We start from the raw sequence: 230686 nt of genomic DNA on the forward strand, positions 1-230686 counted from the left end.
TTGTTGGTCGGTTCCGCCGGTATGGCCATCTCACTGGGCACCGCGGCGTTCTGTTTCCATTCGGCAACAGTGACCAAGAACGAGATCGGCGAATCTGTGGCCACGCTGACCGGAGCGAACGCGACTATCGCACTTATCGGTGCGAACGCATTCGTATTCTTCTTCGCTCTGTCCTGGGGCCCGGTGGTCTGGGTGTTGATCTCCGAGATGTTCCCCAACCGCGTGCGTGCTGCAGCAGTAGGAATTGCGACCGCCACCAACTGGGTCGCGAACTTCCTGGTCTCCTGGACGTTCCCGGCACTGGCCGATTGGAATCTGTCGTACACCTACGCCGGCTACGCCGTCATGGCAGTGTTGTCGCTGTTCGTCGTCCTGAGGTTCGTGAAGGAAACGCGAGGCAGCACACTCGAATCCGTCCAGTAGCGAGCTCTCACGATTTCACCGAAAGCGGTGGCCCTCGGATTGATCCGTGAGCCACCGCTTTTCGAGATCGTAGTGAAGATTATCGTGAGACGAGCTGTCAGCCTTGCGCGACTTCACCTTGAGCCGACGCCGAGGACGCGTCTTCCTGGACGTGGACGCCGACGCTGCCCATCCCCGCCACCCAGCCGGTGATCTTGCGGGAGAGGTCCTGAGCCGTGAGTCCGAGTTCCTTGTGGATGGCCTCGCGGCTGGCGTGATCGAGGAACTGCTGGGGAACGCCCATGTCGCGGCACGACGTGTGCACTCCGGCTGCCCGCATCGCGGCCGAGACCGTCGAACCGATGCCGCCGTGCAGACCACCGTCTTCGATGGTGACCACGAGGGCGTACTTGTCCGCCATCTTCACCAGCGAATCCGCGACCGGCAGAACCCACCGCGGATCGACGACGGCAACCGAGATGCCCTGCTTGTCGAGCCGCTCGGCAATCTCGAGTGCCAGGGATGCAAACGGGCCCACCGCGACGAGGAGCACGTCGCCGCGCTCACCCTCGCTGGACTTGAGAACGTCGACCATTCCGTCGAGTCGCTTCACGGCCGGAATCGCTTCGGGTACAGCGCCCTTCGGGAAACGAACGACGGTTGGGCCGTCGTCGACGAGAAGTGCCTCGTCCAGCTCTTCCCGCAGTGTGTCGGCGTCACGCGGTGCCGCGACGCGGATTCCGGGGATGATTCCGAGCAGCGAAAGATCCCAGACCCCGTTATGGCTGGCACCGTCGACTCCGGTGACCCCGGCGCGGTCGAGCACGACTGTCACCGGTTGCTTGAGTAGAGCGACGTCCATCAACAACTGGTCGAAAGCCCGATTGAGGAAGGTCGAGTAGATAGCAACGACGGGGTGAAGTCCGCCCAGTGCAAGACCGGCGGCCGAGGTCATCGCATGCTGCTCGGCGATACCGACGTCGAAGATCCGATCGGGGAACTTCTCACCGAAGGCCGCGAGGCCGGTGGGCCCGGCCATCGCCGCGGTGATGGCGACGATGTCCTCACGACGCGAAGCCTGCTCGATCAACGCGGCCGAGAAGACCGACGTCCAGTCCGGCGCGGACGACTTGGTGCCGCGACCGGTGACGGGATCGATGACACCGGTGGCATGCATCTGGTCGGCCACGTCGTTCTCGGCGTGTGCGTAACCGTTGCCCTTACGAGTGACGGCATGCACGATGACCGGTCCGCCGTAGGCCTTCGCCCGGCGCAATGCCGATTCCATGGCGGCTTCGTCGTGTCCGTCCACCGGTCCGAGGTATTTGATACCGAGATCGGTGAACATGACCTGAGGGCTGACCGCGTCTTTGAGACCCGCCTTCATTCCGTGCAGGACGGAGTACGCGGTGCGCCCCACCCAGGGCAGTCTCTTGACCATGCGTCGGCCACTGTCGAGGGCGCGCTCGTAACTCGGCGCAGTGCGCAGTGCCGAGAGATGGTCGGCGAGTCCGCCGATGGTCGGTGCGTACGAGCGACCGTTGTCGTTGACGACGATCACCACCGAACGGTCCTTGCCTGCCGCGATGTTGTTGAGAGCTTCCCAACACATTCCGCCGGTCAGCGCGCCGTCACCGACGACGGCAACTACGTGGCGATTCTGACCCGTCAGCGCGAAGGCCTTCGCGAGGCCGTCGGCATAGGACAACGCGGCGGAAGCGTGAGAAGACTCGACCCAGTCGTGTTCGCTCTCGGCGCGGCACGGATACCCGGACAGTCCACCCTGCTTACGCAGAGTGTCGAACTGATCCTGACGACCGGTGAGGATCTTGTGTACATAGGCCTGATGGCCCGTGTCGAAGATGATCGCGTCCTGCGGCGAGTCGAAAATTCGGTGCAGTGCGAGGGTCAACTCCACGACGCCCAAGTTGGGCCCGAGGTGACCACCGGTCGCAGCGACCTTCAGCACGAGGAACTCACGAATCTCGTCGGCCAACTCCGTCATCTCGGCGTGGCTCAACTGACGTAGATCGTCAGGACCCTGAATGCGGGCAAGAACACCCAACGAGATCGCTCCCTCCGTGCTTCACAGCTGCACCGGTGCGCGCCGCGGCTGTCTTCGCGACAGTGCTGCCAGTCTACGGAGCGTTCCGGCGAACCGACACGCGGACTCGGCCCGATTCCGGTGTGACTTCGCGTAACAGCGAAATCCCGCGGATCGCTCGTGATCGCAATCACAGACAAATGGGATCCGTCGCGATCGACTCGGCAACTCTTCTTCCACAAAACGACCGCCATGTCAGCTTAAGGTCGACGTATGGGAACTGTGGTCGACGACCTGATAACGCGAGTGTTCGACGAAGTCCGATCACTCGACGAAGGCGAGTTGGCCGACTACATCCCCGAACTCGCGGCGGTCGCCCCCGATTCGTTCGGAATCTGCATCGCCACCGTAGACGGTTACGTCTACGAGATCGGTGACTCGCGAATCCCGTTCACCATTCAGTCGATCTCGAAGCCCTTCACCTACGCCTTGGCTCTCGCCGATCGAGGAAGCGAGGCGGTTGCCGCGAAAATCGACGTCGAACCATCCGGCGAGCCGTTCAACGAAATCAGCCTCGACCCGCTCACCGAACGGCCACGAAACCCCATGATCAATGCCGGGGCTATCACCGCTGCATCACTGGTTGCCGGACCGAATCCCGAGGCCCGCTTCGAGCGCATCCGCTCGGCGTACTCGCGATACGCAGGCCGCGAGCTGACCTTCAACGAAGCCGTCTACACCTCCGAGGCCCGCACCGGTCACCGCAACCGTGCGATCGGCCACATGCTGCGATCCTTCGACGTCATCACCGGCAATCCCGACGAGGCCGTCGACCTGTATTTCCGTCAATGCTCGATCGACGTGACCTGCCGCGACCTGAGTCTGATGGCTGCGACGATGGCGAACAACGGTGTCAATCCGCTCACCCACGAGCGCGCGCTGGCACCCGCAGGCGTCGAACAGGTCCTCAGCGTCATGGCTACGTGCGGAATGTACGACGGCGCCGGCAAGTGGCTGGTAGAGGTCGGATTGCCGGCCAAGAGCGGTGTCGGCGGCGGAGTGCTGGCGGTTCTGCCGGGCCAGATCGGCATCGCCGTGTACTCCCCCAGGCTCGACGTTCACGGCAACAGTGTTCGCGGAGTTGCTTCTGCCCGGGCACTGTCGAAGGAACTCGAACTGCACTTCCTCCACGTGACGCGGGCGTCACGCTCGTCGATCCGGGCCAGATACAGCGTCATCGAAGCACCGTCGCGAGTACGACGCACCCCGACCGAACAAGCCGTGCTCGACGACGTCGGCAAGCGCAGCCGGGTCTACGAACTGCACGGCGATCTCCTCTTCACCGGTGCCGAATCGGCGGTCCGCGAAATCGGCTCGGTGGACGAGGGCCTCGAAGTTGTCGTCATCGACGTCCGCCGCGTCGACGACGCCAGCGACGTCGCGGTACGCATGATCACTGCGCTGCAGGTTCAGCTGGCCGCGCAGGCTTGTGCTGTGGCCGTCGTCGATCCGCAAGGACTGCTGGGACAACGAAGTTCGAGCATCGACCCCGCCAGAAGAAGTGGTCGGGTTTTTGCGGATCTCGATTCCGCCATGCAGTGGTGCGAAGACACGCTGCTTGCGGTGCATTGTGAGGCCGATCGGCAGGCGTCGACGATCTCGATCGAGGACCACCCAGTTCTCGATGCTCTGTCCGCGGCGCAGATCGAGGGATTCTCCGCAGAACTGGAGACGCGAACCTATGCCCGCGGCGAGAAGATCGCCCGCCGAGGCGAAGCGGCCTCGGGGTTCTATCTGATTCTCAGTGGCCAGGTCAGCACCATGTTCACCGACGCGCACGGGGTCGAGCACCGCATCACGACGCTCTCCGCCGGAATGACGTTCGGCGAGATGACGATGTTCCTCGACACTCCGTTCCTCAACGACATCCGCGCCGATTCCACGGTCACCGTGGCCGTGCTGACTCCGGAGCGATATGCAGAACTGACCGCACAGGCACCCGAGTTGAAACTTGCGCTTCTCGAACGACTGGCTGCGGGCGCCTACGAGCAATTGGACCTGATGTTGCGGAGTGTCATATCCGCCGGACGAATCGGATAGGAACCACACGTGCCCACCACCGCCTTCACCTCGGATCCGTCCACTGTCACGGTAACCGGAACCGCCACTGCAACAGCTGTTCCCGACATCGTGCGATTGACGATCGGAGTATCGGTGACACAGACGGCCGTTTCCGACGCGTTCGACGCCGTCGCGCGTCTGTCCACTGCCCTGACCGAGACCCTGCACGCGCGCGGTGTGCGCGGAGCGGACCTCACCACCGCCGGGCTGAGCGTCCATCCGCAGACTCACTGGAGCGACGGAGGCCGCCAGGAGACAACAGGATTCACGGCATCGACAACTTTCCGAGTCGTACTGCGAGAGCTGGAGCCGGAAGCGGCGAACTCCCCCGCTGCCGTCATCGCGGCATGTGTATCGGTGGGTGGCGACGCGATTCGGCTCGACGGACTGGAGTTCGATCTCGACGACCGCAGCGATCTGGCGACAAGAGCACGCGAATTGGCCTGGACGGCAGCCGAATCGAAGGCCAGACAGTTCGCAGGCCTGGCAGACAAAGATCTGGTCGAAGTCCTCGAGGTGCTCGAGGACTTCGACCAGATCGTGCCGATGCGCGGACGTGTCGCGGCGATGAAAGCGGATTCGGCCCCGATAGCCGTCGAACGCGGAGAGATCGAAGAATCGATCTCGGTCCGCGTTCGATGGGCTATGGCGTGACAACAGTAGTTCAGAAGACGCTGCCGGCAGTAGACCAGCCGGGCATGCGGATCAGCGAGTGAGGTTCTTCTCTTCGCGCTCGTCTTCGTACTTCTGCTCGGCGTCGGGGGTTGCCATGTCGATGGTGGTGCGCAACGGACGGTTCGGGATGAAGATGACCGACACGAGCGTGACCACGGCGACGACGGCTGCGACCAGGAAGATCCGTCCTGTTGCGTCGCCGTAGGCGAACCGAACGATCTGCGAGACGAAGTCAGGCATATTGCTCAGGTCGAGGCCGTCCTGGAGGCTCTTTCCAGCTACTGCCTGCTGCTCGGGCGGCAAGGTGGAGACCGAATCGACTGTCAGCGTCTTGACGCGGGTCGCGAGAATCGAACCGAGCACCGACACGCCGATCGCGCCGCCGAAGGTGCGGAAGAACGCCACGATACTGCTGGCCGCGCCGATGTTCTCGACGCTGACCGTGTTCTGCACGGCGAGAACGATGTTCTGCATCAGCATGCCGGTACCGAGACCCACGATGGCGATGAAGATTCCGATTGTCCACAGGCTGGTTGCGTGGTCGATCGTCGACAGCAGCCCGAAACCGACCAGCAGCAGAACTGCGCCGGCGACGATGAAGGGCTTCCACTGACCGAACTTGGTGATCAGCTGGCCCGAGCCGACCGAGGCGACGAGCATGCCAGCGACCATCGGAATGGTGAGCAATCCGGCTTCGGTGGGATCGAATCCGCGTGCGGTCTGGAAGTACTGCGTCAGGAACGTCGTCGCGCCGAAGAGGCCGACACCAACTGCGATCGAGGCGATGATCGCGAGAGCCGTTGTGCGCTCGGTGATGATCTTGATCGGCAGGATCGGATCCTTGACCTTGGATTCGACGAACATCGTCAGGCCGAGCAGGGCCAGACCACCGATGACGAAGAAGGCCGACTCCTTCGAGAACCAGGCGTAGTAGTCGTCCTGACCGGCAAACGAAACCCAGATCAGCAGGACGCTGACACCGGCGGTGAGCAAGGTGGCGCCCATCCAGTCAATGGAGACGTTGTCCTTCTTCACGGTCTCGACGTGCAGTGTGCGCTGAAGCAGGAACAATGCGATGACTGCCAGCGGAACACATACGTAGAAGCACCAGCGCCAGCCGGCAGTGTCCACGAGGACGCCGCCGAGGATCGGTCCACCGGACATCGAGACGGCCATGGCCGCACCCATGTATCCGGAGTAGCGACCGCGATCTCGCGGCGGGATGATCGTGCCGATGATGGCTACGACGAGAGCGGTCAGACCGCCCATACCGATGCCCTGGATGACACGCGCACCGAGCAGCAACGGAACGTTGTGCGCCGCGCCGGCGATGACCGAGCCGATCACGAAGATGACGATCGCGGTCTGGACCAGGACCTTCTTGTTGTAGAGGTCGGCAAGCTTGCCCCAGATCGGCGTCGACGCCGCGGTGGCGAGCAACGCTGTCGTGATGATCCAGGCGTACTGCGTCTGAGTTCCGTGCAGTTCACCGATGATCGTGGGAAGCGCTGTGGAAACGATGGTGCTGCTGAGCAGCGCGGTGAACAGCGCTGCGATGAGTCCGGTGAGTGCTTCGAGAATTTCGCGGTGAGTCATCGCGCCCGCTTCGCGAGCCGATCCGTCACCTCCGGTACTTGCCCGGGTTTCTCCTACTGTTGCTGCCATGTGCCTTATCTCCCAATACTTTCTACGCCCGTGTGCGGAACTGCCGGTGAGGCCTGCCGATTCGATGCGCCGAACGTCTCGTTGAGACGTTGCAGCGATGTCACTGCGGCCATGGCCTCTTCCTGGCTCCAGTCTTCGAGCATGTTGCGCAAACGCGCCGCACGCCGCTGCGTGGTTCTCCGTAAAACGTCGTGTCCCTCTTCCGATACTCGGATGCGGAACGCCCGCTTGTCAGCCGGATCGGGATTTCTCTCGACATACCCAGCGTCGACCAGATCCGACATTTGTCGGCTGAGCGACGACTGACTGACACACAGATCGACGGCCAATTCGTTCTGTCGGCACTCCCCACGCGCTGCCAGCATGAACAACACACTGACCAGCGCAGGCGGCAGCAGGCTGTCTGCACCGGTGGTGACCGCGGCTCGCAGCGATCTGCCGAACATGAAGATCGTGTCGACGAGCGCTTGGGCCGTCTCCGGCTGTACCGACATTGCCTACCCCTGAATTCGAGTGGCCCGAACGAGCCGTGACTTGAAAACGGAAAACTACTTGCAGAACGAAACTATACGATTAGTTGCGTAATGCAAGCAACTGTTGTGAACGCGAGAAGCGTCACACCGTTTCAGGGAAAGATTTCGGGACGTCTCAGCGTTCGAGAAGCGCGATGCACTCCATGTGGTGAGTCTGAGGGAACGCGTCGAACGCCCGGAGGCCACCGATTCTGAAGCCCTGCTCCAGGTAGAGGCCGATATCGCGACCGAACGACGCCGGGTCGCACCCGATGTGGACTATCCGCTCAGCGCCCGTTGAGGCGAGAGCTTCCACGACCTGACGGCCGGCCCCCGCACGTGGCGGGTCGAGTACGACGACAGCAGGCGAACGCTCCAGATCCGCGATGATGTTCTCGACGCGGGCGCTGTGGAAGCGCACCTGACCGAGATCGGACAGCGCTGCCTGCCCGTCCGCGACTGCACGCGCCGAAGATTCGACCGACTCCACCACGCCGGACGGACCGACAAGCTCGGCGAGCGCAGCTGCGAACACGCCGACACCGCCGTAGAGATCCCAGGCCGTGTCCGCGGTAGCGGCTCCGGCCCACTCCCCGACCACCTGTGAGTACGCGGCCGCAGCGCCGCGATGGGCCTGCCAGAAACCGGTCGCGGCCAGCGCCCATTCTCGACTGCCGACGCGCTCGATCACTGTGTCCGATCCGATGGCAACTCGGGTCTTTCGCGGGCCGCCGCTTGCCGCTCGGCGTGCCATCGCGCCGCGTCGCCCGGGCGTCCGCCGTCCCGTCCTGGACACCGCGGGTGCCGCGATTTCCACGACGTGCCGCTCGCCGGCAGCGTCGAGAACGACCTGCAGCTCGCTACCTGGCGCCCACTGCGCACCGCCGAGACCGTCGTACGCGCTCTGATCGATCTGGGTGCACCGGAGGTCTGTGACGATCCGGTTGCTGCGGTACGCGTGGTATCCGGCGACACCGTGCCCGTCCACCGCCAACCGGACTCGCGTGCGCCAACCCGTTCCGTCTCCGGTTCCGGGCAGTTCCTCTACCTCGACGTCCGATTCGACACGAGCCAGTCGCAGAAGCTGCTCCCGCACGACCGAGGTCTTCATCTCACGTTGGACGCTCAGATCCGCGTGCGAGTAGTCGCAGCAGCCCGCCCCGCCCGGGCCGGAGATCGGGCATGTCGGATCGATCCGATGCGGAGAAGCGTCGAGAACGGTGATCGCGTCGGCGCGGCAGAACGATCCGCCCTTGTCCTCGGTCACCCGGACCAGCGCCCGCTCCCCCGGCAAACCGTGACGGACGAACACGACCCGCCCCTCGTGCCGGGCGACGACGAACCCGCCGTGACCGGGGTTGCCCAGATCGACCTCGAAGGTCTGTCCGGTCCAATTCTCACTCAACGAACTACGCCTGCCATTTCGATGTTGCCGATCATTTTTCGCCGGTGATCATTTCTCGCCGGTGTCGTAACCGCGACGCGTGGCACCTGCGGTCTTCTCGATGTCGAGCGGCTTCGCCTTTGCCGACGAACTCAGCTGCCACGGAACGCTCGTCACCATCACGCCGGGCTGGAAGAGCAGGCGGCTCTTGAGGCGGAGCGCACTCTGGTTGTGCAGGATCTGCTCCCACCAGTGTCCGACGACGTACTCGGGAATGAAGACGGTGACGACGTCACGTGGGGCATCGCGTCGTACACGCTTGACGTAGTCGAGAACCGGCTTGGTGATTTCGCGGTACGGCGACTCGATCACCTTGAGCGGAACCGTCACGTCACTCTTCTCCCACTCCCGCACGAGTGCGCGGGTGTCCGGCTCGTCGACGTTGACCGTGATGGCTTCGAGGGTGTCCGGTCGCGTGGCTCGCGCGTAGGCGAGAGCTCGCATCGTCGGCATGTGCAACTTCGAGACGAGCACGATCGAGTGCGTGCGGCTGGGCAGTACGCCGTCCCACTCCTGCTCCTCGAGCTCGGCTGCGACGCTGTCGTAGTGCTTGCGGATCATCTTCATCACGATGAAGATCGCGACCATCGCGACGATGGCGATCCATGCGCCGGCAGCGAACTTGGTGATCAGAACGATGATCAAGACGGTGGCGGTCATTGCCAGACCGATCGAATTGATCACTCGCGAGCGCTGCATACGGGCCCGTTGCGCCTTGTCGGTCTCGGACTTCAGATGCCGAGTCCAGTGCTTGATCATGCCCGTCTGGCTGAGCACGAACGAGACGAAGACGCCGACGATGTACAACTGGATGAGCTTGGTGACCTCGGCGCCGAACACCACGACGAATGCGATGGCAGCACCGGAGAGGAAGAGGATTCCGTTGCTGAATGCCAGTCGGTCGCCGCGCGTGTGCAGCTGACGCGGTAGGTACCGATCCTGCGCCAGGATCGATCCGAGTACCGGAAATCCGTTGAACGCGGTGTTCGCGGCCAGAACCAGGATCAGTGCCGTGACGATCGCCATGAAGAAGAAACCGATCGGGAAACCACTGAACACGGCTTCGGCGATCTGCGCGATCAAGGTCTTCTGATGGTAGCCCTCCGGCGCTCCGAGCAGCTGTTCCTGCGGATTGTGTGCGTAGACGATGCCGATCTTCTGAGCCAGGATGATGATGCCCATCAGCAGGACGATGGCGATCGACCCGAGCAGCAGCAAGGTCGTGGCAGCGTTGCGCGACTTCGGCTTCTGGAACGCCGGTACGCCGTTGCTGATGGCCTCGACGCCGGTCAGTGCGGCACAGCCCGAGGAGAATGCGCGGGCGATCAGGAACGCGAAGGCAATTCCGTACAGATGCGAATCCTCGGCGTTGAGCGTGAACGACGACGATTCCGCGTGCACATCCTCGCCGAGGACGTAGATCCGGAAGAATCCCCACCCGAGCATCAGGAACATGCCGACGATGAATGCGTAGGTCGGAATTGCGAACGCGGTCCCCGATTCACGGATACCGCGAAGGTTGACCGCGGTCAGCAACACGATCGCCGCAACTGCGAACAACACCTTGTGCTGCGCGACGAACGGTAGCGCCGAGCCGATGTTCGACGCCGCCGACGAGATCGACACGGCGACCGTCAGCACGTAGTCGACCATCAGCGCACTACCGACGGTCAGACCGGCGGTCGGGCCGAGGTTGACCGTCGCGACCTCGTAGTCGCCGCCACCGGAGGGGTATGCGTGGACGTTCTGGCGGTAGCTCGCCACCACCACAGCCATGACGATGGCGACGGACAATCCGATCCAGGGGGTGTACGCATACGCGGAAATACCCGCGACGGAGAGAACCAGGAAGATTTCTTCGGGGGCATACGCGACGGACGACATCGCGTCGGACGCGAAGACCGGTAGTGCAATTCGCTTGGGTAGCAGCGTGTGCCCGAGTTTGTCGCTTCGGAACGGCCGACCGAGCAGGAGCCGCTTGGTAGCGGTCGAGAGCTTAGACACGTGCAAAGCGTAAGCCGTCTCGCCCGATTCGGAGTCATCAGAGCCCCAACTTCACCTTTTGTCGTGACAACCGGCACGCGGGCGACCGTTGTACTTGCTCTTCCCGTGAGGGGCTGTACCGTTCGATTCGGCGTGCAATCGCGCCATGAGGGTCCATGAACGGAGTAGGGCGTGTATGTCGTCATCATGGGGTGCGGTCGAGTGGGTTCTTCCCTCGCCGCGTCTCTGACCAGGATCGGACATGAGGTCGCCGTCATCGACCGCGATCAGAGTGCGTTTCTGCGTCTCGATCTCGACTTCCCGGGAACCAAGGTTCTGGGAATGGGGTTCGACCGTGACGTGCTGGTCCGGGCGGGAATCGAGCGGGCCGACGCCTTTGCCGCGGTGTCCTCGGGAGACAATTCCAACATCATCGCAGCGCGAGTCGCACGCGAGACTTTCGGCGTCGAACGCGTCGTCGCACGTATTTACGACGCCAAGCGTGCCGCCGTTTACGAGCGACTCGGCATTCCCACGGTCGCCACCGTGCCGTGGTCGACGGATCGTTTCCTGCACACGTTGACCAAGGAAAGTCAGACTGCGAAGTGGCGCGATCCTTCGGGCACTGTCGCCATCACCGAACTTGCCCTGCACGAGGATTGGGCGGGCAAGCCGATCGCGCTCCTCGAGGGCGCGACCAGTTCGAGAGTCGCCTTCATCATCCGCTTCGGGACCGGCATTCTCCCCGACCGCAAGACTGTCATCCAGGCCGACGATCAGGTCTACATCGCCGCCGTGTCGGGAACCGTCGCCGAAGCTGTCGCACTGGCCGGCAACCCGCCGCCGAGCGACGACTGAGGGAGGCCGCAGATGACTGATCAGTACGCCGCCCCCCACAACAAGACTGCGACTGTGTTGCACTACAACGTGATTGGAAGTTCTCGATGAAGGTCGCCATCGCCGGAGCCGGCGCCGTAGGCCGTTCCATTGCGCGAGAGCTGATTCGAAGCTCACATGACGTCATGTTGATCGAACGCAAACTCGATCACATCGAACCGGAGTCGGTGCCCGAGGCGAAGTGGGTGCACGCGGACGCCTGCGAACTCAGCAGACTCGAGGACGCGTCGATGGAGTCGTACGAGGTCGTGATTGCCGCGACCGGAGACGACAAGGCAAACCTGGTCCTCAGTCTGCTCGCGAAAACCGAGTTCGGTGTTCGCCGAGTTGTCGCCCGCGTCAACGATCCCCGCAACGAGTGGCTCTTCGACGAGTCCTGGGGCGTGGACGTCGCCGTCTCGACACCGCGGATGCTCGCTTCGCTCGTCGAAGAGGCCGTCTCGGTCGGTGACCTGGTCAAACTGATGACACTGCGGCAGGGACAGGCCAACCTCGTCGAGATCACGTTGCCCGACAACACACCTCTTGCCGGAAAAGCCGTCAAGAAACTCGAACTTCCGCGAGACTGCGCACTGGTCACCATCCTGCGTGGCGGACGCGTGATCGTCCCGCAGATGGACGATCCCATCGAAGGCGGGGACGAACTGCTCTTCGTTGCGGCCGTCGACGCCGAGGATCAGCTGCGCGTTGCACTCCGCCTGGAGAATTGACCGACGAACACACTGACGACGAAAGGGAATCACATGGCACAAGCGCCCGAAAACACCGTGGTCACCGACAATCCGGCCCAGAGCCGGTACGAGATCCATGCCGACGGCGACCTCGCCGGGATCGAGGACTACACCACCTCCGGTGACGTCGTCTCGTTCAACCACACCGAGATCTACCCCGCCTTCGAAGGTTTCGGATTGGCCGGGGTTCTCGTCCGCCAGGCTCTGGACGACCTACGAGCACGCGGCCTCAAGGTTCACCCGGTGTGCCCGTACGTCGTGAAGTTCCTCGACAAGCACCCCGAGTACCAGGACCTGATCAGCTGAAATCGCGGTCTTCGCGCGGCTTCGTCAGATTCACCGAGCCCACCTCTTCGGACCCTGCGTCCGTGGCGGTGGGCTCGCTGCTTTCGGGCTCCACAACCGGTTCAGGCTCGACGATGCGATCGGCCTTACGCACAGCCCAGACCGTCACGAGCAGCACCAAACCGGTCAACGGCCAACCCATGCCGATACGCGCGACTGCGAGCCATCCGGTGTGGTCGGTGTCGTAGAGCTGTGACTGAACGAGATACCGCGCACCGAAGACCAACGCCCACGCTGCCGTCGCGACGTCGTAGAGCCGGACGGCGGAGCTGTGCTTGCGCCAGAGATTGCCGTGCCCGTTGAGATAGCCCCAGATGATTCCGACGAGGGGCCAGCGTACGAGGATCGAAATCAGGAAGACCGCACCGTAGGCGAGGCTCGTGTAGATACCGAAGAGAAAATATCCTTTGGCGTCGCCGGTGCGGTAGGCGATGAATGCGGAAACTCCGACTCCGAGAAAACCGGAAATAGCGGGTTGGAGGGAATCCTTGCGGAAGAGGCGCCAGGCCGCGATAGCGACAGCGACGCCCAATGCGGCCCAGATTGCCGCGGTGAGATTCCAGATGCTGTTGACCGGGACAAAAATCAGAATCGGCAAAGACGAATAAATCAGACCACTCAGCCCGCCGAGTTGGTCGATTACCGATCGCTGTTGTGTTTCAGTCACCTGTCGAGGGTGCCACAGTCACCGAGTTGCACGGTAAATGCGGGAAACGCGCCTATTCGCCGCGCAGTTCGTAATAAGGGTTGAAGATCGCCTTGCGACCGTCACGCTCGCCCACACGACCGCGGATCAGCAGGGTCTTACCGGTCTCGATTCCCGGGATCCGGCGACGCCCGATCCAGACGAGATTGATCACCTCGGTGCCATCGAAGAACTCGGCCTCGATACTGGCATTTCCCGACTTGGGACACGCGTCGACGCTGCGGAGTCGACCCACCATCGTGACTTCTTCACCGCGACGACAATCGCATGCCTTCTGACCTCCGGAAGCCTTGTTGGACTCGGCCATCTCCTGGGCGTCCAACTGGTCGACGTCCTCGGTCAGACGCTGGGTCAGTCGACGAAAATATCCTGCGGCGGCGGGTGCCATTGCGCGCTCCTGCGAACATGTGTGACGCAAGGGTTTCGCGTCACGTGAAGGGCTGTGTGATCGCCACTGTAGACCCATTACGAGCGTGTAACCACACCGGTCAGTCCGCGTCTCGGGGGCACCGGGCAAGATCAAGAGATGCAGAACTCTGAATCGGCGACCGTTGCCGTCGTTCTCCCAGGTACAGGCTCTGACGCCCACTTCGCGGACCGCGCATTCCGGGCGCCGCTGGAGGCTCTGGGTGTGCGCATCGTCGCAATTGAACCGGACCCTCGGCGTGTCGTGGACGGCTATCTGGACGCGATGGACAGAGCCGCGGACACGCACGGCCGAATCATCGTCGGAGGGGTCTCGATCGGAGCGGCCGTTGCACTCCAGTGGGCCGCCGACAATCCCGATCGAACCGTGAGTGTGTTGGCAGCGCTTCCGGCCTGGACGGGCTCGGCCGACGACGCCCCCGCAGCAGCGAGCGCGCGGTTCACCGCCGGGCAACTGCGCTCCGAAGGCTTGGAGTCGGTGATCGCTGCGATGCTCGCGTCGAGTCCGGCGTGGCTCGGAGCCGAACTCGAGCGCTCCTGGCGCTCTCAGTGGCCCGATCTCCCGGCTGCGCTCGACGAGGCGGCGTCGTACCACTCACTCGGCGAGAGCGCGCTACGGGCGGTGGGCGTTCCGGTCGGCATTGCGTCGGCGGTGGACGATCCGGTTCATCCCGCGTCAGTGGCGCAGGCCTGGGCGGCTTCACTCCCCCGCGGCGCAGTCGCCACGACGACGCTCGACATGATCGGGCGCGACCCCGCGGTTCTCGGGTCCACCTGCATCAAAGCGCTCGCGGCGATCGAATCCGATACCACCGCGAGCGCCTGAAGAAAATTCTGTTACTGACCCAATTGCTGCATGGCAGAACCGGATTCGCCGCTACGAGGCGGCGGGGTCGGCCGTGCTGGAGGTGCCGGCGGAGCGGGCGGTGCTGACTGCTGTTGCTGCTGGGCGGCGACCTGTTGCTGCTGCGCTGCCGCCAACTGCTGCTCGTGTGCGGCCGCCAACTGCTCGGCGAGCACCTGCGGGAGCACCACGGGCAGCGGTGTCCGCACCGGATGCGGCTCTGATCCTCGGTTGACGACGGTGTCACGCAAGATGTCCCGTGCGATTGCCACCAGAGGAGCGTTCGCGGCGGTGGATCCACTCGGACCCGCGACCACGCAGCGCACCATCCACCGGGGACCGTCGACGCCGATGAACCGCAGGTCCATGTTGGCCGTCACAGCAGCCAGTTCACGGCCCCACGGGCCGTTCTCGACGCTCACCGCGGAATTGTCGTCGCGAAGCGACTGCGCGAGCTCGGCAACGACCTCACGCCACTGACCGGGCGATTTCGGGGCGGCGTAGGCAGCAACCGTGATGCGGCCGTGCTCGGTGACCAGGTGCACGGCCTGCGGCGAACCGTTGGGCGCCATCTCGACCTGCAACTGCCCGCCGGTCGGCATCGGCACCAGAACGGAACCGAGATCAAGACGCTGACCGTCACGGCCTGCCGTCGGATCGTCGGAATCGATCTCCGAGATGTCGTAAGGGCCTTCCGATTCGTCACCGAACTCGTCGCCGGTGACTTCGAGATCGTCTTCGACCTCGTCGATCTCCACCGACTCGTCGTTCTCGTCACCGAAGAAGCTGGTGGTTTCCTCGTCGACGTCTGTCTTCTTCTTGCGTCCGAACATGATTCAGACTCCCTCTCCGACTACCGCGCCAGGCGCATCGGTATCGAGTATCGCGTGCCCGCCGCTGGAACCGTAGCCTCCGGTTCCTCTGGTCGTGTCGTCCAGCGATTCGACTTCCTCGAAAACCGGAAGTTCGACTCGTTGAACCACGAGCTGAGCGATTCGGTCACCGCGGCGGATGTCGATGGCTGTGGCCGGATCGAGATTGATCAAGCAGACCTTGAGTTCGCCCCGGTATCCCGCGTCCACGGTTCCGGGCGCATTCACGATCGACAGTCCCGATTTGGCGGCGAGTCCGGAACGCGGATGGATCAACCCGACGGTGCCCACCGGCAAAGCGATCGCGATCCCCGTTCCGACCAGTGTTCGGTGGCCGGGTTCGATGGTGACGTCGCTGGTGGAGCACAGATCCACACCCGCATCTCCGGGATGCGCACGCTGTGGAACGGGCAGGTCTGGATCCAGTCGCTTCAAGGCGATGGAGAGATGGTCGCTCACGTGGGCCAAGACTACTCGTAGCGACGGACTATCCTTGACAGGTGCCCGAAACATCTCGACCTGACGTCGCCACCACAACGCCCCCGTCCACGACGCTGTACTCCGAGCGCCTGTGGGTGCCGATCTGGTGGTGGATCGCCGGGCTGGCCGTAGCCGGACTCCTCGCGGCCGAGGTCCACATGGGCCGCCCGGGGCTTCTCTCGTACCTGGCGTACGTCGTACTACTCCCGATCCCGATCTGGGCGGCATTCTGGCTCAGCCGGATGCGCGTCGAGGTAGTGGAGACAGCAGGGGTGAAGGAACTGCACGTGGGTAGAGCCCACCTGCCGGTCGAATTGATTTCACGGGCGGCAGCAGTGCCGGCTTCCGCGAAGAGTGCTGCGATGGGGCGCCAACTCGATCCGTCGGCGTTCGTCCAGCATCGCCCATGGGTCAAGACAATGGTGTTGATCGTGCTCGACGACCCGGAGGATCCCACGCCGTACTGGTTGGTGAGCACACGTCGTCCCGCTGATCTGCTGGCTGCGCTGGATCTCTGACCAGCGCGGTCACAGCAAAGCAGTACTTCCCGACCCTTGGTCGACCCTCGCGCTGACGGGTCGACCACCGGGAAGGGAGATCAGGCAGCGCAGTCCATGCATACGAGCTGTCCGTTGGCATCACTGGCCAGGCGGCTGCGGTGATGAACCAGGAAGCAGCTCGAACACGTGAACTCGTCTGCCTGCTTCGGAACAACTCGAACCGAGAGCTCCTCGCCGGAAAGGTCGGCACCCGGCAGCTCGAAGGACTCCGCGGTGTCCGTCTCGTCGATGTCGACGACGGCTGACTGCGCTTCGTTGCGTCGCGCCTTCAGCTCCTCGAGCGAGTCCTCCGAAACCTCGTCGGACTCTGTACGCCTCGGTGCGTCGTAGTCAGTTGCCATCTCGTCTACCCCATCCTCTTCGTGTATCCCGGTCCCGTGTGCGCCGAGAATCCGGTAGATCCTTGATGCGCATGGAAACCGCCGTGGCATCCAGATCATTCCCTGTCGCTGCATAACGCTGCAGGACCGGAATTAGTGCCCGGAAGTTCCTTCCGAGAACGTGATCTGCGCCTCATTTGGTTGTCATTTCGGCGTCCGGCCGATGCCCAGTTGAACGACCTGGGCCGCCAGACAGTAGCCGACGTGAGCACGAAAGTAGTAACCGAATCGGAAATTTCCGAAAAATGACTGCGAATTGTCACCAAGGCAAGAGCAAGCTGTGACCTTTCCACGATGTTTTCGGGCCGAATCCGGGTAGAAACAGGCCGGTAATCGGCCAACTGCCGTTTCGCAATCGACAAGGACTCGACGCGTCGAGCCTCGCTTCGGCTGTCTCGTCACACAGGCCCTCTAAGGTAGGCACCGAACGTCATGCCGGCGCCGCTCGGCCCGATGGCGAAGTAGAAGTTTCGTCAAGAAAGTCGAGGGATACCGTGGTTTCTCTGATCACCGAAGGCAGCTCTACCGATGACCAGGGACGTCCGTTCCGCCGTCGGCGCGCGTGGCCGGTGATCGCCGTGTTCGCGGTACTCGCATTGATCGGCAGTGTCTTGTGGGTCCGCATCCTGAGCGCCGAGGCGGAAGTCAGTGACACCGTCGCCTGCAACCTGCCGCAACCTTCGTCCGATCCTTCGGCAGCGGCGCCACTACCGCTGGGAACCGTCGTCGACCGCTCGAAGCTGCTCGACGTGGATCCCGCTCCCCTCGCCGCCACCAAGGTTCGTGTGTTCAACGCCAACGGTGAACACGGCCAGGCGGCCCAGGTGGCAGCGCAACTGAGCGAGTTCGGCTTCTCCAGCGCGCCGGACGTCCAGGTCGGAAACGACCCCGTCTACGTCGACCAGAACATGGAGTGCCAGGGTCAGATCCGATTCGGAGCGAACGGCCTCGCCGCCGCCAGTTCCGTATGGCTGGTCGCCCCCTGCGCCGAACTGGTCCAGGACGGCCGCGGCGACGACACCGTCGACCTGGCTCTCGGCACGTACAACAAGGGCGCCCTGACCCCCAACACCGACGCCACCGCGATCTTGCATGCTCTGGCCGAGCAACCCGCAAACGCCGAAGTCGCCCCCATGGACATCGCACTGCTCAAAGCAGCGCGCACGGCGCGCTGCTGACAAGCCTCAGCTCGGAATCGGCTGATCTGCGCCGGTAGCTCCGAGCATGTGCGCGAACTGCTCGGCGATCCCCGGAGCGACTGCGTAAACGACATCGCCGTCGTCCGACGTGGAATTGGGCGCCGGGACGTTGATGACGGCGCCCGCTTCGGAAGCGATCAAGGAGCCGGCTGCCCAGTCCCATGGACTCAGTCCGTGTTCGAAGTGAGCGTCGACCCGGCCGGTGGCAACCATGCACAGATCCAAAGCCGCCGAACCGATGCGTCGGATGTCGCGAACCTGCGGCAGGATCTGCCCGATCAACGTGCCCTGCACCTTCCGGCGATCCGCTCCGTAACCGAAGCCGGTGGCCAACAGCGCCATTGACAGCTCGGTCACTTCATTGGCTTGCAGGTCGCTGACGACGCCGTCGGCCGTGGTCATGGTTGCACCGCCGCCCCGATGCGCGGCGTACGTGGTTTCCAACGACACGTCGACGACAGCCCCGGCTACCGAGAACCCGTCGATCTGTACGGCCACCGAGATGGCGAACGCGGGGATTCCGTAGAGAAAATTCACCGTGCCGTCGATGGGATCGACAACCCATCGAACTCCCGCGGAATCGTCGGTGTCTCCGCCACCTTCCTCACCCAGGATCGAATCTGCAGGCCGCCATTGCGCCAGAAGGTCGCGAATCACCTGTTCGGTTTCGGTATCGACCACCGTGACGGGATCGGTGGGCGTGCTCTTCGCCGCAACCGAACCACCCTCGGCGGCACCGGAACCCACCAGGCCGAATACCTCGGGCCGACGCAAGCGGACGTGTTCGGCTGCGCGTTCGGCGACGGCTACGGCTACTTCCCGCAACTGTGCGGGGTCCAGAGAATCGGCGGAAAAGTCGGGCAACGTTCTTTCTGAAGGGCGCACCGGACCATCGCAACACATCTCTACCGAGGGGCACCACTCGAACGTCTCGAGGTGGGCGGTTCGAGAGGACGCGCCCGGGTCCTTGTTCGGGTTAGTGTTTGCAACGGTAGATCGTGACCTCGAATTCGACACTCAGGAGCGCAGGACGATGACAACCACAGGTTTCGGGATCGACGTCGGCGGCAGCGGCGTCAAGGGCGGCACGATCGACCTGAGCACCGGGGAAATGATCGGTGACCGCATCAAGATCCTGACCCCGCAGCCGTCCACACCCGATGCGATCGCGGGCACTGTCGCCGAGATCGTCGAGCAGGCCAAGTGGACCGGTCCGGTCGGCATCACCTTGCCCGCTGTCGTGACCGGCGGCGTCGCGCGAAGCGCCGCGAACATCGACAAGTCCTGGATCGACACCGACGCGGCCGCTCTGTTCGGCAAGGCGCTGGGCGGGCGCGAGGTCACCGTCCTCAACGACGCCGACGCTGCCGGAATCGCCGAGGACTCGTTCGGAGCGGGTAAGGACACCTCCGGCGTCGTGATCTTGTTGACCTTCGGCACCGGAATCGGATCTGCCGTGCTGCACAACGGAGTTCTGTTGCCCAACACCGAGTTCGGTCACCTCGAGGTCGACGGCAAGGAAGCCGAGCACCGGGCGGCGTCGTCGGTGAAGGAGAAGAAGGACTGGAGCTACAAGGAGTGGGCCGTCGAGGTCTCGCGAGTTCTGACCACCTTCGAGAACCTGCTCTGGCCAGATCTCTTCATCGCCGGAGGCGGTATCAGCCGCAAGCACGAGAAGTGGATTCCGCATCTGACCAACCGCACCAAGGTCGTCCCCGCCACCCTTCTCAACACCGCCGGAATTGCCGGAGCTGCGCTCGCATCGGTCGGACTGACTAGGCCGGCCTCCGTCGCCGGATGAGAATACCCGCACGTGAAAAGCGGAAAATCTACCTGTTACGGCCCGCCGTGACGTAAGAGTTTCCTGAGAGTCGTTACAATGGTGAAGTCCGGCTGCGCGCCGGCCAACAACCATTGACCTCTCCGCCGGATCACCACTCTGGCGTGACGCCGCACGACACCGTCACGAAAGGGCGTACGTGGCAGCCACCGATACACGTCAGACTGCTGATTCTCCATCAGAGTCAGAGCCACAATCTCCAGCCGTGGAGGCGGCCACCGTCACCGCTCCGGCAGCCAAGAAGGCTCCGGCGAAAAAGGCCCCCGCCAAGAAGGCAGCAGCAAAGAAGGCTCCGGCCAAGAAAGCTCCGGCCAAGAAGGCAGCAGCTAAGAAGGCCAGCCCCAAGAAGGCCGGCGATCCTGACGCCGAAGACGGCGATGTCGAGTTGGAAGACATCGACATCACGGACGGCGACCTTGCCGAGGTCGAGTCCGATGTCGTCGAGGTCGTAGCAGTCGGCGAAGACGAAGAGACCGCTGCAGAGCCGTCCGAGAAGGACAAGGCTTCCGGCGACTTCGTCTGGGACGAGGAAGAGTCCGAGGCTCTCCGTCAGGCACGCAAGGATGCCGAACTGACGGCGTCCGCCGACTCGGTTCGCGCCTACCTCAAGCAGATCGGCAAGGTCGCACTCCTCAACGCCGAAGAGGAAGTCGAACTGGCCAAGCGCATCGAGGCCGGCCTCTACGCCGTGCAGATCATGCAGGACCTCGCTGACAAGGGCGAGAAGTTGCCTGCGGCTCAGCGACGCGACATGAGCTGGATCTGCCGCGACGGCAACCGCGCCAAGAACCACCTCCTCGAGGCCAACCTCCGCCTGGTCGTCTCGCTGGCCAAGCGCTACACGGGCCGCGGCATGGCGTTCCTGGACCTCATCCAGGAAGGCAACCTCGGTCTGATCCGTGCAGTCGAGAAGTTCGACTACACCAAGGGTTACAAGTTCTCGACCTACGCCACGTGGTGGATCCGTCAGGCCATCACCCGCGCAATGGCCGACCAGGCTCGCACCATCCGTATCCCGGTGCACATGGTCGAGGTCATCAACAAGCTCGGCCGTATCCAGCGTGAGCTGCTCCAGGACCTGGGCCGTGAGCCCACGCCGGAAGAGCTCGCCAAGGAAATGGACATCACGCCGGAGAAGGTGCTGGAAATCCAGCAGTACGCGCGTGAGCCGATCTCTCTCGACCAGACCATCGGCGACGAGGGCGACAGCCAGCTCGGTGACTTCATCGAGGACTCCGAAGCTGTTGTCGCAGTCGATGCCGTCTCGTTCACCTTGCTGCAGGATCAGCTGCAGTCGGTACTCGAGACGCTGTCCGAGCGCGAAGCCGGCGTGGTTCGCCTCCGCTTCGGTCTCACCGACGGTCAGCCGAGGACTTTAGACGAAATCGGACAGGTCTACGGCGTCACGCGTGAGCGTATCCGCCAGATCGAATCGAAGACGATGTCGAAGCTGCGCCACCCGTCGCGTTCGCAGGTTCTGCGCGACTACCTCGACTAGTCACACCAGCTATGCACACAAGAGCCGCTCTCCGGATCGCCGGAGAGCGGCTCTTGTGCGTTTGCCGCCTCAGACCAAGAGTGTGTCCCGGAGTTGTGCGACATCGTCCTCGCTCAACTGAAGGCCGTCCCGGACGTAGTTGTCGAAGTTGCCGTACACCCGATCCACCGTGGCGAAAGACGTGTCCAGCCAAGACTGTTCGACGCCGTCGATGAACGCGCTCCCCGTGCGGGGTCCGGTGAGGTACTGATTGCTGAGCATGTAATCGGCGTTCACGTCGGTGCGACTCACGCCGAGGACGGTCAGGAGAACTGCGGTCATCCAACCGGTACGGTCCTTGCCCGCCGAGCAGTGGTAGAGGACTGAACCGTCGGTGTTCGCGACGTTCACCAGCGCGTCGTGGAATGCGCGGCTCGCCCCCGGATCGGTCACCATCAACGCGTACATCGTCGGCATGTCCACCAGCGCCGGGAGGTTGGCGGGGTTGGTTCCGATGACGTCGAACCAGTTGCTTCGCGCCCCGTTCGGAAGGCGATCCTGCGAGAGCGTTCGTTCGACGACCGTACGGAAGTCGTCGACCGATTCCACTCCGCGTTCGCTCAACGACGCGAGATCCGACGGTGTCAGCTTGTCGAGGGCATTCGAGCGAAATACCTTCCCCCACCGAACGGTCTGCCCGTCCGCGGCGTCGTAGCCACCGATGTCACGCGCGTTCGACGCACCCTCGAGGTGTAGCGATCGATCCGCGGCAACCTGCGCAGCTGTGGGTCCGGCGTGGTCGAGAGCGGGAATTCCACCGGCGAGCGCCGGGACCGGTGCACACGAGATGATCAGCGCACACAGAGCGGTCGCGGCGGGACGGGCGATTCTGTTCGACATCCGGACAGAATAGGACCGCAATCAGGACTTCGTACGAACCTTGATGTACAACGAGGCGACCGGTTCGATAACTCTTGCCGCCACCGGGCCGATGACCGCCATCAGGAGCACGTAAGCAGTTGCCAATGCGGCAAGTTCGGCGTCGACGGCGCCTGCGGACACCGCGAGGCCTGCGATGATGATGGAGAACTCACCGCGGGCGATCAGAGCGGCACCGGCGCGCGCCTGACCCATTCGCGCGACACCCTGACGTCTGGCCGCCCAAGCGCCGGTTACCAGCTTCGTGATCGCCGTGACCACTGCCAGGATCGCGGCCCATCCGAGGACTGGCGGAATGGAACTGGGATCGGTGTTGAGACCGAAGACCACGAAGAACATTGCGGCGAACAGATCTCGAAGGGGCTCGAGCACGCGACTGGCATTGTGCGCCGTCGACCCCGAGATCGCGATTCCGAGGAGGAATGCGCCCACAGCCGCCGACACCTGCATCGCCGAACTGATGCCGGCGACCAACAGTGCGGCACCGAGCAGCTTGAGCAGGAGCGTCTCACTGTCGGGACTGTCGAGGAGGGCGGAGACGTACCGTCCGTATCGGAGGGCCACAACAAGTACCACGGTGATGACCAACAACGAGATGCCGACCGCTTCGAGCCCGCCCATGAAGCTCACGCCCGCGAGCATCGCGGTCAGAATCGGCAGGTACAGCGCCATCGCCAGGTCTTCGAACACCAGAATCGACAGCACGACCGGTGTCTCGCGGTTACCGAGGCGCCCCAGGTCGCTGAGCACCTTGGCGATGATTCCCGAAGACGAGATGTAGGTGACGCCGGCCATGACCGTCGCCCCCACGACGCCCCAACCGAGCATCAAGCCGACAACCGCGCCAGGGGTGGCGTTGAGGACGATGTCGACGATGCCGGCTACCCGCGAGCGTTTGAGACCGGTGACGAGCTCGGCCGCAGTGTATTCGAGCCCCAACAGCAGCAAGAGCAGGACGATCCCGATCTCACTTGCCAGATGGGAGAACTCGCCGATGTCGCCGAGCTGGATGAAACCGCCCTGTCCGAAGCACAGGCCGCCGATCAGGTAGAACGGGATCGGCGACATGCCGACGCGAGCAGCGAGCCGTCCGAGCAGTCCGAGCGCGAAGAAGACCGCGCCGAGTTCGATCAGTGCGAGGGTGGTTGTGTCCACGCGCCAGTCAGCCGTTGGCCAAGATTTTTGCCGCTGCAGCCAAACCGTCCGGCGTTCCGACTGCCACGAGAAGGTCTCCCCCGGTGAACGTGAAGTCGGGGTTCGGAGACGGGCTCACCTGTCCTGCCCGCATGACGGCGACGATGGACACTCCGGTACGCGTGCGCATGCCGGTGTCCCCGAGGGTCTGTCCGTCGTAGCGAGAACCGTCCTTGATGTAGAGCTGCTTGGTTCGAATGCCCGGAAGATCACGGTGCTCTTCCTCGAGCTGAGCAACGAGCTGGGGGGCACCCAGGAGATTGCTGAGCGCTGCCGCTTCCTCGGTGGTCAGAGGCAGCGAGGCAGCACACGCGTCAGGGTCGTCTGCCTTGGAAACGATGAGGTCGGTATGACCGTCCCGATGGGTGACGACACCCACGCGACGACCGGAAGACAGAACAAAATCCTTGCGCGTCCCGATCCCCGGTAGTGGGGTGACTTCTACGTTCATATACCAACGGTAGCGCCGATCGGTGACCTGCATCGCGGGAGGGCCGTAATCCGCAGGGCACAGTTCACGACCGGCCAACCGGCGACCTACCGAACCGGCGAAAACACGCCGTTCTCGCCCGGAAAATACTCGACGACAGCGGTGACGGCTGCGACGGGAATCGGGGCGTACAGATGCGGGAATCGCATCGATTCCGGGTCCGAGGGGACACCCGGTTCGTACTTGACCTGACCGCCGAGCAAGGCCGGATCGATAGCCAGAAGGACTATGTCGTCACGGCCGGCAAAGATCCGATTGGCCGGGAGATGAACTTGCGCCGGAGTCGACATGTGGACAAATCCCTCCGCCTCGAATCCGTCGGGGATACGTTCACCGAGCTGTTGTGCCCGCGCCCACTCCTCGCGCGTGCACATGTGGAGCAACTCGACGCTCTCGTCGACAAGTGGTTCGCGTCCCGGGTTCATCCGCCCAGAATATCGGGCTGAGGTCGGCGATCCGAATCAGCTGTCAGCGAACAATCTTCACCCGAGAATGCCTGCCCAGCGCATTTCCAGTGAGACACAACACTAAGAAACGCCTTCGGGAACAACCCGTAAACCCCAAACGTCTGTAAGAGTGGATCTACCGCGCCATTCCGACGCGGCGGACCAGGCCCCAGGCACGCGGCCCGAATGCCGCAAAGCCAGTACGGAGGAGTCATGCCCGGAACACTGACCAGCCCACAGTTGACCGCAGCCGACCGGTGCGACCGGTGCGGTGCCGGAGCACGCGTACGCGCCGTGCTTCCCACCGGCGGCGAGCTTCTCTTCTGCGGACACCACGCAACCGAACACGCGGATCGACTTCGCGAGATGAATGCCGTCGTCTCCGAAAGCGAACCCGCAATCTGACCTGTCAGCCGGGGGTGGCCTCTTCACGAGGCGCGCCATGAACGCCAGAACGGGCGATCACAGTCACTGTGATCGCCCGTTCTGCCGTTCCGGGGTCGCAAGCACGCGAAGCGTGCGGGACCGGTATCGGCTGCTACCAGCTGCGGAGAATCGCGATGCGTTCGGTCAGCTGATCGACAGTAGCGATGGCCGTCGGCGGACCGCCGCACACCCGGCGCAGTTCCGCGTGAATGATGCCGTGCGGCTTACCGGTGCGGTGGACGTTCATCGCCACCAACCCGTTCAGCTCCTTGCGGAGCGCACCGAGCTGATCTGCCGTGGCCGCTCGATCGGATACCACTGCCGCCGTGGGTTGCGGGGCGGGAGCCTTGGCCGAGTTGGCCTCGACCTGTGTCTGCTGGCGTTGACGCAGCAACGCCCGCATCTGATCGGCGTCGAGTAGACCTGGCAGACCGAGGTAGTCGGCTTCCTCGTCACTTCCGGCGAATGTCGCGGTACCGAAGGACGATCCGTCGTAGATCACCTGGTCGAGTTCGGCATCGGCGCCCAGGGACGTGAACGCCTTCTCCTCCTCGCCCAGCTCGTCCTTCTGCTTGTTCGCATCGGCGAGCAGGTCGTCTTCGAGGCCGTCCTTCTCACGATGCGGCTTGCCGAGTACGTGATCACGCTGGGCCTCGAGCTGTGCGGCAAGGTCGAGAAGCACCGGCACCGACGGCAGGAAGACGCTGGCAGTTTCGCCCTTACGACGCGAGCGCACGAAGCGCCCGATCGCCTGAGCGAAGTACAGCGGAGTCGACGCGCTGGTCGCGTACACACCGACCGCCAGACGGGGAACATCGACGCCCTCGGACACCATGCGGACCGCGACCATCCATTTCTGGTCGCTCGCACCGAATTCGGCGATTCGCTTGGACGCGGTGGGGTCGTCGGACAGCACGACAGCCGGCTGTTCGCCGGTGATCGCGGTCAGGGCCTTCGCGTACTCGCGGGCCACTGTCTGGTCCGTCGCGATGACAAGTCCGCCGGCATCGGGCATACCGGTACTGCGCAGCTGCGCCAAACGGGTGTCTGCTGCTTGCAGCACGGCAGGAATCCAGTCGCCGGCAGGGTCCAAGGCCGTGCGCCAGGCCCGAGTCGTCTGCTCGGCGCTCAGCGGCTCGCCGAGTCGAGCGGTGAATTCCTCGCCGGCGTTGTTTCGCCACCGTGCCTCGCCCGAGTAGGCGAGAAACACGACGGGGCGAACCACGCCGTCCTTGAGGGCATCCGAATATCCGTAGGAGTGGTCGGCTTTCGAGCGGAGCAGACCTTCCTTGTCCGGCTCGTACTCGACAAAAGGAATGGCACTGTCGTCACTGCGGAACGGGGTTCCGGTCAGTGCGAGACGCCTGGTCGCGTCGCCGAACGCTTCACGAATGGCGTCGCCCCAGCTCTTGGCGTCGCCGCCGTGGTGGATCTCGTCGAGGATGACCAGCGTCTTGCGGCCCTCGGTCCGCACACGATGCTTCGACGGGTGCGAGGCAACCTGGGCGTAGGTCAGCACGACGCCGTGATAGTCACTCGAGGTCTGGCCGGTCGAGTTGGAGAACCGCGAATCCAATGCGAGGCCGGAGCGCTGTGCGGACTCCGCCCACTGGTGTTTGAGGTGCTCGGTCGGCGCCACGACGGTTATCTGGTCGACCGTCCGGTCACGGAGCAATTCCGAAGCTACCCGCAGAGCGAAGGTGGTCTTACCTGCTCCCGGCGTTGCGACCGCCAGAAAGTCACGCGGGCTGCTGGAAAGGTATTTGGTCAGTGCACGGCGCTGCCATGCACGAAGGGAACCGGTAGGGGCGCCAGGTTGGGTTCCCGCGGATTGAGCTCCGGCGGGTTCGGGCGACTTGCCGAACTCGGCTGCCACGGTCTCAGACGTCATAGGCCGCGCCTCCACTGGAATCGCACTGTTGTCTCGCGCTCCTCGAATTTTCATCAATGTCCGGCGACGAGCCTAGCCGCCGCCACCGACGAAAGCCGCACTCGAAGCGCGTACTCATGGCCGTTCTCACTCCGGCCGGCGAGGTTTCGCCGTTCTCGCATCCTGCCGACCTGCACGCGAATTGTCTCAGAAATGTGCGACACGTCGGCGCCATGGTTGGGCAACCGGGTGTGTCGTCAGGGATGCTGGAGACATCATGAGTGAAGCGCGAGGCGAGAAGTCGAGCGGAAGTGATCTGCACCACCGCAGATGGCATCCGCTACGCCGCACCGGGCAGTTGATCGGTCGAACCCTGAGCAAGGCCTGGGACGATTCCATCTTCGGAAAGGCGGCTACGGCCGCGTTCTGGCAAACGCTGTCGCTTGCTCCCCTGCTGCTCGGCCTTCTGGGAATGATCGGCTACATCGGTGGGTGGTTCGGACCCAACACCGTCGAGATCATCGAATCCAAGATCGTCACGTTCAGCGGAACGATCTTCAGCGAAAGCGTCGTCGACCAGATCATCCGCCCGACGGTGACGGACGTCCTTCAGCGCGGACGCCCGGAGATCATCTCGGTGGGCTTCCTGCTCTCCCTGTGGGCGGGATCATCGGCGATCAGTACGTTCGTCGACTCGATCGTGGAAGCACACGGGCAGCAGGATGCCCGCAATCCCATCTGGCAGCGCATCTTCGCCCTGCTGCTCTACGTGATGTTCCTGGTGATGGCGGTGTTCATCCTGCCGCTGGTAGCTCTGGGGCCGACGCTCGTCGGGCGAGCACTGCCGGCCTCCTGGTACGTGGTCGGATCGAATCTGGTCGACACGTTCTACTACCCCGCTGTCGGTCTGCTGGTGATCATCGGCCTCACGACGCTCTACAAGGTCGCTCTGCCGAAGTCGCTGCCGTGGCATCGGCTGCTCGCGGGCGCCCTGGTCGCCGGTGTGTTCTTCATGGCCGCCAGCACCGGATTGCGCTGGTACCTGGGATTCGTCACCAGCACCGGCTACACGTACGGCGCGTTGGCAACGCCGATCGCGTTTCTGCTCTTCACGTTCTTCCTCGGTTTTGCCGTCGTCCTCGGCGCCGAGTTCAACGCGACGGTTCAGGAGTTCTGGCCCGCTCGTGCCACTCGGATGGAGCAGATGCGAGAGTGGCTTGCGGCTCAGAACACCGACGAAAAGACCGGTCCGGTCACCAACCTGACCTGGCACCTGGCCACCAGCCCCATCCGCATCTCGGGCGACAAAGCGGACCCGGCCACGGTCCCCTCGTACGGGCGGCCCCGCAGCAGACAAACCGAGAGCAGACAATCGGAGTCGCGCCAGAACTCGTGCGTCGACCAAGATCCCTGCGATGAACCGCACGCAGACGCGAAGAGCCCGGCGGCCGACTGCGTCGAGGCTGTCGATCCGCCGAGCTCCGGAAGTACTCCCGCTCGCGTGACCCGAGGTCAGTCGCCCTTACGGAGTCCTTCGTAAATCTTCTTGCAGTCCGGGCACACCGGTGATCCCGGCTTGGCGGACTTCGTCACGGGAAACACCTCACCGCACAGCGCGACGACATGGGTTCCCATGACGGCGCTCTCGGCGATCTTGTTCTTCTTCACGTAGTGGAAGAACTTCGGGGTGTCGTCGTCGGTCGTTTCGTCGGTGGAGACGTCGGGACGTTCCTTGGTTTGAGTGCTCACCCCTCCAATAATGCCGTCTCCGTCACAGCGGTGCGACCCACGGGTCGTGTGCAATTGTCGGCCGAGAGTGGAACAGTGGAGTCATGGCACGAAATGGCGCGTTCGGCAGGTCCGACGAGGCCGGGACTCCCGACAATCCCGTACTGATCACCGAAGCGCAGCAGTCCGTCGAAGAACAGCACAAAGCCCGAGTGCGCAAGTACATGATCATCATGTCCTTCCGGTTCCCGGCGTTGATCCTCGCGGCGATCGCGTACGGCATCTGGGCCAACGCCTGGATCTCGATGCTCATCATCGGTGCATCCATTCCGCTTCCCTGGATCGCCGTCCTGATCGCCAACGACCGACCACCGCGCACCAAGGACGAACCGAGTCGATACGACGGACGAAAGAAGACCGCAGGCGAGATCGAATCCGCGACGCACCACACCATCGAAGGCTGACAAGTTCCGCCTGCGAGAATGACAGGGTGAGAAGCGAAACGCTCCTGTCCATCACCCCTGCGCTGCGTGAGGCTCTGCTTCGCAATCGATTCGACACCGGAACCATGCTCGAGGCGTTGGGTCCCGAAGTTCACGCTGCCCTCGGTCGAAGTGAGCCGGTGCCCGTGCGCCGCGCCACCCGAGAACTCGGGGACCTGGGCGTTCTCATCAGACTGTTCCTTCTCGCCGATGACTGCCCGGCGGGCGACGTCGCCGCGGCGCTGGCTCCGCTGACAATCGCGCAGTGCGTCGACGCCGGTCTGCTCGAAGGTGAGAACTTCGACAGTGAGAATCCGCTCGTGCGGGCCGCGGTGGATCTTCGCCCCATCGACGTCGGCGACGGCGATCGTTGGGTGATCTCGGATCTCGACGGCGGAATCCGTCCCAAGAAGGCCACGGCCGATCATGTGCTGGGCGTCGGGCATGCGTCACTGTCCTTGCTGCAGGCCACGCCCACCGCGAGGGTCGGCAGCGTGCTCGACCTCGGTACCGGATGCGGCATCCAAGCCCTGCACGCGAACACGTACGCCGATTCGGTCACCGCAACCGACATCAATCAACGTGCTGTCGACCTCACGGCAGCAACCATGGCCCTCAACGGACTGGACGTCGAACTCCTTCAAGGGTCCTGGTTCGAACCCGTCGAGGGTCGAACCTTCGACCAGGTGGTCGCCAATCCGCCGTTTGTCGTCGGCGAGGCACGCGTCCATCACACGTACCGCGATTCCGGCCTCGATCTCGACGGTGCGAGCGAATTGATGATCTCGCAATCGATCGACTACCTGAACCCCGGCGGCACGGCAGCTCTGTTGGCGTCCTGGGTGCACGTCGAAGGGCAGGACTGGAGGTCGCGGATCGCGTCGTGGCTGCCGGCCCACGGCGTCGATGCCTGGGTGGTCCAGCGCGATGTCGCGGATCCGGCTCTGTACGTCGGTACGTGGCTCAAGGACGGCGGGCAGGATCCGCGAGATCCGGAAACGGCATCGAGAGCAAACGCCTGGCTGGATCACCTCGAAGAATCCGACGTCGAGGGCGTCGGCTTCGGTTTCGTGTTCCTTCGCCGCACCGACTCCCCCACCGACCTGATGGCCGAGGACCTCATGCACGGCTTCTCGGACCCGCTCGGGGCCGAGGCGCTCGCTTACTTCGACCGTCTTGCCTGGTTGCGTGAACACGACGTCCTCGAGGAACGCTTCGTCCTCGATCCGGACACGGCTCTCGAACGCGTCTACCTCCCCGGTGACGAGGGATGGCAACAAGTGGTCACGCGTGTGCACCGCGGCAACGGACCGCACTGGCAGCACGAGATCGACGAGCTCGGTGCTGCGCTGTTGGCCGGACTCCGAGCGGATGGACTGGTGGTCGACGAATTGATCGAACTTCTTGCCGCGGCGAACGGCGAAGACCCGGACCAGCTACGTGAGGCCGTCGTCACAATGATGGTCTCGCTGGTTCGGCACGGGTTGGTGCTTCCCGTCACGAACTGAGTTCCCGGTGAGTTGCAGATTTTTGTGTTCTCAGCAACTTCTCAGGACGACTGGGAAATAACTGCAGGTCACGGCGATTTAGCGGAAATCGGCACGGGAACTTTCCCGGAACTCTCACACGTTGAACTGTGTGAGAGACCGCCGATAGGGAGGCAAGTCATGACAAGCCCCAGCACCACTACTCGCATTCGTCCGAGCGCCGCAGATCTGGACGCCCAGAGCCCGGCCGCAGACCTGGTCCGCGTCTACCTGAACGGGATCGGTCGTACCGCACTGCTGACAGCAGCAGACGAGGTCGAACTGGCGAAGCGAATCGAAGCGGGGCTGTACGCCAGCCACGTCCTTGCCACGGGAAAGCGCCTGACAGTCGCCAAGAAGAGGGATCTCGCAACGATCGTTCGCGAGGGACAGTCGGCACGTAGCCACCTCCTGGAAGCGAACCTGCGACTCGTCGTGTCGCTGGCCAAGCGCTACACCGGCCGCGGCATGCCGCTCCTCGATCTGATTCAAGAAGGCAACCTCGGACTCATCCGTGCAATGGAGAAGTTCGACTACGCCAAGGGCTTCAAGTTCTCGACGTACGCCACCTGGTGGATCCGTCAGGCAATCACCCGCGGAATGGCTGATCAGAGCCGCACCATCCGGCTCCCAGTCCACCTCGTGGAGCAGGTCAACAAGCTCGCCCGCATCAAGCGCGAACTGCACCAGCAGCTCGGGCGAGAAGCCACGGACGACGAGTTGGCCGAAGAGTCGGGCATCCCGGCGCACAAGATTGCCGACCTGCTCGACCACAGCCGCGACCCGGTAAGCCTGGACATGCCTGTGGGCAACGACGAAGAAGCGCCCTTGGGCGATTTCATCGAAGATTCCGAGGCGACCTCGGCCGAGAACGCCGTCATCGCCGGTCTGCTGCACAGCGATGTGCGCAGCGTGCTCGGGACGCTCGACGAGCGGGAGCAGCAGGTCATCCGACTTCGCTACGGTCTCGACGACGGCCAGCCCCGCACCCTCGATCAGATCGGCAAGCTCTTCGGCCTCTCGCGTGAGCGGGTTCGTCAGATCGAGCGTGAGGTCATGGGCAAGCTCCGCGTCGGCGATCGCGCCGAGAAACTGCGGTCCTACGCGAGCTGATCAAACAACACAGCACGTGCGTCAGCGCGCCACACCACTCGCGCTGACGCACCGCACAAAGCACCGGCCACCGCTACTTCCCTCCCCCTCGGGAATGTGCGGTGGCCGGTGTTGTTCGCTGTGTCTACCGCAGCCGCCTGGGCCCCAGGTCGATTGCGCTCGGCTCAGGTCCGATTCGGACACGTGAATCGGTGATCTCCGCGCCGGTAGCCGAAGCGAGTACCGGCTCACAGGCCAGTTCGCGGACTTCGGGAATGTCGTCGGCCAGCGCCGAGATGCGCTGGACCAGATCAACCAACGCACCCTTGTTGACCGGAACGGCGTTGCGGTATCCGGAGAGAAGCGGCGCGGCCTTGGGCGCGTCGATCAATTCCGTAGCAGCGTCCTCGGTGAGAGGCAGTACGCGATAGGCACGGTCACCGAGGAGATCGGAGATCACACCGGCAAGCCCGAACGAGATCAGCGAACCGAACGACGGGTCGTCTTGGACACCAACCACACATCCGATGCCCTTGGTTGCCATTTTCTGCACGTGCAGCAGCGGTTCACCCGACGCTGCCGCAAGATCTCGGTAAGCGAGGCGCACCGATTCCGGTCCACTCAGATCCAGCCTGACGCCGCCCAGATCCGGTCGGTGTCGCCACATTTCGCCGGTTGCCTTGACCGCGACCGGGTAGCCGACAGCATCCGCTGCCTCTACTGCTTCGTCTTCGCTCAGGACCGAACGGAATTCGACGACGGCGACCCCGTAACACTCGAGCAGCGCCGCCGCTTCCACATCTGAAAGCCAACGGCCAGAAGAGTTTTCAAGCCAATCTGCCACCATCTTCTGGGCTCGCTCGGAGTCGATACCCACGGGGCGAACCACCTTCGACGCAGGCTTGCTGCGCCACTCCGCATATCGCCAAGCCCTCGCCAACGCCAGGGCGGCACGCTCCGGCCCCGGGTAGGACGGCACCGAACCGCGGGTCGGGTTACCGACTTCGTCACGAACTGCCAGGACGTCCGGCACACCCTCAGCTGCGAGGAACGTGGTGAGAATCGGCTTGTCCGAGCCTGCGACGGCGTCCTTGAGTGCTTTCGCGAACGGCTCGACCGGAATGGCTACCGGAGGAACGAAGACGGCGATGACGGCATCGACGTCGAACGACGCCAAAGCGTCGCGCACGGCAGTGGCGAACAGTTCCGGACTCGCCTGGGCGCCGAGGTCGACCGGGTCGCTGACCTGCAGACCTTCACTGCGGGCCGCGTCCGCAGCAAGGACACCGAGCGCGGTCGAGTTGCCGATGACCGCAAGCCGTGGGCCGGCGGGCAACGGTTGGTATCCGAAGAGCAAGGCGCAGTCGAACAATTGTGAAATGGACCCGACCTGAATGACGCCCGCCTGTTCGAAGAGGGCGCGGACGATCGAATCGTCGATCTCGACTCCGGTGGCGGCGAGCACCGGCGGAACCGCGTGCCGACCGCTCTTCACCGCGACGATCGGCTTCTTCCGCGCAACTCGACGCGCGATGCGAGAGAACTTCCGTGGGTTGCCGAAGCTCTCCAGATAGAGAAGGACCACTTCGGTGGACTGGTCGGAATCCCAGTACTGCAGAAGGTCGTTACCCGAGACGTCCGCACGGTTACCGGCGGAAACGAAGGCGGACAATCCGATTCGGCTGCGAGCGGCTTCGTCGAGAATGGCGATACCGAGCGCGCCGGACTGACAGAAGAAGCCGACGTTGCCTGCCACCGGCAAGACCGGCGCGAGCGTCGCATTCAACGAAATCGCCGGGTCGTTGTTCGCGACACCCAGCGCATTCGGGCCGATGAGGCGCATACCGTGAGCGCGCGCTGCATGGACCAGTTTGCGTTCGGACGAGCGCCCGTCCGGACCACTCTCACTGAAGCCCGACGAGACGACCACCAGCGCTTTGACGCCCTTGTCGAGGCAGTCGTCGAGTACCGAATTGATCGATTCTGCAGGTACAGCCACGACGGCGAGATCGACGTCGTCGGGGATGTCACGAACCGTCGGATATGCCCGAACGCCGTGTACCGAACGATGCTCCGCGTTGACGGGATAGACCGGTCCGGTGAATCCGCCGCGCAGCAGGTTGGTCAACACCGCGTTACCCACTTTGGCCGGGTCCGCTGATGCGCCGATCACCGCCACCGATCGCGGGCTGAGCACGTTTCCCATGCTGCGGGCCTCAGCTGCCCGCTCACGCGAATTGCGTACTGAAACAAGCGCTTCCGTCGGGTCGATCGCGAATTCGAGTCTCAGCACGCCACCGTCGAAAGAGCGGCTCACCTGATACCCCGCCTCACGGAACACCGTCACCATGTTGCGGTTCTCGGAGAGGACCTCGGCGACGAACATCGTCAGACCGTTCTCGGCCGCTGCCGCTGCCAGGTACTCGAGCAGGATCGGGCCGAGGCCGCGCCCCTGGTGTGCGTCGGCGACGACGAAGGCGACCTCGGCAGACTTTCCGTCACCGACGTCGAGCAGTCGCTCGTATCGACCCACCGCGATGATCTCGTCGCCGAGCATCATCACGAACGCCACACGGTTGTGGTGGTCGACCGTCGTGAAGTTCTTGACGTCGCGCGCCGACATCGTGGGGTACGGGCCGAAGTAGCGCAGATACCGGGTGCGCTCGGAGAGTTTGCCGTGGAATTCGACGAGCTTGTCCGCGTCTTCGGGAACGATGGGTCGCAACGCCACCGCTCCGCCGTCGGAGGCGAGAACATCGACTACCCAGGAATGGGGATAGGTGTGAGCGGGGTCGGTCTTCGGCGCCTGGCCGCTCGCCTCGCCGCCGGCAGCTTCGGTATCGGACTGTTCAGTCACGGGGATCCTCCGGGTCGAGTCCGAGTAGCGGGAACGAAGCGCGACGTGTCGCGATGATCGCCGAGTCGATGCGGGTGAGTGCACGGTCCACCGAGGCGACACCTGTCTCCGGTGTACCACCCGGGCCGTCCCACGGCGTGTAGGCGACATCACCGCCGTCCCCCATGGTCGGCGGGAGGTCGACGCTCGGCGCTCGCAGCTTCGTCGATTCCTTCCAGTCTTCGGGGACAGCGATGTCGACGTCGATCTCGCGATCGAGCGCTGCAGCGATCAAGTGAGTCCATGCCCTCGGCACGACGCGCACCAGTCCGTATCCCCCGCCTCCGACTGCCAGCCACCGCCCCTCGGAGTAGCGGTCGGCGAGGTCACGCATCGCCAAAAACGCGGCGCGCTGACCGTCGACGGTGAGGGCGAGATCCGCGAGCGGGTCCTCGCGGTGCGAGTCGACTCCGCACTGGCTGATGATGATCTGCGGGCGGAAGGCTGCAATGGCTCCCGGGACGACGGCGTGAAATGCACGCAGCCACAACGCGTCGACGGTTCCGGGCAGCACCGGGATGTTCACCGCCGTACCTTCGGCGGCCCCGTCGCCGACTTCGCTCGACCATCCGGTGTTCGGCCACAAGGTTGCCGGGTGCTGATGCAGCGAGACCGTGAGCACCCGAGGGTCCCCGAGGAACGCATGTTGCACTCCGTCGCCGTGGTGAGCGTCGACGTCGATGTAGGCGATGCGGTCGTAGCCGTTGTCGAGCAGCCACGAAATCGCAACCGCCGCATCGTTGTAGACGCAGAATCCAGAGGCCCAATCCGCCATCGCGTGGTGCATGCCGCCGCCGATGCTGACCGCGCGCCTCGTACGTCCCGAAGCGATTTCCTGCGCTGCGGCCAGCGAGCCGCCGGCGAGGATCGCACTGGCTTCGTGCATGTGCGGGAAGACCGGGTTGTCCTCGGTACCGAGCCCGTGGGGAACATCCTGGCCGCTCACACCGTTGTTCGCAGAGTTACCCGCGTCTTTGACCGCTGCAAGATATGCCGGTGTGTGGATTCTGAGGAGGTCGGCATCGGACGCGGCACTCGGTTCGAGAAATTCGATGCCCTCGAGAAGTCCGAGGCTTCGCGAGAGTGCCATCGTGAGATCGAGGCGAGTGGGATTCATCGGGTGATCGGCGCTCCACCGATAGCTCAGGTACTCCGGACTCCACACCACGACTCGATTCGCTCGAGACGCCGCGGGGTCCCCGTCAGATCTGATCGACGCGGTCATGGGATCACGCTACTTCCTCCTCGTTTCGTGCTGCACACCACACTCGTGGCCCGCTTCGGAGACCGAGATCGAGTGACACGAATCCAATTCGGACACGCGCTGGACTCGCCGCGGTGGAGGCGGCACCGGAACCACGAACTGAACGGTAGAATGATCAACTGACGAAGGGGTTGAGTGTGAAGGATCTAGTCGACACCACGGAGATGTATCTCCGGACGATCTACGACTTGGAAGAAGAGGGCGTAGTCCCACTCCGGGCGCGGATCGCCGAACGGCTCGAACAGAGCGGACCCACCGTCAGCCAGACTGTTGCGCGTATGGAGCGTGACGGCTTGCTGATGGTCGCCGGCGATCGACATCTGGAACTCACCGACAAGGGTCGCGATCTCGCGATCTCTGTCATGCGTAAGCACCGGTTGGCAGAGCGCCTGCTGGTGGACGTCATCGGTCTCAAATGGGAAGACGTACATGCCGAGGCATGCCGTTGGGAGCACGTGATGAGCGAGGAGGTCGAGCGTCGGCTCGTCGTCGTTCTGAACAACCCCACGACGTCGCCCTACGGCAACCCGATTCCGGGCTTGGACCAGTTGGGACTCGACGGCCCGGTTGCCACCACCGAAACATTGGTGCGCCTGACCGATATTCCGCACGGCGCACAGACAGCTGTGGTCGTTCGGCGACTGGCCGAGCACGTGCAGTCCGATCCCGAGGTGATCGCGCAGCTGCGTGACGCCGGCGTCGTTCCCGACGCCAGGGTGACGGTCGAAACCCGTCCGGGCTCGGTGACGATCATCGTGCCGGGTCACAGCGGGTTCGACCTGTCCGAGGAAATGGCTCACGCCGTTCAGGTCAAGCAGGTCTGAGGAAGTAGATGAAACTCCTGGTCACCGGCGGCGCCGGTTACGTCGGCAGTGTATGCAGCACTGTGTTGCTCGAGCGTGGACACGAGGTTGTCGTCATCGACGACCTCTCCACCGGAAATGCCGACGCGGTGCCTGCCGGTGCCGAGTTCATCGAAGGAGACGTGGGAGCGCTTGCTGCCGACGTCCTCGGCAGTGCGGGTTCACCGGTTTTCGACGGTGTGCTTCACTTCGCAGCGCAGTCGCTGGTGGGCGAATCGGTGCTTCACCCTGAAAAGTACTGGCGCGGAAACGTCGTCACGACCATCGAGTTGCTCGAGGCTATCCGTGTCTCCGGTACTCCCCGCCTCGTGTTCTCGTCCACCGCCGCTACGTACGGCGAACCGGAGCAGTCCCCCATCGTGGAGACCGCTCCGACCCGCCCCACCAATCCGTACGGCGCGACCAAGCTCGCGATCGATCATGCGATCACCTCGTACTCGATCGCCCACGGCCTCGGTGCGACGAGCTTGCGCTACTTCAACGTCGCAGGTGCGTACAAGTCCGCCGGCGAGAACCGGGTGATCGAAACCCACCTGATTCCACTCGTCCTGCAGGTCGCGCTCGAACAGCGGGACAAGATCTCGGTCTTCGGAACCGACTGGCCCACGCCGGACGGAACCGCGGTACGCGACTACATCCACGTGCTGGACCTCGCCGAAGCACATCTACTGGCGCTCGAATCCTCGGTTCCCGGCGAGCACCGCATCTACAACCTCGGAAGCGGTGCCGGCTTCAGCGTGCGCGAGGTGATCGCCGCCTGTGCGCGGGTCACCGGCCTGCCGATCAACGTCGAGGACGCGTCACGACGGCTGGGTGATCCGGCAGTACTGATCGCATCGAGCGACAAGGCGATGGCCGAGCTGGGTTGGACGCCCACGCGTACCGATCTCGACGTCATCGTCGCCGACGCATGGCAGTTCCTCCAGGATCTGGGCGACCGCTCACACGCTGCTCGCTAGCTTCCATTCGGCAGTGCCGGCGGCAAGCCGGTGATTCCGAGCGATTCCCCGATGGACAATCCGACGGCCGCGAGGTCACGGATTCCGTCGGGGCGCATACCGGATTGCAGCGATAGATCCAGCAATCCCGCCAAGGTGTGTTCCGAATCGGCCGACAGCGCGGCCGACAGCGCAACACCTGCCAGAGGTCCGTCGCCACGCACGTATGCAAAGAAGCCGAGAAGTGTTGCCGGCCAAGCTCGTTCGGGCAACGGGACTTCATGGGTGAGCAGGAGCCACAATTGCTCAGCATGTGCCGCAACGGACGTGATCGCCAATCCCAGCACCACGTCGCGCACGCGTACGTCCGTCAATGCGACCACCAGATCGGCGCATTCCTGCGGGTCAGGGCGGTGAGCGCCTGCCTCGACACGGCGGACGTGTTCCAACACCAGATCGATCCGGCACTGAACTGCGGTTTCACCGCTCGGTCCCCCACTGTGCGCGCTCGACTCTCGTCGGCTCGCGATCAGTCGGGCAATCGTGTCGTGATTGCGAGCGGCGCCGTGTACCCACCGGACCAGTTCCTCACGCGAACGGCGAATGACCCTCCCGCCCAACACCTGTGCTGCTGCAACCGACGAAGATGCCGGGTCTGGCAGGGTGCCGCGGTGAATCGAACGCATGACGCTCGTCCACGGCTGGCCAGATTCTATTGCGGCCGTGCACAATACGTCGGCCAGCTCGACGCAGGTTCCGCCGAGCATGTCTTCGAATACCTCGGCCAGCTCGATGGTTTCATCGATCAGAGTTTCAGCTGCCGAGCAATCGGTGATCACCACGAGAACGACCGCACGCGCGCCTTCCCCGTCACAGACGGCGGCGAACTGGCGCAGCGCCGCGCTCATCTGCCTCGCGGGCTTTCCCCTGACACTGGGAAAGTAGTCGTGCCGCATCACTGGTCCGAGCGTCGAGGCGGAGGCGCCCATCAGAGACAGCGCAACCACAGAGTTGGACGGATGGAAGCCCAGGAGTGCGGGTATTGCCGCGATCAATTCGCCTGGATCGGAGACGCGTTCGACGCATCCGAGAAGGGCGGCAAGGTCGTCGTCGGAGAATTCGAATTCTCCCGGAAGAGGTGATGTCGTCATGCACACACCGTCGCTGATCACCCTGACCCGGCCGTCTGCTCGACCAGGGAAAACAGCTGCGTCCAAGTCGTCTGTGGATTACCGCATTTGTTGGGGACCAAGTACCGCGCCGCACCGAGCAGCTCCGCTACTTGTCGGACCTGTGTGCTGCGAAATCACTTGCCTGCTTTGACCTTCTGCACGGCTGCGGTGAACGCTTGATCCAGCGGTGCCGTCGAGGGCGTCGCAGAACCGAACGTCATCAGTGTTGTCGCCACCCGTACGTCGCCGACCTGCGCGATCAAGGTCAGCATCGTCTGATCACCGGCTGTGGCCTTGGGGGACACGACAGTGCGGCGAAGTGACATCGTCTTGTCGGCATCGATCGGCGACGGCGGAAGAATTTCCGTCGTCACTGTCGTAGTGACGCCGTTCGCAGTGACAGTCATGGACGGGCACTGCCGAGTTTGCGCTTCCAACTCGTCCAGTGGTGCATCGACCTTCGTGAGTTCGACCGAAATCGTTGCCCTCGTCGCGTTGTCGGTCCCGACCGCCATCACGGTCCCGTTCGGACCGTAATCCTGTTCCGGTGGCTCACATTCGGACGGATCGACGGTGGCACCGCGCGGGACGCCGACTAGATCCGGCGCTGCCATCGGAACGGCTTGCGGGGGCAGCACAACAGCGCCGAAGGGCTCGGGGAATTCCTCGGGAGTCAGCAGCAGTTCGGACAGCGGTGCCGCCGTTTTCGGAGAGGTGGATTTCGGCGTCGAGGATTTGGGTGCAGCCGTCGTACTCGGCGCCGCCGTGCCGCTGTCGGTCGCACCGGCAGTCGCCGGCGCGGAGTCCGGAACGGGTGCTCCTTGGACAGACCCGGAGCAGCCCGCGAGTAGTGCAACGGCGGCCACCGCAGCAAGTGAGCATGCGGCCACTCGCCTGGACGATCGTGGACACACCCGCATGTAAGCCTCCGCACTCGACCGATCCCGACAATCGACCAATCCATTTCGGACAAATCGGCCGTGCCGACCTTGTGTTCCACTCTGCCATGTCCGAAGCCGCGCACCCGACATCTAACGAACGCCCAGGCCAAGTGTCGAAAGATACCGCTCAGCTTCGCTCTCGGCGAACGCCCGTCTCATCTGATCGGGAATGATCGGTCACCGACTCGGTGTTCTTACCGATGAACGTCTGATCCAGTGCTGTCGGGCACCTGACTCCGATGCTGTCGCGCGTGCGCCGATAGTGGACACTTGAGATCAAGACCGAAGAGCGAAGGGGACTGCGATGGACGAACAGTCGAGGATGTACGAGCTGGAATTTCCGGCGCCCCAGTTGGCGGCTGCCGACGGCCAGGGGCCGATCCTGATTCACGGACTCGAGGGTTACTCCGACGCCGGTCACGCCGTGAAATTGGCGACGACGCATCTGCGCGAAAGCCTCGAGACCGAGCTTGTCGCGTCGTTTGCTGTCGACGAGCTGATCGACTACCGCTCACGTCGACCGACGATGACGTTCAAGGCCGATCATTTCTCCGATTACGACGCTCCGGCGCTCAATCTGTACGCACTGCGCGATACGGCCGGCACGCCGTTCCTGCTGCTTGCCGGGATGGAACCGGACCTCAAGTGGGAGCGGTTCACCACAGCTGTTCGACTGTTGTCCGAACAGTTGGGAGTGCGTCGAACCATCGGGCTCAACGCGATTCCGATGGCAATCCCGCACACCCGACCGCTCGGTGTGACAGCACATTCGACCAACAAGGACCTGATCCAGGACCATCAGCGTTGGTCAGGTGAACTGCAGGTTCCCGGCAGCGCATCATCACTGCTCGAGCTTCGTATGTCTCAGCACGGGCACGAGGCGATGGGCTTTTCGGTGCATGTCCCCCACTACCTCGCGCAAACGGACTACCCGGGCGCCGCAGAAACTTTGCTCGAAAACGTTTCCGAGGTTTCGGATCTGGAGTTGCCCTTGGTGGCACTGGGTGAGGCCGCGGCGCGCGTTCGGGAACAGGTTAACGAGCACATAGCCGGGAACGAAGAAGTTCAGACTGTAGTCCACGCTTTGGAGCGTCAATACGACACTTTTGTCGCCGCTCAGGAACAACAGTCGTCCCTTCTGGCCGGCGAGGCCGACCTTCCCAGCGGTGACGAGATCGGCGCAGAGTTCGAAAAGTTCCTGGCCGAACAGGCAGGAAATGACGACTTCGGCTCAGATGGAGACCTCGATCGAGGCGACAACTGACGAAAATGTGACGGGCGGGGCGCATAATTCGACATTGTGCGCATTCCGCAACCCCTCCGTTACCTGGGCTGTTGTTCAGGACACATCCGTCGGATAGCCTCAAACTCTGTGTGATTTTCGTTGACGGCTCAACAACTGGAGCAGACAGTCAACGTGGTCACACGCCGAGCCAGGAGGCGACATGAGCAGACCACGGAACCGTCAGCTCCGACCGGTCCCCGACGAGGAACCGCGGATGATGTTCCGGACGATTCACGGCTACCGACGCGCATTTCGGATAGCCGGCGAGGGTCCGGCAGTACTGCTCCTGCACGGAATCGGCGACAACTCGTCGACGTGGACCGAGATCATTCCCCACCTCGCCAAGAAGTACACGGTCATCGCACCTGACCTGTTGGGTCACGGCCGTTCCGACAAGCCACGCGCGGATTACTCGGTAGCCGCGTACGCCAACGGCATGCGGGATCTTCTGTCGACGCTCGGCATCGAGCACGTCACCGTCATCGGGCACTCGCTCGGCGGCGGCGTAGCGATGCAGTTCTCCTACCAATTCCCACACATGGTGGATCGCCTCGTGCTGGTCTCGGCCGGTGGCGTCACCAAGGACGTCCATCCGCTGCTTCGCCTCATGTCCGTTCCGGTGGTCAACGAGGTGGTAAAGCTGCTCCGGATACCTGGTGCGATGCCGCTCGTCCGGATGGCCGGGAACCTTGCCGGCGTAGTTCACGGTTCAAATCTGCGTCCCGGCACCATGTTGCATGACACACCGGACCTGATTCGCGTGCTCGCTGATCTCCCCGACCCCACTGCCTACGAGGCCTACCTTCGTACGCTGCGGGCCGTCGTGGACTGGCGCGGACAGGTCGTCACGATGCTCGACCGCTGTTATCTGACCGAGAATCTGCCGGTTCAACTGATCTGGGGCGACGACGACTCCGTCATTCCCGTCTCCCACGCTCACCTCGCGCACGCGGCGATGCCGAACTCACGCCTCGAAGTCTTCCGCGGCTCGGGCCACTTCCCGTTCCGCGACGATCCGATGCGTTTCCTGCAGATCGTCGAAGATTTTCTTTCCAGCACCGCACCACTCGTCTTCGACGAGGCTCGCTGGCGCCACATGCTGATCTCCGGGGTCGGCGAGAACACCATCACCGGAACGTCGTCCACCCGCATGGCGGTGCTCGACGCCATGGGCTCGGACGAGCGAAGCGCAACCTGATCTACGGTTGCGGCTAGCCTGTACGAGTGCTGCTGACGGAACTTCTCCCCGACAACGCGGATCCTGATTCCGTTTTCGACGCCTTCTCTTCGTGGACCATCGAACGAGGTTTGACGCTCTACCCGGCCCAAGAAGAGGCCGTCATGGAGTTGGTCTCGGGTGCAAACGTGATCCTTGCGACGCCGACCGGGTCAGGCAAGTCGATGGTGGCGATCGGCGCGCATTTCTATGCGATGTCGCTCGGCAAGCGCACCTATTACACAGCGCCGATCAAGGCCTTGGTGAGCGAGAAGTTCTTTGCACTGTGTGAGGTCTTCGGTGCCGAGAACGTCGGCATGATGACTGGCGACGCCGCCGTGAACTCGTCGGCGCCGATCATTTGTGCGACGGCCGAAATCGTCGCGAATCTTGCACTGCGCGAGGGCCCGAACTCCGATATCGGCCAGGTCGTGATGGACGAGTTCCACTTCTACTCCGAACCCGATCGAGGTTGGGCGTGGCAGGTTCCGCTCATCGAGTTGCCGCACGCCCAGTTCCTGTTGATGTCGGCAACTCTCGGTGAGGTCGACTTCTTCTCCGAAGATCTGACGCGGCGTACCGGGAAACCCACCACCGTCGTCTCCGGCACAGAACGCCCCGTGCCGCTGATGTTCTCGTACGCGACCACGCCGGTCGGCGAAACCATCGAAGCTCTGGTGACCACCAACCAGTCCCCCGTCTACATCGTGCATTTCACGCAGGCCGCCGCCCTCGAACGCGCCCAGGCACTGACGAGCGTCAACTTCTGTTCCAAAGAAGAGAAGGAAGCGATCGCCGAGGCGCTGGGTGGTTTCCGCTTCACCACCGGGTTCGGAAAAACACTCTCCCGCCTGGTCCGGCACGGCATCGGCGTTCACCATGCGGGCATGCTGCCCAAGTACCGACGGCTCATCGAAGTTCTCGCACAGGACGGGCTTCTCAAGGTGATTTGCGGTACCGACACCCTCGGCGTCGGCATCAACGTCCCGATCCGCACGGTGCTGCTCACGGGTCTGGCCAAGTACGACGGCGTCCGTACTCGGCATCTGAAAGCCCGCGAGTTCCATCAGATCGCCGGTCGCGCGGGTCGTGCAGGCTACGACACGATGGGCACCGTCGTCGTCCAGGCACCGGAACACGAAGTAGAGAATCTGCGGGCAGTCGCCAAGGCCGGCGACGATCCGAAGAAGATCAAAAAGATTCAACGCAAGAAGGCTCCCGAGGGGTTTGTGTCCTGGAGCGAAGCGACGTTCGATCGCTTGGTCGCCGCATCGCCCGAGCCGTTGGTGTCGCGATTCTCGGTCAGCAACTCGATGCTGCTCAATGTCATTGCCCGCCCGGGTAACTGCTTCGACGCGATGCGGCACCTGTTGGAGGACAACCACGAATCGCGTCCGGCGCAGCGCAAGCACATTCTCAAAGCGATCTCGCTGTATCGCGGATTGCTCAGCGCCGGCATCGTGGAACGCCTCGACGAACCCGACGAGTACGGCCGCATGGCTCGGTTGACGATGGACCTGCAACGCGACTTCGCCTTGAACCAGCCACTCTCACCGTTCGCCTTGGCGGCATTCGAACTTCTCGACGTCGAATCCGACAGTTACGCACTCGATGTCGTCTCGATCATCGAGTCGACGCTCGACGATCCGCGTCAGGTTCTGATGGCGCAGCAGCACTTCGCTCGTGGCGAAGCGGTTGCGCAGATGAAGGCCGACGGCATCGAGTACGAGGAGCGCATGGAACTCCTCGAAGAGGTTACGTGGCCGAAACCGTTGTCGGACTTGCTGTTCCCGGCTTTCGAAATGTACCGGGGTGGCCACCCGTGGATCACCGAGTTCGCCCTCTCCCCCAAGTCCGTGGTGCGCGACATGATCGAACGCGCCATGACGTTTGCCGAGTTGATAAGCCATTACGGACTCACCCGGTCCGAGGGCCTCGTCCTGCGCTACCTCGCCGACGCCTACCGCGCGCTGCGACAGACCGTCCCGACGGAAGCGCGCACCGAGGAACTCGAAGACATCATCGAGTGGTTGGGCGAGCTGATCCGTCAGGTCGACTCGAGCCTGCTCGACGAATGGGAGTCACTCACCGACCCCGGAGCCGAGGCAGATACGGAAGAGGTTGCGTTCGGCGCCGACATTCCCCGTCCCATCTCGGCGAACCCGCGCGCATTCCGCGTCATGGTGCGCAATGCGATGTTCCGACGCATCGACCTCGCGTCGCGTCGGCAGTGGAACGAGCTGGAAAACCTCGAGGACGGTATCGACGCCGCCGAGTGGGAGGAGCAACTACTCCCGTACTTCGAGGAGTACGCAACAATCGGAACCGGGCCATCGGCGCGCGGGCCGGCGCTCTTCCAGGTCACCGAAGAGGGTGAGTTCTGGCGGGTGCGGCAGGTGCTCGAGGATCCGGAGGGCGATCACGGATGGGCACTGCTTGCCGTCGTCGACATCCCGGAATCGGATGCCGCGGGTGAAATCGTGTTCGACGAGCTGAGCGTCGTAGAAGGCTAGCGCCTGTGCGCCTTTCTGGTAGTCGGCGCTACCAAAAAGGCGCACAGGGGGCGTCAGCCCCTTCGAGCCTTCCGCGGCTGGTTGCGGCGAGCAGCGCGCTTTTCCTTGATGCGAACGTTCTCGGCCCGCACCTCGGCCTGAACAGCGCGTTCCTTTTCGAGCCATTCGGGCTTCTCTTCGAGGAGTGCGGCGATCTGATCCGTGGTGAGTGCTTCTTCGACGCCGCCGCGGGCCAGCCCGGCGATCGATACGCCCAGCTTGGCGGCGATGACCGGGCGAGGGTGCGGTCCGGTGCGTCGCAGCTCCAGCAGCCACTCCGGCGGATCGGTCTGCAGAGCGGTCAGCTCGTCACGAGTCACGTCGCCTTCCTGGAACTGCGCAGGTGTTGCTTCCAGGTACACACCCAGCTTCTTGGCAGCCGTCGTCGGCTTCATCGTCTGGGGAGTTTTGTTCGACGTCATGCAACAAGAGTAACCAGCCGATACGGGTGCTTTTACCAAGGCGGTAGCCTTGCCTGGTGACAGACGCGGATAGTCAGGCAATTTTTCGACTCGCGTACGCCCCGGGGGTGACGCCCACCAAGTGGGTCCGGGTGTGGCACGAGCGGCTCCCCGAGGTGCGTCTGGAACTTGTTCAGTTCCCGGTTCTCGAACTCGAAGCTGCACTTCGCGCCGGTGAAGCAGATGCAGGTTTGGTTCGACTGCCGATCGACCGGACCGGCATCAGCGCCATCTCGCTGTACGCGGAAACCCCGGTGGTGGTGGTACCGAAGGATCACGTATTCACTACTGTCGATCAGATTTCCGTCGACGATCTGGCCGACGAGATAGTGCTCGATCCTCTCGACGACAGACTCGACTGGCCGACCCGTCCCGGAAAGACCGCCGCCGAGCGACCCGCGACCATCGCCGACGCCATCGAGTTGGTGGCCGCCGGTGTCGGAGTTGTCGTGGTTCCCCATTCGCTGGCGCGGTTCCACCATCGCAAGGACCTGACCTTCCGTCCGGTGGACGGTGCGCCCGAGGCTCCTGTGGCTTTGGCATGGATGGAGTCCAAGACCACAGATCTGGTCGAGGAACTTATCGGCATCGTGCGGGGCCGAACGGCGCAGAGTTCCCGCGGCCGAAACGGTGAGCCGGCGGAGAAGATCAAGGGCTCCGTCAAGGCCAAGATCGCGGCCCGCGAGCGTCGCGCAGAAGCTGCCAAGAACGGGCAGAAAGCTAAGGGCGCCGGCACCGCAAAGAACATATCCGGACGCAACGCCGGTTCCGGTAAGGCCAAGGCGGGCGGCAAATCAGGCAGCGGCAAGTCCGGTGGGACCAAGAGTTCGGGTGGCCGGTTCTCCGGAAAGCAGAAGGGCCGCTAGGGCTTCAACTGGCAACTCGGAGGATCGCTGCCGGACAATGCTGAACTGATCAGGCGCGACAGACTCGGACTGTGGTCTCGCGAATTGGCGCATCGTCGAACTCCGTCGAGCATGATGAGAGTATGACTCCCGCGAGTTCTTCAGCCCTCGACGAATTGGTAGCGGCACTCCCCGAGGGAGCCGTCCTGCTGGATCCGGACGTGACCGCGGGCTACCGCCAGGACTGGGCCGCCGATCCGACCGCCGGCCATCCCGCTGCCGTGGTTCGCGCTACGTGCACCGAAGACATCCAAACAGTGATGCGCTGGGCAACCGCCAACCGCGTGCCGGTGGTTCCCAGAGGTGCCGGCTCGGGCCTGTCCGGTGGATCCAGCGCCGTCGACGGTTGCATAGTGGTCAGCACCGAGCGAATGCGACAGATCACGATCGACCCGGTCGCCCGGGTGGCGGTTGCTCAGCCCGGTTTGATGAATGCGGAGGTCAAGAAAGCAGCCGCAGAGCACGGACTCTGGTACCCACCCGACCCGTCATCCTTCGAAATCTGTTCCATCGGCGGCAATGCAGCCACCAACGCCGGCGGACTCTGCTGCGTCAAGTACGGAGTTACCACCGACTACGTTCTCGGACTCCGGGTCGTGCTGGCGGACGGTGCAGCTGTCAGCCTCGGAGGTCCCCTTCTCAAGGACGTCGCCGGACTCTCACTCACCAAACTGTTCGTGGGCAGCGAGGGCACTCTCGGCATCATCACGGAAATCACGTTGCGTTTGATTCCCGCGCAGCCGCCCGCATCAACCGTCGTCGCGTCGTTCGACTCGGTACAAGAAGCTGCCGACGCGGTCTTGGCGATCACCAGCAACATGCGTCCGGCGATGCTCGAGTTCATGGATCACGCCAGTATCAATGCTGTCGAGGATTCGGTACGCATGGGTCTGAACCGCAAGGCTCACGCACTACTGCTCGCGCAGTCCGACGCACCCGGCGCGGCAGGCGTGCTGGAAATCGAGACGATTGTTCAGGCGTGCGAAAACAACGGAGCCACCGAAGTATTCGCCACCGATGACCAGGCCGAAGGTGACGCTTTTGCGGCGGCACGGCGAGCGGTGTTCCCGGCCGTGCTCGCGATGGGAAGTCTGCTTCTCGAAGACGTGGGCGTTCCCATGCGCGCACTCCCCCAGCTGGTAACCGGGGTCGAAGCCATCGCCGACGACCTCGACGTCCTGATCTGCACGGTGGCGCACGCCGGAGACGGAAACACACACCCGCTCATCGTCTTCGACCCCGCAGACCCGGACATGTCCGAACGCGCACAGATCGCATTCGGACGGGTGATGGATCTCGCCATCGCGCTCGGCGGCACGATCACCGGCGAACACGGGGTGGGTCGACTCAAGCGCGACTGGCTGCCGTCACAGTTGGGTGAAGACGTCATGGCCCTCAATCGCAAGGTCAAGGATGCGCTCGACCCGCTGGGGATTCTCAATCCCGGAGCCGTCATTGCCGTGAAAGAAGGCTCTCTCGACTAGCTTTCACGTCGACGTCGAACGAGTTACGTCATCGAGGAACCGTCGGGCTGACCGAACGGACCAGCTCGGCCAGCTGACGGAATCCTTCTGCTCGGCCACTCGACGAGCGGAACACGACGCCGATCGTGCGACCTGGAGCCGGCGAAGCGAAACGCGCCGTCGACAAGTCCCCGCGTCGAACCTCCACTGCAACAGCCGATTCCGGGACCAAAGTCACCCCGAGTCCCCCGGCCACACATTGCACGACTGTCGCAAGAGAGGTAGCCCGCGTGTCGCCGGCAAGCGGATGGGCGTCTACCGAACGGCACAGATCCAACGTCTGGTCGCGCAGGCAGTGGCCGTCGTCGAGCAAGAGCAACGGCAGCGCGTCGAGCACGTCCGCCGTGAGATCGACACGTTCCGCCAAGGAATGATCGTTCGGCACGACCATCACAAAATCCTCTTCGTACACAGGAACTTCCACCAGGCCAGGTGTTCCGGCAGGAAGCGCCAACACCGCGACGTCGAGCGCTCCCGATCGCAGGGCATCAAGCAAGCGCGCCGTTTGATCCTCGACTATTTGCGGCGCCAACGACGGCAGCTTCTCGCGCAGCTCCGGCAACAACCCCGGAAGAATGTAGGGCGCAACGGTCGGGATCAACCCGATGCGTAGCGGTCCGGTCAGAGAGTCGCCGGAGCCGGCCGCGCTCGCGACGAAACCGTCGGCAGCCTCGAGGATTTGCTTGGCCTGACCGAGCAAGCGCTGTCCGTCCGCGGTCACGAGCACGCGCCGGGTACTGCGTTCGATCAGTCTGACTCCCAGCCCCGCCTCTAGAGCTGCCAGCGCCTGCGACAGTGTGGGTTGGCTCACACCGGAACGCGCTGCGGCAGTACCGAAATGCCGATACTCGGCGACTGACACGAAGGCACGCAGCTGTGACAAGGAAGGTTGATAAGTCTGATCAGACATGCCTATCAGTGTAGTGCCACCCATCACCTTTACCTTTTGAACGGTTTGATGCAGAATGGACTCATACCAAAAAGCGCCGGTCACAACCTCGACACTCCAGTCGAAACCGTCCGACCCGCTGACGGTGACAAACCCTCTCGATCCAGCACGTTCGGCCGTCACAGTCCGAACAGCCGGATCGTGTGCGCAAGAAATTCCTGTTCACGAGACACGTAGGAGAATGAGACACATGGCTCTGCTCACAATCGGCGACCAGTTCCCCGCTTACAACCTCACGGCTGTCATCGGCGGCGACCTGTCCAAGGTCGATGCCCAGCAGCCCGATGACTACTTCACCACCGTCACCAGTGACGACTACGCAGGCAAGTGGCGCATCGTCTTCTTCTGGCCCAAGGACTTCACCTTCGTGTGCCCCACCGAGATTGCTGCATTCGGCAAGCTCAACGAAGAGTTCGCAGACCGTGACGCTCAGGTTCTCGGCGCTTCCGTCGACAACGAGTTCGTGCACTTCCAGTGGCGTGCACAGCACGAAGAGCTCAAGACCCTCCCCTTCCCGATGCTCTCGGACCTCAAGCGCGAGCTTGCCGAGGCCACCGGCGTCCTCAACGCCGACGGCGTTGCAGACCGCGCGACGTTCATCGTCGACCCCAACAACGAGATCCAGTTCGTCTCCGTCACAGCCGGTTCCGTCGGCCGTAACGTCGACGAGGTTCTCCGCGTCCTCGACGCTCTCCAGAGCGACGAGCTGTGCGCATGCAACTGGAAGAAGGGCGACCCGACCATCAACGCCGGCGAGCTCCTGACTGCGAGCGTCTGAGTATGAGCGTCGAGAACCTCAAGAACTCGCTTCCCGAGTACGCGAAGGACCTCAAGCTCAACCTGAGTTCCATTGCGCGCACGACGGTCCTGAACGAGCAGCAGTTGTGGGGAACACTCCTCGCAACGGCCGCAGCCACCAAGTCTGCGTCCACGCTCAAGGAGATTGCTTCCGAGGCTGCCGACAACCTCTCGGCAGAGGCATACAACGCCGCTCTCGGCGCAGTGTCGATCATGGGCATGAACAACGTCTTCTACCGCACCAAGGGCTACCTCGACGGTAAGTACGACGATCTTCGTGCCGGCCTGCGGATGAACATCATCGGCAACCCGGGCGTCGACAAGGCCGACTTCGAATTGTGGTCGCTTGCAGTGTCCGCGATCAACGGCTGCAACCACTGCCTCGAAGCTCACGAGAACACCCTCCGCCAGGAAGGTGTCGACCGCGAGGTCATCTTCGAAGCGATCCGCGCCGGTTCCATCGTCGCGGGCGTCGCACAGGCTGTCGAAGCCAACGAGATCCTCTCTGCCGCACAGGTCTGATCACTCGGACCTGAGTGCAGTTCGACGAGCCCTCCCCACCGTGAAGGTGGGGAGGGCTTTTCGCGCGCTAGGGTGGACCGATGGGTATCGAGGTGAGTGTGGTCCGGGTCTTCACGGACGAGAACGGCAAGCACGGGAATCCGCTGGGAATCGTCGACGCGTCCACGGTTGCAGAATCGGATCGACAAGCCGTCGCGAAGGAACTCGACTACAGCGAGACCATCTTCATCGACGTTCCGGATGACGGCGCCTCGCGTGCGCGGGTCCAGATCTTCACTCCGGCAGCAGAACTCCCCTTCGCCGGACACCCGACCGTCGGTGCCACGTGGTGGTTGGGCGAACAAGGCCGTCGCGTGAGCGCCCTCGACGTTCCTGCCGGCAGTGTCGACGTCCGCCAATCCGGCGCTTTGACGTGGGTACGCGCGCGTGCCGAATGGGCACCGGAATTCGCGATCTATCCGATGGACACGGTCGACGACGTCATCGACGCAGATCCGTCCGACTACGAGGCGGATCATTCGTATCTGTGGGCGTGGCAGGACAAGCTCGAAGCTGCCATCCGCGCACGCATGTTCGCACCGGTGATGGGAATCGCCGAGGACGAGGCAACCGGATCTGCAGCGCTGCGCATCACGGACCGATTGAGGAAATCACTGCTCATCACCCAGGGACGCGGATCGGTGCTTCACACCACCTTCTCTCCGGAAGGTTGGCTCGAAGTCGGCGGCCGCGTCGTCGCCGAGCCGTCACGAACCTTGTGAGTACCCGGCGGGATTGCGTCCGGCCTCGAGGTCACGTGCACTCAGTGATACCGAGATCTCGTCACCGAGCGCAACTCCCGGAGCGAGGGGCAACTGATCTCCACTCCAGAACTTGCCCGGGTCGAACCAGTTGACACGACGATTACCGACGAGCAGACCCATCGCTTCATAGGTCTTGGCAACCACTTCGGCGCAGTAGGCGCTCTCGACGGCTACTGCCGATACGTCGGACTTCTTGCGCAGCTTCGGGATTCGGCCGCCGAACCAGCGCGAAGCAAGCTTGGCTGTCGACGGGAAAGGCGTACCGTCCAGCCGCGCGATCGTCTCGAGCAGAGCGTCTTCCTGCTCCCGGGTGATCTCGTGGTCGAGCTGGCGCAACCATCCACGCTGCCCGTACTTGGCGCCCCAAACCTGAACGGCCGATCGCAGATCGTGCAGTTGGACACCACGCTGGAAGCGTCCGGTCCACATGTCCTGCAGCGAGTGACCGAGTTCCGCATGCCACATCAGCGGCGGAAGGTCGTCGATCACGACCGACATTCCGACGTGGTTGACCGGGCTGTTGGTCAGCGTCTGGATGGCCCGGTCCGCCGTCGACTCTCCGCGGAAGATCCAGATGTCGCCCGTGCGGGTCGCCGCGGCGGCCTCGTCGAGACTCACCTGCGAAAGCAATCGTCGGTCCATGCCTCTAGCGTAGAGGGATGAAACTCACGACTCCTCTGCGCGCCTCGCACGTTTGGAAACTGGTCGGCCTCGCCGGCGCGATGGGCGTTGCCGCCACCGGGGTCCTCGTTGCGCGCGGCGAACGCCAGCGTCGGGCCTACTCTCCGGACGAGATTCGCTCGGTGCTACACGAGCGCTACACCCAGGCGTACGCCAAGCAGTCGGAGCAAGAGGTTCTGGAACTGGAACCTGCGCCCAACGCAGTGCGGCGCCGAATCGAGAAACTCTTTCGGCGCCGCAGCTGACTTCAGCCGAGGGCTGCGAGGATCCCCGCGGCCATCTCGGCGACCTGATCGTCGGTCATCACAAACGTCGGCGAAATCTGCATCGCACCCTGACCCGCGGCGCGACCCGAAATACCGTGCTCGCGAAGCGTCTTCACGAACGGCAACGCCTCCGCCGGATCAGCCAACTGCACTGCCGCGACCGCACCGAGCCCACTACGAACCTCCGCCACCCGCGGATGCTCCGCCAGCGGCTGCAGATGCGTATGCAACGACGCCTCCAAACGCTTCGACTCCGCGAGCAGATTCTCACGCTCGAGAATGTCGAGGTTCGCCATCGCCGCCGCAGCAGCACCGGCATGCCCGCCGTAGGTGTACCCATGGCGCCACCACGAACCGGCATAGAACGGCTCCGCCACCCGCGGCGCGATGAACACCGCACCCATCGGAACGTAACCCGACGTCAAACCCTTTGCCGTGGTCATCATGTCGGGCTGCAAATCGAAACGGGTGGACGCGAACCACTCACCACCGATCCGGCCGAAACCGGTCACGACCTCGTCGACGACAAAGAGGATGTCGTGCTCACGGCAGATGTCACGCACCTCGGCCAGATACCCCTCCGGCGGAAGATACACCCCACCCGCACCGATGATCGGCTCCGCGAAGAACGCCGCGATCTTGTTCGCACCGACCCGCTCGATCAACTCGAGCAGACTCTTCGCATCATCCCAGCCGACCGTGGCCGCATCCGCCATCAGCTCGCCGTACCCCTCACGGTTCACCGGAATACCAGCGAGAGCTGTTCCCGCAACATGCATTCCGTGGTACGCCTTCTGACGACCGACGATGATCGCCTTCTCCGGCTGCCCCACCTCGTGCCAGTACCGACGAGCAAGCTTCGCCGCAGTGTCCACCGAATCCGAACCACCCGAAGTGAAGAAGATCTTGCTCCCGGCAACCGGCGCGATCGTCGCCAACCGCTCCGCCAACACCTGCGTGGTCTCGGGAACGAAATCACCGAAATTCGAAAAATGAGCGATCTTCGACAACTGAGCCGCCACCGCATCCGCGATCTCGGTGCGCCCGTGCCCGACATTGGTGAACCACAGGCCCGCTGTCGCATCCAGATACCGAGTGCCCTCGCGGTCCCAGATGTACGCGCCCTCACCGCGAGAGACGACAAACGCGCCGTTTTTCTCCACAGCGCCCATGTCCGCGAACCCGTGCCACAATGCCGAAGCCATCATTGTCCCCTTCGAATACAAACGATGCTGGTGTGCAAACGATGTGCTGCGACTATATCGACACCAGGAATCCGCGCATGACGGCGCTCGCCCGGCACCGGCATTTCCGGGCGCACCCGTAATCTGTCGACCATGACTTTTGCCGACAATCTCGCCGCACTGCCCACCATCGATCATCTGGCCGCCATCGAGGTACTCGACGCCGACGGAACCGTCGTCGACACCGTGGAGAACAAGCCCGGAAAGTCCGGCTCGGTCAAGGTGTACAACCATCTCGCTCAGGTCTACGGCGCGCTGACACCCGAAGCCGCCTCGGCAGGATTGACGATCTTCGCCGAGCACACCGAGGACGCGCGGGCGAACCCGGGCAAGCACCCGAACGTGGACCGACTCGATCAGGTGCTCGCCTCCGGCAATCCCCTAGGACTTCGCAGCGTTCCGTCCGCGTAGCCCGGCGCCCAACCGTCCGACGGCATTGACTGCCAACGCCATCAGGGCCATCGCGATGCCCAGTACGACGAATCCGATGAACAGGGCCAGATAGCCCTGGTGGCGCGGATCCATGAACGGGTAGGGATACCAGTCGACGATCGAACCTCGGATCAACGTGTACACGCCGTACACGACCGGGAACAGCAACCACTGCAGTGAACGTGCTTCGGAGATCCTGTGCCTCGAGGCGAAGAACACCCAGTCGAGCAGCATGACCAACGGAAGAATCCGATGCAGTGCCGAGTTGATCCAGGCATCGTTCAAATTGACGTCGATATCTGCCAGGAGGACGGCATAGATGATGCCGGTGATCACCATGTACAGCGTCACCGCCCCGCGGATCGACTGCCACGCCTGCGATTGTGGATCTCGAATTGCACCGATCAGCAACACGATCACCGCAAGAATGTTGCTCTCGATGGTGAAGTAGCTCAGATAGTTCGACAGAGACAGCTCAGCCGCGTCACGGATCGGGATCCACAGCAAAGCGGCAAGTCCGAACACAGCAAACAACAGTCTCAGGGCTCGCACGGCGATCGGCGTCGACAAGACAGGCACCGATGACTCATTTGCGGTATTTGTCGTCACTGGTCGATATTTGCACATCAGCACGATCTGCGAGCGGTAGTTGTGAACGCGTTCGATAGGCTGTCATCAGCATGTCTACAACACCACCGGCCCCGCTCTCCCCCAAGCGGAGTGACCTGAAGAGCGCGCTGGCGCAGGTCTCACTCCGCGACGAGAGTCGACTCCGTCGCAAACTCGACCGTGCCCGCACACCAGACGCTTTGGTGGCGCTGGCCGAGGATATCGAAACGGCGCGCACACGGTTGGCGGCACGATCCGCCAATGTTCCCGCAGTCTCGTATCCGGAAGCTCTGCCCGTCAGTCAGCGCAAGGACGACATCGCGACCGCGATCTCGGAGAATCAGGTTGTCATCGTCGCCGGCGAGACCGGCTCGGGTAAGACAACCCAGATCCCGAAGATCTGTCTCGAACTCGGACGTGGCGTCCGCGGTTTGATCGGACACACACAGCCGCGCCGGTTGGCAGCACGCACCGTTGCCGAACGTATCGCCGAAGAACTCGACACCGAACTCGGCGACGCCGTCGGATACACCGTGCGGTTCACCGACCAGGTCTCGGACCGCACCTACGTCAAGCTCATGACCGACGGCATTCTCCTCGCCGAAATTCAGCGCGACCGTATGCTCCGACGCTACGACACGCTGATCATCGACGAAGCGCACGAACGCAGCCTCAACATCGACTTCATCCTCGGTTACCTGGCTCAGCTGCTCCCCCGCCGACCCGATCTCAAGGTCATCATCACGTCGGCGACCATCGATCCCGAGCGCTTCGCCAACCACTTCGCTGTCGACGGTAAGCCCGCGCCGATCGTCGAGGTATCCGGGCGAACATTCCCTGTCGAAATGCGTTACCGGCCACTGACCGTCGAATCCGGCGACATCACCTTCGACCGCGATCCCGTCGACGCGGTCTGCGAGGCGGTCGACGAGCTGAGCGCGGAGGGCGAAGGCGACATCTTGGTCTTCCTCTCCGGCGAACGCGAAATTCGCGACACCGCAGATGCTTTACGCGATCGGCGTCTTCGCAACACCGAAATCGTCCCGCTGTACGCGCGGCTGTCTGCTGCCGAGCAACACAAAGTGTTCTCGCCGCACACCGGCCGACGCGTCGTCCTTGCCACCAACGTGGCCGAGACCTCGCTGACCGTTCCCGGCATTCGGTACGTCGTCGATCCGGGAACCGCGCGCATTTCGCGATATTCGGTGCGCACCAAGGTTCAGCGGTTGCCGATCGAGCCCATTTCGCAGGCGTCAGCTCGTCAGCGTTCCGGGCGTTGCGGCCGCGTCGCCGAAGGAATCTGCATCCGCCTGTATTCCGAGGAGGACTTCGAGTCACGGCCGGCATTCACCGAACCGGAGATCCTGCGAACCAACCTCGCATCCGTGATCTTGCAGATGACGGCCCTCGGCCTGGGCGACATCGCGGCATTCCCCTTCGTCGAACCGCCGGACCAGCGCGCCGTGAAGGACGGAATCGGACTCCTCGAGGAACTCGGCGCCATCGCGCGAGGTTCCGAGGCCAGCCACCCCGAACTGACGCCGGTCGGCCGCGAGCTGGCCCAGATTCCGGTGGATCCGCGGATGGCACGGATGCTGGTGGAAGCCAAGAACAACGGTTGCCTTCACGAAACCCTTGTCATCGTCGCGGCGTTGTCCATCCAGGACGTTCGCGAGCGGCCCGCCGAGTTCCAGCAAGCCGCCGACGAAAAGCACGCCCGCTTCAACGTCGAGAACTCCGACTTCCTGGCCTACCTGAAACTGTGGGACTACTTACGCGAACAACGTAACGATCTGTCCTCCAACCAGTTTCGCAAGATGTGCCGGAACGAGTTCCTGCACTGGCTCCGCATCCGCGAATGGCAGGATCTGCACGGGCAACTCCGGCAGATCACCCGCGGTCTCGGCTGGACAGTGGGAGAGACACCGGCAAGCGAGAACGCGATCCATCAGTCGCTCCTTGCCGGGTTGCTCTCGCATATCGGGCTACGCGAGGGCGAGAAGCGGGACTACCTCGGCGCCAGGGGCAGCCACTTCGCGATCTTCCCCGGATCGGGACTGTTCAAGAAGCCACCACGCTGGGTCATGGCCGCCGAACTCGTGGAAACGTCGAGGCTGTGGGCGCGCATGTCCGCGCGTATCGAACCCGAGTGGGCTGAAAAGCTCGCCCCGCACCTGGTGAAACGGACCTATTCCGAACCGCACTGGTCCTCCAAGCGCGGCTCGGCGATGGCATACGAGCGGGTCACTCTCTACGGAGTTCCTCTGGTAACCGGCCGCGCAGTGACGTACTCACGAATCGATCCCGAGGCCTCTCGCGATCTCTTCATCCGCCATGCGCTCGTGCAGGGCGAATGGCAGACGAACCACAAGTTCTTCCACGAAAACCGTGCACTCCTCGACAACGTCGAAGAACTCGAGAACCGCGCGCGCCGACGCGACATCCTCGTCGACGACGAAACTCTCTACGAGTTCTACGACGAACGTATCGGCCAGGAAGCCGTATCCGCCAAGCATTTCGACCAGTGGTGGAAGACCGAGCGGCGCAAGAATCCGAGTCTGCTGACTTTCACACCGGAAACGGTGGTCAACTCCGACGCAGCTGCAGTACTGGGCGGCGAGTACCCGGACGCCTGGCGCCAAGGCGACATGCAGTTTCCACTCACTTACCAATTCGAGCCGGGAAAGGACGACGACGGCGTCAGCGCGCACATCCCGGTCGGCCTGCTCGCGCAACTTCAGCCGGTCGGCTTCGACTGGTTGGTCCCCGGTATGCGCGTCGATCTCGTTACCGCTCTGATCAAGACGTTGCCCAAGAACATTCGACGCGCTGTCGTTCCGGCTCCGGATTATGCCGCCGCAGCATTGGCAGCAGTCAAACCTCGATCCGAGCCGTTGATGACCGCGATGGCCCGCGAACTCTCGCACTTGGGCGGGATCCAGATCGACGCCAAGGACTTCGATCCCGCCGCGCTGCCCGACCATCTTCGGATGACGTTTGTCGTCGAGGACGAATCTGGCAAGGTTCTCGCGAAGGGTAAGGATCTGGCGCAGCTACGACGCACGCTCGCCCCGCGCGTGCAGAAGGAAGTGGCCAAGGCGGCAACCGGAACCGAACGGGCAGCGGCAACCGTCTGGACATCCGAAACGCTGGGCGCATTGGAACAGACCATCACTCGCTCCATCGGCGGACAGCAGGTGACCGGCTACCCAGCTCTGGTGCCGGAGAACGGCGGAGTTGCCGTTCGTGTCCTGAGTACGCCGGCCGCGCAGGCGCAGGCGATGAGGGAAGGTACGCGGGCGCTTCTCCTCGCGGCCGTTCCCACCCAACTCAAGGCAGTGACCGCCGGCTTGTCGAACACGCAGCGTCTGGCTCTCGGCCAGAATCCGGACGGCGGCTTGGAGGCCCTCGTCGAAGATTGCCGGGTGGCAGCTGCCAACGAAGTGATCGCGGCTCACGGTGGACCGGTACGCACGCCTGAAGCGTTCGATGCCCTGGTGAAGATCGCACGCTCCGAACTGGCCGGACGCGTTTCCGCGATCCTTCGCATGATTGTTCCGATCCTCGAACAAGCACACCGACTGAGCGTCGTGCTGGACCGCTCGCGCGGCGAGGCAGCCGACGACGTCCGAGAACAGTTGACCTCACTGCTGTTTCCGGGATTTGTCGCCGAACTGGGATCGGCCCGCCTACGCGATTTACCGCGGTATCTTGCCGCAGCAAAATTCCGTCTCGAAGCTCTGCCCGCAAGTGCACAACGAGATCAGCAGGCTATGGATGTCCTCGACCGGGTGTACGCAGCGTACGACCGGTTGTTGAGTTCGCTTCCCGAAGAGCGTCGCACTGCTCGAGATGTCGACGCGATCAGTTGGATGATCGAGGAACTGCGCGTGAGCCTGTTTGCGCAGTCCCTCGGTACACCCACACCGATTTCCGAAAAGCGAGTCCTGAAAGCTATCGAAGCGATCAAGCGTTGATGTTCTGCGAGAATTGCGCGATCAGTAGATTGTCTGAATGTTGACGTTGGTGAGGAAACCGCCAAAGGTGGCAACAGTGTTGGCGAACCCGAGGGTTACCAGGCTGTTCACGACTCCGAGAACTGCAACTAAGTTCATAACGCCTCCGTGAAGATCCGAGATGCGGACGAACGTACCTGGTAGACACTAAGCGAATAACGTGCCCGATTTGTTCGATTGTTCGCTTTGTGTTCTCAGCGTTACCTAAGACCGCTCTGTGCTCTCAGCGTTATCTGAGGCGAAGGCCTCAGTCGACGGAAACGGTCTCGGCGCCGGGAGCCTTCTCGGCGGCACGGGTCTCTGCATGCTCGCGCATGTCGGTGATCTCACGTTCGAAATCCGCAGCCGAGCTGAAGGACTTGTACACCGATGCGAATCGCAGGTAGGCGACTTCGTCGAGATTTCGAAGCGGATCGAGGATCGCGAGCCCTACCTCGTTACTGGGAATTTCGGCAGAACCCGAAGCTCGAACGGCATCTTCGACCTGCTGGGCGAGCAAATTCAGCGAATCGTTGTCCACTTGGCGGCCCTGGCATGCGCGACGCACACCTTTGACAACCTTTTCTCGGCTGAAAGGCTCCGTGACGCCGCTGCGCTTCACGACCGAGAGAACTGCCGTCTCGACCGTGGTGAATCGGCGGCCACACTCGGGGCACGAACGGCGCCGCCTGATCGCCTGGCCCTCGTCGGCCTCGCGCGAATCGACCACTCGGGAATCAGGGTGCCGGCAGAACGGGCAATGCATCGGGGTTCCTTCGTTGTCGCCGAAATGGCCGCAACTCAGATTCGCTACCGACTGCAAATCCTCCGACGATTTACAGAGCAGATCCACGTACTCAACGCGACCACCCGAGGTGGTGGGACTGTCAAGTGGACAGCTTACTCGCTGTGAACGGACTGCTCTCACGCTCGGTACGCCCCCGCCTGGTACGGGGTAGGTCAGCGCCCCGAGGCCGGCACGATCAGCGTTTGTCCCACTGACAGTCCGGAACTCGACATCGCATTGAGATCCATGATCTGCTCGATCACCGAACCGACAGCCTGGCCAGGTGCAACCTTGGCAGCAATATCACTGAGGGATTCACCCGCGGCAACGCGAACCACTTCGGTCGCGCCGTTTGTCGCAGCTACGTCACCACTCGACAAAGCGCCGATCCCCACCAACGCCAACACTGCGAATGCGGTGAATACGGCGCCCAGGAAAACCGTCTTCCAACTGACATCCTCGGCGGCCACTTCATGTTCGACCCGTGACACACCGACCCTGTTTCGGTGCGCGAAACTTCCTCCGTACGGGCGTGACGAATCGTGCTCGCTGTCCCACCGGCGAGGAGATTCGCGCAATGAACGCGAACCTGAAACCGCGCCCACCGCCGGAACCCGGCGAACGACGGCCGCCTGCGGTTCGTTGTCGACATCCCTGGCCACGCCATGCATTTCGGCCGCTCCGCGCCGTTCGAAGGACACAGCGTCTGCATCGGGCCCATAGAACGAGGGGTGGTACTTCAGTGCCGACGTACCGTCGAAACCAAACGCGTCGAAACCAATCGCGTCGTCGAAAACCCTGTTGCTTTTCAGTGCTGCGTTACCCATCGTGACCTCCGCTGGTCGACACCGATCGATGTGTTCGATCATGCGTTCGATGGAACGCATGTTCGAATTTCTACCACGCCTGGCCGACGATGTCTCCACTTGGAGCGACACGAATCGAACAGATGTTTGAAACCGCGAGCAAATCCGGCTAGATTCGTGTCAGACCACACAGCGGGAATTGCGAAAGCCTCCGTGTTTGTCGACAGCTCGAATGTTGGCAGGAGGCACCGACAGGTTTCTGCGCGACTTGCACCAGGCACTTTTGCAGGCAGTTTTCAAACACGACTTGTTCAGACACGACTTCTTCAGACACGGAGGCAACAGGCCATGAAGGACGATCGCTCCAGCACAGCCGCGGAGGCAGGAGCTTCTGCAGTTCCGTCTCCGTCGAGCGAGACGCTCACCGAGCGTCAGCGGCGCGTTCTCGAAGTGATCCGCGATTCGGTGACGGAGCGCGGGTATCCGCCGAGCATTCGCGAAATCGGGGATGCGGTGGGGCTTACCTCCACGTCGTCGGTCGCGCATCAACTGCGAACGTTGGAGCGCAAGGGCTTCCTTCGACGCGATCCCAATCGCCCTCGTGCAGTCGATGTTCGGGGTCTCGACGAGGTTGCGGCCGATACCGCCATCGCGTCGGTGTCGAAGCATTCCGGCGAGTACAACAGTGCCGACCCGCTGCCAGAGCCGGCGTTCGTCCCCATCCTGGGCCGCATCGCTGCCGGCGGACCGATCCTCGCCGAGGAAGCTGTGGAGGATGTGTTTCCACTCCCCCGCGAGCTCGTCGGCCAAGGTTCGCTCTTCATGCTCAAGGTTGTCGGTGAGTCGATGATCGATGCAGCGATCTGCGATGGCGACTGGGTTGTCGTCCGTCAGCAGAACGTCGCCGAGAACGGTGACATCGTGGCCGCAATGATCGACGGCGAAGCCACCGTGAAGACGTTCAAGCGTACGAAGAAGGAGGTGTGGTTGATGCCGCACAACGACCTCTTCGAGCCGATTCCCGGCAACAACGCCGTCATCTTGGGCAAGGTTGTCACGGTCATGCGGAAGATCTGAGTTCGCTCGCACCCTCGATCACAAAACTCTGGGCCCCGGCATCAGCCGGGGCCCAGAGTCTTTTCGTGACGATCAGCGGTCCATCACCCGAATCAGAGATTCAGCGAACGTCCGATGATCTCCTTCATGATCTCGGTTGTGCCCCCGTAGATGGTCTGCACACGAGAGTCCATGTACGCCTTGGCAACCGGGTATTCCTTCATGTAGCCGTAGCCTCCGTGCAGCTGGAGGCAGCGGTCGATGAGCTTGACCTGAGCTTCGGTGGTCCACCACTTCGCCATCGCAGCTTCCTGCACGGTCAGCTTCTCGGCATTGAGCTGCTCGATGAACTTGTCCACCAGGATGCGCACTGCCGTGGTCTCCGTTGCCAATTCGGCCAGTACGAATCGGGTGTTCTGGAAGCTGCCGATCGACTTGCCGAATGCCTTGCGGTCACGGCAGTACTGGATCGTGCTCTCGAGAACCGATTCCATTGCGGCGGCAGCAACGACGGCGATCGAGAGTCGTTCCTGGGGAAGGTTCTTCATCAAGTAGAAGAAGCCCATTCCCTCTTCGCCCAGCAGGTTGGCAGCGGGAACGCGTACGTCGGTGAAGCTGAGTTCGGCGGTGTCCTGAGCCTTCATGCCGATCTTGTCGAGATTGCGTCCTCGCTCGAAGCCGGGCATGTCCCGCTCGACCACGAGGAGGCTGAAGCCCTGAGCACCCTTGTCCGGGTCGGTGCACGCGACAACGATGATGATGTCGGCGTTGATTCCGTTGGTGATGAAGGTCTTCGAACCGTTGAGTACCCAGTGGTCCCCGTCGCGAACTGCTTTCGTCTTGATGCCCTGCAGGTCGCTACCGGTACCCGGTTCGGTCATCGCGATCGCCGAGATCAGCTCACCCGACGCGAATCCGGGTAGCCAACGCTGCTTCTGCTCCTGGTTGGTCAACTCCAGGAGGTACGGCGCCACCACGTCGTTGTGCAGCGTGAAGCCGATACCACTGAAGCCACCCTTGGTGGTTTCCTCGGTGATGATCGCGTTGTAGCGGAAATCCTTGACACCGCCGCCGCCGAATTCCTCAGGTACCGCGGTTCCCAGGAATCCCTGCTTTCCGGCCTCGACCCAGACGTCACGATCGACGATGTTCTGCTCTTCCCACTTCTCGTGGTTCGGTGCCACGTGCTGTGCCAAGAACTTCTGGTACGACTCCCGGAAGAGTTCATGTTCCGGTTCGAACAGGGTGCGCTCCACGCCGACTCCTTGCAATTCGATATACGGCACTTCAGTGATGTACCCGGTGGGGACGATGTACCCGGTCGGGATATTTTCGCTGAGACTGGGCACGCCGAAGTTCGCGGGCCCACGTCACTGCCTCCGACGGTAGAACCTGTTGCGATACCCGTCGATGACCCGAACGATCACGATTCGTGACTGTAGCGGTTATCTGTTACTCGAAGTACGGAATTTGGCGAGGTATCGCATGATCGGGTAGGCGACGAGGATGCCGATCGACCCCCAAGCGATGCCGCCCAGCTCGACCGAACCAATGGTCAGCGTCAGGTTCCCGATGCCGGCAACCAGTGCGGCAGCGGCGACGGTCAGGTTGACCGGATCGGTGAAGTCCACCTTCGCTTCCATCCAGATGCGCACACCGAGAATGCCGATGAGTCCGTAGAGAACCATCGTCGCACCGCCGATGACGCCGTTCGGAACCGTGAAGACCAGTGCACCGAATTTGGGCGAAAATGCCAGGATCACGGCGGTGGCGGCCGCTACCCAGTACGCCGCGGTCGAGTACACACGCGTCGCTGCCATGACACCGATGTTCTCGGCATACGTGGTGGTTCCGGATCCGCCGCCGGCGCCCGCCAAGGTCGTGGCGAGACCGTCTGCAAACAGCGCATTTCCGGCCAGGTCATCGAGGGACTTACCCGTCATGGCGGACACCGCTTTGACATGTCCGACGTTCTCGGCGACCAGAACGATCACCACGGGCAGCGCGAGCACGATCACCGACCAGTCGAACGACGGTCCGTGCAGACTCGGCAGCCCGAACCAGTCGGCTTCGCGCAGAGCGGACACTCGTTCACTGTCGAGACCACCGATGACCGCGGCGAAGACCCAGCCGATCACGACGCCGACCAGAATGCCCAACCGGCCGAGCAGCCCGGGACCGACGACCGTGACCAGCAGGATCGAAACGAGCGTGACCGTGGCGATCAGCGGCTGCGATTCGAAGGAACCGACCGCCGTCGGAGCGAGGTTGAGACCGATCAGCGCGACGACGGCGCCTGTCACTACCGGCGGCATGACGGCGTCGATGACCCGGCTGCCGATCAGACGTACGGCGACGCCGATCAACATCAACACGATGCCGACGGCCATGACGGCACCGAGCTGCGCGGCCGGGCCCGATCCTGCCGACGCTGTCAGCGGGGCGATGAACGCGAAGGACGAACCGAGATAGCTCGGGATCCGGCCCCGGGTGATGAGCAGGAACAGCGCGGTGCCGATACCCGAGAACAACAGCGTCGTCGTGACGGGGAAGCCGGTGATGGTCGGAACGAGCAGTGTCGCTCCGAACATCGCGATGACGTGCTGCATCCCGATCCCGATGGTGCGCGGCCAACTCAGTCGTTCGTCCGGCGCCACGACGGCGCCGTCGGCGATCCGCTTGCCGTCTCCGTGGACAGTCCAGCCGATTCCGCCGGCCCCGGTCATTGTTTCTCGTTCGATCACAGGTCGAAATACTAGAGGTCAGGCGCTCGGTCTCCGACCGAGACCAACGAAACCAGTTCAGCTGATTGCGTCGGCCGCCGCTTTGCGCGCTGCCACCGGATCACCGGTTGCCAGCACCGCCGCCGCAGCCGCCTCACATTGCGCCATGGTGACTGACCCGACCTTCGCTCCCACACCCGCGACCGACGCCGCAGCGCACGACAGCGAGGAAACTCCGAGTCCGGCCAGAACACACGCCAACAGTGGATCGGCGGCCGCCTCACCGCAGACGCCGACGCGCTTGCCTGCCGCCTGACCGGCCTGGGCCGTACGTGCGACAAGGGCGAGCACCGCGGGCTGCCACGGATCGGTCAGGTCGGCGAGTTCGGAGGACATCCGATCAGCGGCCATCGTGTACTGAGCGAGGTCGTTGGTACCGATCGAGAGGAATTCGACGTGTTCGAGAATCTGGTCGGCCAACAGCGCCGCCGCCGGGATCTCGACCATCACACCGGGAACAAGATCGCGTGCCCGCACCGCATCGGCAAAACGTTTCGCCTCGGCCGGGGTGGCGATCATCGGTGCCATGACCCACGGGGACGAGTTGGTCGACGCCGCGGCTGCCGCGATCGCGTCGAGCTGGCGGTCGAGAATTCCCATGTCCTGCCAGGCGATTCGGACCCCACGAACGCCGAGGGCCGGATTCGCTTCCTCTTGATGGTTGGCGAATTTGAGCGGCTTGTCCGAACCCGCGTCCAACGTGCGAATGATGACCTTCTTTCCTGCGAAGGCCTCGAGAACTTCGGCGTAGATCGCCGCCTGCTCGTCTACGGTCGGTTCGGTCTCACGGCCGAGGAAGCAGAGTTCGGTCCGGAAGAGCCCGATGCCTCCCGCTGCGGTCAACGCCGCGGCGCGAGCGCCCGCGCCGTCTTGAACATTGGCGAGAACGTCTACCGGCCGACCGTCCGACGTCCGGCCTGGTCCGGTCCACGTGCTGACGCGTTCGCGATCGATCCGGGATTGTTCGACCAGTTCGCGCGCCTGTTCGGGATCCGGCTCCGCGATCACGTCGCCGGTGGTTCCGTCGATCAGAATCGGTGTTCCGGCCGCGATGGATTCCAATTCCTTCGCAGCCACGATGCACGGGATGCCCAACTGCCTCGCGATGATTGCCGTGTGGCTGGTCGGGCCGCCGAAGATGGTCACGAGTCCGATGATCTTGGTTGCATCGAGGCCCGCGGTGTCCGCAGGAGCCAGATCGTCCGCGCACAGCACCGACGGCGTCTCGGGCATCGGAACTCCGGGTTCGGGCAATCCGGAGAGTTCGGCGATCACGCGGTCGCGGATGTCCTCGAGATCGGTGACGCGCTCGGCCATCACACCGCCGACCTTGGTGAACAGCACCACGAACTGCTCCGTCGCCGCGATCGCAGCCTGCACCGGGGGCACTCCGCCGGCGATCGACTTCTTGGCCGCCCCGATCCAGCCACGATCAGCTGCCATCGCCGCGTTGGCCTGCAAGACCTCGGCGGCCGCGCCTGTGGCTTCGGCAGCCCGTCCGAGAAGGCGGTTCTCGACCGCCTTCGCTGCTGCGACGAAGGCGTCTGCAGCTGCCTCTCGATCGGCCTCGTCGAGGGCCGGTGCATCGGTGACGAGTTCTGGTCGGCTGGACGGCCAGATAGCCGGGCCGTAGGCAATTCCGGGCACGACGGGGGTGCCGTGCACGGTGATTCGGTTGAGCTGTTCGGTCATCTGTCCTCCTTGAGCGATGGGCCCGGTGTCACACCGGATCACCTCGAGCGCGTAAAGCCCTCACCTTCGTTGTGACGAAGATTACTCCCAAGTCTTGACATGTCAACACACTCGGGCGTAAAACAACATAAAGCAACATTCACTGTGATCCACAACGCACCGTCGGATCACATTTCGGAATCGGAGAGCACGTGTACGCGGAAGAACGCCAACAAGCGATCGGCACCATGGTGTCGCAGCGCGGACGCATGTCCGTGGCGGCGCTGTCGGAAACCTTCGGTGTGACCACCGAGACCGTGCGTCGCGATCTGGCCTTCCTCGAGCGGATCGGACAGATCAGGCGTGTACACGGCGGCGCCGTTCCGACCGGATCCCTCCACGTGACCGAACCGGGCATGGCGGAACGCGATCAGACCCGCGCGCAACAGAAAGACCGGATCGCCCGCTGCGCGGTCACCTATCTCCCTCCTACCGGCGGCAGCGTCATCTTCGACGCGGGCACGACCACGGGCCGCATGATCCCCGAACTACCGACCGAGAACGACTTCACGGCCGTGACCAATTCCGTGCCGATCGGCGCACGACTGGCATCGATGAACTCGATTTCCCTGATCCTGCTCGGCGGACGAGTACGCGGGGTGACGCAAGCCGCGGTCGGCGAGGACGCTCTACGCCTGCTGAGCACGTTGCGGGTCGACGTCGCCTTCGTCGGAACCAATGCGATCAGCGTCGGGCACGGACTCTCCACCCCGGACAGCGAAGAGGCCGCCGTCAAACGAGCGATGGTCAAGGCCGCCAATCACGTTGTCGTGGTGGCCGATTCCAGCAAAGTCGGCCGCGAGCACTTGATCAGCTTCGCACCACTCGACAGCATCGACGTCCTCATCACCGACGAAGAGATCAGTCCCACAGACACATCCGAGTTCCACGACCACGGAATCGAGGTGGTGATCGCATGATCGTCACACTGACAGCCAACCCGAGTATCGATCGGACCGTACAACTCGAGCAACGGCTCGAACGAGGCTCCGTCCTACGCGCCCACTCCACTCGCAGCGACCCCGGCGGCAAGGGGGTCAACGTGGCGCGTGTTCTCGCCGCAGCCGACCTCGACGTGCTCGCGGTGCTGCCGGGAAACGGTGGTGACCCTCTGCTCTCGGCGCTCGCAACCGGTGGGATTCCCCACATCGGCGTCGCCACAACGGGTCCGGCTCGCACCAACATCACCATCGCGGAACCGGACGGGACCACGACGAAGATCAACGAACCGGGCGCAACGCTGTCCGGTTCGACGCTCGACGCCCTGGCACAGGAGTTGATCGCCCGCGCCGATACCGCACTGTGGTTCGCGCTGTCCGGCTCACTGCCTCCCGGCGTTCCGCTGGGGTGGTACGGCGAACTTGTCGCGGCGCTGCGCGATCACCCGTGCAAGGTGGCGGTCGACACCTCGGACGCCCCGCTGACGGCACTCGCCGAAGGCTTCCCCGGCTCGGCACCCGACCTGCTCAAACCCAACGGCGAGGAACTCGCGCAACTGACCGGCGTCGACGGCCACGTCCTCGAACGTGCTGCCGAGAACGGTGATCCCGGGCCTGCGATCACGGCGGCACAGCGATTGGTCGATCGCGGCGTCGGCAGTGTGCTCGCCACACTCGGCGCAGCCGGTGCCGTCCTCGTCACGTCCGACGGCGCGTGGATCGCCACCGCTCCCCCGATTGTCGCAGTCAGTACCGTCGGCGCAGGCGATTCGTCGCTGGCCGGCTACATCCTCGCCGAAGCGGGCGGCGGCTCGGAATGCGAGCGGCTACGTCACGCGGTCGCCTACGGAAGCGCCGCTGCCTCCCTTCCCGGCACAACCCTTCCCACACCCGAACAGATCGATCTGGCAGCGGTTTCGGTATCTGCAGCAGATGCCGCCTCTCCCATCCCCGTCCCCACCGAACTCGCCTGACGCCCTAAGGAACCTGACATGTCCGATACCACCGCAGCCGGCAGTTCCGGCCCGGAGATCATCAGTCCCGAACTGATCTCACTCGACACCGACCTGGGTTCGACCAAGGAAGATGTCATTCGTTCTCTCGCAGCGCGATTGACTGCAGCGGGACGGGCGAGCGACGCCGCGGGACTGGTCGATGCCGCACTCGCTCGCGAAGCGCAGTCCGCGACCGGACTGCCCGGCGGAATCGCAATTCCCCACTGCCGCGCCGAGGCTGTCTCGTCCGCGTCCCTGGGGTTTGCTCGACTCGATCCGAAGGTCGACTTCGGTGCACCCGACGGCCCCGCCGATCTGGTCTTCCTGATCGCGGCACCCGAAGGCGCCGGGGCCGAGCACATGAAGCTGCTCTCCTCCTTGGCCCGAGCACTCGTCAGGCCCGCGTTCGTCACGTCACTTCGTGAAGCGTCGACGCCGGACGAGATCGTGAGACTGGTCGACGAGGTACTCAATCCCGCACCGAAGGATCCTGCAGCAAAGGCTGCGGCAGCGACACCCCCGACACCTGTTTCCACCGGGAAACACGCTACCGAGGAGACCCCGGCACCAGCGCCCGCGGAGCGTCACATCGTCGCGGTCACCGCCTGCCCGACCGGAATCGCTCACACCTACATGGCGGCGGACTCACTCGTCGCCGCGGGTGAACGCGCCGGCATCAAAGTTCACGTCGAAACGCAAGGTTCAAGCGGAAGCACCCCCCTTGACCCTTCGGTGATCGCGGGAGCCGCCGCGGTCATCTTCGCCACCGACGTCGGAGTGAAGGGCCGCGAACGATTCGCCGGTAAGCCCGTCGTCGCTTCCGGTGTGAAGCGGGCAATCAACGAGCCGGACAAGATGCTCGCAGAAGCGTTGCGCGCCTCCGAGAATCCCGCCGCCGCCACCGTTGACGGCACCGCCGCAGCGGCCGCGGATTCCGATGCCGGTTCCGTAGGGTTCGGCACCCACCTCCGTCAGGTCCTCCTGACCGGTGTCAGCTACATGATCCCGTTCGTCGCGGCCGGCGGTCTGCTGATCGCACTCGGCTTCCTGCTCGGCGGATACGAGATCTCCGGTCCGGCCAAGGACATCGTTCTCAACAACTCGATCACCAACCTTCCCGACGGTGGTCTGGCCACCTATCTCGGCGCAGTGCTGTTCCAGATCGGTTCGTTGGCATTCAGCTTCCTGGTGCCCGCGTTGGCCGGCTACATCGCCTTCGCCATCGCCGACCGGCCTGGCATCGCTCCCGGCTTCACAGCCGGCGCGGTCGCCGTGTTCGTCGGTGCCGGTTTCATCGGCGGCTTGGTCGGTGGTCTCATCGCCGGTGTCGTCGCGCTCTACATCGGCCGGATCGCCGTCCCACAGTGGCTGCGAGGCCTGATGCCGGTGGTGATCATTCCGCTGTTCGCGACGCTGGTCGTCGGAGCACTGATGTTCATCGTCCTCGGGCGTCCGCTCGCCGCGATCACCTCCGGTCTCACCGACTGGCTCAACGGACTGTCCGGCAGCTCGGCCATCTTCCTCGGCATCATTCTCGGCCTGATGATGTGCTTCGACCTCGGTGGACCGGTCAACAAGGCGGCTTACGCCTTCGCCGTCGCCGGACTCAACGTCAACGACCCGGCCACTTTGCGCATCATGGCGGCTGTCATGGCTGCCGGTATGGTTCCGCCGCTTGCCATGGCACTTGCCTCGACGGTGCTGCGTCCCAAGCTCTTCAGCGAAGCCGAACGGGAGAACGGAAAGGCTGCCTGGTTGCTGGGTTCGGCATTCATCTCCGAGGGCGCGATTCCGTTCGCCGCTGCCGACCCGCTTCGCGTGATCCCCTCGATGATGGCGGGCGGCGCGGTCACCGGCGCGCTGATCATGGCTTTCGACGTCACTCTCAGCGCCCCGCACGGCGGGATCTTCGTCTTCTTCGCAGTCGGCGGAATCGGCTGGTTCCTGGTCTCGCTCGCCGCGGGAACCGTGGTAGCTGCGCTCGCCGTCGTCGGAGCCAAGGAGTTCTTCCGCAAGGGGCCGTCCGATGCCGAACTCGACCCCGAAATCGTGCCCGCTGCGGCATGATCGACAGCAGGCAACACTGCAGTCACCACCTGAGTCACCAGATCTGCCCGAACACCCCATAACGTCCGCAACGACAGTTCTACAACGAGGAGATCCCATGCCCAGCAAGACAGTTGCCGTCGGTTCCGCAGTCGGCCTCCACGCCCGCCCCGCCGCTCTCATCGCCGAAGCAGTCGGAGCCTCCGGCGCCACGGTCACCCTCGCAGTCGCCGACGGCGAACCCGTGGATGCAGGTTCGGCACTGATGATCATGACGCTCGGAGCCGCCAAGGACACCGAAGTAACCATCGAGTCCGACGACGCCGACGCACTCGCCAAGGTCGCCGAGCTGGTAGCCGCTGATCTCGACGCCTGACCTGATGTCAGTCGGTGCTGTGTAGCGGGCCGGACACTCTCACGGAGTCAGTGCGAGTGTCCGGCCCAGCCAGTCCATTTCGAGTTCCAGAGCAGTGCCCCACACATCACCCGAGTGCCCGCCGGGAAGGGTGTAGTAGTCCACGTTCATGTCGGCGGCGCGTGCAGCCTCGAACATGATCTCCTGCTGAGGGCGGTAGATGTCGTCGTCCTCACCCGCGACAAATACACCCGACAACTGCGGATACCGATTCTGCGCCATCAGGTCTCGGGCGTTGACCGCGTCGAAAGCGTCTTCGTCGCCGTCGAACATCGCAGCCACAGTGTCCTCGTGATCACCGGTCGACGGTTCGTCCTGGCCGGAGAAGTCCAGGAACGACGGGTATCGGTCCGGGAAGTTCACGGCCATCTCGATCGCGCATGTCCCGCCGTACGAAAACCCACCGATAGCCCATTGCGCAGCGTCCGGATTCACTTGAAGGTTCGATTCGATCCAGTTCGGGACGTCCTGGTCCAGATACGTCGCGACGTTGCCGAGCGCAGAATCCATGCAGCCGGGGTTGGCGTCGTAGTCCCCCAACGCGTCGGGCACCACCACCACGGGAGCAAGCCCGGAATGCCTCGACGCATAGGCGTCGACGGTGGTCGCGAGCCGGCCACTGTCCAGCCAGTCGCTGGGGCTGCCGGGCTCACCCGCCACCAACACCAGTACGGGCAACTCGGCACGCGGATCGGCAAGATAGGCCGGCGGGAGATACAGCGTCGCCGGCCTCGCGTCGAATCCCGAAACGTTTCCTGGAATCGCCGCTTCCGTCACGACACCGTTGCTCGGCATCCGCACCGGAACCTGCCAATGAGTTTCGGTGGGCAGTCCCCGTTGTACCCAAGGTTCGGCCCCGGGGAGCGAATCGAAGGCAACGTTCTCGACCGAGCCCAAGGCAACGTTCTCGACCGAGCCCACCGGCCAGTGCCCGACCAGTGAGCCGAGCGTGGGATAGGTGCCGGTCTGCGCGTTGACCTGACCCACTGCGACGATCGCGGCCAGCCCGGCGAATGCCGTCACCGAAAGGCCACGCGCAAGCCCTGGGCGCCGAAGGAGAACGAGTGCGGCGCCGATGACTCCGAACATCGCCAGCGCTATCCAGACAAAATTCGACGCCGGTAGCTGCGCGGGCAGCGGCCGAAAGCTGAGCCACACGAACGTCGCACCGGTGGCTGATCCGAGCACTGACAGACCTAGCGCAACCAACGCGGCCCGACGCGGCAACCACCGAAGCAGAAGCAACGTGCCGACGCCGACGATGACGGAACCCACGAGCAGCACTGCGGTGATGTGTCCGTGCTCGAGTGACATACGCGAGAGCCGCGTCAGGAGTTGATGCCCGTGCATTCGTTCCAGTATCCACATCTACCGTCGGTCTGCGAATTCGTGGAATTATTTGGGAATCAGCGGCGTCGTCGAAATCTCACGAACGCCGCGCCCCCGATCGCACATCCTGCCGCGACCAACCCGGCCCACACGAATGTCCACGGATCGACCCCGACACCGACCGAACCGTCAGACGAGTCAGCCGTCGCTTCTGTCGCGTCCACGAGCGCTCGCATCACGTACACCGGCGGCAACGCTCCGCCGGCAGATTCAGAACCGATCAGAACATCGCCTGCATCGTTGAATGCCACCGCCTCACCCTGAGGCTCCTTCGGGAGCGGGATCCGCAGCGGTTCGGTACCGGTGAGCGTCGCGCCGATTCCGCCGTCCACGACTTCGTACACGTACAGGTCGGAGTAACTCCGAAGTGCGATCGCCGAACCGTCCGAGGACACCGCTCCCCCGGTGAACATCACCGACACGGGCTTCTCCGGTCCGAGGGACACGGCTCCTACGCGCTCGAGCGGCGTCGGGCCGGGCTGCGCCAAGTCACTCAGTTTCTGATCCCCGACCGGTGTGTAGACACTGCTCTCGCCGAACAATTCCTTGGTCACGACAAAAACGTGGCCGTCGGGGTCGAGCAGTATCGACTCGGTGTCGTGCGCACCGTCCGGGTACGTGAGGCGGTGCAACGTACCGTCACCGGAATCGAGGTCCATCGTGATGAACGCCACTGTTTCGCGGGTCCGGAGGTTGTCACCGGTGTCCGAGAGAACGAGCGTTCGCCCACTCACCGCAAGATCTTCGACGTCGTAAGGATCTATCGGGACCGGAATCTGTTTCTGGACAACACAGTTCAGGTCCATTTCGAATACGAAGTCGTCACTGCCGCCGTCGCCCATCGCGTAGATCCGATCGTCGACGACGACCATCCCCGACAACTCCTGGAGCGCAGGATCGGTAGGCGTACAGAGTGGGGCGAACTCGCTCGGTTCGAACGACGACGCCTGTGCGAGCGCTCCGGGAAGCAGTGCGGCTGCCGTAGTCGCAGCAATCACCACGACCACGGCCCCGAAACTACGCACTAGGTGCGTACTCGACCAATGCCGAGGCCAACATCTGTGGCACACGTGCGTGCACCCGCGTTCCCGCCTCTTCGTGAGTCGATTCCAAAATCGTTCCGTCCGAGTGGATTCGAGCCATCAAGTCACCGCGCGTGTACGGCACCAGCACGTCGACCTCGACCTCCGGCCGAACCAGCACCTCGCTGAGATGTGCTCTTAGTTCGGCGATTCCCTCACCCGTACGCGCCGAGACGAACACGGCACCAGGCAACAGACCACGCAGTTGCGTCAACGTAACCGGATCTGCCGCGTCGATCTTGTTGACCACGATCAACTCCGGCGGAGCCTTCGAATCCGTCTCGCGCAGAACATCGGTGACGACTTCCCGCACAGCCTTGATCTGTTCTGTCGGCAACGGATCCGAACCGTCGACGACGTGCAGCAGCAGATCCGCGTCGGTTACTTCCTCGAGAGTCGAGCGGAATGCCTCGACCAACTGAGTCGGCAGGTGTCGCACGAAGCCGACCGTGTCGGTGAGTACGTACTCGCGGCCGTCGTCGAGTGCTGCGCGGCGAGTGGTCGGGTCCAAGGTGGCGAACAACGCGTTCTCCACGAGCACACCCGATCCGGTGAGCGAATTGAGCAGACTCGATTTGCCCGCGTTGGTGTATCCGACGATGGCGATCGACGGGATGTCGCTCTGCAGTCGACGTGTGCGCTTGGTGTCGCGAGCGGCCTTCATGCCCTTGATCTCGCGGCGTAGTTTTGCCATGCGCTCACGAATACGACGGCGGTCCGTCTCGATTTTCGTTTCACCGGGACCACGCAGACCCACACCGCCGTTACTGCCGGCACGGCCACCGGCCTGGCGCGACATCGACTCGCCCCAACCACGCAGACGCGGGAGCATGTACTCCATCTGAGCAAAAGCGACCTGCGCCTTACCCTCACGCGAAGTGGCGTGCTGAGCAAAGATGTCAAGAATCAGAGCTGTCCGGTCGATGACCTTGACCTTGACGATCTTCTCCAGCGCCGTGAGCTGCGCCGGCGTCAGCTCACCGTCGCAGACGACGGTGTCGGCACCGGTCGCCAGCACAACTTCGCGCAGTTCCTGCGCCTTGCCCGAACCGATGTAGGTGGCAGCGTCAGGTTTGTCGCGACGCTGAACCAGTCCTTCGAGGACCTCGGAGCCGGCCGTCTCGGCAAGTGCGGCCAACTCGGTCATGCTCGCCTCGGCCTGCTCGGCAGTTCCCTGCGTCCAGACGCCGACCAGGACAACTCTTTCGAGTCGAAGCTGGCGGTACTCGACTTCGGTGACGTCCTCGAGCTCGGTCGACAGACCGGCCACGCGGCGCAGGGCGCCGCGATCTGCGAGTTGCATCTCACCGGTCGACGGGTTGCCCGATGCGGACGCTGCCGTGTATTCGGCTTGCGCGTACTCGGACTGCTCGTGAGCGGTGGACTCTTCGTTTTCATGTGTGTTCGTCATACAAGATCCATGGTCCCACGAAACCTGGCCACGGTGCATCCGTATTTCCTGCAGGCGTATTTCCCGCGGGCGATATCACACGAGCGATTGCCACCAGGCATCGCTGATCGTCCCGTTCGCCACCAGAACCGAGGGCCCCCGCAACGACCCTTTGCCGCCTTCGACGGTGACCTGTACCTCGCCGCCGAGCACGCGCACCAGTACCGAGCCTTCATCGCGGCCGTCGTACCTCAGCGCCGCGGCCGCAGCTGCGACCGTTCCGGTTCCGCAGGAACGAGTCTCGCCCACACCGCGCTCGTGTACGCGCATGTGGACCCCACCGTCGTGGATCGGAGTCACGATCTCGATATTGACGCCGTGCGGGAAGAACCCGGGATCGAAGCCCGGCGAAACACTCAAATCGAGCGAACTCAACACTTCTGGCGTCACGTGCTCGTCGACACACGCCAAATGCGGATTACCGACGTCGATCCCGACACCGGCGAAGACGCGGCCGTCGATTGTTGCCGAACTGGTGCCGAGGTCCTTGATCGGGCCCATCGCCACAGTCACGTCACCATGTGTGGCGTCGTAGCCGTGCACCACGACCGGACGCGCTCCGGCGCGGCTGCCGACCACGAACTCGTCCTTGCTCTCCAAGCCCGAGGCCTTGAGATAGTGGGCGAATACGCGAACGCCGTTTCCGCACATCTCGGCGATGGAGCCGTCGCTGTTGCGGTAGTCCATGAACCAGTCTTCGGCAGCGACGCCGTCGGGCAGCGCACCGAGCACGCCCGCGTCCGCAAGTGCGCCTGCCCGGGCGACACGAAGGATGCCGTCGGCGCCGAGGCCACGCTGACGATCACACAACGCTGAAACTCGCGCCGGCTCGAGATCGACCCGAACGTCGAGGTCAGGGAGAACAACGAAGTCGTTCTGCGTGCCGTGGCCCTTACTGAAATCCATGGTCGCCATCCTATCCGGACCTGCCGACCGACTCACGCAGGTGACGCGGTGACCACGACGTTCTGTTCGTACGTGAAGCCGGACGGCAACGAGGGGTCGGGCACGGTTGCGCCGCCGCAGGTCACGAGGACCAGCCTGGGCGCACCCGTTTCGGAAAAGAACTCGGCCGGCAAAGCCACCTTTTCGTACAGCTTCAGGCTCGCTGCGTGATAGGTGAACATCGTTCCGGTGTCGTCGCTCACGTAGATCGGTGTTCCGGGCTTCATCTGGTGCAGCGCCCACAAGGCGCCGTGCGTGCGATCACCGTCGTCGACGTGGCCGGCAACAAGATTGGTGCCCTCCGAAGATCCGAACTGCACACCGTTGGTGAAATGCGAAACCTTGTCAGGATGCGGAAGGATCATTCCGCGGTTGGCGCCGAACCCACTGGTCACGATGTCGGCTCGCACATCGAGATCGGGAATCGCGAGCGTGTTCGGCGGCAGATCCGTTGGCGCAGGCGCCCACGTCGCCCCTGGATCGGTTGGAGCTCCCACGTCGAAGGGTGCTTCGGGAACAGGTGCGCTGATGGGCTTCCCGGCCGCACTCACCGCAAAATAGACGAGCACCCCGCCGACCGCGAGAAATGTGACGAGCAGTAGGAGAAGCGGCAGCCGACCCGCGCGTCGGCCTCTCGGTCGCGCGTGTGTCCCGGTCTGCGCCATGTTCGTTGTCCTCCAGTCCGTCGATCGCGAAACGAATGGATCGCGAAAGAGCTAACTGTAAGATAGCTGATCGGGGCGATCGTGTTACAGGCCGCGATATGCAAGGGCAGCGAAGGCCGAGCGAGCCAGCTCCGGATCGGCACCGTCGAGCCAGTGCACGCGTGCGTCACGACGGAACCATGATCGTTGGCGGCGAACGTAGCGCCGCGTCCCGATGAACGTCCGTTCGAGTGCTTCGGCCAGATCGTATTCACCGTCGAAATGTGCGAGCACCTGTGCGTAGCCGATGGCTCGCGGCGCTGTGACGCCCTCACGCAATCCTTGCTCGACGAGTACGGCGACTTCGTCGACAAGTCCGCCTGAAAACATCAGCTCGGTTCGCAACCGAATCCGGGCGTCGAGTTCTTCCGTATCCCGATCCACGCCGAGAATGCGGGTTCCCCATCGAGGGTCACCGATCTGCGGCGCCGAGGCCGCGAACGGCAGACCTGTCAGCTCGACGACCTCGAGCGCCCGAACCATCCGCCGACCGTCCGTCGGCAGTATCGACGCCGCTGCTACCGGATCAGCAGCAACAAGCGCCGTATGCACCGCACCGACCCCACCGTCGGCCAGCACTGCCTCCCACTTCGCACGAACTTCGGGATCCGTTGCCGGAAAGGACCATTCGTCGAGTAGAGACTGGACGTACATCATGGATCCGCCGACGATCACCGGAACCTTGCCCGCCACGATCAGATTCTCGGCGATCGCGATCGCGTCGCTTTGATAACGCGCGACGGTGGCGGTCTCCTTCACGTCGAGAACGTCGAGCAGGTGATGCGGAATCCCGCGACGCTCGGCCGGCGTCAGTTTGGCGGTCCCGATATCCATGCCGCGATAGAGCTGCATCGCGTCGATGTTGATGATTTCACCGCCGAATTCCTCGGCCAGTGCCAGCGCGAGATCGGACTTTCCCGACGCTGTCGGACCGACAACTGCGATCGGGCGAAGTTCTTCAGGGACGTTCACGGCCGCCACGTCCCGACGTGGTAACCGACGCCGAACGGCGCATCGCTGTAGTCGGCCGTCGCGCGAGGATGGGCTGACCGAGACGAGCCCGTAAAGGCACCGGCCAGGACCTGCCACGCCGCGCGCCCCTGGGCTCCGACACTCCGGCAGAGCCGCGGATCGAGAGCAAGCAGCGCCTCCGGGTCCCCGGCCGTCAGGGCGTCGTCGATGGCCGACTGCACACCCGCGGCGCGCTCGTCGAAGCTTCCTGGCGCCTTTGCCGTCAGCGTGGACGCACCGTCAGCAACGATCAGAAGCCCTTGCGGTCGGTTGTCGCTGTCGAGTTGCTTGCGCAGCTGCTGCCCGAATTCACGACATTCATTCGCCGACGCCTTTGCACTGACGACGTGCATGTCGACGGTTATCTCCACGTCTGTTCGGCCACGCAACCAGCCGGCAACAAGGGCGCACAGTTCGAGAGATGGCACCGGTTCGCCTGCCGCATCCGCGTCCAGTGACGTCCGGACATCGGCGCCGAATCCAGCGAACGTACCGATCTGCCCACGTCCGACGCCCGATCGCCAGAGTTCGCCTGCTGCTTTCTCGGGTTCTGCATTCTCGGGGCCGACACCGACGCCCACCCAGTGCACCGCCTCGTGAGCGAGCCGGCTCACGGCGGTTGTCGCTGCAGCACGCACCTGAGCGGACTCGGCCGAATCACCGGACAATTCCGGCACGAGTAACGGCGCCGAGGGGACGAGAACAGCGGAAGTCAACACAGTTGCCACGCTAGTCGACCCCGAGGTGGCGACCTCACACCCTCTTACCTGATTCAATAGTCGGAGAACGTGAGTACCGGGTTCAATGGAACCAGGAATGCGATCAGGCAGCCGTGACGCGCGGCAGAGACGAGGACCGATGACCGAGAACAGTGAACCCACCACCGGCGCCGACAGCAGTTCGGCCAGCCCGAGCCCGGCAGCACCCAAACCCGGCGCTCCCAAACCTGGTGGACCACGCCCCGGTGCGCCCCGCCCCGGAGCACCTCGCCCCGGACCAGCAGCCTCGCATGCCGTCACCGCCGCACCGGCCAGCGACCCGAGCAAGTTCGGACGCGTCGAGGAAGACGGAACCGCCTGGGTGAAGACCGCTGACGGTGAACGTCAGATCGGTTCGTGGCAGGCCGGCGACGCCACCGAGGGCCTCGCCCATTTCGGTCGTCGCTACGACGACCTCGCGACCGAGGTCTCGCTACTCGAGGCGCGACTGACGTCGGGCGCCGGAGACGCCAAGAAGACCAAGGCTGCCGCCATCGCTCTGTCCGAATCCCTCTCGACCGCTGCAGTGATCGGTGACCTCGACGCTTTGGCTCGCCGACTCGACGTGATCGTTGCCGGTTCCGACGAGGCCGCAGCGCACGCGAAGGAAGAGAAGGAACAGTCGCGCGCGGCAAGCACCGCCCGCAAGGAGGCCCTCGCAGTCGAGGCCGAGCAGATCGGCTCGGAGTCGACCCAGTGGAAGACCGCGGGTGATCGACTGCGCGAGATTCTCGACGAGTGGAAGACGATTCGCGGAATCGACCGCAAGGTCGACGACGCGCTGTGGAAGCGGTACTCCAAGGCTCGCGAGTCCTTCAACCGACGACGTGGAGCGCACTTCGCCGAACTCGACCGGGATCGTGCGAGCGCCCGTTCGACGAAGGAAGAACTGGTCGAGCGCGCCGAGAAGCTGTCGACCTCCACTGAATGGGGACAGACCGCCGGGGAATTCCGCGATCTGCTCAGCGAGTGGAAGGCTGCCGGCCGCGCACCGCGCGAGGCCGACGACAACCTGTGGAAGCGCTTCAAGGGCGCTCAGGACGTGTTCTTCGCCGCGCGCAACGCTGCTGCATCCGAGCGCGACGCCGAATTCGAGCAGAACGCAGTCGCGAAGGAAGAGCTGCTCGCTGCGAACGCGAACATCGACCCGGCGCACGGACTCGAGAATGCTCGTGCAGCGCTTCGCGACCTGCAGGAGAAGTGGGACGCGATCGGCAAGGTGCCGCGCGACCGAATGCAGGAACTCGAAGCGAAGCTCCGGGCCATCGAAACCAAGGTGCGCGACGCGGTCGACGCCGAGTGGCGTCGCACCGATCCGGAAGCACTTGCCCGGGTCGCGCAGTTCAAGGAGCGGGTGAGCCAGTTCGAGGAGCAGGCCGCCAAGGCTCAGGCTGCCGGCAAGACGAAGGACGCCGAGAAGGCTCTCGCTCAGGCCAAGCAGTGGCGTGAGTGGGCCGAAGCTGCCGAAAGCGCCGTCAACGAGTAATCGACGACGAGCTGTAAAGACAACAAAAACGCCGGCTGACTCCGAAAGGAGTCAGCCGGCGTTGTCTTGTGCTTTGGACGGACTGCCTGCTGTGTCAGCCGACGTTCCATTCCTGATGCTTCTCGGCTTCGGCCGCAGCAATCCGGCGTTGCTCCTCGGCAGCGAGCTGAATGTTGGTTCGTGTCCAGACCACCTTGAGCCAATGGAACGTCAAGAACACGACGGCAAACCATCCGATGATCAGCCCGATCGACGGTCCTGCCACATTGAAACCGGCGGGAATGGTCTGACGCGACCAGACGGCCATCATGCCGAGAGCGCTCGCCACGGCACTGCCGGCGAGTGCGACCCAGGCCAGACTCCAACGCCGCGTGACCAGCGCGAGCATCGAGAATCCGATGCCGAAGATGACGACGAACCACACGAACAAGCGTGAGAACAGTGCAATCCGTTCGGTTTCCGCGTCCTGGTTGTACGCGAGCACATCCCAGCCGTTCGCAACTCCCGCATGGGGCAGGGCAAGGGTGCCGACCAGCACGAGCACCGCAACCGCGACAACCATGGCGCGCACACCCGGATCGATTTCTCCCGCGACCTTGCGTTCCGCGTCGTCGAGATCCTTGCGGTAGCCCTCGAAGGCGTCGTCGCCCGGCTGTGGTGTCGTGTTCTCGTGTTGCGAGGTCATGCGTTGCATCCCATCTGGACGGGTTGTGGGGCCGGGGCACCGATCTTCGGTAGTCCGAGACCTACGCCGATGGGCGGGGTCTTGGGTGTGATGCCCTTTTCGAACGAATCACCGGCGCGGGTCCGACGGTGCGTGAGCACTCCGTCATCTGCCACGAGGTGATGAGGGGCTCCGTGGGTGACGACGACCGTCACCACGTCACCGGGTCGGATTGTGCCGTCGAGGTTTCCCTCGGGGCGGAAATGCACCAGGCGGCCGTCTCGCGCGCGACCACTGAGACGGTGAGTCGCCGCGTTCTTCCGCCCCTCCCCCGCTGCCACCAAGAGTTCGACCTCGGTGCCGACGAGCTTGCGATTTTCCTCGATGTTCACTTCTTCCTGAACCGCGAGCAATCGCATGTAGCGTTCCTGGACAACCTCTTTGGGGAGTTGATCGGCCATCTCCGCCGCCGGCGTGCCCGGGCGCTTGGAGTACTGGAAGGTGTAGGCGTTGGAGAATCGCGCCTTACGCACGACGTCCAGCGTCTCCTGGAAATCCTCTTCCGTCTCCCCCGGGAACCCGACGATGATGTCCGTGGTGATGGCGGCGTGCGGCATTGCGGCGCGCACCTTCTCGATGATCCCGAGGTACTTCGACTTGCGATACGAGCGCTTCATCGCCTTGAGAACGTTGTCCGAACCGGACTGCAACGGCATGTGCAGCTGCGGGCAGACGTTGGGAGTGGTTGCCATCGCTTCGATGACGTCATCGGTGAACTCTGCCGGGTGCGGCGATGTGAACCTGACCCGTTCGAGGCCGTCGATGTGTCCACACGCCTTCAAGAGGGAGGCGAAGGCTCCGCGATCGCGCGGTTGCTCCGGATCGGCGAACGACACGCCGTAGGCGTTGACGTTCTGTCCCAGCAGGGTCACTTCCGAGACACCCTCGTCGACGAGTGCCTGCACCTCGGCCAGGATGTCGCCGGGACGTCGATCCACTTCCTTGCCACGCAGGGCCGGAACGATGCAGAACGTGCACGTGTTGTTGCAGCCCACCGAGATGGAAACCCAACCTGCATAAGCAGATTCGCGCTTGGCTGGCAGTGTCGACGGAAACGCCTCGAGTGCGTCGAGGATTTCGACCTCGGCGCGCTGATTGTGACGCGCACGGTCGAGCAGCGCGGGAAGCGAGCCGATGTTGTGAGTGCCGAAGACGACATCGACGAACGGTGCCTTCTTGACGACGGTGTCACGATCCTTCTGCGCCAGGCACCCACCGACCGCGATCTGCATGTCGGGGTTCGCCTCCTTGTTCGGGGCGAGCTGGCTGAGGTTGCCGTACAACTTGTTGTCCGCGTTCTCGCGGACCGCACACGTATTGAAGACGACAAGATCAGGATCGGTTCCGGTCTCCGCCTTCGAATACCCGGCGTCCTCGAGCAGACCGGACAGTCGCTCGGAATCGTGGACGTTCATCTGACAGCCGTACGTCCGCACCTCGTAGGTGCGAACAGGCGTAGCAGTTGCCTCCGGAACTGCAGTCGGCTCCGGAAGTGCAGGGGACATTTCGTCGATCAGTGACACGCTTCAGCCTAGCTCACGTCCACTACGACGTGTAATAACGCCCTGATAAACAACCGAAACGCGACATAAACGTCGTCACAGTAAAATTTCCATTACATATGGCAAGAACCATGGCGAAATCACGGGCGTCGACGCAAACTACGCCTAAGGTTCTCGTTTATGACCCAAGCCGACGATGCGACGACGCCGACCACCTCCGGCGATTCCACATCCATGATTTCGATGACCTCGGTGAACAAACACTTCGGGGAACTTCACGTCCTGCAAGAGGTCAATCTCGAGGTACCCAAGGGCCAAGTGGTGATCGTCCTCGGTCCGTCGGGCTCCGGTAAGTCGACTCTGTGCCGCACCATCAATCGCCTCGAACCCATCGACTCCGGCACCATCGCCGTCGACGGAAAGACGCTCCCCGAAGAGGGCAAAGCACTTGCCGCACTTCGTGCCGACGTCGGGATGGTCTTTCAGTCTTTCAACCTGTTCGCGCACAAGACGATCCTCGAGAACGTCATGCTCGCACCGATGAAGGTCCGCAAGGCAAAAAAGGACGAAGCCAAGAAGACCGCGCAGGCGTTGCTCGAACGTGTCGGTATCGCCAATCAGGCCGACAAGTACCCGGCGCAGCTTTCCGGCGGTCAGCAACAGCGTGTCGCCATTGCTCGCGCTCTTGCGATGCAGCCGAAGGTGATGTTGTTCGACGAGCCCACCTCCGCTCTCGACCCCGAGATGGTCAACGAAGTCCTCGACGTCATGACCTCCCTCGCGAAGGAAGGCATGACCATGCTCGTGGTCACGCACGAGATGGGCTTCGCGCGCAAAGCCGGCGATCGTGTGCTGTTCATGGCTGACGGCCAGGTCGTCGAAGACACCACGCCCGAAGAGTTCTTCACCCATCCCAAGTCGGATCGGGCCAAGGACTTCCTCGGCAAGATCCTCACGCACTGATTACAGTCTCCCCTCCGACAGTCCTGTCCTCGTCCACAAGACAACTTGCTCGACTGCACCGTTCACCTCGGCTGCACCGTTCATCTCGACTGCACCGTTTGCATGTCGACAACTGAGAGGATCTTCATGAAGATCAATCGCTCCGTCCGTTTCGGAATCGGAATCATGGCTATCGCGTTCGCTGCCACGGCTTGTGGTGGCGGCGAGGAGAGCAAATCGATCAGTGAGAACGCTGCTGACGGCAAGCTCACCGTCGGCATCAAGTTCGACCAGCCAGGACTCGGCTTGCGCAATTCGGACGGCACGTACACAGGTTTCGACGTCGAGGTCGCGAAGTACGTCGCAAACGAGCTGGGCGTGAAACCGGAGAACATCACGTTCAAGGAATCACCGTCCGCCCAGCGCGAGACGTTGATCCAGAACGGTGAGGTCGATTACATCGTCGCCACGTACTCCATCACGGACGCTCGCAAGGAGAAGGTCGGATTCGCCGGACCGTATTTCGTCGCCGGCCAGTCGCTGCTCGTCAACGCGGACAATACCGACATCACCGGCCCCGAATCTCTGAACGGCGGCAAGATTCTCTGCTCGGTGGCTGGTTCCACTCCCGCACAGAAGGTCAAGGACACCTACGCCAAGGACGTCCAGCTCCAGGAGTTCGACACCTACTCGGCGTGCGTCGAGGCGCTACGCAATGGCAAGGTTGACGCAGTCACCACCGACGACATCATTCTTGCCGGCTACGCGGCTCAGTCCCCCGGCGCATTCCGTATCGCCGGTGAGCCGTTCACCACGGAGAATTACGGCATCGGCTTGGCGAAGGACGATTCCGAAGGTCGCGGCAAGGTCAACGATGCCATCGAGAAGATGATCTCTTCCGGTGCGTGGGCCGAAGCATTCAACGAGACGGTCGGACCGTCCGGTTACACGATGCCCGCTCCGCCCACCGTCGACCGATACTGATCCAACTGAGCAGTAGCCATTCCAGGTGGGATTTCCGTATTCGGAAATCCCACCTGGGCAAGCACTTTCAACAACGACCCATGAACTGGGGAGACCGTAAGTGAAAATAATCGACGATTACGGAAGCCAGATACTCGAAGCGTTCTGGACCACTATCCAGCTCACGATCTTCTCGGCGATCGGCGCATTGATCCTCGGAGTGATTATTGCCGCCATGCGGGTGTCACCCGTACCCGTGGCCCGATTCCTCGGCGCCGCCTACGTCACTGTCTTCCGCAATACGCCGCTCACCCTGATTCTGCTCTTCTGTGTGTTCGGTCTGTACCAAACTCTCGACATCAGTCTGGCATCAACCAGTTCGTCAACCTTCGTGATCGACAACAACTTCCGTTTGGCGATCCTTGGACTTAGCGTCTACACCGCGTCGTTCGTGTGCGAGTCGATCCGCGCCGGAATCAACACCGTCCATGCGGGACAGGCAGAAGCAGGACGATCCCTAGGGCTGACCTTCCTCCAGAACCTCCGACTCATCGTTCTTCCTCAGGCATTTCGCGCCGTGATCGCACCGCTCGGTAGCGTCCTCATCGCTCTGACCAAGAACTCCACCGTCGCCGCCGTCATCGGCGTGTCCGAGGCATCGAAATTGATGAAGGAGATTCTCGAAAACGAAGCCGCACTCTTCTTGACCGCAGGAATCTTCGCCGTCGGCTTTGTCATCTTGACGCTGCCGACGGGATTGCTCTTCGGCAAGCTCGCCAAGAAATTCGAGGTCGCACGATGACCAAACAAGCAACTGTTCTTTACGACGCGCCAGGCCCGAAGGCCCGGGCACTGTACCGATTCGCGTCGGTTGTCGTAGCCGTCCTCGCCCTCGCCATTGCGTTTGTCGTGTATCGCGCGCTCGACGACAAAGGGCAGTTGACATCGGCCAAATGGGATCCCTTCCTACAGGCGGACGTCTGGACGACCTATCTGCTTCCCGGCATCAAAGGCACCTTGATCGCGGCGGCACTATCCATCGTGCTTGCACTGATCCTCGGCGCAATTCTCGGCATCGGCAGATTGTCCGATCACCGCGCAGTACGCGTTGTCAGTGGTGTCATCGTGGAGTTGTTCCGCGCAATTCCCGTACTGCTGCTGATCATCTTCATGTATGCGGTTTTTGCCGAGTACAAAATTGTCAAGCTCGACTACTTGGCACTCTCCGCCGTCGTGGTGAGTTTGACGCTCTACAACGGATCGGTGATCGCGGAAATTGTTCGCTCGGGAATCAACTCACTCCCCCGTGGACAAAGCGAAGCCGCCAAAGCTCTCGGCATGCGCAAATCTCAAATCATGGTGACGATCTTGCTACCCCAGGCGGTCACAACCATGCTCCCCGCACTGATATCGCAAATGGTTGTTGCACTCAAGGATTCAGCGCTGGGCTACATCATCGGCTACACCGAACTTGTTCGGCAGTCCACGCAATTGGGCGCTGCATTTCAGAACTACCTTCCGGCACTCATGGTGGCTGCGGTCATCATGATTATCCTGAACTCCTCACTCACGTACCTGGCAACCAAGGTGGAGAAGCGCCTGCGGTCCGGGAAGCGAAAGGGCAAGGGCCCCGTCGCGGCTCCGGTTGGCGACGCTGCCGTTTCGGTACCGGGTATGGACCTGACCAAGCCGTGAGCTGATCGACCTGCTGTTCCACTGACACGAGGAGCGGGGTGTGTCACCGAATCCGGTGACACACCCCGCTCTTGGTATTCGATGCCTACGGTACTTTTTGCCTACGGTCTGGTTACCTACAGCTCTGCAGCCGCCATCTCGGCTTTGACCACCTCGTAGGACATCCCCGCTGAATATCCCTTGCGTGCCAGCATCGAGACCAGTCGACGCGTGACCTTGTCGCGATCATCGACGGGCTTGTTCTTCAGCTTCCGCCGAACCAGCTCCGCTGCTCGCTCGCGTTCATCTTCCGGATCGATCTGTGACAACGCTTCGGAAGCGGTGTCCTGGTCGATTCCTTTGAGCCGCAACTCGACTGCAAGCGCACGCTTTCCCTTGCCCGAGTACGTATGCCGCGAATGAACCCACTGGTTCGCGAAGTCTGCGTCGTCGATCAACCCGATTTCCTGGAGTCGATCGAGGACCTTGGTAATGATCTCGGGTTCGAAGCCGCGTCCGCTCAGCTTGGTTTCCAGTTCGGAGCGGCTGCGCGCCCGGTCGGTCAGGAGGCGCAGGCAAGCATCTTTGGCCTGCGCCTCCGTCCCACCTTCTGCGCGTTGCGACGGCTTCTCGGATCGTTGACGGGATCGACGCCGAGGAGCGCCGTACTCTTCACGAGCATTCTCGCCGTTGTCACCGTCGTCGAAGCTCATGACTGAACTCAGAAGTCGGCGGGAGCTTCGTCGGTTGCAGTGACGTCAGCACCGATACCGAGCTTTTCCTTGATCTTCTTCTCGATCTCGTCGCGGATATCGGTGTTCTCCAGCAAGAACTTACGAGCATTTTCCTTGCCCTGACCCAACTGGTCACCTTCGTAGGTGTACCAGGAGCCGGACTTGCGGATGAACCCGTGCTCGACACCCATGTCGATGAGCGAGCCTTCCTTGCTGATGCCCTGGCCGTAGAGAATATCGAACTCGGCCTGCTTGAACGGCGGCGCGACCTTGTTCTTGACGACCTTGACGCGAGTGCGGTTACCCACTGCGTCGGTACCGTCCTTGAGAGTTTCGATACGACGGATGTCGAGGCGGACCGAAGCGTAGAACTTCAGTGCCTTACCACCGGTGGTGGTTTCGGGAGAACCGAACATCACGCCGATCTTCTCGCGAAGCTGGTTGATGAAGATGACGGTGGTGCCCGAGTTGTTCATGGCACCGGTGATCTTGCGCAGCGCCTGACTCATCAGTCGAGCCTGCAAACCGACGTGGCTGTCACCCATCTCGCCTTCGATCTCGGCGCGAGGAACAAGAGCGGCCACGGAGTCGATCACGACGATGTCGAGGGCGCCTGAACGGATCAGCATGTCGGTGATTTCGAGGGCCTGCTCACCCGTGTCCGGCTGTGAGACCAGGAGTGCATCGGTGTCGACGCCCAGCTTGGCTGCATAGTCGGGATCGAGTGCGTGCTCCGCGTCGATGAACGCCGCGATGCCGCCGTTGGCCTGAGCATTGGCAACTGCGTGCAGTGCCACGGTGGTCTTACCCGAAGATTCCGGGCCGTAGATCTCGATGACGCGGCCACGCGGCAGTCCGCCGATACCCAGCGCGACGTCGAGCGCGATGGAACCGGTGGGAATGACGGCGATGGGCTGGCGGACACCCTCACCCAGGCGCATCACCGAACCCTTGCCGAAGTTCTTGTCGATCTGCGCCAACGCGAGGTCGAGTGCCTTGTCCCGATCAGGTGCCTGTGGTGCCATCGTGATCCCCATCCTTGTTTCAGTCTTCAGTGCCTGCCTGAGCAGACTCCGTCTCTTCAGCGCCTGCCTGAGCCGACCCTGTTGGTGTGTTGCGATCAGAGTAGATCCGGCCACCGACAGACTTTTCGATCTTGCTTTAGCGCTTGTCGATCACCGCGTTTGTAGGTCACCGCGTTTGTAGAACATCGAAAGTTCGCAGTTACCAAAGGAGCGTCACCACCGAACAGGTTCAGCATAGACGAACACGTGTTCGAACAGAAGATGGGAGACGTTCGACACGCCGAAGAATCAGCGGCGGGCGGGTGGTACGTCGAACTCCACACAGAGCGCACGCCACACCTCGCGAGGCTCCCAGCCTGCTTCGACGGCCTCCGCGGCAGTCATTCCGTCGAGACTCTGGAGTACATGGTCGATCAGCATCGAGTCGCCTCGTACCTGCCCGAACTCTTCGCGCACCATTTCATGAAATTCGGTCAACCGCACAGCCGCCACCGTAGTCCACAGAGCGGTGCACCTGCATTCAGGCGCAACGTGCTCACGCCGTCACACCACCGTTGACCACCTGTCGGCACACCGCCACTGGATCGATGACCTGCGACGCAGTCGCGGCAGCAGACTTCGCAGCTTCCGCGAATCGTCCGTCGGAGAGCACCTGCAGTACCGCATCGCGAATCGACTGAGCATCTGCGGGCCGCACGATCACCGACGTGCCTGCCCGCGCAGCGCGATTGGCCAACTCCCACTGGTCCCCGCCCCCGGGAACGACGACCGTCGGCACGCCGGCCAGCAGGGCCTTCGCCAACATGCCGTGCCCGCCGCCGCATACCAATACCGACGCGTCACGCAGCATCGCGTCCTGGCGTCCGAGACCTGCACGAACCCAATCGGGATGCTCACCTTCAGCCCCGTCGAGCATCGACGCGATCAGCCGCACACCGGCTCCGCCGAGTCCTTCGACGGTGCCCTCGAACATTCCCACTGCGCCGGTGTGCGCCGTGGAGGGCGCCACCATAACCAGCGGTTCGTCACCTGGCGGTGGATCCAGAATGACTTCGGTCGGCTCCCACAGAAGCGGTCCGACGACGTGAGCGCGCTCCGGCCAGTCGGGGCGAGGCACTTCGAGTGCCGGAAGTGTTGCGATCAGCCGCGCTTGCGGACCGGGATCCAGAGCGGGCAGTCCGACACCGACACGGGCCTGGGATCGCTGGGCCAACCCTTGCTTGATCGAACGTCCCGTCGCTGCGCGCATCAGGGTATCGCGGAGTCGACCACGAATTCCGACGCCGGGCGCGAGCCCACTGCCGATCGGCGGCAACCCCCGTGAAGGTGAGTACAGCGGGTGAGGCGAGAGTTCCACCCAGGGGATGCCAAGTCTTTCGGCGGCCAATCCGCCTCCGGCAGTGAGGATGTCGGAAACGACGAGATCCGGGGAGACGGACTTCAGGTCGGGAAGCAGTTCGGTGGAAATATAGGCGGCGCGCGAATGAATCCGAGCACCTGCATCAAGATCGTCGTCTCCCGGCCGCGGGGCCAAGCCCTTGAGCGGCTCGGCTTCCACGCCGGCTGCTCGCGCTGTCTCGACCCACCGGGTCCCCGTGTACAGGATCGGTTCGTCGCCGGCCTGGATCAACGCCAGCGACAACGCTATTGCGGGAAAAGCATGACCCGGGTCCGGCCCGGCAACAACGGCTACACGCACCGGATCAGAGTGTCACACCGAGTGAAAGGCCTGTTCCGCCGCACCCAGTGCGCGTTCGCGATCCGAAGCCACCAATCCGATTCTCGTCCTGCGATCGAGGACGTCGTCGACGTCGAGGGCGCCTTCATGCGACACCGCGAAATCGAACTCGGCACCGCAGATCTCCAAGTCCGCAACCGACCGGAGACGATCGCCGCTCGCCGCGGCAACGACCTCGGCCTCGGTGCCGTATCGCGCCACCAATGACGCGGGTGCCTTGATCTTCTTCAATTCCGCCGGTGATGCAGCGCCTACCAGCGGCAACGCGCGTGTCCGACATGCCCCGGCGCTCAGCGACCCGACCTCGACCGCAGCGTCGACGGCGTCTTCGGCCATCTTGCGGTACGTCGTGAGTTTTCCGCCTACCACCGTGACCAAGCCCGAGTCCGAACGGACTACAGCGTGATTGCGCGAGAGGTCGGCCGTCGAGCCTTCACCGGTGTCCAGCAGCGGACGCAGACCCGCGAAGGTCCCCAAGACGTCCCCACGGGTCAGCGGAGCTTCCAACGCCGTGTTCACGGTGTCGAGCAGGAAGCCGATCTCGTCCTCGGACGCCGTCGGTACGTCAGGCACCGGTCCCGGCGCTGCTTCGTCAGTCAACCCGAGGTAGATCCGGCCGAGCTGGGCGGGCAGGGCGAAGACGAAACGGTTGGTCTCGCCGGGAATCGGCACGGTCAGTGCTGCCGTGGGGTTCCCCAATCGCGCTGCATCGAGCACCAGGTGCGTCCCGCGGCTGGGGCGCAGGGTGATGCTGGAGTCGACTTGATCAGCCCAGACACCGGTCGCATTGACCACGACGCGGGCACGCATCAAGAACTCGGATCCGGTCAACTCGTCGCGCAAGGTGGCCGACGTTCCGGATACGTCGTATGCACCGACGCGGGTCAGGATTCGCGCGCCGTGCGACGCTGCGGTTCTGGCGATACCGACGACGAGGCGAGCGTCGTCGATGAGCTGCCCGTCGAACGCGGTCAAGGCGCCTCGTAGGTTCTCCTGCTTGACCGCGGGAGCCAATTCGCGCGCCCGCGCAGCGCTGACCGTCCGTGATCTGGGCAGCACCGAAGCCGGGGTTCGCGCCGACATGCGCAGAGCGTCACCGGCCAGGAAACCGGTACGCACCAGGGCCTTCCCGAAGAACGACGTTTCGGGCAACAGCGGTACGAGTTGAGGCATGGCGCGAACGAGGTGCGGCGCGGTGCGCGTCATGAGGATGCCGCGCTCGACCGCACTTTCACGCGCTATACCGACATTGCCGGAAGCCAGGTACCGAAGGCCGCCGTGTGCGAGTTTCGAACTCCAGCGGCTGGTGCCGAACGCGAGGTCGTGCTTTTCGACCAGCGCAACACTGAGCCCACGAGTCACGGCGTCGAGAGCGACACCGACACCGGTGATTCCGCCGCCGATCACCAGGACGTCGACCGAATCGCCGTTCGCCAACTGCTCGAGTTCACGAGTACGCCGTTGTGCGTTGAGCGCTGAATCGCTGCCTGCTGAATCTAGGGGGCTCACAGCTATTCTCCCGAATTCTTGACGGGTGCCAGATAAGCAGCGACCGCATATCGAAGTTGCTCGACCGACGCATCGGAGGAAAGCTCCGGCTCGAGAGTCGGCGCAGAAATGACGACGGACTGAGCCATCAGTAGAACCATCGCCGCGATCTCGTTGACGCTTCCCTCGCGAATCGAACCATCCTGTTGGCCGGCCGCGACAACGGATGTGATCAGCTCGAGAATCGACTTCTGGCTCGCGCCGAGCCGGTCCACGATGTAGGTCGTCAGCAATTCTTGATCGGCTTGCCGAATTTTCACGAAGAGCGGATGGTCGCGAATCTGGCCGACGACGTCACCGATCGCCTCCACGAGCAACGTGCCGGCAGACCCGTTGAAGGTCACCTCGGGCAGCACCGATCGGATCTCCCGGGTGAGCAGGTCCGCGACGACAGCTCGCGTGTCCGGCCATCGCCGGTAGACCGTCGGTCGGCTCACGCCGGCGCGACGCGAGATCTCGGCAAGTGTGGTTCGCTGCATTCCGAAATCGAGGACACACGACCTTGCTGCGTCGAGAATCACGTCGTCGATCTCGCGGCTGGGGATGCGCTGACCATCTGCCTTGCGAGGGGCAATTGAGTCATCTGCGTTACGGATTACCATCGTGTGTAACACAATACCGGACAAGTCACCGGTAATCCCGTCGGGACTTGCGATTTCTCTCGCTCAGAGATCATCAGAAATAGTACAACTCGAAACCAACTGCTCGCTCGGCGTCGAAACCAGGCTTCGGTCCGCTGACCATGTCGATCTGTGCACGCGCCTGTTCCCGGATCGGCGTGGAACTCAGCGCCGCCAGATATCGCGCATGTTCCGCGAGCGAATCCACGGCGCGATCGACCGTCGACGTCACGTCGACGCAGTGTGTGGGAGTCATCGTATTGACCGCAACCCACCGAACACCGGGCCACGGCGCCAGTCCCTGCGCCGTCAACGAGGGAAAGATCCATTCGTTTGCTGCGTCGGCAGTTGCGTCGAGGACGCTGATCCCGAGTGCACGGTGATCTGCGCTGTTCAGATAGCCGGGGCCCCAGGTGTGGGAGAAGTTCATCGTCACCACCAATTCCGGACGGTGGCGGCGAATTGCTGCGGCGAGAGTCGAGCGCAACTCCAAGCCTTCCACGAGACGACCGTCGGGCAGGCCGAGGAACTCCACCTCACCGACACCGACGATCGCGGCCGAGCGACGCTCTTCTTCCTCGCGGATCGGGCCGGACTCTTCGGGCGACAGACCGGCGATTCCGGCCTCGCCGCGCGTGGCCAGGACATATCGCACGTCTTTGCCGCGATCGGTCCACTGCGCCACTGCTGCGGCTGCGCCGTATTCGATGTCATCGGGATGCGCCACGATGACAATCGCGCGCTGCCAGTCCTCGGGGAAGTTTTCCATAGGGCAGATCTTGCCCGTCAGAACCGCGAAGCGGGCGAATTGTCGTCACTTCCCGACATCGCCTTCACCAGGAAGTAGATTCCGAAGCCGACAGCGCCGACCACCAGAACCCAGAAAAGCCCCTTGATCAGGGCACCGACCACCGCGAGTGCGACCCACACCAGTACGACGGCCAAAACGATCTTCCAAAACATGCTTACCTCCAACGTGCCGTTGAATAATCAGTCGAATCGGACAGGTACTGCGTCGTCCGTGGAACCAGCCTGACAGGTCTGGCGTGACAAAGCAGCAGCTCAGCGGCAAGTTCAGGTAAAGATCAGGGTTCACCCCGAGACCGGCCCTCACGCAGGTCAGGTGTCCAACCCATGGGCGCTTGCTCCTGGCGTAAACTCGCGAAGTTCGATCCCGTATGCCGAAGGAGCACGTCCGCAGTGTCTACGACCCGTTTCCCCGCTCGCGATCTCGCGCATGTAGCCGTCTTCGCCGCACTCATCATCGCGCTGGGCCTACCCGGGTCGATCAACATCGGCATTTCCGGCGTGCCGATCACCCTTCAGTCCATGGGCGTCATGATGGCCGGCGCTCTACTCGGACCGCGCAAGGGTGTTCTCGCCGTCCTGACGGTCATTGCTCTGGGATTGGTCGGTCTACCGGTCCTTGCCGGCGGTCGCACCGCACTCGTGTCTCTCTCGAGCCCGACAGCCGGATTCCTCATCGGTTGGATCCCGACGGCGTTTGTCATCGGATGGCTGACCGCCAAGATGCTGCCCAAGTACCGGATCATCGCGGGCATCGGCATCAACCTTCTCGGCGGCGTCGTCGTTCTCTACGCGTTCGGCATCGTAGGAATGATGGTCCGCGGACACATGAGCTTCGTTGCCGCATGGTCGGCCAACGCCGCCTTCATCCCGCTCGACGCCGCAAAAGCAGTCGTCACCGCGTTGGTCGCGTCCCAGGTTCACCGGGCATACCCGGCACTACTGCGCGACTCGGTGATCTCGTCGAACAAGACCGTGGTGGCGAATTAATCTCCGATGAGTGAGATCGTCTTCGAGAACGTCGGACACAGCTTCGGTGAACGAACGGTCCTGCAGCAGATAGATCTGCGACTGAGCGAGCAGCGAATCGGAATCGTGGGTGCGAACGGAAGCGGCAAGTCGACGCTCGCTCGCATGATCAACGGACTGGTCGTTCCGACGGAAGGACACGTCCACGTCAACGGCTTGGACACGGCGAAGAAGGGCCGCGACGTACGCAAGCAGGTCGGATTCGTCTTCACCGATCCCAACCACCAGATCGTGATGCCGACGGTTGCCGAGGACATCGAATTCTCGCTCCGCCGTAGCGGATTGGGCAAAGCCGAGCGCGCCGCAAAGGTGGCCTCGGTGCTCGAACGCTACGGCCTCGCCGGGCACGCCGACCATCCCACCCACCAGCTTTCGGGCGGGCAGAAACAGCTCCTCGCGCTCGCGGCCATCATGGTGACGGAACCGAACGTACTCGTCGCCGACGAACCCACCACGCTCCTCGACCTTCGCAACTCTCGGCTGATCAGCTCGGTATTCGAGTCACTCGATCAGCAACTGATCGTCGTGACCCACCAACTCGATCTCCTCGAGTCCTTCGAACGGGTGTTGGTCGTCGACCAAGGCCGCGTCGTCGCTGACGGTTCCCCCGCCGACTCCATCGATCACTACCGGTCGTTGGTCTCGTGACCACTCTCGGCGTCTACCGTCCGGGCCGCTCACTCCTGCACCGGATGCCGACGGGAATCAAGCTCTTCGCCTTGGTCGTGGCCATCCTCGCCGTCTCGATCTTCGTGCGTGAGCCGTGGCAACTGGCAGCTCCCACGATCGTCGTTGTGGCCCTGTACGCGGTTGCGCGCATTCCTCCGATGACTGCGATCCGGCAGCTGCGTCCGGCGCTGTGGATGTTGCTCTTCATCGGGGCGTTCCAGCTGGTAGTCGCGGGATGGCAGCGAGCGGCCGTCGTGTGCGGGGTTCTGATCATTTCGATCGCCTTCGCGGCGATCATGGGTCTGACCACACGGATCTCCGAGATGCTCGACGCGATCACCCGGTTCCTGACACCCTTGCGACGCTTCGGCGTCAATCCCGAACGGATCGCTTTGCTCCTCGCAATGACGATCCGGTGCATCCCGCTGATGTTCGAGGTCATCACACAGGTGTCCGAGGCACGCAAGGCGCGAGGGCTCGGATTCTCGCTGCGATCCTTCGCAGTTCCGGTCATCGTCGGCACCCTGATGACCGCGGACGCAATGGGTGAAGCGTTGGCGGCCCGCGGCGCCGACGACTGAGATTTCGAACAGGGTGCATCGATCAGGCGCGAGGACCGATCAGTTGTACTTGCGGGTGATGTCGTCCACCTCACCGATGGCGTCGGCAAGCGCCGAGAGTCGCTCGGCGGCCGCGTGCAGCGCCGAGAGTTCTCGGTTGAATCCCACCAGAGCCGAAGGGCTGTGAGGCGCTGTCAATGCAGCTGCGGAGGTCACCAGATCCTCGTACTGATCCAACCCCGACTGCAACTCACGAACTGCGCCGTCGATGGTGGGATCAAGAGGTTCGGTCACCTTGGGTGTAGCGGCCACGGCGCGTTCCATCGCGACGACATCCGAAGACACCGCGAACATCGCTCTCAATGCCGAATCGGCGGTAACAGTGATTTCGTCCAACTCACCGGGGTCGATGGTGTCGGCGCGCCTGAGCACACTCAAGATCTCGAACAACGAAGTCTCGGCGCCGATGAGGCGAGACATCGGGATGAACGCGCGAGACGACGACGGTGGCAAGCGCCGGCGAATCGGCGCCGACGGCGGTGGGCCGGAACTCATCGAACGGTAACGGCCGACCGCGATGACGGCGGGAACCGCGAACAGTGCCGCTCCCCCGCCTGCCACGACCACCGACCACTCGGGGGCCGACGCAACAGCAAGGCCGGCCGTGCCGACCACTGATCCGCCGGACATGAAACCCCAACGCTGAGCGCGTCGACGTGCACGGGCACGTTTGCGCTCGAATTTGGCGCGCGGGTCCTGCCACCGCCGAGCGGCATCCGCCGCAGACAGTCCGACCTCGCGCAATGTGTCCGCGGTGCGTCCCAACGCTCCGAAGGCGCCGGATACGGAAACGGGAACGGCCGACCGGGGCTCGCGCCCAGATCGACCGTCTCGTGAAGAAAACATCAGAGCATCACTGCCGACATCGAGGATTCGGCTACTGCCCGGTCTGACCGGCAGCCGGGGGCTGCTTCTCGACGGACGGAGTCGCAGGAGTGGCTGCTGCGCCGCCGGACGGCAGTGCCTCGCCCTTCATGGAAGCACGAATCTGCTCGAGGCGACTGTGCCCTGCCATCTGGACCGAGGCCTGCTGGACCTCCATCATGCGGCCTTGAACGGAGTTCTGAGCGAGTTCGGCAGAGCCGAGTGCGTCGGCGTAACGCCGCTCGATCTTGTCGCGCACAGCATCGAGGCTGGGTGTGTTGCCGGGAGCCGACAGCGTGCTGTCCATGGACCGAAGGGACTCGCTCACGCGCTCCTGCATCTTGGCCTGCTCCAGCTGGCTGAGCAGCTTGGTGCGCTCGGCAACCTTTGCCTGCAGAGTCATCGCGTTCTGCTCGACAGCCTTCTTGGCCTGAGCGGCGGCCTGCAAGGACTGGTCGTGCAGTGCCTTCAGATCTTCGACGCCCTGCTCGGCCGTCACCAACTGGGCCGCAAAAGCTTCGGCAGCGTTGGTGTACTGGATCGCCTTGTCGTTGTCGCCGGCAGCAGCGGCCTGATCGGCGAGGTTGACGGCCTGGCGCGCGTTGGCGTTGAGCTTTTCGACCTCGTCGAGTTGACGGCTGAGCTTCATCTCGAGTTGACGCTGATTACCGATCACCGACGCAGCCTGCTGGGACAACGCCTGATGCTGGCGCTGTGCGTCCTCGATCGCCTGCTGAATCTGAACCTTTGGATCTGCCTTCTCATCGATCTTCGAATTGAAGAGCGCCATCAGGTACTTCCAGCCCTTGACGAAAGGATTAGCCATTGGTTTGATCCTGCCTCCATCTGATGCGCCGCGCCGAACGCGACCCGGAGCGCGACCGTCGCGCACCGAAACAAGGGCTGCGCCCTATCTGCTCTGACCCCACCTGCTGGAAACCGGCGGTTACGTACAAAATCTATCGGTTACGGCCGGTAGTGGCTACGCCGCCGCCAACCTTCGAGCGTTCGGTGCCGGAATCACGACGCGGGTATCGCGTGCGATTGTCGGCGAACCGGAAGCCGAGACCGAACCGGAAGCCGACACGGCGGGTTCGGCGACCTGTCGACCAGCTACCGGAGCGCTCTTCTTCGTGGCCAGGGTCTCGCTCACGTCGACCAGCACGTCGGACAGTGGGACTGCGAGCGCATCACAGATCGCCGCCAACAGTTCGCTCGATGCTTCCTTACGTCCACGTTCCACTTCGGACAGATAGCCCAAGCTCACACGCGCGCTGTTCGACACCTCACGTAGCGTGCGGCTCTGCGAAACGCGCGTACGCCGGAGACTGTCACCGATTGCCTCACGCAATAGCAGCGCCATCTCGCTCCTCCTTCATCCGTGACCTCATCGTGCATGGTCGTACGTCTTCACAATCGTCAACGTCCGAACACATCCGATTGGTTCCCGAGCCTATCGTGCCGCACGCTCTGCGACACGATCACGTAACCGCGACACGGCAGTTGCGACTGCGGTTGTCCGAATCTCCCACCGTTCGCCGCCGAGCGCGAGCGGTACGCATTCGGTTCCGTCCGGACCGGCGATACCGAGAAACACCGTTCCGACCGGGTGTCCGTCCTGCTCACTCGGACCGGCGACTCCGGTCAGTCCGATACCCCAGTCGGCGCCGCACCTCGTCCGGGCGCCGAGCGCCAACGCCACCGCCGTGCTCTCGGACACGGGGCCGTCCGTTGCCAGACGCTCGGGATCCACGCCCGCCAGCGTCGCTTTCAAGTCGGTCGCGTACACGACCAGGCCCCCACGCAGCACCGCGCTCGACCCCGGCACGGACGCGACCGCAGCCGTGAACAATCCAGCCGTCAGAGATTCGGCGGCGGCGACAGTATGCCTCGCGGCGCCAAGGGCGTCGACGAGTTCGACCACTCCGAGTGCGAGCAGCGGGTCCGTCATGACTCGACTGCGCGAACTCCGGCGCGAAGCCTGATCGCCTGCACGATGTATTCGATTCCCGTCGCCACCGTCAGCACGACGGCAGCAGCCATCAGCAATCCGCTGACGATGTCCCAACTGCTCGGCAGCGGGCACAGGTAGAACCCGATCGCGACGGCCTGCACGAGGGTCTTGAGCTTGCCGCCCTTGCCCGCCGGGATGACCGCGTGCCGCAGTACCGCGAACCGCAACAGCGTGATTCCGAGTTCTCTGGCGATGATCACTCCGGTCACCCACCACGACAGGTCACCGAGAACCGAAAGACCGATCAGCGCGGCGCCGATCAGTGCCTTGTCCGCGATCGGGTCCATGAGTTTGCCGAAATCGGTGACCAGACCGTACTTCCGAGCCAATTGGCCGTCGATCCGATCCGTGATCGCGGCGACGATGAACACGCCCATTGCCCCGAGACGCCACCACGTCGAGTGTCCGCCGTCGACGAACAGAACAACGAGAAAAACCGGAACGAGAACCATTCGGACCATCGTGAGAATGTTCGCGATGTTCAGCAACGGAACCGGGTTGTCCGCGACAGGTGTGCCGTCGGACGGGCCGACGGCGGCGCGATGGGCGTCGGTCTGATCGCGCGGGGTACTCATCGGATCACCGCACAGGCGGTGAGCCGAACCCGGGACAAAGCCGAGCGGCGCGGGAATTGCGTGGGGCGGACAGGCACGCGACTTAGAATATCGGTAGGGCCATTGACTAATGTGCACCACATGACTTCGACCGCGCCGACCTATACCGAGAGCCAGTTGATCGTGCGTCGCGCGCGAACGTCGGACATCCCCGAAATCAAGCGTCTGATCGACATCTACGCCGGCAAGATCCTCCTCGAGAAGAATCTCGTGACGCTGTACGAGGCAGTCCAGGAGTTCTGGGTCGCCGAGCGAGGCGGCCAGGTAATCGCTTGCGGCGCACTGCATGTGCTGTGGGCGGACCTGGGTGAGATCCGCACCGTCGCAGTCGATCCGACCGCCAAAGGCCAGGGCGCAGGTTTCCACGTCGTCGACAAACTCATCGAGGTCGCCAAGGAATTGGAGTTGGAACGGTTGTTCGTTTTGACGTTCGAGACCGAGTTCTTCCACCGTCACGGATTCGCAGAGATCGACGGCACCCCCGTCACCGCCGAGGTCTATGCGGAAATGTGTCGGTCCTACGACGCCGGCGTCGCCGAGTTCCTCGATCTGAGCTATGTGAAACCCAACACACTCGGCAATACTCGCATGCTCCTGACTCTCTGAACCGTTCAGACTCTTCACGCACCACCCTCTCGATCACCAGCCCCGAAAGCGGTTCACGATGTCGTTGTTCCTCGTCGAATACACCTACGCGCCCGAGAAGAACGCTCAGCGCGACGAAGTCCGTAGCGATCACCGCGCGTGGCTCGCGGATCTGGTTTCCCGCTCGATCGTCTTGTCATCCGGCCCGTTTGCAGATGGAAACGGCGCGCTGATCATCGTCGACGCCGCAGACGCCGACACCGTTTCCCTCCTCTTCACCCACGATCCGTTCGCGATCGCCGATTTGATCGAGAAGGTCCGGATCACCGAGTGGGTTCCGGTGTTGGGTCAGTTCAGCGCCTGAGAGCCCCGGCCCCGGCTTACTCCCCCGCCCGGTCGCGAGTCTTCAACAGGCTCGCGACCGTCGTCACCGCCAATACTCCGATGATCACTCCGAGTGAGAGTGCCGTAGAGATTTCCGGCACGGAGACGTGTTCACCTCCGTTGACGAACGAGAGGGTGTTCTCGTGCAACGCGTGAAGTACCAGCTTCACACCGATGAACGCCAAGATTATCGAGAGCCCGTACGAGAGATAGACCAGCCGTTCGAGCAACCCACCGATCAGGAAGTACAGCTGCCGTAGGCCCATCAGCGCGAAGGCGTTGGCGGTGAACACCAGATACGGTTCCTGGGTCAGACCGTAGATCGCCGGAATCGAATCGAGCGCGAAGAGCACGTCGGCAAACCCGATTGCGATGAGCGCCAACAACAACGGTGTCACGACGCGCTTGCCGTCGATCCGGGTGATCAGTTTGTCCCCGTCGTATTCCTCGGTTGTCGGCAGCACCCGCTTCACGAGTGAGATGATGCGACTGTCGCGCTTCTCCTCGGCTTCCTTCTCATGCCCGTGATCGCGGATCAGGGTGTACGCGGTGTAGATCAGGAACGCCCCGAAGAGGTAGAACACCCAGCTGTACGCATTGATGGCGGCCGCACCGACTCCGATGAAGATTCCGCGCATCACCAATGCGAGGACGATGCCGATCAGCAGGACTTTCTGCTGGAACTCTCGCGGGACGGCGAACGTCGACATGATGATCACGAAGACGAACAGATTGTCGACCGAAAGCGCCTTCTCCGTGACGTAGCCGGCGAAGTACTCACCGCCGTACGTGGTGCCCCAGATCCACATCACGACGAGGCCGAAGACGATGGCAATCGAGATGTAGACCGTCGACCAGAATGCGGACTCCCGGAACGTCGGCGCATGCGGAGTGCGGACGTGGGCGAAGAAGTCGAAGACGAACAGGCCGAGGATCACCACGATCGTGATTCCCCAAGCCAACGGCGTCACATGCACGGGTTCCTCCGGTCGTCTGTCGACGGCTTCTCCGCCGAGGTGTCCCTACTCGTCTGCAGGTGCCTCATCCGGGTCGCCGCCGCGTATCGACCACAGCAGACCGTCGAGCTCCTCGGGCTTCATGAGCACCTCGCGTGCCTTCGAGCCCTCGCTGGGTCCGACGACGCCGCGGTTTTCCATGAGGTCCATCAGTCTGCCGGCCTTGGCGAACCCGACTCGTAGCTTGCGCTGCAACATCGACGTCGAACCGAATTGACTCGTGATGACCAATTCCACGGCCTGCAGGAGGACATCCATGTCGTCGCCGATGTCGGGGTCGACGTCTTTCTTCTCCCCTGCCTTCTGTGCGGTGACACCTTCGGTGTACTCGGGCTCGGCCTGGTTTTTCGCGAAGTCGACAACCGCCGAGATTTCCTCGTCGGTGATGAACGCGCCCTGCATACGGGTCGGCTTACCCGCGCCCATGGGCAGGAAGAGGCCGTCACCCATACCGATGAGCTTCTCGGCGCCGGGCTGATCGAGGATGACTCGCGAGTCCGTCAGTGAAGACGTCGCGAACGCCAGACGCGAGGGCACGTTGGTCTTGATCAGGCCGGTGACGACGTCGACGGACGGGCGCTGCGTTGCCAGCACCAGGTGGATACCGGCAGCACGGGCTTTCTGCGTGATGCGGACGATTGCTTCTTCGACGTCGCGCGGCGCGGTCATCATGAGGTCTGCCAGCTCGTCCACGATCGCCAGGATGTAGGGGTACGGACGGTAGACGCGCTCGCTGCCCAGCGGGGCGGTGATTTCGCCGGACTTGACCTTGGAGTTGAAGTCGTCGATATGACGCACCCGGTTGGCCTGCATGTCCTGGTAGCGCTGTTCCATCTCCTCGACCAACCAGGCCAGCGCTGCCGCTGCCTTCTTCGGCTGAGTGATGATCGGCGTGATCAGGTGCGGGATACCTTCGTACGGCGTGAGCTCGACCATCTTGGGGTCGATGAGGATCATCCGTACTTCTTCCGGCGTTGCTCGGGTGAGCAACGAGACGAGCATCGAGTTCACGAAGCTCGACTTACCCGAGCCGGTCGAACCTGCCACCAGAAGGTGGGGCATCTTCGCGAGGTTCGCACTGACGAAGTCACCTTCGATGTCCTTGCCCAGACCTATCACCAGTGGGTGGTGATCGCGTCGGGTGCTCGGCGCGTTCAAAACGTCGGCGAGGCGAACCATTTCGCGGTCGGAGTTCGGTACCTCGATGCCCACTGCGGACTTACCCGGAATGGGGGCCAGGAGGCGGACGTTGTCGGTTGCCACGGCGTACGCGATGTTGCGGGCGAGCGCGGTGATCTTCTCGACCTTCACGCCTGGGCCGAGTTCGACCTCGTAGCGCGTCACCGTCGGTCCGCGGGTGAAACCGGTAACAGCGGCATCGATCTTGAACTGTTCGAGGACTTCGCTGATCGCCTCGATCATCGCGTCGTTCGCAGAACTGCGGAGCTTGGGCGGGTCTCCCTCGATCAGCAACGTCGTCGGCGGGAGGTTGTAGTCGCCGTCGGTGACCCGATCGGTGACGAAGTGTTCCTTCTCCTCCGGCTCCGGTTCGGGTTTCGGCACGGGCTTGGCGATGGGGACCGAACGCGCAGGCACCTTGGGGCGCGGCGCCGGAGTCTCCACCACGGGCGCTGCCGCAGCCGCGACGGGCTCGTCGGGTACTGCGGTGTCGTCGGCGTTCCACAGGCCGAGGACTTCGGTCTTCTTGTCGCCCGACTCGAACTCGTCCGTCGGGTAGTTGTCGATCGGTGCGCGTCGGCTGGGCCGCTTGGCGGGCTTGAGCGGCGGCTCGGCGTAGGTGTCGACCGGGTAGCCGTCGGCGTCGAACAGTGAAGGATCGTAAGCAGATTCGCCGTAGTGGTGCTCACCGTCCTCGTCGAATTCGGATCCGTAGTCGCCGTATTCATCCGAGCGATACGAGGCGCCGAAGAAGGACTGGAACTTGCTCGGCACCTCACGCAGAGTCGTTCCGGTCAGAAGGAGGATTCCGAATCCGGCGGCGATGACCAGCAGCGGCGCAGACAGCCAGACGGTGAGCCCGTTGGTGAGCGGGCCGCCCACGACGTATCCGACAAACCCTGCGCCGTTGGAGCGACCGGTGGCGTCTGTCGGTGAACCCGAGATGATGTGCCAGAGGCCGAGCGCCGGCAGACCGACCAGCAGCGATCCCATGATCAGTCGGGGCCGGATCTCAGGTTTCGGTTCGGTGCGCATCAACAGGATCGCGAGGCCGACGCCGACGATGGGGAGCACGGCCGAGGCCGCGCCGAAGATCGCCCGCACGAGGGTGTCGATGCCGCCGCCGATCGGACCACCGGCCTTGAACCAGACGCCACCGGCGATGACGACGCTGAATGCGATCAGGCCGAGCGCTAGTCCGTCGCGGCGGTGGCCGGCTTCGATCTCGCCGACCTTACTGACGGTGCGTGTGGTGGCGCCGACGCCGCGGGCAGCCAGGGACCACCCGGCTCCGATTCCCTTGCCCACAGCGGCCAACGGGCTGGCCCGCTGAGAGGTTTTCGATACCGGGCGGCGCGCGGCCGACGACGTACCGGACGCCTTCTTGGGCGCCGGCTTGGAGCCTTTGCCCGACGCGGGGCGCCCACCAGCCCTGGCCGAAGTCGTGACATTTCGAGGAGTCGATACGGTTCGCGTGGTGCGCGAGGCACGAGGTTTTGCGGTTGCGCGCGCGCTCGGAGTAGAGGCTGACGACCTGGTCGATGCCCTGGACGTAGACGTGCTTGTACTGGATCCCCGGGCGCTCGACTTACCTGCCATGGAGTTCAGGCTAGTCTGTGCGACCCCATCTGGACCATCCGCAACACCAGCAACACTGGTGGCGAGTGCGAAACGTGATCTTCACAACCCGTCTGTCGAGCTCGGCTCCGGCAGAAGGGGGCCATCAGAAACTGCGATCGAGCGCCATCACGGATTGAACGTCGGCCAGTTCACCTTTGGCTTCGATCTTCACCTCGTTGCGACCGAAAGCGTGCAGCAGCAACTCGGCGGGTTCACCCTGCAGGACAACACTGCGAGAGCCGGATTTGTGGACGACCGCACTCTCGCCGGACGGAAGTTCGAAAATGACCTCGACAGCGGCTTTGCGGTAACCCATCTTGCCGATCTGCCGGGCGTACTTCCACAGCTGAGCCTGCCGACCCTCCGACAACGGACGCGGCGCCCAGTTCAGATGTGCGCGTCGTACATCTTCGTGGTGGATGAACATTTCCGTGGTATTTACCTGCGCGTCGAGCCAGTACATCGGCGACCACCGAGGCGGCCCACTCCGAACGTCGTCGAGGATCTCCTCCCACGGACGCGCCGCTGCGGCCTTACGCACGCTCTCGGTGTGACCGGCAAGAGGGCTCAACATGATTCCGGGAGCGGCGTCGAGACGCCGCTCCCGGACTATCAGATGTGCTGCCAGGTCACGATTGGTCCACTCCCCACACAGTGTCGGAGCATCGGGGCCGAATTCGACCATGCTGTCCACCAGGGCGAGTCGTTCGTCATGAGCGAAGGTCACCTTCGCCAAAGTACTCGAACCGGACCGGGTTCGAGCGGAAGCGACCTGCTGTGCCGAATCTATGGAACCGCGATGACCGTCGGAATGATCATCGGACGGCGGCGGTACTTGTCCGCGACCCAGCGTCCGACGACGCGGCGCACCGACTGCGCGATGCGATGAGCGTCGATGACGCCTTCGCTCGCCAACCGGGCCAGGTCCGATTCCACGAGATCCGCGGCAGCCTTGAGCGCTGTCGGATCGTCGGAGAAGCCGCGACCGGACACCTCGGGGGTGCTGACCGCACGGCCCGTCGACTCGTTGATGACGATGGTGATCGCGATGAAGCCGCCCTCACCGAGCACGAGGCGATCGGACAGCGTCGGCTCACCGACGTCGCCGACGGACAGACCGTCGACGTAGACGTGTCCGACCGGTACGCGTCCGACGATCTCGGCGAGGCCGTCCACCATGTCGACCACGACGCCGTCCTCGGCCAATACGATGCGCTCTTCCGGCACGCCGGTTGCCTTTGCCAGCGCGGCGTTGGCACGCAGGTGCCGCCATTCACCGTGGACGGGCATGGCATTGGTGGGCCGAACCGCGTTGTACAGGTAGAGCAACTCACCGGCGGACGCGTGGCCCGAGACGTGAACCTTGGCACTCTGCTGGGTCACGACGGTGGCACCGCGCTTGGCCAAACCGTTGACCACGGCAAAAACGGAGTTCTCGTTGCCCGGGATCAGCGAAGACGCGAGAACGACAAGGTCGTTGGCGCGGATGTTGATCTGACGGTGTTCGCCGCGCGCCATCCGCGAGAGCGCTGCCAACGGCTCACCCTGCGAACCCGTCGAAATGAGCACCAGGCGATCGTCGGGAAGGGTGGCGGCGGTGTCGATGTCTACGACGAGGCCGTCGGGCACCGTCAGGTAGCCCAGATCCTGGGCGATCTGCATGTTGCGGACCATCGAGCGGCCGACGAAGACGATGCGGCGGTTGTACCGAGCGGCTACGTCGACGACCTGCTGGATGCGATGCACATGGCTGGCGAACGATGCCACGATGACGCGCTGCTTCGCCTTGCCGATGACGTTGTCGAGCACTCCCCCGATTTCGCGCTCGGGTGTGACGAATCCCGGAACCTCGGCGTTCGTCGAGTCGACGAGGAACAGGTCGACGCCCTCGTCGCCCAGGCGGGAGAATCCGGCGAGGTCGGTCAGGCGGCCGTCGAGAGGCAGCTGATCGAGCTTGATGTCACCGGTGTGCAGTACGACGCCGGCGTCGGTGCGAATCGCGATCGCGAGAGCGTCGGGAATCGAGTGGTTGACCGCGAAGTACTCGCAGTCGAACGGGCCATGGGTGGTGGTGTTTCCCTCGACGACCTCGACCAGGTTCGGACGCAGGCGATGCTCGCGGCACTTGGCGGCAACGAGAGCGAGAGTGAACTTCGCGCCGATGACCGGAATGTCCGCGCGCAGACGCAGCAAGAACGGCAGAGCACCGATGTGGTCCTCGTGTCCGTGAGTCAAGATGACGGCTTCGACGTCGTCCATACGGTCTTCGATGTAGCGGAAGTCCGGGAGGATCAGGTCGACGCCAGGCTGCTGGTCCTCGGGGAACAGCACACCGCAGTCGACGATCAGCAACTTGCCACGGTGCTCGAACACCGTCATGTTGCGACCGATTTCGCCGATGCCGCCCAGCGCGACGATGCGCAGACCCGATGCCGGCGCCTTCGGGGGTGTTCCGAGGCGACCCGTGGGATCGACGGCCGGACGGTTCTCGGGGCGCTTGTTTCCGCGCCCGTTGCCCGACTTCGATGCTGCCGGTCGGTTACCGCCGGAAGATTTGCGCGGCGACCTGTCTTCGGTCGACTTCTTGGGTGCAGCAGATTTGGTGGCAGCGGACTTGGTTGCTGCAGATTTGGTTGCTGCGGCCTTCTTGGGCGGGGCGGCTGCGGCGGGGGCCGCTTCTGCCGCCGGCGCAGCTGGTGCCTCTACCGGTGCGGCCTTTGCGGCCGTTTCGGGAGCCGGAGGCGAAGGCGGACCGGCTTGACGACTGGCACTACGACGTCGGGGGGGACGGGTCATTTACAAAACTCCTGCCGCATGCAGATCGGCGGCAAGACCGTCGATCTGCTCTTTAGTGGGTGCAACCTGCGGAAGGCGTGGTTCTCCGACATCGATTCCGATGAGTCGCAGACCCGCCTTCGAAGCGCTGACACCGCCGAGGCGGGCAACGGAACGAATCACAGGGATCAAACTGAGGTTTATCTCGCGCGCGCGGGCGATATCGCCGGACACGAACGCGGTGTGAAGGTCGCGGAGACGACCCGGAACAAGATGGCCGATGACGCTGACGAAGCCGGTGGCGCCCACAGCGAGCCACGGCAGATTCAGCGGGTCGTCGCCGGAGAAGAACTGGAGCTCGGTGGTGCCGATCAACTCTGCGCCGGCGTTGAGGTCGCCCTTGGCGTCCTTGACGGCCTTGATTCGCGGGTGCTCGGCGAGTCGGCGGATCGTCTCGGTCTCGATGGGAACGACGGAGCGGGGCGGAATGTCGTACAACATGACGGGCAGGTCGGTCGCGTTGGCGACGGCGGTGAAGTGTGCAAACAGTCCGGCCTGGGGCGGACGTGAATAATACGGGGTGACGACGAGCAGACCGTGCGCTCCGGCGCGAGCCGCGTCACGTGCGAGTTCGACGCTGTGAGCGGTGTCGTTGCTGCCGGCGCCTGCAACGATCTTCGCGCGGTTACCGACGGCGTCGATCACTGCGCGGAGCAGGTCGAGCTTCTCGGACTCGGTGGTGGTGGGAGATTCACCGGTGGTACCGGCAAGAACGAGGCCGTCACAGCCGTTGTCGACGAGATGGGCTGCGAGGCGCACTCCCGCGTCGACGTCCAACTTCCCGTCGGCAGTGAACGGGGTCACCATCGCAACGGAAATGGTGCCGAACGGACGCTCGACAAGAGAAGCGGAATCACCGTAGGTCATGGTCAGAAGGTTACCCGGTTCAGCTCTTACTTCTGCACACGAGTCACGACTCGGCCGCAAATGCGCTGACGGCAATTTCCGATCCGTCGCTTCCGCGAAGAATCTCGTAGTCCCCGAACACATTTGGCGCGACATCACGAAGCTGACGCAGGCACTCGACCGCGACTCGCCGGATCTCGACATCCGCATGTTCGGTGGCACGCATCTCGACGAAGTGCCGCCAGGCCCGATAGTTCCCGGTCACGACCAAGCGCGTCTCGGTGGCGTTGGGCAGCACCGAGCGCGCAGCCTGCCTGGCTTGCTTGCCCCGCATCGGGGCACCGGGCACCGATTGCAGTTTCCCTTCGAGGGCAGTCAGCAGTTCCCCGTAAGCGCGACGGCTTTCGTCGGTGGCATTCAGAAACAGTGCTTCGAGCTCGGGATCACCTTCGACAGCGGGAGGCACGACGACGTTTGCATCGTTCTCACGGACGAATCGCTGCGAGAGTTGCGAGTACGAGAAGTGCCGGTGACGAATCAATTCGTGAGTGCACGAGCGCGAGATACCGGTGATGTAGAAGCTCACTGTCGCATGCTCGAGCACCGAAACGTGTCCGACCTCGAGCAGATGCCTCAGGTATCCGGCGTTGGTTGCGGTTCGCGGATTCGGCTTGGACCAACTCTGGTAGCAGGCTCGACCGGAGAACTCGACCAGCGCTTCGCCACCATCCGCGTCCGTCTCCCACGGAATGTCCTCGGGCGGGAAGAACTCGGACTTCGCCACCAACTGCACTTTCAGTGACACCGTGTTCGGCACAACCCACTCCTCGACAAGCACGAAACGACCAGCACGAAACCCGGGCGCCGTTCGCCTCAGGTGCTGGGCAACTCTATAGCGGTCGACCGCCCTCGATACCGAGTGACGTCATCACATCCTTGACTGACGTCACTTTTGACGCCACTGTGGTGTCATGGACATTTCGGAGTACACCGCAAAGCTGCAGAACGACCTCGCCACTGCAGCCGAACTCGGCGACGATCACACGCGCCGGATTGCGGCGTCGTTGTCCGCCGCCATCGAACCCTCGGTCCGCCTGGTCTTGTTGGCCGCGGCGACGGAACTGGCCAAGGAGATCGGGGCGAAGCTGGGCGACCGAGAGGTCAAGGTCAATCTCGACGGAAGCGAATTACTGGTCGACGTCGTTCGCCCGCCGAACTCGACCGGCGGCGAGGGTGCAAACGAGAAGGCAGACGACGAGAAGAAGGACTCAACCTACTCGTTCGACGACGTCAGCGGAGATATCAGCCGGGTGACGTTGAGGATGATGGAGCAGATCAAAGCCCGCGCCGAGGAGGCCGCCAATCAGAACGGAGTCTCCCTCAACTCGTGGGTTTCACAAGCCGTCCAGGGCGCATTGCGGGACCAGATGCGCAAGAACGGCATGGACTAGCTCGACGCCAACCCGATCACCGAATGATCTAATTGCGCAACTGCAGTAATCACGAACCGTTGCCGCAAGGCGAGAAGGAGCACGTTCATGGCCGTTTCGGGCGTCAAGGAATTCGAGATCAAGGCTGATCCGGAAACGGTGATGAAGGCCGTAGCAGCCGTCGATCGGCTGCCGGAGTGGTCGTCTGCACACAAGAAGATCACCATCGAGAGCACCCACGACGACGGTCGCCCCCATCGCGTTCGCATGGCCGTGTCCATTCTGGGAATCAACGACGAGCAGGTAGTCGACTACACCTTCGAGGGCGACGAGAAGGTGACCTGGACCCTCGTGGAGAGCGGTCAGCAGAACCAGCAGGACGGCTCGTACGTCTTGACTCCCACCGACGGTGGAACCAAAGTCACCTTCGAACTGACCATCGATCCCAAGATCCCGCTGCCGGGCTTCCTGGTGAAGAAGGCACAGAAGACGGCCCTGGAAACAGCGAGCAAGGGCCTGACGAAGTTCGTCGAAAACTTCTGAGCGCACACGCAATTCAGGCGGCCCTTACTTCGGCGTTCATCGCCGGGTAAGGGCCGTTTGCCGTGAAGCCGAGCTGTGTTTTCGCGGAAGTCCCTGCCGATGTTGAAGATTCGCCGGTAGCCGGGGACCGCCCGGAGTAACGTCGGCCGCGTGTCCGCCGAGACCGCAGAGCCCAACTCCATGGCACCCGTGCGCATCCTCGTCTACAGCGACGACGCACACACGCGCGAGCAAGTTCGGCTCGCTCTCGGAGAGCGCCCACATCCGTCGATGCCCACCATCGACTACATCGAGGTCGCGACGGCACCGATCGTCGTAGCCAAGCTCGACGCCGGCGGAATCGACCTCGCAATCCTCGACGGCGAGGCGAGTCCGGCGGGCGGCATGGGCGTCGCGAAACAACTCAAGGACGAGATCGCCGACTGTCCACCGATCCTCGTACTGACCGGTCGACCCGACGATGCGTGGCTGGCGTCGTGGTCGAGAGCGGAAGCCTCAGTGCCGCAGCCGATAGATCCGATCGAACTTGCTTCCACCGTCATCGCGCTTCTGCGTCGACAACTGAGCCGGTGAGCACCCGTTGCAGCGGTGATTCGTTGCGGCGCCGACTACTTCGGACTTTCGAGAGCGAAACTCGGCACCCCGAAAACGAACCCAATGTCGGAGGCCTCCCCTAGTGTGGGTGTCGCAGGTCACATAAGTATCGAATTGCTGGCAGTATCGAAATCGAACGGCACCTTCGGGCTGGGCGGACATCCGCACAGCGGAGAGGAGTTCGGGTGACATGAACGCTTACATCCCCATTCTCGTCCTCGGGGTCATCGCGATGGCCTTCGCTGTGGTGTCGGTTGTTCTCGCGTCCGTGGTCGGCCCGAAGCGGTACAACAGGGCGAAACTCGAAGCCTACGAATGCGGAATCGAACCGGCACCCCGTACCGCCGGTGGCGGGCGGTTTCCCGTCAAGTTCTATCTGACGGCAATGCTGTTCATCATCTTCGACATCGAGATCGTTTTCCTCTACCCGTGGGCGGTGCATTTCGATTCGCTCGGCTTGTTCGGCCTCGCGGCGATGGGCCTTTTCATAGTCAACGTCTCGGTGGCATACGCATACGAATGGCGACGAGGCGGTCTCGGTTGGGACTAGGCCAGCGGACACAGGTACAGCACACATACGTCAGACAAAACCGGTCACACCGCAGCTGTTACGACTGAAAAGAGTCGGATATGGGTCTCGAAGAAAAGCTCCCCAGCGGATTTCTACTGACCACTGTCGAGGGCCTGGCAGGGTATGCCCGCAAAGGATCACTGTGGCCTGCCACCTTCGGGCTCGCGTGCTGCGCGATCGAGATGATGGCAACCACGTCAGGTCGCTTCGACCTGGCGCGGTTCGGCATGGAGGCATTCCGCGCGTCGCCGCGACAGGCAGACCTTCTGATCGTGGCCGGGCGGGTCAGTCAAAAGATGGGGCCGGTACTTCGTCAGGTCTACGACCAGATGGCCGAGCCGAAATGGGTTCTGGCCATGGGTGTGTGTGCGTCGTCCGGCGGTATGTTCAACAACTACGCAGTGGTACAGGGCGTCGACCACATCGTGCCGGTCGACATCTACTTGCCCGGCTGTCCGCCGCGGCCGGAGATGCTCCTGAACGCGATCATCGAACTGCACCGAAAGATCCAGGAGATGCCCCTCGGCGTGAACCGCGAAGAGGCACGCGCGGCAGCCGAGCGCGCCGCACTGGCATCCACCCCCACCATCGACATGAAGGGGCTTCTGCGATGACCGCGGGCAACAACGGATCGAGGGGGATGTTCGGGGTCCGCGGCAGTGGTGACACCTCGGGCTACAGCCGGCTCGCCCCGCCGATCTCAGTAGAGGACAAGGCCTCTCGACCGTTCGGTGGATACTTCGACGAAGTTGCGGACTCCTTGGATGCCGCATTGCGCAGCGGGGGCAGCACTTTCACCGATGCAATCGAGCGGGTAGTGATCTTTCGAGACGAGATGACGCTGCATGTCGAACGGTCTCACCTCCCGCAGGTCGCGCGCAGACTGCGCGACGAATCGGAACTGCGCTTCGAACTTTGCCTGGGTGTCGATGGAGTCCACTATCCGCAGGACACCGGTCGCGAGCTCCACGCCGTGTATCCATTTGCTTCGATCACGCACAACCGCCGGATCAGACTGGAAGTGTCCGTGCCGGACTCCGATCCACATATTCCGTCCATCGTCGGGATATACCCCACCAACGATTGGCACGAGCGTGAGACCTACGACTTCTTCGGGATCGTCTTCGACGGTCACCCGGCCCTGACCCGTATCGAGATGCCCGACGACTGGAAGGGCCACCCACAGCGCAAGGACTATCCGCTCGGCGGTATCCCGGTCGAGTACAAGGGCGCCCAGACTCCTCCACCCGACGAGCGTAGGTCGTACAACTGATGAACGAGACGACAGGAAGCAACTCCGGTGCCACGACGGAAACCGTCGTCACAGCATCGGGTCAGGACTGGGACGACATCGTCACCGCGGCCGCTCGCCAGCGAACTGGCGAGGCCGAACGGATCGTGGTCAACATGGGCCCGCAGCATCCGTCCACTCACGGCGTCTTGCGCCTCATTCTCGAAATCGAGGGTGAGACAGTCGTGGAAGCTCGGTGTGGAATCGGCTACCTGCACACCGGAATCGAAAAGAATCTCGAATACCGGAACTGGACGCAGGGCGTCACTTTCGTTACTCGAATGGACTACCTGTCACCGTTCTTCAACGAAACCGCGTACTGCCTCGGAGTCGAAAAACTTCTCGGCATCACCGACGACATTCCCGAGCGAGCCACCGTCATTCGCGTGATGATGATGGAGCTCAATCGAATCTCGTCGCACCTTGTCGCCCTGGCAACCGGTGGAATGGAACTGGGCGCCGTGACGGCGATGCTGTTCGGATTCCGCGAACGCGAATTGATTCTGGACGTGTTCGAGACGATCACCGGACTGCGGATGAATCACGCCTACATCAGGCCTGGTGGTCTCGCTCAGGATCTACCCGACGGGTCGGTCGCGAAGGTACGAGAACTGTTGAAGGTCCTACCGAAACGGTTGCGTGACGTCGAACTGATGCTCAGCGACAACTCCATCTGGAAAGCCCGCACCCAGGGAATCGGATATCTCGATCTCACCGGCTGCATGGCGCTCGGCGTGACGGGGCCGGTCCTACGCGCCACGGGTCTCCCCCACGATCAGCGTCGAGCGCAGCCCTACTGCGGCTACGAGAACTACGAGTTCGACGTCGTGACGCACGACGGATCCGATTGCTACGGAAGGTACGTCATCCGTGTCGAGGAGATGAAGGAGTCCCTCAAGATCGTCGAGCAGTGCCTCGACAAACTGCAACCGGGGCCGGTCATGGTGGACGACAAGAAGATCGCCTGGCCTGCCGATCTCGCTGTCGGACCGGATGGCCTCGGCAATTCGCAGAAGCACATCGCCAAGATCATGGAGTCGTCCATGGAGGGTCTGATTCACCATTTCAAACTGGTCACCGAAGGAATCCGCGTGCCGCCCGGCCAGGTGTACGTCGCCGTCGAGTCCCCGCGTGGCGAGTTGGGTGTGCACATGGTCAGCGACGGGGGAACCCGGCCGTACCGCGTCCATTTCCGGGATCCGTCATTCACCAACCTTCAAGCGGTAGCGGCGATGTGCGAGGGAGGCATGGTGTCCGACGTGATCGCCTCGGTTGCCAGTATCGATCCCGTCATGGGCGGAGTGGACCGATGACCGGCCCGAACGGCTCGTCACGGGTGTTCATCGAACTCGGGCCGCGCCCGGACGAGCCCACGCAACTGGTACGCCCTGGCGCACGATCGAGTTATCCGCCTGACGTACTCGCCCGACTCGACGCCGATGCCGAAACCGTCATCGCTCGTTACCGTGAGCCTGACGCCGCGGCGACCACCAGTCGATCAGCCCTCCTGCCGCTCCTTCATCTCGTGCAGTCCGAGGACGGGTACATCACCCCGGCCGGGATCGATTTCTGCAGTGCCAAGCTGGGTTTGACCGGCGCCGAGGTTGCCGCCGTTTCCACCTTCTACTCGATGTATCGCCGTGGTCCGACGGGTGAGTATCTGGTCGGAGTCTGCACCAACACGCTGTGCGCGATCATGGGCGGAGACGACATCCTCGCAGCACTCGAAGAGCATCTCGGGTCAGCAGGCTCCAGAGACGAAGGCGGACACTCCATCTCGACGTCCGACGGCAAGATCACCCTCGAACACATCGAGTGCAATGCGGCGTGCGACTACGCCCCCGTCATGATGATCAACTGGGAGTTCTTCGACAACCAGACTCCGGAATCGGCGCGCTCACTCGTCGATGCGCTCCGCGCCGGAGAGCGCGTGACACCCAGTCGCGGTGCCACACTGTGTTCGTTCCGACAGACCGCACGCACCTTGGCCGGTTTCCCGGATACGCGAATCGAAGCAGCCGAAGCACAAACAATCGGCGGGGCAACTCTTGCCGGACTGCGTATCAGCCGATCTCACGACGACAACCCACCCGGCTCGGCCTCAGCAGCCGACGCTCCCGACGAAGGGAAGTGACATGACACTCGCCCCCGTCCTGAGTCGCTACTGGGATCAACCGAACTCGTGGACTCTCGACAGCTACCTTCGTCACGACGGCTACCAAGCCCTACGCAAAGCGCTAGCCATGTCCCCCGACGCCGTGATCGAAACGGTCAAGGACGCGGGCCTTCGTGGGCGCGGTGGCGCCGGTTTCCCGACGGGCCTCAAGTGGAGTTTCATCCCACAGAGCACCGAAGACAAGCCAGGAGACGGCAAGCCTCACTATCTCGTCGTCAATGCCGACGAGTCCGAACCGGGCACATGCAAGGACATGCCGTTGATGATGGCGACCCCACACACGTTGGTCGAGGGAGTCATCATCGCGGCGTATGCAATTCGAGCGGCCAAAGCGTTCATCTACGTCCGGGGCGAGGTGGTCCCGGTCCTGCGACGTCTGCAGACCGCCGTGGCCGAGGCCTACGCGGCCGGATACCTGGGCCGCAACATCCTCGGTTCGGGATTCGACTTGGATCTCGTCGTGCACGCCGGAGCAGGCGCGTACATCTGTGGTGAGGAGACAGCCCTCCTCGATTCGTTGGAGGGACGACGCGGTCAGCCTCGACTGCGGCCGCCATTCCCCGCCGTCGCCGGCCTCTACGCCTGCCCGACCGTCGTCAACAACGTCGAGTCCATCGCGAGTGTGCCGTCGATCGTCCTGGGCGGCCCGGAGTGGTTCCGGTCGATGGGAAGCGAGAAGTCGCCGGGGTTCACGTTGTACTCGCTCTCTGGTCATGTCACCACTCCCGGCCAGTACGAGGCGCCGCTCGGCATCACGTTGCGAGAACTTCTCGACTACGCGGGCGGCGTTCGCACCGGGCACACCCTCAAGTTCTGGACTCCCGGCGGATCCTCGACTCCGATCTTCACCGACGAACATCTCGATGTCCCACTCGACTACGAGGGCGTCGGCGCGGCGGGATCGATGCTCGGCACCAAAGCACTGCAGATATTCGACGACACAACCTGCATCGTGCGTGCGGTGCTGCGGTGGACCGAGTTCTATGCCCACGAATCTTGCGGTAAATGCACGCCGTGCCGCGAAGGCACGTACTGGCTGGTGCAGATCCTGCGTCGGCTCGAAGGCGGAACAGGTACTGAAGCTGATCTCACCAAACTTCTCGACATCTCGGACACCATCCTCGGAAAATCCTTCTGCGCGTTGGGCGACGGAGCGACCAGCCCGATCATGTCCTCCCTGAAGTACTTCCGCGAGGAATACGTAGCGCATTTCGACAGCAACGGATGCCCGTTCGATCCTCGCCGATCCGTTCTCGCGACAGGAGCGTTCGTCTCATGACTGCAGCCGACGCTACCAAGAACGACGCCACCAAGACCGACACGGCACCGCCCACTGATCTAGTCGCCCTCACCATCGACGGCCGGGAACTCCAGGTACCCAAGGGCACGTTGATCATTCGCGCTGCAGAGATGATCGGCACACAGATTCCGCGGTTCTGCGATCATCCTCTTCTGGACCCGGTCGGGGCGTGCCGACAGTGCATCGTGGAGGTCGAAGGTCAACGCAAGCCGGTGGCGTCCTGCACGACACCGGTTGCGGACGGAATGGTCGTCACCACACAGCTCACGTCACCGGTGGCGGAGAAGGCGCAGCGCGGGGTGATGGAACTCCTGCTCATCAACCACCCTCTGGACTGCCCCGTGTGTGACAAGGGCGGCGAGTGTCCGCTTCAAAACCAGGCGATGTCGACCGGTCGCACCGAATCCCGGTTCGGTGAGGAGAAAAGGACCTACCCCAAGCCCATCCCACTCTCGTCCGAAATCCTGCTCGACCGCGAGCGTTGCGTCCTCTGCGCCAGATGCACACGGTTTTCGGGCCAGATCGCCGGCGACCCGTTCATCGATCTCCTCGAGCGCGGCGCGCTTCAACAGGTCGGGATCTACGCCAACGAGCCCTTCGAGTCCTACTTCTCGGGCAACACCATCCAGGTGTGCCCGGTCGGCGCGCTTACCAGTACGGCATACCGATTCCGGGCGCGACCGTTCGATCTGGTGTCCAGCCCCAGCGTGTGTGAACACTGCGCCGACGGATGTGCTCAGCGCACGGACCACCGTCGCGGAAAGGTTCTCCGCCGTCTCGCCGGGGACGACCCCGAAGTCAACGAGGAATGGAACTGCGACAAGGGCCGTTTCGCATTCACGTACACGACCCAAGGTGATCGGATCACCACTCCCCTGATCCGCAACGCTGACGGCGAATTGATTCCGGCGTCGTGGCCCATGGCACTCGACCTCGTTGCGCGATCCTTCGCGCAGGCCCGCGGTGACGCAGGCGTACTCGTCGGCGGACGCTCTACCTTGGAGGACGCCTACGCCTACGGCAAGTTCGCGCGAGTTGCTCTCGCTACCAACAACATCGACTTCCGAATCCGTGCTCATTCTGCCGAAGAGGCAGGTTTCCTCTCAGCACACGTCGCCGGCCGCACACTCGAAGAGTCGGTGACGTACCAGGACCTCGAGTCGGCCCCGGCCGCATTGCTGGTAGCTCTCGAGCCCGAGGAGGAGTCACCGATCATCTTCCTGCGGCTGCGCAAGGCCGCACGTTTCGGCAAGACGACGGTGCTCTCCAGCGCGCCATTCGCTACGCGCGGCCTGCAGAAGATGGGCGGCTCTTTGCTTCGGACCGTACCCGGAAGTGAAGCAGCTCTGATGGATTCGTTGGCTCGCCCTGGAAATGAGGAGGGCCAGCTCCTCCGGCAGCCCGGTGCAGTGATCCTGTTGGGCGAACGACTCAGTGAGGTGGCGGGCGGCTTCGCCGCGGCGGTACGTCTCGCCGAAGCGACAGGAGCTTGTTTGGCTTGGGTCCCACGCCGCGCTGGTGATCGCGGCGCCGTCGAGGCCGGCGCACTACCGGGATTGCTTCCCGGCGGACGCCCCGTTGCGGACCCGGCAGCACGTCAGGAGGTGGAATCAGTGTGGGGGGCCTCCATCCCGGCATCCGACGGGCGCGACGCCGCGAGTCTGCTGGATCCGGGGCAGACGACTGCTGCCCTTCTTGTCGGCGGCGTCGAATTGAGTGATCTCCCGAACCCGGCGAAGGCAAGGGCCGCGATCGAAGCAGCAGGGTTCGTGGTGAGTTTGGAGATCCGTTACAGCGGAGTCACCGAACTCGCCGACGTCGTCTTCCCGGTGGCACTGGTCGCCGAGAAGCCCGGAACCTTCCTCGACTGGGAAGGCCGCGAGCGCGTGTTCGACACCGCGTTGAGAACGACAGGAGTGATGCCGGATCAGCGCGTTCTCCACGCGATCGCAGCCGAGATGGGCATCGATCTGGGCCTACCCGACGCAGATTCCGCACGCTCGGAGATACACCGCCTCGGCGCTTGGTCCGGATCGCGCCCCACCTCGCCTCAGGTCCCGTCAGGCACCATGCCCACACCGGCACTGGGCGAGGCAGTGTTGTCGAGTTGGCGAATGCTGCTCGACAACGGCCGATTGCAAGACGGCGAGCCCAACCTGGCGGGTACGGCACGGCTCCCACTCGTACGTTTGTCTGCCGAGACCGCTGCCGAGATCGGCGCCGACAACGGCGATCACGTTGCGGTGTCGACTGAATCCGGTTCCATCACATTACCGTTGGAGATCACCGAACTCCCGCCTCGAACAGTCTGGCTCCCGCTCAATTCACCGGGTAGCACGATCTACGAAACGCTCTGCGTTACCGCGGGTTCCGTGGTGAAGATTGCGAAGGCGGGAGCGCAATGACCACCCACGAGTACGGGACCGTGGCAGCTCCGGTCGATCTGTCGGCGTTCGGGCACGACCCGTGGTGGTTGGTGATCGGCAAGGCTCTCGCCATTTTCGTGTTCCTCGTACTCACACCGCTGGTGGCAATTTACGCGGAACGAAAGGTCATGGCACGCATGCAGATGCGTGTCGGACCGAACCGCGTCGGCCCCCGTGGAATGCTCCAGAGTCTCGCTGACGGAATCAAGCTCGCCCTCAAGGAGGGCATCACACCGACCGGCGCCGACAAACCGATTTATCTCCTCGCGCCCGTCATCGCGGTCGTGCCCGCGTTCATGGCCTTTGCCGTCATCCCATTCGGTCCGCAGGTGTCGATCTTCGGAACCCTTTCACCCCTGCAACTGACCGATCTTCCGGTCGGAGTTCTCTACATCCTCGCCGTGACTTCAATCGGTGTGTACGGGATCGTGCTTGCCGGCTGGTCGTCCGGATCGACGTATCCACTACTGGGCGCACTTCGATCGACCGCGCAGGTCATCTCCTACGAAGTAGCAATGGGGCTGTCCTTCGCCGCGGTCTTCCTCTACGCCGGCACGATGTCCACGTCCGGCATCGTCAGCGCCCAACAAGGTGCCTGGTACGTCTTTCTCCTCCTCCCGTCCTTCTTGATCTACGTGACAGCCATGGTCGGCGAAACCAACAGGGCTCCCTTCGACCTTCCCGAGGCCGAGGGTGAACTGGTGGGTGGGTTCCACACCGAGTACTCCTCACTCAAGTTCGCGATGTTCATGCTGGCCGAGTACGTGAACATGGTGACGGTGTCCGCTCTGGCCACGACACTGTTCCTGGGCGGGTGGCACGCACCGTTCCCGTTCAACCTGTGGGACGGCGCCAATTCCGGTTGGTGGCCGGTGCTGTGGTTTGTCGCCAAGGTGTGGGGCTTCCTCTTCGTCTTCATCTGGTTGCGCAGCACGCTTCCTCGATTGCGCTACGACCAGTTCATGAATCTCGGATGGAAGATTCTCATCCCCGCTGCCTTGGTGTGGGTGATGGTGATCGCGACTGTTCGTGCCTTCCGCAACGAGGGTTACAACACCTGGGTCGTACTTCTCTGCGTCGCACTGGTTCTCGGAGCTGCGCTCCTGATCGTGTTGGCAGGGACTTACCGCAGCCGACGCCGAACCGCCGCGTTGGTGCCCGATTCGGGGACCCGGCCTTTCGATGCGATGTCGGGCGGCTTCCCGGTTCCACCCCTACCTGGTCAAACGCTGCCGACCCGAAAACTACCGGGTCAGAACGTGCCACCGCCGCGGCGGACAGATGTTTCCGACACATCGGAGGACTCCCATGCCTGATTTCCTCGGACCTATCGCGGGTTTCGGAGTGACGCTCTCGACAATGTTCAAGAAGCCCGAGACCGAGTTCTATCCGGAGGAGAAGCGCCCCACCGCGCCCGGATACCACGGTCGCCATCAACTCAACCGGTATGCGGACGGACTCGAGAAGTGCATCGGTTGCGAACTGTGTGCCTGGGCCTGCCCCGCCGACGCGATCTATGTCGAGGGTGCTGACAACACCGAAGAAGAACGGTTCTCCCCCGGCGAGCGTTACGGGCGGGTGTATCAGATCAACTACCTGCGGTGCATCGGCTGTGGCCTCTGCGTCGAGGCTTGCCCCACTCGGGCTCTCACCATGACCAACGAGTACGAGATGACCGACGACAACCGAGCCGGATTGATCTACGAGAAGGACCGCCTTCTCGCGCCCCTGAAACCCGACATGGCAGCGCCACCACACGCGCTGCGTCCCGGCACAACTCAGGACGACTACTACCGCGGCGACATCACAGCAGCTCCCGAACAGCCAGCACCCGAGCAAGAGCCGAACCCGGAGACCGAGAAATGATCGCGGCGGTCACGACCACGATCCTGGCGGAGGGAACGATGACATCGACCTCCACCGGCGAGGCGGTGCAGTTCTGGATCCTCGGAACCCTTGCGGTGATCAGCGCTTTGGGCGTGGTCGCCGCCCCCAAGGCCGTCTACTCTGCGCTCTTCCTTGCAATGACGATGATCATCCTGGCCGTCTTCTACATCGTGCAGGGCGCACTGTTCCTGGGTGTCGTCCAGATCGTCGTCTATACCGGCGCAGTGATGATGTTGTTCCTGTTCGTCCTGATGCTGGTCGGCGTGGATTCTTCGGACTCCTTGGTCGAAACGCTACGGGGACAACGCGTCAGCGCGATCGTGATCGGCGTCGGATTCGGGCTACTCCTTATCGGCGGCCTCGGAAATGCGTCGATCTCGGGGTTCACCGGATTCACCGGACTCGACCAGGGCAACATCGACGCTCTCGCCGATCTCATCTTCATCCGCTACGTCTGGGCCTTCGAACTGACCGGCGCACTGCTGATCACGGCGACACTTGGCGCAATGATGCTCGCGCATCGGGAGAAGATCGGAGCCACACTCAGCCAACGCGAACTCTCGCAGCAACGGTTCGCGTACCTGGGCAGCGATGAGAGCAATCCCGACAAGGGCTCGGCCACTCCCCTCCCCAGTCCCGGCGTGTACGCACGTCACAACGCAGTGGACATGCCGGCACTGTTGCCCGACGGAACGTTCTCGACGCTCTCCGTCAGCAGCGCACTCACTCCGCGTTCCCCGGATCCGAGTACCGGTGAGGAGACTCAGCGATGAATCCCGAGAACTATCTGTATCTGTCGGTCCTGTTGTTCACGATCGGAGCTGCAGGAGTCCTCCTGCGCCGCAACGCCATCGTGGTGTTCATGTGTATCGAATTGATGCTCAACGCCGCCAACCTGGCGTTCGTGACCTTCGCGCGCATGCACGGCAATCTGGACGGCCAGATCTTCGCCTTCTTCACGATGGTGGTAGCTGCGGCCGAAGTAGTCGTCGGCTTGGCAATCATCATGATCATCTTCCGATCTCGGCGTTCTGTATCCGTCGACGACGCAGACCTGCTGAAGTACTGACATGTCAGGAGGAATCACGTCCGCCATCTGGTTGCTCCCCGCCCTGCCCCTGTGCGGCGCCGCTGTCCTGTTGCTGGCGGGTCGTCGCACGAACGCGTGGGGCCACCTGTTCGCCTGCGTCATGGCACTCGCGTCGTTTGTCGTCGCAGTGGTGTTTTTCATCGCCATGCTCGGCCGCGACACCGCCGACCGCACCGTCACCGAGCACCTGTTCAGTTGGGTCCCGGTCGACAGTCTTCAGGTCGAGTTCGGACTGCAGCTTGATCAACTGTCGATGTGTTTCGTCCTGCTCATCACCGGTGTAGGTTCGCTGATCCACATCTACTCGGTCGGCTACATGGCGCACGACCCCGAGCGTCGTAAGTTCTTCGCCTACCTCAATCTCTTCCTCGCTGCGATGCTGCTCCTCGTGCTCGCCGACAACTTCCTCGGGCTCTACGTCGGCTGGGAAGGCGTCGGTTTGGCGTCGTACCTGCTGATCGGTTTCTGGCAACACAAGCCGTCGGCGGCGACCGCTGCCAAGAAGGCTTTTGTCGTCAATCGGGTGGGCGACATCGGATTGATGATCGCGATGATGTTGATGTTCAGCACGTTCGGCTCGCTCTCGTTCAGCAGCGTCTTCGCCGACGCGTCTGGTGCAAGCGAAGGTGTCCTGACGGCGATCGGTCTGATGCTCCTCCTCGCTGCATGCGCGAAGTCCGCGCAGGTGCCACTGCAGTCGTGGCTCGGCGACGCGATGGAGGGCCCCACCCCCGTCTCGGCTCTGATTCACGCGGCCACGATGGTCACGGCCGGCGTCTACCTGATCGTGCGCTCCAATCCGATCTTCGATCTCGCACCCGACGCTCAACTCGTGGTTGTCATCGTCGGTGCCGTGACGCTGCTGTTCGGTGCGATCATCGGCTGCGCGAAGGACGACATCAAGAAAGCGCTCGCCGCATCGACCATGAGTCAGATCGGATACATGGTCCTGGCAGCGGGTCTCGGACCAGCTGGATACGCCTTCGCAATCCTTCATCTGATCACCCACGGATTCTTCAAGGCAGGCCTGTTCCTCGGCGCGGGTTCGGTGATGCACGCGATGAACGACGAAACCGACATGCGGCGCTACGGCGGGCTCCGAGCGTTCATGCCACTGACTTTTGTCACGTTCGGGCTCGGATACCTTGCCATCATCGGTGTTCCGCCGTTTGCCGGGTTCTTCTCCAAGGACAAGATCATCGAGGTTGCGATCGGCGAGGGCGGCATCAAGGGTGTTGTGCTGGGCATCGTCGCGCTGTTGGGTGCGGCGCTCACTGCCTTCTACATGAGCCGCGTGATGCTGATGACCTTCTTCGGGAAGGCCCGCTGGGAGAACCAAAAACCTCACGAATCTCCGGCGGTGATGACGTCTCCGATGATCATCCTGGCGGTGGGGTCCGTCGGCGCCGGGATGCTCCTGACCATCGGGTCCAGCTTGCAGAACTGGCTCGAACCGGTTGTCGGCTCACATCACGTCGAACCGCCGATACCCGCATGGTCGATCACCGCGCTGGCGCTGCTCGCAGTCGCCGCCGGCGTCGCGATTGCGTATCGCGAGTACGCCACCCGAGAGATTCCACTTGTGGCACCGACTCCGGTTTCACCGTTGACCGTTGCGGCTCGCCGCGATCTGTACGGTGACGCCTTCAACGAGACGGTGTTCATGAAGCCCGGACAACAACTCACCAAGTCGTTGGAAGTGGTCGACATCAAGGGAATAGGCGGCGTCGTGGGCGGCTTTGCGGTGGTAGTCACCGGGCTGTCCGCGCTCACGCGGAAGCTACAGACCGGGTTTGTTCGCTCGTACGCGCTGGTGATGTTTGTCGGAGCAACACTCGTGGTCGCGACAATGATGGCGGTGACACTGTGGTGATCGAAGCGGCGGTGAGCGACTCTGTGACCAATACCGGCTTCCCTGCGCTGACGGTGCTCTGGTTGCTTCCGCTCATCGGAGCGGGTGTTGTCCTCGCTCTGCCGGCACGGTCGTACCAATTTGCGAAGTCTCTCGCATTGGCTGTGTCCGTGGCAGTCCTGGTGGTCGCCGCCGTTCTCGGAGTTGCGTTCGACCGCGGCGGCGAACAATTTCAATTTGTCGAAAGCCACAGCTGGATACCGGCTTTCGGCACCAGCTACACACTCGGACTCGACGGGATCGCACTCGTTCTGGTTCTTCTCACCGCAGTGCTGGTGCCATTACTACTGATCGCGGGCTGGAACGACGTCCCGGCAGACCCGGCATCACCCAAGAGAATGCCGCACACCTATTTCGCGCTGATCCTTGTTGTCGAGTCCATGGTGATGATTTCGTTCAGCGCCTTGGACATTCTCTTGTTCTACATTTTCTTCGAGGCAATGCTGATACCGATGTATTTCCTCATCGGCGGGTTCGGCGGAGTGGGCAGATCTCGCGCAGCCGTGAAGTTTCTGCTCTACAACCTCCTCGGCGGCCTGGTCATGCTCGCTGCAGTCATCGGCCTGTATGTGGTCACCACGCGCGACGAGAGTCCCTTCGCCAGCGGCACTTTCGACTTCCGGGCGATCGCCTCAGCGGCAAACAGCGGTGAACTCGGTGTTGGACCCGGGGTGCTCAACGCCTTGTTCCTCGGATTCATGTTCGCGTTCGCGGTGAAAGCACCGCTCTGGCCGCTGCACAGTTGGTTGCCGGACTCCGCGGTGGAATCGACTCCGTCGACAGCAGTGTTGATGATGGCGGTCGTGGACAAGGTGGGCACGTTCGCGATGATTCGCTACTGCCTGCAACTGTTCCCGGAGTCGTCGTCGACCTTTGCACCGTGGATCATCACGCTCGCCGTTATCGGGATCGTCTACGGCGCAATACTGGCGATCGCGCAAACAGACGTCATGAGACTGATCGCCTACACGTCGATTTCGCACTTCGGCTTCATCATTCTCGGAATCTTCGCGATGACCAGCCAGAGCCAGGCGGGTTCCGCGCTGTACATGGTCAATCACGGAGTCTCCACTGCGGCTCTGTTCTTGATTGCGGGATTCCTCGTCTCGCAGCGAGGTACTCGATCGATCGCGGCGTACGGCGGCGTCCAGAAAGTTGCACCCGTACTTGCCGGCACATTCCTCGTTGCGGGGTTGGCAACGCTGTCGCTGCCGGGTCTCGCGCCGTTCGTCAGTGAGTTCCTGGTGCTGATCGGGACGTACTCGCGATACCACGTGGCCGCTATCGCGGCGACTGCCGCGCTTGTCCTGTCCGCGATCTACATACTCTGGCTCTACCAGCGCATGATGGGCGGACCTGTGAAGGAAGAGCAGGGAACGATCCGCGACCTCGCTCGACGCGAACTCGTGGTGGTCGCCCCTCTGATCGCACTCCTGTTGCTTCTCGGCATCTACCCCAAGCCTGCCTTGGACGTCATCACTCCTGCAGTGAGCCATACGGTCGTCGACGAGGCTCCGACCCCGCTCGTCGCCGACCACGAAGGAGGTGCCCACAAATGAGTTCCTTCAACGACGTGACCATCCTCGGCTCAGCCGGCACGGCGTCACCCAGTGTCGAATACAGCTTGCTCTCGCCAATGTTGATCGTGTTCGGTGTTGCGGTTGTGGGCGTACTCATCGAGGCATTTGCACCCCGGCGTTTTCGATACCCCGTGCAACTCGTCCTCGGTGTCGCAGGCTTGGCGGCCGCATTCGTGGCAGTGCTTCTGCTCGCCGGCACGCGGTCGACGGCGATGATGGGTTCTGTAGCGGTCGACGGTCCGACCCTTTTCCTGCAGGCCACGATCCTTCTCGTGTCGATCCCCGCAGTACTGCTGATCGCCGAGCGAGGCTCGGGCAACACCGCCGAGGTGATCGCGCAACACGACGCGCTCGGCGGTTTCACCCCTCAAGCGTCGAGCGTCCCCGGAAGTGTTGCGGAACACGAAGCGGTCAAGGTCGGTATCGCCCAGACCGAGGTCTTTCCGCTCACCCTCTTCGCTGTCGGCGGCATGCTCCTCTTTCCCGCGTCCAACGATCTGCTGACGATGTTCGTTGCGCTCGAAGTGTTCTCACTGCCTCTGTATCTCCTGTGTGGTCTGGCACGCCGACGTCGCATGCTCTCCCAGGAAGCTGCGCTCAAGTACTTTCTGCTCGGGGCATTTTCGTCGGCGTTCTTCGTTTTCGGAATCGCATTGCTGTACGGCTATGCCGGGACGGTCACGCTCTCCGGTATCGCCGACGCAGCACGCAGCGGGTCGGGTACCGATGCCTTCCTGTGGCTCGGGACAGCACTCGTGGCCGTGGGATTACTGTTCAAAGTCGGTGCCGTGCCGTTCCATTCGTGGATTCCCGATGTCTATCAAGGGGCGCCGACGCCGATCACCAGTTTCATGGCTACTGCGACCAAGATCGCCGCATTCGGTGCCATCCTTCGTGTCTTCTATGTGGCTCTGCCCAACGAGTACGTGAACTGGCGTCCACTGATGTGGGCGGTCGCGATTCTCACGATGGTTGTCGGATCGATCGTCGCTGTGACGCAAACCGATATGAAGCGGATGCTCGCGTATTCGGCCATCGCGCACACCGGATTCATTTTGACCGCTGTGGTTGCGGATTCGGACGCCGGCCTGGCCTCGGCGATGTTCTACCTTCTGGCCTACGGATTCAGCACCGTGGGCGCGTTCGCCGTCGTGAGTCTGGTTCGGGACGCAGACGGTGAGGTCGCGACGCTCTCGCGCTGGGCCGGATTGGGCCGGCGCTCACCGCTGGTCGGAGTTGTGTTTGCACTGTTCCTGTTGGCTTTCGCCGGGATCCCGTTGACCAGTGGGTTCATCGGAAAGTTCGCGGTGTTCAGCGCGGCAGCCGAGGGCGGGGCCGCACCTCTCGTGATCGTCGGCGTCCTGTGCAGCGCGATCGCCGCGTACTTCTACGTGCGAGTGATCGTGTTGATGTTCTTCACCGAATCGGCCGCAGACGCTCCGACCGTCGTGGTACCGAGTGCACTGACCAGCAGCGTGATCGGCCTCGGCGCCGGTGTCACGCTCATCCTCGGCATACTCCCCCAGCCGGCGCTCGACCTCGCCGAGCGTGCAGCGGACTTCCTACACTGAGCCGATGCGTGAATCTGACCTCGACCCCGGGCTGCCGAGCATCATCCGGGCCCCATGGTTCGTCGTGTTTTCAGCGGTAGCGATTGTCCATCTGATCCTCAATGCCGCTGATGCTGCGCCCTGGGACGGGATCACCAAGGTCATGCTCGCTCCGATTCTGGCTGCCTGGGTTGTCGCCCGACGCGGACCTCGAATTGTTGCTGCGGCACTGATTGCCTGTGCTTTCGGAGATTTGTTCCTGATCTGGGAGACCACGTTTGTCATCGGGATGGCAGCCTTCGCGATCGGTCACCTCTGCTTCATCCGATTCTTTCTCTCACACGGCGCGCTTCGGGAGATACGAAGGCGGCCATGGTTTCTGTGCGCTTACACCGTCGCTGGGATCGCTCTTGTGTCGTACACCTGGACCGGTCTCGAACCTGAACTTCGAATTGCCGTCCCCGTGTACGCCGCAATACTGGTGGGAACCGCATCAACCGCACTGACGTACAACTCGATCACCGGTATCGGCGGCGCGCTGTTCCTCACCTCTGACGCCCTCATCCTGCTCGGCCAGGCGAACAAGTGGCAGCCCGCCGCTGCGGGCATCTGGATCATGACGCTGTACATCCTCGCTCTGTTGCTTCTGACAGTGGGAGTTCTCGGCCGGAGTAACACGCCAAACCGTCCATTAGCTCAGAGGCTGTAAGGATCAGCAACCAGCCGGACATCTCTTCATATGACCCCGAAATCCGAGGAACAGCCACCGCCGAGCGGCGAAGAGCGGTTCACCGCCCTGTGGGACGCCTACGCCGGTCGGGTGTTCGCGTATACCTGTCGCCACGTTGATCATCACAGCGCGCAGGAGGTTGTCTCCGAGACGTTCCTCGTTGCCTGGCGACGCTTGGACGAAGTGCCCGACCAGGCACTGCCGTGGCTGTTGGTGGTGGCTCGTAACACCGTGAACAACAACCGTCGCAGCGTTCGGCGCCTTGACGCGCTCACCGAGAAGATGGGACGCATCGAGCAGATTGCGGCATCGACGCCGGGCGCCGACGTCACTGTCACCGAACGCACGGAACTGCTCGAAGCACTGGCAACACTCACCGTCACCGAACGTGAAGCCCTGCTCCTGACTGCCTGGGACGGGTTGACCGCCACCGAAGCCGCGCGGGTCGCTGGGTGTTCGGTTCCGGCCATGCATGTTCGTCTCTTTCGCGCTCGGCGTCGATTGCGCGCCGGGTTGACTTCAGAATCCGACACCGTTATCCCGATGAACACCGCCCGACCTTGCGCTGCCGCCGAACACGGGAGTACCCCATGACCAAAGATCCGCTCACCACGCTCGAGAAGCTGCGGCCGAGCGATACGGTTTCCGCCGAACTCTGGCCCGAGAACGTCCAAGATGCCGCACGCACCCGAATCATGGCTACCGAAAACAACATTGGGGCAACCAAAGCTCCACGCCGTCGCGTCGGTGCCATCGTTCTCGTCGCGGCGATCTGCGCAGCAGTGGTGGTGGGCTGCGCCGCTGCCACGGGGATGATGCCGAAAGCGTTCACCGACATGTACTCGGGTTGGCAGACGATGCCGGGAACCAACGGCGGAATAGATCCGTCCACCGCCGAGCGGGTCGGGTCCATTCCCGGACCTGACGGAACCTTGTTCAGCATCTTTGTCGCCCACGGCGCCAATGGCTGGAGGTGCGTCGCCCCGGTTTTCGAGGCGTCAGCCGACATCGACAAGGTTGGTCCGTCGAAATTCATCGGCCTCGGACACGGCTGCAGATCAATTGACTTGTACGGCGCAGATTCATTCGGGGGCGGCGCCGGGTACGAGGCCGGTCCGCACGAGGCGACCTACGACGCAGGAGCGGGAGGTGCTGTCCGAGCCGAACTTCACACCGCAGACGGCCAGATCTATCCGACAATTCTTGCCGAAGACCGCTTCTACGGATGGATTCCCCTGTCGCTCACGTCCCCTCGTCCAACCCTCGTCGGATATGCCGCAGACGGGACGGTCGTCGGCACCCGGTGAGCTGTCGGTACCCTCGAAAGATGACTGCACACGCCCCGAACGAGCGCATCCCCAGCCAGTGGGAAGAGATCACTGCAGCCGACTCGACGCATTCCACACGATATGTCGAGCGTTTCCGTTCCATGAGAGCGGACGGCAAGGACATTGTCGGGGAAGCACGTTTGATCGACGCGATGCTCGGACGCGGTGGCCGGGTTCTCGATGCAGGGTGCGGGCCTGGCCGACTCGGCGGTTATCTGCACGACGTCGGGCATGTGGTTGTCGGAGTCGATGTCGACCCGGTTCTCATCGCTGCCGCAGAAGAAGACCACCCCGGACCGGCGTGGCTTGTCGGCGATCTCGCCGAACTCGATCTGCCGGCCCGCGGTGTCGAGGCAGATTTCGACGTCATCGTGTCGGCAGGCAACGTGGTGGCGTTTCTCGCGCCGTCCACCAGGCAAGCAGTATTGTCAGGATTTGCTCGTCATCTCGCTCCGAGCGGCCGAGTGGTCATCGGATTCGGTGCCGGCCGTGGCTACGAGTTCCCCGAGTTTCTCGCCGACGCGACCGCGAGTGGCCTCGAGGCTGATCTGCTGCTCTCCACGTGGGATCTTCGCCCGTTCAAGGAGGATTCCGAATTCCTGGTCGCGGTGTTCTCCCGCGCCTGACCCGGCACTTCCCCCGCACCCCCTGCGATCCGTCACACGGCGATCAACTCACCCTGATCACAATGGTGGCGACTGTTGTTCACTACGAACATAATTGGATCAATGCGGGTGTGGCCGAGCGGCAAGGCAGCGGTCTGCAAAACCGTCCACGCAGGTTCGACTCCTGCCATCCGCTCCCCTTGCGAACCAGCGACTCATGTCGCAACCCTCACCTAGGAATGACATTCGGTGCACGCAGCCTGCATCGCTCCGCTCCGTCTCCGCGCACATGGCTCCGGACAGTTACCCTCGATCGATGCACCCTCTCCCCGAGACAGGACAGCTACCTCCCGGACCGATGGCTTTGCAAGTGGAACACCTCTGCATGGCGTTCGGCGCGAAAGTTGCTGTGAACGACCTTTCCCTTGCGGTGCCCTCAGGTTCGTTGTTCGGTCTGGTTGGGCCGAATGGTGCGGGAAAAACGACCACACTGTCGATGGCTGTCGGATTGCTTCGCCCGCACTACGGTCGCAGCCTGGTGTACGGCTACGACGTGTGGAACGACCCTGTCGCAGCGAAGAGTCTGCTCGGCGTCCTACCCGACGGTCTGGCGCTACCCGCCCAGTTCACCGGCCATGAACTACTCACCTATTTCGGACGCCTGCGCGGTATGCCAGAGGACGTCATCGCGTCACGACGCGACGAACTGTTGGCCGCGCTCGATCTCGCCGATGCAGGTGGAACGGTCATCGCCGATTATTCAGCGGGCATGACGAAGAAAATCGGGTTGGCCTCGGCCTTGTTGCACGGCCCTCGCTTACTGGTACTGGATGAGCCGTTCGAAGCTGTCGACCCCATTTCTTCGGCCGGAATTCGGAGCATTCTGCTCTCGTTCGTCCACTCAGGTGGCTCGGTCATTCTTTCCAGTCACGTGATGGCCCTTGTCGAACAACTGTGTACTCACATCGGAGTCATCGCAGACGGTCGCGTCGTGGCTTCAGGAACGGTCGACGAGGTGCGCGCAGGCAACACTCTCGACGAGGCATTCGTTCGCCTTGTCGGTAGCCGCAGTCCCAATCCCGACGGACTGTCATGGATGCGCGCATGACCACCACCAGCTTTTCACCGACACGCTGGAACCCGTCGGTCTCTGTGTGGCGCACTGTTCTCCGCATGCGCATGACCCTCTACAAACGTCAGTTCACCGGTGGAAGAGCTGTAATCAAGGTCATTGCAGCGTTGTTCGGGGTTCTGGGGGCAGCGCTACTGTGCCTACGAGCTTCGGGAAAGAACGGTGTTTCTCCCGATCTCGTCAGCGGCACAACCAGTCTCGCACTTTCGGCTATCGCCGTGATGTGGATCTTGATGCCGATCATGTCTGGTCTGTCAGATGACAATCTTCACCCCAGACATTTCCAACTACTCCCCCTGGAACCCGTCCGACTCGCCAGAGCACTGTTCTCGACGTCGCTGGTCGGTATGACCGTGCCGATTACCGCGTTGGCTGCAGCAGCGATTCCAATTTATGCCGCTACACACCACCCTGCCGCACTGCCATTGGCCATTATCGCTTGGCCCGCAACGGTCCTGCTCATTGTCGGCACCTCACGGGTCGCGATGCTGGCGATGTCGCAGCTCCTGCGGAGTCGTCGCAGCCGCGAACTGGGACTGTTGGCATTCGGCACGTTCTTCGGCGGACTGTATCTGCTGCAATTTCCGCTGCAGAGTCGCCTCGGCACGGTCGTGGACGGCGACGTCACGTGGCCGCTCACGATCGCGCATTCGATCCCGTTCGCGTGGGGAATCACCAGTGTCGACGCAGCAGCAGGAGGCGCCTGGCTCCTCGCCGCCGGAGCAGTCCTCGCCCTGGTGCTGGTCGATCTCGCACTGCTGTGGTCATGGCAACGCCTGGTCGTTCGCTACTTCAACGGGAAGGTCGCAGAATCAGCGGGCGCCACTTCCGTGCAATTGAAGAACCAGGGCCGCGACATTCGAACCGGTTGGCGCGCATCCCGACTGGGCACCGTCATCTCTCGCGAGCTTTCGCTCTGGCACGGAGACATGCGCCGACGAACACAACTGCTCTCCGTTGCCATCATGACCTTGGTCTCCGGCTTCGGACCGCTGATCTCGTCATCGATCCCCTTCTCCGCCGCATGGGGTGCCTGGTTCCTGATCTACCTGGCAATGGCAGCCGGATCGAATCTGTACGGATTCGACGGCGCATCGATCTGGCATCTGGTGATGATCCCCGAAGCCGCTGCCGCTGACGTCCGGGGCCGACAAATCGCGTGGGCAATCGTGATGACACCCTTCGTGGTCGTCGCAACAGCTGCTGTACGGATCTTCGGGGACCTCGGGACCGACCGACTGGCCGTGCCGATCGCCGTCGGCATTTCGATGATGGGAGTCGGTGCAGGATTGGTAGTGGCGATATCCGCCAAAGCGCCCTACCCGGTTCCGGAGATGAAGAAGACGTTCTCCTTCAACACCCGCGGGTCCTTCAACGGCTCGTCCTTCGGACTGATCATCCTCGCCATCGTCATCTTCGCCGCGACAACGGCGCCCGGCGTTCTACTCGGGGCGCTGCTACCGAACCCGGTGAACTATTTCGCCATCCCTGTCGCTGTTGCGATTGGTGCACTTGGTGCTTGGATCGGGGGCCGCGTCGCGATCACCCGTATGCAACGCGAGCCGGATCGGATTCTGTTCGCGGTTACCACCACATGATCGTTGCCCAGATAGTCCGAGAATTTCTGGGCGTCAGCGCAGTAGCCGCAACTTGCACCAAAAAACTCAGTCTGGGCAATCGGATTATCAGGGATCCAGGTAGCGCAGCTCAACGGGTTCGGTCCTCGCATATCGCCGCCGGGCTTTCGTGACATAGCTTCCGCTCGAGCCGAACCATTGCCCTGGAAACATCGCACCACCAAGATGTTTGGCATGCCCCCGGAGCACTACGGTTCCGTACGTGTCGCCGAACGTCCCGGCCGATGCGGGAACTGCGCGCACCCCGCCCCTTCGCTGGAGCGCGGCTGGATCGAGCGCTGCCTCAGGTTCGCACCGCAGCCCGCTCGGTGTGCAGAAATCCTGGTGATGGACCACTACACCGGAGCGATGGAATTCTGCCGGTGCCGACATCCGTTCCACGGGTCCTGATCGCGCCGGATCCTCGAGATCCGCTGTCGAGCCGAGTCCCTCGGCGCCCCGGCTCAACAGCGAAATCACACCTGAATCAGCTCAGCGAGCTCAGCAGCGGCTCGAGAAGCTTGTAGAGCTCGAAGATTCCGATGATCGTTGAAATAGAACCCATGATGATCCTCCGTGATTCGTGAACTTTCCGTGACGTCGCGTCACAGGCAGAAAGCTAACAAACCCGGCATTCAAACGGGGACCTTGGATGTGTCCGGCAGATGAACTCCCTGCTCGGAGAAGCATTTTGGTGACCAGCGTCATGCTCATCGAGAAATGAGCCCCATCGTCACATCGCCTGACACCAACCGACGGTAGCAGCAAAAGTCTGCCCGTTGCGATCTGGCGATACATGGCACCATTTCCACCCCATCCGACCCTTGCTTTGTGCGCTGAATCGCATTACATTTCTCCACAATAACGGTACGCGTAACGAAATAAAGAGACGGTCTACTTCACAGCCCGATATATCCAGTGCCACAACCCTTCCGGGCTCTTGGAGGGGCGGCGTTTCGTCGCGTCCATAAGCTCCTCACTCCCCGATCGAAAGAGAGCACGATGACCACAGAGAGCGTCTCCGGCAATCAGCCGCGACCGGTAGCAACTATCGCAAGCCTGACCCTGCTGATCGCTGCCGTGGCCGCGCTCGAAAGCATCATCGTCCCCGCACTCCCCCTGATACAGAGAGACTTCGGAGTGACGGCCGACATCGGAGCGCTCGCATCCGTCGCTCTGACGTTGAGCACTGTCCTCGTCACGCCGATGGCCGGGCGAATAGCCGACGTGTACGGCGCCCGCCCCACCTTGCTCGCGATCACGACAATCGTTGTCCTGGGCGGCAGCGTGTCCGCTCTCGCAACGATCTTCCCGCTGTTCGTCCTCGGCCAATTTCTCCAGGGATTCGGAATCGGGTTGCTTCCCGTGAGCTTCGTGGTCCTACGACGCACTTTGTCCTCGGACCGACTGAAGACGGCCACGGGTTTGCTCGGGGCTGTCGTAGTGGCCGGCGGCGCTCTGGGAGTCGTGCTGGCGGGACCGGTGGCGGAAAATGTCTCACGCACCGCGATGTATGCAGTTCCGACCGCGTTCGTTTTGCTCGGCGCAATTGCTTTTGCCGTGAGCACACCACGAGATCACATGTCGAACGTCGGCGGCCGACTCGATTGGCCAGGAGCTGCTGGATTGGCTCTCGGATTATTGACGCTGACGGCGTGGTTGGCGAGCGCATCGAGCAACGGGTGGGGCGCACCGACGTCGATGCTGCTGGTTCTCGCTTCCGCTGCCGTGTTCACGATCTGGGCCAGGTATCAGAGCCGGACAACCGAGCCGATGGTCGACCTGACGATGATGTGGCATCGTTCGATGTGGAGCGCCGTGGTCGTCGGCGTGGTTTTCGGGTTCACCTACGGCGCTGTTGTCTATCTACTTCCGCAACAACTCGCCGTGCCGGCAGAGAGCGGATTCGGCCGCGGTGCATCGACAAGTGCCATCGGAATCCTGCTGTGCATCGGTTACGGCGCAGCGGTGATCGCGTCGGTGATTTCCGGAAAGCTCGCACAACGGGTCGGCACGAAAGCCATTGCGGTAGCGGGAGTTGCCTTCCTCGGCCTGAGCGGCGCCGTCGGGGTCTTTGCAACCACGATGTGGCAGATCGTTGTGGTGCTGATCCTTGCGGGTACCGGCGTTGCCGCCGCGTCGACGGCAGTGTTCGTCATCTCCGCCGACAGCGCACCGGCAGACCGCGTAGGTGTCACGACGGCAATAGTCACGATCGCCAGATCGCTGGGTTCTGCTGTGGGAACCCAAATTGCCGCCGGGATCATCGCGAGCGCGACTTCATCCGGCGGCCTTCCCCAGCACTCGGCATTCGCCACGGCTTTCGGAGTGGCGGCAATCGTTGCGATTGTCGGACTCGTTGTCGCGGTGACGATGCCGAAACCGGCATCAACCGATGTTCAGTGGTCGTCGTCGTCCTCGTCGAAGTCTGCGACTCCGCGCTTCCAGTAGCCCGTGATCAGGTGGTCGTCCGAACTCAGGCCGAGTTCGTCCCGCACGAATCTGCGAATCGGCTTGAGACTGGTGGCCTCACCGGAGATCCAGGCGTAGAGGCGCTCACCTTCGGGCACGGTGACCGTCCGTACTGCCTGCTCGAGCAGATCCGAGTGACCGGCTGGGACGTCACCGCGGTGCAGCCATTGCACCTCGACGCCTTCCGGAACAGTGAGTTCGATTTCCTGTGAAGGGTCGGTGATCTCGACGAACACCCACCCGGCGGCAGCAGCGGGCATCATCTCGAGCCAACGAGCAATGGCAGGAAGGGCGGTGATGTCACCGGCCAGCAGATAGCGGTCGTACGTCCACGGAACCACGACGCCACCGGGCGGACCTGCCACGTGCACCCGAGTGCCGACGGTCGCCGCCTGAGCCCAATCAGAGGCGTACCCACCTTCGTGGAGCGCGAAGTCGAGGTCCAGCTCCCCCGCCTCGGCGTCGTATCGACGGACGGTGTACTCACGCGAGATCGGCAATGGACGAGGCCACTTCAGGCTGAATCCGTCGCGTTCGGGTAGACGTAAAGTTCCGTCTGCATCCGGGTAGACCAGGCGAACATGCTCGTCGGGAGCGTGCGATTCGAAGCCCGCCAACTCCGGTCCACCCAAGGTCAGACGCAACAGTCCGGTCCCGACCATTTCGCTGCGAACAACTTCGAGTTCGCGAATGCCGATGGGGTACGGCACTTTTGCGCCGGTGGTTCCCGCCAGAACTTCGGCGATGGTCGCGAGGTGGTCTCCTCGGTTCATGAACTACCTTCCTTTTCCGGCGGAGCATTCCCCACCGGCACAGTGTTTTCGGAGAGATCGACTTCGTTGATCTCCGAAGTTACCCGGCGCACCGAACCCAATGCTGCCAGGAGCACCAGGCCCAGTGTCACACCGGCGAGCCCCAAGACCAGTAGCGCGGCGCCAGGCTCGAGCCACTGCCCGAGGAACCCGGCTGCCATCGAACCGATCGCCGTACCCGTGACGGCTTGCACCATCCACAGACTGGACACGCGTCCGCGCAATTCGTCCGGCGTGTTCTGTTGAAGGACTGCAAATCTCAGAATGTCGTTGAGTGCGCGGCCGAGGCCGAATCCGGCCAGGCCCAGGAACGCGACAATCGCTGCTCCCGACGCACCCAGTACCACCAGGCCGAGAGGCATCAGCGCAACAGAGATCAACATCGCGGCGCCGTTGCGGTGGACTCGTCCGGTCCAACCGCTGGTGAGGGAACCGACCACAGCGCCGACAGCGGGGGCGCCGTAGAGCAGACCGAGCATGGTGGGTCCGCCGCCGAGGACCTGGTCGACGAAGGCAGGCAGCAACACCATCGGCCCGCTGACGAACATGACCAACAGACCGCTGATCAGGATGCCGCGAATGACTGTGTGCGTGCCGGCGAATTTCACGCCGGTCACCAGCGCGCGCATCGGGCTTTCGTGATTCGTGCCCGGTGCAGGGGAAGGGCCGATGGCTTGGAACAACGTGACAGTTGCTGCGGTGGCCACCGCAGCAACAAAGTATGTCGCGGGAATGCCGCCGGAGGCGATGATCACGCCGGCGATTGCCGGCGAGATCATCGTCCCGATGTCGGTGGTCAGCGCTACCAAAGCGCCGGCCGCAGCCATCTTGTTGCGCGGCAACAACCTCGGCATCAAAGCCATCAAGGCCGAGCTGCTGACACCGCCGGCCAAGCCGTCGACAGCTGCCGCGACGTAGATGACCCACATCGACGGGTGTGGCAAGAGCGCATTGCACCCGAGAATGACAAAGCCGAGACCCGCAGCACTGCGGGCCAACTGGATGGTTCGTCGCCGATCGTAACGGTCAGCGAGCACGCCGCCGAACAGGCTGCCGAAGAACATGGCGATGGCCATCGCCGTGGACACTCCGGCAACCTGCAAGGTCGAGCCGGTGAGCTGGTACGTCTGCGCGGGGACGGCTACGACGAGCAGTCCGATCCCGAGCAGCGAGATCAATCGCGCGGAAAAGGCGTACCTGAAGGGACGGCTGGTCCGCAAGGGTGAAACATCGATCACCAGCCCACCGAATCGAGTCATGCGAAGGTCTGGCCGATCAGGTCGAGGGTAGCCATTGCGCCGTCGTAGTCAGGACGGTAGCTGCTGGCGGGGAGCTCGAACGTCGTGCCTGCCTTGAAGGACGGCAACTGCGAGTAAAGCGGATCGGTGGCAAGTTCGGCCATCGGGCGACCGGACACCGGAATCACAAAGGCGACAGGAGCATCGGCGACCTGCGAGAGCAGTTCCGGGCTGACCTCGAACGAGTCACCCGAGCCGAAGAGCTGCGGGTTGCCGGCCTTGGCCATGACGTCGTCGGCCTTAAAACCGAGCTCGGCGAGCATCGCGGGCAGCGCGGCCGTCGGCGGAACGAGGTACGGCTTGTTGCTCGAGACCGAGAGGAAGTAGACGACGTTGCCCTCGGGAACCTTGATCTTGCCCTTGACCTCTTTGACCTTGTCCTCGTATGCGCTCATCAGCGCCGGAACCTGGTCGGAACGGCCCGCCGCGTCGGCGACGATTTCGAGCTGCTTGTCCCACGCGGCGACCGTCTTGGGGACCAAGACGGTGGGTGCGATAGCAGTGAGCTGATCGTAGAGTTCCTCGGACTGAACAGAGGTGATTCCCTGGCCACCGCCGATGATCAGGTCGGGCTCAGCCGCCGCGACGGCTTCGATGTTGAGCTGCTCGCCGGCCGGCAATTCCTTGGTGCCCTGCGCCTTTGCGGCGTCCGCCCAAGCCGGCGGGAATCCACCGTCGAGGTTCGTGACACCGAGGACGCGGGTATCGGTGGCAACCACCGGTGCGTCCAGGGCGTACAGGTATCCGGCGAGACCGCCGCTCAGAACCACGATGCGCTCCGCCGACGCGGGCACGGTGACCGAGCCCTTCTCGGTTTCGATCACGCGGGTCGTGGGCTCTGCAGCCTTGGTCGGTTCGTCGTTCGAATCGCTACTGCAACCGATCATCGCCACGAGTGCGACGATCAGCAACCCTGCGATGGCGACGAATCGTCGCCAACTCCGTATCGCGAGGGGCGGTGTGGACTTCATCATTGAGCTCCCATTGTGTTTCAACTGTGTGGTTTTCGAACTATGTGGCCGTGCGTTTCGACAAATGGCTGTCGAGCAGCGGGGCGATCGCCGCCCACCCGGCTGGGGTCACCAATCCGGCGTGGTCGTACGGCAGATGGTGTACTGCCATGTCCCGGTCCCCGCGGACTCTGCGCCAGCGATCGGCCAGCAGCTGTCCGGACGCCTCGGCGTCGGCGGTGATCAGAGTAACCGGTCCGTCGTAGGTTGTGTCGGTCGAACTGGCCACGAGCAAACGAGTGGCATCAAAACCCGCCCGAACAGCGTCGACCAGTCCCGGTGCCTGAGTGAGGATCTCGGGTGGCAGGGCGGCGGCCAGATCTCGGTCGTCGGCATCGTCGCGACCGCGATCGTCACGATCTCCCAGTGGATGAGTATCGATCAGACCGGCGAACTCCACTGTCTCGCCGATATCGACCAGCTGAGCAGCCATCGCGGCAACGACGTTGCCACCGAACGAGTAGCCGAGCAGGTGATACGGCCCGCTCGGTTGCACGCCGCGAATCGTGTCGACGTACATCGCTGCCAGTTGGTCCACGTTCGTCGGTTCGAGTGGCTCCCCGGCAACTGTGGGCAGTTGCAGGCCGAACAGTGGACGGTCGGCCTCGAGAACACCGGTCAAAGGCGCAAAGGGCCAAGCGAATCCACCGGCCGGATGCACGCAGAACAGTGGTTCTCCGCTGCCTTCGGCTCGCAGTGTCAGGAGGCGATCACGACTCAGATCGATTTCGGACGCCGACTCGTCAAGGTGTACTGCAAGTTCTGCAACTGTCGGACGGGCCATCAGCGTTCCCACACCGACGCTCACCGACAGGTCGTGCTCCATCTCCCCCACCAGTCGCATAGCTCGAAGCGAGTCGCCGCCGAGATCGAAGAAACTCTCTTCGGGATCGACTGCCTCGACGCCGAGTACCCGCGCAAAGACCTGGCACAGTTGCCTTTCCATCTCGGTTCGCGGTGCTCGGGCCGCTGCTCGGGCGGGGGGTGCCGGCAACGCACCGCGGTCCAGTTTTCCGTTGGGCGTCAACGGGATCGAATCCACGACGACGATGTCCGACGGAACCAGGTGTGCCGGTACGCTTTCCCGCAACGCAGCTCGCAGATCGACTGGATCAGCGCCGGGTTCTTCGATGACGTAGCCGACCAGTCGCGGCGGCGCACCGCCTTCGCTACGGACTGACGCTGCCGCTCGCAACACTCCCGGCAACGACGCCAGCGCGGATTCGACTTCACCCAATTCGATCCGAATGCCTCGGATCTTGACCTGATGGTCTGCGCGACCCAGATATTCGAGTTCGCCGTCGCGGCGACGCAGTACAACGTCACCCGTGCGGTACATGCGCTTGCCGACGGAGTAGGGGTCAGCAACGAACACAGCGGAGGTCAACGCGGTCCGGTGAAGGTAACCCATCGCCGTTCCGTCTCCGGACATGTACAGCTCGCCCGCCGCTCCGATCGGTACCTCCCGCAGACCTGAATCGAGTACCCGCGCAGACGCGTTCAGAATCGGACGACCCAGGCAGGGTGTCTCGCTCCCCTGAACCGGGGATCCCATCGCGTTGATCGTGAACTCCGTCGGCCCGTAAAGGTCGTACCCGTCGACACCGTCCTGATCGCGCAATCGCGACCACAACTCGGCAGGTACAGCTTCTCCGCCGAGCATCACCAACACCGGCGTCCGCTCACCGTCGAGGAGACCGGCGGCCATCAGTTCCCTTGCATACGAGGGGGTTACATTTACGACGTCGATACCGACTTCGCGGTAATGCTTCACCAGCGACGCGGGGTCCAGTCGCGCCTGCTCGTCGATCACGTGAACTTCGTGCCCCGCGAGCAACCAGAACAGTTCCTCCCACGACATGTCGAACGAGAACGAGACTGTATGCGCGATGCGCAGACGTCGGCCACCCACACTGTTTTCGGTCGGAGTGAATATCTCGGCCTTGTGATTGTGATACATCGTCGTCAACCCGCGGTGACCCACCACGACGCCCTTGGGTTTTCCGGTACTGCCCGAGGTGTAGATGACGTAGGCAGGCTGGTCCGGTGAGGTCGGCCCGCAGACCGCGGCCTCGTCGACAACTGGTGCCGAAGACTGCCCGTCGAGTACTCCGGCCACGTCCGGGTCGTCGAGGACCAGACGTGGCTGTCCATCGGGAACAACGAGGTCACGCGTCTGAGTCGTGGTGACTACCAGCGCCGCATCGCTGTCGAGGATGAGTTCGCGCAGGCGTGCCGGCGGGTGAGCCAGATCCAAGGGAAGGTAGGCCGCTCCGGTTCTCATGACGGCGAAGATCGCGACGACGTGATCGGCAGTACGCGGAAGCGCGAGCGCGACAACACGGGTCGGTCCCCCGCCTGGTACCGACTGCCCCAGCGCCGAAGCGAGTATCCGTGCCAGTCTGTCCACCCGAGAGTTCATCTCGGCTGCGCTCAGTGTGACGTCTCCGAAGACCAGCGCCGTCTCGTCCGGAGTTGCCGCTGCCCTTTCGCGCAGTAGTGCGTCCACGCTACCGCCGGCCTGGTCCGGCCGTGGCATCACGACGTGCTCCGAAGCGAATTCCGCGGGGGTGCGCGAAAGCGGAACCGCCGTGTCCGCCACCGTGGCGGTATCGGAATTCGCCATCACTTCGAGAATCGTGATGGTGCGGGACAGGATGTCCTGAGCCACGTCGTGCGGAATCAGGTCAGGACGGTTTTCGAGTGTGAGCGCCATCGCCGCGTCCCCGACACCCGGATCCACGTCGAGCGTGAGCGCATAGTGCGTGCCGTCCACCGCATCGAACCCGACGATTCCACTGCGACCGAACGTGTCTCGACGTGCCTGTTCGTCGCGAGGGGTGTTGCGGAAAACGTAGAGCGTGTCGAAGAGCGTGGCGAACCCTGCACTTCGCTGCACGTCGCCGAGCCCGAGATGGTGATGCCCCAGCAGCGAACCTTGTTCACGGAACAGGCGTCCGAGCAACGCCGAGATCTCCTCGCCTGGCCGGACCCGGACACGCACGGGAATGGTGTTGAGCGCCAAGCCCACCATGCGGTCGGCGCCCTCGACCTCGGGTGAACGTCCCGAAACCGTCGATCCGAAGACCACGTCGTCACGCCCCGTCACGGCGCGCAATGCCAGGCCCCACGCCGCAGAGACGACGGTGGACAGCGTCACTCCGCTACGTCTGGCCAGCTCGCGTACGTGCTCGGTGATCTTCTGTTCGAGCTGAACCCGGGTGAACACCGGCAACGGAGCGCGTCCGCCTGATCCCGTACCACCCACGAGTGTGGGTTGCTCGAGATCCGCGAGGTAGTCCTTCCAGGACGAGATGGCGTCCGTGCGATCCGCTTCGGCGATCCATCGCAGGTGATCACGGAAGTCCGCAGGCTTGTCGAGCGCGCCGTCGAGTCCAACCGGGTCCGTGCCGTGTGTGCGAGCAAACTCGTAGAGCGCAAACAACTCCGCGTACATCAAGGTCTGCGACCAACCGTCGGTGAGCAGGTGGTGCTGAGTGAAGACGAGGTGCGCTCCCCCACCTGGCAACCAGACCAACACCATTCGAATGAGTGGCGGCGCACTCAAGTCGAACAGCCTGCCGAATTCAGCCTCGTCGACGGCGCGGACCTCGATATCCAAGTCCTCGGGTGCGACTGCGCTCAGATCGATTTCGCGGAAAGGCATTTCGGCTGCCCTGGGCACGAACTGCACCGGAGCGTCGAAACCGGCGTGTGTGAAGCCGGCCCGCAGGTTCGGATAGCGCCGCAAGAGCGCATCCCCCGCTGCTCGGAGTGAGCGAACGTCGACGGCGGCATCGGCGGAGAACTCGAATCGCGGCTGCATGTGATAGACATCCGTGCCGCCGGCGCCGTCGAGAACCGACTGGAAGTACATGCCTTCCTGCAAGGGACCGAGTGGCAGCACGTCCTGCCAGCCCGGGCTCAGCGACTCGAGCCGTGCCCGACGATCCGCATCGACGGCTACGAGTGGGCTCGGCACACGATCCGGCGCGGTGTCGGGCAATGCCTTCCGGTCCACCTTCCCGTTGAGGGTGAGTGGTAGTGCTTCGAGCACCGTGATGGTCTGCGGCACCATGTGTTCGGGTAGGAGCCGCGCAATCTCCTTGCGCACCAGTACCGAATCGAGCGTGGTTGCACCTTCGGGAACCACATATCCGTGCAGACTTCCGGTACCCGCCGCATCGACGCGAACGGTGGCTGCCGCGCGGAACACACCTGCCACCGATCCGAGCGCGCCTTCGACCTCGCCGAGCTCGATGCGGAAACCACGAACCTTCACCTGATCGTCAGCACGACGAAGGAAGTGCAAAACCCCTCGCCGGCGTCGGACCAGATCGCCGGTGCGGTAGAGGCGTGCCCCCGGCAGAGAAGGATCGGCGACGAACCGAGCGACGGTCAGATCGGGGCGGTTCAGGTATCCGCGGACCACCTGCGCACCGCCCAGATACAGCTCGCCCGCAACGCCTTCCGGAACCTCACGCAGGTCGTCGTCGAGGATTCGCACGTGCACATCGGTCCAGGGCTGACCGATCGTGACTCGGTCGCCGGTCGTGATGACCGAAGATGTCGCCCACACCGTGGCCTCGGTGGGTCCATAGACATTCCGGACCGAAGCAGCGTTGGCCACCAGATCGTCGGCCAGATCCTGCGGGAGGGCTTCCCCTCCCACCAGGGCTCGCACCATGGCGAGTCCGACTGCGTTCTCGTGTTCGGTGACCACTCGCCACAGCGCCGGCGTTGCCTGCATCACTGTCGCATCGCTTGCGATGATCAACGCCGACAACGCATCCGGGTCGCGAACCGTCCTGCGGTCTGCGATCACGACAGTCGCGCCCGCCGCGAGCGGGCACAGCAACTCGAGTGCCGCGATGTCGAACGACACCGTTGTAACCGCGACGATGCGATCGCCCGGCCTGATCCAGCAATCCTCGAGTACCGTGTCCGCGAAGGCTGCGAGGTTGCCCGTCGAGACCATCACGCCCTTGGGGCGACCCGTCGAACCGGAGGTGTGGATCATGTAGGCGAGGTGATCACCCGCCGCGGGCGGCGGAGGAAGCACGACACCCGAGTTGGTGAACTCACCGTCCACGAAGACACTCGTGGCGACCGTCAACGGAAGTTGCCCGGCGCTGTCGATACTGGTCAGGACACACACCGGAGCCGCGTCCTCGATCATGAACTCGAGCCGCTCAGTCGGGTAATCGACGTCGAGTGGCAGGTACGCAGCGCCGATGCGCAGTACCGCGAGCAGTCCGGCCACCAGATCCGCATTTCGATCCAGCGCGACGGCGACTACCTTCTCGGGTCCGGCGCCGACCGCGAGAAGTTCGCGGGCCAGCTCGTCGACGCGCGCCGACAGTTCCCCGTAGGTAATTCCGACCTCGCCGGAGATCACCGCGATGTCGTCGGGGTGGCGGCTGACGTGTCGAGCGAACAACTGCGAGATCCCCGACGGCGGCGTCGCGCGTCGGCCCGGGTCGCGATCCGGCTTGTTTTCCGCCAGTCGCAGATCCGCGACGACAGTGCTGATTTCGTGACCGAGGACCGCGATCACACCGTCGAGCAATGCGTCCGCAGTCGCGGCGTCGAACAGCCCGGCATCAACCGTCAATCGAAGTTCTGTTGCGGTTCGGACGAATTCGAGGTCGACGCTCTTTCCGGGCGAGTGACCGACACGGGCAGCGAACAGGCTGCTCGTCGGACGCCCGAGTAGATCGGCGATTCGGTCGAGGCTGACATCGGAATGCGCAAGTGCCTCGGAGACAGCGTTTTCGACTCGCCGAACGACATCGGCAATTCTAGGCCGACCGGACAGGTCGACCCGAATCAGGGTGTCAGTCCCTTCCGAGACCAGTCCGACCGCAAGGTCCCGACCACCGCCGAAGCTGTTCAGCGTCGCCGCCACGGCGGCCAACAGCACCGCGTCGAATCCTGGTTCGTCACCGAACCGGGCATCGCGTAGCTGACGGAGGTAGGTGTGCGGGCGGTACTCTTCGCCGCGCGGGCGGTCATACGGAAGGTCCGTTTCGAGGGGCAGGTCCGCGAGCGTGCGAACCCAGTACCGCTCGTGATCAGGATTTCCCGCCACCGCCGGGGCGCGGAACGTCGCCACGGTCACGACGGGTCGATCGACGCCAACGACCGAATCCGGCGAGAACTTCGTCCGATCGACGCGTGCGGCCACGGCAAGACCGAGGGGGGTCGGGGTGTCGAAGACATCCGAGACGACGACGCGAATTCCCAGCTTGCGCAGGCTTCCCACCAACCGCATCGCAGTGAGCGAGTGACCGCCGAGAGTGAAGAAATTGTCGCCCGGATCGACGTCGGGAATCTCCAACACCGTTGCGACACAGGCGCACACTGCATCCACGACCGCGGGATCGACATCGATCGCAGGATCGGACGCGGCCACCTTTTTCGTGACAGCGACATTTTTCGCGGCAGACACCGCATCGGCAACGGACGCTGCCTGTCGGACTACCGTGAGCACCGCGGATGCGGGAGCTGTCGGCTCGGTCAGCAACCCACGCAGGATCTCCGCGAGCCGTGTGACCATTCGCTCCGCCGTGGCGTCGGAGACAACTGCCGGATCGTGGTACAGAACCAGATCCAGACCGGTGCTCGGCGGCGCCATCAACGTCATCGGATAGTGCGTGACTCCGCGGTTGGTGAATCCCTCGACCCGCAGTGTGTGCGATGCAGGCTGTCCTGCACCGGAGTTCGGGAAGTTCTCGAACACCAGGAGCGTGTCGAACAGTTGCCCGATTCCGGCGATGCGTTCGATCTCGGCCAAACTGGTGTGTTCGACGTCCACGATGTCGAATTGGGCGTTCTGGAGATCGACGAACTGATCGAGCAAAGGCCGGTCCGCGACGATGTCGAGGCGGGCCGGAATCGTGTTGCTGAACAACCCGACCATTCCCTCCACCCCCGAGAGTTCGGCAGGTCGGCCGGACACCGTGGCCCCGAACACGACGTCCCACTGTCCTGTCGCTTCGGCGAGCGCTGCTGCCCACGCACCCTGAACCAGGGTGTTGACCGTCAGCGCTCGCGCACGGCCGAGTTCGATCAGCGCTTCGGCGTCCGATGTCGCGAGAGGAACCTCGAGCGCGACGGGCACACTTCGCGGCGCTCCGGCATCGGCAACGAGAGTCGGCGCGGTGAGCCCACGCAAACGCTCGCTCCACGCTGCGCGGGCAGAGTCCTGATCACGGCCGGCGATCCATGCCAAGTAGTCGCGATACGGCGTCGGCGCAGGGAGGCGGCTGTCGCCGTCGTGGTAGACGTTCATCAGCTCGCGCAGGACGATCGGAGTCGACCAACCGTCGGTGAGCAGGTGGTGCGCGTTGAGGACCAAACGGTGCACCCCGCCGGGCAGCCGAACCAGTAGTGCACGCAGCAGAGGCGGTGTACTGACGTCGAAGACATGCTTGGCGGCCTCGTCCTCGAGCTGATCTGCAGAGCGGAATGCAGTGTCAGCTGGAACGGAGGTCAGATCGACCGAACGCCACTCGACTTTTACGCCGCGCGGAATGATCTGAACGGGCCGTTCGAACTGCTCGTAGTGAAAAGCTGCGCGAAGGTTCGGGTGCCTGTCGATCACGGTCTCGAACGCGTCGGCCAACTTCGCCTCGTCCAGTGGCCCGGAGAGGTCGAAGCGTGCAGTAAGTGTGTAGACGTCTGCGGCTCCGTCACGGACCGCATGGAACAGGAGACCTTCTTGTAGCGGCGAGAGCGGAAGGACGTCGGCAAGCGGTCCGTGGACGGCTTCGAGTTCGTTGATCCCGGCCTGATCGACCACCGCGCCCTGGCCGAAGATCGTCGCCGAGCAATCGGAAGGCGTCAAACCACCCTCGAAGAGCGCGGCATGCGCGGTCAGGGCAGCGAGCGCACGTTCCCAATGCTCTTGCAGCTCGACGATCGTCGCGCCGTCGAGCACTGAACCCGCCGCAGTCCATTCGACTGCCAGCGTCGTCGAGTCGTCCTCTCGGACAAATGCGTTGAGCGCCAGCACTTCCGACATAACCTTCGTCGCCGGCTCGATGACCGCGAATGGATCCTGCTCCGGCAATCGCCATCCGGTTCCGGGCAAGGACGGGAAGCGGCCCAGATAGTTGAGCAGCAGTTCGGGTGTAGCGCACGCGGAAAGGTCAGGTGCGGTGTCGGGATCCAGATGCCGCAGAACTCCATAGCCGACTCCGCCTCCGGGTACGGCGCGTTTTGCCTCCTTCACCGCACGAAGGAGATGTCCCGCAGCTGCTCCGCCGCTCAGTGCGTCGGCAAGATCGTCTGCGGTGAGCAGTGCATCGGTGGGAACCCGGACGGGGAACTCACTGGTGAACCACCCGATGGTTCCGGCGAAGTCGGTGTCGCTGGTGAGCGCGTCGCGGCCATGACCTTCGACGGTAACTGTCTGCGCGGGCAGCCCGATGAGGCCGCGGCCGTGCTGCCATGAGCGCAAGGCAAGCATCAAACCCGAGAGAAGCACTTCGTCGGCCTTGGCTCGATACGCCGCCGGAAGCGTGGTCAACAGCGCGTCGGTGACGGCCGGGGGCGCAATGGTTGTCGTGCGAGAGGCGGTTGCGGTCACGTCGATCTTCGGGTCGAGACGACGACTGCCGATCGGCTCGTCGTCCGCCTGCACCGACGCGGACTTCCAGTACTCGAGCTCTGACGCCCTGCTGCCAGAGGCCCCGAATTCCGCGAGCAACCCTGCGTATCGACGCCACGAACTTCCGCCTGCAGCCAACCGGGCCGACCTACGCTCGCGTGCAGCATCGGTGGCTTCGTGGAGGTCTGGAAGCAGAATTCGCCAGGACACACCGTCGACGATCAAATGGTGAGCTACGACGATCAATTGGTCGGGTCGACCGGCCTCGGTATTGACCAGTACGACTCGCAGGAGTTCACCGGCACGTGGGTCGAGACTCGCCGCCGACGCCTCCGCGAGGTCTCTGATCCGGGACGGCTCGGAGGTGTCGGACACCGCGCGAACGAGTCCCTCGCTGCGCACCGCGCCGGGGTCCCGGACGATCAATTCGGTAGTGCCGCTGTCGTTGTCACGGCGCAGGAGCAGGCGTAGAGCGTCATGGTGATCGAGGATCGTCTGCACGCCGGACTGCAGGTCACCCAGTGAAAGGCTGTCGTCGATGCGCACTGCGGTCCACTGCGCGTAGCCCGCGATTGCCTCGTCTGTCGGATTCTTGTCGATCAGTGCTCGAACGATCGGCGGGGCGATCACGGTGCCGGTGGCCACGTCCGCAACCGAGGCTACGGCGTCGGCGTCATCGGCAATCTCACGTGCCGCAGCGGCGATGGTTCCCAGATCTCGCTGTGCCAGTAGTTCTTTGGGAGTAACGATCAGTCCGCGCACCCGCAGGCGACTGCTGACACTGATTGCCGTGATGCTGTCACCACCGAGGCCGAAGAAGTCCTCGTCCACGCCGACGCGTTCGCGGCCGAGCACCTCGGCCACCACGTCACAGAGGATTTCCTCGCGCGGTGTGGATGCGGCGCGACCTGCCGATTCGGCAGCCGGGGCTGGTAGTGCCGCACGATCGAGCTTTCCGTTCACCGTGACGGGTAATTCGTCCAGAACGACGATTGCGGCGGGAACGAGATGATCCGGTACGCGACCGGCGAGGTCACGGCGCAATTCTTCCTGCGGCGGAAGCGTCGCGCCGGCGGCGGCTACAACGTAGCCGACGAGGCTGGGCCGTCCCCCATCCGTACGGATCAGCGCGGCAGCCGCGCCGATTCGGGGTACCGATCCGAGAACAGCCTCGACCTCGCTCAACTCGACTCGATGTCCGCGAATCTTCACCTGCTTGTCGCTGCGACCGATGAAGTCGTAGCCCCGCCCCGGCACCCACCGCGCCACGTCCCCGGCGCGGTACATCAGATCTCCCGGAGCCCCGAAAGGATCTGCGACAAAACGCTCGGAGGTCGCGCCGGCGCGGCCGAGGTAGCCCCTGGCCAATTGCGGTCCCGCCAGGTAGAGCTCACCTCGTTCACCGTCGGCGACCGGCTCGAGCGCGCTGTCGAGAAGGTACGCACGGGTACCCGCGAGGGGGTACCCGATACGCGGTCCGGCACCTTCGACCGTGGTCGCGATCGCGTCGACCGTCGTTTCTGTGGGGCCGTACAGGTTTCGAGCCGGAACACCGGATTCGATGATCGCGTCCCACAGTGCGGGCGGTGCCGCCTCGCCACCCACGACGAGGAGCTGCAACCGCTGCGTACGCAGCAACCCGTTGTCCACCATCGCTGCCGCCATCGACGGCGTCGTGTCGACCACGTCGACGCAATCTCGCTCGAACGCCGCGACCAGAGCAACCGCGTCCTTCTGCAGTTCCTCGTCGTATACGTGCACACGATGACCACACAGCAGCCACAACAGTTGATCGAGAGACGCATCGAAGGCGAACGACGCTGTGTGCGCGGTGTGCAGTTGACGGTTCCCGACGCGCTCGGCGGTGTCCCGGTAGATGGTGGCGCGATGGTGGTGAAGCAGGTGCGCCAATCCACCGCCTCTGACCAGCACACCCTTGGGCTTGCCTGTCGATCCCGAGGTGTAGATGACATACGCCAGGTGATCACCATGCCGTGCTGTCGCCAGTTCACCGAGTTCGAGTGGAAGCTCGGAATTAGCACGGAGTTCTTCGCGGACTGCGTCGGAATCGATGACGAGGGGGTCGGGCCGAGAACCTCCGACGAGTTGCTCGGCCAGAGTGGAAGTGGTGATCACGACCTTCGGCTGCGCGTCGTCGATCAGATCTCGCAACCGCTCGGCCGGGTGCTGCGGATCCAGGGCCACGTACGCTGCGCCCGCGTTCAATGTCGCGAGCAGAGCCACCACCATCTCGGAAGTACGCGGAAGCGCAAGTCCGACAATGTCGTCCGGGCCGACATCGCGGGCCCGAAGCAACCGGGCGAGCTTGTGGACGCGGCCACCGAGTTCTGCGCCTGTCAAACGTTCGTCACCGCACACGAGGACTGTGTCATCCGCGTGCTCGACAACGATGCGGTCGAACACGTCGGGAACGAGTTCGACCGAGCCGGGCAGCGGTGCAGTTTCGCGGCCGGCGAGAATCCGCGCGGCTTCGGCCGCAGGCATCATCTCCACCTGACCGACGGCAGGATCTCCCTCCCCGACCATCGCGTTGACGATGCTGACGAAACCGGCGAGGCGACGCTGAACCGATTCCCGAGTATTGGTACGCGCGTCCACTTCGAATCCGAGTAGAACTTCGCCGTCCGCAATGGGCGTAACCGTCAAACCCAGGTCCTCCGGCGGTCCCCCGGCGACGTTTCGCAGTACACCCACAGCGCCGGCGAAATCGAGGGCGAAGTCGAAAGCCTTGAGATTGATTCCGATCCCGTGAAGCAGTGCGCCGGTTCCGGCGACGCCCAGGTCCCGAGCAAGATTCTCACCGCGGTAGCGCTGGTGTGCGCGCAGGCGTTTCATCGTGGCGGCCACCTGCTTGCTCAGGTCACCGAGTCGATCGTGGCTGCGAATCGTCAACCGGAGAGGCAGAACGTTGACTGCCATGGCCGGCGTCTTGAGTGCCGTGCGGCCTACGCGCGCCATGAGTGGCATCGCGATGACAACATCCGTCTCGCCGAGCAGTCGGTGGAGAAACGCGCCGTAGCAGGCGATCAGTGCCTCGGCCCACGTTGTTCCCGTCGCGTCTGCCACCTCTTTGAGGCAGCTGAGGGCGTCGGCGGTAATGACCTCGCGAACCTGGATCGTTCGTTCCGCCGGACCGGTGACCTGCTGGCCGCGTCCGTCCAACGCGGGCAACGGCGTCAGGACATCACGCCAGTAGTCACGATCTTCCGCGAACTGCTCGCCAGCCCGGTACGCCTCGTCCTCGCTGACCAGATCTGTCATAGAACCGAATCGCGTTGGCGCGACCTCGGTTCCCTTCTTCGCGGCCGTGTAGTGCGCGGCGACTCGGCGCGAAATCATTGCTGCGCTGTATCCGTCGACGATCAGGTGGTGATAGAGCTGAATGCACCAGATCTCGCGATCGGAGAGCCTGATCAGCGAGTAGGTGTACAGCGGACGCTCCACCATCAGGCGGCAGTACTCGGACGCCCGGCTGCGCTCGGCGTCGACCAGTGCGTGCGCCACGGCTACGGGATCGCGCTCGTCACGGACGTCGGTGATCGGGATGATGCCAACCGGCTCGTCGGAGATGTACTGACGCGGGCCGTCCGCCGTCTCGATCATCCGCAGCCGCATGGTTTCGGCTTCACCGATCGTCGCCGTGATGGCGGCTGTCAGCAGTTCGGTGTCGATCGGTTCGTCGCCCGAGATTTCGAGCACCTCACCGACGAGGTAGCTCCGAGATTCGGGATCAAGCCTCTGTGCGTTCCAAATCCCGAGTTGAGCTCCTGTGAGAGCAAACGTAGCTTCGCTCGCCGCTCCGGAGTTCGAACCTGGAAGAACGCTCACACTGATCCCCTCGTCTGTGGACACACGTCACCCAAGGGTGACCTAACGTCGTTTTGGGTAGCCTAAACTAAATGTCAATGAATCGGGGAATCCGCCTCGCCGGTGACCCGAGAACCGACGGCTCCCGACGCGTCAATCAGAGGACACGCGCTTCTACAACCGCTTGCGGGACAGTCTCTTTCGTGAATCGAAACGAGAAAGTGAAGGCTAGTCCATCAGCGTTGCCGCGACGGTTCCGCCCAGTTCATAACAACCATCGCGGACAGATTTGTCCACGCTCACAGTCACTTCGAGCGGATCCGCCACCGCGACCAATCCGAGCCCGGTGGCGAGTTTGCGCACCGAGGACACTGCACCGGCAGTGTCGTTGTTGCCGTGAACCCACAGGCCGTACGGTCGATCCGAAACCGCGCCGAGGCATTGGTAGTACGTGGTGTCGAAGAAGTATTTCAGCGCGCCCGACATGTAACCGAAATTGGCGGTGGTTCCGAAAAGATAGCCGTCAGCAGCGAGGACGTCGGGCACCGTCGCCGCCAACGCCGGCATCACCTTCACCTCGACGCCCTCGATCTCGGGATCGCGAGCCCCGGCCAGGACTGCATCCAACAATTCGTGGGTTGTCGGCGAGGGCGAGTGGTGAACCACCAACAATGTCTTCACACACCTGACAATACGGCGACGGGTGGCGCACCCGTCGCCGTTCACGCCTACGCCGAAACCGTTTCCGCGCTCATCGCCTTGACCAGGTCGTCGGTTCGGGTGACCGAGGCGCAGCGCCCGGCCGCGTACTCGAGCGCGCCGACATGCTCGTCCAGGGAGAAGTCGGCTACCGCGTCGCCCACGAAGAAGATCTGCACGTCTTGCATGAACCCGTCCAAAGCGGTAGTCAGGCAACCGATGTGGGCATAGATTCCGGTGATGATCAGCTGGTCACGCCCACTCTCGCGCAGCCGCTCACGCAGATCTGTCTTGATGAAAGCGCTGTAGCGCCATTTTGTGAGCATCACGTCGTCCGGATGCGGAGCCAACTCGGCGATCACGTCGGTGTGAGCGGGATCTGCCTTCAGACCCGGTCCCCAGAAATCCGACAGCAACGCGCGCTCCTCGGGATCCTGATCACCGGGTTGCGCGGTGTAGACGATCGGGATTCCGGCAGCTCGCGCCGACGAACGAAGCCGGTCGATGTTCGGAACCACGGTTTGGAGCGGGTCGACGCTTCGGTCGTACGCGTTCACGAAATATTCCTGCATGTCGTGCAGAAGCAGCACCGCTCGGGAAGGATCGAGAGTCCAGTCGACCCGATTCTGCGGAAACTCGGTGGGCATCTCGTATCGCACTGCTGTGGGTAGCGCCATGATGAATCTCCTCGAAAATGTGGGGGTGGGAACCGATCAACTCGACAGAGTCTGTGCAGCAATCGATTCGCTGAGAACACGGCGCAAGGCCGCCTTGCTGGTCTTTCCGACGCCGGTGACGGGGAACTCGGTCACGAACTCCACTCGATCCGGAACCTTGTACGCCGCAACGCCTCGGCCTCGTATATATCGCTTGATCTCGCCGACGGTCGGGGCATCTCCGGAAATCACCAGAACGGCGCAGGTTCGCTCGCCCAGGTACTCGTCGGGAACAGCGACGACGGCCGCATCGTGGACAGCAGGATGCGAGAGCAGGTGGTTCTCGATCTCCTCGGCGGCCACCTTCTCGCCGCCGCGGTTGATCTGGTCCTTTGCGCGGCCCTCGACAATCAGGTGTCCCGTATCGGTGACGCTGACCAGATCGCCGGTGCGATAGAAACCTTCGGCGTCGAAGACCTCGGCATTGTGCGCATCCGCCCGGTAATAGCCACGGATCGTATACGGACCCCGAGTCAGTAAGTGCCCCGTGGTTCCGGGCGCGACGAGCGCGCCTTCGTCGTCGACCACACGAACCTCGTCGTCGGGTGAAATGGGCCGGCCCTGAGTGCTGACGATCAATTCTTGCGTGTCGTCGAGGCGGGTGTAGTTGACCAGCCCCTCGGCCATCCCGAACACCTGCTGGAGGGTGCAGCCCAGCTCCGTGGGTACGCGTGCAGCGGCTTCGGCGCTGAACTTCGCTCCGCCGACGCCGAGAACCCGCAAGCTCGACAGATCGTGATCTGCCTTACTGGGGGCGGCCATCCAGGCCAACGCGATCGGTGGAACCAAGGAAGCGTGCGTGACTCGCTCTGATTCGATCAGGCCGAAAGCTGTGGAGGGCATGGTGTCCGGCGCCAGAACCACGGAGCCGCCCGCGTGGAGAACACCCAGGATGCCCGGCGAACTCATCGGAAAATTATGCGCTGCAGGAAGAACCACCAACATGCGCGTCGACTCGTCGACGCCGCAGATCGGGTTGGACGCTCGCACCGAGTAGAGGTAGTCGGCGTGCGTTCGCGGAATCAGCTTCGGAACACCAGTCGTGCCACCGGAAAGCTGAAGAAAGGCGACCGACAACGGATCGACGTCGGCAAGAACGGGAACCTCGTATCCGCGCAGCGAATCGAAACCGACAAACTCTTCGGGGTCACCGGCCACGATCACAACAGGCGGAGTCTCGAGGCCTTCGTTCACCTCACGCGCCAGCGCGCGGTAGTCGAACCCGCCATGACGGTCGGCGACGATATAGGCAGCGACATCAGCGAACTGGCAGAAGTATCCGATTTCGGTTCGGCGATGCGCCGGCAACCCGAAAACCGGCAGTGCGCCGAGCTTCAGCACACCGAACAATGCTTCGACGTATTCCACGATGTTCGGTAGCTGCAGGAGCACCCGGTCACCGGCGCGAACACCCAAGCCGGACAGGCCTCCGGCCACGGCCGAGCTGCGACGATCGAGGTCGGAATACGTCAGCCGTGTCTGTGTGCCAGAGGCATCGCTGCCGACCACCGCTTCGTTGTCGGGATGCCGTGCGGCCGCGGCCGTGACGAATCCGGCCAGCGTCTCGTCAGTCCAATAGCCTCGTTCCCGATAATGCGTCACCAAATCGGGTGGATACTGTGCGACGGGTGCCAAGGGCTCGCGAGCGATCCTCGAGGTCATGCAAGTGACTCCTGTTCGAAAGTACTGTCAGCAAATACGTCTCACGCTTTGAGCGTCGCTCCACCGTCGACGTACAGCGCCTGCATGGTGATGTGGGCCGCCCGGTCGGACAGCAGGAAGTGCACCGAGTCGGCGATATCGTCTGCGGTGGCCAGTTTTCCGAGCGGAATACCCAGGCGATAGCTCGCCAGATTGCCTTCGATGACCGCGTCGGCACCCGAATCGTCGGAAGGGTCCGACCACAATGACCGCTGCATCGCTGTGTCGGTGGATCCCGGAGCGACCACGTTGACACGAATGCCGTCAGTAGCCAGCTCCAGTCCAGCGGTTCGAACCAACATGGTGGCAGCAGCTTTGGACGAACCGTAAGCACCCATCCCGATACGTGGGACACCGGCCGCGTTCGACGAGACGACCACCATCGCCCCGGCCCGACGGCGACGCATTTCCAGTCCCACGCTCTGCAGCACGTTCAGCAATCCGAAGACGTTGACGCCGAATATCTTCCGCCACTGGTCCGGATCGGAGTCCAGCACCGATCCGGTGTCGAGAATTCCGGCGACGTGCGCGAGCGCGTCGATCCGGCCGAACGTGTCCATCGTCGAGGCCACTGCAGCGTCGACTGCCTGCCGGTCGGTCACGTCCACGACGTGACTCTCGATATCGGCGCCTTCGACGATTGTTTCTGCCAATTCCGCAGTTACCCGCTTCAATTCGACGTCGTCGCGATCGAGCAACGCCAGCGAATACCCGTCGCGCGCAAGCGTACGGGCCACTGCGGCGCCGATCCCCGCCGCAGCACCGGTGACCACGGCGATTCGGCGCTCGCTCACTGCGGGCACAGGACCTGAACCCAGGCATTGATCGTGGGCTCTTCTGCCAACTCCGCGAAGTCGGCATCCGCGCCCGCTCCCCGCCACCGTTCGACGAGCGTCATCAAGCGAACCGAGTCAAGGCCTTCGTCACCCAGGTCCGCGTCGTCGCCGAGTTGTTCTGCCCTCATCGACAGAACCTCGGCGACGTCGCGCACGATCTGGTCACGGTCCACGGTGTTGCTCATCGGTCTCCTCGAGTAGTGGTCGACGCGCTCAGATCGAGCCAACCCAACCTCGTGTCGACCCCGTCCGCACGCCTTGACTTTAGGCCAGCCTAACCATAACGGTACGGAAGTACACAACCCGGACGCTCGCAACACAAATTCACCCAAACTAAGGCTAGCCTCAACATAACAAGCAATCTGTCGAACTGGAAGGGTGTCCATGTCAGCACTCGCCGAAGTCTCCGAATTCCCGTTGCGCAACAACCGGACTGACGATGAAACGGACTCCGTTTTCCTGCTCTCACGTAGGCAAACGTCGATCCGCACTTCGGGAGTAGTCGAAGAATTCGACTCGGCCTTCGACGCTGCCGAAGCCCTCAAGACCGGGCGCATCGACTCGGTCGTCGGCGCCCTGCCGTTCTCCCCGGAGACGCCGTCCGCCCTCACCGCGCCACTGAGTTTCACACGAGTCCGCGGTGATCTATATCACTCGAACATCCCGTCATTACCCACTTCGCGGGTAGTCGGATTCGAACCCAGCCCGCAGATCCACACCGACAGGGTCCGCGGAGCCATCGAACGACTTCGAGCAGGCGAACTCGACAAAGTTGTCCTCGCACGCTCCCTGACCATCGAGGCCGAGTCCACGATCTTCCCCGCCGCTCTGGCCGAGAAACTGATTGCACTCGATCACGCGCACAACGGTTTCTGCGTCGACCTGTCCCCCGCCGGAGGAAAGTACCGCGGGCGTTCGCTGGTCGGTTCGACGCCCGAGGTTCTGATCGAAAGGCGAGGCGGCGTCGTCACCTGCCACCCGCTGGCGGGCTCGATTGCACGCCATCCGAATTCGGATCAGGACGAGGCGAATGCCGAGCAACTCCGCGCGTCGACCAAAGATCTGGCCGAACACGCGTTTGTCGTCGACTCCATCAGCGCGATACTCGGACCACTGTGCACGTCCTTCAATGCACCCAGCGCACCGGAAATCCTTCGGACACCGCAACTGTGGCATCTCGGGACCAAGATCGAAGGTGTCCTGATCGACCCGAGCCTGACCTCGCTCGAACTCGCAATGGCGCTGCATCCGACTCCCGCTGTCTGCGGCACACCGACGGTCGCCGCACGCGAGCACATCACCGCAACCGAAGCCGATCGTGGGTTCTATGCCGGTGCCGTGGGCTGGTGCGACCGGACTGGAGACGGCGAGTGGATGGTAGCTATTCGTTGCGCCGAGATCGCAGCAGACGGCCTCTCGGCGCGGGCCTACGCCGGCGGCGGCATCGTCGCTACTTCCGACCCGGAAATCGAATTGAGAGAGACCAGTACAAAATTCCGCACGCTACTCAGTGCGTTCGACCTCGCTGAACATCATCTCTGACAGGGCGTCACTTCTTCGAGGTGTTCAGGGCAATCGCGGCGTGAACGAGTGCCTTGAACGCCTTTTCGTCGACGGCTTGGCCCTCGTGGAAATCGATCGCCCGTCGCGTATTGCCCTCGAGGCTGGAGTTGAAGAGTCCTGAAGCGTCGTCGAGTGATGCGCCTTTGGCAAAGGTCACCTTCACTGCGCTCTTGTAAGTCTCACCGGTACAGATCATTCCGGCGTGGTACCACACGGGAACACCTCGCCACTTCCATTCCTCCACCACATCCGGATCCACTTCTTTGATCAGAGTTCGTATCCGGGCGAGCATCTCGCCCCGCCAGTCTCCGAGTTCCTCGATTCGCTTGTCGATCAACCGAGACGGGGAATCTGCGCCTTGCTTGTCGGACTCACTCTTCGCCATCGCTTCGTCACTTCCTGCTCGTCGCCGCCGATCTCCGGTGAGTCGAGTATCCCCTCCTGCACGCGGATTCACTCGGTGAATCACTGACGCATCACGGCGTCTCGGCAGATGCGATTTCTTGCAGTCTCGGTCAAAGTGAGACGGACGTCCAGTATTCTCTGGGTACTAAGTCCCGATTCTTCGGCCTGGAGGACTGCATCGTGATCTGGAATCGACCGCTCACCCACTCAGTCGTTTGGGCTGCCGGATCGGTTGTTCTCGCCGCCGCGATTGTCGGCGTTCACACTGTTCCTGCGGCGGCGCAACAGGCCCGCGTCTTCGACGTACTGTGCACACCCACCGATGCAGGCCTTTCCGAGCTGTCCGGACTCACCGTCACCGCGGCCGGGATGTACGCAATCGGCGACAGCGGCTCCGACGATCGGGTCGCCGAACTCGATTCGAACTGCCACGTGCAGCGCTGGATCAGCGTGGGCACCCCTCGTGTCGACGTCGAGGATCTGTCGTCGACTCCCGACGGCCATCTGTGGCTGGCAGACATCGGCGACAACAACGCGGTACGAACGTCGGTCGGGCTGATCGACCTCGATCCGGCTTCAGGTGCGGCGACCTCCTACCCCCTGGTCTATCCCGACGGCGGGCACGACGCCGAGACACTACTGATCCAGAGCGACGGGGCTCCCGTCATCGTCACCAAGGACTACCTAGGTGCAAGCGTGGTCTACACAACCGCTGAGCGACAGCAGGTTCAGGATCTGAGTACGGGCTCGCCGACCATGTTGGCCAAAGTAGGTCAGCTCAGATTTACTCCCACCCTCACACCCGGTGGGCCCGTCCCCCACGCCGGCACGATGGCTGTCACCGGCGGCGCCGTGAGCAAGGACGGCACGGTGGTAGCGCTCCGCACGTATACCGACGCTTACCTGTACGCAGCTCCCGACGGCGATGTCGTGAAAGCGTTGAACACCAACCCGATTCGCGTCCCCCTTCCCGACGAGCCACAAGGTGAGGCGATCGCGTTCGACGCTGCCGGTGATCTGATCAGTGGCTCCGAGGCATACCGAGGGCCATTACCACCAATCCGAATTCTTCGCGGCGCCAGCGACATCGCACTGTCGGGCGGAGCGAGCGGCTCTCTCGGGTCGTAGTCGATTCGCGTCCCCGGGAAAGCGGACAGGCGCCGCTATCATGGCCGAGTGAACAAACAACTTCGAGCGACAGTGGTGGTCTCGGCAGTTCTCGCATTGGCTTCGTGTGCGAATTCCCTCGAAGGATCACCGCGCCCGGATGCGTTTGTTCCGAGCATCGACAACCCGGATCCGTCCGAAGCCATCGACGGAGTTGTCACGGTCGACTACCCAGCAGCCCAACACGTACGCCCGAACGAACGCGTGGCGTACACATATTCACCGCCCTTCGGCGGCCGTCATGACTCGGTCTGGGCAAACTGCACCGGAGTTGTTTATCCACAAGCGATTCGGACCGAGAATGCGGTCCATTCTCTCGAGCACGGGGCCGTGTGGATCACGTACAACCCCGACCTCGTCTCGAGCGAGGATCAGGCTCGCTTGGCACAGCGAGTCGAGGGCATGAGCTACACGTTGATGTCGCCGTATCCGACCCTGGATTCGCCGATCTCGCTGCAGTCGTGGGGCCGTCAGCTCAAGCTCGACAACGCCGCGGACGCGCGCATCGATCAGTTCGTCTCGGCTCTGCGCGTCAACCCGAACACGTATCCCGAAGTGGGCGCGACCTGTTCGGTGCCGGTGACGAGCTTCGACCCGAACAACCCGCCGCCATTCGACCCAACCACTCCGGATCCGTCATCTCCCACAACCGTTCCGGAGCGGTAGCGTCTCAGCAGGCCCCGCTTCGCGGCGTAGACACCTACTTGCCTCGTGAACGGCGTTCCAGTTCGACTGCCCGTCGCATGGTTTCCCGAGCCCGGCTTCGGTCACCGGCATAGTCGTAGGCGCGAGCAAGTCGGAAGTTCTGCTTCCAGTTGTCCGGGTCTGCTTCCCAGTCGACCTTGATCTGGGCGAACAACTCGTCGGCAGCCGCTCGCTCGATCCGGCCCGAAGGCAATTTCGGAAGCGCAGACGCATCGACAGCGAGGCCCTCGTCGTGAATCTGCTGCGCGAGGCGCTGGTGCGTGAAGCCGGCACGGAGCGTGGCGATGACGAGCCACAGCCCCAGGAACGGCAGGATCAGCACGCCGATCCCGAGACCGATCGCGGCGCCGCCACCGTCCTGGATGAGCTGGATTCCGCGCTGGCCGAGCAGCACGAAGTACACCGCGAGCGCAATGCAAATCGCGACGATCAGTGCGACGGTGCGGGTGGTCTTGTTCATAGATCGAGAAAGGAATCGATACCGACCGTCAGACCCGGACGCGAGCCGATCTGGCGGACACCGAGCAGAACGCCCGGCGCGAACGAATTCCGGTCGATCGAGTCGTGGCGAATGGTCAGCGTCTCGCCCTGAGTTCCGAGAATCACTTCCTGATGCGCGACCAGTCCGGCCATCCGCACGGAGTGAACCCGGACGCCGTCGACGTCGGCTCCACGCGCACCCTCGAGCTCTGTCGTGGTGGCGTCAGGGCTACGTCCGACGCCTGCTTCCGCGCGAGCCTCGGCGATCATGGCGGCCGTTCGGTATGCGGTGCCCGAGGGAGCATCTGCCTTGTTGGGGTGATGGAGTTCGATGACCTCGACGGAATCGAAGAAGCGCGCCGCGGCAGCCGAGAAGCGCATCAACAGCACAGCACCGATGGCGAAGTTCGGGGCGATCAGAACACCCGTTGCCGGCTGGGCGTCGAGCCAGGACTGAACAGTCGCAAGCCTGGACTCGTCGAAACCGGTGGTGCCGATCACTGCATGAATTCCGTTGGCCACGAGGAATTCCAGATTTCCCATGACGACGTCGGGGTGCGTGAAATCGACCACTACCTGAGTGCGGGTGTCGACAAACGTCTCGATGCGATCACCGGTGTCGACCTGAGCGACGAGTTCCAGATCGGGAGCAGCTTCCACTGCCTCGCAGATCGCTCGACCGACCTTGCCCTTGGCTCCCAGAACCCCGACCCTGATGGGTGCTGCACTCACGTCTTCCACGCTCCGTCCGATGCATTGTTTGAGGTGAAGCCTACGCAATCACCCCGATGCGCTCACCATCAGTCGGGCGGGAGTTATGTCACCACTGGCACACTGGACGTAGTGAGCAACCGTCCGCAAGTCCGCGAAACCGGCAACCTTCGACCACTCGAGTTGGCAACGGGTGCCGTCATGGCCGGATTCACGGTCGCGTTGTCCGTCATTGCCACGGTCATCCCCATGGCCAGCGCCCTCAACCTCGTGGCCGCCGTTCCGATGGGAATTGTTGCCCAGCGCTTCCGAGTCCGCGCCGTGACGACAGCCGGTATCTCGGCCACGGCAGTCGCCTTCGTCGCGGCGGGTTCGGGATCTGCGGCGGCGGTCGCATTGAGCGCTCTCCTCGGCGGAATCATCGGTACGGTCAAGCGGCGCGGTCTCGGCTTCGTCTCCGCATTGCTGTCGTCATTGGTCATCGGGCCCGCGCTGGCGTTGTTCTCCATAGTCCTGTTGCTTGTTCTCGCTCCGCTGCGCACCTTGTTGTTGACCTCGCTCGAGAACACCGCGTTGGGCGTGGCCGAGATCTTGAAGCGTGCCCCCACACTGGTCGGCGCAGCCGAATGGATCGATAACAGCATCGGCTCGATCATCGACTACTGGTGGTTGTGGATCGGCGTGTCCATCATCTCCGGAATCGTCCTCAGTACCGTCGTCTCCTATTTTGTCCTCGGCGCCGTCCTCGACCGATTGGCTGCACTCCCTTCGGCCGACCCGCTCCAGACAGCACCCGACGACCGTCCGATCGATCCGTTGCCGGTCACTTTCGATCACGTGGGCTTCACCTATCCGGGTGCAACGACACCGGCCCTCGTCGACGTCAACTTCACCGTGCGACGAGGAGAGTTCGTCACCGTCGTCGGCCACAACGGCTCGGGCAAGTCCACACTCACCCGGTTGCTCGCCGGTCGCGCGCCGACTGTCGGGACGCTGACGAGACCCGGGTCCGCCGGTCTCGGCCGACACGGCGGAACCGCCGTCGTCCTCCAACGACCCGAAAGCCAGATCCTCGGAACCCGCGTCGCGGACGACGTCGTCTGGGGGCTCCCCCCCGAGTCGCATCCCGACGTCGATGCACTGCTGGCCGAGGTGGGACTCGCGGGCATGGGTATGCGTGAGACCTCCGGGCTGTCCGGTGGCGAGATGCAACGTCTGGCTGTTGCAGCCGCGCTGGCGCGGCGCCCCGCTCTGCTGATCGCGGACGAAGCCACCGCGATGGTCGATCAGGCCGGCCGGGAGGAATTGGTCTCGCTCCTTGCCGAACTTCCGCGACGCCACCCGATGGCCGTGGTACTGGTCACCCATCACCACGCCGACACCCGCAACGCAGATCGGGTGATTCAACTACAACGCGGACGGCAGATCGATCACCAACCCGGTTGGATGACGTCGACGTTCGGGGGTCCGCCGTCTGCGCCGTGGCCGGTCAGCACTCGAGCTGTCCTCCAACTCACCGATGTCACCCACACGTACAACGACCGGACTCCGTGGTCGCGGCGCGCACTGTCGGACGTAAATCTCACAATCGGCGACGGCGACGGGCTGCTGGTTCTGGGCGGCAACGGTTCCGGTAAATCGACTCTGGCCTGGATCATGGCGGGCTTGATCGCACCGAGCAAGGGAACCGCAGTCTTCGACGGCAAACCCGTCTCACGCCAACTCGGCACCGTCGGTCTCACGTTCCAGCATTCGCGACTGCAGCTGCAACGCCGAACCGTCGCCGAAGACATCGAGGCCGCCGGAGGTCCGGAGATCGGATCGGTGCAAGTCTCGTGGGCGCTCGACGCCGTCGGACTCGACCGTCACATCGCCGGCCGCAGCATCGACGAGTTGAGCGGCGGACAGATGCGACGCGTCGTCCTGGCCGGTCTCCTCGTGCGCCAACCGCGGGTACTCATCCTCGACGAACCGTTGGCCGGTCTCGATCCACCCGGTCGACACGAAATCCTGAACGTACTCAGGTGGATTCGTCGGAACGGAACCGCAGTAGTCGTCATCTCCCACGATGTCGACGGCATGGACGCCGTGTGCAGCAGAACAATTCGACTGTCGGAGGGTCGCATCCTCGACCCTGCCGCCAGCAGCGCCTTGGAAGGATCGACGACGTGACAACACTTCTGCGCGAAGTCCCGACTTCATCGCCGATCCACCGATTGTGGGCCGGAACGAAGATCGTTGCCGTCGTTCTCGTCAGCATCATAGTCGTGACCGCTCCGTCCTGGCCGGCGATCGGCGTCGTACTCGGATTGTTGTTGCTGACCGCGGTGATCGGACGCATCCCCCCGACTGCAGTTCCGCGACCTCCGTGGTGGTTGTGGGCGCTGATCCTGCTCGGCGCGTTGATCAATCTTCCGATCGGCCTCGACGCAGTCTTCATCTACCTGCAAGCTGTGACGTTCGGTCTTGTATTGCTCTGCGTCTCACTGATGTTGGCATGGACCACGTCGATGAGCGATGTGGCGCCGGCACTGGCAACGCTCGGTAGACCGCTGCGATTCCTCAAGATCCCGGTCGACGAGTGGGCGATCGCGACGGCCCTCTGCATTCGTTCACTTCCGCTCTTGATCGACGAGATGCTCACCCTGGTGGCGGCGCGACGACTACGCCCGAAAGCTGTGGTGAACAGCGCTGCCGACAATTCGATAGTCGATCTGATCACCACGACCATGTCGGTGGCAATTCGGCGCTCTGCCGAGATGGGTGAAGCGATCTCCGCTCGCGGGGGCACCGGTTTGATCGCGGCGTACCCCAAGCGCCCTCAGCTCGCCGACCTGTTCGCGCTGATCGTCGTCATCGCCGCGTGCGTCAGCGCGGTTGTTTTGACTCTGGTTCTGCGCTGATCGGATCACCGCTGACAGAATTTCCCTGGGCGATGATCGCAGAACCCATCCAGCGCCGTAGGTATCGCCGCAGTTCCTCGTCGCTCCGCTTCGGGTCGCCGGGCGCGAGGAAAAACGACTGCATCGTCCGCAGGACGTATTCGACCAGTTCCTGAAGTGATGCGTCGTCGTATCCGAAACGCACCCAGTCCACGTCGAAGCGGGTGATCATCGCCATTCCGAAGGCCTGCGCCTCCTGAGAGGTCAGACCTTCGGGATGAAGACTCGAATTCGTGCTGGTGAGCAGAATGCCGAGATGCGGCGTTCGGTGGACCTGGGTCAGGGTGTAGACGACACCCTCGGTCATCGCCTCGACGGGATCTTCGATGCCGCTCACGTGTGTGGTGAGCCGATCGAGGTAGCCGTCGACCGACGCGATTGCAGCTGCCCGCATCAGAGCGTCAGCGCTGGGGAAGTATCGATACACGGTCTGCCGGATCACGCCCAGTGACTCGGCGACGTCGCCGATGCTGATTTCCGAACTCGTCCGTCCGATCAACTCGACCGCGGCCTCGACAATGCGACGAGACGCATCTTCGTCACTGTCCGGTGGATTGCCGCCCCACCCACGCCTTCGTGCCACTGCCCACTTCCTCGCTCGAACGAGGCTCGAACCATGTCTTTGCGCTCGAAGTCCAAGAGCCACAGGCTAACACAGGCAGGTTTTGCATCTGCGCCCCTCGAATTCACTCCCCTCGCCGAAAGTGAACATACAACTGCACACCAATATGTATGATTACCGCCACACGTGGCTTCGAGTGCCAGAGCGGCCACCTGACCAGCCCCTCCGAAAGACGAGGTTCGACAAGTGACCAACCTTCAACCCCGAAAAATGGACTTCGGATTCGAGGATCAGGACGTTCCCTTCCTGTGGAACCCGGAGAATCCGGCCTGGTCGAGCATGTCCAACGCGGTCTCGTTCCTGGCCATCGGTTTCGAGAAGATGATCGTGAAGATGATCATGCAGACCAAGTCGCGGATCAGCGATCCTGAAGTGGCCGAGGAAGCCGTGGCGTTCATGCGTCAGGAAGGCCATCACTCGACCGCGCACCGCCAGCATGTGAAGGCTCTGATCAGGCGCTACCCCGGACTACAGAACACGCTCGACGCTGTGATCGGTGAATTCGATCTACTGACCGAGGCGACCTCGCTGAACTACCGGCTTGCATACACCGCGGACCTGGAGGCGACCTTCACTCCGGTGTTCAAGCTGATGCTCGACAACGAGGCGACCTTGTTCCGCCCGGGAGACGACCGCGTCGCGTCGCTGTTCATCTGGCACTTCGTCGAGGAGGTCGAGCATCGCAGCTCGGCTCTGATCATCTTCAATTCCGTTGTCGGAAGCGAGCTTTACCGGATGCGGATGGCACCGTCGATCTTCGCGCACGTGATGAAGGTGATTCGTATCGCCTGCGCAGGCTTCAACCAGCACGTTCCGCTCTCCGAGCGGCAAGTCGACTCACTGTCGATGTTCGCCACCCACCGCACCAAGCAGAAGATTCTGACGTCGTTCGCTCCGTATCTGACCAAGGGCACGATGCCTCGCGCCTTCGATCACCTTCAACTCGGAGAACAACTCGTTGCACTCGGCGGTGTCTTCCGCAGCCAGATGCCCAATCACAACCCGGACCACGAGAAACTCCCCGCACTCGCCGACCAGTGGTTCAAGCGTTACGACGACGGCTACGACTGCACACGCTGGTACACCGCCGAATCTCAGGCACAAGCCGAGTCGATCACGTCAGGGGCCAACTGATGGCAGAACACTGCTCCCCCACGTTTTCCCAGCTCGCAACAGAACTCGGTTTCTCCTGTCAGGAAGCAGGTGGACTCGTCGAGTTCCGTAACCCGGCGGCGCTGGAGAACTGGACCCTGCCCGTCCTCGAATGGACCATCATCGTCGGCTCGGTGCTCGCACTGGTCCTGGCGATCGTGCGGTTGCGCCGCAACGGCGACCCCACCAATCTGGTTCTCTGGTTCGGCGCCACCGCCTACCTGTTCATCATCGAGCCTCCGCTGTACTTCCCGGCGGCGTTCGGCATCGAAGAACAAGTGGACACGATGTTCGCGCACAACGTGTTCACCGTCGACTTCATGTGGGGTCGACTGCCGCTGTACATCGTTGCCATCTATCCACTGATGGCGACGTTGGCCTTCGAAATAGTCAGAATGCTCGGCGTTTTCCGCAGATACGGTCCACTACTGGGCGCTGTCTGCGTCGGCTTCGTCCACCATGCGTTCTACGAAATCTTCGACCACCTGGGGCCCCAGTTGCGGTGGTGGGAGTGGTCGACGTCGAACCCGATCAACCAACCCATGTTCGACGCGGTTCCACTTCCCAGCGTGGTCGTCTTCGCCGCGCTGTGGCCGATGTCGTTGGCATTCTGCGTCCAGTACTTCGTCGGACGGCACGTCGATGCCGGCAAGCACTTCTCCGGACTTCAATTGGTATGGCGCACCATCGTGATCGGCCTGCTGGCCTCGCTGGGTACGTTCATTCTCCCGCTCCCGGCGACGGTCTTCGGTATAGGAAGCGACACTGTCCGCGGGTTCCTCTACGCCGCTGAACTTGCAGTCCTCACAGTGGTCGCGATCGTGGTTCTCGTCCGCCAATGGACGCACCTGCGCTCGGCAGATTCGAACACTCCTGCACACACCAACAGGTTCGTGCAGATCTACAGCGTGGTGTACCTGGTTGTCATGGCCGTCCTGTGGGCGAGTGCGCTTCCCGACTTCTTCGACGCGGTCGACGGTTCCACCAGCGCTGGAGATCCCATCGGGAACCTCTGGTACACAGTGGCGTGCTTCGTCATCGCAATCCTGTGCGTGAGCGCAACTTTCACCATTCCGAAGCGGAACTCCGGGACGGCCGACGCCGAGCTCCTCGGGGCAAACTCAGCGACTCCGGCTACCTAGGCGACCGGGACGAGACCGCTCGGGTCTCGTCCCGGTTTCTCGGTTTCACGGGACGCGGTGAGTCCACTCTTCGGTTCTGAACTTCGTGTCCACCAGCTTGCGCGCCTGCTCCAACTCCGAGTCCGTGTAATCGCTGTCGTGGGTGTCGTATTGACCTCGAAAGTGCTGCGCAAACGACTCCAGGATTGCTGCACGCGTCATTCCGGTCTGCGAACGCAGCGGATCGACGCGCTTGGCCGCACTCTTGGTTCCCTTGTCCGACATCTTCTCTCGTCCGATTCGCAACACCTGCGTCATCTTCTCAGCGTCGATGTCGTAGGCCATGGTCACGTGATGGAGCACAGTGCCGGACGCGAATCGCTTCTGAGCGGCGCCGGCGATCTTGCCCTTGTCCGAGGCGATATCGTTGAGCGGCACATACCGAGCGTTGATACCGACCTCGGCAAGCGCTCCCATGACCCACTGATCGAGAAACGCGTAGGACTGCTCGAAACTCAAACCCTCGACCAATGACGCCGGTACTGCCAACGAGTACGTGATGCAGTTGCCCGGTTCCATGAACATCGCGCCGCCACCGGAGATTCGGCGCACCACCCCGATGCCGTACCGCGCAGCCGCCTCGGAGTCGACCTCGTTACGCACGGACTGGAACGATCCGATCACGACCAAGGGCGAGTCCCAGTCCCAGAAACGCAATGTCGGCGGACGCTCACCCGATGCGACCTCACGCGCGATGACCTCGTCCAGCGCGACGTGCATCGCGGGATCGAGAACCACCGGCGGGATGAGGTCGAAGGTGTGATCCGCCCAGCTCGTGGCGTGGCCGAGTGCGCGCCGGATCGCGATGCCGACCGACTGCGGCGTGAAGCCGATCATCGAGACGGACTCGTCGAGCGCAGTGGATATGGCATGCGCCAACTGTTCTGCATCCGAGTCGGCGGGCATTCCGCGCAACGCCGCGTTGATGTCGTCGAGCGCGCTGTCGGGCTCGAGGAAGAAGTCCCCCGAGACTGCGACTTCGGACAGCCGACCGTCCGCCACCTCGACGTCGACCGCGACCAGTTTTCCACCAGGAACCTTGTACTCTCCACGCATCCGTCCAGCCTATCCCTGCGGGATTCTCTGCGGTGAGCGCCGTCGAAGATCACACCCCGCGCGCAGTGCGCATCTGTTCGGAAGGCAGGGCGATCAAGTAACCACACCTGTAAGTCGCTGCGGGGCTGCACAATCGCGCGGACGGGACCGCACGTGTCGACCCCTGGCAATTTGGCCGAGCAACGGCCCTGCTTCTGCCGACAGGCGAGATGATCTCTGTGGTGGGAGGATTGCCGCAACGAGCCAACTCCCTGGCGAGCCACAACGGAGGTAGACATGAAGGTCCCGGCGTTCCACTCGACGGTTCCTTCGGATCTCGACGTCTATCACGACAACGAAAGCTGCATTTTGGCCGCGCGCATCGCAGTGTCCCATCGTGCGCCCGGAGTCGACGGCCGACCGTGGTGCACTGCGTGTGCGTCTTTGGACTGACGAGCGACCACCAGCTCACTCACACCCACGTCGCCGATTCGGGGACAACCCCGTTGGCCCGAGCATTCGCATCGATGACAGCGCGGAGCCACACTGTCAGACCGGTCTCGACCTGCTCGTAGAACGCGGTGAATCCCGGATCGGCCACGTACATCCGTCCCAGACACACCTGCATCGAATGTGTGCAGTCGAAGTAAACCCCGATCGACGCTCGGTGCCGTTCTGCCAGCAAATTCGCCTCGGCGCTTCCCGGTTCGACACCGGATCGGCAGGCCAGCGCCAGATTTTCGTTGAGCGTCTCGACGCAGTCGGCGATCTTCTGCCAATCCTCAGCGGTCCTACCCGCCGACCGTTCCGCGTGCTGCGCCCACTGCGCACTGTCACCCCAACGCTCGTGCGCCTCAGGTCCCCATGACGGCTGCCAGTGTCGGCCGAAGATCGAGACCTGCTCGTGTGCCGGCAACAGCACACCCGACTTCCTGGCATCGATGATGCGATCCAAGGACTCGCCCAGTTCCTCCAAGTCGGCTATCCGTTGCCGCAACTCGGCGCGCTGCCCACGCAGCGTCTCGTCCACGTGGGCTGCGGGCGCATCGAGCAATATCCTGATCTCGTCGAGCGACAAACCCACGTCACGGTAGACAAGCACCCGGCCGATGCGGCCGAGGTCCGCGTCGGTGTACTGCCGGTAGCCCCCGTCACTGCGCCCGGACGGACGCACCAAACCGATTGCGTCCCAATGATGGAGGGTACGTACGGTTATGCCTAGTCGTGATGCGGCAGCACCGACAGTGAGAGCACTGTCTGCCTCGTCTCCGAAGAGTTGGTCCGTCACGTGATCCAGTCTGACAGACGCGGTTCGGGAGGCCACAGCGTCAGACCTCGGTTCAGTCGTCGGGTCCGTCAATTCCCATCCCTCGCAGATGCTCGGCCTCGGCACTGTTCGGGTCGTACGGACGAGCGGCCGTCATGATCACGCGCGCGTTCTCCGGTGTCACAATCTCCAACTCCAGTGAATTCCACGGCTTCAGATGTGGACCGCTGGTGCATCCGGGCCGCAATTCCTCACACGCCTGTGCTATCTGGTCCATCTGACTCAGCACACACGCAAAGCTCACACTGACGGACGGTGGTGAATCTGCACATTCGCCGGGCACGAGCAGAACGTCTTGAAATGCCCAGCGTCGCAGGTGCGTCAGTCGATCCGGTACCGAAAAGAGGTCGAAGAAACCGAGCCCACGGATCCAGAAGTCGGCAGATTCGGCCAGATCCGATGTCGGAACCGACACGAACATGGGCATTCCGTAGAGACCTCGGAACTGTTCCGGAGGCACGGCGTCTATAGCGGGGACAGGGACGGGGCTGATGTCGAATGCTGGGTAAGTATCGGTCATGAAGTCATCGTGAGCCCTCACGCTACGTCAGGGTCAAATCGTGTGAAATCCGATCGAACCAGATTGCGCGATCACACCGAGCGTGCGAATGCGCCGTCGTCTGCGAATACCCGTTGGGCAAAGCGTTCGCCGATGAGACGGTGCGTCGCAGCGTCCGGATGGAGCTGATCGGGAAGCGGCAACTCTTCGTTCTCGGCCGCACCATAGAGATCGCACCCGTCGACGTAATGCAGATTGGGATCATCCGCCGATCGCTGGGTTACGATGCGCGCCAACTCTTCCCGAATAGAGCGCAGCGTCAGCTTTCCGGCTGCGCGCTCGGCGGGATCGCCGGTAGCAACGAATCGCATTTCGCCTCTGGCAAGCGCGTCGAAATCGAATGCACCAGGTCCAGGCGTGTCTTCGTGAATCGGGCAATAGACAGGCGAGACGACCAGCAGTGGAGCCACTGGATGACCGTCGCGGACCGTGTCGAGGAAGCCGTGCATTGCCGACGTGAAGGCCCGCAGGCGCATCACGTCGGAGTTGACCAGATTGATGCCCATCTTGATGCTGATGAGGTCGGCAGGAGTGTCTCGCATAGCGCGGGCGACGTACTGGTCCAGCAGAGCGCTGCCGCTGAACCCGAGGTTGATCAGATCCACGCCGCCGAGGGAGGCTGCGAGAGCAGGCCAAGTGCGGGAGGGACTTTCAGCGCCGGAGCCTTGACTGATCGAGCTTCCGTGATGGAGCCACACATCACGCTTCGTGCCGACTGCGAGTTCGAGCGGGGCGTCGGTTCGCAATGCGACAAGTTCGGTGGTTTCGTTGTGCGGCAACCAGATCTCGACGGTCTTGGATCGCGCGGGCAAGTCCGCGAAGCGGATGGTGCTGACGGGTCCGGATTGTCTCTGAGCGGTACCGGTCGCCATGTCGATCGTCACCGTGTTGCCACCCTCAGCGATTGCGTGCCCGGTTGGTTCGCCGTCGACGATCAGGTCGTACACCCCTTGCGGCCTCGGCGGAGCACCGATGTAGATCATTTTCGTGGGCAGAGTGTCGAGTTCGATGGCCGTAGCGCTGGTTCGGAACACCAGCCGCACTCCGGACGGTTGTGATTGCGCCATTGCCATCTGCCCGTCAGCGAATTGCGTGCGAGCTCTGGCAGGCAGACGGTGTGTCAGCACACCGCGTTCGGTCCGCTCGAGCTCGAGGGCTCCGCGCACGATTTCCTCGGAAATTGCGGTAGTAATCCAGCTGCTCTGGCTGTTCATCTCATTCACCTGTAGATAAGTTGCGAAGGTTTTAACTACAGCACACAGTAATTTGCCTATACTATTTAGGCAAGCGGTTTCACTTCTCGACGAACAGGACCAACGGACATGCCTCGCGCAGGACTGACACCCGAACGCCTCGCCGTGGCGGGCGCCGAATTGGCCGACGAGGTGGGCTTCGAGCAGGTGACCGTATCGGCGGTCGCCAGAGCGTTCGACGTCAAGGTCGCAAGCCTGTACTCCCACGTGAAGAGTTCGAACGACCTCAAAACCAGAATCGCGCTGCTTGCCTTGGAAGAGATGGCCGACCAGGCTGCCGACGCCGTGGCCGGTCGGTCCGGCCGCGACGCCTTGACCGCCTTCGCGAACGTGTACCGCAACTACGCGAGGTCACACCCTGGTCGGTACGCCGCGTCACAGATGCGCCTCACCCCGGAGACCGCGGCCGCGAGCGCGGGTTTCAGACACTCGCAGATGATGCGATCGATTCTGCGCGGGTACAACCTCACCGATCTCGATCAGACCCACGCAGTTCGGTTGCTCGGCAGCGTTTTTCATGGGTACGCCAGCCTCGAGTTGGGTGGATCGTTCAGCCACAGTGCACCGGACAGCGCCGAAAGCTGGGCAAGAACCCTCGAGGCTCTCGATTCGATGCTGACCAATTGGCCAGCGTCGAGTCCATGACCAGGCGTGATTCTTGCGCGCCAAGTTCTTGCGCCACTTGGTGATCGCACACGGCCAAGAAACCTCGGGCCCACCCCAGGAGCGGCGCCACACAATCGCGCGCTCCCGCAACCACAGGTCGCACTGGGACAGAAGAAGGTCCGAGTAGGCAAGAAGCCGGGCGTGGAGCTCCGCTTAGAGGAGAAGCTTGGCGCGCAGAGAGTCGACAGTGCCCTGGTCGACGCCGAGGCCCTCCCGTACGTAAGTATCCATACCGCCGTAGAGCCGGTCCACCTGTGCATACGCCGCATCGAGCCACGACAGGTCCACCGCGTCGTCCCGGCCCAGGTACGTGTTCGACGCCATGAAATCGGCACTGATGAACTCACGCGGGACACCCAGAATGGTCAGCAGGATCGCGGTACCCCAACCGGTGCGGTCCTTCCCTGCACTGCAGTGGTAGACGGTTGCGCCGTCGGAGTTGTTCGCGATCGCAGTCAGCAGGTCACGGAAGGCGACATCGGAACCACGGTAGTTGACCATGAACGGGTAGCCGATGCTTTGGCCGATGTTCGAGGTTCCCTTGACTGCGCCGTCGATCAACGCGCGACCGAGGGTCAAGGGAACGAACTCGTGGAACGCGATGCCGTGTTCGATACTGACGACGTCGGCGACCTGGTAGGTGACCCCGGCGGGGATCCGATCGGGATCCTCCGCACGTTCGGAGGCGTTGCGCAGGTCGACGTCGAGGGTCAGGTTCGCGGCGGTGAGTTTTGCCAGATCAGTCTCATTGAGCGAGCTGAGCTTGTTGGAACGGAACACCAGGCCTGTCCGGACGGTCCTGCCATCGGTAGTCCGATACCCGCCGATGTCGCGGAAGTTCCGCGCCTCGTCGAGCCTGATCTCGGCCGCGGACGGCGGTGGGATCTCCGGCAGCGGCGGTTGCTCCCCGGACGATCCGAACTGACTCGAACCCAATTGCAGGTCGCCGCTCGAGGCGGAGGCGAGTGTGGGGCCTGTCAGGGCCGCACCCATGGCGACCAGCGCAGCGAGGGCGATTCCGAAAGGGCGCGCCCCTCGGCGGCGCGTGTAGACAGTTGTCACCTTCATCCTCTCATTCGCTGTGCGGGATACCCCGCGCCCCGCAAACTCCCGTGCGAGATTACAAGGGTGGCACGCTCCTCGTCCCGACTTTGCTCCAGAAACCGGACATGTGTTCAGGTGCCCGGCCAGCCGCCATCCTGCAGGAAGAAACTCTTGCCCGTCACTGCGTCGCCATCGACCACGCCGGGCCCGTTCGAACGACAGACCGCGGCCGCGGCGGCAGCCGTAACTGCACAGCGCCGAACAACTTCACTGTCGAGCAACTGCACGAATCTCCACCTCGAGCTGGTAACCGTTGGGACGAAATCAATCTCATGCGCTACCTGCCGTCGACCATGACCAGTGCAGGCTGAGGAATGTCGGACGAAGCGTCTGCGAGAGCAGCAAGAGTGCCGTCGAGCGCGACAAGGTCCGCACGACGACCCGGCGCCAAGATCCCCACCCGTCCTTCGTCATGGACCAAGTACGCACTGTCCACAGTCATGGCCTGCACTGCACGCTGCACTCCGATCCGTTGGTGGGCGCCAAGCACGGCACCGCCCATGGTCAGCCGATTCACAGCAGTCCTAATCGTCTGGAGGGGATCCATCGGCGTTATCGGGCAATCCGAGTGCAGCCCAAATTTCAAGCCGATGTCATCGGCGCACGCCAGCGGGTCCAGGTTGCCGGCTCTCTCAGGACCGAGGAAACGGTCACGGTGACGATCGCCCCAATGAAAAACATGGTTGACGAAAAAGCTCACCCCGATCTCGGCATCACGTATCACCTCGAGATCCGCAGGCCTACTCACCTGGCAGTGCTCGATACGGTGCCGCGCTCGACGTCCGTCACTGCGGTGCGCACTGCGCAGCGCCGCGATGGCGGCGGCTACAGCCGCATCGCCGTTGGCGTGCACCGCGACCTGACCTCCCTCGCGGTGCACCTGGAGAACCATGTCGTCGAGTTGCTCCTGCGGATAGAGCAGATCACCGTGATGGTTCGGGCTGCAGGTATACGGAGTTCGCAAGGCTGCAGACAATCCTTGAATGGACCCATCCGCCCAGAATTTGGCGCCGGCCAGGCGGAAGCGTGACCCTGGGGCCGGTGCAGCCGTGAAAGCGATGTTCCTTTCCTCCAGTTCTGCGATCGCGAGATCACCCCGAAGGAAGCCAACCGTGTGCACGGGCATCTCGCCCATGGTGTCCAGGGCACGATAGGCGGCCAACTCCTGCATGCCCGCCGACAGGCCGACCCCTAAATCGTGGACGGTCGTGATTCCTCGCGAACGCGCCAGTGTCAAGCTACGCAGCAACGCGGTCTGCACCTCTGCCTGTGTCAGGTCTGGTATCGCGCCGCTCAACCGTGCCACGGCGTCGATTTCCCAGGCCATCCCTGTGAGCCTCCCGTCCGCCCCACGCGGAAACTGCGAGTCCCCGGGATCCACCGTCGATTCGTCGATGCCTGCAGTTGCAAGCGCAACAGTGTTTGCCACCGCAAAGTGCCCCGAGATGTGCAGAACGATGATCGGGCGGTCGGTGCAGACTGCGTCGAGGTCATCGCGTGTGAGATGGCGACCTTCTCGAAGTTGTGTGTCGTCGTACCCCCATCCACGTATCCAGCCGTGAGTGGGAGTGGAGTTCCGCAGAGCCCCTTGGATATCCGTGATCGAGGCGCACGGTGGCGTCCGGCAATCGGCCCATCCGTCAGTCAAGCCGGAGTAGGTCGGGTGAATGTGTGACTCGATCAGCCCCGGGATCACAGTAGCGCCGGCGAGATCGAGCCGACGAGTTTCCGGTCCGGCGTACTCCCCCATGTCCTTTCGACTTCCGGTGGCGACAACCAGGCCTCCATCGAGGACGAGCGCCTCAACCTGGGGTGACGCTGCGTCTTGGGTGAGGATTGCATCTGCGGTGAGTAGTGTCCGAGTCATCGGATATCCGCCTTCGTGGTCGGGGCTGCGGGGCAAGGCACTGGTGCCGATCGATTTTCTGCACGGAGGCCCGAAACCGCTTCGACAGGAGGCCACATCACTCGGGTGGCGGACACGAACAACACGTTCAGAACGAGCGCTGCGGCACCGATGTTCATGCCTTTGTCCGCCAACCACATCGATACCGTGCCGTGTGTGTCGAGGTACAGCCAGAGCACCAGCACGTCGCCGAGCACCACGCCCATCGCGAGCGCTGCCGGTCGCAGCTTCCATCCGAAGATCATCGTCGCGAACACCACCACGGCCTGGGTCACCCCGTAATACGCGGTATTCACCAGCGTCAGCAGCAATTGGGGTGCGGCGAGGGTGAGGATCAGCGACAGGCCGAGGTAGGCGACGATGACCCCGCGCACCCACACTCTCTGACGTGATTCGGGTATTCCAGGAACGATGTTTCGCGAGACGATCGAGCCGATTCCCAGCGCCGAGCCACACAGAACAACGATCGCGCACAGTGCCGCACCACCCGCCACCACTCCGGTCAGCCAGTCCGGGAGCACGAGACGGGACAGTTGCAGGAGCACCTCATTGGACTCTGCGCCCTCGAGCTTGTTGGGCAGCAATGAAATTGCGCCGAAGGCAGCAGCGACGAGGAAGGGATACATGAGCATGTACAGCGGGTTGAATCGGGCGACTCGCTTGAGGGTTGCCTCGGACTTCGCCGATAGCACCGCTTGCACGATGAAGGGGAAAACGAAAAAACCGAGTGACTGGAACACAATTGTGGTGAGAACGAAGGTCAGCGACGAACCGGTGACGGTGGATTGCGAGGCCTGCCCGGCCCCATGGGATGCCGCATCGGCAAAGAGCTTCGTGATACCGCCCGATTTGGCCGTGGCGGCCAGTCCGATCAGGATCGCTCCCAACAGCAGAGCTGCGTCCTTGACGTAAGACACGAACGCCGGTGCACGCACACCCGAAAGCAGGAGGAAGAGCAGAGCAAGCGCAGCGCCGACGAAAACCGCCACCGTCGGGTTGATGGTGATGCCAAGTCCGCTCAGTGCGACCTGGAGGCCGGCAAGCTGCAACTGCCCCCAGGGAATGAGGAAGACTACCGAGGCAATCGCGATTGTCAGTTCCAACCCGCGCGACCGAAAGTGCCGCCCTGCCACATCGGGCAGCGTCATCGCGTTATACCGCTTGCCTGCCCGCCAGAGATAGGGCGCAAAGAAGTATCCGATCGGGTAGGCAAGCAAGATGTATCCGATGAACCAGACGCCGTAGCTTGCCCCGTGGGCGTACACACCCCCGGGAAATCCAATGAGCGTGCCGATGCTGTAGGCCTCACCTGCTCCCAGGATGAAAACCAGCACGGGACCGAAAGACCGCCCGCCCACTAGGTAGTCGGAGATCTCTTTTTTGCTTCCACGGCGTGAAAGCACTCCGGCGCCGAGCGCGAGGAGTAGCACGAGCGTAAATGTTGCAGCGATCATGTCGGATCCCCGATCTCGGTCTTGGCCTGAGCCAGTTCGTTTCGTTCCGCTTCCTCGAAGTCCTTGCGGTCAAAGAACTTCCATGCCATGTGGAGACACAACGAGGTCAGCGGCATCCACAGGAAAAGCCACGCGAACAAAATGGGAAATCCGAGAACAGTCAGTTCGGATCCGGAGAGCGCAACTATCCCGCCCAGCACCCCGACGAACGGAACTCCGATTGCGAGCAAGGCACTCTTCGCCTCGTTGGACATGATTGTGGCTCCTTAGCCGTTGATCGATCCGGAGCAGATGAGGCGAGGGGCGTTTTGCCGTCGAATCGTCGTCCGGTCTAGCGTTGAGTGTGCCTCCCGTCACTATGGCGGGACCATGGGTGAACCCCGGAATCCACGACGCTCGTTCGTGAAATTCACGGGACGCAAGACCAAGCACGCACAAAGGAGTAACCCCGTGGACGTAACCGACGTCGAAGAAGAAGACACGATCCGACGGTTGTGTCGCGAGGTTTCCGACGAGCTCGAAGCGCTCACCGAGCGCGCGGTACAACAGATTCGCAGCGAACTCCCGGCCTACTCCGCGGTACCAGTGGCCGAGCAAGGCAACTACATCCGCAAACAGTTGTCCGCAATGCTGTGTGCCGTCGCCGAGAACGAAACGATCACCACAGAAGACACCGACCGAAACCGCGAACTCGGGCGCCGTCGCGCGATGCAAGGGCTCCCCCTCTCCGATGTCATCGAGACCTATCACATTGCATCTCGTGAGCTCTGGGACACGATGGTCCAGCGGTCCACGAAACCAACACACGAGCTGCTGCAAGCAGGCGGCAAACTCTGGGACCTCGTTCACGCCGCGACGAGCGCAGTCGCAGTCGGACACTCCGAGGCAACGCGCAGCGAGCAGGCCATCCGCGCCGGCGTTCGATACCGATTCTTCGAAACACTGCACAGTGCAACGGATATGGAACTGAGCAACGCCCGAGAGCTGGCACAAACCCTCGGATTCGATACACAGAAATCGTTCCAAGCACTGTCGGCCGTCGAGGACGAATGGTCAGAAGCACAAGTGGAACACCTGCAACGAACCCTGGATTCCGTGCATGTTGTCGCGCATTGCAGTCGACATGGCTCCCGAGTAATCGTGATGTGTCAGGGCGAACCAACCGAAGTCATCCACGCAATCATGCGAGATCATCCACGAACGTCACTAGGTATCGGGATGCCCCGGGTCGGGCTCGTCGGCGCAGCTCAAAGCATCACCGACGCCGAGCGCACATTGCAGTTGGCGACAGCGCCGGGCACGACGGTCAGTTTTGCCGACGAATGGCTCATCGCCACTCTTGCCACCCACCAGGACGAGCTGCTGCCGCTTCTACAGGCCGGGGCATCTGTGGCCGAAGAGCACTCACATCTGATGGACGCCGTCCGCGCCTTCGCGCGAAGCGGGTTCTCTGTCAGCGCCGCCGCCCGTGACATCCACCTACATGCGAACTCTGTCACCTATCGACTCGACCGCTGGCAGCATCTGACTGGATGGGATGCGCGAACCCTCGACGGCCTGATGAAATCCATGGTGAGCCTCGAATTGTTTCATCGTAAAACGCTCGCCAAGATCTGACACCGAACACAGTCCGCTTTTCCTCGGCACACTGAACCGCGCCCGTGCTTGTCACGCGGGGTCGGAGTCGAGTCGATTCCGAAGCCAAGCACCCATATCTAGCGCAGCACGCCGGGCAACAGGCGTTGGGTGGTTTGTAAATCCATGCGGGACATCAGGATAGAGACGCAAGTCGACGTCGTTTCCGGCCGCCGACAGTCGCGCCACCATGGCAAGGTTCTCTGCCAGGACCACGTCTTCTGATCCAACGACAACGAGGGTCGGCGGCAGGCCGCTGAGGTCGCCGAATGTCGGAGAAATATCCGGAAGAGTGCGATCATCGACATGGCCGACGTAGGCTTCGATGAAGTATTCGTCGCTGATGGTGCGGCCCGCGGGAGTCTGGGCACTGACGTCGTACGTGCCCGCTTCCAGCACCGCACCCGAAAATGCCTTGGCCAGACCTCGATCACGAAGGCGCAGCAACGTCGTCGTCACCAAGGTTGCTCCCGCCGACACGCCACCGATGGCGAGCCTGGTCGTCCCGAACCGTTCGGCAGCGACATCAAGCAGCCACAAGGCGACCGCCTCACAATCGTCCGGCGCTGCCGGCCAAGGGAATTCCGGTGCAAGCCGGTAATCGACGGTAACCACTACCACCCCGACCTCGTCGGCAAGTCTCATGCTTCGGGCGTCAGCGCTGGCCGCTGAACTCATGTAGAAACCCCCACCCGGAAGATACAGATAGACCCCGTTGACATCGCCGTCTTTCGGAGTGACTACGCGCACCGAAACGGATCGGCCCTCGATGTCGAGTGTGTGTTCAACAGCCCGGCTCGCCGTGGGATCAACCACCCTGGATGCTCGCACCACAAGCAGTTCTTGCAGGGAACTCGGACCGACACCGGCAGGCCGCGACGCATAGAACGCTCGCGTACTCGCCAAATCGTCACGAGGCATTTGTTCGATCAGATCAGTCAATGCAAGCTTCACCAGGGCTCCCTCGGGTCGAGACTTGTCGACAATGATGACACCTCCAGCAGGAGCACGTGTCCGACGTGTTCTCGGCAACGCGGGGCCGTGACAGGTATGAGCAAACCGCGCCGGAAAGAGGTCTTCTCACGCTAGCCTCGACTCGGAATTGGACGTTTGTCTAGAAAGGTCGATGGATGCGTGCGCTGTTGCTTGCCACCCTCGCAATCCTGGTCCTCCAGATTGCAACTCCGGCGGCGAACGCTGCACCACCGGATCCGGGCTGGACTCTCCCCCAACTGACCGTCGCAGATCGAACGATCAAGGACGTCGACGGACGAACGGTGTTGCTCCGCGGCGTGAACGCCAACGGTCTCAATGACTACGCAACCAACGGCACCGGTCTACCCACCGTTACGCCGCTGGGAAGAACGGACTTCGCGCAGATGGCAGCGCTGGGCTTCAACGTCGTCCGGCTCAACGTCGCGTGGTCCCTCCTGGAACCGACCCGCGGTGCATTCGACACTGCGTACGTCGACCGCGTTCGAGTAGCGGTCGAGGATGCAAAAGACCACGGCATCTACACCGTTCTCGACATGCATCAGGATGCATGGGGCCCGTACGTCGGCACTCCGAGCGACCAGTCGTGCCCGTCATTCATGCGGCCGGGAGTCGGCTGGGACGGCGCACCCGAGTGGGCAACCCTGACCGGCGGATGGACAACCTGCAACATCGGTGGGCTCAGGGAAGCCGCACCCGCGATCGCCCATGCCTTCCAGGCGTTCTACGACGACGAGCAAGGAATCCAGAGTCGCCTCGTCGCGACGTGGGCGCGGTTGGCTGCCGAGTTCAAAGACGAACCAGCTGTAGCCGGATACGACCTGTTGAACGAACCGAACCCCGGCCTGCGCGATCCATTCACGGCAGCTGATCAGATCGGGCAGTTCTACAAGCGGGCCACCGACGCCATCAGACAGGCCGAAGCAGGAGGATTTCCACACCTCGTGTTCTTCGAGCCCAGCGCGATCTGGTCGGCTTTCGGCCTCGACGCGCTGCCTCCACGCCATTACCTGACCGATCCCCTGGTGGTCTTCTCGCCCCATCTCTACAGCGAATCGATAACGGTCAGTAGCGAATTTCCCGGAATCGAAGACGGATTCAAGATCGCCGACCTCGCTGCCGCCTGGTACGACGCACCGTTGTGGACGGGTGAATGGGGTTGGTTCGGCGACGCCGACGAGCAGAGAGCAGACGTCGACCGCTTCGTCGATGCCACCGACAAGTACCGGATGGGCGGCGCGTGGTGGTCGTGGACACAAGCGTGCGGTGACCCCCACCCGGTTCGCGACGGCAATACCCACCAGCCACAGGGAAATCTGAATCGCATCGACTGCCCGTCCGGTGAATCACTCGGGCTCGTAGAGGGATTCGCCGCGCCACTCTCGCGAGCGTATCCGCGGGCAGCGCCCGGCACGCTGACGGAGGTATCGCGTGACGGGTTTGACGGGAGCGGCACCGGACGGGTCGAGGCCTGGTACCCCGGCACCGACCGGCCACAGCTCGAGACCACGAATCTCTCCGACGTCCGACTGTCCCCGATCGAGGGCGGATGGCAACTGATCGGTCACGCCGACGGCGACTACGCGGTCAAGCGCGCCTGATCGAACGATCATCCGGGAATCGCGCGTTCACACCACGCGAAAGAGCGGGTATCAGAAGATTCCGCCAATTCCCTTGCCGATCAGAACAACTCCGACGACCAAGATCAACACACTCATCACCGTGGTGTTGTTGTCCTCGAGCCAGACTTTGAGATTGGCCAATGGCTTTCGCAGGCGATCAGCAGCCACCAGGTATCCGATGACCGGGATCGCGACAGTTGAACTGGCGATGACCGTGAATACGAGAATCGAGGTGATCGCTCCGCTGGTCGCCAACGACGCCGAGCCGATCGACACTCCGGCCGCGATGCACATGAGCAGGTTCTTCGGGTTGATCGCGGCGAGCGCGAATCCAAGGCCCAATCCCTTGGCCGCGGTCATCTCGTCGACGGCTTGCATCCACTTCGGTGTTTCGTGCTCGACGCTTTGGTCGCGCCACTGCTTGACCCCGACGGCCAACAGGAGGACACCGAGAGCTAGTTTGATCCACGAAACCGTGGCGGACGGTCCGTCGTCTGACGTGCTGACGACACTGGACAAGATGACGAAAAGAACTGTAGCGATGAAGATTCCGAGTAACCAGCCCACCGCGAACCCGGCGCTGGTGCTACCCGCTCGCTTGGAGAGCAACATCAAGATGGTGGCGATGACGGCCACCGGCGACACGGCGACACCGACGGCCAACGGGAGAAGTTCTCCGACAACGGAACCCATGTCAAAACTCATTTCTGATTGCGGCAAGCAGGATAGGCGGTAGGCGAGAAAAGCCGCCCCTGTCCGCCACGACGGACAACAGAGCACAGCCGATACCGCTGCGCGACAATGCTGACACTGCGAGCGCCTGCGTAGTTGATGCCTCATTCGAAAGGGATGAGTGCCTGAACCGCAGGCCCCGATTCCCCACCGAAGATCGCGAAAAGACTTGGTCAACGGTGTGTCGGCTGCGCTCGCAGCAGAGCGCAGCCGACATCATCGAGGAGGATCACCAGACACAATCTCGAGTAGTGACCTCACGCGTAAAGACGGGTTACTTCGCGCAGCCACTGCCCTCGAACGCGAGCTTGGACGTATATTGCCCGTCCGGCAGATACTCTCCCATCACTGCCTTCTCGTCACCGGGCGTCTTGGTGTCGTGTGCAGCGTGGCTGAAGTCCTTGGCCGGCAGCATGTTCCGCATGATCAAGAGGGAATCGTCGGGGTGCCCTGCGCCGTCACCGGCCGGCGAGAGCGAAAGCCATGACACCCCACATTCCTTCGTAGCGTTTGCGGGTCGGTCTTCAGGGAGCGACGCGACAATCGTGTAGCGACCATCCGCATCAGTGGCCATCTGCTCGTCGAACAGACACGTCGCTACCTTCGTCGTTGCCAGCGATTCATTGCTGCACATCGACCAGAACCGCATGTCGACTGCGCTGTCGAGATTCTTTGCGCCGCCTGTCGTCTTCGGAGTCCTCGGCAACTCTCCCCGAAGTACTAGAACTTCGCCGAACCCACGGTTGACTTCAGCGGTGACGTAGCTGTTGTCGATGTTGGAGTACTGCCCGCCCACCCGCTGGGGTGTGCCATCGCATTTGCCGAGATAGGTACAGCCGAGCGTGAACTCGGCGCTGTAGTACGCCCGCCAGACTGGTGTCTGCTCGGAAGGGAATGTCGCAGGCTTGCCCGGTTGGTCACGCAATGCCTTGTACGTGTCCAGCGGCAGCGAAGCCGGCTTCAAGATTCCGTTGTCCGCACCGACCGCTGAACACAGATCCTGCCCGCGCAACACCTGACCACCGGAAAGGTGCAGCTCTGGCTCCGGCAGTCCAACGCCGCCGGTGAGATCACGCCCGTTGTCCGGCAGGTAGATGCGATAAAGCAGGCTTATCCGGTCCTGACCTGGCACACCGGCATACAAGGTGTTGGGTTTCGGCTCAGCAGGCGAGGCCTCGTTGAGGACGGAAGCCGTGTACGACCTGGCACTTTCGTTCGATCGATCGGCACCGGGAAGATAGGTATTGCGCGAGCCTGCGTCCGGAGCAGTCGAAATGTCATTGAGGACGGCGGTCGGCATCGCGGTTGCCGCGTTGTACGAGTTCAACGACTGATAGCGAGCATGCGCATACTGCCCTCGGATAACCAACTCGGCGTTCTCGGGGATTGTGAACTGCGCAGCCCAGTAAATCGCCGCAGTGTCAGGAAAGGCGTAGTTGAGCTGTGGGTCCGCGCGCTCGGGATTGATCGGCACGGACCAGAAGCAGGTCGACACCGGATGCTCGACGTCCGGTCCGCCGGATCCGAAATCGACAGAACCAGATTCGGATCCGCTAGCCGAACCGGTTCCTGATCCGGATCCGCTCGACGAACCGAAATCGACAGATCCGACCGCCGGCGCGGCAACCGCGGACCCAGCCCCGGCAAATACAGTGATCGCGCTCAGCGCCACCGCAGCTACGAGTGTTCTTGATGAATGCATCGCGCTCCTTGTTAGATAGCTGACAAACAGTGATAGAACGATCTAGAGCGAGTACTCCCGTCCAACGACGAGAGACCGTCACGAGGTCCGCACTCCGCACTACTACTTGGTGGGTTGAAAGTCGTTCGTCAGAGCGCGGCGAATCGCGTCGGTGTCCGACTGAGACCAGTTGTCGGGGTGCAGGATCCGCGCCCACATGTCCGCCGCCTCGGCACCGTAGTTGTGCCCGTGACCTGGCGGAACGTCCGCCGAGAAGACCATGTCGAGTGTCACCTGCCAGAATGTCACGAACGGTATCCACGTCATTCCCGGATCGACATCACGGCCGAGAGGCTCGGCAAGCCAGTCCGGCTTGTTCAGAAGCAGGTCGAAAGACCACCAGACAATTGGGTCGCTGGCGTGCTGCCAGTACACGACACGTGAGTCGTTCCACGGCGCATCCAGTTCGAGATCCTCCGGATAGGCAGCGAAACGAATCGACTGCCCGTCGTCGATCACCGGCACGGCTTCCCGTGAGCCGGAGTCACGACTGCTGGTGATCTCCTGCCATTGAGCGGTGAAGTTCGGAGTCCCCGACCACAACGCCCCATCCACCCGCGTCGCCATGTCCTGTGCTCCCGCGAACGCGGCCTGTCCCCCGTACGATCCGAGGCTCTCGCCGAAAACGACAAGCTTGGGGCGCTTGTCGAGCGGCAGATCGATCCACTTCGCATAGACAGAGTTGAACAGCGCCCGGCCTGCGGCCATCGGGGTTTCGCGATCGGCGATGAATGCCAAAGGGCTGGGAAGGAACGAGTACTGCATCGCCGCGATGGCGGTGTCGCCGCCCTGGACGTATTCGAAAGCGGACGCCACGTCGTCGTTCACCCAGCCGCGGCCGGTGGTGGTCACTACTGCCAGGACGGCACGGTCGAAGCCGCCGGTGCGCTCGAGTTCGTTGACGACCCGCTGCGCGACACCGTCGACGGAATCCGACGACTCACGGCCGGCGTACACGCGGATGGGTTGCTTCGCGTCCCGGCCGGTCAGCGCGGAAATCTGCACCGCAGACGGCCCGCTACCCATGAAGGTGCGACCCTCCTTGCCCAGCGAATCCCATGCCTCGGCAGACATGGGTGAACCACTGCGTTCGGCGATCAGAGGCTGGTCGATACCATCGGGCGTGTCGTTGTCCGCGCCGGAGAAACTCCAGTTCGCAAAAGCGATGAGCCCGTTGTAGAGGGCACCGTTGACGACGAAGATCGCCAACGCGAAGACGACGACCAAGCTCGCGACTTTCGCTGCTTCCTTGGGAACAAACCGCAGAGCAACGGCAGCGAGTCCTCTGGTGAGATGCCGCAGACCGCGACCCACCTCCAACAAGATCAACCACACCACCAGCGAAATCAGCAGCACCAGAAGATAGTTCGCCCGGTTCACGCGAGGCGCCTCGACCAGATCACGGACGATCTGCTGCCACCACGAACCCAAGATCAGAAAAAGAGGCACCAATATCACTGCCAGTACGGCGAGTACGGCCCAACCGATCCGCTTGGTCCGGTCCGACCATCTCGGTTCGACTCCGCATTTGCGGATCATCCACGCCACGCTCACACCGATGCCGTACCCGGTGGCGACGGAAATACCGGTTGCCACGCCCTGCAGGTACCACGCGCGCGGTAAGAGGGACGGGCTCATCGAGAGGACGAAAAACACCAGACCGAACGACAACCCGACCGAGTGCAGTGTCTTGCCGTAGCGCCGCACACCTTCCCACACACGTTTCATGCCCGAATCGTAAGTGCGCCAGAAAGATGAAATGCGCCTCTCATCCCTTTCGAATGAGGCGCGAACTACGTCGGTGGAAAGTGTTCGCTATTCCGCGTCATGCACCGAAAAGCTTCGACCCAACGGCAATCACGGGCGAACACCGGTGGTGCGTTGACAGATTTCACACACGCGATTCCGCGTACACTGTGTGGGGTCAATCCACTCAGCACGTACAAATTCGGCGCGATTCTCATGGCGGCAAAACGAGGAAACCTACCGATCGAACTGAGCAGTTTCGTCGGTCGCCGGTCCGAGGCCAAAGAAGTCCGACGCCTGCTGTCGGACTACCGGCTCGTGACCCTTACGGGCCTGGGTGGGGTCGGCAAAACCCGCTTGGCGCTCCGTGCCGCCGATGATTCCTCCCGTGCGTTCCCCGGGGGGCGTCTGGTTCGTCGACTTCAGCGAACTGCGGGAGCCGGCACTTCTCGATCAGACGATTCTTGCCGCACTCGGAGTACAAGACCGATCTACGCGGTCACCGCGATCGGTACTGATCGGCCGTCTCGTCGACGAACGTGTCCTGCTTGTTCTGGACAATTGCGAACACCTCATCGGCTGGGTGGCCGACACCGCCGCCGAACTCCTCCGGTACTGTGCCCGATTGGCACTTCTGGCGACCAGCCGAGAACCGCTCGACATTCCCGGCGAGATGGTATTACGGGTGCCGCCTCTGCGATTTCCCAACGAGGCGCCGTCGCCAACCGACACCCGTGATGGTGATGCGATGATGCTGTTCGAGCAGCGGGCACGTTCCTCCGTGACGGACTTCCGCATCACCAGCGAGAACAGCGCGGCTGTGGAGAAGATCGTCCGCCGGTTGGAAGGACTACCGCTGCCGATCGAGTTGGCGGCTGCCCGACTGAGGGCGATGTCGGTCGATCAGATCCTGCAAAAACTCGACGACCGCTTCCAACTGCTGACGCGGGGCAGCCGGAACGCTCCAGCGCGTCAACAGACGCTTGCACAGAGTATCGACTGGAGCTTCGATCTGTGTACGCCGCCGGAGAAGTCGTTGTGGGCGAACTCGAGCGTATTTGCGGGTAGCTTCGATCTCGGGTCCGTCGAAGGAATTCTCGCCGACGAAGCACAGAACGACGACTTGGGCGATCTCGTGATGTCCCTTGTCGACAAGTCGATCCTCATCCGTGAACAAAACGGCTCGTACGTCCGCTACCGCCTACTCGAGACTCTTCGCGACTACGGGCGTGAACTGGTGTCAGTCGACGAGTGGGTCTCGCTGCAGCGCAGGCACAGTGAGTGGTTCAGGCAACTCGTCTTCCGCGCCGGAGTCGACTGGACGGGGCCGCACCAAATCGACTGGATGACGCGGATCGACCGCGACTTACCCAACGTGCGCACCGCGTTGGAATTCGGTCTGACCGAACCCGACTCGGTCGAAGCCACATTGCGTACCGCAAGTGCTCTGCATGATTACTGGCTTGCACGTGGTCGATTCAACGAAGGTCGCTACTGGTTGGGTCGCGCCCTGGCCGAGGTGCCCGAACTGACCGAGGGCACTCTCGGTGACGCGGTAGTCGAGGCCGCCGCGACAGGCGCACTGCTGGCAGCCCTCCAACGAGATATCGCTTCGGCGACAAGCATTGCCGAAGAGGCTCGGCGACAGGCCGAGATGCAGCGGAACGACGACGGACGCATACTGGCGCGGTACACGCTCGGATTCGTCGCGGTCGCCGACGGCGATCTCGTGCGCGGCGCCGAGTACCTGGAGCAGGCTGTCGCAGCATTCCGGGCAAACGACGACATCGCCCGTCTGGTACCCGCGCTCTACTGGTTCGCCTTCGTCGTCGACGCACTCGGCGAAACCGACCGGGCTGCAAGTATTTACGAGGAGGAGTTGGCCCTCACCGAATCGCGCGGCGAAATCTTGTGGCGGTCGATGACGATGTCGGACTACGGATCCGCCCTGTGGCGTCATGGCAACCACGCTCGCGGTATCGAGCTACTCGAAGATTCTCTCCGATTGCTGCGAGGGCTGGGTAACCAGTTCGGATGTGCATGGTGCCTCGAGGAAATCGCGTGGACGCTTGTCGACCGGGACGCAAAGCTGGCAGCCACACTGATGGGAGCTGCCGACACGCTGTTCACCGCCACGGGCAGCCCGATGGACACCTTCAGGAGCATGGTCCCGTACCACGAAAACAGCGTGACCGAGGCTCGTAACCGGCTCGGAGACAGGGTGTTTCAAACAGCATTCGATCATGGACGAGCTCTGACTCTCGACGACGCAGCGGCCCGCGCGCTGAGAGAGCAACCGCCCGGTGGATCACCGAAATCGGCGGCCGACGAAGTGCTGACTCCGCGGGAGCAGCAGGTGGCCGAACTCGTCGCACAGGGCCTGACAAACCGAGCAATCGCGGACAAGCTGGTCATTTCTCAGCGCACTGTCGACGGCCACGTCGATCACATACTGAACAAACTGGGGTACGGCTCGCGCACCAGGATTGCGGCCTGGGTGCTCCAGCGCACAAACGACTTCCGCAACCCTTCGACCTCGTGACGGTCGGTGTCTTCGATCGATCGCGGCGCGGCGGGTAACCCGGCCGAATCCTGTCGCAAGAATCCGACCGTCGAAAGTTTTCTCAGCCTTCGTGATCAGCGAGAGTCCAGTGTCCCGCACCGCGCAGTTCGAGTTGTCGATTGTGAAAAACGTCGAGAGTGCTGCGATGCCCGACGCTGACAATGATGCTGTCGGGCAGTTCACGGCGAAGGATGTCGTAGAGCGTGTACTCGAGGCCTTCGTCGATTCCGGATGTCGCCTCGTCGAGAAATGCGGTTCGCGGTCGGATCAGGAGGACTCGGGCGAACGCCAACCGTTGTTGTTCGCCCGGCGACAGAATTCGAGTCCAATCAGCCGGCTCGTCGAGCCGACCGATCAAATGTGCGAGATGCACCTCGGCGAGCGCGTCGTGGAGCCTGCGGTCGTCGAAGTTCGAGCGCCCGGTGTTCGGCTGACCTGAGGGCAACTGGTCCGGATATACCAAACCCGCGCGCAGAGAACCCAATGGTAGGTATGGCCGTTGTGAGAGGAACAGGACGTCTCCGACCGGGGTGGTCACGGAACCGTTTGTGTACGGCCACAACTGCGCGATGCTGCGGAGCAGCGTGGTTTTGCCGCTACCCGACGGACCCTTCACCAGCAGTGCATCGCCGGGCCCCAGTGACATGTCGAGTTCGGAGATCAACGCCTCACCAACCGGCGTGCGCACGTCGAGTCCCCGAACAACCAAATGACTGCCAGCGGAGAACGCGTCGAGCACGGGAAGTGCGCGGGCACGACGATTGGCATCGGCGAGCCCGGTCAAACGGATCAGTGTGGCCCGGAAACTTGCAAAATCGGCATAGGACTCTCGAAAGAACGACAACGAATTGTGCACCTGGCCGAATGCTTGAGCAGTTTGCATCACGTCGCCGAAAGTGATCTGCCCGCTGAACAATCGAGATCCCTGGACCAGAAACGGAAACACCACCGCTGTCTGATCCACTGCCAGATTGAAGCCACTGAACTTGAGCGTCCGGAAGACGATCGCCCACATATTGCGGATCACTGCAGCAAAACGTAGTCCGAGCGTGCGTCGTTCGACGTTCTCTCCGCGATAGAAGGCGATGCTTTCGCCGTACTCCCGTAGTCGAACCAACGCGTACCGGAAGGTGGCGCCGAGTTTCTCGTTCAAGAAGTTCAGCATGATCAAAGGCCGGCCGATCCAGAATGCGAGTGCCGTGGTCACCAACACGTAGATGTAGACGAGAAAGATCATCGCTCGCGGAATCTCGGCACCGAAAACAGTCAACGGCCCGGACAGATCCCACAGGATCTTGGTGAAGCTGACGATCGACACCATTGCGGCGACGGCGCCCATGGACAACGTGCGGGACGACGTCGCGAATGCGGTGATGTCTGCCTGAATACGTTGGTCCGGATTGTCGACGGGGTTCTCCAGGAAGTTTCCGCGATAGTAGGCGCGGCCGTCGAGCCAATCGTCGGTCAATGTGTCATTGAGCCAACTGCGCCAATTGATATCGAGTGTTTGGCCCACCAGGTAGACGACGAGTGAGCTGGCGACGTGGACTGCGGCCAATATCGCGAACACTCGCAGGTAGTGCCAGAAAGCGGTTTCGTCGAGGTTCTGAATGGCGTCGTAGAAATCCTTGTACCAGTACGAGAACAACACCGTCACGCGGACACCGAATATCGTGAGCAGCAGCAGTAACGCGAGAATCGACAGCGGAATGACGGTGCGCCGGGGATCGAAGTAGGGCCAAGCCATTCGCCGAAACTGGTTGCCCCAGCGGGTATACCGAGCTAGCAGCAGCGCGGTGACGACGAGAACCGCTACCGTGATCGCATATGCCTCTGCCAACCACAGTGCGCTGTCCGTTACCGCGCTACCCCAATTCACCGTAGCCTCCGTCCTGGAGGGGAACTGACGATCAACTATCGGTCGACAGCATTCGGTTCGCGATCCGCAATCCCGAGTCTTCCGCGGCATCCAATGCACGTGATTGCTCTGCCGTTATCCTGTCGCACACCCAATCCCAGTGCATCGTCACCACAGCGCCGGGGACGGGCATCGCCGCAAGCGCGTTGCCCTCGACCCTCCACCGCACTCTCTGCGTTGCCGGTCGGCCGCGTGCGAGTTGCTCACCGTCGAACTCGAGCGGGGACGAAACCACCAATGCATGCTCCTCGCCGACGTCCTCGACCACTCCCCATCTGATCCGGCAGTTCTGGAGGACGGACAGTGGGACCGCACCGCGCTTCCGAAGAAGCTTGACCCACGGATACACCAGAAATACGTGAAAACTGTGGTGCGCGAGCGCGCGGTCCCGACCCCCGAGGACGGGGAGGAACCCGGTGTTCTCGCGTTCACCGAATGCCCCCCTCAAGTGCTGTAACAACTTCCCCGAATCGAGAGCGTCGAGGAGATCACCTCCCACCCAATAGGCTTCGATCACTCGCGAATCCAGGGGGTCGTCGATGCCCGCTCCTACAGCCAATGCCTCGAGGTACGGCCACGCACCGTCGAATTGACGAGCGTGATCACGGTCGCCGCTGCCCGAGTTGCCGCTGGCCAGACGAAGCAGCACTGAAGGATCGTCGGGTCCGCAGTAACCCAACTCGTTCGGCGGATACGCGTAGCGGGCAAACAATGCCGGCCCGTTCATACCGACGGCAGTCATCAGCAGATCCGAGGAAGTTGTTCACCTGCCGGCAAATCCACTACCCGATTGCCTCCCAATGCCGTACGCGCCACCACCATTGTGCGATGTTCGGCCACGCACTCCCCGATCACGGCGGCTCCCACACTCAGTGGATTGCCGTGCATCGCTTCCAGAACCAGGGCGGCATCTTCGCGTGGAACGAAAGCGATCAACTTGCCCTCGTTTGCGACGTACAACGGATCCAAGCCGAGTAGCCCACAGGCGTCGCGCACGTCAGCGGGAATCGGCAGATCTCGCTCCACCAGCGCAACCCCGATGTTCGACGCCTGAGCGATCTCGTTGAGGGTCGCGGCGACTCCGCCCCGCGTAGGGTCGCGCAGGACGTGGATGTCGACGCCGGTGGCAATCATGTCGGCCACCACGCCGTTCAGGGCCGCACAATCACTGCGCACTTCGGTCCCGAATTCGAGACCTTCGCGACAACTCATCACGGCCACGCCGTGAACGCCGATGTCGCCGCTGACGATCACGACGTCACCCACTTGTGCGCGAGTGGGGCTGATGTCCACCCCGTCTGCGACAATCCCGATTCCTGCGGTATTGATGAAGACTCCGTCGCCGTGACCGGCATCGACGACCTTGGTATCACCCGTCACCAGCCGAACGCCGGCAACGTGCGCGGCCTCACCGAGCGCCTTCGCGATTCCCGCGATGTCGGTCAGCGCCGTTCCTTCTTCCAGGATGAATGCCGTCGACATCACCAATGGCTGCGCTCCCGCCATCGCCAGGTCGTTCACCGTTCCGTTGACAGCGAGATCGCCGATCGTTCCGCCGGGAAACACCATGGGTTTGACGACATACGAGTCGGTCGAGAACGCGAGCCGCACCCCGCCGACGTCGAATACGGCCGAGTCACCGAGTTCTGCATCGGCAGCGCTTCCGAACGAGGGCAGGAACAGGTGCTCGATGAGCTCGGCGGACATCGCTCCTCCACCACCGTGCCCCATGACGATGTTCGGCGAATCACGCAGCGGCAGTGGGCAGACCCACGCCGACAAGTCCACGACAGCGGTCTCCTCAGCCGGCATGACCCGCCTCCTGAAGTTCCAGGCGCCGGTACAGGTAGTACGCGGCGCACGCCCCCTCGGACGACACCATCGTGGCACCGAGCGGATTCCGTGGAGTGCATTCCTTCCCGAAGGCACTGCACTCGTGTGGCTTGATCAAACCTTGCAACACTTCTCCGGAACGGCAGACGCTCGACTCGTCGGTATGGATATCGGTCACCGAAAAACGCTCTTCGGCATCAAAATACGCATACTTCGGTGCCAGCTGCCAACCGCTGTCCGGGATCGATCCGATGCCGCGCCACGTCCGGTCCGACACGGCGAACACATCCTCGAGCATCGCTTTCGCTGCGGTGTTGCCCTGCGCGGTGACGGCACGGGCGTAAGCATTTTCGACCTCGTATCGACCCGATTCCAACTGCAGCACCGTCTTTCTGATGCCCTCCAGCAGATCCAGCGGCTCGAATCCGGTGACGACGATCGGGACCTTGTACTTCTCGGCCAGCGCCGGGTACTCCGACGTTCCCATCACACTGCATACATGCCCGGCCGCCAGAAATGCCTGCACGCGGCACTCTGGCGAATCCATGATCGCGGCCATCGCCGGCGGGACCAGAACGTGCGAGACGAGTAGCGAGAAGTTCTCGATACCCAGGCGATTGGCCTGATAGACGGTCATGGCGTTGGCCGGCGCGGTGGTCTCGAATCCGATCCCGAAGAACACCACTTGCCGGCCCGGATTCTCCTTGGCAATAGTCAGTGCATCCAACGGTGAGTACACCACCCGCACGTCACCGCCGGCGCTCTTGATGCGGAACAGATCCGACGAACTCCCCGGAACTCGCAACATGTCCCCGAAGGAGCAGAAAATGACATCGGGTCTTGCCGCGATTTCGAGAGCTTTGTCGATGATCTCGAGCGGGGTGACACAGACCGGGCATCCGGGTCCGTGGATCATCTCGATCTGTTGGGGAAGTAATTGATCGATGCCGTGTCTGATGATCGAATGTGTCTGACCACCACACACTTCCATGATCGCCCATCGCCGTGTGGCCAGCGCACGGATCTGATCCAGCAGTTTGCCGGCCAGTTCCGGATCGGAGAACTCGTCCAGATATTTCATGATTCCGTCTCCTTCGGTTCGATCCCCGCGGCCCGGGCAGCCCTTTCGAACCCGTCACCGAATTCCTCTTCCAGTACGCCGAGGTGCTCGAATTCCGCCAGCGTGCTGCGAGCGGATTCCTCGTCGAGTCGCTGGATGGCAAATCCGACGTGCACCACGACGTACTCGCCGACTTGGGCGCCCGGAATGTACTCGAGGCACACTTCTTTTCGGACGCCACCGAAGTTCACCACCGACATCGTCGTTCCGTCGCGTTCCTCCAGGGACTCGATACGTCCCGGTACGGCTAGGCACATGACACAACTCCTGACCTCATGACGAACTCCCCACCAGCACTTGGCCGTAGGCGAGACCGCCGTCGTTCGGCGGCAACTCCAGTCCTGTCAACGGCGTGAATCCAGCGTCTGAGAGCAGAGCACACGCCCGAACGAGCAGTAGCGGGTTCTGAAAGACACCTCCGGTGAGTACTACCTCGTCCACTCCCGCCAGTTCCCGGCCACGAATTGCCCACTCGAGCACCAGGTGCGCTACGGATTCGTGGAAACGGGCGCCGATCACTTCAGCGGGCAACTTCTCCCGGAGATCGCGGACAACAGCCCGAATGACCGACCGCGGATCTGCTGTCCACGAATCGTCGTCCGACTGCGTCCAATCGAAGGTGTACCGCGAACCGGCGCTGTCGACTCCCCTCGACACCCCCTCCAACTCGATGGCAGCCTGCGCTTCGTAGTCGACCCTCTGACGGACCCCGGTCAGCGAGGAGACTGCGTCGAACAACCGCCCCATGCTCGAGGTGTCCACACACCCGAAACCGGTTTCCATCTGGTGAAGTAGGACCGACTGCTCTCGGGGCGGACAGGCTGCCACGGGCGCGAGGTCGGATTCCCAGTCCAACCCGGCATGCCACAGGTGGGCGAGCGCCATTCGGTACGGCCGTTCCACTCCGGCATCGCCACCGGGCAGCAGTACGTATCCCAGATGCGCGAGACGGCGATAACCCTTGTACGTCGCCAGCAGTAGTTCCCCTCCCCACACTGCGCCGTCCGCCCCGTAGCCGGTGCCGTCGAACGCTATTCCGAGAACTGGTTCGCTCCCGTCCCGGCCGTTCTCCCCCATCACGGAAGCCACATGTGCGTGGTGATGCCCGACGATGCGCACCGGTCGGTCACCACTACGACTGCGAGCCCACGAGGACGAGCGATACCGAGGATGCTCGTCACAGGCGATCTGGTGCGGCACCACCCCCGTGATCGATTCGAAGTGACTCTCCGACGCAGCAAAACTGTCGATGACAGCGAGGTCGCCCATGTCTCCGATGTGCTGACTCGGCCACACATATCCGTCCTCGGCAAGACAGAAGGTGTTCTTCAGGTCGGCCCCGACCGCCAAGGTAGGCGGTACGTCGAACGGCGCGGTGACGGGCAGCGGAGCATATCCGCGCGAGCGACGAAGCAACTGTCTTCCACTGCCGACTATTCGCGTCACCGAGTCGTCACACGGCATCAAGATCGGACGGTTGTGGGTCAATACCCCGTCGGCCAGGTCACCCAATCGTTCGAGATCGTTGTCGGAGTACAGAATCGGCTCACCGCCGATGTTCGCCGATGTCATGACCAACACCGCTGGGCCCGCCTCTTCTCCGGCCAAACCCAGAAGAAGATGCTGAATCGGGTTGTAGGCCAGCATGATTCCGATATCCGGAATGCCGGGGGCAATCAAGGGGGAAAGCGCGTATCCAGACGCTTTGGCAACCAGCACAATCGGGCGCTCGCGCGAGGACATGGCATCAGCCTCGGCATCACCGACCACACCCAACTCTCCGGCTTCTGGCACATCGCGCACCATCACCGCCAACGGCTTGCTTGCTCGATGCTTGCGTTCACGCAACTCGTGAACCGCGCGGTCGTCGCGGGCATCACAAGCCAGGTGAAATCCTCCGATTCCCTTGACAGCAAGAATCTTCCCGTCTCGCAGTAGGGATCGGGCTCGTAGCAGTGCACCCTCACCGGTCACGGCGGGCGCGTCCCCTTCCACGAACGATAGCGTTGGACCGCACTGCGGGCAGGCAATCGGTTGCGCATGAAACCGGCGGTCGGCGGGATCCACGTACTCCGCCGCACAGTTCGAGCACAACGGGAATCGCTTCATCGTCGTAGCGGCCCGGTCGTAGGGCAGCGATTCGATGATCGTGAATCGCGGACCGCAGTTGGTGCAGGTGATGAATGGATGACGATATCGCCGATCGCTCGGATCAGTCAGTTCCCGGAGGCAGTCGTCGCAGATCCCGACATCCGCCGGCGCCAAGGTTCGCCCGACCGACCCCGCATCCGTCTCGACTATGCGAAACCCCTCACGACCAACCGGCCGCGAGTCCTCGCGCTCTACCGACTCCACCCGTGCCAGCGGTGGGGGGCGGTTTCGCACCCGAGCGACAAATGCATCGATTGTCTCTCCGTCGCCTTCGACGTCGATCACGACACCGAGAGCAGAATTTCCCACCGAACCCGACAGTCCCAGTTCGGTGGCGGTCGCATGGACGAACGGCCGGAAGCCCACCCCCTGGACTACGCCACGAACGATGACACGGCAGGCGATCTTCATGTCCCGACCTCGCCGTTACCAGTATCGGAGTCGACTACCTCACCGTCGTGGCCACCACGGCCCATCAGTTCGAGGCCGGCCCGAGCATGGCGAGCTCCCTGCTCGTCGACCTTCTCGACTGCAAAGCCCATGTGGATCACCACCCAGTCACCTGCCGTGACGGTGCCTTCGTCGAGCATTCCGATGTTGACCTTGCGTGGTGCCCCCTCCACGTCGACGAGAGCGAGTTGACCGCCGTATCCGTCCAGTAGTTCGCGTACCCGTCCCGGAATCCCCAGACACATGACTCACACCTCCGGCCCCAGTGTGGTGGCATCACAGTCCACGTCGATGGACCGGACGAGTGCCAGCACCGCAGAAGCGGCTTGCCCTACCGAATCACGCATCTCCGCACTCAATCCGATTCCGTCGCCGATCGATTTCGCATGTGCCCCCACCACGAACGTCCGCGGGAGTGTTCCGCCGAGGGCCTGCAGGCTGGCAAACACCGAACTCGGATGCATCGAGTGCGCGTCGAAACCTCCTTGCGGGCCTTCACTTTCGGGGTCCACTTCGATGATCGCGAGCTTGCCCGGGACTCCGGTCGCCGGTAAGGCATCGATCAGGACCAGGGCGTCCCACGACTCCAACAAGTCGTACGCCAGATGCACGCCCCGAATCCCGTAGTCGACCAGGTGAGCTCCCGATGGGAGATTCTCATGCTGCAGCGCCCGAACAACTTCGGGGCCGAATCCGTCGTCTTCGAGAAATATGTTTCCGACACCTGCAATCAGCACGCGCACAGCGCTTTACATCTTTCGCATTCGCAGATAGCGCTGGATGTCCGGCATCGACACCACCAGGACGATCGCGGCTGCGATCGCGGTGGCGCCGAGAAGTGCCGTCGACAGCAATCCCATGCTCCTCATGGCGAGTTCTCCTCTCGATAGCTGTGAAGTTCGATAGCTGTGAGTACGTCACGCGCTGTCGCGCGGCATCGGCTCTATCTCGTCCGGCGCGAAGTACAGGTAGCGGCCGTACCAGTTGTGCAGATCGGCGGCCGGATCGTCCAACAGTGTCACCCCAACATGAATGTCGCCGTCCACGTCTTCATGAATGGTGGCGACGTGGGCGATCCGGCCGTCGAAGAACAGGTCCTGAGCATCAGCGCGGCGTGAGGGGTGGAGCCGAACTGTACTTCCACCAGAGACACGGACGCCGTTGATCAGAACTGCGTCGGTGCGTGGTTGGACACTGGTGTCGGCTTCCGGGGTCCACCAGTCCACACCGTCAGGCACCTCGGGTATCAGATCAGAACCGGCGTGCGGATTTCGCAGCACACCGTGCAGGCCGGCTAGATCGTCGTCCGTCAATCGCTCACATCGGTCGATGATGTCGGCAGCTCTGGAGTCGGTAGCTCGCGCCCGCGCCTTTTCCTCGTCGGTCATGGCAAGGATTCTCAGGGTGAGAATTTCGTCGATCTCGGTCGAGTCGAAGAGAGATCCCTCGCTCTGCGGCGCAATCTCGGGAAAGTCGTACAGGATGATCGGTGACACCAGAACGGTGGGAGATGTGCCAGGGTGAGTGGGGTCCTCGGTCCCCGCAAGCACCGGATAACAGCGATTTTGCCGCAACTGCTCCGAGTGATCTGCTTCTTCGAACAACGACAGGAACCTCGAGCCTGTGCAGTTCACAATGACGTGAGTCCCCAGCATCGATTGCGCGGTGGCCGTGCCCTTGTCCCGTGCGTCGACGCTCGTGGCGTTCATGATCTCCACGGAAATCACCGTGCGTCCGTCCCCGGCGGAGGCGCTCACTGCCAAGAGGCCATTCACCGGAAGCCGTGTCCGAACGATCCGTCCGACCACCCTGCCCCGAGAGTCCGACAAAGTCTCTCCTTCGACAACTCCGGCCGCACAGAAGGTTTCTTCGACGCCGGCCTCGAGTTCGTCCAGACCCCACGGACCCAACACGATCTCGGACTCGGTGGCTTCGTCCCACGAGATCGACTCCCGCTCGCCGACTACCAACCGATCGACCGGGATCCACGCCCCGCCGGCGCCGAGTCGTTCAACCGTCCGCGACTGGTGGTGCAGAAATCTCACAGTCGCAGAAACTTCGACGCCGTTCCGCTCGAATTCGCCGAGCAGACATTGCGCGGACATCGACGGTTCCTCGCCGACTCCGACCTCGGCGGCGCCGGGCGGTCCGAGAACCCCGAACTGCCAACGGGATTGATTCTTCGCCGAACCGGCCCGGTAGGGATAGAGAAGATATCCCTCGTACAGGACGGCGTCGGCCACGGCCCGAACGTCGTGATCCATCTCCGTTCGAGTCATCGCGGCACCTGGCTCGCCGTCAGCAACTGCCGCACGGCTGAATCGAGGTCCGTGAGGCCGTGCGCTGCCTTGAACCGCACGAGATCGGCAATCGTCTCATGGTCGAGGCGTACCCAACCAGACGCCGGATAATGCGCAGCCATCAGCTGTTTCCACACGTCGACCGGCAATTCGTAGGCAGCAGATCTGTCCCACGGGATCTGCTGCACGGAGAAACCACGCGGTCCGTCGGTGAATACCGTGCCGCTCAGTAGAACCACGATCGGAATCGTTCCGTCTCCGAGTGCGTGCATGTACTTCGACGCCGTCACCGAGAAGTCGTACGTACACGCCATGGGCAAGGCCGCGACCGTTGTTCCGGTGAATCCTTGAACGACCGTGGAACATTCCATCCACAGGAAGGTGCGCAGCGTACTCGACCAACGCTCCCGCGGACCGAAGAGATCGCGCAGACCTTCGCCTTCGGCGTCGGAGTACGGTCGGCGGTGTGGTTCGATTCGTACCTGCGCGCGCAGAGCCACCGCACGGACGGTCGTGCCGGTGGATTCCGACATTCTCAATCTCACCGTCAGATTCGGCGTAACCGCGTACGGTTCCACCTCCATGTTGTCGATCGAGAAGTCGAGAACAGTCATGCCGACCTGCTTCGCGCCTCGACGCGCCCGAAGAACTCGTCCACTGCGCGTGCGGCATCCTGGCCACCGTCGAATCCGCGCCACACGGTGCGCAATCGTCCCACCAGTTCGTAACAGGCGTCGATGGGAACAACGAAGCATCTCGGCGATTGTCCTGACGTGGGCACCGACACGATCAACGCCTCGACGTCGGCCCGCATCTGCGCGAGCCCCGGATTCTCCTCGAGCACAGTCTCGAACGAGTCGATGGGCAACTCGGATTCGGTAGCTCCGGCCGGTCCCGGATAGAAGACTATGTACTTGTCGAGGAGTGAGTTGCGGAAGAAGAATGCCAGGCCGACGGGGATTTCCAGAGACTCCCACCGGCCAGGGCCGAGGTCGAAGTCCGGAAACTCGAGGTACCGATCGGGAACCGCTTTGTATCGAAGGTCCGCGTCGACCGGTGCAAAGAGTAGATAGCACGGTCGGCACACGCACATCAGGCTCCGGACCTGTACGTCCACGACGTGCTGGTGTTCGTCGCCTATGCCCGCCGCACACATCTCACACCTCGGTCCGGTCGGAACGACACGCGACGAGGCAATTCGTGTGAGCACCTCTCCCACAGTGACTTTCATGACCGGGCTGCGTTCACGGCTAGGTCACCGGTATCACAGAATCGTCAGCAAGCGCGACCGAGAGCACTCCGTCGCGAATCAGCACCGGCACAGGCGCCAGGTGCTCGGAGCCGGTGCCCACCCGCGCTCCCGCCCCGTACACACTGAAGTGGGCAGAGCACGTCGGACAGGTGAGGACAGCGGCGTCTCGGGCAGGACGGCCCATCATGCGTTCGAGCACAGCCCCCGCCATCGAGTGCTCACACACCGGGCAACGGTCGCGATACGCGTACAGATCGTCACCGGAGCGGCAGACCAACAGATCGGTGCCCGACACGCGGAAGCCCGCGACCTCTCCCACCTCGACTTCGGCGAATTCGGGGACCTCCACCCAGTGCGTACCTCCCCCGTCGGCGTGAACGTGCGAGAACAGGGACTCGACCGAAATCACACCCGACTTCAGCTCATGCGAATCCGGTGTTTCGACGTCGATTCCGGTGGTCTCGGGTGCCGCCGCCTGCACCGCGTCCTGGACCGCGGTTTCGAGGGTCACCGAGGACGAAGGGCAACTGTTACAGCTTCCGAGAAGCCGTAGTCGCACTACGCCGTCCGCCACCTCGATCAGTTCGACGTCGCCTCCGTGCGAACCGAGGTACGGACGCACGCTGTCGAGCGCAGTGCGGACGCGGGTCTCCACGTCGTGCGGGTGAAGTCCGTGCACCAGTAGCAGGCTGGACACCAGATCGTCGCGAACCATCGCATCCATCGTGGCCGGATCTGCCAGAGCGACGGTGCGTTCGAGTGCTGCGCCGTACAACTGCACGACCTCACGCACCAGTTGCTCGGCGCGATCTCTCGCCACCGGGCCTGCGCCGGCGTTGGCCTGCAACAACGTCTCGATGCGCTCACCTGCTCCGCGCCAGTAGTCGGCCGATTGCTCCATCGATCACTCCCCGGTCACGGACTGCGTCGGAGAGTGCAACTTCTCCAGGGTCTTGCCACCGCCGAGATACATGTGAACACCACACGGCAGGCAGGGATCGAAACTACGCACGGTCCGCATGATGTCGATGCCCTTGAAGTGGTCTCGATCGTTCTCCTCGAAGATCGGCTGACCCTGCACGGCATCCTCGTACGGGCCGGGGGTTCCGTAGCTGTCGCGCGGGCTCGCATTCCACGGTGTCGGTGGGTACGGGTGATAGTTCGCGATTTTTCCGTCACGAATCACCATGTGGTGTGAGAGAACTCCGCGGACGGCTTCGGTGAATCCGCAACCGATACCCTCGTCCGGGACCTCGAACGACTCCCACGTCTTGGTCCGGCCGGCCCGGATCTCGACAAGCGCCTTCTCGGCGAAATGAAGGGCAGCCGCGGCTGCGTATGCCTGGAAATACGTTCGCGCGCGGTTTCTTTCGAGGGTATTGCTGCCATGTTCGGGAATCTTCCACTCGAGCGAGACAGGACCCTTCAGTGCTGTTTTCGGAAGATTGATCTTCACACTGTGTCCGGTCGACTCCAGGTATCCGATGTCGACCAGGCCGGCCAGAGCGGTGCTCCACAGACGAGCCAATGCTCCCCCGCCCGTATCCAGAGCAAGGTTGTCTTTTCCGTCGAACCATCGCGGTGACATGACCCAGCTGTACTTGTCCTCGAGGTTCCGCTTCTGCGGGTGAGGGTTGGTGTGCTGATTCCACGGGTGCCTGCGATCGACCGGGTTACCCAGCGGATCGGTTTTGACGAACATCTCCTGATCACTCCAGTCCTCGTAATACGAGGAGCCCAGCATGATCCGGATACCGAGGTTGATGTCCACCAGGTCCGTGGTGACCAACTTTCCGTCGACAACCACACCGGGAGTGACAAACATCTTCCGGCCCCAGTCGGTCATGTCCTTGTAGGAGAAATTGCAGTACTCGGGGTCTTGGAACGATCCCCAACAACCCAGCAGGGTCCGCCGCAGGCCAACCTTTTCGTAACCAGGCATCGCCTGGTAGAAGAAGTCGAACAGGTCGTCGTGCATCGGCACGACCTTCTTCATGAATTCGACGTACCGCATCAGCCGCGACATGTAGTCCGTCATCAGTTCGATCGTCGCGACGGTGCCGACGCCGCCGGGATAGAGCGTCGACGGGTGAACGTGCCTTCCCTCCATCAAGCAGAACATTTCGCGAGTCGAACGCGAGACTTGCAACGCTTCGCGATAGAACTCACCCGTGAACGGATTGAGAGTCCGCATGATGTCCGCAATCGTGCGATACCCGTGCTGCTCCTCGTGCGGGCAGCGCGTGTTCTCTGCCTGCGCCAGCACACCGGGATTCGTCTCGGAGACCATCTTCTCGCAGTAGTCGACGGCGACAAGATTCTCTTGAAAGATGTTGTGGTCGAACATGTACTCGGCGGCCTCGCCGAGATTGACGATCCACTCGCCCAGATGCGGCGGCTTGACGCCGTACGCCATGTTCTGTGCGTAGCACGAGCATGTGGCGTGATTGTCACCGCAGATGCCGCAGATACGACTGGTGATGAAATGCGCGTCGCGCGGGTCCTTCCCCTTCATGAACAGGGAATACCCGCGAAAGATCGACGACGTGCTGTGGCACTCCACCACTTCGCGATTGGCGAAGTCGATCTTGGTGTAGATGCCCAGACTGCCGACGATTCGGGTGATGGGGTCCCACGCCATCTCGACAAGACCGTCGCGGTCTGCAGTCGAGGTGGGTTCGGGAACGATGGCCGTCATTGCAGTGCCTCCCAGAGACGTTGCTCACGAACTGATTTGAATGTATCCGGTCGGTCACCACGTACGCGTTGCACCGGTGAGTAATTTCGACCCGCGCTCGCGCCAGTGCGGTTCCTTGTCCAACGTGTGACCGGTGATCCGGCGCAGACTGTGAATCACGGACCCGTACATTCCCACCGCATTGGTGGAGAGTTTGCCGCCAGGTGGTTCATCCATGAACGGCATGAACTTGTCGGGGAACCCCGGCATCGTGCACCCGATACAGATCCCGCCGACGTTGGGACACCCGCCGACTCCGTTGATCCAACCACGTTTGGGGACATTGCATTTCACGACCGGTCCCCAACATCCGAGTTTGACGATGCACTTCGGTGACCCGTACTCCGTCGCGAACTCACCCTGCTCGTAGTACCCACCACGGTCACAGCCCTCGTGAACGGTGGCACCGAAAAGCCACTGCGGGCGCAGGGATTCGTCCAAGGGAATCATCGGCGCCTGGTCAGTGGCCATGTACAGAAGATAAGTCAGGGTCTCGGAGAGGTTGTCCGGCTGAATGGGACACCCGGGAACGCAGACGATCGGGATGCCCGCCTTCGATTTCCAGGTCCACCCGAGATAGTCCGGCACACCCATCGCACCGGTCGGATTGCCGGCCATCGCATGTATGCCGCCGTAGGTCGCACACGTACCGACCGCAACTACCGCAGTGGCTTTCGGTGCCAGCTTGTCGAGCCATTCGCTCGTGGTGACCGGTTGGCCGGTTTCGCGATTGTTCCCGAAGCCGCACCAATACCCCTCGTCGTGAAGTTTCTCGTTCGGTATCGATCCTTCGACAACAAGAACAAAGGGTTCCAGTTCTCCGCGGTCGGCTTTCCAAAACCACTCCAGGAAATCGTCAGCGCCACCCTGCGGTCCGCATTCGAAGTCGATGAGCGGCCAATGAACCGCTACCTGCGGCAGGCCGGGCAAGGCGCCGAGCGCGATCTCCTCGATACTGGGTTGCGTGGCTGCAGTGAGCGCCACCGAATCTCCGTCGCAACTGAGACCGGCATTGATCCACAGCACGTGGATCAGAGTTTCTTCCGCTTTGGCCGCTGCGCTTGCGGGGGTAGCTGCGCTTTCGGAGGCAGGTTCCGCCGTGGTGCCAGCAGTCGATTTTTGTGTGTCCATGTCAGCCGCTTTCACGGGTGCACTTGCGCCTTGACTCTCAGCGCCGCGACTGGCCTGACACGCTATGGCCTCAAGACTCTGTGGCCTCGAATTGCCGCGGCACCGAAACGCTGACGCCACCGGAGTCGAACCTCGGCCCACTTGCGTGGCACCCACTCATTTCATTAACTACCCGAGCAGATCAGTTGTCAACGGCCACCGGAGAAATCGCCGAACGACTACCGATCCACTCGTACCACTCGCCCATGCCCTCACCTGTCGTGGCAGACAAAACAACAACGCGCACAGCAGGATTGAGTATTCTCGCCTGCTCGACGCAGGCATCGACGTCGAACTCGACGTATGGGAGCAAGTCGATCTTGTTGATCACCACGAGGTCCGCGACAGCGAAGATGTGTGGGTACTTTTTCGGCTTGTCTGCCCCCTCCGGCGTCGAAATTAGGACAACCTTGCCTTCCTCGCCGAGGTCGAAGAGCGCGGGGCACACCAGGTTTCCGACGTTTTCGATCAGAAGCAGCGATTCTTCAGCGGGATCCAAGGCGCGCAGTGCGCGGTCGATCATCGCGGCATCGAGGTGACATCCGGCCCCGGTATTCACCTGCACCACCGACGCGCCGGTCTCTCGGATCCGCTCGGCGTCGAGCCGGGTTTCCTGGTCACCTTCGATCACGGCTATCGGTCGCTGACATCCGAGCTCCCGGATGGTTCGCGCCAGCAATGTCGTCTTCCCCGCGCCGGGGGAACTCATGATGTTGAGCGCCGTGATTCGGCGGCTCCGCATCCACTGACGATTGTGAACCGCAATGCCGTCGTTCTTGGCGAGCACCTGCTGCTCGAGAATCACGGTGTGGTCGGGGTGGCCGCGCTCATGGTCATGCTCGTGACCGTGCCCATGATCGTCGTGTTCCTGCTCGTGTTCTCCGTCTGCGACTACCGACACCCGAGGTCCTGTGGTGTCCCCGCACCCACACGTCGCGCACATGCTCAGCTCACTTCCATCGACAGGATCCGTAACTCTCGGCCGGCAAGCACCTCGACATCAGCACTGCCGCATTCACACAGCAAGAACATGTCGGGCGGCGAGAACATCACGCCGCAGCTTTTGCATCGCGCGCTGGTTGCAATCTCATCGATGTGCAAGCTGGCACCTTCGGCGTGAGTACCCGCGGTGACGACGTCGAAGCAGAACAGCAGAGAGTGTGGAACCACCCCGCAGAGTTGCCCTACTTCAAGCCGCACGCTCGATACTCGTCGCTCGCCGGCACGCTCACACACGGCTTCGACCACACTCTGCGCAATGGACAGCTCGTGCACGGTGAAACCCACGATTCGTGATCCGGAAACCTCCCTTCCACGATAAGCACCAACGGTCGTTGTGCGTAACCCGTACACGAAAACAGGCTGCGATCCGCAACTAATTGCGGATCGCAGCCTGTGACAGCGTTATTCGTGTGACGAACGCCGGCGAGAAGGATTACGGGTTCGGAACCGGCACCTTCGTCGTCGTGGTCGTCGACGTCACTGTCGTAGTCGGGGGGGCCGTCGTTGCATCCGTTCCCGCTACCGGTGTGGTCGGAACTGTCGACGTCGGCGTCACTGCCGCCGAACCCGTCGGAGTGGCAACCGCTCCCGATGTGACCGACGCCGATCCTGCCGCAGGCACCTGTGACGTGGTTGCGGGCGCTCCAGCAGATCCCGTGGAGCCAGTGGTCCCGGCCGGTGCCTGACCGGTTCCGGTGCCTTCAGCCACCGCGGCGTCGCCCTCAGCATTGCCGTCAGCCATGTAGGCATCGACAGCGGCACTGATCTGTTCCGGGGTCGGCTTCGCAGTTGTGTCGACGGGCTTTCCTTCCTTCGCCTGCTGGGCGAGGTAGGTGAGCCAGGCCGCTGCGTACTCAGCTGAAGTCAACGGCTTGCCGTTGGCCGCATCCGCATCTCGCCAGTAATCGAAGTGGTGTCCGACGTCTGGAGCGAGTGTCTGCTGGTAGGGGTCGCTCAAGATCACGGGAATCGTGTTCTGGTTGGTAGCAATCAGACCGACAATCTCCTTGAAAAGCTTCTGCGGCAGATATGCCAGCGGAGACACCTTGTCGGTGGACACCGTCTCGCCCTCGGCTACCGGCGCCGGCGCGGGTGTTTTTCCGGGCTTGTACTCCGGATCCGAGACCTTGAGCATCACCTGAAGGAATGTCTCGTCACTCTGCATCCAGTTGGGATTGGACGAAATGTCTGCGAACGCCTCGAAGACGATCTGGCCGAACACCACCGCGACGTCCTGACCGGTGGCCGGGTTCAGACCCTGCGCTTCGAGTTGGTCGATGTTCAACTGCCGACCGACATTTGCCGCCAAGATCAACAGAGAGATGTTGCTGGGAGCCGAGCAGGTGAAGTCACCGTCCGAGCAGAAGGACGCGACCTTGCCGTTCAGCTTGCCGAAACCTCCGGCAGTGCCGGGGAGTACACCTTCGCCAGGTGTCGCGGAGGTGCCGTTCTGGTACTTCGTATTGAAGTTATCCGGGTTCGTGAACGGATTCGTGGCACCGAGGAACGTGCCGTCGCCCGCTTCACGGCCTGCATCCGCCAGCATGACCACACCGACAACCTTGTCCGGGTCGACCCCGAACTCGTTGTTCTCCTGCGTACCGATGTCCATCGCGACGCGACGCACCACATCGGCGCCTTCGCTGTACCCGACGATCGAGAACTGAGTCTTCGGGCATTCCTTGGCGATGGCACTCATCACGGACTGCGTATTTGCAGCGCCGGCAGCGACGGCATCCTCGTAGGACGCCATGTTGGCCGGGTACGCGATATACACAGCCGCGTACGAGCCGGGCTTGTTCGCGTTGACGGAGCCTGCCGGGTTGATCACCTGGTCGACGCGTTCACTCTTGTAGTCACCGGACAGGGCGGCCGGCAGCGGCTTCCCGTCGGCTCCCAGCAACATCTTCACCGTCGAAGCGTCCGGTGTGTCGTGTCGACCGGCAACCGCGATGCTGACCATGTCGTGACACTCGGTGACCGACGACGTCAATTGTGTCTCGATCGTGCGTGACTCCGGAGAGTCCACAGCGACCGCAACCGCGACCAGTGCGGCCACGCCGAGCGCTGCGGGCGCTACTGCACCCGCCAGTATTCGATGTCGCGAAAAGAACCCACGAACCGGCATATCTTCTCCCCAATCAACTTTTGGAAAACGTACGACCGACCCCCGGGGCGTCACGCAACGTCATTCGAGTAGTCGTCCAGTACGAGAGGAGCGTTACAACGGGTAACGATTTTCCGTGGCGACTCGGGAGGGAATCGGGAGCGCAAACGCCTCATTTCCGCTGCATAACACCGACGTGCACCTACTCCGCGTCGAAGATAATGACCTGTCGGATTGCTTTTCCGTCGGCGAGTTCGTCCATACCCGAATTGATGTCGGCCAATTCGATTCGCGAGGAAATGAGCTTCTCGACCGGCAGCTTCCCGTCGCGCCACAACTGCGCGTAGATCGGGATGTCGCGGGACGGGACCGCAGATCCCAGGTAGCTGCCGATAATGGTCCGCGCTTCGGCGACCAGTCCGAGAGGTGAGATCGACGAGCGCGCGTCAGGCGCCGGCAACCCGACCGTGACGGTCGTGCCACCCGCTGCCGTCGCAGCCACCGCTGTCTCGAAGGCCCGAGCATTTCCCGCGGCCTCGACGACGATGTCTGCGCGAACGCCACTCTCGGACAGGCCGGACGGTGTGAAGACCTCGGTCGCGCCCAGTTCCAGCGCCTGAGCCAGCTTGGATTCCAGTGCGTCGACACCGATGACGTTCTCGACCCCGAGTGCCCTCGCCGTCAGGATTGCGGCCATCCCGACGCCACCCAAGCCGACCACCATCACGGTGTCTGCCGGGCGAGGCTTCGCCGCGTTGAGGAGCGCTCCCCCACCGGTCAACACCGCACAACCGAGTACGGCTGCAATTTCGGCCGGGATGTCGTCGTCGACGGGAACAACCGACTTGGCGTTGACCACAGCATGCGTCGCGAAACCCGAAACACCGAGATGATGTTTGACGTTCTCGCCGGAGCGCCGCAGTCGATGCGCGCCACCGAGCAAACTGCCGTCGTTGTTGGCAGCGCTACCCACCGTGCAAGGCATCCGGCCGTCAGTGGCGCATCCCGCACATTCACCGCACCGTGGAAGAAAAGTCATCACGACGCGGGTGCCCACCGACAACGAATCAACTCCGTCGCCGAGTTCGATGATTCGACCTGCCGCCTCATGGCCCAACAACATCGGCACGGGTCGTACCCGATTGCCGTCGACCACGGAGAGGTCGGAGTGACAAAGCCCGGCAGCTTCGATCTTGACCAGGATCTCACCCGGGCCCGGGGATTCGAGGTCGAGTTCCGAAATCGAAATCGGAGTCGACTCTGCGAAGGGACGCTTCCGGCCGATCTCTTCGAGCACTGCACCACGGATCTTCAACTGCACACCCCGATTTCGATAGTTCGAACTACTTGCCCACGATCCCGCGTACCGACGCGGGGAGGTCACGAACCCGCTTGTACGGACCCACGACGGCGGCTGCAAACGGCCTCGTCAAGAGCACCTGCGCCACCTCGAGCACCTCTTCGGAGGTGACTGCGTCGATGGTCGCGAGCGTCTGCGCAACACTGCGATGGTTGCCGTAGTTCAGTTCGCTGCGACCGATACGGTTCATGCGTGAGCCTGAATCTTCCAGTGCCAGAACCAATCCGCCGCGCAGCGATCCCTTGGCGCGGGCGATCTCGGCATCGGTGATTCCGTCCGTCGCCACGTTCGCGAGTACCTCGCGGATAACCGTGGCAACCTCCCCGAGGTTCTCCGGCTGGCAACCTGCATACACGGAGAACGCTCCGGTGTCCGCGAAGGTGTCGACGCCGGAATAGACGGAGTACGCCAGCCCGCGCTTCTCCCGAATCTCTTGGAACAGACGAGAACTCAGCCCACCGCCCACTGCGGCGTTGAGCACCGACAGCGCCCAGCGATGGCCCTCGTGCCGGCCGAACGCGCGTACCCCGAGCGCAAGGTGGACCTGCTCGCTGTCGCGGTGGGTCAAGCTCAGTTCAGGCATCGTTCGCAAACGCAGAGTGCCTTCGCGCCGCGGCGCCGGCTTGACCCCGCGCTCGAGATGTCCGGCAAATGCACGGCGAGCGAGCGTCACAACCTGCTTGTGGTCGACGTTTCCCGCTACGGCCAGCACCATCCGCTGCGGTGTGTAACGCCGAACATGGAAGGAATGCAACTGATTGCGCGACATCGACTCGATCGATTCGACGCTACCGATGATCGGACGGCCGACAGGATGATCGCCGAACAACGCGGTCAGGAACGCGTCGCCGAGCAAGTCTTCCGGATCGTCGTCACGCATCGCGATCTCTTCGAGCACTACTTGCCGCTCGACATCGACGTCCGCGGTTCTGCAACGCCCTCGCAGCACGACGTCGGCGACAAGGTCAACCGCCATCGGAAGGTCGTCGTCGATCACGTGCGCGTAGAAACAGGTGTGTTCCTTCGACGTGAATGCATTGAGTTCGCCGCCCACACCATCCATGACCTGCGCGATGTCCAACGCCGTCCGTGACGGCGTCGACTTGAACAGCAGGTGCTCGAGAAAATGCGCGGCACCGGCCACACTCGGCTGCTCGTCGCGCGAGCCGACTCCGACCCACACACCGACGGAGGCGGAACGCACACCGGGAATGAACTCGGTGACGACGCGCAGGCCGCCGGGAAGGACCGTGCGCTGTACTCCGGATTCGGGAGTCGCATCGATCGGCGATTTCAGCACAGCGCTGCGGCTGCGCGTGGTGTTGGGAGTGGTCTTTGCCATGAAAAGGTTCAGCAGTCCTCGGTGCAAGTGGTCAATCAGGTATCTACAGGCTCTGTGTCTACAGACAGTACAGATGCGGCCCCGCACGGAAATCCGCGCGGGGCCGCATCAGAGTACGAAGTGAGATCTACTCAGAAGCAGCCTCGTCGGCGGCCGGAGCGGCAGCCTCGTCGTTGCCCTCTTCGACCGGGATCAGCGAGATCTTGCCGCGAGCATCGATGTCGGCGATCTCGACGCGGATCTTGGATCCGACGTTGACCACGTCTTCGACCTTGGCAATGCGCTTACCGCTGCCCAGCTTCGAGATGTGCACCAGTCCGTCGCGTCCCGGCAGGAGCGAAACGAAGGCACCGAAGGCGGTGGTCTTGACGACCGTGCCCAGGAACCGCTCGCCGACCTTGGGGAGCTGCGGGTTGGCAATGGCGTTGATCATGTCGATCGCGGCCTGTGCAGACGGTCCATCGGTGGCGCCGACGAACACGGTGCCGTCGTCTTCGATGGAGATGTTGGCACCGGTCTGCTCGGTGATGGAGTTGATCATCTTGCCCTTGGGGCCGATGACCTCACCGATCTTGTCGACGGGGACCTTGATGGCCGTCACGCGGGGAGCGAACGGGCTCATCTCGTCCGGGGTGTCGATGGCTTCCGCCATGACCTCGAGGATCGTGGTCCGTGCGTCCTTCGCCTGCGAGAGTGCACCGGCAAGGACCTGCGACGGGATGCCGTCGAGCTTCGTGTCCAGCTGCAGGGCCGTGACGAAGTCCTTGGTACCTGCGACCTTGAAGTCCATGTCGCCGAAGGCGTCTTCGGCGCCGAGGATGTCGGTCAGCGCGACGTAGCGGGTTTCGCCGTCGACCTGGTCGGAAACCAGACCCATGGCGATACCGGCAACCGGAGCGCGAAGCGGCACACCGGCGTTGAGCAGAGCGAGCGTGGACGCGCACACCGAGCCCATCGAGGTGGAACCGTTGGAGCTCAGAGCCTCGGAGACCTGGCGAATCGCGTAAGGGAACTCTTCGACGCTGGGCAGAACCGGCATGAGAGCGCGCTCGGCGAGTGCACCGTGACCGATTTCGCGACGCTTCGGCGAACCGACGCGGCCCGTCTCACCGGTGGAGTACGGCGGGAAGTTGTAATGATGCATGTAGCGCTTGGTGGTCTCGGGACCGAGCGAGTCGACCTGCTGAGCCATCTTCACCATGTCGAGAGTGGTCACACCCAGGATCTGGGTCTCGCCACGCTCGAACAGTGCGGAGCCGTGTGCGCGCGGGATGATCGCAACCTCGGCGGACAGCGAACGGATGTCCGTGACGCCGCGGCCGTCGATGCGGAACTGATCGCGCAGGATGCGCTGGCGAACCAGCTTCTTGGTGAGCGAGCGGAACGCTGCTCCCAGTTCCTTCTCGCGGCCTTCGAAGTTGGGTGCAACCTGCTCGAGAACCTCGACCTTGACCTCGTCGGTCTTGTCGTCGCGTTCCTGCTTGCCGGCGATTGTCAGTGCGGCATTGAGCTTTTCGGACGCAGCAGCCTCGACGGCAGCAAAAACGTCGTCCTGGTACGCCGGGAAGACCGGGTAGTCACCCGTGGGCTTTGCAGCCTTGGATGCAAGTGCTGCCTGTGCAGCGCACAGGCGTGCGATGAACGGCTTGGCGGCCTCGAGGCCCTCGGCGACAATGGCCTCGGTCGGTGCCTGAGCGCCGTCGGCGATCTTCGCGATGACGTTGTCGGTGGCCTCGGCCTCGACCATCATGATCGCGACGTCGGCGTTGTCACCGCTACCGGAAACGACGCGGCCGGCGACGACCATGTCGAAGACGGCGTTCTCGAGCTGATCGACCGTCGGGAATGCAACCCACTGGCCGGTCTTGTTCTCGTCCGAGACGATGAGTGCAACGCGCACGCCACCGACGGGTCCGGAGAACGGCAGGCCGGCGATCTGCGTCGACGCGGAAGCGGCGTTGATGGCCACGACGTCGTACAGATCCTGGGGGTTGAGGCTCATGACCGTGACGACGACCTGGATCTCGTTACGGAGACCGTCGACGAAGGACGGGCGCAGCGGCCGGTCGATGAGGCGGCAAGTCAGGATCGCGTCGGTGGAGGGGCGTCCCTCACGACGGAAGAACGAACCGGGTATGCGGCCCGCTGCGTACATGCGCTCTTCGACGTCCACCGTCAGGGGGAAGAAGTCGAAGTGCTCCTTGGGGTGCTTGCTGGCGCTCGTGGCGGACAGCAGCATGGTCTCGTCGTCCAGGTAAGCAACGACGGCGCCGGCGGCCTGCTGAGCAAGGCGTCCGGTCTCGAAACGGATGGTGCGGGTACCGAAGGACCCGTTGTCGATCACGGCGGTGGATTCGAACACGCCTTCGTCGACCTCTACTACGGAATTCTCTGTCATTCTTTTCTCTTCACTTCCCTCTCGTCTTCGCCGTACCCGCGCGGGCGTTTCCACCCTCCTGGTGGAAACTGCGCACCGAGGGACGTCCCCCTCTTGAATTGCAGACGCTCCTTGCGATGCGAGCGATTTCTGCTTCGGGACGTCACGACGTTCGGGCGGCCGTCGATCGAAGTCCGCCGGAGCTTTCGGGCTCTTGCCCGGTCCGGAGAACCACTACCGACAACCGACACCACGTTCTCTGGTGCATACGGTGTGCTGGCTGCGTACTGCACAACTGCGCATAGACAACTGCGCCTAGACAACTGTGCATAGCGCCGACAGCGGAAACTGCCTTGCGGCAGCTAACGCCGAAAGCCAGCGAAGCCCAGTATATGCGTGGCTTCGCCGGCTGACGGAGTGTTCGGCAAACCGAAGCATGCCGTGTTGCTTTCGATCAGCGTCGTGAGAAAAATCTAGCGACGCAGGCCGAGACGCTCGATGAGCGTGCGGTAGCGAGCGACGTCGGTCTTTGCCACGTACTTCAGCAGACGACGACGGCGACCGACCATCAAGAGCAGTCCACGACGCGAGTGGTGGTCATGCTTGTGGGTCTTGAGGTGCTCGGTGAGATCGGTGATGCGCTTGGTGAGCATTGCCACCTGAGCTTCAGGCGATCCCGTGTCGGTCTCGTGCAAGCCGTACTCGCCGAGAACGGCCTTCTTTTCTTCCGTGGTCAATGCCACTTGATTCACTCCTGTGATGACGTTTGCGTGAAAGGAACTAGATCGGGCGCGGCCACCGCAAACCGCAGCACGCACCGAGAGAAGATCCTACCAGCAGCAATGAGGCGCTCTCGCCCACCTGGAGCGAATGTGGCGGCCGCCACTGACACAGGAGGAACTCAACCGACGCTACGTTCTGCATCCTCACTCAGAATCCGGCGTGCGCGTTCGACATCTCGGTTCATCGCCGTGATGAGCGACTCGATCGAGTCGAACTTCTCCATACCGCGAATCCGCGAAACCAGGTCGACCGCGACGTGTTGTCCGTACAGGTCTGCTTCGGTGTCGAGAACGTATGCCTCGACGGTTCGGGTCCGGCCGGAGAAGGTCGGATTGGTACCCACAGACACCGCGGCTTGGTATCGGCGACCGGGAACGACGGTTCCGAGTTCCTCGCCGGCACCGAGCACCGTGAACCACGCCGCGTACACGCCGTCGGCCGGAATCGCCGAAAACATCGGCGGTGCAACGTTGGCCGTCGGGAACCCCAACTCGCGTCCACGCTTGTCACCGTGGACGACCACACCTTCGACACGATGTGGACGGCCCAGAGCTTCGGTAGCCGCTTCCATGTCGCCTGCGTCGACGCACGAGCGGATGTAGGTCGACGAGAACGTCACCGCATGCTCGGCGAGCAGCTGGACGCCGTCGACGGCAAAGCCGAAGCGAGCGCCCATTTCACGAAGAAGATCGACATTGCCGAGCGCCTTCTTGCCGAAGGTGAAGTTGTCCCCCACCACGACCTCGGCGACATGTAGACGTTCGACGAGAATCTCGTGGACGTAGCGCTCCGGCGTCAGCTTCATGAAATCAGCGGTGAACGGCATCACGCAGAACACGTCGATGCCCAGATCCTGAGCCAATTCCGCACGCCGTTGCAGCGTCGTCAACTGGGCTGGATGACTACCCGGCCGCACAACCTCCATGGGATGCGGGTCGAACGTCATCAACACGCTCGGAACACCACGTTTGCGGGCAGCGGTAACCGCTCTCGCTATCAATTGGGCATGCCCACGATGCACACCGTCGAACACACCGATAGTGAGCACACAACGACCCCAATCGGCCGGAACTTCGTCGAGACCACGCCATCTCAGCACGATTGGCAGCCTACGGGTCCACCGGCGGCGGGTCACGTTCGGACCCGCCCAGCGAATCACCGCTGTGCTGCCGCTCACGTACGGAAGTTCCGGATTTCGTAGCCTAAGCTAAGCGTTGTGGCAGCTCACAAGACCGGAACCTCGGAAGCATCATCGACGTCGGATGGCGACAGCACTTCGGCGCACGACGCGGCAATCGACACGCTCGCACTCTCGTCGGTGGCCCAGGACTACCTCAAGGTCATCTGGACTATCCAGGAGTGGTCCCACGAGCGGGTTTCCACCAAGCTCCTGTCCGAGAAAATGAGCGTCTCGGCCTCGACGGTCTCCGAGGCGATCCGCAAACTCTCGGACCAGGGCCTGGTCGATCACGCCCGCTACGGATCCATCGCCCTGACCGACAGCGGCCGCGCCGCCGCCGTCTCCATGGTCCGGCGCCACCGGTTGATCGAGACCTATCTGGTTCAGGAACTCGGATACGGCTGGGACGAAGTCCACGACGAGGCCGAAGTCCTCGAACACGCCGTTTCCGATCTGATGATCTCTCGGATGGACGCCAAACTGGGCTTCCCCGAACGTGACCCGCACGGTGATCCCATTCCCGCCACCGACGGTTCGGTGCCGACACCCCCGGCCCGCCAGCTCAGCGACTTCGCCAACGGTGAGCGGGGCCGCGTTGCCCGGATCTCCGATTCCGATCCCGAAATGCTCCGGTACTTCGATTCCGTCGGCGTCAGTCTCGATGTCGAGATCACCGTCGAGGAGCGCCGCGATTTCGCCGGGACAGTGTCCGTTCGACTCGGCGACAGCCCCAACACCATCGACTTGGGAAGTCCAGTCGCTCAAGCAATTTGGCTCGTCTAGCCGAGGTAGTCAAAGCGGCAGTCGGTATCGGCGTTCCACGGGCCGGACGCCGTCGGTCCGGGTCCAGTCGGCGAGCCTCTCGTCGACGTACACCCACCCTCGACGCTCGTACAGTGCGATCGCCGGCAGAGCGTCGTCGACGACGTCGAGCACCAGTTCCAACCGACTCTCGGCTGCGAAATCCGTCACGGCATCGAGTAGCGCATCGCTGAGGCCGTTTCCACGTGAGCCAGGATGAACGAACAATCGCGACACGGCTATCGATCCCGCGGTTGTGGGCGCACCTGCGACCTCGCTGTCGACGGCCACATGACCGACAACACGACCGTCGCTCTCACCGACCCACGCCTTCACCACCGTGGGCGAACTGAGCCAGCGGTGCGGGTTCTGCGGCCACGTGTTCGGATATCCGTCGCACTCGTGGACCTGTGCCAGCGCATCGACGCAACCGTCGAGGTCGCCGTCGACACGCTCGCGGACGATCACCCGCGAAGCGTCGCCGGTCGCACGACCATCACCGAACTGGCGCGTCGACCCTTCTCCTGCAGAAGCGCAATCGTGTGACCGGTGGGATCGATCGCCGCACAGATCCCCTTCATCCCGATCGGCTCGAGCCAGCGCCCCTGGCTGATCGCCTCGGCTTCCTCCGCCGTGATCTGCCGATGCGGAAAAGCCGTCTGCGCGGCCTGATCGATGTCGAGGCTCACACCCGGCTGATCCGCGAGATCTTCGAGCGTGCGCGCATGTTCGAGAGTGAACGGCCCGACGCGGGTGCGGCGCAATGCCGTCAAATGACCGCCGACGCCCAATTCACGACCGAGGTCGCGGGCAAGCGAGCGGATGTACGTACCGGACGAGCACTCCACGTCGACGTCCAGATCGACGAAGCCACCCGGGACATCTCGCCGAGCCAGAACCTCGAAAGTCGACACCGTTACCGGACGCGGCGCCAGCTCGACGGTTTCTCCCGCACGCACCAGAGCATGTGCGCGCTGACCGTCCACCTTGATAGCGCTCACGCTCGCCGGGATCTGCTTGATGTCTCCGGTCAGCGTGGCCACGATCGCCGCGATCTCCGCGTCCGTCACTTGCGATGCGTCTGTGGAAGTCAGGACCTCACCCTCGGCGTCGTCCGTGTCCGTCGCTGCACCGAGGCGAATGGTCGCCGAATACGCCTTGGTGGTCAGCGCCAGGAGTCCGAGCAACTTGGTCGCACGCTCCACACCGAGAACAAGGACGCCTGTCGCCATGGGATCCAGCGTCCCGGCATGTCCCACTTTGCGGGTGTTCAACAACTTGCGGCACCGAGCGACCACGTCGTGGCTGGTGATACCCGCCTCTTTGTCGACAATCAGAATTCCGGCGCCGACAAGACCGGAGGAGGGCTTTTCACGAGCTGACACGTGTGCCGATTCTGCCAGTCGCGCTCACTGCACCGAAATTGCCGTCAGGATGAGCCCGTCCGACACCAACCACCTGCCGTCGAAAGAAGTGAGCGGCGGACCGGACGTCGCCTCACCGGGGACCAGCAGACGCGAGTTGAAAATGCCGGACGTTTCCGACTCCGCCTCGAACGTGATGTGGGCGTCCTCGAAACCCAACCAGCGCCCGGTGAGCGGAAACCACGCCTTGTACGTGGCTTCCTTCGCGCAGAAGAGCACTCGATCCCAGTGCACCGGACCGCCGGTTTCCTGAGTGTCCAACCACGTTCGTTCCGCCTCGATGCTGACCGCGGGCAATACCCCGTCCGGCAGCGGGCCGTGCGGTTCGGCGTCGATACCGAGTGAGCGGACCTGCATGGAGTACGCCAGGACAGCGCCGCGGTAGCCGTCGCAATGGGCGAGGCTCCCGACCACTCCCTGCGGCCAGAGTGGGGCACCACGCTCGCCGCGCATGACAGCGGCAGACGGAACACCGAGCTTGCCCATCGCCTGACGCGCAAGGTGCCGGGTAGTCACGAACTCACGACGACGCTTCTCGACCGCGCGGCCGATCAACGCCTCCTCACTGGGGTGCGGAACCAGACCGGGCGGATCCACGAAGGCCTCGGCCGTCGCAACTCCACCGGGAAGAATCTGTTCGATCACGTAGCGATACCTCTCAGCGTCCGGCGCGCATGCGCTCGACTTCGGCTTCCTGCTCCGGCGTGACCTTGAAGTGGCCACCCCACTTGTTGAGCGTTCCCGGCGGGTACTCCGGAACGGGAAGAATCTGACGCAACAACTTCTCCGGCAGTCCACGCCGACGCCACTCGCGCGGGTATCCGAGTGAGACTTCCTCGAAGCGGACGCCGTCGTAGTACGTGGTTCGAGGAATGTGCAGGTGCCCGTACACCGAGCACACCGCGTTGTACTTCACATGCCAGTCGGCGGTCGCGGTGGTTCCGCACCACAACGCGAACTCCGGATACATGAGCACGTCCGTCGGCTGCCGGACCATCGGGAAATGGTTCACGAGAACGGTTTTTGTGCCTTCAGGGAGCGCGTCCAACCGTGCCTGGGTGTATTCGATTCTCGCCCGGCACCACGCGTCGCGCGTTGCATACGGCTGCGGCGAGAGCAGGAACTCGTCGGTGGCGACGACGTTCTTGTCCCGCGCGATCTCGAGCCCGTGTTCCTTGTCTCGCGCGCCTTCCGGCAGGAAGGAGTAGTCGTAGAGAAGGAACATCGGGACGACCGTGACCGGGCCCTCGACTCCCTCCCACACCGGGAACGGGTCCTCGGGCGTGATGACGTCGAGTTCGCGGCACATGTTGACCAGGTACTCGTACCGCGGCGCTCCGTGAATCTGAACCGGATCCTTGGCGGTCGTCCACAGTTCGTGGTTGCCAGGAATCCAGATGACCTTTGCGAATCGGCTGCGAAGGAGCTTCAACGCCCACCGAATGTCGTCAGTTTTCTCGGAAACATCTCCGGCGAGAATGAGCCAGTCGTCAGGCGAATCCGGGAACAGTTCCTCCGTCATCGGCTTGTTGCCGTTGTGACCGACATGAATGTCGCTCACCGCCATCAACTTTGCTGCCACGATCCCTCTGCTTCCTCAGTTGAACTTCCGCGCCTCGCCGTCGCCGGACCTGTCACTGCCCACTTGCCGGAAAACGCTCGCCACGACACCGCGACCATCCGAAGTACTACGAACACGGTAAGCCCTGCCCAAATTCCGGCCAGACCCCAGTCGTAGGCGAGGGAGAGCCAGATCGCGGGCAGAAACCCGAGAACTGCGCAGAGGATGGTCGCGTTGCGCAGAAACACCACGTCCCCGGCGCCGAGTAGAACACCGTCGAGTGCGAAGACGATTCCCGCCACCGGCATGATCGCGACGAAGAACCACCATGCGATCGACATCTGACCGAGCACCTCGGCGTCGGACGTGAAGAGTCCGGGGATCACGGAGTGGCCGGCGGCGAAGAAGATCGCGAGCACCACGGCAAATACCGTCGACCAAGCGGTGATCCGCCAGGTCATCCTTTTCGCCGCGGCTGCGAATCCACCGCCGAGCGCCGCTCCGATCAGCGTCTGAGCTGCGATCGCCAAGGAATCGAGAAGGAGCGAAACCAGGTTCCACAATTGGAGGACGACTTGGTGTGCACCGACTACAGCCGCACCGAACCTCGACGCCACTGCAGCCGCGGAAACGAAACACGCTTGGAATGCGAGGCTGCGCAGAATCAGGTCACGGCCCATCAGCATCTGCGCCCGCATGATCGCAAAATGTGGTCGAGCCGAAACCGGTTCACGAAAGAGCGCCCAGGCGAACAGCACACCCGAAACACTCTGGCCCACCAGATTCGCAACAGCTGATCCTTCGAGTTCCAGACGCGGAGCACCGAGCAAGCCGTGCACCAGAATCGGACACAACACCGCCGAAATACCCAGGCCGACAAGGACGAACCGCAGCGGTCGCACCGTGTTCTGAACCCCGCGCATCCAGCCGTTGCCGGCCAGGGCCACCAGGATGAGTGGAACACCCAACACCGCTATCCGGAGCCAACTTTCCGCAGCCGCGGCGATGTCGGGAGTCCCGGCCACCGCCGAAGTCAGCGGGCCGGCGATCACCTGCACGATCACGACCAAGGCCAGGCCGATCGCGGCCGCCAGCCAGGTCGCCTGAACACCCTCGCCCACCGCATCACGCTCGCGCCCCGCTCCGTGCAGCCGTGCGGCCCGCGCCGTGGTGCCGTACGACAAGAAGGTCAGCTGCGTACTCACCAACGACAGGATCAGACCACCGACTGCCAATCCGGCCAGCGGAAGCGCCCCGAGTCGGCCGACCACGGCGATGTCGAACAACAGATAGAGGGGTTCGGCCGCCAGTACCCCGAGTGCCGGAAACGCCAGGGAAAAGATTCGACGCCCAGTGACGTCGAAATCAGCTGCCGAAGATCCCGCCGAGGTGGCGTCAGATTCGCTCAATGCCGCGGATTCAGCCGAGTGCCGCGACGAGCGCGGCAACAATCTCGTCGCTGGAAGTGGTCGACGTGTATCCGGCCGACAGCCGATGTCCGCCGCCACCAAGACTTTCAGCGACCGCCGACACGTCGATCGCCGACTTTGCACGCAACGAGATCGACCAGCTTCCGGAAACCGACTCCTTGAGTACTGCGGCAACTTCGGCTTCCGATGTGGTTCGCACGATATCGACGACGCTCTCGATCTCCTCGGAGCGAAGATCGCCGATGTCACTGCGTCGGATGACCGCGTACACCAGCCCACGGCCGTCCGCGGCTTCCGGGACCAGCACCGCGGACCCGAGTACCGAAGCCAGCATCGGCAACCACCCGAACGGATGGGTGTCGAGCAGCTTTCGCGCAATCGCGTCGCCGTCGATGCCGGTCGCCAGCAAACGCGCCGCGAGCACGTGCGGAAGCGGACCTCCCCACCGGAAGGAGCCGGTGTCGGTGACCAGTCCGGCATAGAGACAGTGCGCGATATCGCGATCGATCGCGACTCCCCACGCATCGAAGAATCGTGCGATGAGCGCCGTCGTCGAAGCCGCGGCTTCGTCGACGACGTTGATACTTCCGAATTCGGAATTGGAGCGATGGTGATCAAGGACGATCGTGCGATTCGCGCCGGCGAGTCGACTCGACAACTCACCGAGACGGCCCTCGCTGCCGACATCCACCGTCACCAGTACATCGACACTTTCCCGAACATCAGTGGGCGCCACGAGCAAGTGGAGACCGGGGAAATCGCGCATCGACTCGGGCAGCGCCGACGGCCGACTGAACGCGACCTGCACCGAAATGCCCCGACGCTCGAGAACGAGACCGAGCGCAAGTCCGCTGCCGATCGTGTCCGCATCCGGCTGCACATGGCAGAGAATTGTCACCGTGTGTGCCGATTCGAGAACCTCGGCCACCTGAGCGAACTTCGCCTCGCAGGGGTCGACGTCCGAAAGTGCGGTGATCGTCATTCTCGGTGCGCGTCAGTCGGCTTCACGAACATCTGGCGACGCCTCGTCTTCGTCCGAAGCCACTCGCGGCTCCTTGTACGGATCTGCATCTCCGGCCGGTTGTGCATTCTCACGCGCCTTGGCGACCTCGTCGTCGGCGGCCTTGGCACGGGCCAGCAGTTCTTCCATATGACGCGCGGTGTCGGGAACGGTATCGGCGACAAACGTCAGAGTCGGTGTGAAGCGAACTCCGGTTCCGGCACCGACCTTCGAGCGGAGAACACCCTTGGCCTTCTCGAGACCTGCGGCGGCGGCTTCCACATCGGGTGCGGAATCAACCTTCTCGCCCATGACTGTGTAGTACACCGTCGCGTCGTGCAGATCGTTGGTGACCTTGGTGTCCGTGATGGTCACGAATGCGAGTCGCGGATCCTTGATCTCGTGATCGATCGCGGTCGCGACGATGGTTCCGATACGCTTTGCCAACTTGCGTGCCCGGGCTGGATCTACCATGACTGTCAGTCTCCTCTACCTGGCCACTCGAATCGAGGTGACTCGATCGATCAAAGTTCTGGTTAACAAGAATTATTACCGACAACAGTCTCGTCCATCGGCTACCCGGCAACCAAATCACCATCGGTAGAGGTCTTCGACCACGAGCCACCGCCGCCAGGCCCGTCGTCGATCTCCACAGTTGTCGCATGCGTCGAGCGTGAGCACAAACACCGCCACAGTTGGTCCCGAAGCCACCGAATCCCTTGCCGACGAACTCGATTCGGTACGCCGTCTGGAAGCGTGGCTCATCGACACCGCCCGATGACGCTCAGTCTTCCGGGCCGAAGATTCGCCTTCGCACAGCCAGCAACTGAATCTCCGGACGCTCGGCGACCGCCCGCTCACAATGATCGAGAACGTCGTGCAGGTGATCGACGGACGAACTGACCACACCGACTCCCACGAGCGCACGACGCAGGCGTCCCTGCTCCCCCGCCTCCGCTGCACTCACACCGAATCGACGGAGTTCCGTCAGGATCGGCGACAGCATCGAACGCTTTTCCTTGAGTGAGTGGACATCGCCGAAAAGGATGTCGAACTCCAGTGCCCCTACAAACATTTTCCCCCTATACAGAGCCGAATGGACTCTCTCGGACTTGTATGTTCAAGTCCGAGAGAGTCCATGTCAGCTAGTACTCACGTGCGTCCGCCCCAACGCCCGTGTCGACATAATCAGTCGCGCGGCTTCTCGCGAAGCTCGTAGCACTCGAGAACGTCACCGATCTTGATATCGGAATAGGTGACGGTCAAACCACATTCGTAGCCTTCGCGAACCTCGGTAGCGTCTTCCTTCTCCCGCTTGAGCGAGGAGATGGTGACCGTCTCGGCGATGACCTTGCTGTCGCGGATGAGACGTGCCTTGGCGTTGCGACGGATGCTGCCCGACGTGACCAAGCAACCGGCAATGTTGCCGATCTTGGACGAACGGAACATGGCGCGGATCTCTGCCTTGCCCAGCTCGACCTCTTCGTACACCGGCTTGAGCAGACCCTTGAGTGCCTTCTCGACCTCGTCGATGGCCTGGTAGATCACCGAGTAGTAGCGAATGTCGACGCCCTCGCGGTTCGCCAGCTCCGTTGCCTTGCCTTCGGCGCGGACGTTGAAGCCGATGATGATCGCGTTGGACGCAGCAGCCAGGTTGACGTTGGTCTCCGTGATGCCACCGACACCGCGGTCGATGACGCGCAACTGCACCTCGTCGTCGATCGGAATTCCGAGGAGAGCCTCTTCGAGGGCCTCCACGGTTCCCGAGTTGTCACCCTTGAGGATCAAGTTCAGCTGTGAATGTTCCTTCAGAGCTGCATCGAGATCGTCGAGGCTGATGCGCTTACGACTCTTCGCTGCAAGCGCGTTGCGCTTACGTGCGTTGCGACGGTCCGCGATCTGACGAGCGATACGGTCCTCGTCGACCACGAGCAGGTTGTCGCCTGCACCGGGGACCGACGTGAAGCCGATGACCTGGACCGGACGTGAAGGCAGTGCCTCGTGGACGTCCTGACCGTGCTCGTCCACCATGCGGCGGACGCGGCCGTAAGCATCGCCGGCAACGATCGAGTCGCCGACCCGCAGCGTTCCGCGCTGAATGAGCACGGTAGCGACGGGGCCGCGGCCACGGTCGAGGTGCGCCTCGATGGCAACACCCTGCGCGTCCATGTCCGGGTTGGCGCGCAGATCCAGGGAAGCGTCGGCCGTCAACAGCACTGCTTCGAGCAGTGCGTCGATGTTGAGACCCTGCTTCGCCGAGATGTCGACGAACATGGTGTCTCCGCCGTATTCCTCGGCCACCAGTCCGTACTCGGTGAGCTGCTGCCGGATCTTGTCCGGGTTCGCGCCTTCCTTGTCGATCTTGTTCACCGCGACCACGATCGGCACGTCGGCCGCCTGGGCGTGGTTGATCGCTTCCACCGTCTGCGGCATGACGCCGTCGTCGGCTGCGACAACAAGGATCGCGAGGTCGGTGGCCTTGGCACCACGAGCACGCATGGCCGTGAAGGCCTCGTGACCGGGGGTGTCGATGAACGTCACGAGACGCTCGTTGCCCTCGAGCTCGGTCAGCACCTGGTAGGCACCGATGTGCTGCGTGATGCCGCCGGCTTCGCCCTCACGGACATTCGCCTTACGGATCACGTCGAGCAGACGGGTCTTACCGTGGTCGACGTGGCCCATGACGGTGACCACAGGCGGACGGGACTCGAGGTCCTCTTCTCCGCCGGCGTCCTCGCCGTAGGTGAGGTCGAAGCTGTCGAGCAGCTCGCGATCCTCGTCCTCCGGGCTGACGACCTGCACGACGTAGTTCATTTCGCCGCCGAGCAGCTCCAGCGTCTCGTCGTTGACCGACTGAGTTGCCGTGACCATCTCACCGAGGTTGAACAACGCCTGCACGAGTGCTGCGGGGTTCGCATCGATCTTGTCCGCGAAGTCCGACAGAGATGCGCCGCGAGCGAGACGGATGGTCTCGCCGTTGCCGCGTGGCAGCCTGACGCCGCCGACTGCGGGAGCCTGCATGCTTTCGTACTCGGCGCGCTTCGCCCGCTTCGACTTACGTCCACGGCGAACTGCTCCGCCGGGACGACCGAATGCACCTGCCGCTGCGCCGCGCTGACCGGGACGGCCACCGCCGCCGGGACGACCGCGGAATCCACCGGCCGGAGCTGCTCCACCGGGAGCACCTGCACCGGCACCGGCGCCGGGAGCGCCGCCACCGCGGTATCCACCGCCGCCGCCACCCGGACGACCACCGGGAGCGCCACCGGGACGACCCGGACGTCCGCCGCCACCGGGCGCGGGACGAGCGGAACGAGCAGGCATTGCACCCGGGTTCGGGCGAGGAGGCATGGAGCCGGGGCTGGGACGGGGTCCGCCCTGACCTGCCGGCGGACGGGGTCCACCCTGACCGGGAGCCGGACGGGGACCGCCCTGACCCGGAGCCGGACGAGGTCCACCCTGACCGGGAGCCGGACGGGGACCGCCCTGACCCGGAGCCGGACGAGAACCGCCCTGACCTGCGCCCGGACGCGGTGCGCCGGGAGCCGGACGAGGTGCCGGACGCTCGGCGGGTGCCGAGGAGTACGGGTTGTTACCGACGCGAGGTGCCTTCGGTCCCGGACGCGGTCCGCCGGGCTTTGCGCCGGTGGACGGTGCGGCCGGAGCCGCGGGGGCTGCCGGTGCCGACGCTGCGGGAGCAGCCGGAGCCGGACGTGCCGGCTGTGCTGGTTTCGGAGCGTTGAACGTCGGGGTGGGGACCGGCGCTGACGGTGCTGCCGGAGCAGCGGCTGCGGGAGCCGCGGGGGCTGCCGGGGCCGGAGCTGCGGGAGCAGCCGGTGCGGGTGCGGGTGCGGCCGGCTTGGGGCCGGGACGCGGTGCGCCAGGCTTTGCAGCCGACGGCGACGGTGCGCCGGGCTTTGCCGCGGGGCGAGCCGCCGGAGCGGCTGCGCCGGTCTCGGACTTGGTTTCTGCTCCGCCTGCCGACGGGAATGACTCCCGCAGACGACGGGCGACGGGCGCCTCCACTGTGGATGACGCAGACTTCACGAACTCGCCTTGCTCCTTGAGCGTTGCGAGTAGTTCCTTGCTGGTGACACCGAGTTCTTTAGCCAACTCGTGCACGCGGGCCTTGCCTGCCACTGCTCTCCTCACTGATGAGGTCGAGCAGGAGGCATCCCACAGATGTGGGTCCCGCACGACCTCGGGTTATCGCCGATGGACGTTCATCGTTGGTGCTTCACGGTGTGCTCATGAGTGCTTGTGCCTGTTCTTCTCGAGAGGTACTGCTTTTGTGTGAACTGCGTCGACCAGCTGGTCGACAGCGGACGTGTCCAGATTTCCGGACACTCGCAGTGCTCTGCTGAATGCTCGGCGCCGCTCTGCCAGGCTCAGACAACTCGGATCCAGGTGCAGCCATGCACCTCGACCGGGGAGTCTTCGCGATACGTCGGGGACGAGCGGGGAACCCTCCGGCCCCTGCTCACCAACCACGACCCTCAACAGATCGACAGCCGACCCTTGTTCCCTGCATCCCACACACGTTCTGACCGGCGAACCGGGTTTCACGCGCGCAGAATCCGAGGACTCACGTCGAACCATTGTCCACTCTACCGCCGAACCGTCTCGATCACTGCATTCCACTGTTATCCGTTGGACGTGGCGGGCCGGTCGGACGCGTCGCCAACGGGTGCCGCATCGCTCCGAATGTCGATACGCCAACCCGTCAACCGCGCAGCCAGGCGGGCATTTTGACCCTCTTTTCCGATGGCCAACGAAAGCTGGAAATCGGGCACGATGACACGGGCCGCACGAGCCTCGGGATCGACGACAGTGACGGAGACCACTTTCGACGGGGAAAGTGCGTTGCCCACAAACGTCGCGGGATCTTCGTCGAAGTCGATGATGTCGATCTTCTCCCCCGCGAGTTCGCTCATGACGTTGCGGACGCGCTGACCCATCGGGCCGATGCATGCACCCTTTGCGTTGAGCCCCTGCACACGTGAGGCAACGGCGATCTTGGAACGATGTCCCGCTTCGCGCGCGACGTTGATGATCTCGACGCTCCCGTCCGCGATCTCTGGAACCTCGAGTGCGAACAACTTGCGAACCAGGTTCGGGTGGGTCCGCGAGAGGGTGATCTGTGGGCCGCGGGCTCCGCGAGCAACTCCGACGACGTAGCACTTGATGCGCTCACCGTGCTCGTAGTTCTCGCCGGGAACCTGTTCTGCAGGCGGCAACAATCCTTCGGCGCCATTGGATTCGCTGCCGATTCGGACGACGACCATTCCGCGGGAATTCGCACGCGTGTCACGCTGAATGACACCGCCGACGATTTCACCCTCATGGGTCGAGAACTCACCGAAACTGCGCTCGTGCTCGGCGTCGCGCAGACGCTGCAGGATGACCTGGCGTGCGGTGGTCGCCGCGATGCGTCCGAATCCCTCGGGAGTGTCGTCCCACTCCTCCCCGATCATGTTGCCGTCGGCATCGGTGTCGTGCGCCATCACTCGCACCGAACCGGTCTTGATGTTGACATCGATCCGAGCGTTCTGCTTGTGCCCCTCGGTGTGGCGGTACGCCGTCAGCAGTGCGGTCTGGATCGTGGCGATCACAGTTTCGATCGAGACACCTTTTTCGGCTTCGATCGCTCGCAACGCTGCAATGTCGATATTCACTTGTCGAACCCTTCTTCGTTTCCTACGTCTTCTAATTCTGCTTCGTCGTCTTCGACACTGTCCACGCCCGAGTCCTCGGTGAGGTCAACCGCATCGGAGGGAACTGCGCGCCCCTCCGGGATGCCGCCCGCGAGTTCCAACTCCGCCTCACTGGGCTTCGAGAACTCCACCTGAACTACAGCCTTCTGGACGTCGCCCAGTGCAATCTCGCGCACGGTCAGTCCGCCACGGCCACCGATGACAACTGCCACGGAATCGCCGTTCAACGTTCCGATACGGCCCACCACGGTCTCGCCGGCCAGATCGATTCGCGCTTTACGTCCGCGAGCCCGACGCCAGTGACGATCGAGCGTCAGTGGGCGATCGATTCCCGGAGAGGTCACCTCGAGGGTGTACGGCGTTTCACCGATTTCCTCGAGGGTGTCGAAAAGTTCCGAAACGAGTCTGCTGATCTCCGCGGCGGCATCGAGCTCGATCCCGGCATCGCTGTCGACCATGATGCGCACCGCGCTGTGCTTGCCCGCACTGGTCACGACAACGTCTTCGACGTCGTAACCCTGGGCGTGCACGAGTTCGGAGATCAGCTCGATCACCCTCTCCCTGGATGGCACCGGCATCTCGCGAACTCCTCATTTCAGTTGTCGTCGATTGTCCGACTTGTGTCGACTGTCGACGTGGGCGGCTGCGAGCATGAAAAGACACCAGGTGCCACATGCTGCAAGCATCCAAGAGTACCGCTCATTGCGCGTCTCCGTGACCAGAGTGCCCGACGCACGTCACACTTGAACACGTCACGCGGATTCGAACGATCGGCCGACCACCTGGCACGATGGACTGGTGCTGACGCCCATGACTACTACCCCACTCTCCCGGCGGAGTGCGCTCAAGATGACGGGAACCGCAGCAGCGTTGGGCGCTGCGGCCTTCTCGTTGTCCGCCTGCACCGACAACGGCACAGCGGAGGCGGCTGCAGAAGTCGACCAGCTGACGGCCCAAGCCGATCGAGCCCGCTCCGACGCGGCAGCCGCAACCGCCGCCATCGCTCTCGCGCCGGACAAGTCGGCATCACTGACCACGATCAGCGCCGAACGCACAGCGCATGCACTCGAACTCGACGCCGAGATTGCGCGAGCAGCGGGCAGCGGCGCCTCTGCGACCACAGCGCCCCCGTCGACCTCGGTCGCAAACGCTCCTACGGGCGTCGAAACCTTGAGTACCTCGCTGGCCGATTCGGCGCGCAGTGCCGCGGATCTCGCTCGGACGATGTCCGGCTATCGCGCGGGCCTGCTCGGTTCGATCAGCGCGTCGTGCTCGACTCAGGTTGCGGTGTTGCTTCCGTGATCACTTCGCACACCCGTCGATCCGAGAGTTCTGCCTTGCTGACCGCAATCGAATCAGAGAATGCCGCGATCTTCGCTTACGGAGTGGTTGCCGCGTTTTCGAATCCTGCCCGTGTCAACGAGGTTGCCACGCACACAGCAGCGCACCGCGCACGACGTGATGCGCTGGTTGCCCTGTCGACCGACGCGGGCGTAACCCCGCCGACAGCCGCGGCAGCGTACGAGATCCCGTTTCCGGTGACGGACGCCGTTACCGCGGCACAACTGGCAGCACAGATCGAATCCGACACCGCCGTGACCTACCGGGCATTCGTCGAACAGGTCGATACCGACCAACTCCGCACATTCGGAATCGACGGCCTGACCGATGCGGCAATCCGCGGCGCCGGATGGCGGTCCGCGCTGGGAACCGCTCCGGCCACCTCAGCGTTCCCGGGGGACCCGACTTCGTAACTGCTGTGCGCCTTTATTAACCCCCGGCGGTTAATAAAGGCGCACAGCGGCTCAGGCCTTGCGATGCGAGGGCACGAACCACGCCGCGACAACCGCAACCAATACGAAGCAACCGCCGACGCGCAGTGCAGGTGTCAGCGCATCTCCGTAACCGAGTGGCGTGAGGGCACCGCCGGCGGCAAGGAAGACCGCAGTGAGAACCGCGATTCCCAATGCAACACCGATCTCACGAAGCGTCGAGTTGGTCGAACTGGCCGTTCCGTGATCAGGCTCGTCCATGTCGACGAGTACCGCCGTCGAACTCGGCGCGAAGGTCAGGCCCATGCCGATTCCCGCCATCAGTAGAGCCGGAACCAGCGACCCGTACGTCACGTCGGGACCGATCAACGCTGCCAACCAGAACAATGCTCCGGCCTGGAGCAACAGACCGGTCAGCAGAAGCGAACGCAGCCCGACCTTCGGCGCCAGAAAACCGGCGAGAGGCGCGAAGATCATCGGCGCTGCCGTCCACGGAAGCGTCCGCAGGCCTGCTTGGAACGGGCTGTAGCCCATCACGATCTGGAGGTACTGCGAGAGCAGGAACACCGCCCCGAAGATTCCGATCGAGAAGGTCAAGCCGATGACGTTCGCCATCGAGAAGCTGCGTGAGCGGAACAGACGTAGGGGCATGACCGGATGCGAGGTCGTCATCTCGCGAAGCACGAACAGTGCCAACGCGACTGCGGAACCGACCAACGACGCAACTACTCCAAGCGACCCCCAGCCCTCGTCGTTGCCGTGAACGATCCCCCACACCGCCAGGAACACACCGAGTCCGGCGAGTGCGACACCGGGAAGGTCGAGAGGCTGTGTGCGACCGGTCGATTCACGCAACGCATACAACGCGAGAGGAACAGCGACGATCGCAACCGGCACGTTGATCCAGAAGATCCCCTGCCACGAGAACCCGTCGACTACCGCTCCACCGACCACGGGACCCATCGCGATCCCCAGGCCGGAGACGCCACCCCACACGCCGATTGCCATGGCACGCTTGGCTTCCGGTACCGCTGCCACGAGGAGAGTGAGTGAGAGCGGCATGATCGCGGCAGCGCCGGCGCCCTGAAAGGCTCGGGCCGCGATGAGCAGGCTTGGTGTCGTCGACAACGCCGAAGCAATCGACGCCGCCGTGAACAGCCCGATCCCGAACACGAACATCTTGCGGCGCCCCCACCGATCGCCGAGCGTCGTCGCCGAAAGCATCAGCGTCGCAAAGCAGAGCGTGTACGCATTCATGAACCACTGAAGTTGCCCGACGGACGCATTCAGCTCCTTCTCGATCACCGGCAGCGCGCTCGTCATCACGAGGTTGTCGAGGGTGGCCATGAACATGGGCAGAGAGGCAGCAACCATCGCTATCGCGATCGGAACCTTACGTCCTCCACTGCTTTCCGACCCAGATGCGGCGTCCGATCCGGACTTCGTCAAAACGGTCATCGTGATTCCTCGAGTGAAGGTGCCTTAAGGCATCGAATGATTACTTAGGTCGAAACTAAGCTATCCGGTGATAACGTGTCAACATGTCGATCGGTGCAGCTGAACCACGTACCCGCAGGATGAGCGCACCGGAACGTCGCGCGTTGGTCCTTGCCGCGGCAACGCGAGCATTCGCAAAGGGTGGATACTCGGGGACCAGTACGGACGCCGTCGCCAAGGAAGCCGGTGTCTCGCAGCCCTACGTCGTGCGCATGTTCGGAACCAAGGCAGATTTGTTCCACGCAGTGTTCACGCGCGCGCTCGACGAAATCGTCCGCACCTTCAACGACAAATTGGATACGGTCACGATCGATCCGAGCAATCCGCAGTTCTGGGCCGAACTCGGATCCGCCTACGGCGAGCTGGTTCTCGACCGAGATCTACTGCTTGTCATGTTGCACGGCTTCGCCACCAGCACCGATGATGTCGCCGCCGTCTCCCGGAACGCCATGTCCGGCATCTACACCTTGCTGCGCGAGCGCACCGGTTGCACACCCGAGCAAGCGCGTTTGTTCATCGCGAACGGGATGCTGATCAACAATCTGCTCGCAATGATGGCGCCCGAACACGCCGAAGAAGATCCAGCCCTCGGCGAGCTCTGGGGCAGCGTCTTCAGCGACTCGACTGCGATCACGCTCACCGGCGACGGATCCTCGAGCGAAACCGACACCGATTCCTGACCGGTCACTGGGAAAAACTACACACATGTGACTGAGGACACCCTACAGTCGATCCGACATGTCTCCGGGAAACCCAGACGAAAAGGACCGACGTTGGATCTCGCACAACGCCTCGACGCGCTCGAACAGATCGAGGAAATCAAGAAGCTCAAGCACGGCTACTGGCGAGCATGTGATGCCAAGGATCCAGTTGGGTTCCGCAACAGCTTCATCCGTTCCGGAGCGTCGATCGACTACGGCCGCCTCGGCGCCTTCGACGACGCGGGGCCGATGGCGGACATCTTCGAGAAGATCGCTCTTCGCAAGGTCGACGGCCGGTACGCGGTCCTCGACATGCATCACGGATTGCATCCCGACATCACACTGACCTCGGAGACGTCGGCGGTGGGGCGATGGGCTCTGCAGTTCCGCCAGGTCGACACCGTCGGACGCACCGAGAAGTTGATGACCGGGGAATACGACGACAAGTACGTAATCGAGGACGGTGTGTGGAAAATGAGTCAATGCCATTTCACGGAGACGTGGTCGATCACCACTCCCCTGTCCCCGGACGCTGACATCGCCGAGGGTTCGTTGGGTGGGCCGCGATGACGACGAACGGAAAAGTTGCGCTCGTAACCGGTGCCAGCCGGAGCGTCGGCAAGGGCATTGCCCTCGCTCTGGGAAGCGACGGGTGGACGGTGTACGTGACGGCCCGAGGAACCGTCGGCGACGACGGCCCACTCGATCGCACCGCAGCCGAGATCACCGAGCGCGGTGGTCACGGCATTGCCGTGCAGTGCGATCACGCCGACGATCAACAGATCGTCGACCTGTTTGCACGCATCGCCGAGGAACAGTCAGGCCGCCTCGATCTTCTGGTCAACAACGTCTGGGCCAACCCGGCGGGCTATGCCGGCTTCGCCGATCCGTTCTGGAAGAGGCCGATCGACGATTGGGATTCGCTGATCGGAATCGGACTGCGCGCCCACTACGTTGCTTCAGTGGAAGCGGCGAAGTTGATGGTTCCCCGGGGCAGTGGAGTGATCGGCAACATCTCGTCGTTCGGCACCCGCGGGTACCTGCACTCTGTCCTGTACGGGATGTCGAAGGCAGGTTTGGACAAGATGGCCGCGGACATGGCTGTCGAATTGAAGGGGACCGGCGTCACCGCACTTTCCTTCTGGCTCGGGTTGATCCGCAACGAACGCATGGAGGCGAGTGGGATCGAGAGCTTCGAAGGCTTCTCACTGGCCGAGGCCGAAACCCCGGAATTCGTCGGCCAAGTCATCACTGCATTGGCCAACGATCCAGAAGTGAACGCGCGCAGCGGTCACACACTGATCACCGCCGAGACGGCCGTCGAGTACGGAATCACCGACGCCAACGGGAAACAACCGGCGTCACACCGCAGTGCCTTCGGTGGCGGCCCGCTTTTCTGATTCATCAGTAGCAGTGGTCGCGTCGCGTGCCGGCACAGCACGCGGCGCTGCCACTCGAGCCTTCAGGGCAAGCCAGGCACACCCGATGACGACGACACCGCCGGCCACGATCGAGGGTGACAACGTCTCACCGAGTATCAGCGCCGACCAGGCAATGCTGAGCACCGGTTGAACCAACTGTGTTTGGCTCACAGTGGAAATGGGACCGATCGCCAGACCCCGGTACCAAGGAAAGAACCCGAGAAACATACTCACGCATCCCAGGTAGGCAAACGAAAGCCACGAATTCACATCGGCAGAGACCGGAGCCTGGGCCATGGACGCCACCGTCAACGCAATCGTGACCGGCAGTCCGAGAATCAATGCCCAGGCAATCGTCTGCCACGACCCGATCTCGCGGGCCAGCAACGCACCTTCCGAATATGCCAGCGCTGCACACACAACCGCGGCGAACAGAAGAAGATCAGCGAGATGAAACGAGCCGAGTCCGCCGTTTGCAATCGCCACGAACCCTACGACCGATACCGCGCCGGCGGCGCTTGCCCACCAGAATCCCTTACTGGGACGCTCTTTTCCTCGGACGACCGCAAATACCGCGGTCGCAGCGGGAAGTAGCCCGATCACGACTGCCGCGTGACTCGCCGGCGATGTCTGCAACGCAAACGTGGTGAACAGTGAAAACCCCAGTACCGCACCAACAGTCACGAGTGCGATGCGCAACCACTGCCGAAGCGTCGGAAGCGTCGCGCGAGTAACCGACAGCATCACAATCGCAAGGGCCCCGGCAACGACGGCGCGGCCCGCGCCGACGAACAGGGGGTCGAGATCCGCGACGGCGACCCGCGTGAGCGGAACGGTGAACGAGAACGCCAGCACACCGAGCAAGCCCCACCACAAACCGGATCGAGACGATGGCATCGGTAGCGGTGCCTGCGGCGCGACGATAGCGCTACTCTTCATACTCATGTTTTACGATAGCAGCAGCACGCCAACCAGCGAAACTGGTATTTCAGGTGCGCACCCGTGTGCAGGAGATCGAAATTGCTCCGAGCAGTCCGACGAGCGCGAAAGCGTAGAAGCCCCACGGCACGGCGTAACCCGCACCCAGAAGGACTCCGCCCAGGATCGGGCCACAGATCGCACCGACCCGGCCGACACCTGCCGACCATCCGAGCGCGGTCGCGCGAATCTGAGGCGGGTGATTGGCACTGGTGAAGGCGTAGACCAATACCTGCGCACTGAATACGAAGCATCCGGCGAGGAAGACCATCACGTAGATTCCGAACGACACCTTCACACTCAGAAGCGCCAGGAACAGTGCAGCTCCGGCGAACCACACGATGGCTGCAGTCCGCGGGCCGATCTTGTTCGCGACGCCCCCGGCGATCAACAGCCCGACGACGGCGCCGGCATTGAGGATCAGAAGGAACGTCAACGACGCCCCGAGGTTGTAACCGGCCTCACGCATGATCGTCGGAAGCCATGTGTTCAATCCGTAGACGAGCAGCAAGCCCATGAAACTGGTGATCCAGATGGCGATGCTGTTGCGCAGGAACTTCGAAGAGAACAGTGCGCGAACGGGATTGGCGGCTTCGGCGCGCTCAACTTCGGACGTGGGCGCAATCTCGAGTTCGACTCCGTAACGGGCAGCGATTTCCTCGGCTTCGGCACGCTTTCCGTGAGCGAGAAGGTACGACGGGGATTCCGGCAGATACCGCAACATGAGTGGAATCAGGGCGACGGCAGGAAGTGCGCCGACAACGAACATCGCTCGCCAACCGAAAGGTTCGATCACGACGAGCGCCAGCGCTGCGGTGGCAACGGCGCCGACGTGGTAGCCGGTCATCAGCATGGTCGACGCAGATCCACCGCCTTGTTTCTTCGAGAATTCGTTGACCAGAGCCAATGCCGTCGGTAGGGCGCCACCCAGCCCCACACCGGCAAGGAAGCGCAGCAGCCCGAAGATGAACGGATTGGGCGCAATTGCGCACAACAGAGTCAGAATCGAGAATGCGGCAACGGCGTACAGCAGCGCGCGGCGTCGACCGATGACGTCAGTGAGAGTGCCGATGACGAGGGCGCCGATGGTCATGCCGATGAGCCCGAAGGTCGAGATCATCGTAATCGTGCCGGTACTCAAACCCCACGCGTCGTAGTCGAGAAGCGAAGGAATGACCGCGCCGAGTACGACCAGGTCGAGTCCGTCCAGAAGCACAGCGATCCAACACAACGGTGCTACCCACATTGCGGCACGCGCCCCAGGCGAACCGGTGATTGAACTCGACTGCATATGTGCGGTCATCGGATCCTCGACATTCACTGCTTGTGGGCGTTCGCGACCGGTTGGGATCCAGTAGTTCGGATCGAAACGTGTTCGCATTACGAACGCCTGTTCATAATGAGCACATCGATTGTGTACGGAGTCACAACGCCATGTCAAACGTCGCGGTAATCTCGAGGAATGGCACTCTCCGAAAATGAGCGTGAACAGTTCCTGGCCGAACCCCACATCGGGGCGCTGTCCGTGGCGGACGGCACCGAGCGCGGTCCGTTGACCGTCCCGATCTGGTACCTGTACTCACCCGGTGGCAAACCATGGATCCTCACGGGCAAGGATTCGCGAAAGGCACGACTCATCGAGTCGGCCGGGCATTTCTCGTTGATGGCCGAAAGGCTCGATCCGACAATCCGTTACGTCAGCGTCAGCGGATCCGTCGACAAGATCGTTCCGGGCACCGACGAGATGCTGGTCGAAGTCTCGCGGCGTTACCTGGCTCCGGACAAGGTCGACGGGTATCTCGAATTCGCGCGATCGCAGTTGGGCGAACAGGTAGCGATCTACATGAATCCGCAGCACTGGCTGTCTGCGGATCTCGGGGCGATCTGACAATTCTCAGAAAAGCGAAGGCTCGGCGCGCCGGAGTGGCGCGCCGAGCCTGACCTGCATGTGGAGGGCTCTATGTCAGCTCTCGGTGAAGAAACGCACCCGATTGAGTCGATGACCGCTCGCCTCGAAGCCGAACAATGCGATGGCCGGTTCCCCGCACACGATGACGCTCGCCGTCACGGTGCGACCGGCAACCAGCATCTTGCTCTTCGTCACGCCGGTGAGCAGAGCGTTGACATCAGCGTTGGACAACTGCGTCCCCGCCGGAAGCTCGACGGGTACCGGCGGCGTTCGGCCGACAGCGGCCGCATCGAGGAACCGCGACGCTGCCTTCTTGCCTTTGTCTCCGACGCCGAAGATGCCGCGCGAGAACCCGAGCGCCCCGCCGATCCCCTGGTTCGAGAGCAACTGCGGCGTCAACTTCGCGGCCGCCTTCACCCCCGCCACACCAGCAGTCGCGAGCTGGCTCAACATCGTCGCCAATTCCCAATGCGCGTAGAGGGTTCCGATCCGCAAGGAATCGGGCTCCCCCACCAAGTCGTAGCGCAAGTGCATCGGAACGTCGAGAACGACTCCGGTCGACATCTCGGTAGCGAGGCCCAGATCGCGCCACACCGTCCGGCCGCACACGATGTCGCGCTCGACATGGAAGGTGATCGAATTGGGGGCGATGAACGTGTCGTAGAAACTCTCGATCGCCGCCTGACCGTTGTGCGGACGTGAACCTACAGGGTCGTTGACCTGTCCGTCGCCGGCAAACAGGGCCACCCAGGTCGAGCGGTCATGCGCGCCGACGGCTTTCGGGGATCCCTCCACGACGGCCATCAACTGCTCGCGCGTCACTGGCGCGGTCATGCGCGCATCTCGTATGCACCGTCGTACGCCTTGACCTGCTGCCACACCCGGTCGAAGCGTTCACTGTCGACAACAGGCTTCCGCACCGCGGCCAGGGCCCACTTCTGTTGCTCGGGTGTCGACGACGGCTTTCCGTGCAGTGCGATCGCGTATCCCGAGAAGTCACGAATCTGGAAGTCGAAGATCTGATCGACAACGTCGGCGTCGAGCCCGCTGATCTCGGCCTGTTCGAGAATCAGATGACCGTAGACGACGAGAGAGAACAGGTGCCCGACGTTGAGCATGAAATCGAGGTCCTTCTGCTGCTGCGCGTCCGGCGCTGCAGCAGTGAGCAATTCGGTGAGCGCGATCGCCTGCTCGTAAAAACGGGCGACGTTCGGAATCGAAGAGTGCTTCTCGTAGACGGGCTTCCACTCGTGGAACTGAATCTTCGCAGCGCCGCGGGTAGGCCCCTGGTTCCAGAAGAACTCGTCGTCGGCGGCGTCGTCGCGCGTGACGATCTCCGGGAACTGCGCCGAGTTGAACAGATAGTTCGGCAAGAACTTGAGAATCAGGCCGACGTTGACGTGGACGGTGCCCTCGAGCTTGGGCAGCGTGCCGATCATCTGCGCTGCCTCGCGGAAGTACGTGGACTTCTCGTATCCCTTGGCTGCGATCACATCGTGCAGCAACCCGACCAACTTCTCACCTTCGGAGGTGACCTTGGCCTTGGTCATGGGATTGAACAGCAGGTAGCGACGGTCCTCGAGGCTGGCGCTGCGGAAGTAGTCGACCGCCCGCGCACTGAACTGCTTCATCGCGATCAGACGTGAGTACGCGTCGACGAAGGCGGCGCGAACGTGGGCGAAATCCGTGACGGGATTGCCGTACAGAATTCGATTCTGCGCGTGAGTGATTGCCTCGAAGAACGCATGCTCGGTGATGCCGATGGAGCCGGTGCAGAGGTTGAACTTTCCGACGTTGACCGTGTTGAGCGCGGCCTCGAATGCGGCGACGCCGGTGTGCAGAATGTCTTCCTCGCGCACCGGGTAATCGTCGAGGCGGAAATTGCTGACATACATCTGCCCGCGCAGGACGTTGTCCACGAGCTGATAGTTCGGATGTGCACTGTCGGCGACAAAGAACACGTAGCCTTCGGGGCCCTCGACGTCGGTACGACGCCCGAACACAGACACCATTCCGGCTACGTTGCCGTTTCCGATGTAGTACTTCTCGCCGCTCGCGCGGAAGGCGACGTCGCCGTCGGTGGGAGTGAGGAGCATGTCGGTGGAGTACACGTCGGCGCCGTGGTCGCGCTCGGACAGCCCGAACGCCATGACACCACCGTCGGCAAGTTCCTGCGCTGCACGCTTCTTCGCAGCGTCGTTGTCACTCATCCAGATCGGTCCGAGTCCGAGGATCGTGACCTGCCACGCGTACCAGTACGCCAGCCCGTAGAAACCGAAGATCTCGCTCAGAGCTGCGTTGCGGGCACCGTCCCAACGACGGTTCTCGTCACCGTCGGCGAATGCCGCCGGAGTCTGGAACGTCGCGAACAACTTCTCCTTGCCGACAAATTCGAGAAAGTCGGAGACCCACACGGCGTCGAGGTCGTCCTGAAGAAGTTGCTTCTTGCCGCGGCTCTCGAACCATTCGATGGTGGCTCGCAGCAAACGGCGGGTCTCCGGATCGAACTGAGCTGGGTCGTAAGTATGGGGGTTGAAGAGCAATCCATCGGTGCCAGACACGTCATTACCTTTCGTCGATGACGCTAAACTACCAGCGGGTAACTTTCCGCGGTGCGATTCATGGAAGACCTGCGATTCTTCGCGAATGCCACAGGTCCATCGGATTCCACGTGCCGGCCCGAGCGCGCGTGATCGGGTAGCACGCCAACCCGAGCAACAACGCAGACATGTGGCCGATGGCGGTGAAATTGGTGGCGAAAATCAGAGGTACACCATAGAAGAGCAGCAACCCCGCGAGATAGATGTATCGCCACGGATCGACGATGCGGTACACCAGAATCCCCATGATGCCGGCCAGACCGTAGCTCACTCCCACGTCGAGAGTGTTGACCGCCGACTCCGCCACGTATCCGTGCCGAATACCTTCGTACAGAACACCTTCGCTGATGTACGTGGCTCCGACGTGGGCAATGACGACAACACACAACCACCGCCACGTCCCGAGCCAACGCTCAGCCGTTGCATGAAAGATGGTGAAGAGAACCAGGTATCCCAACCAACCGCCACCTTCGAGCCAGAAGGCACTCGAGAACAGGACTCGTAGCGGGTCTTCGGCCAGGTGATGCAGATTGGTCGAGCGCTTGCCGAGAAAACGCTCCTCGACATTGTCAGGCAGATGCCGCAGGAACAGTGTGGTGAACAGCAGGGCCAGCAACCAGACGTAGGTACCGGGAGCACTGCGCACCCATCGCCATGCCGCCTTTGCTGCCCCCAGCATCCTCACCGCTTCGAGTCTGCGCTCACTCGTTCACTACTGCAACGGCAAACCCGTCCCATCC

At 62.9% G+C, this 230686-nt stretch carries 215 protein-coding genes and 1 tRNA gene (2 of these 216 only partly in view); 88 read left to right on the plus strand and 128 right to left on the minus strand.

All coding sequences use genetic code 11. From position 1 onward, the window contains the following. On the plus strand, positions 1–423 hold the final stretch of the coding sequence (locus tag PCS43_RS02000) for a sugar porter family MFS transporter (RefSeq protein WP_007732869.1). It extends 1020 nt beyond the left edge of the window; 423 of the gene's 1443 nt are visible here — the last part of the coding sequence; its start codon lies off the left edge, out of view; its stop codon occupies positions 421–423. Positions 424–520: 97 nt separating this feature from the next. Here PCS43_RS02000 and dxs read toward each other — a convergent pair whose 3' ends face one another. Further along, positions 521–2467: a 1-deoxy-D-xylulose-5-phosphate synthase gene (gene dxs, locus PCS43_RS02005; protein WP_007732868.1), complete on the minus strand. Its 1947-nt coding sequence runs from the start codon at positions 2465–2467 to the stop codon at positions 521–523. A gap of 252 nt (positions 2468–2719) precedes the next feature. On the opposite strand from dxs, the gene glsA reads away from it, so the two are divergent. Both glsA and PCS43_RS02015 read left to right on the plus strand, forming a co-directional pair. After that, on the plus strand, positions 2720–4546 hold the full coding sequence (gene glsA / locus PCS43_RS02010; RefSeq protein WP_125051007.1) for a glutaminase A: 1827 nt from the start codon (positions 2720–2722) through the stop codon (positions 4544–4546). 9 nt (positions 4547–4555) lie between these two features. Further along, positions 4556–5221: an SIMPL domain-containing protein gene (locus tag PCS43_RS02015; protein ID WP_209908437.1), complete on the plus strand. Its 666-nt coding sequence runs from the start codon at positions 4556–4558 to the stop codon at positions 5219–5221. A 51-nt stretch (positions 5222–5272) separates the two neighbouring features. Here the strand turns inward: PCS43_RS02015 and PCS43_RS02020 are convergent, their stop codons facing one another. The 4 genes from PCS43_RS02020 to PCS43_RS02035 form a co-directional block, all read right to left on the minus strand. Next, a complete protein-coding gene (locus PCS43_RS02020) occupies positions 5273–6907 on the minus strand; it encodes an MDR family MFS transporter (protein ID WP_209908434.1) in 1635 nt (544 codons plus the stop codon). 5 nt (positions 6908–6912) lie between these two features. Further along, a complete protein-coding gene (locus tag PCS43_RS02025) occupies positions 6913–7401 on the minus strand; it encodes a MarR family winged helix-turn-helix transcriptional regulator (protein ID WP_003942624.1) in 489 nt (162 codons plus the stop codon). Positions 7402–7555: 154 nt separating this feature from the next. Next, a complete protein-coding gene (locus PCS43_RS02030; protein ID WP_209908432.1) occupies positions 7556–8824 on the minus strand; it encodes a class I SAM-dependent RNA methyltransferase in 1269 nt (422 codons plus the stop codon). A gap of 48 nt (positions 8825–8872) precedes the next feature. Beyond that, positions 8873–10867, minus strand: a complete 1995-nt coding sequence (locus tag PCS43_RS02035; RefSeq protein WP_209908430.1) for an APC family permease — start codon at positions 10865–10867, stop codon at positions 8873–8875. 171 nt (positions 10868–11038) lie between these two features. Here PCS43_RS02035 and PCS43_RS02040 point away from each other — a divergent pair, with 171 nt between their 5' ends. The 3 genes from PCS43_RS02040 to PCS43_RS02050 all read left to right on the plus strand — a co-directional run bounded on the left by PCS43_RS02040 (position 11039) and on the right by PCS43_RS02050 (position 12780). Further along, positions 11039–11704: a potassium channel family protein gene (locus PCS43_RS02040; RefSeq protein ID WP_003942587.1), complete on the plus strand. Its 666-nt coding sequence runs from the start codon at positions 11039–11041 to the stop codon at positions 11702–11704. An 86-nt stretch (positions 11705–11790) separates the two neighbouring features. Then, positions 11791–12453 (plus strand): potassium channel family protein, encoded by a 663-nt coding sequence (locus PCS43_RS02045; protein WP_003942632.1) that lies wholly within the window; start codon positions 11791–11793, stop codon positions 12451–12453. A gap of 33 nt (positions 12454–12486) precedes the next feature. Beyond that, complete coding sequence (locus tag PCS43_RS02050) at positions 12487–12780, plus strand: GNAT family N-acetyltransferase (protein ID WP_003942641.1); 294 nt, start codon at positions 12487–12489, stop codon at positions 12778–12780. Here PCS43_RS02050 and PCS43_RS02055 read toward each other — a convergent pair. Both PCS43_RS02055 and PCS43_RS02060 read right to left on the minus strand, forming a co-directional pair. Next, positions 12773–13486, minus strand: coding sequence for a DUF3159 domain-containing protein (locus PCS43_RS02055; protein ID WP_209908428.1), 714 nt, complete (start codon positions 13484–13486; stop codon positions 12773–12775). The two genes, PCS43_RS02050 and PCS43_RS02055, sit on opposite strands and share 8 nt — an antisense overlap. A gap of 52 nt (positions 13487–13538) precedes the next feature. Further along, the gene (locus PCS43_RS02060) at positions 13539–13913 is read right to left on the minus strand and encodes an OB-fold nucleic acid binding domain-containing protein (RefSeq protein ID WP_003942613.1); all 375 of its coding nucleotides are present in this window, start codon (positions 13911–13913) and stop codon (positions 13539–13541) included. Between the two features lie 138 nt (positions 13914–14051). On the opposite strand from PCS43_RS02060, the gene PCS43_RS02065 reads away from it, so the two are divergent. Beyond that, the gene (locus PCS43_RS02065) at positions 14052–14777 is read left to right on the plus strand and encodes an alpha/beta fold hydrolase (RefSeq protein ID WP_003942605.1); all 726 of its coding nucleotides are present in this window, start codon (positions 14052–14054) and stop codon (positions 14775–14777) included. An 11-nt stretch (positions 14778–14788) separates the two neighbouring features. Here PCS43_RS02065 and PCS43_RS02070 read toward each other — a convergent pair whose 3' ends face one another. Next, a complete protein-coding gene (locus PCS43_RS02070; protein ID WP_003942585.1) occupies positions 14789–15628 on the minus strand; it encodes a DUF3710 domain-containing protein in 840 nt (279 codons plus the stop codon). A 3-nt stretch (positions 15629–15631) separates the two neighbouring features. After that, positions 15632–16126, minus strand: coding sequence for a dUTP diphosphatase (gene dut / locus PCS43_RS02075; protein WP_003942635.1), 495 nt, complete (start codon positions 16124–16126; stop codon positions 15632–15634). A 41-nt stretch (positions 16127–16167) separates the two neighbouring features. Here dut and PCS43_RS02080 point away from each other — a divergent pair, with 41 nt between their 5' ends. Further along, positions 16168–16665 (plus strand): DUF3093 domain-containing protein, encoded by a 498-nt coding sequence (locus PCS43_RS02080; RefSeq protein WP_003942596.1) that lies wholly within the window; start codon positions 16168–16170, stop codon positions 16663–16665. 80 nt (positions 16666–16745) lie between these two features. Here PCS43_RS02080 and PCS43_RS02085 read toward each other — a convergent pair whose 3' ends face one another. Next, positions 16746–17048 carry a DUF4193 domain-containing protein gene (locus PCS43_RS02085; protein ID WP_003942593.1) on the minus strand — a complete coding sequence of 101 codons (303 nt, stop codon included), beginning with the start codon at positions 17046–17048 and terminating at the stop codon, positions 16746–16748. A gap of 533 nt (positions 17049–17581) precedes the next feature. Between PCS43_RS02085 and cei the strand changes: the two genes are divergently transcribed. After that, a complete protein-coding gene (gene cei / locus PCS43_RS02090) occupies positions 17582–18265 on the plus strand; it encodes an envelope integrity protein Cei (RefSeq protein ID WP_003942618.1) in 684 nt (227 codons plus the stop codon). 6 nt (positions 18266–18271) lie between these two features. On the opposite strand, the gene PCS43_RS02095 is transcribed toward cei, so the two are convergent. After that, positions 18272–19150 carry an inositol monophosphatase family protein gene (locus PCS43_RS02095; RefSeq protein WP_209908426.1) on the minus strand — a complete coding sequence of 293 codons (879 nt, stop codon included), beginning with the start codon at positions 19148–19150 and terminating at the stop codon, positions 18272–18274. Positions 19151–19319: 169 nt separating this feature from the next. On the opposite strand from PCS43_RS02095, the gene ppgK reads away from it, so the two are divergent. Continuing rightward, the gene (gene ppgK / locus PCS43_RS02100; RefSeq protein WP_042449945.1) at positions 19320–20087 is read left to right on the plus strand and encodes a polyphosphate--glucose phosphotransferase; all 768 of its coding nucleotides are present in this window, start codon (positions 19320–19322) and stop codon (positions 20085–20087) included. Positions 20088–20199: 112 nt separating this feature from the next. After that, positions 20200–21624, plus strand: a complete 1425-nt coding sequence (locus tag PCS43_RS02105) for an RNA polymerase sigma factor (RefSeq protein WP_370333980.1) — start codon at positions 20200–20202, stop codon at positions 21622–21624. A 69-nt stretch (positions 21625–21693) separates the two neighbouring features. Here the strand turns inward: PCS43_RS02105 and PCS43_RS02110 are convergent, their stop codons facing one another. The 4 genes from PCS43_RS02110 to PCS43_RS02125 form a co-directional block, all read right to left on the minus strand. Further along, positions 21694–22503 (minus strand): tyrosine-protein phosphatase, encoded by an 810-nt coding sequence (locus PCS43_RS02110; RefSeq protein WP_030536889.1) that lies wholly within the window; start codon positions 22501–22503, stop codon positions 21694–21696. Positions 22504–22524: 21 nt separating this feature from the next. Continuing rightward, positions 22525–23697: a cation:proton antiporter gene (locus tag PCS43_RS02115; RefSeq protein ID WP_003942634.1), complete on the minus strand. Its 1173-nt coding sequence runs from the start codon at positions 23695–23697 to the stop codon at positions 22525–22527. 7 nt (positions 23698–23704) lie between these two features. Further along, the gene (locus PCS43_RS02120; RefSeq protein WP_021344116.1) at positions 23705–24187 is read right to left on the minus strand and encodes a cation:proton antiporter regulatory subunit; all 483 of its coding nucleotides are present in this window, start codon (positions 24185–24187) and stop codon (positions 23705–23707) included. Between the two features lie 86 nt (positions 24188–24273). Next, positions 24274–24651 (minus strand): DUF952 domain-containing protein, encoded by a 378-nt coding sequence (locus PCS43_RS02125; protein WP_007732832.1) that lies wholly within the window; start codon positions 24649–24651, stop codon positions 24274–24276. A gap of 234 nt (positions 24652–24885) precedes the next feature. Here PCS43_RS02125 and PCS43_RS02130 point away from each other — a divergent pair, with 234 nt between their 5' ends. After that, positions 24886–25077, plus strand: coding sequence for a DUF7455 domain-containing protein (locus tag PCS43_RS02130; RefSeq protein WP_003942643.1), 192 nt, complete (start codon positions 24886–24888; stop codon positions 25075–25077). Positions 25078–25210: 133 nt separating this feature from the next. Here the strand turns inward: PCS43_RS02130 and PCS43_RS02135 are convergent, their stop codons facing one another. Then, positions 25211–26989: a DEAD/DEAH box helicase gene (locus PCS43_RS02135; protein ID WP_116058148.1), complete on the minus strand. Its 1779-nt coding sequence runs from the start codon at positions 26987–26989 to the stop codon at positions 25211–25213. Between the two features lie 256 nt (positions 26990–27245). On the opposite strand from PCS43_RS02135, the gene PCS43_RS02140 reads away from it, so the two are divergent. Beyond that, positions 27246–28508 carry a YihY/virulence factor BrkB family protein gene (locus PCS43_RS02140; RefSeq protein ID WP_075833060.1) on the plus strand — a complete coding sequence of 421 codons (1263 nt, stop codon included), beginning with the start codon at positions 27246–27248 and terminating at the stop codon, positions 28506–28508. Here the strand turns inward: PCS43_RS02140 and PCS43_RS02145 are convergent. Further along, the gene (locus PCS43_RS02145; protein WP_003942602.1) at positions 28481–28717 is read right to left on the minus strand and encodes a DUF3039 domain-containing protein; all 237 of its coding nucleotides are present in this window, start codon (positions 28715–28717) and stop codon (positions 28481–28483) included. The two genes, PCS43_RS02140 and PCS43_RS02145, sit on opposite strands and share 28 nt — an antisense overlap. A gap of 83 nt (positions 28718–28800) precedes the next feature. Between PCS43_RS02145 and PCS43_RS02150 the strand changes: the two genes are divergently transcribed. The 3 genes from PCS43_RS02150 (at position 28801) to PCS43_RS02160 (ending at position 31817) form a co-directional block, all read left to right on the plus strand. Next, positions 28801–29160, plus strand: a complete 360-nt coding sequence (locus PCS43_RS02150) for a DUF3099 domain-containing protein (protein ID WP_003942638.1) — start codon at positions 28801–28803, stop codon at positions 29158–29160. 26 nt (positions 29161–29186) lie between these two features. Beyond that, the gene (locus PCS43_RS02155) at positions 29187–30686 is read left to right on the plus strand and encodes a DUF7782 domain-containing protein (protein ID WP_054188517.1); all 1500 of its coding nucleotides are present in this window, start codon (positions 29187–29189) and stop codon (positions 30684–30686) included. Positions 30687–30845: 159 nt separating this feature from the next. After that, the gene (locus PCS43_RS02160; RefSeq protein WP_003942639.1) at positions 30846–31817 is read left to right on the plus strand and encodes a sigma-70 family RNA polymerase sigma factor; all 972 of its coding nucleotides are present in this window, start codon (positions 30846–30848) and stop codon (positions 31815–31817) included. A gap of 124 nt (positions 31818–31941) precedes the next feature. On the opposite strand, the gene PCS43_RS02165 is transcribed toward PCS43_RS02160, so the two are convergent. Together PCS43_RS02165 and PCS43_RS02170 are read right to left on the minus strand one after the other, a co-directional pair. Next, positions 31942–34653, minus strand: a complete 2712-nt coding sequence (locus tag PCS43_RS02165) for a bifunctional acetate--CoA ligase family protein/GNAT family N-acetyltransferase (protein WP_209908423.1) — start codon at positions 34651–34653, stop codon at positions 31942–31944. Beyond that, positions 34646–35917: an acetoin utilization protein AcuC gene (locus PCS43_RS02170; RefSeq protein ID WP_042919945.1), complete on the minus strand. Its 1272-nt coding sequence runs from the start codon at positions 35915–35917 to the stop codon at positions 34646–34648. The genes PCS43_RS02165 and PCS43_RS02170 overlap by 8 nt, the downstream gene beginning before the upstream one ends. Positions 35918–36093: 176 nt before the next feature. On the opposite strand from PCS43_RS02170, the gene PCS43_RS02175 reads away from it, so the two are divergent. Together PCS43_RS02175 and galE are read left to right on the plus strand one after the other, a co-directional pair. After that, on the plus strand, positions 36094–36780 hold the full coding sequence (locus PCS43_RS02175) for a metal-dependent transcriptional regulator (protein WP_003942150.1): 687 nt from the start codon (positions 36094–36096) through the stop codon (positions 36778–36780). An 8-nt stretch (positions 36781–36788) separates the two neighbouring features. Then, positions 36789–37778: a UDP-glucose 4-epimerase GalE gene (gene galE, locus PCS43_RS02180; RefSeq protein WP_209908421.1), complete on the plus strand. Its 990-nt coding sequence runs from the start codon at positions 36789–36791 to the stop codon at positions 37776–37778. Here galE and PCS43_RS02185 read toward each other — a convergent pair. Continuing rightward, positions 37775–38908, minus strand: a complete 1134-nt coding sequence (locus PCS43_RS02185) for a DUF4192 domain-containing protein (protein ID WP_209908418.1) — start codon at positions 38906–38908, stop codon at positions 37775–37777. The genes galE and PCS43_RS02185 overlap by 4 nt on opposite strands. Positions 38909–39063: 155 nt before the next feature. After that, the gene (locus PCS43_RS02190) at positions 39064–39819 is read right to left on the minus strand and encodes a sensor domain-containing protein (RefSeq protein ID WP_042919947.1); all 756 of its coding nucleotides are present in this window, start codon (positions 39817–39819) and stop codon (positions 39064–39066) included. Between the two features lie 355 nt (positions 39820–40174). Between PCS43_RS02190 and PCS43_RS02195 the strand changes: the two genes are divergently transcribed. The 3 genes from PCS43_RS02195 to PCS43_RS02205 all read left to right on the plus strand — a co-directional run bounded on the left by PCS43_RS02195 (position 40175) and on the right by PCS43_RS02205 (position 44884). Then, positions 40175–41134: a proteasome assembly chaperone family protein gene (locus tag PCS43_RS02195; protein ID WP_209908416.1), complete on the plus strand. Its 960-nt coding sequence runs from the start codon at positions 40175–40177 to the stop codon at positions 41132–41134. A gap of 181 nt (positions 41135–41315) precedes the next feature. Beyond that, positions 41316–42353, plus strand: coding sequence for an alpha/beta fold hydrolase (locus PCS43_RS02200; RefSeq protein ID WP_007732813.1), 1038 nt, complete (start codon positions 41316–41318; stop codon positions 42351–42353). Between the two features lie 26 nt (positions 42354–42379). Beyond that, a complete protein-coding gene (locus PCS43_RS02205; RefSeq protein WP_209908414.1) occupies positions 42380–44884 on the plus strand; it encodes a DEAD/DEAH box helicase in 2505 nt (834 codons plus the stop codon). Positions 44885–44937: 53 nt separating this feature from the next. Here the strand turns inward: PCS43_RS02205 and PCS43_RS02210 are convergent, their stop codons facing one another. Then, a complete protein-coding gene (locus PCS43_RS02210; RefSeq protein ID WP_007732807.1) occupies positions 44938–45345 on the minus strand; it encodes a DUF5997 family protein in 408 nt (135 codons plus the stop codon). A 56-nt stretch (positions 45346–45401) separates the two neighbouring features. On the opposite strand from PCS43_RS02210, the gene PCS43_RS02215 reads away from it, so the two are divergent. Both PCS43_RS02215 and PCS43_RS02220 read left to right on the plus strand, forming a co-directional pair. Further along, a complete protein-coding gene (locus PCS43_RS02215; protein ID WP_003942255.1) occupies positions 45402–46250 on the plus strand; it encodes a LysR substrate-binding domain-containing protein in 849 nt (282 codons plus the stop codon). Between the two features lie 122 nt (positions 46251–46372). After that, on the plus strand, positions 46373–47773 hold the full coding sequence (locus PCS43_RS02220; RefSeq protein ID WP_209908413.1) for an FAD-binding oxidoreductase: 1401 nt from the start codon (positions 46373–46375) through the stop codon (positions 47771–47773). Positions 47774–47801: 28 nt separating this feature from the next. Here PCS43_RS02220 and PCS43_RS02225 read toward each other — a convergent pair whose 3' ends face one another. Further along, positions 47802–48722, minus strand: coding sequence for a hydrogen peroxide-inducible genes activator (locus PCS43_RS02225; RefSeq protein WP_209908410.1), 921 nt, complete (start codon positions 48720–48722; stop codon positions 47802–47804). A gap of 229 nt (positions 48723–48951) precedes the next feature. Between PCS43_RS02225 and PCS43_RS02230 the strand changes: the two genes are divergently transcribed. From PCS43_RS02230 to PCS43_RS02240, 3 genes are all read left to right on the plus strand, one after another. Beyond that, positions 48952–49539, plus strand: coding sequence for a peroxiredoxin (locus PCS43_RS02230; RefSeq protein ID WP_003942119.1), 588 nt, complete (start codon positions 48952–48954; stop codon positions 49537–49539). A 2-nt stretch (positions 49540–49541) separates the two neighbouring features. Then, entirely contained in the window at positions 49542–50081 is a 540-nt protein-coding gene (locus tag PCS43_RS02235; protein WP_209908408.1) for a carboxymuconolactone decarboxylase family protein, read from the plus strand. Between the two features lie 80 nt (positions 50082–50161). Continuing rightward, positions 50162–50842 carry a PhzF family phenazine biosynthesis protein gene (locus PCS43_RS02240; RefSeq protein WP_003942237.1) on the plus strand — a complete coding sequence of 227 codons (681 nt, stop codon included), beginning with the start codon at positions 50162–50164 and terminating at the stop codon, positions 50840–50842. Here the strand turns inward: PCS43_RS02240 and PCS43_RS02245 are convergent. Further along, a complete protein-coding gene (locus PCS43_RS02245) occupies positions 50828–51526 on the minus strand; it encodes a hypothetical protein (protein WP_030536898.1) in 699 nt (232 codons plus the stop codon). The two genes, PCS43_RS02240 and PCS43_RS02245, sit on opposite strands and share 15 nt — an antisense overlap. A gap of 17 nt (positions 51527–51543) precedes the next feature. Here PCS43_RS02245 and PCS43_RS02250 point away from each other — a divergent pair, with 17 nt between their 5' ends. Further along, the gene (locus tag PCS43_RS02250) at positions 51544–51810 is read left to right on the plus strand and encodes a hypothetical protein (RefSeq protein ID WP_064075590.1); all 267 of its coding nucleotides are present in this window, start codon (positions 51544–51546) and stop codon (positions 51808–51810) included. Positions 51811–51812: 2 nt separating this feature from the next. Here PCS43_RS02250 and PCS43_RS02255 read toward each other — a convergent pair whose 3' ends face one another. Further along, complete coding sequence (locus PCS43_RS02255) at positions 51813–53036, minus strand: aminotransferase family protein (protein WP_047269349.1); 1224 nt, start codon at positions 53034–53036, stop codon at positions 51813–51815. Between the two features lie 132 nt (positions 53037–53168). On the opposite strand from PCS43_RS02255, the gene PCS43_RS02260 reads away from it, so the two are divergent. Further along, on the plus strand, positions 53169–53486 hold the full coding sequence (locus PCS43_RS02260) for a DUF2322 family protein (RefSeq protein ID WP_054188522.1): 318 nt from the start codon (positions 53169–53171) through the stop codon (positions 53484–53486). Here PCS43_RS02260 and PCS43_RS02265 read toward each other — a convergent pair. Next, positions 53457–54086: a Pr6Pr family membrane protein gene (locus PCS43_RS02265; protein ID WP_054188523.1), complete on the minus strand. Its 630-nt coding sequence runs from the start codon at positions 54084–54086 to the stop codon at positions 53457–53459. The two genes, PCS43_RS02260 and PCS43_RS02265, sit on opposite strands and share 30 nt — an antisense overlap. 101 nt (positions 54087–54187) lie before the next feature. Here PCS43_RS02265 and hrpA point away from each other — a divergent pair, with 101 nt between their 5' ends. Next, the gene (hrpA, locus tag PCS43_RS02270) at positions 54188–58093 is read left to right on the plus strand and encodes an ATP-dependent RNA helicase HrpA (RefSeq protein WP_209908406.1); all 3906 of its coding nucleotides are present in this window, start codon (positions 54188–54190) and stop codon (positions 58091–58093) included. Between the two features lie 286 nt (positions 58094–58379). On the opposite strand, the gene nrdR is transcribed toward hrpA, so the two are convergent. Next, positions 58380–58877 carry a transcriptional regulator NrdR gene (gene nrdR, locus PCS43_RS02275; RefSeq protein WP_030535543.1) on the minus strand — a complete coding sequence of 166 codons (498 nt, stop codon included), beginning with the start codon at positions 58875–58877 and terminating at the stop codon, positions 58380–58382. A 194-nt stretch (positions 58878–59071) separates the two neighbouring features. Beyond that, the gene (locus tag PCS43_RS02280; protein WP_030535544.1) at positions 59072–59785 is read right to left on the minus strand and encodes a LysM peptidoglycan-binding domain-containing protein; all 714 of its coding nucleotides are present in this window, start codon (positions 59783–59785) and stop codon (positions 59072–59074) included. Positions 59786–60052: 267 nt separating this feature from the next. Here PCS43_RS02280 and lexA point away from each other — a divergent pair, with 267 nt between their 5' ends. Continuing rightward, positions 60053–60781 carry a transcriptional repressor LexA gene (gene lexA, locus PCS43_RS02285; RefSeq protein WP_007735195.1) on the plus strand — a complete coding sequence of 243 codons (729 nt, stop codon included), beginning with the start codon at positions 60053–60055 and terminating at the stop codon, positions 60779–60781. Positions 60782–60873: 92 nt separating this feature from the next. On the opposite strand, the gene PCS43_RS02290 is transcribed toward lexA, so the two are convergent. The 3 genes from PCS43_RS02290 to PCS43_RS02300 form a co-directional block, all read right to left on the minus strand. Beyond that, entirely contained in the window at positions 60874–62016 is a 1143-nt protein-coding gene (locus PCS43_RS02290; protein WP_054188585.1) for an acyl-CoA dehydrogenase family protein, read from the minus strand. Between the two features lie 189 nt (positions 62017–62205). Further along, positions 62206–63486 carry a uracil-xanthine permease family protein gene (locus tag PCS43_RS02295; protein ID WP_020907537.1) on the minus strand — a complete coding sequence of 427 codons (1281 nt, stop codon included), beginning with the start codon at positions 63484–63486 and terminating at the stop codon, positions 62206–62208. Between the two features lie 75 nt (positions 63487–63561). Continuing rightward, positions 63562–65235, minus strand: coding sequence for a putative PEP-binding protein (locus PCS43_RS02300; protein WP_050655800.1), 1674 nt, complete (start codon positions 65233–65235; stop codon positions 63562–63564). Between the two features lie 191 nt (positions 65236–65426). Here PCS43_RS02300 and PCS43_RS02305 point away from each other — a divergent pair, with 191 nt between their 5' ends. From PCS43_RS02305 to PCS43_RS02320, 4 genes are all read left to right on the plus strand, one after another. After that, the gene (locus tag PCS43_RS02305) at positions 65427–66194 is read left to right on the plus strand and encodes a DeoR/GlpR family DNA-binding transcription regulator (protein ID WP_003942134.1); all 768 of its coding nucleotides are present in this window, start codon (positions 65427–65429) and stop codon (positions 66192–66194) included. Next, complete coding sequence (locus PCS43_RS02310; RefSeq protein ID WP_209908403.1) at positions 66191–67186, plus strand: 1-phosphofructokinase family hexose kinase; 996 nt, start codon at positions 66191–66193, stop codon at positions 67184–67186. Before PCS43_RS02305 ends, PCS43_RS02310 begins: the two co-directional genes overlap by 4 nt. A gap of 18 nt (positions 67187–67204) precedes the next feature. Next, complete coding sequence (locus PCS43_RS02315) at positions 67205–69274, plus strand: PTS fructose transporter subunit IIABC (RefSeq protein WP_209908401.1); 2070 nt, start codon at positions 67205–67207, stop codon at positions 69272–69274. 97 nt (positions 69275–69371) lie between these two features. Further along, positions 69372–69629, plus strand: a complete 258-nt coding sequence (locus tag PCS43_RS02320; protein ID WP_003942144.1) for an HPr family phosphocarrier protein — start codon at positions 69372–69374, stop codon at positions 69627–69629. Between the two features lie 39 nt (positions 69630–69668). On the opposite strand, the gene PCS43_RS02325 is transcribed toward PCS43_RS02320, so the two are convergent. The 7 genes from PCS43_RS02325 to PCS43_RS02355 form a co-directional block, all read right to left on the minus strand. Next, positions 69669–71018 (minus strand): alpha/beta hydrolase, encoded by a 1350-nt coding sequence (locus PCS43_RS02325; RefSeq protein ID WP_245361435.1) that lies wholly within the window; start codon positions 71016–71018, stop codon positions 69669–69671. 56 nt (positions 71019–71074) lie between these two features. Beyond that, the gene (locus PCS43_RS02330; protein WP_270922991.1) at positions 71075–72064 is read right to left on the minus strand and encodes a hypothetical protein; all 990 of its coding nucleotides are present in this window, start codon (positions 72062–72064) and stop codon (positions 71075–71077) included. 10 nt (positions 72065–72074) lie between these two features. Beyond that, positions 72075–73550, minus strand: coding sequence for a GTPase HflX (hflX, locus tag PCS43_RS02335; protein WP_003942213.1), 1476 nt, complete (start codon positions 73548–73550; stop codon positions 72075–72077). A gap of 75 nt (positions 73551–73625) precedes the next feature. Then, positions 73626–74495, minus strand: a complete 870-nt coding sequence (gene dapF / locus PCS43_RS02340) for a diaminopimelate epimerase (protein WP_209908395.1) — start codon at positions 74493–74495, stop codon at positions 73626–73628. A gap of 32 nt (positions 74496–74527) precedes the next feature. Further along, positions 74528–75199 carry a class F sortase gene (locus PCS43_RS02345; RefSeq protein WP_065352412.1) on the minus strand — a complete coding sequence of 224 codons (672 nt, stop codon included), beginning with the start codon at positions 75197–75199 and terminating at the stop codon, positions 74528–74530. 84 nt (positions 75200–75283) lie between these two features. Next, complete coding sequence (miaA, locus tag PCS43_RS02350) at positions 75284–76219, minus strand: tRNA (adenosine(37)-N6)-dimethylallyltransferase MiaA (RefSeq protein ID WP_063316518.1); 936 nt, start codon at positions 76217–76219, stop codon at positions 75284–75286. Then, positions 76207–76968 carry a class III extradiol dioxygenase subunit B-like domain-containing protein gene (locus PCS43_RS02355; protein WP_209908394.1) on the minus strand — a complete coding sequence of 254 codons (762 nt, stop codon included), beginning with the start codon at positions 76966–76968 and terminating at the stop codon, positions 76207–76209. The genes miaA and PCS43_RS02355 overlap by 13 nt, the downstream gene beginning before the upstream one ends. 139 nt (positions 76969–77107) lie before the next feature. Between PCS43_RS02355 and PCS43_RS02360 the strand changes: the two genes are divergently transcribed. Next, a complete protein-coding gene (locus PCS43_RS02360; protein WP_003942193.1) occupies positions 77108–78493 on the plus strand; it encodes a DUF349 domain-containing protein in 1386 nt (461 codons plus the stop codon). Between the two features lie 94 nt (positions 78494–78587). On the opposite strand, the gene PCS43_RS02365 is transcribed toward PCS43_RS02360, so the two are convergent. Both PCS43_RS02365 and miaB read right to left on the minus strand, forming a co-directional pair. Beyond that, positions 78588–79178 carry an Rv2732c family membrane protein gene (locus PCS43_RS02365; protein ID WP_003942155.1) on the minus strand — a complete coding sequence of 197 codons (591 nt, stop codon included), beginning with the start codon at positions 79176–79178 and terminating at the stop codon, positions 78588–78590. Beyond that, positions 79175–80722: a tRNA (N6-isopentenyl adenosine(37)-C2)-methylthiotransferase MiaB gene (gene miaB, locus PCS43_RS02370; RefSeq protein WP_209911589.1), complete on the minus strand. Its 1548-nt coding sequence runs from the start codon at positions 80720–80722 to the stop codon at positions 79175–79177. Before miaB ends, PCS43_RS02365 begins: the two co-directional genes overlap by 4 nt. A gap of 231 nt (positions 80723–80953) precedes the next feature. Here miaB and gluA point away from each other — a divergent pair, with 231 nt between their 5' ends. The 4 genes from gluA (at position 80954) to PCS43_RS02390 (ending at position 84319) form a co-directional block, all read left to right on the plus strand. Further along, positions 80954–81682 (plus strand): glutamate ABC transporter ATP-binding protein GluA, encoded by a 729-nt coding sequence (gene gluA / locus PCS43_RS02375; RefSeq protein WP_007735175.1) that lies wholly within the window; start codon positions 80954–80956, stop codon positions 81680–81682. 126 nt (positions 81683–81808) lie between these two features. Continuing rightward, the gene (locus tag PCS43_RS02380; RefSeq protein WP_030535553.1) at positions 81809–82645 is read left to right on the plus strand and encodes a glutamate ABC transporter substrate-binding protein; all 837 of its coding nucleotides are present in this window, start codon (positions 81809–81811) and stop codon (positions 82643–82645) included. Between the two features lie 100 nt (positions 82646–82745). Further along, entirely contained in the window at positions 82746–83426 is a 681-nt protein-coding gene (locus tag PCS43_RS02385; protein ID WP_030535554.1) for an amino acid ABC transporter permease, read from the plus strand. Then, a complete protein-coding gene (locus PCS43_RS02390) occupies positions 83423–84319 on the plus strand; it encodes an amino acid ABC transporter permease (protein ID WP_042450676.1) in 897 nt (298 codons plus the stop codon). The genes PCS43_RS02385 and PCS43_RS02390 overlap by 4 nt, the downstream gene beginning before the upstream one ends. Positions 84320–84435: 116 nt before the next feature. Here the strand turns inward: PCS43_RS02390 and recX are convergent, their stop codons facing one another. From recX to PCS43_RS02430, 8 genes are all read right to left on the minus strand, one after another. Beyond that, on the minus strand, positions 84436–85011 hold the full coding sequence (recX, locus tag PCS43_RS02395) for a recombination regulator RecX (protein ID WP_209908392.1): 576 nt from the start codon (positions 85009–85011) through the stop codon (positions 84436–84438). 8 nt (positions 85012–85019) lie between these two features. Then, positions 85020–86057, minus strand: a complete 1038-nt coding sequence (gene recA, locus PCS43_RS02400) for a recombinase RecA (RefSeq protein WP_007735170.1) — start codon at positions 86055–86057, stop codon at positions 85020–85022. A 288-nt stretch (positions 86058–86345) separates the two neighbouring features. Then, positions 86346–86540 carry a DUF3046 domain-containing protein gene (locus tag PCS43_RS02405; RefSeq protein WP_003942185.1) on the minus strand — a complete coding sequence of 65 codons (195 nt, stop codon included), beginning with the start codon at positions 86538–86540 and terminating at the stop codon, positions 86346–86348. A gap of 52 nt (positions 86541–86592) precedes the next feature. Then, on the minus strand, positions 86593–87756 hold the full coding sequence (locus tag PCS43_RS02410) for a glycosyltransferase (protein ID WP_209908390.1): 1164 nt from the start codon (positions 87754–87756) through the stop codon (positions 86593–86595). A gap of 12 nt (positions 87757–87768) precedes the next feature. After that, entirely contained in the window at positions 87769–89304 is a 1536-nt protein-coding gene (locus tag PCS43_RS02415; RefSeq protein WP_209908388.1) for a glycerol-3-phosphate dehydrogenase/oxidase, read from the minus strand. A gap of 2 nt (positions 89305–89306) precedes the next feature. Beyond that, positions 89307–89945: a TetR/AcrR family transcriptional regulator gene (locus PCS43_RS02420; protein ID WP_003942216.1), complete on the minus strand. Its 639-nt coding sequence runs from the start codon at positions 89943–89945 to the stop codon at positions 89307–89309. 73 nt (positions 89946–90018) lie between these two features. Continuing rightward, positions 90019–90732: a PIG-L deacetylase family protein gene (locus tag PCS43_RS02425; RefSeq protein ID WP_042450681.1), complete on the minus strand. Its 714-nt coding sequence runs from the start codon at positions 90730–90732 to the stop codon at positions 90019–90021. Between the two features lie 17 nt (positions 90733–90749). Further along, entirely contained in the window at positions 90750–90938 is a 189-nt protein-coding gene (locus PCS43_RS02430; RefSeq protein WP_020907519.1) for a hypothetical protein, read from the minus strand. A 225-nt stretch (positions 90939–91163) separates the two neighbouring features. On the opposite strand from PCS43_RS02430, the gene PCS43_RS02435 reads away from it, so the two are divergent. The 3 genes from PCS43_RS02435 to PCS43_RS02445 are packed head-to-tail and all read left to right on the plus strand — an operon-like array spanning position 91164 to position 93049. Further along, a complete protein-coding gene (locus PCS43_RS02435; protein WP_007735162.1) occupies positions 91164–91760 on the plus strand; it encodes a biotin transporter BioY in 597 nt (198 codons plus the stop codon). 6 nt (positions 91761–91766) lie between these two features. Further along, entirely contained in the window at positions 91767–92447 is a 681-nt protein-coding gene (locus tag PCS43_RS02440; RefSeq protein ID WP_007735161.1) for an energy-coupling factor ABC transporter ATP-binding protein, read from the plus strand. Then, complete coding sequence (locus PCS43_RS02445; protein WP_007735160.1) at positions 92444–93049, plus strand: energy-coupling factor transporter transmembrane component T family protein; 606 nt, start codon at positions 92444–92446, stop codon at positions 93047–93049. Before PCS43_RS02440 ends, PCS43_RS02445 begins: the two co-directional genes overlap by 4 nt. A gap of 39 nt (positions 93050–93088) precedes the next feature. On the opposite strand, the gene pspM is transcribed toward PCS43_RS02445, so the two are convergent. The 5 genes from pspM to pgsA all read right to left on the minus strand — a co-directional run bounded on the left by pspM (position 93089) and on the right by pgsA (position 96541). Next, the gene (gene pspM, locus PCS43_RS02450) at positions 93089–93934 is read right to left on the minus strand and encodes a phage shock envelope stress response protein PspM (protein WP_020907518.1); all 846 of its coding nucleotides are present in this window, start codon (positions 93932–93934) and stop codon (positions 93089–93091) included. 31 nt (positions 93935–93965) lie between these two features. Continuing rightward, the gene (pspA, locus tag PCS43_RS02455) at positions 93966–94778 is read right to left on the minus strand and encodes a phage shock protein PspA (RefSeq protein ID WP_003942098.1); all 813 of its coding nucleotides are present in this window, start codon (positions 94776–94778) and stop codon (positions 93966–93968) included. Between the two features lie 156 nt (positions 94779–94934). Beyond that, complete coding sequence (locus PCS43_RS02460; RefSeq protein ID WP_003942191.1) at positions 94935–95315, minus strand: helix-turn-helix domain-containing protein; 381 nt, start codon at positions 95313–95315, stop codon at positions 94935–94937. 90 nt (positions 95316–95405) lie between these two features. Continuing rightward, entirely contained in the window at positions 95406–95903 is a 498-nt protein-coding gene (locus PCS43_RS02465) for a CinA family protein (protein ID WP_030535560.1), read from the minus strand. Beyond that, positions 95900–96541 (minus strand): CDP-diacylglycerol--glycerol-3-phosphate 3-phosphatidyltransferase, encoded by a 642-nt coding sequence (gene pgsA / locus PCS43_RS02470; RefSeq protein WP_003942125.1) that lies wholly within the window; start codon positions 96539–96541, stop codon positions 95900–95902. Before pgsA ends, PCS43_RS02465 begins: the two co-directional genes overlap by 4 nt. A gap of 120 nt (positions 96542–96661) precedes the next feature. On the opposite strand from pgsA, the gene PCS43_RS02475 reads away from it, so the two are divergent. Both PCS43_RS02475 and PCS43_RS02480 read left to right on the plus strand, forming a co-directional pair. Continuing rightward, on the plus strand, positions 96662–97186 hold the full coding sequence (locus PCS43_RS02475) for an amino-acid N-acetyltransferase (protein WP_007735157.1): 525 nt from the start codon (positions 96662–96664) through the stop codon (positions 97184–97186). Positions 97187–97244: 58 nt separating this feature from the next. Beyond that, positions 97245–97529 (plus strand): YciI family protein, encoded by a 285-nt coding sequence (locus PCS43_RS02480; protein ID WP_003942124.1) that lies wholly within the window; start codon positions 97245–97247, stop codon positions 97527–97529. Between the two features lie 16 nt (positions 97530–97545). On the opposite strand, the gene PCS43_RS02485 is transcribed toward PCS43_RS02480, so the two are convergent. The 6 genes from PCS43_RS02485 to thyX all read right to left on the minus strand — a co-directional run bounded on the left by PCS43_RS02485 (position 97546) and on the right by thyX (position 105862). Beyond that, a complete protein-coding gene (locus PCS43_RS02485; RefSeq protein ID WP_019748181.1) occupies positions 97546–98526 on the minus strand; it encodes a TerC family protein in 981 nt (326 codons plus the stop codon). A 45-nt stretch (positions 98527–98571) separates the two neighbouring features. Continuing rightward, positions 98572–101343 carry a DNA translocase FtsK gene (locus PCS43_RS02490; RefSeq protein WP_209908386.1) on the minus strand — a complete coding sequence of 924 codons (2772 nt, stop codon included), beginning with the start codon at positions 101341–101343 and terminating at the stop codon, positions 98572–98574. A 124-nt stretch (positions 101344–101467) separates the two neighbouring features. Then, positions 101468–102091 carry a TIGR03085 family metal-binding protein gene (locus tag PCS43_RS02495; RefSeq protein ID WP_007735153.1) on the minus strand — a complete coding sequence of 208 codons (624 nt, stop codon included), beginning with the start codon at positions 102089–102091 and terminating at the stop codon, positions 101468–101470. Positions 102092–102150: 59 nt separating this feature from the next. Further along, complete coding sequence (locus PCS43_RS02500) at positions 102151–104160, minus strand: ribonuclease J (protein WP_003942231.1); 2010 nt, start codon at positions 104158–104160, stop codon at positions 102151–102153. Continuing rightward, complete coding sequence (gene dapA, locus PCS43_RS02505; RefSeq protein WP_003942142.1) at positions 104161–105066, minus strand: 4-hydroxy-tetrahydrodipicolinate synthase; 906 nt, start codon at positions 105064–105066, stop codon at positions 104161–104163. It lies immediately after the preceding gene. Between the two features lie 43 nt (positions 105067–105109). Then, positions 105110–105862, minus strand: coding sequence for an FAD-dependent thymidylate synthase (gene thyX / locus PCS43_RS02510; protein ID WP_003942250.1), 753 nt, complete (start codon positions 105860–105862; stop codon positions 105110–105112). 154 nt (positions 105863–106016) lie between these two features. Between thyX and PCS43_RS02515 the strand changes: the two genes are divergently transcribed. From PCS43_RS02515 to PCS43_RS02630, 24 genes are all read left to right on the plus strand, one after another. Continuing rightward, positions 106017–106496, plus strand: coding sequence for a toxin-antitoxin system HicB family antitoxin (locus PCS43_RS02515; RefSeq protein WP_003942206.1), 480 nt, complete (start codon positions 106017–106019; stop codon positions 106494–106496). 87 nt (positions 106497–106583) lie between these two features. Then, positions 106584–107018, plus strand: coding sequence for an SRPBCC family protein (locus PCS43_RS02520; RefSeq protein ID WP_003942203.1), 435 nt, complete (start codon positions 106584–106586; stop codon positions 107016–107018). 180 nt (positions 107019–107198) lie between these two features. Further along, positions 107199–107591 carry an Rv3143 family two-component system response regulator gene (locus PCS43_RS02525; protein WP_042450864.1) on the plus strand — a complete coding sequence of 131 codons (393 nt, stop codon included), beginning with the start codon at positions 107199–107201 and terminating at the stop codon, positions 107589–107591. Positions 107592–107802: 211 nt separating this feature from the next. Next, positions 107803–108162, plus strand: a complete 360-nt coding sequence (locus tag PCS43_RS02530; RefSeq protein ID WP_003942165.1) for an NADH-quinone oxidoreductase subunit A — start codon at positions 107803–107805, stop codon at positions 108160–108162. Positions 108163–108242: 80 nt separating this feature from the next. Next, complete coding sequence (locus tag PCS43_RS02535; RefSeq protein ID WP_003942234.1) at positions 108243–108797, plus strand: NuoB/complex I 20 kDa subunit family protein; 555 nt, start codon at positions 108243–108245, stop codon at positions 108795–108797. Further along, positions 108794–109456, plus strand: a complete 663-nt coding sequence (locus PCS43_RS02540) for an NADH-quinone oxidoreductase subunit C (RefSeq protein WP_007735151.1) — start codon at positions 108794–108796, stop codon at positions 109454–109456. Before PCS43_RS02535 ends, PCS43_RS02540 begins: the two co-directional genes overlap by 4 nt. Further along, positions 109456–110787: an NADH dehydrogenase (quinone) subunit D gene (gene nuoD / locus PCS43_RS02545; protein WP_007735150.1), complete on the plus strand. Its 1332-nt coding sequence runs from the start codon at positions 109456–109458 to the stop codon at positions 110785–110787. Before PCS43_RS02540 ends, nuoD begins: the two co-directional genes overlap by 1 nt. Next, on the plus strand, positions 110784–111608 hold the full coding sequence (nuoE, locus tag PCS43_RS02550; RefSeq protein WP_047271447.1) for an NADH-quinone oxidoreductase subunit NuoE: 825 nt from the start codon (positions 110784–110786) through the stop codon (positions 111606–111608). Before nuoD ends, nuoE begins: the two co-directional genes overlap by 4 nt. Position 111609: 1 nt before the next feature. Beyond that, a complete protein-coding gene (gene nuoF, locus PCS43_RS02555) occupies positions 111610–112929 on the plus strand; it encodes an NADH-quinone oxidoreductase subunit NuoF (RefSeq protein WP_050655787.1) in 1320 nt (439 codons plus the stop codon). Continuing rightward, entirely contained in the window at positions 112926–115355 is a 2430-nt protein-coding gene (locus PCS43_RS02560) for an NADH-quinone oxidoreductase subunit G (RefSeq protein ID WP_209908384.1), read from the plus strand. The genes nuoF and PCS43_RS02560 overlap by 4 nt, the downstream gene beginning before the upstream one ends. Continuing rightward, positions 115352–116692, plus strand: a complete 1341-nt coding sequence (gene nuoH, locus PCS43_RS02565) for an NADH-quinone oxidoreductase subunit NuoH (protein ID WP_054827146.1) — start codon at positions 115352–115354, stop codon at positions 116690–116692. The genes PCS43_RS02560 and nuoH overlap by 4 nt, the downstream gene beginning before the upstream one ends. Then, a complete protein-coding gene (gene nuoI / locus PCS43_RS02570) occupies positions 116685–117242 on the plus strand; it encodes an NADH-quinone oxidoreductase subunit NuoI (RefSeq protein ID WP_007735146.1) in 558 nt (185 codons plus the stop codon). The genes nuoH and nuoI overlap by 8 nt, the downstream gene beginning before the upstream one ends. Next, positions 117239–118036: an NADH-quinone oxidoreductase subunit J gene (locus PCS43_RS02575; protein WP_054827145.1), complete on the plus strand. Its 798-nt coding sequence runs from the start codon at positions 117239–117241 to the stop codon at positions 118034–118036. Before nuoI ends, PCS43_RS02575 begins: the two co-directional genes overlap by 4 nt. Beyond that, on the plus strand, positions 118033–118332 hold the full coding sequence (gene nuoK / locus PCS43_RS02580) for an NADH-quinone oxidoreductase subunit NuoK (protein WP_003942238.1): 300 nt from the start codon (positions 118033–118035) through the stop codon (positions 118330–118332). The genes PCS43_RS02575 and nuoK overlap by 4 nt, the downstream gene beginning before the upstream one ends. Position 118333: 1 nt before the next feature. Beyond that, positions 118334–120226, plus strand: coding sequence for an NADH-quinone oxidoreductase subunit L (gene nuoL / locus PCS43_RS02585; protein ID WP_209908382.1), 1893 nt, complete (start codon positions 118334–118336; stop codon positions 120224–120226). Beyond that, complete coding sequence (locus tag PCS43_RS02590) at positions 120220–121824, plus strand: NADH-quinone oxidoreductase subunit M (protein ID WP_042450689.1); 1605 nt, start codon at positions 120220–120222, stop codon at positions 121822–121824. Before nuoL ends, PCS43_RS02590 begins: the two co-directional genes overlap by 7 nt. Then, complete coding sequence (gene nuoN, locus PCS43_RS02595; protein WP_007735139.1) at positions 121821–123416, plus strand: NADH-quinone oxidoreductase subunit NuoN; 1596 nt, start codon at positions 121821–121823, stop codon at positions 123414–123416. Before PCS43_RS02590 ends, nuoN begins: the two co-directional genes overlap by 4 nt. Positions 123417–123420: 4 nt before the next feature. Then, positions 123421–124104: a lysoplasmalogenase gene (locus PCS43_RS02600; protein WP_007735138.1), complete on the plus strand. Its 684-nt coding sequence runs from the start codon at positions 123421–123423 to the stop codon at positions 124102–124104. A 30-nt stretch (positions 124105–124134) separates the two neighbouring features. Next, positions 124135–124719 carry an RNA polymerase sigma factor gene (locus tag PCS43_RS02605; protein WP_007735137.1) on the plus strand — a complete coding sequence of 195 codons (585 nt, stop codon included), beginning with the start codon at positions 124135–124137 and terminating at the stop codon, positions 124717–124719. After that, on the plus strand, positions 124716–125432 hold the full coding sequence (locus PCS43_RS02610) for a hypothetical protein (protein WP_007735135.1): 717 nt from the start codon (positions 124716–124718) through the stop codon (positions 125430–125432). The genes PCS43_RS02605 and PCS43_RS02610 overlap by 4 nt, the downstream gene beginning before the upstream one ends. Positions 125433–125452: 20 nt before the next feature. After that, positions 125453–126079, plus strand: a complete 627-nt coding sequence (locus PCS43_RS02615; protein WP_007735133.1) for a class I SAM-dependent methyltransferase — start codon at positions 125453–125455, stop codon at positions 126077–126079. Between the two features lie 104 nt (positions 126080–126183). Next, positions 126184–126254: transfer RNA gene (locus PCS43_RS02620), tRNA-Cys, on the plus strand. 120 nt (positions 126255–126374) lie between these two features. Further along, positions 126375–127166, plus strand: coding sequence for an ABC transporter ATP-binding protein (locus PCS43_RS02625; protein WP_019748159.1), 792 nt, complete (start codon positions 126375–126377; stop codon positions 127164–127166). After that, positions 127163–128788 carry a hypothetical protein gene (locus PCS43_RS02630; RefSeq protein ID WP_007735131.1) on the plus strand — a complete coding sequence of 542 codons (1626 nt, stop codon included), beginning with the start codon at positions 127163–127165 and terminating at the stop codon, positions 128786–128788. The genes PCS43_RS02625 and PCS43_RS02630 overlap by 4 nt, the downstream gene beginning before the upstream one ends. 87 nt (positions 128789–128875) lie before the next feature. Here PCS43_RS02630 and PCS43_RS02635 read toward each other — a convergent pair whose 3' ends face one another. Continuing rightward, entirely contained in the window at positions 128876–129286 is a 411-nt protein-coding gene (locus PCS43_RS02635; RefSeq protein ID WP_030535571.1) for a hypothetical protein, read from the minus strand. A 522-nt stretch (positions 129287–129808) separates the two neighbouring features. On the opposite strand from PCS43_RS02635, the gene PCS43_RS02640 reads away from it, so the two are divergent. Beyond that, positions 129809–131257 (plus strand): MFS transporter, encoded by a 1449-nt coding sequence (locus tag PCS43_RS02640; protein WP_007735130.1) that lies wholly within the window; start codon positions 129809–129811, stop codon positions 131255–131257. Here PCS43_RS02640 and PCS43_RS02645 read toward each other — a convergent pair. The 9 genes from PCS43_RS02645 to PCS43_RS02685 form a co-directional block, all read right to left on the minus strand. Continuing rightward, entirely contained in the window at positions 131206–132051 is an 846-nt protein-coding gene (locus tag PCS43_RS02645) for a siderophore-interacting protein (protein ID WP_007735129.1), read from the minus strand. The two genes, PCS43_RS02640 and PCS43_RS02645, sit on opposite strands and share 52 nt — an antisense overlap. Further along, positions 132048–133349, minus strand: a complete 1302-nt coding sequence (entS, locus tag PCS43_RS02650; RefSeq protein ID WP_209908380.1) for an enterobactin transporter EntS — start codon at positions 133347–133349, stop codon at positions 132048–132050. Before entS ends, PCS43_RS02645 begins: the two co-directional genes overlap by 4 nt. Further along, positions 133346–134359 carry a Fe2+-enterobactin ABC transporter substrate-binding protein gene (locus tag PCS43_RS02655; protein WP_003942170.1) on the minus strand — a complete coding sequence of 338 codons (1014 nt, stop codon included), beginning with the start codon at positions 134357–134359 and terminating at the stop codon, positions 133346–133348. The genes entS and PCS43_RS02655 overlap by 4 nt, the downstream gene beginning before the upstream one ends. A gap of 40 nt (positions 134360–134399) precedes the next feature. Further along, positions 134400–146861 (minus strand): non-ribosomal peptide synthetase, encoded by a 12462-nt coding sequence (locus PCS43_RS02660; protein WP_270922993.1) that lies wholly within the window; start codon positions 146859–146861, stop codon positions 134400–134402. Positions 146862–147068: 207 nt separating this feature from the next. Next, positions 147069–147521 (minus strand): flavodoxin family protein, encoded by a 453-nt coding sequence (locus PCS43_RS02665; protein WP_003942217.1) that lies wholly within the window; start codon positions 147519–147521, stop codon positions 147069–147071. Between the two features lie 47 nt (positions 147522–147568). After that, complete coding sequence (locus tag PCS43_RS02670; RefSeq protein WP_007735125.1) at positions 147569–148216, minus strand: isochorismatase family protein; 648 nt, start codon at positions 148214–148216, stop codon at positions 147569–147571. Between the two features lie 36 nt (positions 148217–148252). Beyond that, positions 148253–149917 carry a (2,3-dihydroxybenzoyl)adenylate synthase gene (locus PCS43_RS02675; RefSeq protein WP_007735122.1) on the minus strand — a complete coding sequence of 555 codons (1665 nt, stop codon included), beginning with the start codon at positions 149915–149917 and terminating at the stop codon, positions 148253–148255. A gap of 41 nt (positions 149918–149958) precedes the next feature. After that, complete coding sequence (locus tag PCS43_RS02680) at positions 149959–150759, minus strand: 2,3-dihydro-2,3-dihydroxybenzoate dehydrogenase (protein ID WP_007735119.1); 801 nt, start codon at positions 150757–150759, stop codon at positions 149959–149961. Next, positions 150747–150977 (minus strand): phosphopantetheine-binding protein, encoded by a 231-nt coding sequence (locus tag PCS43_RS02685; RefSeq protein ID WP_003942230.1) that lies wholly within the window; start codon positions 150975–150977, stop codon positions 150747–150749. The genes PCS43_RS02680 and PCS43_RS02685 overlap by 13 nt, the downstream gene beginning before the upstream one ends. 199 nt (positions 150978–151176) lie before the next feature. Between PCS43_RS02685 and PCS43_RS02690 the strand changes: the two genes are divergently transcribed. Continuing rightward, positions 151177–152334, plus strand: a complete 1158-nt coding sequence (locus PCS43_RS02690; protein WP_007735117.1) for an isochorismate synthase — start codon at positions 151177–151179, stop codon at positions 152332–152334. Between the two features lie 7 nt (positions 152335–152341). Here PCS43_RS02690 and PCS43_RS02695 read toward each other — a convergent pair whose 3' ends face one another. Further along, positions 152342–152740: a DUF1801 domain-containing protein gene (locus tag PCS43_RS02695; RefSeq protein ID WP_007735116.1), complete on the minus strand. Its 399-nt coding sequence runs from the start codon at positions 152738–152740 to the stop codon at positions 152342–152344. Positions 152741–152940: 200 nt separating this feature from the next. On the opposite strand from PCS43_RS02695, the gene PCS43_RS02700 reads away from it, so the two are divergent. Next, positions 152941–153888 carry a hypothetical protein gene (locus PCS43_RS02700; protein WP_007735115.1) on the plus strand — a complete coding sequence of 316 codons (948 nt, stop codon included), beginning with the start codon at positions 152941–152943 and terminating at the stop codon, positions 153886–153888. Between the two features lie 48 nt (positions 153889–153936). Then, positions 153937–154593, plus strand: a complete 657-nt coding sequence (locus tag PCS43_RS02705) for a DUF3105 domain-containing protein (RefSeq protein ID WP_003942235.1) — start codon at positions 153937–153939, stop codon at positions 154591–154593. 34 nt (positions 154594–154627) lie between these two features. Here PCS43_RS02705 and PCS43_RS02710 read toward each other — a convergent pair whose 3' ends face one another. Continuing rightward, entirely contained in the window at positions 154628–155092 is a 465-nt protein-coding gene (locus PCS43_RS02710; protein ID WP_003942246.1) for a hypothetical protein, read from the minus strand. After that, positions 155089–155844 (minus strand): 4-hydroxy-tetrahydrodipicolinate reductase, encoded by a 756-nt coding sequence (dapB, locus tag PCS43_RS02715; RefSeq protein WP_007735114.1) that lies wholly within the window; start codon positions 155842–155844, stop codon positions 155089–155091. The genes PCS43_RS02710 and dapB overlap by 4 nt, the downstream gene beginning before the upstream one ends. Positions 155845–155955: 111 nt before the next feature. Between dapB and PCS43_RS02720 the strand changes: the two genes are divergently transcribed. Beyond that, positions 155956–157995 carry an ATP-binding cassette domain-containing protein gene (locus PCS43_RS02720; protein ID WP_007735113.1) on the plus strand — a complete coding sequence of 680 codons (2040 nt, stop codon included), beginning with the start codon at positions 155956–155958 and terminating at the stop codon, positions 157993–157995. Continuing rightward, positions 157992–158726, plus strand: a complete 735-nt coding sequence (locus PCS43_RS02725) for an energy-coupling factor transporter transmembrane component T family protein (protein ID WP_007735112.1) — start codon at positions 157992–157994, stop codon at positions 158724–158726. Before PCS43_RS02720 ends, PCS43_RS02725 begins: the two co-directional genes overlap by 4 nt. Here PCS43_RS02725 and PCS43_RS02730 read toward each other — a convergent pair. Next, positions 158692–159348, minus strand: coding sequence for a TetR/AcrR family transcriptional regulator (locus tag PCS43_RS02730; protein WP_007735111.1), 657 nt, complete (start codon positions 159346–159348; stop codon positions 158692–158694). The two genes, PCS43_RS02725 and PCS43_RS02730, sit on opposite strands and share 35 nt — an antisense overlap. A gap of 225 nt (positions 159349–159573) precedes the next feature. On the opposite strand from PCS43_RS02730, the gene PCS43_RS02735 reads away from it, so the two are divergent. Continuing rightward, entirely contained in the window at positions 159574–160521 is a 948-nt protein-coding gene (locus PCS43_RS02735) for a metal-dependent hydrolase (RefSeq protein WP_030535581.1), read from the plus strand. After that, positions 160521–161681, plus strand: a complete 1161-nt coding sequence (locus PCS43_RS02740) for a DUF7802 domain-containing protein (protein WP_007735109.1) — start codon at positions 160521–160523, stop codon at positions 161679–161681. The genes PCS43_RS02735 and PCS43_RS02740 overlap by 1 nt, the downstream gene beginning before the upstream one ends. 45 nt (positions 161682–161726) lie before the next feature. On the opposite strand, the gene PCS43_RS02745 is transcribed toward PCS43_RS02740, so the two are convergent. Then, complete coding sequence (locus PCS43_RS02745) at positions 161727–162776, minus strand: lipoate--protein ligase family protein (protein WP_003942269.1); 1050 nt, start codon at positions 162774–162776, stop codon at positions 161727–161729. A 276-nt stretch (positions 162777–163052) separates the two neighbouring features. Here PCS43_RS02745 and PCS43_RS02750 point away from each other — a divergent pair, with 276 nt between their 5' ends. Continuing rightward, positions 163053–163208, plus strand: a complete 156-nt coding sequence (locus PCS43_RS02750; protein ID WP_003942131.1) for a hypothetical protein — start codon at positions 163053–163055, stop codon at positions 163206–163208. A 19-nt stretch (positions 163209–163227) separates the two neighbouring features. Here PCS43_RS02750 and PCS43_RS02755 read toward each other — a convergent pair whose 3' ends face one another. The 3 genes from PCS43_RS02755 to PCS43_RS02765 form a co-directional block, all read right to left on the minus strand. Next, a complete protein-coding gene (locus PCS43_RS02755; RefSeq protein ID WP_052027951.1) occupies positions 163228–164043 on the minus strand; it encodes a MerR family transcriptional regulator in 816 nt (271 codons plus the stop codon). Between the two features lie 52 nt (positions 164044–164095). Continuing rightward, positions 164096–164602 (minus strand): glyoxalase/bleomycin resistance/dioxygenase family protein, encoded by a 507-nt coding sequence (locus PCS43_RS02760; RefSeq protein ID WP_039973461.1) that lies wholly within the window; start codon positions 164600–164602, stop codon positions 164096–164098. A gap of 71 nt (positions 164603–164673) precedes the next feature. Next, positions 164674–165855 (minus strand): GDSL-type esterase/lipase family protein, encoded by a 1182-nt coding sequence (locus PCS43_RS02765; RefSeq protein ID WP_007735106.1) that lies wholly within the window; start codon positions 165853–165855, stop codon positions 164674–164676. A 108-nt stretch (positions 165856–165963) separates the two neighbouring features. Here PCS43_RS02765 and PCS43_RS02770 point away from each other — a divergent pair, with 108 nt between their 5' ends. After that, a complete protein-coding gene (locus PCS43_RS02770) occupies positions 165964–166539 on the plus strand; it encodes a TetR/AcrR family transcriptional regulator (protein ID WP_007735105.1) in 576 nt (191 codons plus the stop codon). 174 nt (positions 166540–166713) lie between these two features. Here PCS43_RS02770 and PCS43_RS02775 read toward each other — a convergent pair whose 3' ends face one another. From PCS43_RS02775 to PCS43_RS02795, 5 genes are all read right to left on the minus strand, one after another. Further along, entirely contained in the window at positions 166714–167628 is a 915-nt protein-coding gene (locus tag PCS43_RS02775) for a tyrosine-protein phosphatase (RefSeq protein WP_007735104.1), read from the minus strand. Between the two features lie 107 nt (positions 167629–167735). Further along, positions 167736–167891: a hypothetical protein gene (locus PCS43_RS02780; protein WP_157770401.1), complete on the minus strand. Its 156-nt coding sequence runs from the start codon at positions 167889–167891 to the stop codon at positions 167736–167738. A gap of 50 nt (positions 167892–167941) precedes the next feature. After that, positions 167942–169531, minus strand: a complete 1590-nt coding sequence (locus PCS43_RS02785; RefSeq protein ID WP_209908375.1) for an amidohydrolase — start codon at positions 169529–169531, stop codon at positions 167942–167944. Next, complete coding sequence (locus PCS43_RS02790; RefSeq protein ID WP_030535588.1) at positions 169528–171024, minus strand: sodium:solute symporter family protein; 1497 nt, start codon at positions 171022–171024, stop codon at positions 169528–169530. The genes PCS43_RS02785 and PCS43_RS02790 overlap by 4 nt, the downstream gene beginning before the upstream one ends. Next, on the minus strand, positions 171021–171278 hold the full coding sequence (locus tag PCS43_RS02795) for a DUF3311 domain-containing protein (RefSeq protein WP_003942271.1): 258 nt from the start codon (positions 171276–171278) through the stop codon (positions 171021–171023). Before PCS43_RS02795 ends, PCS43_RS02790 begins: the two co-directional genes overlap by 4 nt. 196 nt (positions 171279–171474) lie before the next feature. Between PCS43_RS02795 and PCS43_RS02800 the strand changes: the two genes are divergently transcribed. Next, the gene (locus tag PCS43_RS02800; RefSeq protein WP_007735099.1) at positions 171475–172641 is read left to right on the plus strand and encodes a PucR family transcriptional regulator; all 1167 of its coding nucleotides are present in this window, start codon (positions 171475–171477) and stop codon (positions 172639–172641) included. 51 nt (positions 172642–172692) lie between these two features. Here PCS43_RS02800 and PCS43_RS02805 read toward each other — a convergent pair whose 3' ends face one another. Beyond that, a complete protein-coding gene (locus tag PCS43_RS02805; RefSeq protein ID WP_007735097.1) occupies positions 172693–173613 on the minus strand; it encodes an alpha/beta hydrolase in 921 nt (306 codons plus the stop codon). A 176-nt stretch (positions 173614–173789) separates the two neighbouring features. On the opposite strand from PCS43_RS02805, the gene PCS43_RS02810 reads away from it, so the two are divergent. After that, complete coding sequence (locus PCS43_RS02810; protein WP_209908373.1) at positions 173790–175253, plus strand: glycoside hydrolase family 5 protein; 1464 nt, start codon at positions 173790–173792, stop codon at positions 175251–175253. Between the two features lie 51 nt (positions 175254–175304). Here PCS43_RS02810 and PCS43_RS02815 read toward each other — a convergent pair whose 3' ends face one another. The 3 genes from PCS43_RS02815 to PCS43_RS02825 form a co-directional block, all read right to left on the minus strand. Beyond that, complete coding sequence (locus PCS43_RS02815; RefSeq protein ID WP_193595365.1) at positions 175305–175967, minus strand: GAP family protein; 663 nt, start codon at positions 175965–175967, stop codon at positions 175305–175307. Between the two features lie 313 nt (positions 175968–176280). Next, positions 176281–177708, minus strand: a complete 1428-nt coding sequence (locus tag PCS43_RS02820) for a hypothetical protein (protein ID WP_054827139.1) — start codon at positions 177706–177708, stop codon at positions 176281–176283. Positions 177709–177810: 102 nt separating this feature from the next. Further along, a complete protein-coding gene (locus tag PCS43_RS02825) occupies positions 177811–179475 on the minus strand; it encodes an alpha/beta hydrolase (RefSeq protein WP_209908371.1) in 1665 nt (554 codons plus the stop codon). A gap of 406 nt (positions 179476–179881) precedes the next feature. Here PCS43_RS02825 and PCS43_RS02830 point away from each other — a divergent pair, with 406 nt between their 5' ends. Continuing rightward, a complete protein-coding gene (locus PCS43_RS02830; protein ID WP_257230685.1) occupies positions 179882–182035 on the plus strand; it encodes an ATP-binding protein in 2154 nt (717 codons plus the stop codon). Between the two features lie 82 nt (positions 182036–182117). On the opposite strand, the gene PCS43_RS02835 is transcribed toward PCS43_RS02830, so the two are convergent. The 23 genes from PCS43_RS02835 to PCS43_RS02940 all read right to left on the minus strand — a co-directional run bounded on the left by PCS43_RS02835 (position 182118) and on the right by PCS43_RS02940 (position 207057). After that, positions 182118–183935 (minus strand): ABC transporter ATP-binding protein/permease, encoded by a 1818-nt coding sequence (locus PCS43_RS02835; protein ID WP_007735090.1) that lies wholly within the window; start codon positions 183933–183935, stop codon positions 182118–182120. A gap of 31 nt (positions 183936–183966) precedes the next feature. After that, a complete protein-coding gene (locus tag PCS43_RS02840; protein WP_209908369.1) occupies positions 183967–184716 on the minus strand; it encodes a DUF6390 family protein in 750 nt (249 codons plus the stop codon). Beyond that, entirely contained in the window at positions 184716–185786 is a 1071-nt protein-coding gene (gene hypE, locus PCS43_RS02845) for a hydrogenase expression/formation protein HypE (protein ID WP_007735089.1), read from the minus strand. Before hypE ends, PCS43_RS02840 begins: the two co-directional genes overlap by 1 nt. Further along, positions 185776–186888, minus strand: coding sequence for a hydrogenase formation protein HypD (gene hypD, locus PCS43_RS02850; RefSeq protein WP_007735088.1), 1113 nt, complete (start codon positions 186886–186888; stop codon positions 185776–185778). The genes hypE and hypD overlap by 11 nt, the downstream gene beginning before the upstream one ends. Continuing rightward, positions 186885–187184 (minus strand): HypC/HybG/HupF family hydrogenase formation chaperone, encoded by a 300-nt coding sequence (locus tag PCS43_RS02855; RefSeq protein ID WP_003942168.1) that lies wholly within the window; start codon positions 187182–187184, stop codon positions 186885–186887. Before PCS43_RS02855 ends, hypD begins: the two co-directional genes overlap by 4 nt. A 16-nt stretch (positions 187185–187200) precedes the next feature. Beyond that, the gene (gene hypF, locus PCS43_RS02860) at positions 187201–189489 is read right to left on the minus strand and encodes a carbamoyltransferase HypF (protein WP_209908367.1); all 2289 of its coding nucleotides are present in this window, start codon (positions 189487–189489) and stop codon (positions 187201–187203) included. Beyond that, positions 189486–189773: a HypC/HybG/HupF family hydrogenase formation chaperone gene (locus tag PCS43_RS02865; protein WP_007735086.1), complete on the minus strand. Its 288-nt coding sequence runs from the start codon at positions 189771–189773 to the stop codon at positions 189486–189488. The genes hypF and PCS43_RS02865 overlap by 4 nt, the downstream gene beginning before the upstream one ends. A gap of 3 nt (positions 189774–189776) precedes the next feature. Further along, the gene (locus PCS43_RS02870; protein ID WP_007735085.1) at positions 189777–190271 is read right to left on the minus strand and encodes a hydrogenase maturation protease; all 495 of its coding nucleotides are present in this window, start codon (positions 190269–190271) and stop codon (positions 189777–189779) included. Positions 190272–190277: 6 nt separating this feature from the next. Next, positions 190278–190397, minus strand: a complete 120-nt coding sequence (locus tag PCS43_RS33410; RefSeq protein WP_003942178.1) for a DUF6893 family small protein — start codon at positions 190395–190397, stop codon at positions 190278–190280. Positions 190398–190445: 48 nt separating this feature from the next. Continuing rightward, positions 190446–191807 (minus strand): hypothetical protein, encoded by a 1362-nt coding sequence (locus PCS43_RS02875; protein WP_007735083.1) that lies wholly within the window; start codon positions 191805–191807, stop codon positions 190446–190448. After that, positions 191804–192442: a DUF6084 family protein gene (locus PCS43_RS02880; protein ID WP_007735081.1), complete on the minus strand. Its 639-nt coding sequence runs from the start codon at positions 192440–192442 to the stop codon at positions 191804–191806. The genes PCS43_RS02875 and PCS43_RS02880 overlap by 4 nt, the downstream gene beginning before the upstream one ends. Continuing rightward, positions 192439–193059: a DUF5947 family protein gene (locus PCS43_RS02885; protein ID WP_042922570.1), complete on the minus strand. Its 621-nt coding sequence runs from the start codon at positions 193057–193059 to the stop codon at positions 192439–192441. The genes PCS43_RS02880 and PCS43_RS02885 overlap by 4 nt, the downstream gene beginning before the upstream one ends. Before the next feature lie 19 nt (positions 193060–193078). Beyond that, complete coding sequence (locus PCS43_RS02890) at positions 193079–193981, minus strand: NifU family protein (protein WP_003942277.1); 903 nt, start codon at positions 193979–193981, stop codon at positions 193079–193081. A 3-nt stretch (positions 193982–193984) separates the two neighbouring features. Then, on the minus strand, positions 193985–195778 hold the full coding sequence (locus PCS43_RS02895; RefSeq protein ID WP_007735075.1) for a nickel-dependent hydrogenase large subunit: 1794 nt from the start codon (positions 195776–195778) through the stop codon (positions 193985–193987). A gap of 54 nt (positions 195779–195832) precedes the next feature. Next, entirely contained in the window at positions 195833–196948 is a 1116-nt protein-coding gene (locus tag PCS43_RS02900; protein WP_007735073.1) for a NiFe hydrogenase small subunit, read from the minus strand. A gap of 181 nt (positions 196949–197129) precedes the next feature. Next, positions 197130–197930 carry a hydrogenase nickel incorporation protein HypB gene (hypB, locus tag PCS43_RS02905; protein WP_039973458.1) on the minus strand — a complete coding sequence of 267 codons (801 nt, stop codon included), beginning with the start codon at positions 197928–197930 and terminating at the stop codon, positions 197130–197132. Positions 197931–197932: 2 nt separating this feature from the next. Next, complete coding sequence (gene hypA, locus PCS43_RS02910) at positions 197933–198262, minus strand: hydrogenase maturation nickel metallochaperone HypA (protein WP_007735071.1); 330 nt, start codon at positions 198260–198262, stop codon at positions 197933–197935. Between the two features lie 160 nt (positions 198263–198422). Continuing rightward, positions 198423–200117, minus strand: coding sequence for a cutinase family protein (locus PCS43_RS02915; RefSeq protein ID WP_007735070.1), 1695 nt, complete (start codon positions 200115–200117; stop codon positions 198423–198425). A 181-nt stretch (positions 200118–200298) separates the two neighbouring features. Then, the gene (locus PCS43_RS02920) at positions 200299–201411 is read right to left on the minus strand and encodes an alcohol dehydrogenase catalytic domain-containing protein (RefSeq protein WP_007735068.1); all 1113 of its coding nucleotides are present in this window, start codon (positions 201409–201411) and stop codon (positions 200299–200301) included. A gap of 28 nt (positions 201412–201439) precedes the next feature. Further along, positions 201440–202798, minus strand: coding sequence for a M16 family metallopeptidase (locus PCS43_RS02925; protein WP_003942169.1), 1359 nt, complete (start codon positions 202796–202798; stop codon positions 201440–201442). A gap of 127 nt (positions 202799–202925) precedes the next feature. Beyond that, positions 202926–205196 carry a polyribonucleotide nucleotidyltransferase gene (locus tag PCS43_RS02930; protein ID WP_003942275.1) on the minus strand — a complete coding sequence of 757 codons (2271 nt, stop codon included), beginning with the start codon at positions 205194–205196 and terminating at the stop codon, positions 202926–202928. Between the two features lie 452 nt (positions 205197–205648). Then, a complete protein-coding gene (rpsO, locus tag PCS43_RS02935) occupies positions 205649–205918 on the minus strand; it encodes a 30S ribosomal protein S15 (RefSeq protein WP_007735061.1) in 270 nt (89 codons plus the stop codon). A gap of 158 nt (positions 205919–206076) precedes the next feature. Beyond that, positions 206077–207057: a bifunctional riboflavin kinase/FAD synthetase gene (locus PCS43_RS02940; RefSeq protein ID WP_003942148.1), complete on the minus strand. Its 981-nt coding sequence runs from the start codon at positions 207055–207057 to the stop codon at positions 206077–206079. Positions 207058–207174: 117 nt separating this feature from the next. Between PCS43_RS02940 and PCS43_RS02945 the strand changes: the two genes are divergently transcribed. Continuing rightward, positions 207175–207921, plus strand: coding sequence for a metal-dependent transcriptional regulator (locus PCS43_RS02945; RefSeq protein ID WP_030535607.1), 747 nt, complete (start codon positions 207175–207177; stop codon positions 207919–207921). A 9-nt stretch (positions 207922–207930) separates the two neighbouring features. Here PCS43_RS02945 and PCS43_RS02950 read toward each other — a convergent pair whose 3' ends face one another. The 12 genes from PCS43_RS02950 to rimP all read right to left on the minus strand — a co-directional run bounded on the left by PCS43_RS02950 (position 207931) and on the right by rimP (position 219646). Further along, positions 207931–208407, minus strand: coding sequence for a GNAT family N-acetyltransferase (locus PCS43_RS02950; RefSeq protein WP_030535608.1), 477 nt, complete (start codon positions 208405–208407; stop codon positions 207931–207933). Continuing rightward, entirely contained in the window at positions 208404–209324 is a 921-nt protein-coding gene (gene truB, locus PCS43_RS02955) for a tRNA pseudouridine(55) synthase TruB (RefSeq protein ID WP_030535609.1), read from the minus strand. The genes PCS43_RS02950 and truB overlap by 4 nt, the downstream gene beginning before the upstream one ends. A gap of 24 nt (positions 209325–209348) precedes the next feature. Next, positions 209349–210008 carry a 4'-phosphopantetheinyl transferase family protein gene (locus tag PCS43_RS02960; RefSeq protein WP_209908365.1) on the minus strand — a complete coding sequence of 220 codons (660 nt, stop codon included), beginning with the start codon at positions 210006–210008 and terminating at the stop codon, positions 209349–209351. Positions 210009–210021: 13 nt separating this feature from the next. Further along, entirely contained in the window at positions 210022–210945 is a 924-nt protein-coding gene (locus PCS43_RS02965; RefSeq protein ID WP_030535610.1) for a metallophosphoesterase family protein, read from the minus strand. Next, positions 210930–212333 (minus strand): MATE family efflux transporter, encoded by a 1404-nt coding sequence (locus tag PCS43_RS02970; protein WP_245361433.1) that lies wholly within the window; start codon positions 212331–212333, stop codon positions 210930–210932. Before PCS43_RS02970 ends, PCS43_RS02965 begins: the two co-directional genes overlap by 16 nt. A 10-nt stretch (positions 212334–212343) precedes the next feature. Continuing rightward, positions 212344–213336: a DHH family phosphoesterase gene (locus PCS43_RS02975; RefSeq protein ID WP_007735049.1), complete on the minus strand. Its 993-nt coding sequence runs from the start codon at positions 213334–213336 to the stop codon at positions 212344–212346. 12 nt (positions 213337–213348) lie between these two features. After that, positions 213349–213828, minus strand: a complete 480-nt coding sequence (gene rbfA / locus PCS43_RS02980) for a 30S ribosome-binding factor RbfA (RefSeq protein WP_003942248.1) — start codon at positions 213826–213828, stop codon at positions 213349–213351. A 310-nt stretch (positions 213829–214138) separates the two neighbouring features. Further along, complete coding sequence (locus PCS43_RS02985; RefSeq protein WP_003942205.1) at positions 214139–214429, minus strand: DUF503 domain-containing protein; 291 nt, start codon at positions 214427–214429, stop codon at positions 214139–214141. Positions 214430–214542: 113 nt separating this feature from the next. Further along, entirely contained in the window at positions 214543–217494 is a 2952-nt protein-coding gene (gene infB / locus PCS43_RS02990; RefSeq protein WP_039973456.1) for a translation initiation factor IF-2, read from the minus strand. Positions 217495–217602: 108 nt separating this feature from the next. Next, the gene (locus tag PCS43_RS02995) at positions 217603–217953 is read right to left on the minus strand and encodes a YlxR family protein (protein ID WP_019748063.1); all 351 of its coding nucleotides are present in this window, start codon (positions 217951–217953) and stop codon (positions 217603–217605) included. A 44-nt stretch (positions 217954–217997) separates the two neighbouring features. Further along, entirely contained in the window at positions 217998–219029 is a 1032-nt protein-coding gene (nusA, locus tag PCS43_RS03000; protein ID WP_003942738.1) for a transcription termination factor NusA, read from the minus strand. Next, positions 219026–219646 (minus strand): ribosome maturation factor RimP, encoded by a 621-nt coding sequence (gene rimP / locus PCS43_RS03005; RefSeq protein WP_054188571.1) that lies wholly within the window; start codon positions 219644–219646, stop codon positions 219026–219028. The genes nusA and rimP overlap by 4 nt, the downstream gene beginning before the upstream one ends. A gap of 271 nt (positions 219647–219917) precedes the next feature. On the opposite strand from rimP, the gene PCS43_RS03010 reads away from it, so the two are divergent. Next, positions 219918–220370 (plus strand): hypothetical protein, encoded by a 453-nt coding sequence (locus PCS43_RS03010; RefSeq protein WP_007735037.1) that lies wholly within the window; start codon positions 219918–219920, stop codon positions 220368–220370. After that, positions 220367–220822: a ferritin-like domain-containing protein gene (locus PCS43_RS03015; RefSeq protein ID WP_003942700.1), complete on the plus strand. Its 456-nt coding sequence runs from the start codon at positions 220367–220369 to the stop codon at positions 220820–220822. The genes PCS43_RS03010 and PCS43_RS03015 overlap by 4 nt, the downstream gene beginning before the upstream one ends. Before the next feature lie 51 nt (positions 220823–220873). Here PCS43_RS03015 and PCS43_RS03020 read toward each other — a convergent pair whose 3' ends face one another. Next, positions 220874–222298 carry an MFS transporter gene (locus tag PCS43_RS03020; RefSeq protein ID WP_007735035.1) on the minus strand — a complete coding sequence of 475 codons (1425 nt, stop codon included), beginning with the start codon at positions 222296–222298 and terminating at the stop codon, positions 220874–220876. Positions 222299–222381: 83 nt separating this feature from the next. Between PCS43_RS03020 and PCS43_RS03025 the strand changes: the two genes are divergently transcribed. The 3 genes from PCS43_RS03025 (at position 222382) to PCS43_RS03035 (ending at position 224438) form a co-directional block, all read left to right on the plus strand. Beyond that, positions 222382–223017: a TetR/AcrR family transcriptional regulator gene (locus PCS43_RS03025; protein WP_007735033.1), complete on the plus strand. Its 636-nt coding sequence runs from the start codon at positions 222382–222384 to the stop codon at positions 223015–223017. A 93-nt stretch (positions 223018–223110) separates the two neighbouring features. Continuing rightward, positions 223111–223608, plus strand: a complete 498-nt coding sequence (locus PCS43_RS03030) for a nuclear transport factor 2 family protein (protein WP_209908360.1) — start codon at positions 223111–223113, stop codon at positions 223606–223608. Beyond that, positions 223605–224438, plus strand: a complete 834-nt coding sequence (locus tag PCS43_RS03035) for an SDR family NAD(P)-dependent oxidoreductase (protein WP_003942723.1) — start codon at positions 223605–223607, stop codon at positions 224436–224438. Before PCS43_RS03030 ends, PCS43_RS03035 begins: the two co-directional genes overlap by 4 nt. Here PCS43_RS03035 and PCS43_RS03040 read toward each other — a convergent pair. Next, positions 224400–225356, minus strand: coding sequence for a DMT family transporter (locus PCS43_RS03040; RefSeq protein ID WP_007735024.1), 957 nt, complete (start codon positions 225354–225356; stop codon positions 224400–224402). The two genes, PCS43_RS03035 and PCS43_RS03040, sit on opposite strands and share 39 nt — an antisense overlap. A gap of 91 nt (positions 225357–225447) precedes the next feature. Further along, positions 225448–226740: an MFS transporter gene (locus PCS43_RS03045; protein WP_374192576.1), complete on the minus strand. Its 1293-nt coding sequence runs from the start codon at positions 226738–226740 to the stop codon at positions 225448–225450. A gap of 159 nt (positions 226741–226899) precedes the next feature. On the opposite strand from PCS43_RS03045, the gene PCS43_RS03050 reads away from it, so the two are divergent. Next, the gene (locus PCS43_RS03050) at positions 226900–227325 is read left to right on the plus strand and encodes a pyridoxamine 5'-phosphate oxidase family protein (RefSeq protein WP_003942732.1); all 426 of its coding nucleotides are present in this window, start codon (positions 226900–226902) and stop codon (positions 227323–227325) included. Between the two features lie 75 nt (positions 227326–227400). Here PCS43_RS03050 and PCS43_RS03055 read toward each other — a convergent pair whose 3' ends face one another. The 4 genes in view from PCS43_RS03055 to PCS43_RS03070 are tightly spaced (at most 58 nt apart) and all read right to left on the minus strand, a layout consistent with a single transcriptional unit that may run on beyond the window. Then, the gene (locus PCS43_RS03055) at positions 227401–228180 is read right to left on the minus strand and encodes a nuclear transport factor 2 family protein (protein WP_081557748.1); all 780 of its coding nucleotides are present in this window, start codon (positions 228178–228180) and stop codon (positions 227401–227403) included. Next, entirely contained in the window at positions 228177–229907 is a 1731-nt protein-coding gene (locus tag PCS43_RS03060; protein ID WP_209908358.1) for an acyl-CoA dehydrogenase, read from the minus strand. Before PCS43_RS03060 ends, PCS43_RS03055 begins: the two co-directional genes overlap by 4 nt. Positions 229908–229965: 58 nt before the next feature. Then, positions 229966–230625: a rhomboid-like protein gene (locus PCS43_RS03065; RefSeq protein ID WP_007735016.1), complete on the minus strand. Its 660-nt coding sequence runs from the start codon at positions 230623–230625 to the stop codon at positions 229966–229968. A gap of 22 nt (positions 230626–230647) precedes the next feature. Beyond that, a protein-coding gene (locus PCS43_RS03070) for an O-methyltransferase (protein WP_020969392.1) crosses the window boundary here: on the minus strand, positions 230648–230686 show its end. Its footprint extends 633 nt past the window's final position; the window shows 39 of its 672 coding nt (coding positions 634–672); its start codon lies off the right edge, out of view; it ends in the stop codon at positions 230648–230650.

Origin of the sequence: Rhodococcus sp. C-2, assembly GCF_027854095.1 — a bacterium.
Classification (GTDB): domain Bacteria; phylum Actinomycetota; class Actinomycetes; order Mycobacteriales; family Mycobacteriaceae; genus Rhodococcus_F; species Rhodococcus_F qingshengii.

Coding starts and splice junctions, on each gene's coding strand:
- PCS43_RS02260 (WP_054188522.1), top strand. CDS start 53,169: ATGACTTTTGCCGACAATCTCGCCGCACTGCCCACCATCGATCATCTG.
- PCS43_RS02125 (WP_007732832.1), bottom strand. CDS start 24,651: ATGAACCCGGGACGCGAACCACTTGTCGACGAGAGCGTCGAGTTGCTC.
- PCS43_RS02540 (WP_007735151.1), top strand. CDS start 108,794: ATGACCGCGGGCAACAACGGATCGAGGGGGATGTTCGGGGTCCGCGGC.
- PCS43_RS02625 (WP_019748159.1), top strand. CDS start 126,375: ATGCACCCTCTCCCCGAGACAGGACAGCTACCTCCCGGACCGATGGCT.
- PCS43_RS02535 (WP_003942234.1), top strand. CDS start 108,243: ATGGGTCTCGAAGAAAAGCTCCCCAGCGGATTTCTACTGACCACTGTC.
- PCS43_RS02560 (WP_209908384.1), top strand. CDS start 112,926: ATGACTGCAGCCGACGCTACCAAGAACGACGCCACCAAGACCGACACG.
- PCS43_RS02025 (WP_003942624.1), bottom strand. CDS start 7,401: ATGTCGGTACAGCCGGAGACGGCCCAAGCGCTCGTCGACACGATCTTC.
- PCS43_RS02875 (WP_007735083.1), bottom strand. CDS start 191,807: ATGACTCGAACGGAGATGGATCACGACGTTCGGGCCGTGGCCGACGCC.
- PCS43_RS02605 (WP_007735137.1), top strand. CDS start 124,135: ATGACCCCGAAATCCGAGGAACAGCCACCGCCGAGCGGCGAAGAGCGG.
- PCS43_RS02775 (WP_007735104.1), bottom strand. CDS start 167,628: ATGAAGGTGACAACTGTCTACACGCGCCGCCGAGGGGCGCGCCCTTTC.
- PCS43_RS02210 (WP_007732807.1), bottom strand. CDS start 45,345: ATGACGTCGAACAAAACTCCCCAGACGATGAAGCCGACGACGGCTGCC.
- PCS43_RS03020 (WP_007735035.1), bottom strand. CDS start 222,298: ATGACCGTTTTGACGAAGTCCGGATCGGACGCCGCATCTGGGTCGGAA.
- PCS43_RS02480 (WP_003942124.1), top strand. CDS start 97,245: ATGTCGTTGTTCCTCGTCGAATACACCTACGCGCCCGAGAAGAACGCT.
- dapA (WP_003942142.1), bottom strand. CDS start 105,066: ATGACCTACGGTGATTCCGCTTCTCTTGTCGAGCGTCCGTTCGGCACC.
- PCS43_RS02160 (WP_003942639.1), top strand. CDS start 30,846: ATGACAAGCCCCAGCACCACTACTCGCATTCGTCCGAGCGCCGCAGAT.
- nuoE (WP_047271447.1), top strand. CDS start 110,784: ATGACCGGCCCGAACGGCTCGTCACGGGTGTTCATCGAACTCGGGCCG.
- PCS43_RS02745 (WP_003942269.1), bottom strand. CDS start 162,776: ATGCGTGGAGAGTACAAGGTTCCTGGTGGAAAACTGGTCGCGGTCGAC.
- galE (WP_209908421.1), top strand. CDS start 36,789: ATGAAACTCCTGGTCACCGGCGGCGCCGGTTACGTCGGCAGTGTATGC.
- PCS43_RS02600 (WP_007735138.1), top strand. CDS start 123,421: ATGCGTGAATCTGACCTCGACCCCGGGCTGCCGAGCATCATCCGGGCC.
- PCS43_RS02050 (WP_003942641.1), top strand. CDS start 12,487: ATGGCACAAGCGCCCGAAAACACCGTGGTCACCGACAATCCGGCCCAG.
- dapF (WP_209908395.1), bottom strand. CDS start 74,495: ATGGATTTCAGTAAGGGCCACGGCACGCAGAACGACTTCGTTGTTCTC.
- PCS43_RS02575 (WP_054827145.1), top strand. CDS start 117,239: ATGATCGCGGCGGTCACGACCACGATCCTGGCGGAGGGAACGATGACA.
- PCS43_RS02890 (WP_003942277.1), bottom strand. CDS start 193,981: ATGGAGCAATCGGCCGACTACTGGCGCGGAGCAGGTGAGCGCATCGAG.
- PCS43_RS02760 (WP_039973461.1), bottom strand. CDS start 164,602: ATGACCGATACTTACCCAGCATTCGACATCAGCCCCGTCCCTGTCCCC.
- PCS43_RS02220 (WP_209908413.1), top strand. CDS start 46,373: ATGACTCCCGCGAGTTCTTCAGCCCTCGACGAATTGGTAGCGGCACTC.
- PCS43_RS02525 (WP_042450864.1), top strand. CDS start 107,199: ATGGCACCCGTGCGCATCCTCGTCTACAGCGACGACGCACACACGCGC.
- PCS43_RS33410 (WP_003942178.1), bottom strand. CDS start 190,397: ATGAGGAGCATGGGATTGCTGTCGACGGCACTTCTCGGCGCCACCGCG.
- PCS43_RS02045 (WP_003942632.1), top strand. CDS start 11,791: ATGAAGGTCGCCATCGCCGGAGCCGGCGCCGTAGGCCGTTCCATTGCG.
- nrdR (WP_030535543.1), bottom strand. CDS start 58,877: ATGCATTGCCCGTTCTGCCGGCACCCTGATTCCCGAGTGGTCGATTCG.
- PCS43_RS02300 (WP_050655800.1), bottom strand. CDS start 65,235: ATGACCGAACAGCTCAACCGAATCACCGTGCACGGCACCCCCGTCGTG.
- PCS43_RS02865 (WP_007735086.1), bottom strand. CDS start 189,773: ATGTGTCTGGGGATTCCGGGACGGGTACGCGAACTACTGGACGGATAC.
- nuoI (WP_007735146.1), top strand. CDS start 116,685: ATGCCTGATTTCCTCGGACCTATCGCGGGTTTCGGAGTGACGCTCTCG.
- PCS43_RS02120 (WP_021344116.1), bottom strand. CDS start 24,187: ATGAACGTAGAAGTCACCCCACTACCGGGGATCGGGACGCGCAAGGAT.
- PCS43_RS02060 (WP_003942613.1), bottom strand. CDS start 13,913: ATGGCACCCGCCGCCGCAGGATATTTTCGTCGACTGACCCAGCGTCTG.
- hypE (WP_007735089.1), bottom strand. CDS start 185,786: ATGCCGGCTGAGGAGACCGCTGTCGTGGACTTGTCGGCGTGGGTCTGC.
- hypB (WP_039973458.1), bottom strand. CDS start 197,930: ATGTGCGCGACGTGTGGGTGCGGGGACACCACAGGACCTCGGGTGTCG.
- PCS43_RS02975 (WP_007735049.1), bottom strand. CDS start 213,336: ATGACGATCACCGCACTTTCGGACGTCGACCCCTGCGAGGCGAAGTTC.
- PCS43_RS02810 (WP_209908373.1), top strand. CDS start 173,790: ATGCGTGCGCTGTTGCTTGCCACCCTCGCAATCCTGGTCCTCCAGATT.
- PCS43_RS02440 (WP_007735161.1), top strand. CDS start 91,767: ATGAGTGAGATCGTCTTCGAGAACGTCGGACACAGCTTCGGTGAACGA.
- PCS43_RS02465 (WP_030535560.1), bottom strand. CDS start 95,903: ATGACGGACCCGCTGCTCGCACTCGGAGTGGTCGAACTCGTCGACGCC.
- PCS43_RS03035 (WP_003942723.1), top strand. CDS start 223,605: ATGACGACGAACGGAAAAGTTGCGCTCGTAACCGGTGCCAGCCGGAGC.
- PCS43_RS02235 (WP_209908408.1), top strand. CDS start 49,542: ATGAGCGTCGAGAACCTCAAGAACTCGCTTCCCGAGTACGCGAAGGAC.
- PCS43_RS02070 (WP_003942585.1), bottom strand. CDS start 15,628: ATGTTCGGACGCAAGAAGAAGACAGACGTCGACGAGGAAACCACCAGC.
- nuoH (WP_054827146.1), top strand. CDS start 115,352: ATGACCACCCACGAGTACGGGACCGTGGCAGCTCCGGTCGATCTGTCG.
- hypF (WP_209908367.1), bottom strand. CDS start 189,489: ATGAAGATCGCCTGCCGTGTCATCGTTCGTGGCGTAGTCCAGGGGGTG.
- PCS43_RS03040 (WP_007735024.1), bottom strand. CDS start 225,356: ATGCCATCGTCTCGATCCGGTTTGTGGTGGGGCTTGCTCGGTGTGCTG.
- PCS43_RS02020 (WP_209908434.1), bottom strand. CDS start 6,907: ATGGCAGCAACAGTAGGAGAAACCCGGGCAAGTACCGGAGGTGACGGA.
- PCS43_RS02230 (WP_003942119.1), top strand. CDS start 48,952: ATGGCTCTGCTCACAATCGGCGACCAGTTCCCCGCTTACAACCTCACG.
- PCS43_RS02185 (WP_209908418.1), bottom strand. CDS start 38,908: ATGACGACATCACCTCTTCCGGGAGAATTCGAATTCTCCGACGACGAC.
- PCS43_RS02490 (WP_209908386.1), bottom strand. CDS start 101,343: ATGGCAGGTAAGTCGAGCGCCCGGGGATCCAGTACAAGCACGTCTACG.
- PCS43_RS02380 (WP_030535553.1), top strand. CDS start 81,809: ATGAAGATCAATCGCTCCGTCCGTTTCGGAATCGGAATCATGGCTATC.
- PCS43_RS02640 (WP_007735130.1), top strand. CDS start 129,809: ATGACCACAGAGAGCGTCTCCGGCAATCAGCCGCGACCGGTAGCAACT.
- PCS43_RS02390 (WP_042450676.1), top strand. CDS start 83,423: ATGACCAAACAAGCAACTGTTCTTTACGACGCGCCAGGCCCGAAGGCC.
- PCS43_RS02675 (WP_007735122.1), bottom strand. CDS start 149,917: ATGACCTCGAGGATCGCTCGCGAGCCCTTGGCACCCGTCGCACAGTAT.
- PCS43_RS02345 (WP_065352412.1), bottom strand. CDS start 75,199: ATGGCGCAGACCGGGACACACGCGCGACCGAGAGGCCGACGCGCGGGT.
- PCS43_RS03025 (WP_007735033.1), top strand. CDS start 222,382: ATGTCGATCGGTGCAGCTGAACCACGTACCCGCAGGATGAGCGCACCG.
- PCS43_RS02425 (WP_042450681.1), bottom strand. CDS start 90,732: ATGGAAAACTTCCCCGAGGACTGGCAGCGCGCGATTGTCATCGTGGCG.
- PCS43_RS02985 (WP_003942205.1), bottom strand. CDS start 214,429: ATGTTTGTAGGGGCACTGGAGTTCGACATCCTTTTCGGCGATGTCCAC.
- PCS43_RS02655 (WP_003942170.1), bottom strand. CDS start 134,359: ATGAAGTCCACACCGCCCCTCGCGATACGGAGTTGGCGACGATTCGTC.
- PCS43_RS02785 (WP_209908375.1), bottom strand. CDS start 169,531: ATGACTCGGACACTACTCACCGCAGATGCAATCCTCACCCAAGACGCA.
- nuoL (WP_209908382.1), top strand. CDS start 118,334: ATGTCAGGAGGAATCACGTCCGCCATCTGGTTGCTCCCCGCCCTGCCC.
- PCS43_RS02815 (WP_193595365.1), bottom strand. CDS start 175,967: ATGGGTTCCGTTGTCGGAGAACTTCTCCCGTTGGCCGTCGGTGTCGCC.
- nuoD (WP_007735150.1), top strand. CDS start 109,456: ATGAACGAGACGACAGGAAGCAACTCCGGTGCCACGACGGAAACCGTC.
- rimP (WP_054188571.1), bottom strand. CDS start 219,646: ATGCCGGTGCCATCCAGGGAGAGGGTGATCGAGCTGATCTCCGAACTC.
- hrpA (WP_209908406.1), top strand. CDS start 54,188: ATGTCTACAACACCACCGGCCCCGCTCTCCCCCAAGCGGAGTGACCTG.
- gluA (WP_007735175.1), top strand. CDS start 80,954: ATGATTTCGATGACCTCGGTGAACAAACACTTCGGGGAACTTCACGTC.
- PCS43_RS02840 (WP_209908369.1), bottom strand. CDS start 184,716: ATGACTGCCGTCGGTATGAACGGGCCGGCATTGTTTGCCCGCTACGCG.
- PCS43_RS02515 (WP_003942206.1), top strand. CDS start 106,017: ATGGACATTTCGGAGTACACCGCAAAGCTGCAGAACGACCTCGCCACT.
- nuoK (WP_003942238.1), top strand. CDS start 118,033: ATGAATCCCGAGAACTATCTGTATCTGTCGGTCCTGTTGTTCACGATC.
- PCS43_RS02150 (WP_003942638.1), top strand. CDS start 28,801: ATGGCACGAAATGGCGCGTTCGGCAGGTCCGACGAGGCCGGGACTCCC.
- miaB (WP_209911589.1), bottom strand. CDS start 80,722: ATGTCCCCTGCACTTCCGGAGCCGACTGCAGTTCCGGAGGCAACTGCT.
- PCS43_RS02325 (WP_245361435.1), bottom strand. CDS start 71,018: ATGCACGGGCATCAACTCCTGACGCGGCTCTCGCGTATGTCACTCGAG.
- PCS43_RS03065 (WP_007735016.1), bottom strand. CDS start 230,625: ATGCTGGGGGCAGCAAAGGCGGCATGGCGATGGGTGCGCAGTGCTCCC.
- PCS43_RS02995 (WP_019748063.1), bottom strand. CDS start 217,953: ATGGTTCGACGTGAGTCCTCGGATTCTGCGCGCGTGAAACCCGGTTCG.
- PCS43_RS02110 (WP_030536889.1), bottom strand. CDS start 22,503: ATGTCGAACAGAATCGCCCGTCCCGCCGCGACCGCTCTGTGTGCGCTG.
- ppgK (WP_042449945.1), top strand. CDS start 19,320: ATGACAACCACAGGTTTCGGGATCGACGTCGGCGGCAGCGGCGTCAAG.
- PCS43_RS02135 (WP_116058148.1), bottom strand. CDS start 26,989: ATGACGTCTGAGACCGTGGCAGCCGAGTTCGGCAAGTCGCCCGAACCC.
- PCS43_RS02130 (WP_003942643.1), top strand. CDS start 24,886: ATGCCCGGAACACTGACCAGCCCACAGTTGACCGCAGCCGACCGGTGC.
- PCS43_RS02795 (WP_003942271.1), bottom strand. CDS start 171,278: ATGTCCAACGAGGCGAAGAGTGCCTTGCTCGCAATCGGAGTTCCGTTC.
- PCS43_RS02630 (WP_007735131.1), top strand. CDS start 127,163: ATGACCACCACCAGCTTTTCACCGACACGCTGGAACCCGTCGGTCTCT.
- PCS43_RS02615 (WP_007735133.1), top strand. CDS start 125,453: ATGACTGCACACGCCCCGAACGAGCGCATCCCCAGCCAGTGGGAAGAG.
- PCS43_RS02140 (WP_075833060.1), top strand. CDS start 27,246: ATGAGTGAAGCGCGAGGCGAGAAGTCGAGCGGAAGTGATCTGCACCAC.
- PCS43_RS02685 (WP_003942230.1), bottom strand. CDS start 150,977: ATGAGCAACACCGTGGACCGTGACCAGATCGTGCGCGACGTCGCCGAG.
- PCS43_RS02925 (WP_003942169.1), bottom strand. CDS start 202,798: ATGGCAAAGACCACTCCCAACACCACGCGCAGCCGCAGCGCTGTGCTG.
- recX (WP_209908392.1), bottom strand. CDS start 85,011: ATGAGCTTCGACGACGGTGACAACGGCGAGAATGCTCGTGAAGAGTAC.
- pspA (WP_003942098.1), bottom strand. CDS start 94,778: ATGGCTAATCCTTTCGTCAAGGGCTGGAAGTACCTGATGGCGCTCTTC.
- PCS43_RS02825 (WP_209908371.1), bottom strand. CDS start 179,475: ATGAAACGTGTGTGGGAAGGTGTGCGGCGCTACGGCAAGACACTGCAC.
- PCS43_RS03045 (WP_374192576.1), bottom strand. CDS start 226,740: ATGACCGCACATATGCAGTCGAGTTCAATCACCGGTTCGCCTGGGGCG.
- PCS43_RS02695 (WP_007735116.1), bottom strand. CDS start 152,740: ATGGCGAAGAGTGAGTCCGACAAGCAAGGCGCAGATTCCCCGTCTCGG.
- PCS43_RS03050 (WP_003942732.1), top strand. CDS start 226,900: ATGGCACTCTCCGAAAATGAGCGTGAACAGTTCCTGGCCGAACCCCAC.
- PCS43_RS02740 (WP_007735109.1), top strand. CDS start 160,521: ATGGCAGAACACTGCTCCCCCACGTTTTCCCAGCTCGCAACAGAACTC.
- PCS43_RS02240 (WP_003942237.1), top strand. CDS start 50,162: ATGGGTATCGAGGTGAGTGTGGTCCGGGTCTTCACGGACGAGAACGGC.
- PCS43_RS02420 (WP_003942216.1), bottom strand. CDS start 89,945: ATGGTAATCCGTAACGCAGATGACTCAATTGCCCCTCGCAAGGCAGAT.
- PCS43_RS02500 (WP_003942231.1), bottom strand. CDS start 104,160: ATGACCCGTCCCCCCCGACGTCGTAGTGCCAGTCGTCAAGCCGGTCCG.
- lexA (WP_007735195.1), top strand. CDS start 60,053: ATGAAGGACGATCGCTCCAGCACAGCCGCGGAGGCAGGAGCTTCTGCA.
- PCS43_RS02765 (WP_007735106.1), bottom strand. CDS start 165,855: ATGAACAGCCAGAGCAGCTGGATTACTACCGCAATTTCCGAGGAAATC.
- hypD (WP_007735088.1), bottom strand. CDS start 186,888: ATGAAATATCTGGACGAGTTCTCCGATCCGGAACTGGCCGGCAAACTG.
- PCS43_RS02360 (WP_003942193.1), top strand. CDS start 77,108: ATGACCGAGAACAGTGAACCCACCACCGGCGCCGACAGCAGTTCGGCC.
- PCS43_RS02530 (WP_003942165.1), top strand. CDS start 107,803: ATGAACGCTTACATCCCCATTCTCGTCCTCGGGGTCATCGCGATGGCC.
- PCS43_RS03010 (WP_007735037.1), top strand. CDS start 219,918: ATGACGGGAACCGCAGCAGCGTTGGGCGCTGCGGCCTTCTCGTTGTCC.
- entS (WP_209908380.1), bottom strand. CDS start 133,349: ATGACTCGATTCGGTGGGCTGGTGATCGATGTTTCACCCTTGCGGACC.
- recA (WP_007735170.1), bottom strand. CDS start 86,057: ATGGCACCACAGGCACCTGATCGGGACAAGGCACTCGACCTCGCGTTG.
- PCS43_RS02225 (WP_209908410.1), bottom strand. CDS start 48,722: ATGTCTGATCAGACTTATCAACCTTCCTTGTCACAGCTGCGTGCCTTC.
- PCS43_RS02310 (WP_209908403.1), top strand. CDS start 66,191: ATGATCGTCACACTGACAGCCAACCCGAGTATCGATCGGACCGTACAA.
- PCS43_RS02855 (WP_003942168.1), bottom strand. CDS start 187,184: ATGTGCCTAGCCGTACCGGGACGTATCGAGTCCCTGGAGGAACGCGAC.
- PCS43_RS02915 (WP_007735070.1), bottom strand. CDS start 200,117: ATGCCGGTTCGTGGGTTCTTTTCGCGACATCGAATACTGGCGGGTGCA.
- PCS43_RS02820 (WP_054827139.1), bottom strand. CDS start 177,708: ATGCATTCATCAAGAACACTCGTAGCTGCGGTGGCGCTGAGCGCGATC.
- glsA (WP_125051007.1), top strand. CDS start 2,720: ATGGGAACTGTGGTCGACGACCTGATAACGCGAGTGTTCGACGAAGTC.
- PCS43_RS02880 (WP_007735081.1), bottom strand. CDS start 192,442: ATGACTGTTCTCGACTTCTCGATCGACAACATGGAGGTGGAACCGTAC.
- PCS43_RS02710 (WP_003942246.1), bottom strand. CDS start 155,092: ATGAACAAGACCACCCGCACCGTCGCACTGATCGTCGCGATTTGCATT.
- PCS43_RS02895 (WP_007735075.1), bottom strand. CDS start 195,778: ATGACGGCCATCGTTCCCGAACCCACCTCGACTGCAGACCGCGACGGT.
- PCS43_RS02295 (WP_020907537.1), bottom strand. CDS start 63,486: ATGACCGGGGCCGGCGGAATCGGCTGGACTGTCCACGGAGACGGCAAG.
- pgsA (WP_003942125.1), bottom strand. CDS start 96,541: ATGAGTACCCCGCGCGATCAGACCGACGCCCATCGCGCCGCCGTCGGC.
- PCS43_RS02790 (WP_030535588.1), bottom strand. CDS start 171,024: ATGATCGCTGCAACATTTACGCTCGTGCTACTCCTCGCGCTCGGCGCC.
- nuoN (WP_007735139.1), top strand. CDS start 121,821: ATGAGTTCCTTCAACGACGTGACCATCCTCGGCTCAGCCGGCACGGCG.
- PCS43_RS02365 (WP_003942155.1), bottom strand. CDS start 79,178: ATGACCTCGCAACACGAGAACACGACACCACAGCCGGGCGACGACGCC.
- PCS43_RS02315 (WP_209908401.1), top strand. CDS start 67,205: ATGTCCGATACCACCGCAGCCGGCAGTTCCGGCCCGGAGATCATCAGT.
- PCS43_RS02610 (WP_007735135.1), top strand. CDS start 124,716: ATGACCAAAGATCCGCTCACCACGCTCGAGAAGCTGCGGCCGAGCGAT.
- PCS43_RS02195 (WP_209908416.1), top strand. CDS start 40,175: ATGGACGAACAGTCGAGGATGTACGAGCTGGAATTTCCGGCGCCCCAG.
- PCS43_RS02200 (WP_007732813.1), top strand. CDS start 41,316: ATGAGCAGACCACGGAACCGTCAGCTCCGACCGGTCCCCGACGAGGAA.
- PCS43_RS02255 (WP_047269349.1), bottom strand. CDS start 53,036: ATGGCTTCGGCATTGTGGCACGGGTTCGCGGACATGGGCGCTGTGGAG.
- nuoF (WP_050655787.1), top strand. CDS start 111,610: ATGACACTCGCCCCCGTCCTGAGTCGCTACTGGGATCAACCGAACTCG.
- PCS43_RS02930 (WP_003942275.1), bottom strand. CDS start 205,196: ATGACAGAGAATTCCGTAGTAGAGGTCGACGAAGGCGTGTTCGAATCC.
- PCS43_RS02280 (WP_030535544.1), bottom strand. CDS start 59,785: ATGCGTTCCATCGAACGCATGATCGAACACATCGATCGGTGTCGACCA.
- pspM (WP_020907518.1), bottom strand. CDS start 93,934: ATGTTTTCTTCACGAGACGGTCGATCTGGGCGCGAGCCCCGGTCGGCC.
- PCS43_RS02475 (WP_007735157.1), top strand. CDS start 96,662: ATGACTTCGACCGCGCCGACCTATACCGAGAGCCAGTTGATCGTGCGT.
- PCS43_RS02085 (WP_003942593.1), bottom strand. CDS start 17,048: ATGGCAACTGACTACGACGCACCGAGGCGTACAGAGTCCGACGAGGTT.
- PCS43_RS02670 (WP_007735125.1), bottom strand. CDS start 148,216: ATGGCGCTACCCACAGCAGTGCGATACGAGATGCCCACCGAGTTTCCG.
- PCS43_RS02520 (WP_003942203.1), top strand. CDS start 106,584: ATGGCCGTTTCGGGCGTCAAGGAATTCGAGATCAAGGCTGATCCGGAA.
- PCS43_RS02750 (WP_003942131.1), top strand. CDS start 163,053: ATGAAGGTCCCGGCGTTCCACTCGACGGTTCCTTCGGATCTCGACGTC.
- PCS43_RS02460 (WP_003942191.1), bottom strand. CDS start 95,315: ATGGCGCTGCTATTGCGTGAGGCAATCGGTGACAGTCTCCGGCGTACG.
- PCS43_RS02770 (WP_007735105.1), top strand. CDS start 165,964: ATGCCTCGCGCAGGACTGACACCCGAACGCCTCGCCGTGGCGGGCGCC.
- PCS43_RS02170 (WP_042919945.1), bottom strand. CDS start 35,917: ATGACCGCGTCGATCAGATCTGACGGGGACCCCGCGGCGTCTCGAGCG.
- PCS43_RS02320 (WP_003942144.1), top strand. CDS start 69,372: ATGCCCAGCAAGACAGTTGCCGTCGGTTCCGCAGTCGGCCTCCACGCC.
- PCS43_RS02645 (WP_007735129.1), bottom strand. CDS start 132,051: ATGAACCGAGGAGACCACCTCGCGACCATCGCCGAAGTTCTGGCGGGA.
- PCS43_RS02245 (WP_030536898.1), bottom strand. CDS start 51,526: ATGGACCGACGATTGCTTTCGCAGGTGAGTCTCGACGAGGCCGCCGCG.
- PCS43_RS02900 (WP_007735073.1), bottom strand. CDS start 196,948: ATGGACACACAAAAATCGACTGCTGGCACCACGGCGGAACCTGCCTCC.
- PCS43_RS02690 (WP_007735117.1), top strand. CDS start 151,177: ATGTCAGCACTCGCCGAAGTCTCCGAATTCCCGTTGCGCAACAACCGG.
- PCS43_RS02885 (WP_042922570.1), bottom strand. CDS start 193,059: ATGAAAGTCACTGTGGGAGAGGTGCTCACACGAATTGCCTCGTCGCGT.
- PCS43_RS02250 (WP_064075590.1), top strand. CDS start 51,544: ATGAAACTCACGACTCCTCTGCGCGCCTCGCACGTTTGGAAACTGGTC.
- hflX (WP_003942213.1), bottom strand. CDS start 73,550: ATGACGAACACACATGAAAACGAAGAGTCCACCGCTCACGAGCAGTCC.
- PCS43_RS03055 (WP_081557748.1), bottom strand. CDS start 228,180: ATGACCGCGCCAGTGACGCGCGAGCAGTTGATGGCCGTCGTGGAGGGA.
- PCS43_RS02065 (WP_003942605.1), top strand. CDS start 14,052: ATGCAGAACTCTGAATCGGCGACCGTTGCCGTCGTTCTCCCAGGTACA.
- rbfA (WP_003942248.1), bottom strand. CDS start 213,828: ATGGTAGATCCAGCCCGGGCACGCAAGTTGGCAAAGCGTATCGGAACC.